This window comes from Chitinophaga japonensis, from assembly GCF_007830125.1.
Lineage (GTDB): Bacteria > Bacteroidota > Bacteroidia > Chitinophagales > Chitinophagaceae > Chitinophaga > Chitinophaga japonensis.
The window spans coordinates 1,173,537-1,404,222 of sequence record NZ_VLLG01000003.1; the positions used below are offsets into that span (position 1 = coordinate 1,173,537).

Sequence of the window (230,686 nt, forward strand, 5' to 3'; positions counted from 1 at the left end):
GCAGCGTGCCGTAGCTGGCGTCGTAAATGCCTACTTCGGGTTTGCTCTGGTAAAAGTTGCCGCCCATTAAGATATCAACTTTTTCGTCCCCGTCATAATCCGCTACCGCCATACCATACATGGGCGATAGCTGGGCGGCTGCCGGTAAAGCTTTAACGCTGAAAGTGCCGTTCCTGTTGTTGAGGAACACGGCGCTTTCCAGGATATAGGCATCCAGCTTCACCGCTTTTTGCAGTTGCCCCGGCGTGAATATATCCTCTATACGCTGGTGTTTGTACTGCTCGTACTGCAGGTATTTCTTCTTAAGCGAGGGGATCACGCTTACCAGGTCGTGGCGCAGCACCAGGGGATAGGCGGTATCCCTGTTAAAGCAGGTCAGGATCTGCTTGATGCTGCCACTGTTGTCAAAATCGCCGGCGTACAGGCATACGGGCCGGGCAACGCTGGCCTTGAAACGGGAGTTGCGCCCGTGGTTGCCGGCAATGATATCGGGGTAACCATCGTTATTGACATCCGCTACCTGCAGGCGGTTCCACCAGCCATTGGTTTTTTCCAGGCCGGCGGCGGTGGTTATTTCCTGCAGGTGCCTGCCGGTGTTGCGGAACAGGCGCAGCGGCATGTATTCGCCGGTCACTACTAGGTCGGGCCGCTTGTCTTTGTCAATGTCCGTCCAGGCGGCGTCGGTGATCATGCCGGCCGCTTGCAGCGGCGGCGCTACGGTGGCGGTAACATCGGTAAAGATGCCTTTGCCGTTGTTGTTCAATACATAGCCCTTGCAGGGGTAGCCGTAGCGCATGGGCTTTAAGCGCACGCCTACAAACAGGTCCGCATCGCCGTCGCCATCATAGTCGGCGGCGGTTACGCAACTGCTGCTCTCAAAAATGTAAGACGGCAGTACCTGCTGCGACCGGGTGAAATTACCCTGGCCGTCGTTGATGTACAGGCGGTCTATCAGTGCGGTGGCATTGGGAGAAAATTCATTACCGCCGCTGCATACGTAGAGGTCTGCATCGCCATCGCCGTCTGCGTCAAAGAAAAGTGCGTCTGTATCTTCGCCGGCTTTGTCATTTTCCAGCAGCGCGGTATTGGTTGGCATGAACCGGCCGGCCGGCGTTTGCACATACAAAGCGCCCGGCTGGTCTTTTGCGCCGCAGAGATAAAGATCCTCCAGCCCGTCGTTATTGACATCGCCTTTGGCAATGCGCGGCCCGGGGGTGGAGAGCATATGGAAGATCAGGCGGTCGCGGTCAAAGTCCACAAAATCATTTTCCCGGTGGGTAAAGTTGATGCCGCGGCGGTTGCTTTCCATGAACAGGGCGGGCGGCGCCGGCGCCGCGGGGGAGCTGCCGGGCATCGCTGCTTCGCTTTGTTTTACGGTAATGTGCCGGTTGGGCGGCAGGTTGCGAACGATGTTCGTTTCCCCACCGGGCCATTGCACTACTACGGAGTCTATGCGGGCCGTGCGGCCCAGGCCAAAATTCAGGCGGTTGTCTACGGTGGATTCAAAGCCCCGCATGGGCATCTGCTCCTGGTACGCAATGGCGCCGTTGTAATGCACCGTTACCTTCGCGCCAATGCCAAAGCGGTTGGCGCCCGCGCCTTCCAGGCTTATTTTCAGGAATTTGTTTTCCGGGTGCTGCTGCCTGGCTTCATTGCGGTATACGAAGCAAGGCATGTTTACATTATTCACCACCAGGTCCAGGTCGCCGTCATTGTCCAGGTCCGCATAGGCCGCGCCATTGCTGAAGCCCGGCTGGTCCAGTCCCCAGGCGGCGGCCTCGTTGGTAAAGGTAAAGTCGCCGTTGTTGCGGAAAGCATAGCTGGGCACAGGATGGGAAGGGATCAGGTCTATCAGCTTTTTAAAGTTGGCTTTGCGGGTGATCACTTCCCGGAAGAAGGCTTCATTGGAAATGTACTGTATATAATCTTCGTTGGTAAGGTCCTGGTAGATGCCATTGGCCACAAAAATATCCTTGCGGCCGTCGTTGTCCAGATCCGTTATCAGCGCGCCCCAGCTCCAGTCTGTGGCGCATACGCCGGCCAGGCGCCCTATTTCGCTGAAGGTGTTGTTGCCGTTGTTCAGTTGCAGCGTATTGCGGGTAAACTGGTGGTAGTAGTCATACTGCAGGTTTAGCTGGTATTTGTCCCAGTTCTCAAAGGTGGTGTTGGTTTTGAGGCGGGCGTTGTCTTCGGGCAGCATTTCGGTTACAAATATGTCGGAATGCCCGTCATTGTTGATGTCCGCCATATCAGCGCCCATGGAGGCATTGCTGATGCTGATCATCTGTTCTTCGAGGCATTCCCGGAAACTGCCGTCGCGTTGGTTGATGTACAGGTAGTCGCGCTCAAAGAAATCGTTGGATACGTAAATATCCTGCCAGCCGTCATTATCCAGGTCGCCTACGGTAACGCCTAAACCAAAACCGATGGCGCTGCCGTAAATGCCGGCCTGTTCGCTTATATCCGTAAAGTGACCGCCGTCGTTGCGGAAGAACTTATGCCCGCCCAGGGAGTCCCTTTTATTCCGTTCATTTTCCTTCAGGTTAAAGCTGCCGATGGCTTTAAAGGAATTGTTGAGCAGGAACATATCCAGGTCGCCGTCATGATCATAGTCAAAGAAAGCGGCGTGGGTAGACAGGCCGTGATCGGCCAGGCCGTAGTCCTGCGCCATTTCCCGGAAGGCGCCGTTGCCCTGGTTAATGTACAGCTCATTCTGCCGCTTGTCGCCTTTTATGTCGCCGCTGTTGCATACGTAGATGTCCAGCCAGCCGTCGCCGTTCACGTCCGCCATGCTTACGCCGGTAGACCATTTGCCTTTTTTGCCGATGCCTGCCTGTTCCGTAATGTCCTCGAACTGCAGGTGGCCTTTGTTCAGGTACAGGCGGTTAGGCAGCATGTTGGCGGTGAAGAACACATCGGGCAGGCTGTCGCCATTCACATCCCCGATGGCTACGCCGCCGCCATTGTAAAAATTGCGGTAGGTGTAGATGTTGAACTGGTCGTCGTAGGTCAGGTCGTTGCTGAAACGGATATTGGTTTCCTCCGCGGTAAGCTGTGTGAAAAGGGTGGCAGGCTTTTCAGTCCCGGGGGAACAGGCTACCAGTAATATAAGCAGTAATGTGCTGAAGTGCTGATTATTTCGTTGCATGACCGTCCTCCGTTTTAGCAGTGAGTAAATCCGTATAATCCACTTTTACAAGCATGTCATCATAGCGGCCAATGATGATGCGCCGGTTGCCATCCACTTTTACATAGATGGTGCCGCGCTCCTTGTCCGATATGGTAAGGAAGGGATTGCCGGTGCTGTACCATTTTTTGTACAGCGCCAGCACATCGGGCAGCAGGCTGTCTGCCCAGAGGTGCTTGTTCCATGGCGCCCAGCCGTCATACTCAAAGGTGGCGCGCATACCGGATATTTTGTTGTGGGTGAAGGAAGGGTAGAAGTTGAGGGAGGCCGGGTGTTTCAGCTCATGGTTATTGAGCCGGTATAGTACGGCGGTGTTGCTCTGCCCGTCTGTAAACAGTCCCTTCTTGTTCATTTCCCAGCAGTGCGCAAAGAACTGCTTGCTGGTCATGCCGAAATGAATGCCGAAGAAAAGGCTGTCCGCGTGCACGCCACTGGCCACTTCCCGCTTCATCAGCGATTTATACCGTTCAAACTGCAGGTCCATGCAGCCGGCAAGGAGGTATGTTATCAATAATATAAGAGGTATGCCCGGTTTCATATTGCTATCGTTTTTAGAACCTGCCAGGTCCCTGGAATACCTGGATCTTGTCATCGTTTTTCGCCACCAGCAATAGTGAGCTGTGTTTTGTTTTTACTGTTACAATATCCCGTACGGCGCCGGTGGTAAAGAAGCCGGACTGCGCGGCCGGTACCGGGCTGAAGTTGCCTTTGCCATCGCCTTTCAGGAGCAGGCCATAGCTGGCGTCGTAAATGCCGGCTTCGGGTTTGGACTGGTAATAGTTGCCGCCCAGCAGCATATCCGTATAGCCGTCCTTGTCAAAGTCGGCAGCCAGCAATCCATATATGGGTGATAATTGCGCGGCGGCAGGCAGTGGCTTGCAGGTAAAGGCCCCCTTCCTGTTGTTCAGCAGCACGCAGCTTTGCAGCGTATAGGCATCCAGGCGCTGGGCCTTCTCCAGTTGGGCGGGGGTGAAAATATCCTGTATGGTCTGTACCTGGTATTGCTCATATTTCAGGTACTTCTTTTTCAGGTAGGGCAGCACGGCTACCAGGTCGTGCCGCAGCAGCACGGGATAGGCGCTGTCCTTGTTGTAGCAGGTAATGATCTGTTCTGTGCTGCCATTATTGTCGAAATCACTGGTGTACATGCTCACGGGCTTGTCGGCAGCCGCCTTAAACCTGGAATTGAGCCCGTGGTTGCCGGCAATGATGTCGGGGTAGCCGTCATTATTCACATCGGCAATGGCTATACGGTTCCACCAGCCATTGGTCTGCCCCAGGCCGGCGGGGCCGGTCACTTCCTGCAGGTAAGCGCCTTCGTTGTGAAAGAGGCGCAGCGGCATGTATTCGCCTGCTATCACCAGGTCTGGCCGGTTGTCCCGGTCATAGTCCAGCCATTGTGCATCGGTAGCCATGCCGGTTGTTTTCAGCGCAGGGGCGGCCTGGTCTGTTACGTCGGTGAACCGGCCTTTCCCGTTATTGTTCAGCACATAGCCCCGGCAGGGATAGCCGTAGCGGAAGGGTTTTAGCCGTACGCCCACAAACAGGTCCATATCGCCGTCGCTGTCATAGTCGGCGGCCGTTACGCAGCTACTGCTTTCAAAGGTAAAGGAGGGCAGCACCTGTGCAGATTTCTCAAATACGCCTTTCCCGTTATTGATATACAGCCGGTCTATTAACGCCGTGGCGTTGGGGGAGAAGGCATTGCCCCCGCTGCATACGTAAAGGTCCGCATCGCCGTCGTTATCTGCGTCAAAGAACAGGGCGTCGGTATCTTCGCTGAGCTGGTCCTGCGCCCATATTTTTTCATTCGTTTTTTCAAAGCCGCCGCCGGCCGTTTGCACATACAGCGCGCCCGCCTGGTCTTTGGCGCCGCAGATGTAAATGTCTTCCAGCCCGTCGTTGTTCACATCCGCCTGGGCCAGGCGGGGGCCTTGCCGGGAGGGCATCTGGAAAATGAGGCGGTCCCGGTCAAAGTCCACGAAGCTGCATTCGCGATGTGCAAAGCCGATGCCGGCATTGCTGCGGCTTTCCGTAAACAGTGGCGCGGCATGGGATGCCAAGGCAGTACGCAGCAGGTCGGCGCTGCCGGTAGCCCGGGCCTCGCTTTGCTTCACCAGTATGCGCTGGTTGGGTTGCACCTGTTTCAGGATATTCCGGCGGCCGTCCGGCCATTGCACGATCACGGAATCTATATGTTCCGTGCGGCCCAGGCCAAAGGTGAGCCGGTTATCCACGGTAGATTCAAAGCCCCGCATGGGCATCTGTTCCTGATAGGCCAGGGTATTGTTGTAGCGCACTGTTACTTTGGTGCCGATGCCGGCGGTATTCTTTCCCTCGCCCTGCAGGCTTACCTGCAGGAACCTGTTCTCCGGGTGCAACTGTGCGCTTTCATTCCGGTAAATGAAGCAGGGCATGTTCACGTTATTGATCACCAGGTCCAGGTCGCCATCGTTATCCAGGTCGCCGAAGGCGGAACCGTTACTGAAGCCCGGTTCGTCCAGCCCCCATGCTGCTGCACGGTTGGTGAACGTAAGGTCGCCGTTGTTGCAGAAGGCATAATTGGAGAGGGCATTGGAGGGGATGAGGTCCACCAGCTTTTTGATGATGTCCTTTTCCTTGTTCAGGATCTGTGCGCGGATGGCGCCGGTGGCGTTGGCGGTGTACTGGATGTAATCCTGGTCGGTAATGTCTTTGTAGATGCCATTGGCCACGAAAATATCCTTCCACCCGTCATTGTCCAGGTCTGCTATCAGCGCGCCCCAGCTCCAGTCCGTGGCGCATACGCCGGCAAAGCGCCCTATCTCGCTGAAATAGTGCTGGGCGGCGGGCGTATCAATGCGCAGCAGGGGGCCATTGTTCAGTTGCAGGGTGTTCCTGACAAACTGTTTGTAGTAACCGTTGCGGATGTCGGACTGGTATTTGTCCCAGTTATCGAAATTGGTCTTTGTTTTTATCCTGGCCTCTGTTTCGGGCAGCATATCCGTTACATATATTTCCGGGTAGCTGTCATTGTTGATGTCCGCAATATCGGCGCCCATCGCACTCAGGCTGATCTCCCGGATGTATTGCTCCAGGCATTCCCTGAAAGATCCGTTGTGCCGGTTGATATAGAGGTAGTCTTTTTCAAAGAAATCGTTGGACACGTAAATGTCCTGCCAGCCGTCTTTGTTGATATCCGCAATGGTCACGCCCAGCCCGAAACCGATCTTGCTGCTGTAGATACCGGCTTGCTGCGTGACGTCTGTAAAATGACCGTTGTCCTGCCGGTACAGCTTGTTGCCGCCCAGCGGATCGGGGTATTGGCGCTGGTCCGGCACCAGGTCATAGTTGCCTACAGAGCGGAAGGAATTGTTGAGCAGGTAGCAATCCAGGTCGCCATCGTTATCGTAATCAAAAAAAGCGGCGTGGGTGGAAAGGCCGCGGTTGTCCAGGCCGTAGCTGGCCGCCCGTTCTGTAAAGGTGCCGTTGCGGTTGTTGATGAACAGCATGTTGCCGCGGTCCAGGTTTTTCATGTCGGAAGAGCGGCATACGTATATGTCCAGCCATCCGTCGCCGTTCACATCCGCCAGGGTAACGCCGGTAGACCAGATACTGTCCGAGCCTACGCCGGCCTTTTCCGTAATGTCCTCGAACCGGAAATCGCCTTTGTTCAGGTACAGCCTGTTGGAATGCTGGTTGCTGCAGAAGAAGATATCGGGCAGGCTGTCGTTGTTAATATCCCCGATGGCCACGCCGCCGCCATTGTAAAAATTGCGGTAGGTGTAAATATTGAATGCTTCCGTATAGGTTACATCATTCCTGAAATCAATACCTGTTTCGGCAGCAGGCATTTTGGTGAAGAGATGGCTGGCAGGCGCCGGCGCAGCATGCTGGCAAGACTGGAACAGTGCTGCACCGGCAAGGCCTGCAAGTAAAAATTTATGTATGCAATGTTTTGTCATGTGCGACTCCGCCCATTAATTTAGTATCCCGGGTTTTGGTCCAGGTTCGGATTGGCATTGATCTGGTCTGCCGGGATAGGAAATATATTGACATGGGTGCTGGCATCCGGCGGGTGGAAGCGCCAGGCGCTGTTATACTTCCCGAAACGGATCAGGTCCTGCCGGCGCATGCTCTCGATGAACATTTCGCGGCCGCGCTCTGCCAGGAATTTGTCTGCATCCATGGTAGTAAAAGGCGTTACCCCGCCGTGCACGGTCCTGATCTGGTTCACCAGCGCCAGCGCCACCGCGTCGTTCCAGTTACCGTTTTTCCTGGCCAGTGCTTCCGCTTTCATCAACATGACATCTGCATAACGGAACACTACCAGGTCATTGTCCAGGTCCGCCGTCATACCGCTGTAAAATTCGTACTTGCCTATCCGTGCCCCGGCCTGCCGCCAGGCATTGGGCTGCAGTTCATTGATATACGGGGTAAAGGTCAGCGGGGGGCCGTTGGGGTCGGTAGCATCCGCACCGCCGTCCAGCAGCCTGTTGCCGGCCGCGTCGAACTGCGGGCCTACCAGGAAGTTGGACAAACGGTTGTCCAGGGTGCCGGTTACGGAATCGCCGGCAGGACTGGTGCCTATCACCCTCCCCTGTGGCCCGGGGTTCTGTACCGGGTCTATATAGGACTGGTAAAATTCCTGGATAGTAGCGAAGCCGTTCCAGGGCTGGGCGCTCATGTTATAGGTGCTCTGGTTCAGCGGGTGCAGCGTCATCATGGACAGGTTGAACCCTGTTGCATACACGGCGTCGGAGGGTATAGCCCAGATGATCTCGGGGTTGCCGGTATTGTTGCGCGAGAAAATTTCCCGGTAATCGGGGGAGAGCATGTAGCCCACCGTTGAGTTGAGAATGGTGTCGCAGGCAGCGAGGGCTTTGTCCCATTGCGCAGTGCCGGTATATACCTGTGCATTGAGGTATAGCTTTGCCAGCACGGCGTAACAGGTATAGTAGTTTACCCGCCCATAGTACGGACCGTCGCCGGGGCCGTTACGCGGCAGCCTGGGCGCATTCTCCAGCAGCTCCTGCTCGACAAAGTCATATACTTCCTGGCGGCTGCTGTTGGGCAGCGGTTCTGTAATGGAGAAGTCTATACTGAGCGGCACATTGCCGAACATATCCAGCAGCCAGTAATAATAAACAGCGCGTACGGCTCTCAGCTCTGAGATAAAGGTGGCGGCCAGCACGGTATCGGTTGCTTTCTCCTCTAGCTGCGCCATTACGCGGTTGCAGGTGGCAACGCCTGCGTACAGCATATTCCAGGCATTGTTGGGCGTAGGGTCTGTTGGTACATAGGTGTGCTGCTGCAGCCTCACCCAGTGGCCTCCGTCCCCCCAGTCAGCGCCGCGGGTAGGCACCACCACCTCATCCGTGGTTACTTCATTGAGCGGTATCATGTGGTTGTTGCCCCCCAGGTTATAAAGATTGGTATAGGCAGCGCCCACGGCGGAAGCAAACTCCTCCGGCGTTTTATAAAAATCATCGCTGCGAACGTTGTCATACAGCAGGTCCTTTTCGTCCAGGTCCGTACAGGCAGCAATTGTCAACATGCCGGGCAGTAAGTATTTTATGATGGATATATGTTTCATTCGTTAATGTTTAATGTTAAAACTCCACATTCAGGCCTAGCGTAAAGGTGCGGGACAGTATCCAGGTTTCCCGCCTGTCTACCCCCGGCGCCAGCGGGTTCAGCGACCTGTCGTCGTTCGGGTCCGCATACCGTACTTCGGGGTCTGCGCCGGTATAGCCGGTGATCACAAACAGGTTTTGCCCGGAAAGGTAGGCGCGGAGACTCTTCACAAGGCCGTTGGGCGGCAGCTTGAAGTTATAACCCAGTGTGGCATTATCCAGCTTGGCAAAGGAGGCTTTTTCCACGAACAGGCTGCTGAATATCTGGCCATCCGTAACATTGGGATTGAAGTATTTTGTTTTTACAATGTTATAGCTGGTGGCTACATTGGGGTTCTCGTAAAAGGCCCGGTAGGTATTAATAAGGTCATGGCCAATAGCGCCGCGCAGGAAGAAATTGAGGTCAAAACGCTTGTAGCGGAAAGTATTGGTAAACCCGAACTCGAAGTCAGGCAGGCCATTTCCTATCTTGGTCTTGTAATCGGTAGAGTGGGTGGGTTTGCCTTCCCCGTCGTCAAACTGGTACTTGCCGTCCGCATCCACGCCCATGTATACCGGCCCCCAGAGAATACCGATGTCCTCGCCGGCCACGGCACGGGTGATCTGGGTATTTTCCTGCCCGGGCGTGCCCAGATTGGTAGCGCCTACATAATCGGCATCTACATTCAGCTCGTTCAGCTTTACGTTGTAGGAGGAGAAGTTGGCCCCGGTAGTCCAGGTAAAGTCGCCGTCACGGAGTACTTCGTAGGTCAGCGCCAACTCTACACCGTTGCTCTTCAGTTCGCCCACGTTCAGGTAGGTCTGCGTAGCCTGGTTGGGAGGCACCGGTACATTGGTAAGGAATATCAGGTCTTTGGTGGTACGGTTGTAATAATCAAAGGTACCGGTTACCCGGTTATTGAACAGCGTAAAGTCCAGCCCTATGTCCAGCTCGTTCTTGGATTCCCATTTAAGATTGGGATTGGGGTTTCTCAACGGGTTGGAGGTGCTCAGGTAGTTGCCATTGCCTGTATAGTAGGGATCTCCGGACAGGTTCAGGATGTCAAGAGAAAGGTAAGGCCGTATAGGCAGGGAGCCGGTAATTCCATAGCTGGCCCTGACCTTTAAATTATCTACCTGCGGAATGGAGAACACCTTGTTCAGGTCCAGCCCGGCGCTTACTGCCGGGAAAGTGCCCCATTTGTTATTTTCCCCGAACTGGGTGGAGCCCTCCCTTCTTACGCTGGCGGAGAGAAAGGCCATGTCATTATAATTCAGGTTTACGCGGCCAAAGAAGGCAACCAGCTTGGAAGCGTTCTTATAACTGGTGATAGTGCCCCTGCCGTCCCTGAAATCCAGCGCGGCGGACAGGTCGTCTGAAACAAAGTTGGTCAGAAAGTTGCCTCCTGCGGCACTTTCTCCCTGGTTTTTGAATTGCTGGTACGAGTAGCCGCCCAGCAGGGAAAGGTTGAATGACTGTATCTCCCGGTCATAGGAAAGCGTATTTTCATACAACTGGTTAAACTCCTCGAAATCCCCTTTATACGCATACCCGTTGCGCTGGAAGCCGCTCACGTTCAGGAAATTCCGGTCAAAGAAAGCTTCTTTGGGTAGATATGCCGTTGCATATATGCTGGTGGTTTGCTGGGCATACCTGACCAGGAATTTCAGCCCATCAATGATCTCGTACTGTGCAGAACCGGCAAAGTTGATCCTTTTGGTTTCACCGGTGCGGGTATTTTGTTTCAATACCGCTACGGGATTCACATAGTCAATAAAGTTGGCTTCGTAAAAGCCGCCGCCGGTCAGGTCAAATTGCGGGTCTGTACTGTATACGGGCGCAGTGGGATTATAGATAGTGGCGTATTTAAAAGCTTCTGCATAGCCGGTATCGGCATCCCTGCGGGAGGTGGTCAGGCTCAGGTTGAGCACCAGGCGGTCCTTCAGGGCCCGCTGCGTAACATTCATGCGCCCGTTCAACTGCCGGTAGCCGGTGTGTATGGCGATGCCCTCCTGCTGGCGATAGGTAAGGGAAGCATTATAAGTGGTGGATTCCGTGCCGCCGGACAGGGAAACGTTATGGTTGTGCGACAGGGCGGTGCGGGATATCTCTTTATACCAGTCGGTGTTAGCGCCGTAATCCGTGCCTTTGCCCAGGGCCCGGAATTCGGCGGCGGTCATATGCGGGGTGTCCCTGTAAATGCTTTCCGCACTGCCCTGGGTGCTGTAGGATATCCTTGTAGTGCCCGGCTTACCGGATTTGGTGGTGATGATGATCACGCCCTGGGAGCCACGGGTGCCGTAGATGGCAGCAGCAGAGCCGTCTTTCAGCACATCTATGCTGGCAATATCATTGGGGTCCACTGTGTTGAGGTCGGCGCCTATCTGGCCATCTATTACTACCAGAGGCTGCGTATTGGCGCCCAGGGTAGACAGGCCCCGGAGACGGATGGAGAACCCGCGGTTGGGGTCGCCACCGGGACTGGCAATGGAAAGGCCGGCCACTTTGCCCTGCAGGAGCTGGGACACATTGCTGACGTTGCCTTTATTGAACTCCTCTGCCTTAACAGTGGTAACGGCGCTGGTCACCTCCCGCCGTTTCTGGGTACCGTAGCCCACCACTACTACTTCAGATAGGTTGCCTACGGTTTCTGCCAGGGTGACGTTGATATTGTTGCGGTCGCCTACCGGTATTTCCTGGGAGGTAAACCCGATGGCGGAGAAAATAAGTACGGCATCATTGCCGGGTATGGTCAGCGCATATTTGCCGGATGCATCGGTGGCCGTGCCGATGGTCTGCCCTTTTACCTGTATGGTCACCCCCGGTACCGGCGCATTATCGGAACCGGTAACGGTGCCGGTCACCCTGCGCTGCGCAAAAACGGCAGACAAAGGGATCAAAAGGACCAGGATGGTGATCTGCAGGAACTGCAGCGTCATTTTACATGGAATGACTTTGGAGTAATCATTGTTCATAACTGTGGATTTGCGTTATTTTGGTTGTCGCGTTCAGGTAAATGAACTGTGATCGAATGTAATTGATTTACAGTGGATTGAGGGGTATGAGACGTCTATAAAGAGGGTATGAAATGTTTACGGGAAGGCAGATTCCTCCTTATTCATTAAATTCGCATAAAACAGGAAGTGTATGAATACGGCAGCTATCAGGCAAAAATTATATGAGTATATCCGTGTGGCAGATGAAAAAAAGGTCAAAGCCATTTTTACAATGGTAGAAGACGAGGTGAACAAAGTTAACAACTGGTGGGAGGACGAAGCGGTGGTAAATGAGCTGGAAAAACGATCTGAAGCCCTGAAAAGCGGTAAAGATAAAGGCACCACCTGGGAAGCCGCTAAAAAACGGATACTGGATAAGCGGGCCAAAGCCGGTGGCCAATGAAGTACGCCATCCTGCTTTCTACCGCGGCTGAAAAAGAAATTGAGGAATCCTTTAACTGGTATGAAGACCGGCTGGGTGGTTTAGGGGCCAGGTTTATGGCGTATATAGAGCGGTCGATTGGGCATATTGCAGCAAATCCCGAAGCATACCCCAATAAAAAAGGCAAATACCGGGAAATTCCTGTCGAAAAGTTTCCCTACCTGATCATATATGAAGTACGGAAACAACAAAAAATAGTTTATATCCTGCACATTTTCAATACACACCGGAATCCGCGGTTAAAGTATAAGAAATAGCTTCTTCTTTTACTGGTCTTCCTGAAATCCGTAATTTTAGACAATGACAAAAGCAGTTGTGCGTACAGACACATCCGACTGCCCGGAAACCTATTTTATACCCCGGCAGTTCAAAGTAGCGGAGATCATCAAGCCGGTCAACAGCCATGCGTCCTATAACCGGCGCGACTATTACAAGGTAGTACTGGTGCTTAAAGGCCGCTCCCGCCTGGTGTATGGCGGCCGGGACTTTGTGATAAACCGCCCGGCCCTGGCGTTTACCAATCCCCTGGTGCCTTATGCCTGGGAGAACGTAACCAGCAACCTTACAGGGTATTACTGCCTGTTTTCAGAGAGCTTCCTCCGGGAAAAGGGACGGACGGACATCCTGCAGGATTACCCGCTGTTCAAGGTAGGGGCAGACCCGGTGTTTTTCCCGGACAAGGAGCAGACCGCCTACATTACCAGCCTTTTCCACCGGATGCAACTGGAGCAGGATACCAGCTACCCTTATAAATATGACCTGCTTCGCAGTTGCGTAAACCTGTTGATCCATGAAGGCATGAAGATGCAGCCGGCCGATGCCTATTCCCATCATACCAATGCGGCGGCCCGCATTACCGGCCAGTTCCTGGAGCTGCTGGAGCGGCAGTTCCCGGCGGATTCCCCGCAGTATGTGCTGCAGATGAGAAAAGCGGGGGATTATGCCAGCCGTTTGTCCGTGCACGTCAACCACCTGAATGCCGCCGTGCGGGAGGTGACCGGCAAACCTACCAGCACCCACATCAATGAAAGGATCATACAGGAGGCCCGCGCCCTGCTGACCTACACCAGTTGGAGCGTAGCGGAGATCGGCTATTGCCTGGGATTTGAGTACCCTTCCTATTTCAACAGCTTTTTCCGGAAACATTGCGGCGTTACACCGCTGGTCTTTAGAAGTAGGAGGTAGGAAGTAGGATGTAGGAAGTAAGATGATTGAGGCGAAACACTTTCCTACTTCCTACTTCCGGCTTGCCCGGTATTCCGTAGGCAGCATGTAATAAGCTTCCTTGAAGTATTTTACAAAATACTTGGTGTTGTTAAAGCCTACGGCATAGGCAATTTCGGAAACGGTCATGCGGCTCTTTTCCAGTAGCTGGGCGGCATGCCGGATGCGGATGGACCGTATCAGCTCTACCGGGGTTTGACCGGTAATGGCGGTGATCTTTTTGTACAGCGCGGCCCGGCTTACCAGCAGGGCCTTGCTGAGGTGCTCCACGGAAAAATCCGGGTTGTCCAGGTTCTGCTGTATCACTTCCGATGCGCGGGTGATCAGCGTTTCATCTTCTGTTACTACTGTCACGTTACCGGGCACTACCTCCACCTGCCTGCGGTAGGTCCGGATCATATTTTCCTGCTGTGCCAGCAGGTTGCTGATGCGCGACAGCAGTATCTCGAAATTGAAAGGCTTGGTAATAAAATCACTGGCGCCGGTGCTAAAGCCTTCCAATTGTATTTCTTCCGCGGAGCGGGCCGTGAGCAGTATCACGGGGATGCCGGCAGTGCGCTCGTCCGATCTTATTTTGCGGCATAGCTCAATACCGTTCATTTCCGGCATCATAATATCACTCACCACCAGGTCGGGATGCTGGCCCAGCGTGCGCTGCCACCCTTCTTTCCCGTTGCCGGCTTCGACAATATTGAAATGGGCCCGCAGGTTGTCTTTCAGGTAAAAGCGGAAATCTTCGTTATCATCTATCAGCAGGATGGTGGACCTTTTGCCGTCCTGCTCCCGTTTTTCTGTTGATGCGGTATGTCCATTGACGGGCGCTGCCTCCGTATGGTGGCCATTTAACGCCGGTACCCGGCGGGGTGCAGCGGCAGGCGACAACGGCAGGTACACGGTAAAGCAGCTCCCCTTCCCGGGCTCACTTTCCACGGCAATGCTGCCGCCATGCAGGCGCACGAATTCCCGGGTAATGGCCAGCCCTATGCCGCTGCCCTGCGCGGCCATGCCGCCGGGAACATTATCCGTATACTGGAAGAAGCGTTCGAAGATCCGCTCCTTTTTTTCTGCCGGTATGCCAATGCCCGTATCTGCCACAGCGATGGCGATGTGATCCGGGCTGTCTGTAACAGTAACGGATATACTGCCGTGCTCCGGGGTGAACTTGAACGCATTGGAGAGGAGATTGAACAATATCCGCTCCAGCTTTACGCGGTCAAAGGAAGTAATGAAACTATCCACCGTGGCGCTGAAGCTGAGTTGCACCTGTTTTTTCTCCGCTATATCGGAGAAGGAGCCTACGGTGTGCCGGGTGAAGTTAATGATATCGTCTTCTGTTGGCTGCAGGTAGATCTCTTCTGTTTCCAGCTTGCGGAAATCCAGCAGTTGGTTTACCAGGTTCAGCAGGCGTTTGGCATTGCGGTGCACCAACTGCAGGTGCTTTTTCTGGTCGGTATCCTGCACGGCCTTCATCATTTTTTCCACCGGCGCCATGATCAGCGCCAGGGGCGTGCGGAATTCATGGCTAACGTTGGTGAAGAAACGGATCTTCATCATGTCCAGCTCGTGCATGCGCCGGGCTTCCCGCTGCTGGTGCAGGATCAGGAAGCGCATTTTGGCGCGCTGTATGATCAGTTGCCTGGCAAAAAGCAGGGCGGCTATGATCAGTAAGAAGTAAATGGCATAGGCCAGCGGGGTTCTCCACCAGGAGGGCAGTATGGTGATCTGCAGCCGTGTTTCCGGGTAAGGCGTCAGGCCGTTGGCCACCCGCACCCGGAAGGTGTAGCGGCCGGGATCCAGGTTGGTAAAGGTGGCCTTGCGCTGGTGCCCGTCCGCAGTCAGCCATACGTTGTTAAACCCTTCCAGCTTGTAGGCGTACCGTTCCTTGGCGGCAAAGGCATAATCCAGCGCCGCAAAGTCAATGGAAAATACATTCTCATTATACCGCAGGGTGATCGCGTCCGTTTCCGGCATGGCTTTTTGCAGCACCACCCTGCCATGCAGTTGCTCGCCCGCTGCCAAAGGCTGGTTGAACACCTGCAGGCCGGTCAGTATTACGCGGGGGGCCTGCTGGCGCTGGCGGATATTGTTGGGATGAAACAGGTTGAAGCCATGCGGCCCGCCAAACAACAGCTCCCCGCTGCGCAGCTTTAATGCGGCATTGGGATTGAAGTCCCTGCCCTGCAGTCCGCCCGATTCATCGAAATTGACAAAGCTGTAGCGCAGCGGTTCATCACCGGCGGCCTGGGCCACCTCCATTTTGCTGAGGCCATTGGGAGTGCTCATCCAGAGGTGATGGTCATTATCCTCCACGATGGTCAGCACGTTGTTGTCCGGCAGGCCGTCGTTCTTTTTAAATACGTGGAAGCTGTTCTTTTCCTTGTCAAACAGGTGCAGGCCCTCGTTGCTGCCGATCCATACCAGGCCACGGCTGTCCTGCAGGATGTAGTTGATATTGCTGTTGCTGAAGCTGCCCCCGTCATTATCCGTATAGCTGTAGTTGATAAAACGGCCGCTGCGTTTTTCCAGCACATCAATCCCGTTGTCTGTGCCCACCCAGATGTTGCCTTCCCGGTCTTCCATAATGGCGTCTATACGCTCGCCGTGTACGGACAGGGGCGCATCCGGGCTGAAATGGTAGAAGATGCCTTTCTCCCGGTCAAACCGGTCCAGGCCGGCGGCCAATGTGCCGATCCAGAGGTTGTGGCGTGAATCTTCATAGATCTCCCACACGCTTTCATCGGCCAGGCTGCTGCTGTTGTCCGGATCGTGCCGGTAGTGAATGAATTTTTTGCCGTCAAAGCAGTCCAGCCCGCCCAGGTAGGTGCCGATCCAGAGTTGCTGCTCATGGTCCATGCATAGTGATACGATCACATCGGCGCTGAGGCTGTTGGGGTCAGCGGGATCATGCCGGTAGGTGGTGAAGCGGTTGGCCACCCGGTCAAAGTAGACCAGCCCTCCGCCGTTGGTGCCCAGCCAGATATTGCCTTTGTCGTCTTCCAGGAAGCGGTTCACATCCTCAAAGGGCAGGCTGTGCCGGTTGCCGATGTGGTGCCGGTACAGGGGGAAGCTGGACCGGTGCCCGTTAAAATAATTGATGCCGGTTTTGTAGGTGCCTACCCACATCACTTCCCGGTTATCACGGAACAGTGCATAGATGCTGTTCAGGCTCAGGCTGCGCTCATCTTCTTCGGCGTGCAGCAGGTAGTGTACGGACAGGTCCTTTTTGTCGATCACATTAATACCGCCATGGTCTGTGCCAACCCATATTTTTTTGTAAGGGTCTTCCGCAATGCCGCCGGTGATCATATCGGCGTTCAGCGGATAAGCGCCGTTTTTTTTAAAGTGCAGCAGCCGGCCGGTGGCAGGGGAGTAGCAGAACAGGCCCTTGGGCTTTGTTTTCCCGGCATTGATCCATAGGTCATTATCCGAGTCAATGAACAGCTCATAGGGCAGCAGCTCCCCCGCATTGGCATTTTGCAGGGCTGCTGTGCTGAATACGGTCCGCCGGTGCGTGCTGTCCAGTTGCTGGATAAAGCCGCTTTTATGCACCAGCCATATACAGTTGGCCGCATCTACGGCCATACCGGTAATGCCGGCATCCTGCGTATAGCCGGCAGGGTGGTATACCGGCAGTTGCCGTGTAGCCTTGGTGGCGTGGTCGTATTCATACAGGGTAGATTGGCCGCTGAGGAACAGGAAGCGCTGTCGCTTGTCTTTCCGGATAGATAATATGTTGATGGCTGGTATTTTCAGCGAGGAGAGGTATTGCCGGTAATTGCGGTTGAAGGTTTCAGTAACGGGATCGTACACACTGACGCTGTTCAGTGAGCTGATCCACAGTTTGCCGCCGGGCAGCTCAAAGATGTTTTGCACGCTGTTGCCCGCCAGGGAAGTGGTATCACCTTTTATTGCGCTGAACACCTTGAAGGTAAAGCCGTCATAACGGTTCAGCCCTGCCGCCGTCCCAAACCACAAGAAGCCTTTACGGTCCTGGAAGATACAGTTGACACGGTTATTGGATAACCCGTTCCTGATATCCAGCCTGGAGAACTGGTAAGGAGCGGGTTGCGCAGCACTGTTTAAAAAGCAATGCAATAACAGCAACGTGGAAAGGATCGCGCTCTTCATACACAGGGGCTATAGAACAAATATAAGATAGATTGCGCGAAACCAGCCATGACCGTTATCATGCAACCGGTTGTCGGTTATCATTTATGTTATATTTTTATAATTTGTATCTTGCCTGCCAAAATACGCCTATGAAACCGAGCATTACCAATTTCCCTGCGCAGCATTATCCTGGTGCGAGGTTCCAGCCATTGTTCTTATCCGTACTATGTTGCACCCTGTGCGTAACGCCGCTGCAAGCCCAGTGGTTAAAAAAGATGACCGATAAAATAAAGGGTAAGCCGGCCGGCAGCGCTGCTGCGCCGGCAACCGTGGAAGAGAAGGAAGAAGGTGATCCCCTGTACGTTAAGAAGGCGCCTAAGCCCGATCCTGCCCTGGTCATCGGTGGTGATGAAAGCGTGACCATCGACTCCACCTATGAATTTGATGTGGCTGTGTACCAGGAGACCACCGCCCTGCAGGGCAACCAGGTAGTAAAGGACGGGGGCCAGGATATTGTGATCTACTACAGCAGCACCGCTCCCCGGTTCGGCATACAGATGAGCAGCAAAAGCACGTCTGCCCGCTACCAGTTCTACGCGGATTTTGAGCGGGAATCGCAATTGAGCATTACCTCCATCAATAAAATAGCCAGCGGCGAAAAACAAAAGCTGGACCTGAATAATATGGAGCCCGTGTTCCCCGGGGAAACGGGTTATATGAGCCAGTTGATACGCACCGGCGCTAAAAAGGTGATTGCCGGCGTGGCCTGCGAGGAGTACGTGGCGCAGAACAGCAGGGAGGATCCCCGCGTAACGGGTACTAACCATGCGCTGATGACGGCGCATGTGTGGGTGCCCATGGAGCCGCATACCCTGTTCCATGCCTATGGGCTGATCCCGGACAAATACAAGATACAGATCGAGAAAATGCAGGTGGAGGGCTCCTATGCGCCGGTGGTGCTGCCCCTGGAAATGTACCTGCAGTACGGCGATGGCGACCGGGTATACACCACCACTTCCGTGATCATTACCGGCGAACGGCGGAAAGTGAATATCGCGGATATCAATAATTAATAATGAATAATCGCGACAAGCGTGCTGTAATGGAACACCTGTGTAACCGATATTTTTAATTATTCATTATTAATTAAACGGGCTTTTTTCAGCAGGTCCTCCAATTGCGCCTGCTTGTGGGCCACCTGTACCAGTTCCGGCATGTAGGGGAAGTTCCGGTGATCCATGCCAAATTTCCGGAGCAGGTAGAGGTCCAGTTCTTCGGCGGTTTTGCGGTGATCCGCATAATCGCGCAGGAAGAACAGGAAACGCTGTTGCTCCTGCTCCGACAGCAGGACCAGCGCAATTTTTTCCTTCAGCGGGTTGCCGCAGTTGAGATGGAATATTTCCAGCGCCTGCGCCAGCAGTTTGCGGGAGAGGCGCTCCTTTTGGGCGGGCAGCCACAACAGGCAGCAGTATTCCACGGCGGGGTCCTCAAAGTACGCAACGCCCGGTTCCTCCTCATCCTGCCAGGTAGTGGCCCATTCCAGCAGGTCTTCCGGGGAAATATCCCCGTTCACGCAAGTTTCCAGGTGATGCAGCAGGCCATTGCGGGTAGGGGTGGTGTCGCTTGCCTGGGATACCTGGTCTACAATGTCCTGGTAAAAGGACGGGTTGATCTTGCTGGCAGTGATGATCAGCAGGTTGGTGATATTGGCCGGGGTGGGCTCCCCGGGCAGGGATAATTCCAGCAGGTCAGCCGTTTCATCCATGATCTCCTGCCTGGTCCTGGCTCCCTGCAAATAGGATTTTATAAGGGTGATAAAATAGGTAGCTGTTACCGGTGGCAGCTCATTCTTCATGCGGGTATAGCGTTTTTACAGGGTAAACTTACGTTTTTTCCATCATACCGCCCGCAAGCCGTTAATTTACTGGAAGTAGTAGACACTTGCTGTGCATCTTATTTGTACTTTTAACGCATTCTACAGTCCGGGTACAAGGGGGAAAAACCACAACATCTATTGGACATGTATTTGCATGTGAGCAATGAGTATCATTTATACAGACCCTATGAAATCGAGCATGATACATTTTCTCACGCCGAGACATATGAATGCGGGATTTATCTCGGTCATAATTAAATTTCAATTAATCTCGATGCATCTTCGATGTCATCCGGCCTCTGAAAAACAAAATATTGACGGATGAAATTGTGCCGGAAACCGATCTTTATGGGAAAACGTGTGTGGCTGCGTATAGCGGCGCTTTACCTTGTTTTTTTGACAACCTGTTTTATGCACCCGGCTTGCGCCCAGCATATACCGGTGGAAAATCCTTCCCTGGAGGGTACCAATTCCGGCATTAACAAGGTGCCGCAAGGCTGGTTCAAAGTTTCCGGTACGCCGGATGTACAGCCGGGCGTATTTCATGCCAGGCAGCCCCCTTCCAGCGGGCTGCATTATATGGGCATGCACAGCGGCCCCAAACAGGTAGAGGCCATAGGGCAGGCGCTCCGGGATAGCATCAAAGGGGGATTAATGTACAGCATGTCTTTGGACCTGGCTTATGCGCGCGATTATTATTATAGTAATTGTTACGGCAACCTGGCTATTTTCGGCGGCAATACGCCCGGCGACTCTGCGGAGCTGCTATGGATGTCCACACCGTTCACCCATGAGCAGTGGAAAAGGTACGACGTGGTTTTTACGCCTTCCAAAAGCTATAAATATATTTCACTGTGGGCCTATCCTACAGCCCCCTGCAGTGCCAGTCCCGTAGGAGTGGCCGTGTTGCTGGATAATATCTCCGCCAGTATCCGGCAGATCGTTAAAACGGAGATCAGCAGCACGCCCGCCTGCGCCAATGCGCCTACCGGTACGGCCACTATCAGGATAACCGGCGGCCAGGCGCCTTATCAATATGTATGGAGCCCGGGTAATTATACAACGGCCAGCATCCGGAATGTGCCGGCAGGCATTTACCAGGTAACTGCTACGGCGGCCAACGGCCTGGTGGTAAAAGAACAGGTGGAAGTAAAAGCTTCTGATATGGCGGCGGACGCCACCGTGACCACCTCTGCCTGCTACGATGATAACAAAAGCCGGATATCCCTGGAGGTGTCCGGCGGCATTCCGCCCTATGCCTATACCTTGAATGGCCATCCCTCCGGCAGCCCGGAATTTTATGATGTAAAGCCCGGTGACTACACGCTGATCGTACAGGACCAGCAGGTATGTGCAGATACCTTTCTCCTAAAGGTGCAACCACCTCCGCCCTTGTCTGCAGCGGTGCATACAGTACCGGTATCCTGCAGCGAGGATACGGCCGGCAGCATCATACTGCAAATGCAGGGCGGCACGCCGCCTTACGCTTACCAGGTAGGCGGCGGCGCATGGCAGGCGGACAGCGTGTTGCGCGGCCTGAAGGCCGGCTTTTACCAATACGAGGTGAAGGATGCCCATGCCTGCAGCATCAGCGGCGAGGCGGAAGTGCCGGTAGACCCTTCCTCGCAGCCTGTTGTAAACGCCATTATCAAACCCAATAGCTGCAGCGAGGCCATAGACGGGCAACTGGTACTGGAGGTGCGGGGCGGGGCTGCGCCGTACTCGTATCGTATCAACAAAGGAGAATGGCAGGACGGGCCGGTCTTTAACCGTTTAAAGACCGGTGTTTACCATTATGAAGTAAAGGACCAGCAGCAATGCAGTGTGCAAGGCACTATCACCATCACTTCACCCTGGCAGAATTGCCTGGTAGTGATGCCTACTGCATTCAGCCCCAACGGGGATGGTAATAATGATGTGTTCAGGCCCAAAGTGTATGACGATATCAGCAACTATCATATCCGCATCTTTAACCGATGGGGCGCTGTGATCTATGAAGGCAATGATCCCCGGACGGGATGGGACGGCGTTTATAAGGGCGCGCGGCAGGACCCGCAAACCTATGTTTATATATGTACCTATGCAGACCGGGACCATGTGCCGCAGGAGCTGAAAGGTACGGTCACTTTAGTAAGATAGGGGACGTAGGAGGTAGGAGGTAGGAAGTAGGAGGTAGGAAATAGGAGGTAAGACGGTGCGTTACATTTCCTCTGTGCCTTTGTTGAGGATTTTTTGAATGACAGCGTGCAGGTTCTTAAAAACAAATGGTTTGGTGACATAGCCGTCCGCCCCTTTTTCCAGCGCCAGGTCTATTTCCTCTATTTCGGTTTTGGCAGTAAGCATAATAACGGGAATCTTGCGCAGGGCATCGTCCTGTTTGAACAGCTCCAGCAGTTCATACCCGTTCAGCACCGGCATGTAAATGTCGCTGATAACAAGATCAGGTTGGTTGAGCCGGGCCTGCGCTACCCCTTCCGCACCGTTGGCGGCTACTATCACCCGGTACTGGTGCAGTTCCAGCAGGCTTTTCAGGGTGTCCAGCAAGCTCGGCTTGTCTTCAATAAGCAAAATTGTCCGGTTCATTGTTATGCAGGCGTTTCCTGCGGGTATTTAAATATAATGGTAAAGGTAGTGCCCCGGTGCTCCTGGCTTTCAACAAAGATGGTACCATTGTTCCTTTCCACGAAGTCCTTTACAATGGAAAGCCCCAGCCCGGTGCCCTCGATGCTGGCCACATTGCTGCCGCGGTAAAATGAGTTGAACAGGTAGGGGAGGTCCTTTTCCGGGATACCTATGCCCGTATCCGTTATTTTTATCAGCAGCCGGCTTTTCTGGTACTGCAATTTTACGGCCGGGTTTTCGGAGGAGTATTTAAAGGCGTTGCCCACCAGGTTGGTGAATATCTTGGAGAGCTGGTTCTTGTCCGCATATATTTTCCGGGGCGTGCCGGTTACGGCCACCTGCAGTACGCGGTCGTCCTTTCGCTCGGAGAAGTACTGGTACTTAATGTCGTGTATCACCTGTTCTACTGCTACGGCCTGCTTGCTTACCTCTATGTTGTTGGATACAATGGTGCTGAGCGTCAGCATTTCATCCAGCATGGTATTGAGCTTGAATATCTCGGAGGATATTTTGGAAATGTTGTGGCGGTAGAACTGGTCCAGCAGGTTGTCCATCTGCAGTTTGGTTTCCAGCAGGTCTACAGTAGAGGAAATGGCCGTGAGCGGCGTTTTGAATTCATGGGAAGCCATGGATATAAAATTGGACTTCATTTCATGCAGGGATCTTTCTTGCTCAAGGGACTGGACCATTTGTTGTTCTTTTGTTTTGCGCGCGCTGATGTCGTTGATAAGCAATACCGTGAATATTTCATTGTCCTGCATTACCGTGCTGGTGATGACCTCCAGCCACAGAAATGCTTTTTTGCCGCGTACAGGCTGCCGGGTTTCAAAACTGTTTACCTGGCCGCTGTCTTCCCGCGGGCTAAAATCATGTAAAATTATCTTAATATCTGAATAAGATACCCCCCTTTTCGTGTTAGTCAGTTTTTTGAACAGGGTGGCAGCGGGCGTATTAACAAAAAGCAGTCGTTTTTTTTGATGAGAGCAGATCACTACCGGAGTTGGAATGGCAGAGAGGATTTCCTGATATGGCATGATAATTGACCGATGTGGTTTCATTTTCGCAGAGGCATGGTTAAGCCTGCCCGAAAATAGGATAAGAATTTTAACCGTACAAACACACTACTTTGCGTATGCCATATCTTAGAGGGGCTCTTAAACAAGTAAGAGGCCAGCCATTCTCCGCTTTTATTTACTACAGCCATGATCGGATTGATACAGACAATGTTATTGTTAATTGAATTCAAATATTCACCAAAAAGGGTAATATGTGTGTTGAATTAAGGGCCATTATTGCCGGAAACAGGGGGAATACGGTGTTAAATTAAAGAGAAGAATAAACTACTTGAATTAGTAGCTGCAAAAAAGCCTGAATCGTGGTATCTTGTGAATGATTTAGTGATGATTAAATCTGAAATATTCAGATGTTATTATTTTTAATAAGTTCATCATCCATATAGGGCATTGAAATTTAACACATAATTAATACACTATCAACGAGTTGCAATATCGCCCTTTTTTCTTATAATTTTTGGAGCTATATTTGAATTATATTATTGAAAAACCATATTGATTGATAAACCATATCAATTGTTACCCTTTATCAAGATGATCAACATTGGAATCATAGAGGACAACCATTTTCAACTGAACAACTACAAGGAGTTCCTGGAAGATTTCCAGGAGTGCAAAGTAGTATTTGCCTGTAAGTCCATGGAGGAGTTCAAGGCGCTGCCCTTCAAGAATCCTGACGTGAAGGTGATCCTGCTGGATATTTCACTGCCCGGGGAGTCGGGCATACAAGGGATGCAGGAGTTGAAGCAGATCTACCCGGAAGCCAAGATCATTGTGCTTTCCGGCCATGACGGCAAGCAGTACGTGATCGAGTCCATCAAGAAGGGAGCCAGCGGCTATATCATCAAGACCAGCCGCTTAATGGAGATCTATCATTCCATACTGGACACCATTAACCAGGGTGGGACCCTCTCTCCAAAAGCGGCCCATCTGTTGATCAACTACATCAATAAGGACCCGCTGGAAAACATCAGGCACAAGCTCACCAAGCGGGAATATGAGTTGCTCACATTGCTGAAAGAGGGGTATTCCTACAAGGAAATGGCCGACAAGCTGTATGTAACGGTATTTACCATTAACCAGCACCTGAAGAAGATCTACCAGAAACTGAACGTTGCATCCAAATCAGAGCTGATCTCGAAGATCTGGTCCAACAATCTTTTCAGTTGCTTATTCATTGGACTTTCTACTGCTACATTATTAAATGTAACAATTATTTAATGTAAATCACGGCGGTCTAATGGCCCTACTCTAATAAGTAGGACCACTTATGCTTAAAGTGGGATTTATACTGTAGTAAGTAGTTGTGTCCGGGTACAGGTTGACCTAATATTGTAGTGCGAACAATGAGCCTGTACCCCTATAATATGTAAGAAATAGGAAGTAAGAAATAAGAAGTAGGAAATAAGAAATAAGGCATCCGCTGCATAATCATATTTCATACATCTTACCTCCTGCTTCCTGTATTCTAACGTGTAAGCTTAAACTTAAATGTGTAAAAATGCGCTTGAGAACGGAACCTGGTTTAAAATGGCTTGTTTTGGGGTTGATTATTTTTAGTTGTTTAATAACTTCCTGTGCTACTCAGAAAAACACGCTTTACTTACAAGATATCAGAGATACAACCATAGCGGTAAACGGAAACTTTGAACCGAGAATACAAAAAAACGATGTGCTGCAGATCACTGTCAGCAGCCTGAACCCGGAAGATGCCATTATTTATAATGCATCCAACACCGTAGCTCCAACAGGCGGCGGTGGGGCTTCCAGTGGTAGTACGGCAGCCCTGGGCGGTTTCCTGGTAGACCAGCAGGGGTTTATACAATACCCCGTACTGGGCGCCATTAAAGCGGAAGGTCTTACCAAGAAGGAGCTGACGGACCAGATACGCAACCAGTTGCTGGAACGGAGACTCCTGGTAGACCCGGTAGTAAGCGTCCGCTTCCTGAATTACCGGGTAACCCTGCTGGGTGAGGTGGCGCATCCCACCGTAGTGAACGTTACGAACGAGAAGATATCCATACTGGAAGCAATTGGTATGGCAGGAGATGTAACCGTGTATGGCAAAAAGGAGAATGTGCTCCTGATCAGGGACGAGGAAGGCAAACGTGTTATTAAAAGATTGAACCTGAATGACAAGAACATCCTGAACTCTCCCTACTATTACTTACAATCAAATGATGTAGTTTATGTGGAACCGAATAAAGCCAAGCAATACACCGGAGAGAAAAGCCGCCTGCTGCTGCCCGTTATTTTCAGCGGCCTGTCACTGGCAGTGATCATTCTTGACAGGCTTATACTGAAGGATTAGCGGGTAAGCCCCGGACCATATTATATGTAAGACCATATCGAGCTAAAATATTATTGAATAACCAATTTTGACGAGGCCTGGAATATTCATGCAACAGATAAACTCAAATAGACGACGTCCGCAGCAGCCGGAGGAACAAGTGGATCTGCTGGCATTGATCAAACAACGATACCTGCCTTACTGGCCCTTATTCCTGCTGGCAGTGATCATTGCAGTTACCGGCGCATTCGTTTATCTCCGGTATGCCACTCCTGTATATTATGTATCTGCCACCTTGCTGGTGAAAGATGAGAAAACAGGAATGGATGAAGGAGATATCCTGCAGTCGCTGAACCTCACCGGTTCCAAGAAAGTGATCGAAAACGAGATCGAGATATTAAAATCACGTACCCTGGCCCGCTCCGTGGTGCGCAACCTGGATCTTTTTGCGGAAGTATCCGTAAAAGGGCAGATCAGGGACATCGTGGTATATAAAGGCAGCCCCGTGCGGTTCAATTTCCTGGAGCCGGACTCTATAAAGCCGGATGCCTTTAAAGTAATGCCGATGATATACGATTCAGCGCATAACTGCGTGCTGCTGAATAACAAGGTATACCCGCTGTACGACACCGTGAGCACGGAATGGGGCAAAGTGGTGGTCACGCCCAAGCCCGGCCATCCTGTAGATGTTACCGGCAAGGAGTATACGGTGCGCATAGCCGGCGAAAAAATATTGTCCGGAATGATACAAAGCAGCCTGCAGGTAACGCCTACCACCAAGGCCGGCACCATCATCACGCTGGGCTACAGCGATGTGGATCCCAGGAGGGGAGAGGACATCCTGAACGAATTGATCAGGGTATACAATACCGCTTCTATAGAAGACAAGAACAGAACGGCTGCCAATACCATGTCCTTTGTGGACGAGCGCCTGCGGGTAGTGACCCAGGAACTGAACCAGGTGGAGAACCAGGTAGCCAGCTTCAAGAAGCGGGAAGGCATCGTGGATATTTCTGCGCAGAGCCAGCTTTTCCTGGAAAGCGTAACGGAAAATGACCGGAAGATCAGCGAAGCCGGCATGCAACTGTCTGTGCTGGACTCCATTGAAAGTTACGTGACCGGCCGCCAGCCCGGCGAAGCTATGGTACCGGCCACACTGGGGCTTTCGGATCCCGTGCTGCTGGAGCTGATCAGCAAACTGTCTGAAATAGAGCTGCAGTTGCAGAGAATGAAGAAAACAACCGGTGAGAACAGCCCCTTGCTGGAAAGCCTTTACCGGCAGGAAGCGCAACTGAAGCCCAGCATATTGCAGAACATACGTAACCTGCGCGCTAACCTGCAGGCCAGCAGGACCAAACTGATGGCGGAGAATGAGCGCTATGCCGGTATACTGAGCGGTGTGCCTGCCAAGGAGAAAGCTTTCCTGGAAGTAAGCCGCCAGCAGGAAATAAAGAACAACATCTACACCTTCCTGCTGCAGAAGCGGGAGGAAACGGCGGTAGCTTCCGCCGCTGCCGTATCCGACAGCCGCATCGTGGATGCCGCGGAAGCCTATGGCGCTCCCGTAAGTCCCAAGAAAATGATGGTGCTGGGCATTGCGGTGCTGGGCGGCCTGGCCGTGGTAGCGCTGTTCATTACCCTGCGCGACCTGATGAAGCGGGAAATAACATCACGGGAGGAAATAGAGAAAGCAACTCCCGCGCCCATACTGGCGGAAATAGTGCAGGATAACAACAAGGAATCCGTGGTGATCGGCGATGGCCGACGCAGCTTTGTAGCGGAGCAGTTCCGCACATTGCGCACCGCTCTCTCCTATATAGGCGTTAGCGTGAATGGCGCGGTCAATGGCAATGGCGCGCTGAATGGCGGCCATCATAAAACGCTGCTGACCACCTCCTCCATTTCAGGAGAAGGCAAGAGCTTTATCTCGCTGAACCTGGCAGTGAGTCTTTCACTGGTAAAAAAGAAAGTGGCCCTGCTGGAGTTCGACCTGCGCAAGCCGCAGATCAGCAGGATGTTGCAGATATCCCGGGAGCCCGGCATCAGTAATTACCTGGTCGGACAGTCAGAATTGGCAAATATTTTGCAGCCAGTGCCCGGCAATGAATATCTCTTTGTGCTGCCAGCCGGTGTGATACCGCCGAATCCTACAGAGCTGATATTGAACGGCCAACTGGAGCAACTGATTGCCCAGCTAAAGGCCCGGTTTGATTATGTGATCATTGATACGGCGCCCGTGGGCCTGGTAACAGATGCGCGGCTGCTGGCGCCTTATGCAGATGCCACGCTGTATGTGATCCGCCACCAGGTAACGCCCAAGCTGTACCTGAAGCAGATCAACGAGCTTTACCAGAACAAAGAGCTGGGCAACATGAACATTGTGTTCAATGGCCTGCAGCCCCGTGGTGTTGCCGGTTACGGTAACGGGTACGGATATGGCTACGGCTATATTGAACAGGGTAAAGGCGCCCGGCGCAAACAGTTTTTGAAAGGAATTTTCAATATATGAAGTAAGATGTAAGAAGTATGATGTAAGAAAGTGTTTCAACATCATAGTCAACTATCAATCATCCTACTTCGTACATCATAGTTCCGGCTTCATATTTCTCTCGTGTGACTGAGAAGGCGAAGCTATTCTGTGAAAGACACAACCATATTTTATTCAGAAAAACCGATTGTATGAAACGTTCGACTGCAACGATTGCCATGCCATTGTCTTTACAAGTCCCCCGTTATAGAAACTGCACAACGTTACTGTTAACCAGACTCTTAACCTTAAAATGAGAAGCCCATGCAACAGGAATTATCTACTTGGTATGCCGTCTATACCAAAGCAAGATGGGAAAAGAAAGTGGCCGACATGCTTACCCGTAAACGTGTTGAGAATTACTGCCCGCTTAACCCGGTAGAGCGCCAATGGAGCGACCGCCGGAAAGTGGTGAGTGAGCCGCTGTTCAAATCCTACGTTTTCGTGCGTATACCTGAGAGCAGGAAATGGGTAGTACGCGAAACCGATGGTATCATCAATTTTGTGTACTGGCTGGGCAAGCCCGCGGTTATACCTGATCACGAAATTGAGCTGATCAAACGGTTTCTCCGGGAATACAAGGATGTAACCGTAGAGCAGTTCCCGCTTCATGAAGATGACATGATCGAGATCAAATCCGGCCCGCTCATGCACCAGCGCGGCAGGATCATTGAAGTGGGCAAGAACAAGGTAAAGGCCGAGCTTTCCAGCCTTGGCTATACGATGGTGGCTACCGTACCTACTACCGAGGTAGTAGTGATCAACCAGCGTGTAGTCACTGAAACATCTATTTATTAATTAATAATTAAGAATTAATAATTAACAATCGTAACACCGGTGTTTCAGTGAAACATTACTGCTACAGGAATTATTAGTTATTCATTATTAATTATTAATTACTAACGCTCACTCAAAATGATGCAACACATTATTCTTTGCGGCGGGTCGGGTACCCGTTTATGGCCCTTATCGAACCGGCAAACGCCCAAGCAGTTACTGCCCCTGTTCGAGGGCCGCAGTTTATTACAACTGGCCTATGAGCGCAACAGCGTGGCCTGCAACAGCGTGCTGGCTATTGTGAGCGAACAGCATGCGTCTATTGTGGAAGAACAGCTACTGGGCGCCGGTGCTGCCGGTCTTTGTATGCTGGGAGAGCCGGTAGGCCGTAACACCGCTGCAGCCATTGCCCTGGCAGCTTTTGTGTCTGCCCCGGAAACCATCCTGCTGATCACACCTGCAGACCACCTGATAGGCACCCCTGAAATTTATGCACAGACCATTGAGACCGCGCAACTGCTGGCAGCCGGCAACAGCCTGGTCACTATCGGTCTGCAACCCACCTACCCCGAAACCGGTTTCGGGTACATACAATACAACGGCCACGATGTAATATGCTTCGTGGAAAAGCCGGATGCCCGGAATGCCGCACGCATGCTGCAAAGCGGTGATTTCCTGTGGAACAGCGGCATCTTCTGCTGCAAAGCTGGCATCCTGCTGCAGGAACTGAAGCAATATGCTCCCGAAATATATGAGCCTGCCGCCCTGGCGGCGGATGAATGGAAGCGCAGCGGCCGGCTTTCCCTGGAAGCCATGCAGGCCATTCCCTCTACCAGTATTGATTATGCGGTAATGGAGAAAAGCAACCGCGTAAAGGTGGTGCCCAGCACCATGCAGTGGAGCGACGTAGGCAGCTACGAGGCCCTGGCAGAAGCGCTGGTGCAGCATTACCAGTACCAGAATCACCAGGCGGTATTCATTGAAAGCGATCCACTGAACAACATGGTGATCGGCAAGGAAAAGCTGGTGGCGCTGGTAGGCGTGGAGAACATGGTAGTGGTGAACACACCCGAAGCCCTGCTGATCATGAAGAAGGGGAAAGGGCAGGAAATAAAGCAACTACACCAGTGGGTAAAGGAAAACAGGCCGGAACTCTTATAGAAAGAATTAATAATTAAGAATCGTAACACCGGCGGTTCATCGAAACATGATTGTTACAGGTATTATTAATTCTTAATTATTCATTATTAATTATTCATTCTTAATTATTAATTACTAATGAAACTGACCGATAAAATATACATAGCCGGCCACCGTGGAATGGTAGGCGGCGCCATTAAACGGAGACTGGAAACCCTGGGTTATCAGCACATTATTACCCGCAGCTCCGCAGAGCTGGACCTGCGCAACCAGGCCAGCGTAAACGCATTCTTTGCAGCCGAAAAGCCGGACTACGTTTTCCTGGCAGCAGCCAAGGTAGGCGGCATCCATGCCAATAATACCTACCGCGCGGAGTTCCTGTACGATAACCTCATCATGGAGGCCAATATCATACATGCCGCCTGGCAGCAACAGGTAACCAAGCTGATGTTCCTGGGCAGTTCCTGCATCTACCCGAAGCTGGCCCCGCAGCCGCTGCAGGAAAGCAGCCTGCTCACCGGCCCGCTGGAACAGACCAACGAGCCTTATGCCATCGCAAAAATTGCCGGCATCAAGCTATGCGAAGCTTACCGCGACCAGTACGGCTGTAATTTTATCAGCGTAATGCCTACCAACCTGTACGGCATCGGCGATAATTACCACCCGGAAAACTCCCATGTACTGCCCGCGCTGATCCGCAAGTTCCATGAGGCCAAAGAGGCCGGCAAGCCTGCGGTGACCATCTGGGGAACGGGCACGCCTAAACGGGAGTTCCTGTACGCTGACGACCTGGCCGATGCCTGCGTGTACCTCATGCTGCACTATGACGGCAAGGAGCTGGTGAATATCGGTACCGGGGAAGACCTGACCATCCGCGAGCTGGCGGAGACCGTGAAGGAAGTAGTGTGCTACGAAGGCAACCTGGAATTTGATACTTCCATGCCCGACGGTACGCCCCGTAAACTGATGGATGTGTCCAGGCTGCACAGCCTGGGCTGGAAGCACAGCACCGGCCTGAAAGAAGGCATTGTAATGGCCTATGCCGATTACCTGAAGAAATCACGTTTAACGCTGAACGCATAATTAAAACTTAAGTTATGAAAGTAATAGTAGTAGGTACCGGTTATGTAGGCTTGGTTACAGGCGCCTGCCTCGCAGAAGTAGGCACCAGCGTGGTATGCGTGGATGTGAATGAGGCCAAGATCAATGATCTCCAAAAAGGGATCTTACCCATATACGAGCCCGGCCTGGAAGAGATCGTGCACCGGAATTACCAGAACGGCCGCCTGTCCTTCAGCACCAACCTGGCGGAAGTGATACCCGGTGCGCAACTGGTGTTCATTGCCGTGGGCACGCCTCCCGGTGAGGATGGCAGCGCAGACCTGAAATACGTGCTGCAGGTGGCGAAGGAAATAGGCGCTTCCATGACCAACTACCTGGTAGTGGTGACCAAGAGCACCGTGCCGGTAGGCACTGCTGTAAAAGTGAACAGGGCCATTAAACAGGCGCTGCAGGAAAGGGATACGCTGCTGGATTACGATGTGGCCTCCAACCCCGAGTTCCTGAAAGAGGGCGCCGCGGTGCAGGACTTTATGAAGCCCGACCGTATAGTGGTAGGCGTAAATACCGAGAAAGCGCAGCAGGTGCTGGAGCAGTTGTACCATCCTTTTGTGCTGAACGGACGCCCTATATTGTTCATGGACATTGCTTCCGCAGAAATGACCAAGTATGCGGCCAATGCCATGCTGGCCACCAAGATATCTTTCATGAACGACATCGCCAACCTGTGCGAGCTGACCGGTGCGGATGTGAACAAGGTGCGGAAGGGTATTGGCAGCGATCCCCGTATCGGCGACCGCTTTATTTATCCCGGCATCGGTTACGGCGGCTCCTGCTTCCCCAAGGATGTGAAAGCGCTGGTGCGTACCGGCAGGGAATACGGGCATGCCATGCGCATCCTGGAATCTGTGGAAGCGGTGAACGAGGACCAGAAAAAAGTAATGTTCAGCAAAATAGACCGTCACTTTGATAGCAACCTGCAGGGGAAAACATTCGCCATCTGGGGACTGTCCTTCAAGCCGAACACGGACGATATGCGGGAAGCGCCTTCCCTGGTGCTGGTGGAAGCGCTGCTACAGGCGGGCGCGCAGGTAAAGGTGTTTGACCCCGTGGCCATGCAGGAAGCCCGCAAGGAGCTGGGGAACCGGGTTACCTGGTGCAGCAACCTGTATGATGCTGCCAGCGACACCGATGCCATTGTGCTGGTAACGGAGTGGAACGAGTTCCGCCTGCCGGACTGGACGCGCATCAGGGACACGGTAAAAGCGCCGGTGGTGTTTGACGGCCGGAATATTTACGACGATGTGCTGCTGCAGAAAAAAGGCTTTAACTATTACGGCATTGGCCTGACCCCCGTAAGCACAACGGATGTGTTGGTGTGAGGCCGCTTTTAATAACAAAGAACAGACAAAAAAATAAAAAACATTAACAGATGAAAGTTGCGTTAATTACCGGTATTACAGGACAGGACGGCGCTTACCTGGCGGAGCTGTTGCTGGAAAAAGGATATATGGTGCATGGCGTAAAACGCCGCGCTTCCCTTATCAACACAGAGCGTATTGACCACCTGTACCAGGACCCGCATAGCGAAAATGTCCGTTTCAAGCTGCACTACGGTGATATGACAGACAGCACCAACCTGATCCGCATTATACAGGAAACCCAGCCGGATGAGATCTACAACCTGGCAGCCATGAGCCACGTAAAAGTGAGCTTTGATACGCCGGAATATACGGCCAATGCGGATGGTATCGGTACCTTACGTATACTGGAGGCATTGCGCATCCTGAAGCTGGAGCAAAAGACCCGCGTATACCAGGCCAGCACCTCCGAGCTGTACGGCCTGGTGCAGGAAGTGCCCCAGAAGGAAACCACGCCTTTCTATCCCCGCAGCCCCTACGCAGTAGCCAAGCTGTATGCTTACTGGATCACGGTCAACTACCGCGAAGCGTATGGCATGTATGCTTGCAACGGCATCCTGTTCAACCACGAGAGCCCGCTGAGAGGCGAGACCTTTGTGACCCGTAAAATTACCCGCGGCGTAGCGGCCATCGCCCTGGGCCTGCAGGACAAGCTGTACCTGGGTAACCTGGATGCCCGCCGCGACTGGGGACATGCCAAGGATTACGTGGAAGCCATGTGGCGCATCCTGCAGCAGGACACCCCGGACGACTATGTGATCGCTACCGGCATCACCACCCCTGTGCGCGATTTTGTGCGGATGTCCTTTGCGGAAGTGGGTATTGAGCTGGCATTTACCGGCGAAGGCGCCAGCGAAGTAGGCGTGGTGACCGCCTGCAACAATGAGGAATTTATCCTGCCCGTGGGCAAGGAAGTGGTAGCGGTAGATCCCCGGTACTTCCGTCCTACCGAGGTAGAGCTGTTGATAGGCGATCCTACCAAGTCCAAGACGAAGCTGGGCTGGGAGCCCCGCTATGACCTGCCTGCCCTGGTAAAGGAAATGGTTGCAGGCGATGTGGAATTATTCCGTAAGAAAGACGTAACACAGTTAGAACATTTGATCGGATAGCAGCCGTAAGCACGGACCAGATATATTATGCAAGCAGCAAACCGGGTAGTATTAAATACAGGCGCACTTTATGGAAGGATGTTGATTACGATGTTCATCGCATTGTACTCAACCCGTTTGGTGCTGAACGCGCTGGGAGCAGAGGATTATGGCATTTTCAGCCTGGTGAGCGGTGTGATCGTTATGCTTTCTTTCCTGAACGTGGCCATGACCATATCCACGCAGCGGTACCTCTCTTTTTACATAGGGGCCGGCGACCAGGAAAAGTTAAAAATGGTTTTCAACTCCAGCGTGCTGCTCCATTTTATCATGGGCATCACGCTGGTAGTGATATTTGAAGTGGTGGGCATGTATTTCTTTGAGCAGGTGCTGAACATACCGGCGGAGCGCCTGTCCACTGCCAGGATGATCTTCCATTTTACGGTGATCAGTACTTTTTTCACGATCACTTCCGTGCCGTATGACGCCACGCTGAACGCGCGTGAGAATATGTTCCTGATCGCGGGGATCGGTATCTGGGAATCGCTGGCCAAGCTGGCCATTGCCATTTACCTGCAGTATACCGGTTACGACAAGCTGATCGTGTACGGGGCGCTGATGGCTTCCGTAACGGTAATATCGCTGATCATCAAGCGGGCCTACTGTTCGGCAAAGTACAAGGAAAGCAAGGTGCAGTTGAAAACGTCTTTTAATAAAAGCATGCTGAAGGAAATGTTCTCCTATGCCGGCTGGAATATGTTTGGCGCAGGCAGCGTAGTAGCCCGGAACCAGGGTATGGCCATGATACTGAATGTATTCTTCGGCGCGGTGATCAATGCCTCCTACGGCATTGCCAACCAGGTAAATGCCCAGCTCAGCTACTTCTCCGTGACCATGCTGCAGTCCCTGAACCCGCAGATCATTAAGAGCGAAGGCAGCGGGGACCGGCAAAGGATGCTGCGCCTGGCCATGATAGCCAGCAAGTTTTCCTTTTTCCTGCTATCCTTTTTTTCCATACCGGTGATCATTGAAATGCCGGAGCTGCTGAAGTTCTGGCTGAAGAACGTGCCGGCGCACACCGTCATATTCTGCCGGCTGATCATCGTGGTGACGCTGGTAAACCAGCTCACCGTGGGCCTGCAGGTAGCCATCCAGTCCGTAGGCAGGATCAAGGTATACCAGGTGGTGGTCAGCCTGCTGCTGATGCTGAACCTGCCGGTATCTTACTTCCTGCTGAAGGCCGGTCTGCCCCCGCATGCAGTGCTGATCAGCGCCATCTGTATCGAGGCGCTTACCTGCAGCTACCGGGTGCTGGCTGCGCACCGGCTCACCGGCCTGTCCATCGGGGAGTACCTGCGGAGGACCGTATTAGGGGCTGTGCTGCCGGTAGCGCTGGCGTTTACCGTGGCACTGGTGCCGCAACTGGTATGGCAGGAGCAGGGATTTATGCGCCTGCTGCTGACCGGTTGTGCAAGCACCGCAGCCATATTTTTAAGCGTGCGGTTCCTGGGGCTAACGCCTTATGAACTGGAAAAGATAACGGGCATTGTGATGAAGGGTATTTCAAAATTACAGTTAAGACCATCTGTAGTAAAGGCCAATTGACCAGCAACACAGGATATGAATATTTTATTCTTTACGGACATATCGCCATTCCCGGCAAACGGGGGAGAAAAGATCAGGAGCAATTACCTGCTGAAGGCGCTGGCCAGGCTCGGACACCAGGTAATAGCGCTGGTCCAGAACGAGGAAGGCGTTGACCTGGCGAATTACCAGGTGGAGAACGTAGTATTCTACACCCACGCCAAAAGGTCCCTGGATGTAGTAGACCGGCTGGCCGGTAAACACTATTTCCAGCGCTCCGGAACCGTGCTGCAGTTGTTCGGGGAGGTGTGCAGCAGGCACAAGATCGACGTGGCCGTGCTGGACTACGGTTACATCGGGCAGTACATCCGGTTCTTTACTTCCCGCGGCATCCGGGTGGTGCTGGGCACGCATAATGCGCAACCCATGATCACACAGCAGGTGCCTGCAAAGAACATCATAGCAAAGATCCGGCGCTTCCAGTTGGTAAGCCTGGAAAAGCTGCATGAGCGCCTGTACTTCAAAAAGGCCGCAGCGGTGCTGGTGGTCAGCGAGGACGACCGCAAATACCACGAGCGCTTCATCGGCCGGGAGAAAGTGTTCTTTGTGCCCAATTTCCTGGATGAGAAAGAGTACGCCCTTTCCTGTAAGAAACAGCCCAAGGTGCTGGTAATGACCGCCAACTTTGGCCAGTACATGAATTTCCAGGGACTGAAATGGTTCGTGGAAGAAGTATGGAACCAGGAACTGGCGGAGCGTTACGATGTATGGCTGGTAGGCCGGCGCTCCAGGGAAGCGCTGACGCAACTGACCGGTGCAGACAAGTGGAACAATATAGTAGCGCTGGGCAAGGTGGACGATGTAAAATGGTATATCTCCGTTGCCAACGGGGTGATCATTCCCCTGCTGCACGGTGCCGGCACCCGTTTGAAATGCCTGGAGGCCATGGCTTTGAGCACGCCCATCATCAGTACCTCCAAAGGGGTGGAGGGGGTAGCCAGCAAACACTTCCTTATTGCCGACACCCCGGAAGAGTTCAGGAAAGTAATACTGGATTTTAACGGGGACGAAGCGATCGGGCAGGCACTGAGAGAGGATTTTATGAGAGAGTATAGCGCGGATGTGAATACGCAGCGGCTGCGCCGCGTGCTGAGCTATGTGACGAATGTACGAAAGAGTGAATATGCAGATGTGCAAATGGATTAAATATTTAGGATTGTGTTTAAAAGGATAAAAATAGCCGCATATGCCATGTTGAGCGCTTTCAATGTGTCCCTGGTAGGACAGTTGAAAGCGAATGAGATATTGGCGCTCCTGTTGGCGCCTTTTACCTTTAAGGTCAATGATCTTAAAGACTATCCCTTTTACCGGAAGATCATTTATGCGCTGATAGCGCTGCTGCTGTTCCAGTTCATTACCGATGTTTTTGTGATCCATAACACGGCGCAGAATTTTCTGCGGGGCTGGGCCGGTACAATCATGTCTATCCTGTCGTTCGTGGTGCTGTTCAAACTGCTGGACACGGAAGCGGCAGTGCTCACATTCATCTTATGGACCATGATCAGGAACATTGTAGCCACGGATGATATCGTGGATTCGGAGATGTCCTACTTCAAGTTCAAGATAGTGCCAATCATTGCTTCCGCCCTGCAGTTGCTGGCCGTCTACCTTTACAGGAGGGGAAAGATGTCGCTGATGCTGGGAGCAATGGTAGTGGGCAGCCTGCTCTGTTTCGCCAATGATGCCCGGTCCAGCGGTATGTTGTTCTTCCTGTCTGCCGGCATCATATGGATACTGAGCCGCAACTTCCGCATCACGCGGCAGAAGCTGTTCGTATTTGCGCTCCTGGGCGCCATCGTGTTTGAGGGGTGTTATGTTTTTTATGTGAACTCGGTGCTCAGGGATGGCCTGGGCGGTGGGCACTCCAGCTCGCAGTTGCAGCGCCTGGACAACCCTTATAATCCTTTTGAGCTGTTGATGACCGGTCGCGGCGAAACCTTTGCCGCCTTCGCCGCCATTGGTGACAAACCTTTATTCGGCCATGGTTCCTGGACAAAGGACAAGGACCTGAAATACTACAAAATTGTGCTGTCCTACCAGGGAGATGAAGGCGGGGAGTTTGACTTGCAGAAAGCGGATGCGGTAGACCGTTACATTCCCAGCCACTCGGTGTTGCTGGGCGCGTGGATCAGTTGTGGCATCGGTGGTTTCATTGCCGTGTTCCTGGTTTGCTGGTACCTGATGAAGATGGCTTTTACCCTGGTGGTGAAAGCGCAGGCGTCGCCCTTGTACCCGGTGTATGTTATGCTGACCGTCAGTCTCCTGTGGGCCTTTTTGTTCTCCCCTTTCCAGCATTTACGGTTTTCCATACCGGCCACCGGCTGCATACTGATGAATGGTTATTATGACTGGCTGTATGGTTTTGAAGATGATGAGGATGAAGAGAACGAGGATGAGCCTGAGAATGAAAAGGAACCGTACCTGACGTTAAACTGAGTATTGTATAAAAAAGAAAATATTGACGAATGAAAATATGTTTCATTACCCTAGGTGATATCAAATCCATAGCTACCATGAAGCGTGCGCTGGGCATGGCTAACCCCCTGCAGGCGCTGGGATGGGAAGTGTCTCTTATTGCCCTGGATAGTGAAGAGAACAGGAACCGGATCGCCATAGAATGCAATGACGCGATACAGGTACATTATTACAAGGAGTGCGCGCTGAAGGATGAGGTGCAGATAAAAACAGACCTGGTGAACAGGATCGGCCCGGACTTCATCTACTTCTGTTCTTTCAGCTTCCGCAACCGGATATTGAAAGGCCGGCTGCTGCATAAACCGAAGATATTCATTGAGCACTCGGAGCTGGCGTCCGGTATACCGGACAACAAAGGGCTGAAGAAATATGCCCTGTTGCTGCTGGAATACTGGTCCGTGCACTATGCGGACGGGTTGGTGTGCGCCAGCCGCTACCTGGAGCGGGAATACCGCAAGAGAGGCCGGCAGTTGCTGCGCAAGAACCTGCCCATCCTGTACTCGCCCTATGCTTTTAATAATGACGTGATGGACGCTCCCAGGATAAAGCTGGATGAGCTGAAAGAACGGTATAAGCATAAGCTGGTACTGCTGTACATGGGCACCATGACCCGCAATTACGGCCTGTTCACCATGCTGGAGGCCGTGGAGCAGACCGCTAAAACCCGTCCTGATATCAAGCTGCTGCTGCTGGGAAGGGGGCGTCACCTGGAAGAGGCCAAAGCCTATGTGAAGGAGCGCCGGTTGGAAAACTGGGTGGAATTCCTGGGCTATACGCCGGAAAATGAGCTGAGCTCCTATTTTGAAAGGGCGGATGCTTTTATATCACCGCTGAATGATACGGTGCAGGACTGGGCCCGGTGCCCCAGCAAGATCTATATGTATATCCCTTTCCATAAACCTGTCTTCACCAGTAATATTGGAGAACCTAAAGAAATTTTCGGCCAGGCCGGCCACTATTTTGACACAACTAAACCAGCTACCCTGTCAGCGCTCATTGATGCGCTGGCAGAGGGCCGGCTGCAGCAGACAGACCTGAATATCGCGGAGCATAGCTGGGACCAGCGCTGCATCGATTTTACCAACTGGGTGTCTGCCCGCTATGCCGTGCGACTTGCACCCGCCGGCAGCGGAGTACTGTCATGACCCGGCCATATTTAATGAATCAAAGTACTTTATTGTGAACTATATCTATTACAAAGACCCAAAGGGAAATTTCGGAGATGACCTGAACGGCTGGCTATGGCCCAAACTGTTCGGCGCAGAAAAGCCGGATAACGATGCCTTTATCGGCATCGGCTCTATCCTGTACAACGGCTCCCCGCTGTTCAGGAACCTGGAGAACAAGCGGAAGATCGTATTCGGCACCGGCATACGCCCCGGGTACCGCAATTTTACCTGCGACAACACCTGGGACATCCGCTTCCTGCGGGGCCCCCTGTCCGCCTGCAATTTCAATAACACGCATGAATATATTGCCGATGCGGCCTACGCTTTAAGGCTGATCAAAGAGTTTAATAGCATTAAGAACGTTGAGAAGAAATACGAGATCAGCGTGATCCCTTATTTCAAATCCCTGGAATTTTTTGACTGGCCCGCTATCTGCCGGCAACTGGGATTTCATTATATCTCTCCGGCCGCGGAGCTGGGTATTGAAGAGACCTTACGGGAGATAGCCGCTTCCCGCTTCGTGATAGCGGAAGCCATGCATGGCGCTATTATGGCGGATATATTAAGAGTGCCCTGGAGCCGCTTTGTGCTGTCCACGCCGTTTACAGAAGGCGGCAAGGTATCAGAGTTCAAGTGGATGGACTGGCTGCATTCCATCCGCCTGTTCAATACGGAAGCCACCCATATCCAGTTGTACCGCAAATCTTCCCTGCACAATAAAATAAAAAAGCTCACCGGCAATATGGTGAGCGCGGAATTTTTGGTGAAGCGCGTAGCCAGGGACGAGCTGCTGACCAAGCTATCTACCGTGGAGGATTATTACCTGTCACAGGATAACGTGATCAGCAGTATAGACAACCGGATATTTGAAAAGGCGGCCCAACTGAAACAGGAAAAGGGCATCAGCGAGATAGTAAATAGTGAAAGGTGAACAGTGAATGGAAAAATTTAACATGATCGATTCAGATATGCAGCAACAAAAGGAACTGTTATTAACAAAAGGAACAGGGAATTTCTTTTTCGGCTTTCATGACCTGGTGGCCTGGAACCACGCTGGCGACAAGCTGCTGGCCCTGCGGATAGATAACATCTTAACGCCTCCCAGCCCGGACGTGCCCTGCGATATCGGGTATGTTAACGGCGACAGCAGCTTTGTAAAGCTGGGGGAGACCTACGCCTACAATTACCCGCAGGGGGCCCGGCAGCAATGGATCGGCGATTCCGATCTCTTTGTTGTGAACGACCGGATCAACAACGCCTGGCGCTCAAAAGTATACAATGCCGTTACCGGTGAGTGCGTGGCCATGCTGAACTATCCCACCCATGTGATCACGGATGATGGCTGGGCCTTTGGCCAGGATTATGCGCGCCTGCACCGTGTGGGCGGCTACGGGTATACCGGGCTGCCGGATACTTCCGCCGGCTCCCATACACCGGAAAACACCGGTATCGTCAAGCATCATATCCATACCGGGGAAGCGTCGCTGCTGGTGTCCATCAAAGCCGTGGCCAATTACCAGATGAACCCGAACCTGGGCAACCATCACTATATCACGCATCTCCTGCTGAATCCTTCGCAGAACAGGCTGGCTTTCCTGCACCGCTACAAGCTGAAGGACGGGGGAGAGACCACCCGGCTGATGACCATCGGTACGGACGGCAAAGACCTGAGATGCCTGTCCACCGGCTTCCTGAGCCATTTTGACTGGAAGGACGATGCGCATATCGCCATCTGGGGCAGGACCGGCAGCGGCGTGGAAAAGCTGAGAGGATCATTGCTCTATAAGCTGATGCCCTCCGGCATGATCGCGCAGGGGAAAAAGCTGGTAAAAAAGCTGTTGTATAAACCACAGAAAACCGGAGGCGCTAAAGCACCCTCGGCCTTCAACTGGCTGCTGTTCAAAGATGAGAACAATGCGCAGCCGGGTTACCTGGCCAAAGGGATCATCAACGAGGATGGGCACCCCATGTTCTGCCCCGCCAACCGCGACTGGATGATCTGCGATACCTACCCGGACGCGGATGGCATCCGCACCCTGTTCCTGTTCCAGTACAGCACCCAGCGCAAGGTGGACCTGGGACGTTACAAGATGATCGATACCAAACCGGATATACAGCAGTCCATGACCGTGCTGGACGGTGTGGAAAAGACCGTGCTGAAGGCCTTTTCGCCGGAGCAGATGGCCTTTACGCGCAGCGGGCTGCATTGCGACCTGCATCCGCGCTGGAAGAAAGACGGTACCATGGTGGCGTTTGATTCTATTCATGAAGGCAAGCGGTTTATCTACGGGTATGACGTAAGTAGCATCGTTTTAAAATAAACCATGGCAGTATTGCAGATAACAAAGGAGAGATTGTATGTAAGCGGATTTGACCTGGTAAGGCCGGTCGCCGCTTTCAGCGTGGTATGGATACATGGCTGCGAAACCAGCTTCTGGACCAAAAGGCTCAACGGGCTGAATGAATATGCGGTGCCGGTGTTCATCGCCATTTCCTTTTTCCTGTTTGCCGGGCAGGTACTAAGTGGGCGCTTGCAAAGCTTTGGAGAAATGGCAGCGGTCAGGTTTAAAAGACTGATGGTTCCGTTCTTTCTCTGGACGCTGGTCTACCTGGGCATCCGTTATGCCAAGGCTGCGTACCTCCATACGCCTTTTGAAGTGTCGTGGATGGAAACATTCCTGTTCAGGGGCAGCTCCTACCAGTTGTGGTACCTGCCTAACCTGTTCTACCTGTTCCTGCTGTTCTTTCCCTTTCTAAAGGTGGCAAAGCAGCATGTACGGAAGGCCAACCTTACGCTGGCGACCGTTATCATCATTGCGCTGGTGATCATTTTCTCCAACAATGAAAGGATCACGCAGGCAGACTGGTTTACCCGGCATGTACGGTTATATTTTGTGCCTTCCCTGGTGTCCGCCAGCATCGGCATGTTGTACTACATCAACTACGATATGCTGAAGGAGCGGTATGATAAGGCCGCAAGGATACTGACACCGCTCCTGGTGCTGGTATTATTCGTGGCGCAATATTTTATACCGCACCTGGTGGTGTCTTTGCTGTTCATCACCGTGCTCTTTGCCTGGCTGCTCTTCCAGGTAAGAATGGAGAACAGCTTTATAAAGCGCCTTTCCGCTAACTCCATGGGCATTTACCTGGTGCACGGCATTTTCCTGGAAGGGATCAAAACAGGCATGAACATCGTAGGGCACCCTGTTAGCGGGTTTGCACAAACGGTGGGCTTAATTGTAGGAGTGTACGCACTAAGCTTCCTGGCCTCTGAGATACTGTCCGGGAACAGCTTTTTACGGAAATATTTTATGGGCAACTGATGATTGATAAAAAATGATAGCGATCCTGCAACCATTCATACCGCATTACCGGGAACAGTTCTTCAATCAACTGCAGCAAAAAGCGGCATTTGACCTGTACTGTTACGAAGCGGACAAACTGGGCAAGCAGCATTTTGCACAGGGGCAAACGCCGGTGAAACCGGTGCGCGCCTTCAGCGTAGGGCCGTTTGTAGTATACAACCCGTTCCGGTTCCTGAAAAAGGACTACAAGGTGCTGGTGCTGATGCTGAATTTCGGGCATATCTCCACCTGGCTCATCCTGCTGATGAAGCCCCTGCTCCGCAGGAAGATCATCCTCTGGGGGCATGGCATTTCCGTAAAGCGTTACGTACGGGAGGAGCAGCAGCCGCATATCCTGCTGAAGTGGATGGTGGGCATGTCGGACGGCATCTGGTTCTACACCAGGAAGGAACAGGAGCTGTGGCAGCGGTTTTCCCCGGCCATTAAAGGCTATGCGCTGAACAACACCATTTCCGGGGTGGAGAGCATCCTGCAACTGGCGGCGGGCGACAAGGCGCAACTAAAGGCTAAATACGGGATCACGCAACCCAGGGTGCTGATCTACTGCGCCCGCTTTAACGAGCCGGGCCGCCGGGCCGATCTGCTGGAGCAGTTGATTGCCCGGCTGGACCCCGCACAGTTTGGCGTGATCATTATCGGGGACGGCAAGCTGAAGCCGGATTTCTCGCCTTATTCCCATGTGTACGACTTCGGCGCGCTATACGACCGCCAGGTAAAGGACGAGCTGTTCAGCATAGCCGACATCTATTTCCAGCCGGGATGGGTAGGCCTGTCTATCGTGGAAGCCATGGCCTACGGCAAGCCCGTTTTCACCCTGCGCCGTTCGTCAGCGCTGCTGCAGTGCGTGGAGTACAGCTACATCCAGCACGGGTACAACGGGATGGTGTTTGATAGTGTGGAGGACTGCCTGCAGGAACTGCCGGCCGTATCAGACAAAAAGATAGCAGCCATGGGCGCCAATGCCCGGGAATATGTAAGCCGGGAGCTGACCATGAATACGATGATAGAAAATGCATTTCAAGCGCTTAAAAGCATAAACGGATGAGGATATTATTTATCGTACCCTCTTACAAACCAGCCTACATATACGGCGGACCGATCGTGGTGATTGCACGGCTGGCCGAGCGCCTGGTGCAGTTGGGTCATGAGGTGACGGTGTACACCACTACCGCTAACGGTAAAACGGAGCTGGACGTAAGGCCTGGCCAAACCATGATGGTGGACGGTGTGGCAGTGAAATATTTTAAACGGATCACCAAGGACCATACCCACGTATCGCCCGCGCTCTGGCGGGCGGTATGGAGAACGGCCAAGCAATTTGACGTGGTGCACATTCATTCCTGGTGGAACCTGCTGGTGCTGGGGGCCGCAGGCGTATGCCGGCTGCGCGGCATCAAGCCGGTACTGTCGCCGCACGGCATGTTCTGCGACTATGTGCTCACCGCCAATAACAGTAAAAAGAAGCAGCTCATACACAACATGATCGGGAAGCACCTGCTGACCAACACCTACCTGCATGTGTCCTCCCACATGGAATGGCAGGAGAGCATACGGCTGAACGCGAAATGGAAAACGGAAGGCGGTATGGTCTTTAACCTGGTGGACCTGCCGGTGAAAGATTATGCACGGAAAGAGAACGAGGTGTTTACCATCAGCTTCCTGTCCCGCATTGATCCCAAGAAAGGGCTGGAGATACTGGTACAGGCGCTGGCCCGGGTACGCTTTGATTACCGCCTGCGCATTGCCGGCTCCGGCGATGAAGCTTATGTAAACAAGCTGAAGCAACTGGTAAAAGCGCTGGACATGGAAGATAAAGTGGAATGGGCCGGCTGGAAAGGACCGGAAGAGAAGTTTTCCTTCTTCGCAGAGTCGGACTTGTTTGTGCTGACCTCGCTCAACGAGAATTTCGCCATCGTGGTGATCGAGTCATTATACGTAGGCACACCGGTATTGATCAGCAACAACGTAGGCCTGTCCAGGTATGTGGACGACAACAAGCTGGGCTGGATCACTGGTATTGATAACATTGACGAAGTGGCAGGCAAGCTGACCGCTACCTACGAGAACAGGGAAGAAAGAAGGAGAATAGCAAGAGAAGCCAGGGAAGTGATAAACCAGGATTTCAACGAAACCAGGCTGGCTATGGATTACGTTGGATTGTACCAAAACAGTAAGTAAAGTGAGCATTGCCATTATTATCCTGACCTATAACGAGTCAAAACACATCGGCCGCTGCCTGGAGAACCTGCGCCAGGTATCGGACGAGATCTATATTATCGACGCCTTTTCTACGGACGATACGGTGGCGATTGCAGAGCGGTATGGCGCAAGGGTGTTCCAGCGAAAATGGATCAATTACGCCGTGCAGTTCCAGTGGGCGCTGGACAATTGCCCCATCCAGGCGCCCTGGGTGATGCGCATGGATGCGGATGAATACCTGGAGCCGGCGCTGGTAAAGGAGGTCAACGAGCGGATGGATAGCGTGCCGCCGGAAGTAAGCGGCATTTACATCCGGCGCAAGGTGTTGTTCAAGGACAAGTGGATCAGGCATGGCGGGTTTTACCCCCACACGCTGCTGCGCATCTGGCGGAATGGCCTGGGCAGCATTGAGCAGCGCTGGATGGATGAGCATATTGTGCTGTCGGAAGGAAAGACCATGCTGTTCAAAGAGCACATCGTGGACCATAACCTGAACTCCATTCACTGGTGGGTGAACAAGCATAACAATTACGCCATCCGGGAAATGGTGGACCTGCTGAACATCAAGTACAGCTTCCTGGAGCAGGATGGCCGCCTGCTGGACAGTGATGATCCGCAGGCCAAACGCAAACGCTTCCTGAAGGAGAAGATCTACTCCGCCCTGTCGCCCGGCGTTAGGGCCTCCCTGTATTTCTTCTTCCGCTTTGTGCTGCGCTTCGGTTTCCTGGACGGGTACAGGGGCTTCCTCTTTCATTTTATGCAGGGCTACTGGTACCGCCTGCTGGTGGATATTAACGTGGAGGAGTTCGAGCGCAAGCTGAACGGGGACAAAAGCAGGGAAAAACTGGTGGAGATATTGAAACGGGATTATAATATATCGGTTTGATGCGGGGATTAAAGTTTGTTGCGGTAACAGGATATGTGTTGATACTGACCTACATCGTGCTGTGGGCGCCGGTACGGATACGGCATAAAGTAGGGGAGGATTACCGCACCCGTTTCATCCCGTTCAAAGGGATGATCAACGAGGTGCTGCACCCCAAGGGCAACAACGTGCTGGCTCACTGGACGCTTTTCCTGGGGAACTTTTTGGGTAACATGGTATTGTTCATGCCCTTTCCCCTGGTCATGATCACGGTGTGCAGGATCACCGGCGCCCGTACGATCATTCTGCTGGCTTTCCTGACCAGCGTGGCGCTGGAGATCACGCAGTATGTGCTGCACCTGGGCGTAGCGGATGTGGACGATGTGATGCTGAACACGGCCGGCGCCGTCATCGGGTTGTACCTGTACCGGCTACTTGTAAGAAGATTTAACACGCAATCATAAATGCACACGGATCTGTCAAAATTTAATACAGGTGATTACCACTCCGGGGCCCCGAAGCTGAAAACGCTGGTATGGTACCTGGTGAACTATTACATCATGAACAGCGCCTTTCCCTGGCCTTACGGGTTCAAAAGCAGGCTGCTGCGCCTGTTCGGGGCGCAGGTAGGCGCCGGGCTGGTGATCAAGACAAAAGTGCGGATCAAGAATCCCTGGCGGCTGAAGATAGGGGACCATTGCTGGATAGGTGAATCCGTATGGATAGACAACCTGGAGGATGTGGAGCTGGGCGATCATGTATGTGTATCGCAGGGCGCGTTGCTGCTCACGGGCAATCATGATTACAAGCGCAGCGATTTTCCCTACCGCCTGGGAAAGATACGTATAGCGGATGGCGCCTGGATAGGCGCGCAAACGGTGGTATGTCCAGGCGTGGTGTGCGGATCGCACGCGATTCTCACCGTAGGGTCCGTAGCTACAAAAGAGATGGAGCCCTGGGGCATTTACACCGGGAACCCCGCAGTAGCAGTAAGAGAAAGAATTATTAACGAATAGTCTGGCATGCAGAAAAGAGTATTACTTATTGGTGGAAATTTTGCACCGGAGCCTACCGGTATCGGCAAGTACAGCGGGGAGATGATGAAGTGGCTGGCTGGTAACGGGTACGATTGTACGGTGATCACTTCCTATCCCTACTATCCGCAATGGAAGGTGCAGGAGCCTTATGTGAAAGGCAAATCCTGGTATAAGAAGGAGGTGCTGCAGGTGGATGGCGCCATCAACGGCGGAAAGCTGAAAGTGTACCGCTGTCCGCAGTATGTGCCGGCCACACCTTCCGGCGCCAAAAGGATATTGCTGGATTTTTCCTTCGCGGCATCCGCATTTTTCAAGCTCATCCAGTTGTTGCCGTCCAGGAAGTTTGACGTGGTGATCATCGTGGCGCCTCCCTTTCACCTGGGCATGCTGGCTGTATTGTATAAAACATTCCGGAAGGCGAAGGTCCTGTACCATATACAGGACATGCAGATAGAAGCCGCCCGCGACCTGCAGATGATCAGGTCCGGCAGGGTGATCAATATGCTGTTTGGCCTGGAAAGATTTATTCTGAAACGCGCTGACATTGTCAGCAGTATCTCTGATGGTATGATACGCAAGATTCATCAAAAAACAGGAAGGGATATTTTCTTCTTCCCGAACTGGGCGGATGTAACGCTGTTCCACCCGCTGGATAACCGGGAAGCCCTGAAACAGGAATTCGGTTTTGCGCCTGCGGATAAGGTGATCCTGTATTCCGGGGCGATAGGCGAGAAGCAGGGGCTGGAAGCCATCCTGCATGCCGCCAAAGCCATGGCGCACCGCCGGGAACTGAAATTCCTGATCTGCGGCTCCGGTCCATACAAGGCGAAGCTGGAAGCCATGGCGGCAGCCATGGGATTGCAGCAGGTGATCTTTTTCCCGTTGCAGCCGTTCGAAAAATTCAACCGTTTCCTGAATATGGCCGATGTGCACCTGGTGATCCAGAAGGCCAATGCCAGCGACCTGGTGATGCCTTCCAAGCTCACCACCATACTGGCGGTAGGCGGGCTGGCGCTGATCACGGCCAACCCGGGCACCAGCCTGCATGAGCTGGTGGAGCGCTACGATATGGGCATACTGGTGAACGCGGAAGACCAGCAGGCGCTGAATGAAGGTATTGCACAAGCCGTGGACGGCGATACGGACCACCTGCAGCGCAATGCGCGCACGTATGCGGAAACCTACCTGTCCATCAGCAAGATCATGTCCCGCTTTGAAACCTCCGTGGTACTGAGCGGCAACTAACTACTAATCAAATTTTTTATGCTAGACCGATATCTTAAAATTTGCAGCATCCAGATCGTGGTGCTGGACTTTATAGGACTGAACGCGTTGTTTTACCTGGTAAGGGGCTGGATGCGGCAGAACGGCCTGCCTATTCATATAGATGTGGATACCTTCCTGCTGGGCGCCAACATTGCCTGGATGATCGCCCTGTATACCACCGGTATCTATTTTGTGAGCCAGCAGCTTTCCTACGAAAGGGTGGCGCGCAAGACGGTGCAGGGCATTATCCTGTACCTGCTCCTGCTGCTCACTTACCTGTTCCTGAACAAGCTGCTGTACTCCCGCAGCTTCGTGATCACGTACTGTATGATATTTGTGGTGGTGGTGCTCATCAACCGTTTTATTTTCTACCTCATCACCAATTACATCATTCACAGTAAGGCCATCCAGAAAAAGGTGGTGATACTGGGTTATAACGAGCTGTCGAAAAAGCTGGTGGACAGTTTCCTGGACGTAAAGAGCAACCTCCGCTTTGAAGGCTTTTTTGAAGAGTACAGCAAGGTGCACGAGCTGTCTTACTACCCGGTGATCGGCAATCTGGAGGAATGCGTGCCCTATGCCAAGTCCAATAATATCCGGGAGATCTATTCCACGCTGTCGCCGGAGCAGTTCCCCTACCTGTATACCCTGGCCCATGAGGCGGAGCAGCATTTCATCCGCTTCCGTTTTGTGCCGGATTTCAGGATGTTCGTGAACCGGCAGATATACGTGGACTATTTCAATAATATTCCCATTATTTCCCTGCGCTCCGAGCCGCTGGATGATATTGCCAACCGCATCCGCAAGCGCATTTTCGATATCGTGGTCAGCTCGCTGGTGACCATTTTCATATTGAGCTGGCTGATACCGCTACTGGCCATCCTCATACGGCTGGAGTCCAAAGGACCGATCTTTTTCATACAGCACCGCACGGGCCGGAACAATAAGACCTTCCGCTGCCTGAAGCTGCGCAGCATGCGCGTGAATAACGACGCCAATGAAAAGCAGGCCTCCCGTAACGACAGCCGCTTTACCCGCATTGGCCGTATCCTGCGCAAGACCAACCTGGATGAAATGCCGCAGTTCCTGAACGTGCTCCTGGGCGATATGTCCATTGTAGGACCGCGCCCGCACATGCTCCGGCATACCGAGGAATATTCCCGCATTATCCAGCAGTACATGGTGCGCCACTTCCTGAAGCCGGGCATTACCGGCTGGGCGCAGGTGAATGGTTTCCGTGGCGAGATCACGGAAGAAAGCCAGTTAAAGAAGCGTATCGAGCATGATATCTGGTACATGGAGAACTGGTCGGTGTACCTGGATATGAGGATCATGTTCCTGACGGTGATGAACACGGTCCGCGGCGATAAAAATGCCTTTTAGCACGCCTGCAGCGGTAAATGTCGTAGTAATTAGTAGTAAAATGTGGCGGATAACTGCAAAAAAGACTATATTGTACTGGTTTCAGTAGTGAGTTTTTTTAAAAAGATGTACAACTTGCATCTAAGATAAGATAGGGAATTTATTTATCATATAGCAAGGAATCGGGATCCATATACCTTACACGAGACATTAAGACATTTTAAAATTGGGTACACACGAAATCAGGGTTTCACAATGAAAGCTTCATCCATGCAAAGTTTTGATTTACTGGAAAGCAGGGGGCTGACGGAAGACATTTTCCATGAATTAAAATCGATCCTTTCCAGTATTTTATCAAGCGTAGAGTTGATTGAGCTGTACGGTGGCATTAACGGTAACGGTCATCATGGCGAAAAAACGTCCGCCAGCGGTAAAATAACACGGCAGGCGGGCGCCATTAAGTCACAGGTCATAGAGCTGGAGTTCCAGTTGCAGAACATACGGATACTCCAGCAGATTTTGGACAAGACGTTTGAGCCGAAGAAGAGCCTGACCAGTGTAGGCTTTTTTATCAGGAATTTTATCCATGATGAGCCTTATGATACCTTGTTCGGCAATACAGTGGACCTGCAGATGAACAGGGAACATGCGGACGCTTATATTGATGAGTTCCTGGTCCGGCAGTTGGTGCTGAACATATTCTTCTGGATGATGAAGAACTCGCCGACGAACCAGTTGCCGAAGCTGAGCTTTATTTTTGAAGAGGACTGTTTTGAGATCAGGGGTTGTTTTGCGGCCAATGGGGCCAGCTACTTTTTCCCGGCGCATGCCCTAAAGTCCTTCGGGAATGGCAATGGAAACGGGAACGGGAAGCTGCATTTTGATACCGAGTTGCTGAACCAGCGTATTTACTACCTGATATCATATATAGCAGACCTGCATGAAGGTAGTTTTGACATTAACCTGGAGGCCGGGAAAAATGTGGAGATCCTTGTTAAAATCCCTTACAAGCCTTCTTACATGTTATAGTACTTTCCGGGGCAGACAAATACAATACCCGGGCGTGCGGCCCGTGTTGCGCGCCTTTAAACTTTTGTTGTTTTATCCTTGCGGGATAAGGCAATGAGATAAGGTTAAAACTATGGGGGATATGTCCATATCCCCTGATTGCTGTGCCAATGCACATCAGATTTATACTGATTCAAGTAATTTTTATTCCCCTGATCCCGGCTAACTTGCTCCCGGTTTAATCTGTTTTGTCCTGTATTGCAGGCAATAAGCACCATATCCATTTTGAATATTGAAAAACCGAATGCCATGAAGCGGCTACTCATCTTTCTGACCATCTTGTTATACCTGGCTGTTACGGACCTGCGTGCGCAGGTGCTGGATTCCTTACTGATCAAAGTAAGTACCACCGGCACCCTGGCATCTGAAGATTACCAGCCTTTATGGATCACCAGCCAGCGTTTTGGCACATTGACCGATCGTAAAACGGACCTTTCCACCCGGGTGGGTTTCAGCAATGCCCACCGTTTTGGCGGGGATAAACAGTTCTATATCCGCTACGGAGCCGACCTGTATAATAATGATCATTTCGGGGAAGTGTTCCTGCAGCAGGCCTATTTTAAAGCCGGCTACGGCCACCTGGAGCTGCGCGCCGGGCGCTATGAAGAAATGATAGGGGAGGTGGACAAGGACCTTTCCAGCGGCTCCCTGGGCGTGAGCGGCAATGCGCTTCCCATACCGCAGGTAGGCATTGCGTTCACGGACTATGTGAATGTGCCTTTTACCAATGGCTGGCTGCAGTTCAAAGGACAGTTGAGCCATGGATGGATGGGCAACGACCGTTTTATAAAGGAGGCCTGGCTGCACCAGAAAACCATGTACCTGCGGGTGGGCAAAAAACGCCTGAAAGTGGGCGCCGGCCTGCAGCATTATGCCGTGTGGGGAGGCGAGCAAAAAAACCTGCCGGAGATCAAGAAGAATTTCTGGGACGTGTTCCTGGCAAAGGAAGCGAATGACGGCACCGTTGGCGGCGACTACCTGCCCAACCGCTCCGGCGATCACCGCGGCGTAGTGGAAGGCACTATTGACTGGGAAACCGACCGCACCGGCCTGCACCTGTACATGCAGATGCCTTTTGAAACAGGGCAGGGTATTGATATCCGCAATATAGACCGCCTGCTGGGTGTGGCGTATACCAACAAGCAGGAAAGCGCCTGGCTGCACAAGGTGGTGGCCGAATTTATTCACACCAGGCAGATGAACGACTTTTATACCCATAATTACCAGGAAAGCTACTATAACAATGGTATCTATCTCACCGGCTGGGAATACCAGGATCGGATTATCGGTACCCCGCTGTTTGTGAGCAGGATCAGGGGCAGCCAGTACTTCCCGGAAGCCGTTACCCCCTTTGACTGGAATGCCCCCAGGGACTCACTGCGGGGCAAAGGCTGGAACATTATTAACAACCGTGTGATAGGTGGCCACCTGGGCTTCCTGTACACCATTAAGCGCATGTTTGCAGCCAGAACGCTGCTCACCTTCACACAGAACTACGGCAATTCGGATGCCGCCAGCGATCCCTTTTCGCCTTCCATGTACCAATTCTACACCCTGCAGGAGCTGAGCTACCAACTGCCTTCCCTGCCGCTGACCCTCAAAGCCGGTATCGCGGTGGACTGGGGGGAGCTGAGCGACAATGCCGGCCTGATGCTGGGCGTTAACTGGCAGTTTGACCGCTGGAAACGGTAAGGGCCGGTTTCAATAACACGTATTTTACGCACATCGCAGAATGGGGAGCTTAAAAAGCTCCCCATTTCAGTAAATAGTACCACAAAAACCCCGTTTGATGCCACGCCGCTGCCCGGGCCTTTCGTAATTTTGTACCGTAAAAACAAGGCCCGATGGCAAAGTCAAAGATCCCGGTGTATGACATCTACGGCATCATTCCCGGGCATACGCAACAGGACCTCCTCCTGTCCCGTTTTGCTCCTTATGTGCGGGAGCACCGGCACCTGCACACGCAGCACGGGCATTCCTTTTATCACCTGGTGCTGTTCACCAAAGGAGCCGGTGAGCATACCATTGACTTCGACCGGTTCACGGTGCAGCCCTACCAGGTGTACTTTATGGCGCCCGGCCAGGTGCATAGCTGGCATTTTAACGGGGATATGGAGGGATACCTGGTGCATTTCTCACCCGCCTTCTTTCAGTCTTTCCTGGCCGACCAGCATTACCTGGACCGTTTCGGTTTCTTCCGGGGCATCAGTAAGGAAGCGGTATTGCAAATACCGGCCGCCATGCGGAAGGATGCCGTGGCCCTGTTTGAAAATATGCTGGCGGAGCTGGAGCAACCCCGGGAAGGCGGGCTGGATATGATCCGCATGTACCTGCTGCAGTTCTTCATGCAGGTGGAACGCTGTTGCGGAAACGCGGAAAAACAGCAGGTGCCCCGGCAGAAGCAACTGTTGCTGGCCAATTTCCAGCAATTGATCAACAAGCATTACAACACCATCCGGCTGCCCAGGGAATACGCGGAGCTGCTGTACATAACGCCCAACCACCTGAACGCCCTCTGCCAGGACCTGGTGGGCAGAACGGCCGGTGAAATGATCCGTGACCGGGTGCTGCTGGAAGCAAAACGGCTGCTGGTCAATGAGGCGCTCACCATTACGGAAATTGCCTATGCCCTGAATTTCCAGGACAACTCCTACTTCAACCGGTTCTTCCGGAAGAACACCGGCATGACGCCGGAGGCCTTCAGAAAACAGATACACCATTAAAATAACTATACCATGTGTGCTCATCAACAGGATGCGAAACCGAACCTTATCGTAAGCGTATTACAGAACAAATGCCCCCGTTGCCGTACCGGCAGGCTGTATAAACATGCCCATCCCTATGCCCACCTCGGCAGCTTTATGGAAATGAAGGAGTATTGCGATGTATGCGGGCAGCCATCGGAGCCGGAAACAGGTTTCTTTTTCGGCACCGGCTATGTCAGCTATGCATTGTCCGTTGCCTTTAGCGTAGCCACTTTTGTTGCCTGGTGGGTGCTCATCGGGTTTTCACTGGAAGACAACCGGCTGTTCTGGTGGATAGGCATCAATGCCGTGCTGCTGCTGATCATACAGCCCCTGCTCATGCGCCTGTCCCGGATCGTCTGGCTTTCCTTTTTCATTTACTATGATCCCAACTGGCGGCTGCAGTAACGGCGTTCCTTTTTTGGCTACCTTTACGCAAATTTTTTTGTAAGTAATGGAGCCCGTTGTACTAGCTGTTTTCTATATCCTGGTAATTGCCCGCCTCTTATCCATTTTTATTTCCGCCGCCAATGAACGCAGACTTAAGCAGCTTGGCGCCGTTGAATACGGCCGGTGCAACTCCGCTTTCCTGGTGCTGGCGCATTTTGCCTATTACATCGCCTGCGTGATAGAAGGCAACCGCCGCGGTGCTTTCTTTTATGACGGCATCAGTTACCTGGGCCTGGGCATATATGCCTTTTCCATTGCTGTGCTGTATTACGTGATATACGCCATCCGTCATGTATGGACTGTAAAGCTGATCATTGCCCCGCCGCAGCTCCATGTTATCAATAAATCGCCATTATTTAAGTATATTAAGCATCCGAACTACTTTCTGAATATTATACCGGAGCTGATCGGGATCGCCTTGTTCCTGCATGCCTGGATCACCCTGGTGGCAGGCTTGATCATTTACCTGGTGCCGCTGATCACCCGTATAAAGCAGGAAGAGGCCGTGATGAAGGAACACTTCAGCGAATATTAGATCATTTATACAAAGCATACCATGGAAGTTAAACTGCGGATGAATGAGAAAGCGCACGGCGCTTTTTATATCATGGAAGGGGAACAGCGCCTCGGCGAAATGGTGATCGGCATTGCCGGTGATACGCTGACGGCTTATCATACCGAAGTGTTCCCCGAAGGAGAAGGCAGGGGCCTCGCTAAAATGCTGCTGGACGCCATGGTGGATTATGCCCGGCAGCACCGGCTGAAGGTAAAGCCGCTTTGCCTTTATGTACATGCACAGTTCAAAAAGCATCCTGAAGCATACGGGGATGTATGGCAGCAGGGAGAAGCATAACTACACCAACGCATACCAATATGTACAAGCAGATCGAGCACATACTGGAAGGAAGGGAAAAGCACATAGGCGACGACACCATTTTGCAATCCCTGCCCCATAAGGATTTCCGTTTTGCCAGCCCTTTTGTTGTGCTCCACCACCTGCCGGCGCGCAGCTACCCGGCAGGCTCCCCGCCGGAAAGGTTGCACCCGCACCCGCACCGGGGCTTTGCGCCGGTTACCTTTATGTTCCAGGGAGAAGGCTATCATAAAGACTCGCTGGGCAACAGCGGCATCCTGGAAGCGGGCGGGGTGCAGTGGATGTTTGCCGGCAGCGGCTTGCTGCATAGTGAAGGACCCTCCAAAGCGTTCCTGGAAAAAGGCGGCGACTACGAACTTGTACAGTTATGGGTAAATGTACCGGCCCGCCATAAAATGGAAGCCCCCTTTTACCAGCATGCCAGCCACGCGCAAATGCCTGCCATCAGTAAGGACGCCGGTATCCGCCTGCACCTGGCCAGCGGCACCTACCAGCAGTTGACCGGCCCGGTAAACCGCTCGTTCACGCCCGTCACTGCCATATTCGGGAGCATGGACATCAACAAGACCGTGCGCTTTCCCGCAACAGTGGGGGACTGGACCCTGCTGTACGTGGTGGACGGCGCCGTGATCATCAACGACCGGCAAACCGTTAATAAACAACACCTGGTGATATTCAGCAAAGCAGGAACAGAGATCACCGTTACTGCCCGGGAGCAGTGCAGGCTGCTTTACCTGTGTGCCACGCCCATTGATGAGCCGGTGGCGGCAAAGGGTAATTTTGTGATGAATACGCTGGAGGAAATAGCGCAGGCGGAAGCGGACTTTGCCGCCGGTAAGTTTGGCGAGCTGGATGAATAGATGGGTTATGCCTCCTTCGGGCCTCTTTTCCCTTCCGTGGTGAACTGCAATAAACGGGCGGCTACGGCCTCTTCCATATCATCGGGAATGGTGGAGGAGGCGTCGCCAATGGCAACAAACTGTTCAATATTGGTATCCCAGGCAAAGATGTATTCCGGGCCGTCATTATAGCTTACGCGGTAACGCGCTTCGGAGTTAAAAGTGAATGGCACCGCCTTTATCCAGTAGGGCACATTGTTCAGCATTAGCTCGAAAGTAATTGGTTCCATAACTGTGCTTTTCCTGCTCTTCCAACAAAAATCAGTCCCAAGAGAATCTCCGTAAAAAGCAAATGCAGCGGCGCAACCGCTGCATTTGCTTTTTATTTTCACGGCGTTTTAGTCCAAAGGGTCCAGGCTGCAGGTCAGCGTTCCGTACCCTAACTGGTCGTACCCTCCGCTGTTGGGGCCGTAGTTACCGCCCCCGCCTTCGGGTCTTACCTTTTCAGCAAATCTTTTGCTGTAAGGCGCAGGCAATCCCTTACGGTTAGCATAGTGGTTATATACCAGCTCCCATATGGGGCGTACATTGCCGCGCGCCGCCTCGCTGATGACCGGCTGGTTTACGCCCACGCAATTGCTGTAGGGCGCATAGGGAACGGTTTCGCCCAGGTTGTACTTCGCCACGTATTCGGCGCCTTTTAAGAAACGGTTATCGTCATACCCGTACATATCATCGCCCTGGTTCCAGGCCATTTCACAAAAAGCGCCCATCAAACCAATGCCCAGCACATTATGCCCCTGGTCACGGCCGCTTTCCTGCCACTGGCCCATCCCATCGGGGTGGATATACCAGACGGCGTTTTTGATGCAGCCATTGCCCTCCCCGTATTTGAAATAGTGAATGGCCTCGTTATACAGGTCCCTGTCATCGCAAAGCACGCCTATTGCCAGTATGGAGTTCATCACGCAGAGGTCCCAGTTGGCGTAGAAATGGCTCATGCATCTTTCTTTCCTGCTAAGGAAACCATGGTTCAGGGGGTAAAACACGTTCAGCATCATCCGTTGAAAACGGGTAAAGTCGGCCACGGCCCAACCCTCGTAGGTACGCATGATCTCCGCGGCGTTGGCGAACTGGTAGCCTTGAAAGCCGGCCAGCAGGTTAACATCATTGTTGCCAGCCAGCGCCTTCAGCCGGGATGACCAGGCGTTCATGATCTGGATAGATTTTTCGGCATAGGCGTTATCGCCGGATACCTTCCATCTTAAAGCAGCGGCATAGGCAGCGGCAACATCATTGAACAATATGCCGTAGTTTTCAGGATGCACGCCATCATAGCCCCGATAAACAGTATCAAGCGGATTCGGCTGCCAGGTGAGCGCGGCATGGGCATTGCCGGTTAGCTTGCCCCAGCCGGACAGCCACGGCTCGGCGCCGGCGTTTACCTTGGCGGCCATACGGTCAAAATCCGTTTGCCGGTGTAACAGGCCCGGATGCACGAAGGCGGTGTCATGGTCATTCAATGGCAGCCGGTCTGCAGCGGCGTCCTTCTCTTTTTTGCAGGCGCCGGCCAGTAAAAACAGCAATGTACAGGCTGATAAACTCAGAAAGTTAGTGCTCATAGGTGCTTCGACAAATTTGGTTAAATCAAACAATGATACGAATGATTTACATGATAAGTTGCCTGTCTGTAAAAAAAATCATTACATTTTATTTCCCTTTGCCAGCGCCATTTTTACCGCCAGCCCGGACAGCACCCCGGCCATCAGCCATTTCTGCAGGCGTATCCACTTGGGATGTACGGCAAACCAGCGGGTGACCCGCGCCGCCAGCAGCACGATGATGAAGTTGACGGAAAAGCTCACCATTAGCTGTGTAAAGCCCAGCACCAGGCTTTGCGACAGCACATCGCCGTAGGCCGGGCGGATGAACTGCGGGAAGAAGGACAGGTAGAATACCGCTACCTTGGGATTGAGCACATTGGTGAAAAATCCCATACCGAACAGTTTAAAGGGTCCGTCTGCCTGCAGCGCCTGCCGTGTTTCAAACACGCTTTTACTGCCCGGTTTCACCGCTTCCCATGCTAGGTACAGCAGGTAAAGGATGCCGGCTGTCTTCAGCACCGTATAGGCGTAAGGGATAGCCATTAGCACGGCAGTCAGCCCGAAAGACACCAGGATGATATGGAAAAGGAAGCCGCAGGCTACGCCGGCCAGGGAGATCAGCCCGGCTTTTTTGCCTTGGGTTACCGAGCGGGAAACCAGGTAGATCATGTTGGGGCCGGGCGTGATCACCATTAGGAAAGCTGCCAGCACAAAAAGCGATAGCTGTTGTACGGGTATCATAAATTGTGAGGATTAATTGACCGGGCGCCGGACAGCGTGTGCTGCCGTTCCGCTATCCGCTTTGCCAGCGCACGGTAATAACTTTCATAGCCGCCGGCAACCGCTCCCAGGAACAGGTAAGGCTCTATCAGCTCCAGCTCCATGAGGGTCAGCGTATCGCCTAGCATAACCGCATCCACGCGGGCGTACAGGCATCCCGGAGCAAAGCGTTCCACGTAAGCGGCCGCGCTTTGGATGTAGGTTTCCGGCGGCAGGTCCGCATGGGCTGTGCCGCCATGAATGAACTGTACCCGGAAATCGCCGGAGCGCGGTCTTTTCACCACACAGTGGCTGAACTGGCCGTCCAGGAAAATGAAGGACCATTCGCCTGCTGTTTCTATTTCTTTCACGTATGGCTGCACCAGGAAGGCTTCCTGCTGCAGCAGGGGCGCAATAGTGTCCTGCATGGCCTGCAGGTTTTGCGGCGTGATGGTATAAGTATGCCTGGCCCCCGCGCTGATGCATGGTTTTACGATCAGTTGCGTAGTGTTGAATTGCTGGAAAAACGGAGCCAGCCCGGTGGGCGCTCCGCTTTCTATGATGGCGGAAGGAATAACGGGATAACCTGCCTGGGCAATGTCCTGCAGGTAGTGTTTGTCGCTGTTCCATTTTATAACGGGATGAGGGTTCAGCATCCATATGCCCAGCGCAGCTATCCTGTCCAGCCAGCGGTAGAACTGCCCGATCTTTTCATGGTAGTCCCAGGGTGATTTTACCAGCACCAGGTCATAATCTTCCCAGCGCACACTTTCATCGGTCCATATCACCCTGCTGATCTGCAGCCCCTTTTGCTGCAGCAGCGCCAGCAACAGGCTTTCCTCATCTTCCTGCGTGGCAGCGGAATACTGCTCCTGTGTTTCGTAACATACGTATGCGATCTTCATCCCTTATTGATTTTAAAACAAAAGTAGCCGTATATTGGCATCGTAAAAAGAGCCATTTTTAACTATTTTTACAGGGCCATTATGAGTAAAACGCCTCCCCAGATATTCATGCCGTTTCTCCGGCTGGACAAGCGCAGCGCCGATCCGCTGTACCTCCAGCTATATGAGCAGGTGAAGCAGGCCATTTTCGGCGGCCGGCTGAAAGAAGGGGAGCGCATGCCCTCCACCCGCACCCTGGCGGCGGAGCTGTCCGTATCCAGGAACAGCGTGTTCCTGGCCTATGAACAATTGATGCTGGAAGGCTTCCTGCAGGGAAAAAAGGGAGACGGCACTTACGTGTGCGTACAATTGGACCGGGCGCCACAGCGGCCTGCAGCGCCGGCACCCGCACGGCCGAAGGCGGCTTCCAGGGCGGACTACCGGGACAGCGCCCTGCCGCAGCACATCCTGCAGAAGGACAGCGCCATAGAGCCCTGGCTGCCCTTCCAGTCATCAGTGCCGGACGTGCAGCATTTCCCCTTCAAGACCTGGGCGCGCATAGCCGCCGGCATTTACCGGGATATACAGCGGCTGCATCTTGGCTACGGCGATACACAGGGCCACCTGCCGCTGCGTGAAGCGCTGGCGGACTACCTGCGCATTAACCGTTCTATTGTATGCACGCCGGAACAGGTGCTGATCGTGAACGGCTCCCGGCAGGCCATTAACCTGGCGGCCCAGGTGCTGCTGAAAAAAGGGGATGCCTGCTGGGTGGAGGACCCGGGCTACCAATCCGCTAGGGGCGCTATTACCCGCTGGGGCGGTAAACTGTGCCCGGTGCCGCTAACGTCCTACGGGCTGGACATCGACTATGCCGTCCGGCATTACCCGGATGCAAAGCTGGCCTACGTTACGCCTTCGCATCAATACCCCCTCGGAGGCACGTTGCCGTTAGGCGAGCGCCTGAAGCTGCTGCAGTGGGCGGCCAAACGCCGCATGTGGATCGTGGAGGACGACTATGACAGCGAGTTCCGCTACAATGGCCGCCCCGTGCCCGCCTTAAAAGGCCTGGACGATAAAGGCCGCGTGATCTATACCGGTACGTTCAGCAAAGTGCTGTTCCCTGCCCTGCGCCTGGGCTACATGGTACTGCCCTCCGCCGATATGGCCAGGCAGTTTAAAATGGTGAAGTCCACCATCGACCGGCAAAGCCCTGTTATTGACCAGGCCATTGTTGCACAGTTCATGGAGGAGGGCCACTTTGCCCGGCACCTGCGAAGAATGCGCACCCTGTATAAAAAGCAGCAGGACGAGCTGGTGCGCTTGCTGGAAAAACACCTGAGCAGGCACCTGGAGGTAGCTGCCTGCGATACCGGCATGCACCTGGTGGCCTGGCTGCGGCATCCCTGTAATGTAGCGCAGTTGGAAAAGAAGGCGTTGAAGGAAAACATGATCCTGCAATCCGTATCGGATTACGTGATCCGGTTTAAGCAAAGGCCCGGGCTGATACTGGGCTTTACGGGCTTTAGCGCCGGGGTGATGGAGCGCGCCGTGCTGCAGCTCAAAGCGTTGTTGAACGGCTAACGCGCCATGATATTCATTTTTTACTTACTTTTAAAACCATGCAACAATCCTCTCCCATCACCACCTTGTTCCTGGATATTGGCGGCGTACTGCTCAGCAACGGCTGGGACCGTGCCGCCCGGAAACGCGCTGCGGCGGAATTTTCCCTGGACCTGCCCGAACTCGAAGAACGGCATCACCTTACTTTTGATACCTACGAGGAAGGAAAGCTCACCCTCGATGAATACCTCTTCAGGACCGTGTTCTACGAGGAAAGGCCTTTCAGCAGGGATACCTTCAAAGACTTCATGTTTGCACAAACGGAGCCTTATCCCGAGATGATCGATATGGTCTGCAGGATCAAAGCCGACTATGGGATCAAGATCGCTATTGTCAATAATGAAGGCCGCGAGCTGAATGAGTACCGCATCCGCAAGTACGGGCTTAACAAGTTCGTGGATTTCTTTATCTCTTCCTGCTTTGTACATTTCCGTAAGCCGGATGCGGACATCTTTCGTATTGCCCTGGACATTGCGCTGGTAGCGCCACAGGAAGTGCTGTACGTAGAAGACCGCGCGATGTTCGTATCCGTTGCCGAAGGGCTGGGCATTAACGGCCTTTGCCACCAGGACTATGCAAGCACCCGGGAGCAGTTGGGGAAATGGGGACTGGCGGTTTGATAAAAATGGCTATGCCAGTTGCAGCGCTGCAACTGGCATAGCCGCCAAACTATAATGCGGCCGGCGCCTGGCTTTTTTCTTACTTGCTCAACGTCACTTTCATCACTTCCTGCACCATCGGCAGCGCCGGGTATGCTTCATAGCTCACGGCCATGATGGGTTGGCTTTCGGGATTTTGTGCACCTGGATTAAAACCTGGTTGATGATTGCCCGCCCCGGGATGTTCGTTTATCTCGGTACCATTGTCCCACAATTTTACCTTACCGGTAAGGTCCCCTTTTTCATTCACGGAGATGCCCATGTCGTCAAAAGCGTAGAACCAGTCATTGGAGCTGCCGAACATGGTGGCAAAAGCAATACGGTCATTGGCAGCTACCGTTATCTGTGCTTCCGCGCTGTTGCCGGGTGTTACAGGCGTATTGGAGGGATTGAGCACGTACACATGCTTTACGCCGTCCATCTGCTCCAGCGCAGCCACCAGGTCTGCCTGGTCGCCTTCCTGGGCTATCCTGGCCAGGCCATCGCCATAGTCTGCCTGTCCTTCGGTGAAAATAGGCTTGATATTGCCGCTGTATACCACCACTACTACCGGTGAGAGGCCGGTGGCTACCTGGGTATGTTCCGCCAGGTAGGCGCCCAGCACGCTGTTATCGCCCATTTCAGCCAGGGGCTGTAAGCCGTTGGCGCCAGGCTGTCCGGGCGTGAAGAGCGGCATATCTCCCAGCAGGCTGCCGCCCAGGAAATTGGATACCGCCCATACGCCGGGGCTTAAAGGCGTTTCGTTGGCGGTGCCGCCGGATATATTGGTGAGGGTAAGCGTGAAGGTAGACTGGTCTGCATCATAAGCCAGCATGGCTTTTACCAGTTGGTCGGCCGGTAAAAAGGAGTGGCCCTGTGCGTCCATACCGTCTACCGCCGTGACCACGCCGTTTTCATCCGCGCTGTTATGCGGGTTGTCCATGCCGGGGGCCTGGTTGATCTTGCTGCCGTTATCCCAGAGCTTTACCTGTGCAGATACATCGCCTTCCACCGGCTGGCCCATATCGTCATACAGGGCAATACCGGGGTTGGCCGGTGCAAAGAACATGTCATTGCTCCACCCGTACATGGTGGCAAAGCTGATGGCCTGCCCCTTGCCGGCAGGGAAGCTGAAGCTCACGCTCTGCCCGGGCAGGATCACGGGCGGTGTGCCGCTGCCTTTAAATGTGCCGCTGGCTACAAACGGTTGTGGGTTCAGCACATTTTCCACTTTGAAAGTGTAGGGCTTTTCCGGTGGCATATCATCATCCTTTTTACAGGATGAGAAAAGGGTAGCGGTCAGGGTCATTCCCAAAAGAATGGTTACGGAGTGCAAAGTTTGCTTCATAATCATGAATTTTATGAAAGCAAAACAACGGGATGGATATTACAGAAGCATTGCAGAATTATAACAAAAGTATCACAGCGGGCTTTTCCTTCTTTTTTACACGGATATTTGCATCAACTAATTATTACGGGAAGATAAATGAAAAGGGTACTGGTCATTGAAGATGATATCAACATCGTAGAACTGCTAAAGATACACCTTACGGACCTTGCCTGCGAGGTGACCAGTGCGCAGGATGGCGATACCGCACTGGAACTGGCCACGGAGCATAAGTTCAGCCTGATCATCCTGGACCTGATGCTGCCGGGTATGAACGGGATGGAGATCTGCCGGCGCATCCGCATGACCAACCGGACCGTGCCCATTATGATACTGTCCGCCAAGTCGGAGGAAATAGACAAGGTGGTAGGCCTGGAAACAGGGGCGGATGATTACCTCACCAAACCGTTCAGCATCCGGGAGTTCATTGCCCGGGTGAAAGTGATCTTCCGCCGCAACGAGGAAACGGCCGTGTACGAGGACAGCACCGGCAGCAACCTGTTGAAATACGACGGGATAGAGATCGATATAGAAAAACGCAAGGTAACGCTGAACGGCAGCCGGGTGGACCTTTCTCCCAAGGAATTTGAGCTGCTCGCCCTCCTGGCGGCTAATCCCGGCAAAAGCTACACCCGCAAGCGATTGCTCAACCTGGTATGGGGTTACGACTTTGAAGGATATGAGCATACGGTCAACTCCCACATTAACCGGCTCCGGGGGAAAATTGAAATAGACATCTCGCATCCCAAGTATATACTGACCACCTGGGGCGTGGGCTACCGCTTTAACGAAGAATTGTAAATAGCAATAAACCGCATCATAATGCCTGTAAAATTCATCAGGGGCAATCTCCTGTTCTGGAAAATATCTGCCGTGTTTACCGGGCTGCTGGCCGTGCTGGGCATTGCTTACCTCTTTATCGGCTCGCATGTGTCAAGGGTATATTTCAACGAGGTGAACCAGCAGTTGTACGGCAACGTGGCCGCCCACCTGGCCAACACTACCCAGCCTATCAGGAACGGTAAACCGGATACCGCGATCACGCATGATATCATTCATTCCATTATGGTCATCAACCCCAGCGTGGAGGTGTACCTGCTGGACACCACGGGTAAGATCATTGATTTTGTAGTGCCGGATAAATCCGTGAAGTCCAACCGGGTGAGCCTGGCGCCGGTAAAGCAGTTCATACAGGAAGGCGGGCGTAAGTACATTGCCGGCGATAATCCCAAGCAGCCGGCAAAGGAAAGCATCTTTTCCGCTGCGCCGGTGTATGAGAACGGGCAGCTATCCGGCTACGTGTACGCCGTGCTGGCCAGCGAAAAACAGGAAGCGGTGCTGGCGGCGCTTAACCGGAATTTTTTCTGGGAACTGGGCGGCAATATTTTCTTTGCCACCCTGCTCATCGCATTTGCGGTAGGGATCATCATTTTCCTGCTCATCACGCGCAGCATCGCGGGGATCGCGGCTACCGTAAAGCGCTTTAAGGAAGGCGATTACAGCGCCAGGATCATGGGTAAGTCCAAAGGGGACCTGGGCCTGCTCACTTCCACCTTCAATGAAATGGCGGACGTGATCGTGGACAACATGGACAAGATCACCGCGGCTGACCGGCTGCGGCAGGAGCTGATCGCCAACATCTCCCACGACCTGCGCACGCCCCTGGCTATTATGCAGGGCTACATAGAAACGCTGGTGATCAGGGAGAACACGACCCTGATAGAACGGCAGCAATACCTGGACATTATATTGAGCAGCTCCAGGAGGCTGTCGCACCTGGTGCACCAGCTTTTTGAATACTCCAAGCTCGAAGCCAACCAGATCACCCCGCAGAAAGAACAGTTCCTGCTGAACGAGCTGGTGAACGATGTGCTGATCAAGTATGAAATACTGGCGAAGGAAAAGAACATCACACTGGAGCTGGACTCGCCTTCCTCGCTGCCGGCCGTGTTTGCCGATGTGGCGCTGGTGGAAAGAGTGTTCCAGAACCTGCTGGATAACGCGCTCAAATACACGGAGCAGAACGGCTGTATACGGGTAAAGCTTACCAACAAGGCCTCCGGCATTGGCATTGCCGTATCGGACAATGGTACGGGCATCGCCCTGGAGGACCAGCCCTATATTTTTGAAAGGTATAAACAGTCCGGCCAGCCGGAAGTGCAGGCCAGCAAAGGGATGGGGCTGGGCCTGGCCATTGTGAAAAAGATACTGGACCTGCACCAGTCCAGGATCAATATCCAGAGCATACCCGGTACGGGCACTACTTTCCAGTTTGAATTGCCGGTGGTTTGATAGGTGCGGATGTACAGGGGAAACCCGCACATCCGCGCATCATCAAAGTGGTCTGAATTCGAACGAATGGATGATCACTTCCACTTCCTGCCCGTTGGCGGGCGCCATGTGCTGGAACAGCCACATGTTCATATGCACTGGTAAGGACTCCGTACTAACCGGGAAGCCGGCGGGCGTGCTCCAGGGAAAGAAAGCGTAGGTTTCCCCGTGCCCGTGGTAGGCTACGTAAGATACGGATGTACCCGTGCGGTGAAAGGTGTACGTGCTGTAGGTGCCATTCAGCGCCAGCTCAAACGTTTGGGATACGCTGGGTGAGCCGTAGGCCGGGTATACCGTGTAGTTGAAGTTGTGCCAGGCATCGTTGCCCCAGCGGGCAAACTCGATGTCTATTTCATGATGCCCGTCATCGCCGGACTTGTAGTTGAACAGGCCCAGCACCACGTTGCGGTCCAACTGGTCTACCCGTCCTTCTATCTTCCAGATATAGGTGCCGTACCCGAAGCTTTGCTGCGAGATCACTTCGGAGCAATACCAGCGCCCGGTGGCGGCGTCCCGGCGGATCTTCAGGTGCAGGTGGCCCTGTGCGTCCACCCATACGTTATCGGTGCTGCCGCTCCAGTAATTGTCGTGCGGTCCGCTGGGGCCCGCCTGGTCTCTTACGGTCCAGTTGATGCCGCTGAAGCTGATGGTCCTTTGCGCCAGCGCATTTACCGCTTCGGGTTGTGGTGCATTTTCTTTCATAACCGTTTTTTCCGTGGTGCCGGTGTATTCTTTGCTACAGCCGGCCAGTGCTGCCAGCGCCAGCGCCAGCATGGTGATCTTTTTCATACAATAGGGTTTAAAAGGTGAAAAAAAGGGGTGGGTCGGTAAGTTGGCATATATCGATATGGTTTAAAAAGAATAAAGGCCCTGCAAAGTATCCATTTCCCGAAACAAATGGAAGGCGACCGCGGCAATTTCCTCAAAAAGTGAATTTTTATCTACACACCTGCTGCGTGCATACGCAGCTCCCGTATGCGCTGACTTAGGCATTTCTTTTGGATCGGCATCCACGAGTATGGAAACAGACCCGTCCACAGCAGGAGCACGCCGCGCAGGCGTATTAATGCATATCACATCTTTACCAGGTCCCTTTGGAATAGGAGACATCGGGCCCGCCGCCATGGAATTTGCCCGCCTGCTGCACAACAGCGGGCAGCAGTACTGGCAGTTATTGCCGCTGAACCTGCCGGGGCAGGGGGAAAGCTCGCCTTACAGCGCGCTGTCTGCCATGGCGGGTAACGTGCTGCTGATCAGCCCCTATATGCTGGCCGCGGATGGCTTGCTGAGCAGGAAGGACTTGCTGGCGGCAGCGCTGCCGGCAACGGATGCCGTGGATTTTGACCAGGCGCGCCGGGTGAAAATGCATTTGCTGGACCGGGCCTACGGGCATTTTTGCGCCGGCCGGGCGGCGGCGTTGCAGGCAGCCTACCACGACTTTTGCCGGGAGCAGGCTTACTGGCTGGAGGATTTTGTGCGGTATAAAGTTTTATCGGAATGGCACCAGGGCCGGCCCTGGAACCAATGGGAGCGGCCCTACCGGGACGGCCAGGCCGCAGCGCCTGGCATGGAGGCGGTGGCGGAAAAGGAAAGATGGCAGCAGTTCATATTTGACCGTCAATGGCAGACATTGAAAAGATATTGTAATAAACTGGACATACAGTTGCTGGGTGATCTGCCCATATACGTGAGCTATGATTCCGCGGATGTATGGGCGCACCGGGATCTCTTCCGGCTGGACAGGAAGGGGAACATGCGGGCGGTTGCCGGCGTACCGCCGGACTATTTCAATGCCAGCGGCCAGCTCTGGAATATGCCGGTGTACAACTGGAAGGCATTAAAAGCGCAGCGCTATACCTGGTGGATACAACGCCTGCAGCGGAACCTGGAATGGTACGACCTGCTGCGCCTGGATCATTTCCGCGCATTTGCCGCCTACTGGGAGGTGCTTGCAGGGGCAGATACTGCCGTGAACGGGCTATGGAAGCCCGGTCCCGGCGCAGGGCTGTTCAGGGCGTTGCAGCGTGCTTTCCCCGACCTGCCTTTTGTAGCGGAGGACCTGGGCGAGATAGACGATGCCGTGCTGGCGCTGCGCGATAAATTCGGTCTGCCCGGCATGAAAGTGCTGCAGTTCGCCTTCGGGGACGATATGCCCGGCTCCCCGCATATCCCGCATAATTACCGCCTTCCTTTTTTCGTGTACACGGGCACGCATGACAATAACACCACCCGCGGGTGGTTCCGGGAAGATGCTGCCGCGAAAGACCGTTGCCGGCTGGCGCAATACCTGGGCCGGGAAATAACGGAGGAAGAAGCCCCGGATGTGCTGGGCCGCCTGGCGTATGCTTCCGTAGCGCAAACTGCGGTACTGCCCATGCAGGACATACTCCGGCTGGACAGCAGCGCGCGCATGAACAAACCGGCCGTAGCTGCGGGCAACTGGCGCTGGCGCATGCTGCCGGGGCAGTTTAGCCCGGAGGTGGTGGCAAGGCTGAAAGCATGGACCATTATTTACAACAGAAATCGGAAACATGACAAGCAGGATCTATAAATGCCAGGGCGCGCTCCTGAACGCCAGGGGCGAATGCCAGTTCAGGGTATGGGCGCCGTTCCGGGAAAATGTCACCCTGCTGCTGCCCGGCAGCCGGGAAAACACTTATCCCATGCAGCGCGATGAGGAAGGGTACTGGGAGGTGCTGGTGGCGGGCATTCGTCCCGGCGCCCTGTATTATTACCTGCTGGATGGCACGCTGCAAAGGCCCGATCCCGCCTCCCGCAACCAGCCGGAAGGCGTGCATGGCCCTTCCGCCGTTACAGATCCCGCCGCCTTTACGTTTACAGACGATCACTGGACAGGCATGCGCCTGGAGGAGATGATCATCTATGAACTGCATACCGGCGCCTTCACGCCGGAAGGCACCCTGCAGGGCATTATCAGCCGCCTGCCGGCCCTGCTGGAGCTGGGCATTACAGCCATTGAGATCATGCCCCTGGCGCAATGCCCCGGTCGCCGTAACTGGGGGTATGATGGCGTATACCCTTTTGCGTTACACAACGCCTACGGCAGCGCAGATGACCTGAAGGAGCTGGTGAATACCGCGCATGCCCTGGGGCTGGCCGTGATACTGGATGTCGTGTACAACCACCAGGGACCGGAAGGCAACTACCTTCAGGACTACGGCCCCTATTTTACAGACCGGTACTGCACACCCTGGGGACAGGCCATCAATTTTGACGGGGCCTGGAGCGATGCAGTGCGGGCGTTCTACATACAGAACGCGCTGATGTGGCTGGACGAATTTCATATGGACGGGCTGCGCCTGGATGCCGTACATGCCTATTGGGACAGCAGCGCGCTGCATGTGGTGCAGGAACTGGCGGAAGCCGTGCAGCAACTGGAGGCGCGCACCGGGAAAAAGAAAGTGCTGATCGGGGAAACAGACCTGAACAACCCGCGCTACATTAACCCGGTTGAAAAAGGCGGCTACGGCCTGCACGGGCAATGGGCGGACGAGTTTCACCATGCGCTGCACAGCCGCCTGACCGGTGAGCGCAACGGCTACTACGAGGACTTTGGCTGCCTGTCGCAACTGGCGGCCGCTTTTGAGCACGCCTATGTATACACGGGCCAGTATTCCCCGCACCGCAAACGCCGCTTTGGCGCGCTGCCGGAGCACAACCCCTACAGCCAGTTCGTAGTGTTTGCCCAGAACCATGACCAGGTGGGCAACCGTATGCTGGGCGAGCGCCTGGGCGCGCTGCTGCCTTTTGAGGCCCTGAAGCTGGCCGCCGCTACGGTGCTGCTTTCGCCATTTGTGCCCCTGCTGTTCATGGGAGAGGAATATGGAGAGCGGCGCCCGTTCCTGTTCTTTACCTCCCACGGAGATCCGCAGTTGATCAGCGCCTTGCAGGCAGGAAGGAAACGGGAGTTTGCCGCATTCCATGCAGGTGGGGAAGCGCCGGACCCGCAGTCGCTGCAAACATTCCAGGCTTCCGTATTGAGCTGGGATATGCAATCGCCGGACAATGCAGCCCTGCTGGCCTGCTACCGCTTTTTAATTGATTTCCGCAAGAACAGGCCGGCCCTGCGCAATGACCGCCGCGAGGGCACCCGGGTGCACGCCGTGCTGAATGATGCCCTGCTGGTGCTGGAGCGGGAAGATGAACATTCGCAGGACCGGCTGCTGATACTGTTCAATTTTGACCGGCAGGAACAGGTATGGCATTCCGCGGGCATGCAGCCGGTGCGGAAACTGTTTGATTCCGCGGAGGAAGCATGGAATGGTCCCGGTACTACCGCTGCCGACCGCCCGGAAGAAGGGTTTATCAGGGTATCGCCTTTATCTGCTGTTATCTATGAAACTACAGCGCTTAAACTTTTTGCAAATGAAACATGATGATGTATTCGCACCCGTGTCAACTTACCGCGTACAATTCAACGGGGATTTTACTTTCCGTCACCTGGAGGAACAGTTGGACTACTTATATGAACTGGGCATCAGCACCATTTACGCTTCCCCCGTTTTTGAAGCGGTCCCGGGCAGCACGCACGGGTACGATGTAACAGACCCGCATACCATCAATCCTGCTATCGGTACCCTGGAGGAGTGGCGGGCATTGCATAAAAAGCTGCAGGCCAGGGGCATTTCCTGGATACAGGATATTGTGCCCAACCATATGGCCCTGCATCCATCCAACAGCCGCCTGGTGGATGTGCTGGAAAGAGGGCGCCTGTCGCCATATTACCGGTATTTTGATATTGACTGGGAGTACCCGGATGCTGCGCTGCATGGCAAGCTGATGTTGCCCTTCCTGGACAAATCCCCGGAGGCCGCTGTTGCTGCCCGGGAAATAAAGCTGGTATACGCGCCGGGTGGCTGGAAAGTGCAGAACGGTATGCTGGAATTTCCCCTGTCGGTGTCCGCGTATGATGTGCTGCTGGGGATGCTGACAGATGCCGGCGCCGATATCCGCCAGTTGCTGTGCGGCCTGAAAAGGGGGGCCGTGCGCCATGTAACGCCGGCGGAATGGCGGGAGCAGAAGCATACGCTGTTTGCCGCTGTAAAGGAGCAACGCCTGCAGCAACTGGCGGCAAAAGTAAATGCGGACGATGTCCTCCTGGCATCCCTCCTGGAAAACCAGTATTATACTTTCACCCACTGGCAGGAAGCGGACGAGCGGATCAACTACCGCCGCTTTTTTACCATCAACGGCCTGATATGCCTGCGCATGGAGGACCAACAGGTATTTGACGACTACCACGTGCTGCTGCGCCAGTTGTACGCCGAAGGACTGGTGCAAGGCTTCCGTATTGACCATATTGACGGACTGCGGGACCCCGGCGGCTACGTGCGCCGCCTGCGGGAGCTGTTGGGCAACTCCTGCTACATTATAGCGGAGAAGATACTGGCGGCGCATGAGGCCCTGCCCCGGGAATGGCCCCTGCAGGGCACCACCGGCTATGAGTTCCTGGGCGATGTCAGCCAGTTGCTCACGGAGCGGATGGGCTTTGAAATGATAGGACGCTTCTACCGCAGCCGCTTCCCCAATCTCTGCGGGTACGAGCGCCTGGTGAACGCCAAAAAGCAACTGATACTCCAAACGCACCTGCACGGAGAATGGGACAACCTGGTGCGTTACGCCTACGGGCTGGGACTGGTGCCGCCCGGTGTGGAAGCGCAGGAACTGAAAGCGGCGCTGGGCCTGTTCATGGTGCACCTGCCCGTATACCGCGTTTACCCGGAGCGCTGGCCCCTTTCCACGCGCAGCATTTCGCTGCTGGACTATGCGCTGAACGGGGCCTTGCGGGCAAACCCCGCTTTGTCAAAGGCCATAGATGTGATCTACTCCTGGTGGCAACGCGGCGGCAGTGCTGCAACGCTGCGCTTCCTGCAGCGCGTCATGCAGTTCACCGGTCCCCTCACCGCGAAAGGCGTGGAGGATACCGCGTTCTATGTGTATAACGCACTGATATCGCATAACGAGGTGGGCGACGCGCCGGAGGGCAACCGCTGCTCCCTGCCGCTGTTCCATGAACGGGCGCAGCTCCGCCTGCGGTTCTGTCCACTGTCCATCAATACGACCGCCACGCATGATACCAAGCGGGGGGAGGATGCGCGCATCCGCCTGAATACCCTGACTCTGCACCCGCACCAGTGGATACAGCAGGTGCAGCACTGGCATGCCATGAACAGGGAATGGTCCGTGCAGGATGCTGAACAGTCTGCGCCGGACATGAACGATGAATATTTCATTTACCAGTCCATCATAGGCGGCTTTCCGCCGGATGGCGTGATCACGGAGGAATTGATAACACGCTTGTCAGATTACCTGGTGAAAGTGCTGCGGGAAGCAAAGGTGCACAGTAGCTGGTCTGAGCCCAACGAGACGTATGAGCAGGCCTGCCTGCGCTTTATCAGGAGCATACTGGCGGCAGGCAGCCCCTTTGTGGAGAGCCTGCGCACTTTTCTTGAACAGCCCCTGCAGCAGGCCGCCCTGTACAGCTTAACGCAAACACTGGTCAAGATCACTACGCCAGGCGTTCCGGACATTTACCAGGGCTGCGAGCTATGGGACCTGAGTTTCGTAGACCCGGACAACCGGCGGCCGGTGGACTATGCGCTGCGCAGGCAGGAGCTGGCTGCCCTGCAGCAATTGGAGCAGGAGGGAACCGGGCCACTGCTGGCTTACCTGCAGGAGCGCCGCGCACAGGGCGCGGAAAAGCTGTTTGTGACCTGGAAAGCCCTGCGCGCCCGGCGGGAAAGGGCGGCGCTGTTCAGCAAAGGCGCTTACCTGCCCCTCTATGGCGACGATGGCCAGGACCTGATTGCTTATGCCCGCAACTTTGGAGATCAGTGGTGCCTGGTCATAGCGCCCCTTTTGTCCCAGGTAACACCGGGAACGGCAGACAGCCGGCGACTGGTGCTGCCGGAAGGCGCGCCGGCAGTATGGCGGCATGTGTTCACCGGGGAGGAGGTAGTGGTGGAACAGGGATGCCTGCCGCTGCACATCCTGGAGAAATTCCCGGTGGCGATGCTGGTCAGCTAGATCGATGTGTTATTCTTTGCCGTGTGCATCAGCAGCACTACGGACAACCCGCCTGCTTTTACAATACTGCCGGCCTTATGGCGTTTTTGCGGGGCATTGGGCAGGCTGGTGTCCAGCACCAGTTGCCACTCCTTCCCGTATTCGGGGCCGGGCAGCCGGAAGTCCAGCGGCCCCTGGTGCGCGTTGAACAGGATGTAGAAGCTGTTGTCCGTTATCTTTTCCCCTTTGGAGCCAATGGCCCGCAGCGCCATTCCGTTCAGGTATACTGCCAGCGATTTGGCAAAGCCGGTGGCCCAGTTCTCTTCGGACATCTGCGGGCCTTCCGGCAGGAACCAGGCAATATCTTCCACGCCGCTGCCCTCCACCGGCTGCCCGCGGAACCAGCGCCGGCGGCAAAAGGCCGGGTGTTGCCGCCTTAAGGCGATGAGCTTTTGCGTGAACTGCAGCAACTGGTGATCCAACCGGTCCCAGTGCAGCCAACTGATCTCGTTATCCTGGCAGTAAGCATTGTTGTTGCCCTGCTGCGTTCTGCCTGCTTCATCGCCGGCCAGCAGCATGGGTACACCCTGCGAAAGTAAGAGGGCAGTGAGGAAATTCCGTTGCTGCCGCCGCCGCAGGGTATGGATCAACGGGTCATCGGAGGGGCCTTCTTCGCCGCAGTTCCAGGAGCGGTTATGGCTTTCCCCGTCGCGGTTATCTTCCCCGTTGGCGTCATTATGTTTTTCGTTGTAGGACACCAGGTCGGCCAGGGTAAAACCGTCGTGCGCGGTAATGAAATTAATGCTGGCGGTAGGCCGGCGGTATTCTTCCTTGTACAGGTCGGCGCTGCCGGTAAAGCGGGAGGCGAACTCTGCCAGGGAGCTGTCGGCCCCCCGCCAGTAATCGCGGATGCTGTCGCGGTACTTGCCGTTCCATTCCGCCCATCCCGGCGGGAACTTGCCTACCTGGTATCCATCTTCCCCGATGTCCCAGGGCTCCGCTATCAGCTTTACCTGTGAAATCACGGGGTCCTGGTGTATGATATCGAAGAACGCGCTGAGCCGGTCCACCTCGTGCAGCTCCCGCGCCAGCGTGGCCGCCAGGTCAAAGCGGAAACCGTCCACATGCATGTCCTGTATCCAGTAGCGCAGGCTGTCCATGATCAGCCGCAGTACGCTGGGCAGGCGGGCGTTCAGGGTATTGCCGGTGCCGGTATAGTCCATGTAGTAGCGCCGGTCCTCCATCAGCCGGTAATAGGCCGCATTGTCCAGGCCCCGGAAGGACAGCGTGGGGCCCAGGTGGTTGCCTTCCCCGGTGTGGTTGTACACCACATCCAGTATCACTTCTATGCCGGCCTTGTGCAGCGCTTTTACCATTTCCTTGAATTCCCGCACCTGTTCCCCCCGGATGCCGGTAGCGGCGTAGCGTACATCCGGCGCAAAAAAGCCGATGGTATTGTAGCCCCAGTAGTTGGTCAGCCCCCGGTCTGCCAGGTGCCGGTCTGTTATAAAATGGTGCACCGGCATCAGCTCCACGGCGGTAATGCCCAGCGCTTTCAGGTAATCGATCACGGCGGGGTGGCTCATGCCTTTATAGGTGCCCCGCCATTCCTCCGGTATATCCGGGTGCAGTTGGGTAAAGCCCTTTACATGCGCTTCGTAGATAATACTCTCGTTATAGGGCACTTTCGGATGCTGGTCCCCCTCCCAGTCAAAATGCTCATCCACCACCACGCACTTGGGAATAAAGGGAGCGCTGTCCGTTTCGCTGAAGCTTAAGTCCTCGTCCGCATGCCCCATTTCGTAGCCAAAGAGCGCATTGTGCCAGGAAATGGTGCCGGCGATGGCTTTGGCATAAGGGTCTATCAGCAGCTTGTTCCGGTTAAAGCGGTGCCCCTGCTGCGGCTCATAGGGGCCATCCACGCGGTAGCCGTACAACTGCCCGGGTTGTATGCCCGGCAGGTATACATGCCATACATGGTTGGAGCGCTCCATGAGCTGGACTGAAACCGTTTCTGCAGCGCCTTTGGGCTCGTCAAAAAGGCAGAGCTGCACCTGTGTTGCGCTCTCCGTGTATACGGCAAAGTTAACACCCTTTCCGTCCCAGGTGGCGCCCAAAGGGTAGGGTTCGCCGGGGTAAGCCACAATTTTCATATGTGCAATGATTGATGAGTGTGATGCAGCAACTTTGGTGCCTGTTCCCGGTCAGTAGATGGCGCATTATTTAAAGCAGTAACTTTAGGGCATGGAAGATGAAGGAAAACTGAAACGGATCGTAGAGGCGCGCATGAAACTGAAAGCCCGCTTTGAGGAAAAAATGAAACGCACGCCTTCCGTTGCGGACAACAAGCCCATGGGCAGCGGTAAGCCCAACCGGCATGGTATGCCCGTGGTGCCGGTAGGGCAGGTGGTTACCCGGAAATGGCCGGTACTGGACCTGGGCATACAGCCTGAGATACCGCCGGAGGAATGGATGCTGACCGTGGACGGTGAGGTAGAAAATCCCGTGCAGCTTAGCTGGAACGATTTTATGGCCCTGCCGCAAACCGGGGACACATCCGACTTTCATTGTGTGACCACCTGGTCCAGGCTGGATATGCACTGGAAAGGCGTGCGGCTGCTGGATATTGCAGCGCTGGTGCAGCCAAAGGAAACGGCTTCGCATATCCTGTGCTATGGCTATGATGATTATACCACCAACGTGGCGCTGGAAGAAGCGCTGAAGCCGGATGTACTGCTGGCGCATACGGTAGACGGGCAACCGCTGCCGCAGGAGCACGGCGGGCCGGTGCGCATGATCACCCCGCAGCTCTATGCATGGAAAGGCTCCAAATGGATCAAACGGATAACATTCTTACCTTTTAACAAGCCGGGCTTCTGGGAAGAAAGAGGGTACTCCAACACCGCGTACCCCTGGCGCAACGATCGCTACAGCTAAGCAGAACAGTATTATTTATATACGGCCGGAGCCTCCGCCGCCTGCAAACTGCGGCGGCAGGGTGGAGAGCTGCTCCCATACCGCCCGCATGATCTGCCGGCCTTTTTCCGTCAGCGCCTGCCCGTCATATTGCGGTTGATCCGCATGCTTCGGCCGGGTAATATCAAAGGTGGCCGGCAGCTCTGATGCAAACTGCTTCGGCCGCTGTACGTGGTAAACAATGGCATCCGGCAGCCGTTCTATTTCCACATCTATCATATACTGCACTCCATCCAGCGTAATGGTGATTTGCCTGTTCATATGCTTTTTATGAGCATAACTGCAATGATCAGGCCACCGGTGCGGCAGGCTGTACTGTTTCCTGCGCCGGCTGCGCCTGTTGCTGCGCCAGGTAAGCCTGCTTTACCACCCGGGCCGTTTTATGGTCGCCGGTGTGGCTCCAGCCGGGCGGCATTACGAAATAAAGCAGCTTGTTGCGGATGCCCGGCGCTTTTACAATATCCTTCCACAGCGCGTAAAACTCCCCGAAGTACACATCCCAGAAATTATTGGGGTTCATGGGCCGGGAAATGCCGTATTCAATGGCCAGGTCCCTTTTTTCGTACTGGAAAGTGCCGAATACCTTGTCCCAGATATTGAGGAGATTGCAGAAATTGGTGTCCATGTAAAGCGGGTTCCGCGCGTGATGCACCCGGTGGTGAGACGGCGTGAGTATGACCTTGTTCAGGAAGCCCATGCGGCCGTCTTTAATGATATTCTCGCCCACATGAATGAAAGCCCCCCAGGTGCCGTCAATGAACATGATGAAGAATAGCAGCGGCGGGTTAACGCCTGCCAGTATGCAGATGCTGGTGCGGATCACATCGGCATAGGGCGCTTCCAGGAAAAAGTGCGCATAGGTAACGGAAAGGTTCATGCTCTGCGGCGCGTGATGCGTGGAATGCAGGCACCAGAACAGCCTTACCTTGTGCCCCAGGTAATGGTACACAAAATGCGCCAGCTCCCAGATCACGTAACCATAGATCAGCCAGTACCAGGTAAAGCTGGTTTTGAACAGCGCATATTTTTCAAACAGCCCTATGCAAAACGCGATGGCTGCAATGGAAATGAACCTGGAAATAAAACGGTTGGCCACAAAGATCAGGAAGGGTATCTTGTAATCCTCTATCCGGAAACGCTTGTATACCAGCGCCCGCCCTACTTCTATCAGCAGCAGGAACGGGATCACGGGAGAGACGGCCGACAGGATGCCGTTCAGCGACAGGAGGGCGTGATAGTCGCCGGTCCGGTACATCTCCAGCAATGCCCCGATGCCCAGGAAGGAAATGATCTCATCATATAAAATATCAAAGGGTGCCATACGCAATGCTATTTTTTACTGTTACTGCCAGCCAGCCACAGCAGGCCGTCAATGATCAGCCTGTCCTGGATGTTGTTGGCAAATGTATATGATAGTGTTTTGTTGGTTTTGTGCTCGTAGTCTATGTCGTTATGCCCCATGTTGATATAGAGCATCCTGTACCGCTCGTTGGTCCATGCTACGGGATAATAGCCGGTATGCCATGTTTCATACGCCCTGGGGCCGTTGCCCAGCGGGAAGCTGCTGGGGTCAATGGACAGCAGTATCCGGATGTCCGGGTTGGCGCGCAGGTCATTGGACCAGCGGTACCATTCATTGGGCGAGGACCGGAACACCTGCGGCAAATGCCGGGTAGCAGGGTGCGTATTATCTTCCACGCGCAGGAAAGCGGCAGTAGCCGGCCAGGTATTGCCAACATAGGAGCCGGCGCCCAGGAACTCATTGTGGTACCAGTCCCAGTCCTGCGGGTATTCCGAAGGCGTGAGCGCAAACCCGGCAAAATGAAATCCCATCCAGGCGCCGCCGTGATCCATGTATTTCCTGAACGCTTTCCGCTGCGCCGGCAGCTCCGGCCGTGCGTCCAGGAAGATCACCACCTGGTACTGCGCCAGGAAAGCGGCATTCAGGTTATCCCAGTTATTCGTGGAGTCATATGTGAAGTGGTATTTTTTCGCGATGGCAGGGAACCATTTGTTGGCTTCGTGCACATAGCTGATATGCGCCTGGTCGTGTTGAGCATTGTAAAAAGCGATCACCTTAAAGCGGGGCGTGGCAGACTGCGCCTGCACATGCTGCCCGCAAAAACATGCCGCTACCAACAGGCTGATGAACCATATGCCGGTACCGTGGAACTTCATACTATAAAGCTAACTATAAAACTGATTTTTTTTAATTACTTTATCTGGTAAAATCACCTGTATATCGCTATGCTGCACATTCTATACATCATTGCCATCACTGCAGAGGCTATGACGGCTGCTTTGTCCGCCGGGCGGCGCAGGATGGACTGGGTGGGCGTTTGCATCATTGCCTGGGTCACCGCCCTGGGCGGCGGCACGCTGCGCAATATCCTGCTGGGACATTATCCCATGACCTGGGTAAGCCACCCGGAATACCTCCTCATCACGGCGGGCGGCGCCCTGTTTGCAGGGCTCATCGCTTCCTTCATGCGCCGTTTGCGCACGCTGTTCCTTTACCTGGACGCGCTGGGCCTGGTGGTGTTCACTATCATAGGCTGCCAGGTGGCGGAAGAGATGCAATTGCCTGCCATCATCGTCATGCTGAGCGGTGTAATCACCGGCTGCGCCGGCGGCGTGCTGCGCGACGTGCTGTGCAATGATATTCCCCTGCTTTTCCGCAAAGAGATCTATGCCAGCGCCGCTATTGTTACCGGCGGTATTTACCTGGGACTGGAAGCACTGGGCCTGAGCTCGCACTGGGCCACTATTGCAGCCGCAGTGGCCGGGTTGCTGCTACGCCTGCTGGCCATCCGTTATGAATGGCAGATGCCAAAGTTTGTATATGAGGAAGAGTGGGAATAACAGCCTGATAGATATAAAATAATAATAAATCTGTGGCCCTTTCCCGGAAAATAGTGATCTTTATAGTATTATCAAACATTAAATCTAAATATGGCTAGATCAAGAGAGTCTGTAAGTAAAAAAGAAAAAGAAAAGAAAAAAGCAAAGCAAAAACAGGAGAAACTGGAGAAAAAGGAAGCAAGAAAGGGCAGTAACAAGGGCAAGTCACTCGAAGATATGATGGCTTACATTGATGAAAACGGCAACCTTTCTTCCACGCCTCCTGATCCGACCAAGAAAAAAGAGATTAATCCGGAAGATATTCAACTGGGTGTTCCCAGGCAGGTAGAAGAAGAGCCGATAGAAGGCCCGCGCAAAGGCGTGGTGAAGTTCTTCAACGAGTCAAAAGGATATGGATTTATTATCGACCAGCAAACCCAGGAGAGCATATTTGTGCATATCAGGCAGTTGACAGAACCGATCAAGGAAAGGGACAAAGTGACCTTTGAAGTGGAGAACGGGCAAAAAGGCCTGAACGCCGTCAACGTACAGAAAGAAAAGTAAAGATAGCTGCAGTGGCTGCCCGGCCCCTGGTGCGGGCCGGGCAGCGAAGCATCTTGTTATTAGCTGGTCTTTTTCGGAGGCAGTGCAAAAGCAATGGCCTCATGCTCGAAATGCCCCTTGTGAGACGCATCACAAAAAGGTTTGTTCCTGGATAGCCCGCAGCGGCAAATGGAAACAACGTCCCTTCCCCCCAGGTCATATTTATTCCCGTTCTTGTCCACAATTTCAAAATCTCCTTCCACTTTCAGAGAGCCGTTGCTGTTTACAGTAATCTTGGTAGTTGCCATTCAAATATTTTTTTGATGGCTAAAAGTAGTGAAATTAAATCATACGCACTTTTCCCATACCTGTAGCGCGCCGGGCCCGGCTGCTGGCTTTTGGCACAGATTTTAGGGCCATTAGGAATAGTTGATCACCCGTAAAAGAAATTGTTATGGCAACAAGTTTTAATCCTGAGCATCAGGAAGGTAAAGTAGCAAAAGCTATTGAAAAACAAACGGCCAAAGTGCCTTCAGACGTATACCTGTGGGCGGCCGTAGGCGCCATGGGGATTTCCCTGGCACTGCAACTGACCGGCTGGAAGGACAAAAGTCTTTTTGTAGGACAGTGGGCGGCGCCTTTCCTGCTGCTGGGCCTTTACAACAAGGTAGTAAAGCTGGAAGGGCACGATTAATGCATCAAGTAAGCAAGCACCGGCAGGCGCAATGCCAAAGCAACATGGTCATACATCCGCCATGTCCCCCGGCATTGCGCCTGCCGGCATTTTTGTATGACCACTGGTAATATTGTGGGGAATATTTTCCGTTGCATTAAGTATATTCATTGGTAAAATATTTCCTCATGTTCCCTGCCTGGAGAAAGCGCCCTGCAACGCCCTCAAAAAAATCCAAGTTCCGCGAATGGCTGGATGCCGGGGTATTTGCCATCATTGCCGCTACGCTTATACGCACTTTTATTTTTGAAGCTTATTGTATCCCCAGCGGATCTATGGAAAGAACCCTGCTGGTCAATGACTACCTGTTTGTAAGCAAGGTCAGCTACGGGCCGCGCATCCCGATGACGCCGCTGGCCGTGCCCCTGGTGCATAACAAAATGCCGCTCACAGACTATACGCCTTCCTACAGCACCGCCGTGCAGTGGCCCTACATGCGCCTGCCCGGCTTTACGAAGATCCACAGGAACGACATCGTGGTGTTCAACCTGCCGGAAGGAGATACGGTAGCCCTGGAAGTAGAGCAGATCAGCAATTACTATGACCTGGTGAGAAGGCAGGGCAGGGACCGTGTCTGGAGCCGGTACAATGTGATAGCGCGCCCGGTGGACAAGCGGGAGAACATCATCAAGCGCTGCCTGGCCATACCCGGTGATACCCTGCAGATAAGGGACGGTGTGGTATATATCAATGGAGCGCCGGCGCCCGTGCCGCCGGAAGGAGAAATGCCCTACTGGATACAAACAGGTGAAGAAGGGCTGAACCCCGCCCGCCTCGAGGATATGGGTGTGATCGATCCGCCCGTGGCAGGCGATAGCGCCGGCCTGTATAAGTACAACCTCACCGCGGCTGACGTAGCAGCCATCCGCTCTTTCAACATTGTAAAACATATCCGGCCGGAGCTGGATGAGCTGCCGGACCCGGCCGTGTTTCCGCATGATACCGCTTGGTATCGCTGGACCCAGGATAATTTTGGCCCCCTCGTCATCCCGCAAAAGGGGAAGACCGTGAAAATAAACCGCAGCAACATAGCCCTGTACCGCCGTATTATTGCCGTATATGAAGGCAACCGGCTGGAAGAAAAGACCGGCGCTTATTACATTAACGGCCGGCCTGCAGCTACCTATACCTTTAAAATGGATTACTACTGGATGATGGGCGATAACCGCCACAACTCCCTGGATTCCCGCTACTGGGGCTTTGTGCCGGAAGATCATGTAGTGGGCAAGGCCTGGATCACCTGGTTAAGCTATGATGAAAAAGGCCTGCGCTGGAGCCGCTTCTTCAAAGCAATTCACTGACAGGGCCGTCACTATTGGTAAAGCGTTTCACAGGCAGACAAAATTCAACCTTCCATCTATTGTACCGGGTACTCAATTGGGGAAAATTGTAATTTGTGCAGCATATCCGCCAACTGTTCCCATTTTCCTTATGTCTGTCGGACTGAGCGCAGAAAATACCATGCAATGATCATACAACTATGCGGACTGTCGGGGGCGGGCAAAACTACCATTGCCAGAAGTGTGAAATCCAAAGCGGCTACCCACGGTATTCCCGTTGAGATAATTGACGGAGATGATTACCGGCAGGTGTTATGCCGGGACCTCGGCTTTTCCCGGGAAGACCGCTGCGAGAACATCCGCCGGCTGGGGTTTGTAGCCGGCCAGCTCTCCAAACATGGAGTGGTGTGCATCATCAGCGCCATCAATCCTTATGATGATGTGCGTAAAGAACTGGCGGACAAATATAAAAGAGTATGCACCGTATACGTGGATTGTCCGCTGGATGTGCTGCAGCAGCGCGATACCAAAGGCCTGTATAAAAGAGCCGGGCTACCGGACGGCCATCCTGACAAGATCTACAATTTAACAGGCGTAAACGACCCTTTTGAACCGCCTGCCCACCCGGAGCTCCACCTGCATACCCATACGGCCACCGTGGATGATGCTGCGGAGGAGGTAGTAGCCCTGATCCGGCGCTCCATGCCGCTGCCGGAAAAAAAGATCATGGTCATCACAGGGATGCACCGCTCCGGCACCTCCATGCTGGCGCAGTGGCTGCATAAATGCGGCCTGCATGTGGGGCATGAAATTATAGGACCGGGCACCGGTAACGAGGATGGGCATTTTGAGGACAGGGCCTTCTTTGACATGCACCGGGCTATACTGGCGGCCCTGCAATTGCCGCAGGACGGTATGATCGGGCACCCATTGCCGGCTTTAACGGCTGCACAGGTAGCGGAAATAAAAGCCCTGCTCAACGACCGGCAGGTACAGCAGCGGCAATGGGGATGGAAGGAGCCGCGCACCTGCCTCTTCCTGCCGGTATACCGTCAACTGCTGCCGGAGAACGCCCTTTACCTGGTGATATGGCGCGACTTCCATACCGTGGTGAGCTCCCTTATTCGCCGCCTGTACCTCATAGATCTCAGCACCGCGCTGGATAAGAAAGGCCTGTCAGCATTCATCTGGCGGAAAACCGGCCGGCGGCGCCACAGGAAACAGTTGTATAAAACATACAGCGAGCATTTCCTGAAAGTATGGATCAACTATAACCGCATCATCCTGGAACACCTGCAGCAATTGGCGCCGGAGCGTTTCCTGGTGATCAGTCATGCCCGGCTGGCAGACTATCATGAACAGGTTTTTGAGCACCTGGCCCAATGGGGCTTTTGCCTGAAACCGTATGCTTTCGGGGAGGTGTTCAAAAAAGAACGGCTCAGCCCTGTACGGGACATTGAGCCGTATATCCTGGACCGTGCATTGCTGGCGGAAGCGCATCGTTTGCAGGAGCAGTTGTCCGCATTGGATCAGCTATCCACCAGTTCCCAGGCGCTCCGGTAAGCATCCTTTTCACCGGCGTAGGCAATGAAGTCTTCATAGAACGGCAGTTGGGAGAGCGTACCGCTGTCGCCGATCACCACTAATTTTTTCCGTGCCCGTGTCATGGCTACGTTCATCCGGCGTATGTCCGAAAGAAAGCCGATCCGGCCTTCCGTATTGCTCCGTGTCATGCCGATGTATACAATGTCGCGTTCCTGGCCCTGGAAGCTGTCAATGGTGTTGACAGCTATCCTGTCCCCGTACAGCCGGAAGGCGGGCGTGTGCGGCAGCAGCTCCTGCAGTAGTTGCACCTGTTGCCGGTAGGGAGATATGACGGCAATGCTGGGGAACTGCGCCGGCTTATAATGGGCGCCCAGGGCGTTCACCAGTTGCATTAAGTGTTTGAACAGGAATGCGGCTTCCTCCGGGTTGGTAATGCTGGTGCCTTCCGCTTTTTCGTCAAAACCGCAGCCGGCGGTGTCTACAAACGCCAGCGGCTCATCGCCGGGGAACAGCAGGTGCTGCGCTACGGAGGCATGCGCCTTTAACCGCTGCCCGTAAAATACGGTGGAGGAGTAGCGCATAATGTCTTCGTGCATACGGTACTGTTCCTCCAGCAGGGTCACCGCTTCCGGGTGCAGCGCGGCGCATTTTTCCAGCAGGGTGGTGGCCAGGCCTTTTTGCGCCGCTTCGGTGGATCTGATGGTGGGCGGCAACTGGAAATGATCACCCGCCAGCACTACTTTTTTTGCTTTGAGGATGGGTATCCAGCAGGCCGGCTCCAGGGCCTGGCCGGCCTCGTCTATTACTACTGTCTGGTAAGTGAGGTGGCGTATCATGTAGTTGTTGGCGCCTACCAGCGTGGCGGTGATCACCTGGGCTTTGGACAGCAGGTCGTCTATTATATACTGTTCCGTTTGCTCCACCTGTTTCATGACTTTCCGGGCCTCGTCAAACAGGGCTTTGCGTTGCTCACGTTCCGCCTTGCCAAAGTTCCGCTTGTACTTGTGCGCCATGTCGCGGAACTCGCTGGCCTGTTTCTTCAGCCGTTTGATGTCCCGGTTGCTGCTGTGCGCCGCCATTTTGCTGTCCAGCGTTAAGGACAGCAGGCGGTCAGACACCCGTGCGGGATTGCCCACCCGCAGCACGTTTACCCCCTCATCCGACAGTTTTTCGCTCAGCAGGTCTACGGCCGTGTTGCTGGGCGCCACTACCAGCACCTGCTGCGGTTCCTGCTGCAGGAGGGCTTTAATGGCCTGCACCAGCGTGGTGGTTTTGCCGGTGCCTGGCGGGCCGTGCACAATAGCCAGCTCTGTAGCGGACAATATCTTATGGGCGGCGGCCTGCTGGGAAGCATTTAATCCCGGCACGGCAACAGGAGCTGCATCATCCCGGAAGGCCGGGGCCTGTTCACCGGTGAGGATGCGGATGAGGCGGCCTTCTTCTTTTTTTTCCGCGCGGGCGGCGGCCTGCTTCAGCGCGTTTTGCATTTCGTCATAGCTGTTATCATCAAACAGCAGGTCGATGCCCAGCTTGCCATCGCGGCTCCATTCCGGCAGCTCGTCGGTACGCAGCGCTATCTTCAGCCGGTTGCCGCTCAGGTAAGAGATGGTGCCTTCTATATTATTTTCCCGGGGGGCATGGTTGGAAAACAGCAGGGCCGATACGCCGGCACGGAATTGGGTGGGCAGGTCCTGGTGGGTGGTACGTTCCACCTCCACGGTGAGGTAGTCGCCACGGCCCAGCTCCGTGTCCCGGATGGCAACAGGATACCAGGTGAGTCCATTTTCCCTGCGCGATTGTATAGAGGAGGATTGGGCAAGTTGCAGCCAGGATTGCCGGTCTTCTTCCCGTTCGGTCTTCAACAGCTCAAGCTGCTTTTTGAAATAGTCCATATTCCGGCAAAGATACCGTTCTCGAAAAAATATTTGTGTAACCAAAAGGTTTCTTATATATTGCAACCGTTTGGTTACAGAATGCGTAAATAACAAAAAACCACGATCATGCAAAACGAACCGCTAATACTTGAACGGACCTATAACGCGCCTGTTGACAAGGTATGGAAGGCCATCACCGACAAGGACAATATGAAGCAATGGTATTTTAATATCCCGGAATTTAAACCGGAAGTAGGGTTTGAATTCCAGTTTGAAGGTGGTACGCCGGAGAAAAGCTACCTGCACCTCTGTAAGGTCACAGAAGTAATACCCGGCAAAAAGCTGACCTATAGCTGGCGTTACGAAGGTTATGCGGGCAATTCGCTCGTTACGTTTGAACTGTTTCCCGAAGGCGATAAAACCAGGCTAAAGCTCACGCATGCCGGCCTGGACACTTTCCCTGCAGATGCGCCGGACCTGGTCAGAGAGAACTTTGTTCAGGGCTGGACAGAGCTCATTGGCACCTCCCTGAAGGAGTTTGTAGAGCAGGCAGCATAGATCAGGTTATTAAAACACCAAATGTAAAATGTAAAAGTTGGAGGACATGCTTCAAGGTAGCATTAGTGGCTGTATTATACACTGCTACCAACTTTTACATTTGAAACTTTATATTTTACATTTTTCATTCTCTAAAACCCGTACCGGACGCCCAGTTGCAGTTGCCAGGGATTGCCGGAAGGGGTGATCACGCCTGCGTTCACATTCACATTATAGTCGTACATAGTGGTCACCGGGTCAAAGCCGCCCAGGGAGTACAGGTTCTGCTTGCCCAGGGTTTTGGAAGCGCCCCAGTCCCTGTTCAGCATGTTGGCTACGTTGAAGATGTCGCAGGACAGTTCAATGTGCTGCTTTTTATACAGGTTGAACCTTTTGGACACCCGCAGGTCCCATACGCCGTAAAAACCGTTCACGCCGCCGTTGCGCTCCGCTATCTCCCCGGTGCTTTTACGGATGTAATCTTTCAGGCCCTGGTCGGCGCGGGGATTGTCCAGGATGGACCGGAGGCCGTTGCGGATCTGTTCCGGCACATTGGGATCATTGATATTGAACACGTAGGCCAGGTCATTGGAGCTTACAAAATCGCCATTCACATTACCGTTCACGGCCAGCGAGTAGCGGGTGCCGCCAATACCGGAGTAGCGTATGCCCACGTGGATGCCGTAGAAGGAAGGCAGGGTGCCGTAGAATACCACCTTGTGCCGGAACTGGTTGTCGGAGTAGGTCATCCGGCCCAGGTCGCGCGGGTCTTCCCTCACCATCAGGGCCAGGGTAGCGGTGTTGGCCACATCGCCGTTAAAGGAGGTGTTATCCCGGGTATCGTTCCAGGTGTAGCTGAATGATATTTCCCCGTCTTTAAAATAACGGTAGGTGCCGTCCACTACAAAAGCAAACTGGTTTACCTTGCCGCTGCTGTTCAGCTCCATGACGCGGCCGATGCGCCCGCTTTTGCGCCCCTGCATCCAGTCCGTAGCGCCATTGTCCGTATCGATGGTGCTGGCCGGCACATAGACGCCGCGGTTCCCTTCATTGGCTAAACGAAAATAGGGCTGGTCCACCATGTTGCGGTCCACGTACATATAGTTGTTGCGCGCCAGGCTGGCAAAGAAGGTGAGGCCCATCTTCAGGTTATCTGTAATAAAGCGGTTGTAAGAGATGTTGCCCTTGTATACCACCGGTATGCGCGCATCCTCGCCGTTCATATTGATGGTGGCCAGGCGGGGCACGCCGGGCAGGTTAAACAGCTCCTCGCCGGGCGCGGTGGACGGGTCTTTACGGTAGCCGGGAAAATTAGGCGCCGGTACATTGGCGCCCTGTATATCTACGGAGAGTACTTTGGTGCCGTCAAACAGCATGTTGTTGATCATCGCGTAGTTGTTGATGTCGGAACCGAAGATGCCGGCGCCCACACGCAGGAAGTCGCGGTGCTTTTCATTGATGTCCCAGTTGAACTGTATGCGCGGCTGCACCTGGAAGGTTCGCAGGGAATGGTCGGTGCGCAGGCCGAGGTCCTCATACACCGCCTGGTTAAAATTGGCCTTGTCCAGGTAGGCGGTATAGTCGGCGCGTATGCCGGCGATCATTTCAAACCCTTTGAATAGTTTGGTCTGCATCTGCGCGTACAGCGCCCCGTTCAGGATGTGCTGGTTCAGGGCGGGGTTGCCGCCCAGCGCTATTTCGCGGGCATAGCGGTAGGGGGTGAGGTTGTCAAAATTGTCCAGGCCCGTAAAGTAGAAGCGCCCGTTCATTTCACTGCCATACAGGGAGTTCATGTGGCTGTACATGATGTCCGCGCCAAAAGTGTAGTTGGCCTTGTTGGTATTGAAATATACATTGTCCACCAACTGTATCACGTTATTATAGAAATGCTCCGGGGAATAGCGCTGCCCGCCGAGCTGTATGGAGGTAAAGGCCCTGCTGCCGTTGATGTTGGACTCCACCCGCTCCACGATGGCGCGGGGTATGTTCTGCCCCGGCAACTGGCTGCCCGGCGTGCTTTCCTCGAAGGTGTACAGGTGCTGCAGCTTCAGCTCGTTGGTAAGGCGGGGACTGGCTACAGTGCGCAGGGTAGCCAGCAGGCTGTTGTTAATGGCTTTGGCGTCGCCGTACACTTCATACAGGTTGATGGAGGTATTGTCGCCGCGTCCCAGCGGGTTGCGGTCATTCACATAGTTATCGCGGATGGTGAGCAGGTTCTTCTCATTCAATTGCCAGTCCACCCGGGCAAAGATGGCGTCGGTGCCGCGGTCCTTGTCAAAGGAGCCGAACTGCGGCGTATTGGCCACCCCGTACTTATCGCGTGCTATCTGCAGGTAGCGGTCCAGGGTAGCCTGTGTTACGTTCAACCTTCTTTCATCTTCCGGCGACTGTATATCCGCGATCTGCAGCGGGCGTGCTTCCGCCTGGTGGTCCCAGGCTACAAAGAAGTGCGCTTTATCTTTTACAATAGGGCCGCCCAGGCTGAAGCCGTACTGGTAGGTGGAAAATTCGTTCCTCAGTTTGTTGCCCCGGATATCGTAGTTGCTGGATAGCCAGTCCGCCCGGCCGTAAATAAAGGCGCTGCCGGACAGCGTATTGGTGCCGGACTTGGTAACGGTGCTGATGGTACCACCCCCGCTGCGCCCATAGGTTACATCGTACTGGTTGGTCACCACCTTGAACTCGCGGATGGCCTCCATGGAAATGGCGTAAGGGCCGCCAATGCGGGCATTGGTGCCGGCGCTGGAAGTAGGGTTCTTGGCCGTCATCCCGTCGATGGTGATGTTGGTGGAGGAGGCCAGTTGCCCGGACAGGTTGTTGCCCCGGCTCAGCGGCGACAGGTCGGTGAGCGAGGTGAAATTACGCCCGTTCACCGGCAGGCGGGCAATGTCGCGGGCTGTAACAGCGGTAGCCGCTCCAAAGTTCTCCGTTTTGTTCTGCAGGCTGGAGGCAGACACGGTGACTTCCTGCATGCTTACAGCAGAGGCATGCAGCTCCATGTTCACCCGCAGCAGGTCACCCTGGTTCAGCATGTACCCCTTTTGCTGTTGCCCGGCGTATCCCATAAAAGTGGTAGTAATGGTGTAAGGGCCACCCAGGGGCAGCTCCTTGAACAGGTACTCGCCTTTGGCATTGGTAATGGTTCGGCTGGTAAAGCCGGTGGACTCGTTCCGGACCTGTACGGATGCGCCCGGAATGGCTTGCCTGGTCTCGTCGGTAATGGTACCGTACACGGAGGCTTGCGTGGTTTGGGCAAGCACAGGGCTCCCTGCATAGCTACAGAGGAAGCTACAGAATAATAGGTAAATCAGGTTTTTCATCTGCTAATAAGGTCTTTTCAATTGTCAGATGGAACCTCGCAATATGCTCGGTTTCATAACACTAAAATAGTAGACCGCCTGCAGGAATTGTATACCCTGCCGTTATTCGTAACATAAAATTCATTTTGGGGGAGAAAACCCGGGTGCTGTCTAAATCAGCCCACCATAAAGTCTATTTCACACGCTGCCAAAGTAGTATTCCGGCGATAGTTTTGTTGTGCAAACAAATCAGTAAAAACACATAAAACGAAACTTATGGCAGAGATCAGACACAATGTAGTGATAAAGGCTGCACCCGGAAAAGTTTACGAGGCTGTTACCACGCAGGAAGGCATCGAGCATTGGTGGTGTAAGCAGACCACGGCAAAACCCGAGCTGGGATTTGTGAACGTCTTTACATTTGGAAAGACCCGGAACGAAATGAAAGTAACCGGCCTGTCGCCCGGTAAAAGAGTGGAATGGGAATGCCTGGATGCAATTGAGGAGTGGATCGGCACCAGGATATCCTTTGACCTGGAAGAAAGGAACGGGCATACGCTGTTGCGTTTTACCCATGCCGGCTGGAGAGCGGTGACGGACACCTTTGCGGAGTGCAACTATCACTGGGCATTATTTATGAAAAGCCTGAAATCCCTTTGCGAAACCGGGAGCGGCACCCCTTCCTGAATAAAGATCCAATTTGTAAAACATAAAATCATGACAACAATGACCAACAACAAAACCCTGACCACTGCTGAAGTGGCGGCCCGCTTCCATGAACTGGCCCAGCAGGAAAAATGGTTTGAGATCCAGGACGAGTTCTTTGCGGAAAATGTTCGTAGCATAGACCCCCCGGATTCCCCGTATTTCGGGTATGCAGAAGGCAAGGCCGCTGTTCGCAAAAAAGGCGAAGACTTTGTGAGCCGGATAGAAGCGGTTCACCGCGCGTATACCACCGGGCCCCTTGTTACCGGCAATCATTTTGTAGTGGGAAGAGAGAAGGATATCACTGTGCGTCCGCATGGAAGAATACAGATCAGCCAGATCATGCTGTATGAAGTGAAGGATGGCCAGATTGTACTGGAGCAGTTCTTTTACCGTTAGGCCCCTGTGTAAAAAAAACGGTGAGCTTATGAGCCCACCGTTTGCATTCCCGTCTTCACAAACCGTTCATAGTATGCTTTTTCCAGCCATTCCCGGTGATCGGGATGCGCCAGTGCTATCAGTGCTTTGCTGCGTTGCTTCAGGCTTTTGCCGAAGAGATTGACCGCCCCGTATTCCGTTACCACCCAGTGCATGTGCCCGCGGGTGGTCACCACGCCGGCCCCTGTTTTCAGGTAAGGCACAATGCGGGAAACCCCTTTGCTGGTTACAGACGGCAGCGCAATAATGGGTTTGCCGCCGGGGGAGAGGGAGGAGCCGTGCATAAAGTCCATTTGCCCGCCGATGCCGGAGTACTGGTAGGTGCCGATGGAGTCTGCGCACACCTGCCCGGTAAGGTCTACCTCTATGGCGCTGTTAATGGCCACGGCTTTGGGATTCTGGCGGATCACGCTCGTATCGTTCACATAGCCGATGTCCATCACGCGGATGGCCGGGTTATCGTCCACAAAATCATACAGCCGGCGGGTGCCTGCCATAAAAGCGGTCACGGAGCGGCCGGTGTTCACTTTCTTCAGGCGGTTGTTGATCACGCCTTTTTCGATCAGCGGTATCACCCCGTCGGACAGCATTTCTGTATGCAGTCCCAGGTCCTGGTGGTTGCCCAGGTTCTTCAGCACCTGGTCGGGAATATTGCCGATACCTACCTGCAGGGTAGCGCCATCCTCTATCAGGGCCGCCACGTTCCGGCCTATCTGTGCCGTAACCGCATCAGCTTTGGAGGAATAGTTTACTTCCGGCAGCGTTGCTTCCTGCCATACCGTGGCATGGAATTTTGAAATATGGATAAACCCTTCCCCGTGCGTGCGGGGCATTTTGGGATTGATCTGCGCAATGACATATTTGGATACCTCCACCGCCGCCCTGGCAATGTCTACCGAAGTGCCCAGGGAGCAGTAGCCGTGCTTGTCCGGCGGAGATACCTGTATCAGCGCTACATCCAGCGGGAGGATGCGCATGCGGAACAGTTGCGGGATCTGGCTCAGGAAAATGGGCACATAGTCGCCGTCGTCGCTGTTCACCACTGCGCGCGTGGCGGCGGATACGAACAGGGAATTGATATAAAAGCTCTTGCGGTACAGCGGGTTATTGAAATCCGTATCGCCCAGTATGGTAATGCTTACCAGCTCCACATCTTTCAGCTCGGCGTGCCTTTCCTGCAGCGCCTTTAAAAGGTGGTCGGGTGTGGCGGCGCTGCCGTGCACAAATACCCGGTGGCCCGATTGAATGCATTGGACCGCTTCTGCAGCGGTAACATGTTGTCCGGTCGTCATAGTGATGTTTTATTGCTGAATGCTGCCGCAAAAGTAGGGCCGTATGTGATCGTAAAACATGATGAACGTCAGGAAACGGGCTGATCATGATTCCTGCGGGCTTTAAACAACCCGGTCATCGCACCGGCCAGCGGGAGCACCAGCAGCGCCTGCAGTATGCCTGTAAGCTCGAAAATGACATTGTTGGGCTTTTCATAAGTGGGCGGCGGGAACAGGCGGTCAAAAACCGGTATGGGCAAGCCCAGGAAATACAGCAGGTTCTTTACGGCATGGTTGTACAGGCCTTCAAATAACCCGATCCCGGCCAGCGGGATCAGGGTCACCAGTCCCAGGTATGCCCACCACAGCCAGCGCCCGGCGGTAGCGCGTATCATGGCGTAGTACAGCGCCGCCAGCAGGATGATCACCGGAATGCTTACCAGCAGCACATGCAGGCGGAAATGCGACTGGTAGATAATTGCCCCATAACCATGATGTAAGGAAGTAAGCACCATCATTCCTATAGCAGACCGGTGTACTTGCCGTAAACTTTTTGAATATTGCATCTTGTTTTTTGCACAAAGATTATTTTTATAGCATGGTGCAAACAAGTAGTCAGTATAACAGGAGATAGTACTGTTTTTATGACCATTGCTGATTTTAAACCAGATAGCGCGTAAAATTATTTTTATCATGTACAAGAAAGATCAGCACCCTGTAACAAACACTTACGATCCTGCGGTATGCCCGGTAGCCCGTACGCTGCAGATCATTGGCGGCAAATGGAAGCCGCTGATACTGTACCTGGTGTCAGAAGATATGAACCGCTTCAGCAAATTGTCCCGCTGCCTGCCGGGCATCAGCAAGCATATGCTTACCCAGCAACTGCGCGAGCTGGAAAGCGACGGCATACTTACCCGTACCGCTTACCCGGAAGTGCCGCCCAGGGTGGAGTATGCGCTAACGGATAAGGGCCGCAGCCTGCGTATTATTACCATGGCTATTTTACAGTGGGGACAGGAGCACCTGTGAGATTGCCTGTCCTAAGCTGGTCAGGGGAGTGTAAACTGCCGGAAAAAGTCCCAGATCAGGTCATTGGCATTGATGACCGTGGAAGGCGTATCTGCCCAACTGGCGCTTTTATGCCCGCCCGGCCAGGCATGGCCGCCATCCTGCGTAAGATAGCACCGCATTATCACCCCGTTGGCGCAGGAGTACCATTCTGTCAGCCGGTAGGTCCCGTCGTCCTGCAGCACGCGTGACCCGCCGCAGGTATCGAGGGAAGACCACACCTGTAGCACGGAGTCCACAGGCGGAAAATAATAACCGCCTATGCCAATGCCGCCCAGGTAGGGTACTTTGGTATCTTTTGCGGAATGTACGTGCAGTATAGGCACCGGCCTGGAGGGCTGGCAGGGCGGCTGCACCTGCATGGTGCCGCTTACCGTTGCAATGGCGGCAATTTGCTGTGGTATTTCACAGGCCAGCCGGTAAGCCAGCATGGCCCCGTTAGACATGCCGGCCACATATACTCTTTTGGGATCTACCTTGTAGTCGGCTGATACCCGGCTGATCAGCTCACTGATAAATTTTACGTCGTCCACATTATGGTGCATGGCGTAATCGCAACATTTGCCGGCATTCCAGGTTCTTACGCCAAATAACCCGTCGGAAGGCACGCCATCGGGGTACGCCACTATGAACTGCCCGGACTCGGCCTTCTGCGAAAAGTTGTAGCTGCGCTCAAACTGGCTGGCGCTGCCGCCGGTGCCGTGCAGCCCAATCACCAGCGGGAAACGGGCCGTGTCGTTTTCATAATAGCCGGAGGGCAGTTGCAGCACAAAGGTCCGCCGCCACTCGTCCACGTTCATCACGCCGTTGAAACGATATGTTTTATTAACAGGAGGCGTACCGGTATCGCTGCAGTTAGTGAACAGTAAAACAGAAAGCAGGGAAAGCATGGAAAGGAGATGTCCCATTGTCAACGATGTTGTTTTATGGGGCAAAGAAAGGTACGCCGTCCTGCAATGCACAGCACAGCGCCGGTGAAACGGCCTTTTTGCCGGCTGAAACGGCCGTTACCCGCGGCTTATTTCTCCTCCAGCACGGACAATATATTGCCTGCAGGGTCCTCGAACCAGGCTATTTTGATGCCGCCGCCGCTGGCAATTCCTTTTTCATTGGTGGCTATATCGCCCTCATATTGCAGGAAGCGGATGCCGCGTTTGGTAAGCTCCGCTACTGCTTTTTCTATGTCCGGCACCGGGAAGTTGAGAATGGTAAAGGTAGCCGGCGTATGGTTGGGCTTGGGATACACCAGGATGTTGTTGCCACCCGCGATATGCAGGGTCAGCATTTTCATGCCCGGGTCATCCGTCGGCAGGTCCTCCGTTACTTCCAGCCCCAGTGTGTCCTGGTAAAATGCTTTGGCCTTTTGCAGGTCATCCACGGAGAAACCGCTGTATGCTTTTGTTTGCTTGAACATGGCAGGGTGTTTTAGTACAAAGGTATCTTCAACAGCCATGCCGGAAGGGTGGTGTATGCGCCAATATGCAGGGGGGAACGGGCGAAAAATAAGCCGTTTTTTAAGCGAGAATATTATTTTTGTTTCGGATACACACACATATCCCGATCCTTATGCAGGCAAAACCAATCAGTGACAGTGAACTGTTGCAGTCTATCCAGAGAGATGATGTAGCCGCATTTGAAATACTGTATGACAGGTATTGGAAAGCGCTTTATACAAGGGCCTGCCAGCGCGTGGACAAAGATGAAGCAAAAGATATGGTGCAGGAGGTGATGATCACGCTGTGGAACCGGCGGAAAGAGATCAGCCTGAAAGAGAACGGCGAGCTGGGAGGATATCTATTCACCGCCATCAAATACCGCGTGATCAGCCATTACGCCTTCAGCCAGGCGGAGATCAAACAGGTGTCCTTTTTTGACGTGCTGGACGCCATGCCGGTTGATAACCTGGAAACCAAAGACCTGCAGCGGCAGATAGAGGCGGAGGTGAGCAAGCTGCCCACCCGCATGCAGGAGATCTTCCGGCTGAGCAGGGAAGATGAATACTCGATTGCCGAAATAGCCAAACGCCTGGGCCTGTCAGAACAAACTGTCAAGAATCAGCTTACCGAAGCACTGAAAAGGCTGCGCAACTCCCTGCAATCCCGTACCGCCGGGGAATGGGCGCTGGTATTATTTTACCTGTTCTGCCATTTCAATAGTAAATAGTCGCATTTTATTCCTATCCCCCTATGCAACGGATCTAAACGCCCTTTCAGACAGCGGGCGCTACCTGTCTTTTATTTTTTTAAAAAAAATCCGGTACTGCCTAGTACCAGGTACCGGTTTTTCATATAATCCAATAAAACGCAGCCTTTGGAAGCAGGAAAAGTAAAACAGTTGTTGCAGCGGTACCTGTCCGGGCAGGTATCCCGGAAAGAAACCGAAGTAGTGGACGAGTGGTACCAGTCATTTAACGATGCGGCCGGCGCAGACCTTTCTGAGCAGGAAGCGCAGCAGGTAAGAGCGGAAATATGGCAGCAGGTGTCTTCGCAAATTGCAGTTACTAAAACGTTTTATCTCCCCGCCTGGGCCAGGATAGCCGCCACCGTGCTGCTGCTGGCAGGAGCGGCCCTGGTATCCTACCTGCTCATCTCCCAGCGTAACAGCCCCGTACAGTACACCGAAGTGCGCACCGCCGATGGCGAAAGAAAGACCCTGCACATGGAAGACGGCACCGTGCTTACCCTGAATGCCGGCACCACGCTCCTGGTAGCGAAAGACCTGTCGGAAGAAAGAAGGTTGCAACTGGTGGACGGCGAGGTTTTCTTCAACGTGCAGGGCGATACCCGGCGCCCTTTTATCGTGGAGAGTGGCCCCCTCGTCACCACGGTGCTGGGCACGGCTTTTAACGTGGCGGCCTACGCCGGTATCCATACCCTGCGCATCGCCGTGGCATCCGGTAAGGTAAGCGTAACGGGCAAAACCGGCGCCGCCGCTGATGTGCTGGAAAAAGGCCGGGCGCTGGTATATGACAGGCGGCAGGATACCCGCCGGCTGGAACCGTTCGGGGAGGGCCAGCCCGCCTGGATGCAGGGCCGGCTGGTGCTGAACGACGTTTCTTTTGATGAAATGGCCGTGCTGGTAAAGAAAAATTTTGGTATCACCCTGCTTGCCCGGCAGGAGCAGGTAAGGGAAAGCCGCTACACTACGGAATTGCAAACAGATATGACGCCCGCCGCTGCCGTGGAAGTACTGGCCGCTATCCACCACCTGAAAATATCCGGCAGCGGCAACCAGGTGACCCTGTACCAATGAGCCCATGATCCTGCAACCCATAAACAAACTATTCCACGTTCACCAATATCATCATAATCGCTTAATGCCTTTGAAACATTAAAAATTCACGCATGAAAAAATTGAACACAAAGCTCAGGAAAGGGACGCTGGCTTTTGTATGGCTCCTGACGTGCGCCTTCACGGTACTGCCCGTATATGCCGGGCAGGGGCAGGTGCTGAAGGAGACCATGGTCACCGCCACCTTAAAAAGCGGTTCGCTGGAATCCGCTATCAAACAGTTGCAGCAGCTCACCAAAGTTACATTCGCCTATGACAAACAACTGTTACAGCATTATTCGGTAGAAAAATACCGCTTTTCAAAGACCACGCTGGAAAAAGTGCTGCAGGAGTTGCTGCAGGGCAAATCCCTTGGATATAAAGAGGTGAACAACATCGTGGTGATCAGCAAAAAGGAAAATGCATCCGCGGCGCCGCGGGCTGCCGCCAGGGCCGACATCGTGGTGTCGGGCGCCGTGGTGGATGAAAAAGGTGCGCCCCTGCCGGGCGTAAGCGTGGCGGTAAGGGGCGTGAGCACCATGACCACCACGGATGAACAGGGCCGCTACAAGATCATCGTACAATCACCGGAAGCGGTGCTGGGCTTCAGCTTTATCGGTTATGAGACCGCCGTGGTAACGGTAGGTGCGCAAACCACCATCAACGTGCAGCTAAAACTGGCCAGCCGCGCGCTGGACGAAGTAGCGGTAGTAGGTTTTGGCACCCAGCGCAAGGTTAGCCTGGTAGGTGCGCAGTCCACCATTAAGCCGGCCGAATTCAAGCAGCCGGCGGCAGATATTTCCACGATGCTGGCCGGCCGCATTGCCGGCATTGTGGGCGTGCAGCGCTCCGGTGAGCCGGGCAAGAGCGGGGCCGACATCTGGATACGCGGCATCGCTACCTTCGGCGCTGGCAACAAGGCCACGCCGCTCATACTGGTAGATGGCGTGGAACGCTCCATCAACAACATCTCGCCGGAGGATATTGAATCCTTCACCATCCTGAAAGACGCCGCCGGCACTGCCGTATACGGCGTGCGCGGGGCCAACGGCGTAATACTGCTGAAAACAAAAACCGGCAAGGTAGGCAAGCCGCAGATCTATTTCGATTACTACGAAGGGGTGAACACATTCACGAAGCGGCCGGAAATGCTGGATGGCATCACGTATATGAACCTGGCCAACGAGGCCCTTACCACCCGCAACCAGAATCCCAAGTACTCGCAGGAGTACATTGAAAATACCCGGTCCGGCGCAGACCCGCTGCTGTACCCGAATGTGGACTGGATGGACGCCGTGTTCAACAAATACGGCCATACCCGCGGCGCCAACCTGAATGCCAGCGGCGGCGTGGAAAATGCGCAGTACTATGTATCCGTGGGATACTTCAATGAAACGGGCTTCCTGAAAACGGACGACCTGGCCAGGTACAACTCCTCCCTCAAATACAACCGTTATAATTTTACCAGTAACCTGAACCTGCGGGTCACCAAAAGCACCAAACTGGATGTAGGCCTGCAGGGGTATTTCTCCAACGGCAACTACCCCGCCATTGGCAGCCACGATATTTTCCAGAGCGCCATGGACGCATCGCCGGTGGCCTATCCCATTATGTACCCGGGCAACCTGGTGCCGGGGCAGGCGGCCAACGGCGGTTTCCGCAATCCCTATGCAGACCTCACGCGCAGGGGCTACCGCAATGAATTCAAGAACCAACTGTATTCCAACCTCCGCGTAACGCAGGAGTTGGACTTCCTGACGCAGGGGCTGAGCGCTACGGCCATGTTCTCTTTCGATACCTATAACCAGAATTATATCATCCGCTCCAAGCGCGAGGATACCTATTTCCCGGACCCCAGCCAGCCCTATAACCCGGATGGTACGCTGAACCTGGTGAAAACCTTTACCGGCGACCAGTACCTGGGCTTTGACCGGGCAGATGGCGACCGGCAAACCACCCGCCAGTTCTACACGGAAGCGGCCATTAACTACGACCGCCTGTTTGGCCGGCACCGCGTAACGGGCCTGGGCCTGTTCTATTCCAGCGACCGGACCAATACGCTGGCCAATGATTTCATTAACTCCATTCCCGAAAGATACCTGGGCTTTGCCGGCAAGGCTGCCTACGCTTATGACGACCGCTATTTCGTGGAGTTCAACTGCGGCTACAACGGGTCGGAGCTGTTTGCCCCCGGTAACCGCTTCGGCTTTTTCCCCGCCGTGGGCGTCGGCTGGCTGGTGTCTAACGAAAAGTTCTTCGCACCCCTGAAGAACGTGATCAATTTCCTGAAGTTCCGCTATTCCAACGGTAATACGGGCCTGGGCAGCGCAAACGAAAGGTTCCTTTATATTACCACCCTGAACGATAATGCCGTGGGATACGATTTCGGGAAGAACCGGGAGAACGCCGGCGGCATCAGCATTAACCGCTATGCTACGGATGTGCGCTGGTCCGTTTCCAACAAGCAGGACCTGGGCATTGAGCTGCGCATGCTGAATGAGAACCTGCATATCGTAGTGGACCTCTTTAAGGAGCACCGTACCGGCATCTTCCTGCAAAGGGCCTCCAACGTGGCTTTCATGGGACTGGAGAACCAGCAGTACGGCAACCTGGGCGTAGTGGACAACAAGGGGATAGACGCTACGCTGGAATATTTTGCGAAGATCGGAAAGGTAGACGTTTCTGTACGCGGCAACATCACGTACAACAAAGACAAGCTGGTAGAGGACGACCGTCCCCCGCAGGCATATCCCTGGATGAATCACCGCGGCAACAATATCCTGGCGCGCTATGGCTACATTGCGGAAGGCTTGTTCCAGAGCGAAGACGAAATTGCCAAAAGCCCCGTGCCCGGCGACCGCTCGCAGGTAAAGCCCGGTGATATCAGGTACAGGGATATGAACGGCGATGGCCTGATCAACGCCTATGATGTAACGAAGATCGGCCGCGGCGATGTGCCGGCCCTCGTATATGGTTTTGGTTTTAACGTGGCGTACAAGGGCTTTAACGTAGGCGTACTGTTCCAGGGCCTGTCACAGGCAGACCGTATGCTGCAGGGCTCCGCCATTATTCCCTTCAATGGCGGCGGCGGCTTAACGAATGCCTATGCCATTGCTACCGACCGCTGGACGCCGGAAAACCCGAACCCGGATGCTTTCTATCCCCGCCTGGCCTATGGTGAAGCGGAGAACAAGAACAATACGCAGGCCAGCTCCTGGTGGGTGAAAGATGTGAGCTTCCTGCGCCTGAAGTCCGCGCAGATCGCCTATAACCTGCCGGACGGCTTCCTCCGGAGAATGGGCATCCGCAATTCCTCCGTTTACCTGCAGGGCATTAACCTCCTTACCTTCAGCAAATTCAAGCTGTGGGACCCTGAGCTGAATACCGACAATGGTACGTCCTATCCCAACATCCGGACCATTTCCCTAGGTATGAACCTGAGATTTTAATCACGAAGAAAAACTGATCATGCAAAAGATAGTATATATACTCCTGGCGTTCATTGCACTCTCGTCCTGCAAGAAATACCTGGACCAGGTGCCGGACGACCGGCTGACCATAGAAGAAACCTTCCGGACCTGGGCTACCGCCCGCAAGTTCCTGAACAATGTATATGCACGCATACCGGATGAATTCGGGCAGCGCAACCCCGGCGACCAGACCAACCGCGGGCTGTGGACCGGCGGCTCCGATGAAGCGGATTATGTGTGGGGCTTTGTGCAGTCCAACGATGTGAATATCGGCAACTGGGACGCCAATTCCGGTTTTGTAAGGGATTACTGGACCAATTTCTACAAAGGCATCCGCGCCGCCAGCGTGTTTATAGAGAATGCGGACAAGATCACCGATCTTACGCCGCAGCTCATCACCCAGTACAAGGCGGAGGCCAGGGCGCTCCGGGCCATGTATTATTTTTACCTGATGCGTATATACGGCCCCGTAGTATTGCTGGGCGAAAAGCCGGTGCCGGTGGATACCAACCTGCAGATACCGCGCAGCTCATTTGATGAATGCGTGAGCTACGTGGCCGACGAGCTGGCCAAAGCGGCGGAGATACTGCCGGTAATACCCAACAACGACCAGGACTACGGCCGCATTACCAGGGGCATTGCCCTGGCCTTCCGCGCCAATGCGCTGCTGTACAACGCCAGCCCGCTCTTCAATGGCAATACGGACCTGGCGGCCCTGCAGAACAAGGACGGTAAGCACCTGGTCAGCCAGCGCTTTGACGTCAATAAATGGAAAGTGGCCGCAGATGCCTACCGCGATTTTATCGCGGAGTTTGTGCCCGGCACCTACGACCTTTTCAGGAAGAACGGGCCGGACGGCAATTTTAGCGCCTACCTGTCCTGCAGGGACGTGATCCTGACAGACTGGAACAAGGAGGTGATCCTGGCCCGTCCCGGCAATTCGCTGGGCTCGCGCCAGTATGAGCTGACGCCTTACCACAACGGGCAGGGCTCCCGGGATGTAAGGGGCAGCGGCGGCCTGGGCGCCACGCAAAACATGGTGGATGCCTTTTTCATGGAAAACGGCCGCAGCATAAACGACCCGGCATCCGGCTACGTGAGCAGCGGGTATTCCGATTTCCAGGCGCCTTACGATACGCATACCAAAAGCACCTACAATCAATGGGTGAACCGGGAGCCGCGCTTTTATGTGAACATCACCTACGATGGCAGCACCTGGCTCAATACCTCCTTTGGCGAGATCACCACCCGCCTGTACAACACCGGCAACTCCGGCAAGCAGACCGGCGGCAACGATTACACGCCCACGGGCTACATTGTGCGCAAAGCCATGGGCCTGGGCCGCTGGGATGTGCATGACCGCACGCTGATACTGCTGCGCCTCGCGGAAATATACCTGAGCTACGCGGAATGCCTGAATGAAGCGGAGCCCGGCAATCCCGATATTCTCCGCTACCTGAACCTGATCCGCGAAAGAGCCGGCATACCGCAGTATGGCAGCGCCGGGCTGCCGGCCCCTGCCGGGCAGGAGGCCATGCGGGAAGCCATCCGCAAAGAGCGCCGCGTAGAGCTGGCCTTTGAGAACAACCGTTTCTTCGACGTGCGCCGCTGGAAAATTGCGGAACAAACGGAGAACGGTCCCATCTACGGCCTGAACATCAGCGCGGACATGCCGGAGTTTCTGAACGTAGTGGCTTTTGAGACCCGCGTCTTCAATAAAAGACATTACTTTTTTCCCATACCGTCCGATGATATCAATAACGATGCGGAGCTGGTGCAGAATCCCGGCTGGTAGCATCACCCGGACCTGGCAGGTTTTCAAAAACCTGCCAGGTCTTTAAAAAAAATGGCAAATGAAAAAACTTTTCCTATTGATGGCGGCCGGCCTCTTACTGAACGCCTCCTGCAGCAAAAGCAACGGCAGGAATGACTCCATCAACCCGCCGGTGCTGCCGGAGGTGTCTTTTACGCAGCAGGACGCCACCCTGGCCTACAACACGTTCAACGAATATTTCTACAGCCCGGAGGAGCAACTGTATTACGCCACTACGGAGAAAAGGTCTATCGGCTCCATCTGGACGCAGGCCATTTACTGGGACATGGCGATGAACGTGTACAAACGCACCGGCGATCCCGCGCACCTACAAATGGTGCGCGACATCTACGAGGGCGGTTTCCGGAAATATGACCAGTATAACTGGAACAATAAGACCGTATGGTTTATTTACGATGATATGATGTGGTGGATCATTTCCCTGGCGCGGGCGCACCAGCTCACCGGCGAAGACAAATACCTGGACCTGTCCGTATCCGGTTTTAAACGGGTGTGGGACGAGTCCTACGACCCGGCGGAGGGCGGCATGTTCTGGGACTTCAACCACAGTGGTAAAAATGCCTGCATCAACTTTCCTACCGTGATTGCCGCCATGCTGCTGTACCAGGAAACAGGAGAGGAGGCCTACCTGCAGAAAGCGAAGGACGTGTTCCGCTGGGGGCTGGTGAACCTGGCGGACAGCAGCACGGGCCGCATTGCAGACAACAATATCCGGGGAAAGAAAGGCTGGTCGGATTACACCTATAACCAGGGCACTTTTATCGGCGCCGCCGTTATGCTGTACAAAGCCACCGGTGAGCAGGCTTACCTGGACCATGCCAAACAGGCTGCTGATTACACGCAGCGCAGCATGTGCGATGAGCAGGGCATACTGCCGGCAGAAGGCGACTGGAACGAGCAGGGTGTGTTAAAGGCGATATTCGGGCACTACATCATGATGCTGGTGAAAGAAGCGGACCAGCCGCAGTACCTGCCCTGGATACGTAAGAACATCAATACCGCCTGGGGCAACCGCGACGCTGCCCGGGGGCTTACCTACCGCAACTATAAGGTGCCTTGCCCCACCGGCCACATACAGTCCTATGAGGCCAGCAGCGCAGTCATGCTGATGCAGGTTTGTCCTCCGGACAATTAATTCCGTGCGCTAAAAGCGTACGGAAAAACCGGCGTTGATCACGTAATCCGCAAAAGCGGCGTCCCCGTTCACTTTATTGGTGGCCGTGCTCCTGGCTTTGTCGGTAACGCTCTGGGTGCGGTTGCGCACAAAGGCTACCGGCACGGAAGCGTAGAGGCTTACTTTTTTGATCCGGTAAGCTATGGACGGCTCTACGGACCATACATAGCCCGGCCGCCTGAAATCGCCGCTGCCGCCTACCAGGTCATTAACGGGAATCCCTTCCAGGCGTGCGCCCAGGGAGCCCGTAATACGGGAGGTCATGTAGTTGAAGCCTGCGCGGAACATGTACTGGTCCGGTACGCTGCTGATAGCTTCATTGGCCAGCGCAGGCGTCAGGGTTTCGCGGTAGGTGCGGGTGCCGTTCTGCTCCCGCGGGTTCAGCAGGTAATAACCGTTGGCATACATGCCCAGGCGGTTGTTCAGGCTGTAGAAAGCGTTCAGTTCCGCGGTAAGGCCGGTGCCGCCATCGCCCAGTTGTATGGACTGGTCCACGGTTCTCAGCTCTTTGGCGCCATCGGGCCCTACATTGTACCAGTAGTCCTGGTAATCATAATCGCCGGTGGCGAACTTGATGCCCAGGCCCGCCTGTATATTGTAGCGGCTGTGCTTCGCCGGGTCCAGGAGCCAGCGGTACACGGCCATGCGGATATCGCCCAGGCCATAGGAGTGCATGCTGTGCCGTTCATTGTAGTTATTCACCCCGTTCACCAGCCCGTGCTCATACAGGGAGGAGCGGGCGTTGGCCAGCAGGGGCACATCTATCATCACGCTCCAGCGGTTGTTCAGTATGCGTGTTAATGTGAGGTCTATCGCTGTTTGATGGTTGATCACTTCCGTGCCCAGCTCTACTCTTTCCTTTTGTTCTTCCCTTCCTTTAAAGTGCTTGTAGGAACGGAAGTAGCGCGTATTCATGTTAAATATCCATTTGTCCGCCGACAATTCTTCCGGGTGGGGCATCATGCAGGAGGTGCCGCTGCCGCGCAGCGCCACGCAGCCTTGTGCGCGTAGTTCAACAATAGCGAGCAGCAGGATGCCTGCCGCGATGAAAGTGGTTGATAAAATTCTGTTCATACACGTGCTGTTTAAAATTTGGTTGAAGGAGACCGCAGGTATAAGGATACGCTGACGGTTGCATTCATTGTTCACTCATTATGTTAGTTTTTCTACATACGTGGACCGGGGCAAATTTCGTTGCCCGTTGCATGAAAGATAGCAAATTTTTGCAACAAAAACTTATTCTGCCGCGGAGTATACCACCTTCCTGCGGTAAAACTTGTCGCGGTAGGCGGTAGGGGTCATGCCGGTGGTTTTGCGGAACAACTGGCGGAAGGTTTTGAGGTCGTTGTAGCCTGTTTCCAGCATTACTTCCAGTATGCTGCGGTCCGTTTGTTCCAGCAGTCCTTTGGCCGCCTCTATGCGGGTCCTTTGCAGGTATTCGATAGGGGTAAAGCCGGTGGCCGCCTTAAAGCGGCGGGCCAGGTTGCGGCGACTGGCGGGTATCTCGGACAGCAGCTCCTCGATGGTGCAGGTTTCGTTGAAGCGGCTTTCTATGCGTTTCTGCAGGGTGCTTACCAGCTCGTCGTTATGGTGCTGTACCGGCTGGAAAGTGCCGAAATAGGTTTGTTGCTCGCGGTCCATGTCTATAGCGAAGTACTTGGCCACCCGGAGGGTGATGGGGTAGCCGCAGTATTTTTCCACCACGCGCAGCATGAGGTGAAAGCTGTTGGTAGCGCCGCCGCCGGTATAGATGCCCTTGTAGAAGGTGGCGATCTCATTGGCCTTTAGTATCACTTTCGGGAAAGTACGGGCAAATGCGGTAGAGGCATGGATATGCGTGGTAGCAGGCTTGTTGTCCAGCAGGCCGCTGGCCGCCAGCAGGAAAGCCCCGGTGCAGAAGCTGGCTATTTCGGTGCCCTGCCCGTGCTGCTCCTGCAGCCAGGCCAGGCATTCGCCATTGTCACTGATGGCCTGTGCCATATCGCTGGTGCCAAAGGCGGGGATCAGCACGATCTGTTGCCTGGGCGCCTCCTGCAGCAGATACATATCGTGGCCGGAATAGGCCGTGGGCCGGCTGCCGCTGGGATGGAGCAGGGAAATGCGGAAGAAAGGCGCCTCTCCCTCCGCTTCATAATAGCGGTTGGTTGTTTCAAATACATCCAGCATGGCAGCTACACTGAGCAAACGGTGATGCCGGGTGAGTAGGATACCTAGTTGTACCATTGTGCTGTGTTTTTAACCCGTTACAAAATAAGGGTATTTTTCCCTTACATCATTTTTCGCCATATCTTTTCTTTACCGGCCGCCTGCCGGAACTTGCCGGCAATGGCGGAAAAACGGATGTGCTCTTTGGCGCCCAGCACCAGGAAGCCCAGCTTCTCCAGGCTGTCGTCAAAGAGTGTCAGCACCTTGTCCTGCAGGGGTTTGTCAAAATAGATCAGCACATTGCGGCAAATGATCAGGCCAAAGGCATTGAAGGACCGGTCGGATACGAGATTGTGCGTGGCAATGATCATTTTCTGCTTCAGGCGGTCGTCGAATTTGGCCCAGTCGTATTTGGCGGTGTAGTATTGCGAGAAGTCCCGCTGGCCGCCGGACAGGATGTAATTCTCCGAATACAGTTTCATCTGGCTGATGGGGAAAACGCCTTTCCGGATACTGCTGACGGCGGAGGGGTTCAGGTCCGTGGCGTACAGCAGCGATTTGTGCAGCAGGTTGGCCTCGTCCAGCAGGATGGCCATGGAGTACACTTCCTCCCCGGTGGCGCAGCCGGCGTGCCAGATGCGGATAAAAGGCTGCGTGGCCAGCATGGGCAGCACGTTTTCCCGGATGCTTTTGAACACGGAAGGGTCGCGGAACATTTCCGTTACGTTCACGGTCAGCGCTTCCACCAGGCGCGGTAAATACCCGGCGTCGGACCGCACCCGGTACAGCAGCTCCGCAAAGCTGGGGAAACGGTCTATCACCATCAGCCGGTTCACTCTTCTCTGCAGGGAGGCCCTTGTATAGTTGGTGAAGTCATAGCCATAGCGCCGGAATACTTCATTCAGCAGCAGCTCCAGCTCTTCCTTGTGCACGATATTACTGTTCATGTTGTTCATGTGATCCGTTCAGGTCCTATTCATACAGCCACACCCGCAGCAGGGAAATAAGCTGGTCCACATCCACCGGTTTGGTGATGTAGTCCGAAGCGCCGGCAGCGATGCATTTTTCCCGGTCGCCGGCCATGGCCTTGGCCGTTACCGCAATCACCGGCAACCGTTTGTATGCCGGGATCTCCCGTATGCGCCGGGTGGCCTCATAACCGTCCATTTCAGGCATCATCATGTCCATCAGCACCAGGTCCACTTTCGGGGTGTTTCGCAGTTGTTGCAACGCTTCCCCGCCGTCTATGGCAGACACCACTTTTATGCCATAAGTTTCCAGCGCCTTTGTCAGGGAGAAGATGTTGCGCACGTCATCATCCGCTACCAGCACGGTCTTCCCTTTCAGCACCTCGCCCGGCCCGCCCGGTTGGCGCTGGCCGCCGGCAGCAGGCCCCTTTTCATGCTCTTCCACCAGGTGGAGGAACAGCGACACCTCGTCCAGTATGCGCTGGTAGGAGTGCGCCGTTTTGATCACGATAGAGTCTGCATACTGCCGGATGCGCAGCTCTTCCTGGTGAGAGAGGTTCCTGCCGGTGAAAATGATGATGGGCAGGGTTTCGAAGCCCGGCGTCTTTTTCACGTCCTCCAGTATATCGTAGCCATGCTCATTGGGAACGCCCATGTCCAGGATCACGCAATGCACGTCATGCAGGTTGAGCGCCTGGATGCCTTCGCCCACGGTCTTCCTGATGGCTGCCGCTATATTGAAGCGTTCCAGGAAATAGGCGAGGGCCTGCGCATGCTTGTGATGCTCTTCCACGATCAGCACTTTTTTGGGATGGCGGCTCAGCGCATATTCTATTTTCTGGAAAACGGCGCCGAGCTGGTCCAGCGCCAGGGGCTTGTCAATGAAATCCACGGCGCCCCTGGAAAGGCTGCGGGTCTTCACTGCGTGCACGGACATGACATGCACCGGTATGGGCCGGGTGGCGGGATCGGATTTCAGCTCCTCCATGACTTCCCAGCCGCTTTTTACGGGCAGTTGTATATCCAGCAGGATACCCCTGGGCCGGAACTGCCTGGCCAGCGTAAGGCCTTCGTCGCCTCTTACCGCTACAATGCCCTTGTAGCCGTTCTGGCGGGTATAGTCAAGCAGGGAGCGGGCAAAGCCGGTATCGTCCTCAATGATCAGGATCACCTTGTCGTCCGGGGATACCTGGTCACGGTCGTCCGGTATGCCAGCGGGAATATGATCGGCCCGATAGCTTTGGTAGTTGCTGGTATCCGGGTCAGCAGGCTGCCGGGCGTGCTGAGGTGCGGTAGTGGCCGTGACCGTAGCGGCGGCGGCCTGCTGCAGGGGCAGGGTCAGCGTAAAGGCGCTGCCTTTGCCTTCCTCGCTTTGCAGGCTGATGACACCACCCAGCAGCCGGGCCAGCTCCCGGCTGATGGACAGCCCGAGGCCGGTGCCGCCGTATTTCCGGCGGGTGGAGCCGTCTGCCTGCTGGAAGGCCTCGAACACGATCTGCTGTTTATCCGGCGCTATGCCGATGCCTGTATCTTCCACGGTAAAAGAGATTGCGTCTGTCCGTTCTCCGGCAATACGCAGGGTTACGGCCCCCCGGGCGGTAAATTTCAGCGCGTTCGAGATAAGGTTGCGCAGTATCTGCAGCAGCCGCAGCCGGTCTGTTTCTATCATTTGCGGTACCGGTTGCTGTATTTCCACGTTAAAGGCAATGCCTTTGTCTTTTGCCACCGGTGCAAAGAGGGCTTTCATTTCGTTGCTCACATCTTCCACCTGCACAAAATTGTATTCCAGCTCCATTTTGCCGGACTCGATCCTGGAGAGGTCCAGTATCTCATCGATCAGTGTCAGCAGGCCGTTACCGGAGCCCTGGATCACCGAGGCGTATTCCACCTGCTCTTTGTTCAGGTTGCCATGATTGTTTTCCACCAGCAGGCGCGACAGCAGCAGTATAGAATTGAGCGGGGTGCGCAGCTCATGCGACATATTGGCCAGGAACTCGGATTTATACCGGGTGCTTTGCTCCAGTTCGGCGGCTTTGGCCTGTATATCCATGTTGCGCTCCAGTATCAGCTCGTTCTTTTCTTCCAGCAGGCGGCTGCGCTCTTCCAGCTCCTGGTTGGCCTGCTGCAGCTCTTCCTGCTGTACCTTCAGCTCTTCTTCGGAGGCCTGCAGCTTCTGGGACTGCGCTTCCAGTTCCGTATTGATGTTTTCCAGCTCGGTGTGCTGCGCCTGCAGCTCTTCTGCCTGGGCCTGGGTTTCCGCCAGCAGGTCCTGCAGGTGCTGGTGGTTGTGCGCGCTCTGGATGGCCATGCCGATGTTATAGGCGGCGGATTTGAGGAAGGCGCGCATGGCAGGGGAGTAGCTGCCCAGTGTGGCCATCTCGATCACGCCTTTCAGGTTGTTTTCATGGAATACCGGCACGGCAATGATGGAGACGGGCCGTATGTCGCCTGCCGCATAGCTGACCACCATTTCTGCTTCCGCCACCTGCTCCAGCATTATTTCCCGGCCGGAGAGGGCGCTCTGCCCCGCCAGCCCTTCACCCAGGGCGATCTCCTGCCTGATGCCGTTCCTGTTCAGGCCTATGGTGGCGGTAAGCCCCAGGATATCCTCCTGCTGCAGCAGGTAAAAGGCGCCCAGTTGGGAGTTGGTATATTCGCTGATGAACTCCAGGATGTTATAGGTCAGCAGCCGGGGCTCTTTTTCGCCCAGCATTTTTTCGTTCAGCGTGGCGATGCCGGTTTGCTGCCATTCGCTTTCCGCCAGCCGGGTAAAGGAATTGTCCAGCGATATGGCCATTTTGTTCAGCGACCCGGCCAGGGAGCCCAGCAGGTCCTGCGTAGCATCATCTACCCGTATCCGGTAATCGCCGGCGGATATTTTGTCGGCCAGCCCCTGTATGATGGTGATACGGTCCGTTACATCCTGGTCTTTCTGCTCCAGCGCCTCCTGCAGCTTCCTTCTTTTTTCAAAGTCGGCGTTTACGCGCAGGAAGGAAACGGTGGTCAGGATAATGGCCAGCAGGGAAGCGATCAGTATCAGCCCGGAGGTATAGGCGGCAAACTGGCTGACGTTGGCGGTGCGCTCATGCAGGTAGGTTTGTTCGCGGGCTTTCATCTGCTGCACCAGGTCCCTGATCTCGTCCATCAGTATCCGGCCGTCGTCCAGGTAGGAGAGCCGGGGCATCTGGCCCTGCTGCTTGTCGTCTATCAGCGCCTGCAGCAGCGTAAAGCGCTTTCCCACCACATCCTTTAACCGTGTAATGCTTTGCTGCTGCTCGGGGTTGTCCTGGGTAAGCGCCTGCACTTCATCGATCAGGCGCTCGGCATTTTCCAGCGCGCCGTTATACGGCTCCAGGAACTCCGGCTTCCCGGTCAGCAAAAAGCCGCGCTGCCCCGTTTCGCCGTCCTTCAGGATGGACACCACGTTCTCCAGGCCGATGATCACTTTATTGGTATGATCTATCCGGTCCTGGCTGTACAGCAGGTTGCGTATGCTGATAAAAGAGGCTACCGAGCTGGCGATCAGCAGTAAAAGCGAAACGCCGAACCCGATGATCAGGTTTCTTTTAAAAGACGAATGCATGTATCAATCATTTAATCTAATTCAGGCAATTTCCGGTGTTTGCTTTACCGGGAGAATAATGATGAAGGAGGTGCCTGCTCCTTCCGTGCTTTCGGCAGTGATGAGCCCGTTATGCTGCTGGATGATCTTTTTGACGATGGTCAGCCCGATGCCGTTGCCCTCGTATTCATCCCTGCTGTGCAGGCGTTGGAACATGGTAAATATCTTGGCCAGGTACATTTCATTGAACCCGATCCCGTTGTCGGTAATGCGGATGCGGCAATAGTCCCCATCGGCGGCGGCAGGGCCGGTAAAGGACCTGTCCGCTATCCGTTCGCCCTGTATGCGCACTTTGGGCGCAATGCCTTTTTGAGAGAATTTCAGGGCGTTGCTGACCAGGTTCTGGAACAGTTGCCGTATCTGGTCCGGGATGGCTTCAATGGAGGGCAACCGGCTGGTTTCAAACACGGCCGCTTTTTCCCGGATGGACAGCTCCAGGTCCGCCAGGGTTTCCTGCAGCAGTTGGTTGAGGTCGCAGGCCCGGAATTGCGGCGTGCCGGAAAGCCGGGTATAATCCAGCACATCGTTGATCAGCCGGCGCATCCTTTCCGAGGCGGCCACTACCTTGTCCATATACACGGCGGCTTCGGGCGTGCCGGCCAGGAACCTTTCATTGATGAGCCGGATAAAGGTGATGATCTTGCGCAGCGGTTCCTGCAGGTCGTGCGAGGCGATGAACGCGTACTGCTGCAGATCCCCGTTGCTGATCTCCAGGGCCTTGTTGGCTTCCAGCAGTTCCGAGGTCCTTTCCTCCACCTTCTGTTCCAGCGTGGCTTTCATCTCGTTCAGCTCACGGGTTTGCCGGTACAGCCGGGAGAATGTCTTTACTTTCAGGAGCAGGATATCCGGGTCAAATGGCTTGGTCACATAATCCACGCCGCCGGAGGCATATCCTTTGGTAATGAAACGCTTGTCTATATTGACGGCGGACAGGAAAATAATGGGAATGTCCCGGGTACGGCTGTATCCTGAAATGGCCTCTGCTACTTCGTACCCGTCCATGCCCGGCATCTGTACATCCAGGATGATCAGCTCATATTCTTTTTTCAGTATTTTCCTGAGCGCCTCTTCACCGGATATGGCGGTGTCCGTTTCATACAGGTGCAGCCGGAGCAGCATTTGCAGGGAATACAGGTTTTCTTGTTTGTCATCAACTAGCAGGATCATGAGGAGAACCGCGAATATTTTTTTGTTAACCGGTAACGAAGGTGGTAACGTCATCCCGCAAGGTATGCAGGGTATCTTCCAGGTTGCTGTGCACATTGGCTGCAATAGCGGCCAGGATATTGATCAGCGCCCTGGTGTCGGTGGGTTTTGTGATAAAGCAGGCAGCGCCGTTCTGCAGGGTCTGCGCTATATCCAGCGGATGAGATGAAGTGGTATAGATGATCACCGGTATATGCTTTAGCCGGTGGTCCTGTTTCAAAGCGGAAAGACACTGCCTGCCGTCCATGCGCGGCATGTTCAGATCCAGAAAGATCACGTCCGGCAGCGCCGCTGTCGATTTCAAGGTGTCCAGCGCTTCCTGTCCGTTGGCGGCAGACCGGAATGTTACAGCCGGGTTTACCTGCTGTAACACTTCATTGAATAAAAAGGTATCGTCCGTATCATCATCTATCAATAAAAATATGGGTGACATGCTCATAGGCTCTTCTGTTGGAAAATTTAAATTACTTCAAATATGGTAATTATTAGAGATTAAATTTGTACCGTTACTATAAAAACCGCCATCATGCCGCATCAGAAGATCATCCGGCTGATCGCCGGGCTCGTCAATATAGACCAGTTTGACAGGCGCATTATCCGGGAAACATTTGAGCCCGTCAGCTATGCCCGCGGACAGGTGCTGCTCGAAGCCGGTGAGGTAGCGCGCTACATGTACTTTATCAACAGCGGCTACCTGCGGCTGTACTATATTGACCAGGAGGGGAAGGAAGTGACCAGTCATATCAACTGTCCCATGGACTTTATGACCTCCTTTAACAGCTACATCGGCCAGCGCCCTTCCTACGAAACATTTGAGTGCATTACGGATTGTGAGCTGCTGCGCATCCGGCACCAGGAGCTGGAAAGCCTGCTGCAGCACAACCAGCGCTGGGCGGCCTTCGGCAAGATCGTGTACGAAGAGGTGATCAAATACAATGAACAGAAGGCCAAGGACCTCGTAAGCCTGACGGCCCGGCAGCGCTACCTCAACCTGCTGCAGCGCTTCCCGGATATTATCCGCCACGTGCCCCTGCAGTACATTGCTTCCTTCATCGGCATCAAACCGGAATCCCTGAGCCGTATCCGGCGCGAAATCATTACTTAACATAGGTCAAGCGATTTGCAGATCAGCCCCTGCAATTTTGCAGGATAAATATTGACGCATGCAACTAACTACTGTTAAAGGAAAAACAGCGCTCGTTACCGGCGCCTCTTCCGGTATTGGAGAGGCATTTGCGCACAGGCTGGCGGCAGCAGGCTGCCATGTGATCCTCACTGCCCGCTCGGAAGACAAACTGCAGCAAACAGCCGCTGTGCTGCGGGACAAATACCAGGTGCAGGCGCATTGCTATCCCGGGGACCTTACGCTGCGGGAAACGCCGGCCGCTTTATTTGAAAAGGTGCAGCGGGACGGACTGCAGGTAGACATCCTCGTGAATAATGCCGGCTTTGGCAAATGGGCGCCGTTCCTGAATGAAACGGCGGCTACCTACGAAGATATGGTGCAATTGAACGTGGATGCGGTGGTACAGCTCACGCATCTTTTCCTGCCCGCCATGCTGGCAAGGGGCGAGGGCGGTATCATCAACATCGGGTCTACCGGCTCCTTCCAGCCCTGCCCGTACATTGCGGTGTACTGCGCCACCAAAGCGTTCCTGCTGAGTTTTTCCGAAGCCCTGTACGGGGAATATCATCACCGTGGTATCACGGTAACGGCTGTATGCCCCGGCAATACCAGGACGGAATTTTTTAAGATCGCCAATGCAGACGTGAAGGGCATGCCTTTTGATACGCCGGCGCGCGTTGCGGACGACGGGTTGAAAGCATTGCTGCAGGGGAGGAATTACAAAGTGATCGGGTTCGGCAATTATATGCAGGCTCAGTCGCCCCGGTTCTTCTCCCGGAAAATGATCATTAAGATCGTGCGGGGCCTGTTTGAGAAGCGGGTAGGGCCGGAAAAGCCCCACCCTGCGCCGGTATTGCGCTAGATCTCTCCTTTTTTCAGTTGTGTAACGGCGTGGTCCACGGCCCGCGCGCTGAGCGCCATATAGGTGAGCGACGGGTTCTGCGTGGAGGTGGAGGTCATACAGGCGCCGTCTGTCACGAATACGTTGGTGCAGGCGTGCACCTGGTTCCACTTGTTCAGCACCGAGGTCTCGGGATCATGCCCCATGCGCGCGCCGCCCATCTCGTGGATATCCAGGCCGGGCGCCTGTTTGCTATCCTCTACCCGGATGTCGGTAAAGCCGGCTTTGGTATACATCTCCGTGAACTGCTCCTGGAAGTCCTTCACCATCTTTTCATCATTATCGTCATAGGCGATGTTGATGTGGAGCAGGGGCATGCCCCACTCGTCTTTTTTTGACGGGTCCAGCGACACCGTGTTGGAGGCTTTGGGAATGGTCTCGCCCATCATGTGCGAGCCTACATACCAGGGGCCCAGCGTTTTGGCGGCCAGTTGTTCTTTCAGTCCCCTGCCAAAGCCGCTGGTATCGTGATGGTTGCCCCTGCCGGCAAAGAAGCCGGCGGCATAGCCGCGCAGGAAATCCGTTTCCTGTTTGTACAGGTTGCGGAAACGCGGCAAGTAAGCGCTGGTGGGGCGCCTGCCTTCGTCGTTCACCTGCTTGAAGTCATGGCACAGCGCGGAAATGCGCGCGCGGTAATTATGGAAGGCCACGTATTTGCCCAGCGTGCCGCTGTCGTTGCCCAGGCCGTTGGGAAAACGGCCGGACACGGAGTTCAGCAGCAGCAGGTTGGTATTCAGCGCGCCGGCATTTACGAAGATCACCTTCGCGAAATAATCCGTGACCGCTTTGGTATGGGCATCTATCACCCGCACGCCGGTGGCTTTTTGTTTTTTGTCGTCGTACAGTATTTCCTGCACTACGCTGTCCGGCTGCAGGGTGAGGTTTCCCGTTTTGGCCGCCCAGGGCAGGGTGGAGGCGTTGCTGCTGAAGTAGCCGCCAAAGGGGCAGCCGCGCTGGCACAGGGTGCGGTTCTGGCATTGTACCCTTCCCTGGTCCAGGTGTATCTGCTGCGGCTCCGTAAGGTGGGCGCAGCGCCCGTATATCACGTGGCGGTCCTTGTAGGATTTAGCCACTACGTCCCGGAAATATTTTTCCACGTCATTCAGTCCCACTGCCGGCAGGAATTCGCCGTCCGGTAACTGGGGCAGGCCGTCCCTGTCGCCGGAAATGCCTGCAAATTTCTCTACATGGCTGTACCAGGGCGCCAGGTCCTTGTAGCGGATGGGCCAGTCCACGGCAAAGCCGTCGCGGGCCGGTCCTTCAAAATCAAAATCGCTCCAGCGCTGCGTTTGCCGCGCCCACAGCAGCGATTTGCCGCCTACCTGGTAGCCGCGTATCCAGTCAAAGGGCTTGTCCTGCACATAGGGATGCTCCTGGTCCTTCACGAAAAAATGCATGGCGTCTTCCCGGTAAGCGTAGCAGCGGCTTACCACGGGATTGGCTTCCGCAATGTCCAGGGGCACCTGCCCGCGGTGGGGAAATTCCCAGGGCATCATGTTGGTAGTAGGGTAATCCTTCAAATGCTGCACGTTCCTGCCGCGCTCCAGCACCAGTGTTTTCAGTCCCTTTTCCGTCAGCTCCTTGGCGGCCCAGCCTCCGCTGATGCCCGAGCCTATCACAATGGCGTCAAATGTGCGCTCCTTTGCCGAATCGTTGATATTGATCATAGTCACTTTTAAACGGGTACGCTGCTGATATATTTTCCGGGCACCAGCTTGTATACCTCCACCTTGGTGAGGTAGTACTCGGAGCTGGTGTAGCCCTGTATGGTCAGCCGTTTGAATGTATTGTAGAAATAAGCCGCGTCGTCGCCGGCATCCTGCCTGGCAGCAGCAGCGGTGATGATCGCTTCCTGCTCCACTGATGTGCACGCAGCATAACTTTTGTTATACTTTTTCCGCACCCCGTCGCGGAACTGTTGCAGGCCGGAAACAAAGCGCTCCCGGTCTTCCTTTTTATAACAGTCGTTGAGCATGCGCAGCGCAAAGGCATGCGCGTCCACCTCCCGGGCGCCCGGCGTGTCGGTGGCGGGAATAAGGGTGCCGGCGATGGCAGCCAGCATCGCCTCATCGTCTACGCTGATGTCCAGGTTATTGTAGGCGGCGGCAGCCGGTTTTTTGTCATTCACGCAGGCAGGCAGCAAGGCAGCGCCGGCGGAGATGATCAGCAACTGCCTGATCGCGGATCGTCTGTTTACATGCATTTTACAGTGTAATTAATGTAGCAAAATATGGTGATGCTGTCAGAATAGCAATACCGGGATAAAAAAGTATAAGGTTATGCCGGAAATGCATCGATCAGTTTGCCGGCAGCAGGTGCGGGGCAATTGCTTCGCGCCAGATGGCGTAACCTTTTTCGTTCATGTGCAGCATGTCGCTTAGGAACAGCTCGGGGCGCGGCTGGCCTGCTTCGTCCAGCATGGGATGGTAGATGTCCACGAACACCGCATGCGGGTCCGTTTCCAGGAAGGCTGCAATCAGCTTGTTGGCGGCCAGCGCTTTTTCCATGAACTGCGCCCGGGAGGGGCTGGGCTTGATGGCGATATACACGATGGGAACCTCCGGCAGCTTGGCGCGGATCACGCTGAACAGGCGTTTGGTGCGCTGCAGGATGGAGTCTGCCGTTGTTTGCCCGTCCGGCACATCGTTGTCGCCCACATACAGCACGATCTGCCGGGGATGGTAAGGGAATATAATGTCATTGGCATAAAAGATCATGTCGTTTACAATGGTGCCGCCAACGCCGCGGTTCAGCACCGTGTGCTCCGGGAAATCTTTTTCCAGGGAGCTCCATTTGCGGATGGAGGAGCTGCCGGTGAACAGGATGGGATGCGCCGGCGGCGTATACATCTGGTCATAGTGCTTAATGGTTTGCACATCGTCCCAGAAACGGGGCTTTTCCTGTGCAATGCTGCTGCCTGTAATGCCGGACAAAATAACGAAAAGAAGGATGATTGCTTTTTGCATAGCCTGTCAGATAGTTTTATGACGTGAATGATCCAAAAAATGGTGTCAGGCTTGTAAAGCTATTAAAGTTTCCATAAAAATAAAGGCCCGGTTTTACCATTGCAGCCATCCTTTCTGCTCCCCGTAGCTTACAAAATGATAATCCCCGTCCTTTCCAAGCAGCCGCACGCTGCTCCCGGAGGGAATGGTGGTCTTTATGGCGGTAGCGCTGTCCGGCGCATCCAGCAGGGGCAGGTCGTTTGCTATTTTCCTGGAGGCGTAAGGCCTGCCGGAGATCGCCGTGCTTTGCACAAAGCCTTCCCGTTTGTCCGGCAGCGCTACTTTATACCAGTTGCCGGTAGCCGCCAGCACCTGCATCAGTTGGTTGGGCGGCAGCCGGTCTACCGCCTCGCTGTTGCCGGCCGGCGTATTGCGCAGGGTGGTAGCGGTGGTATTGCGCACGTTGCTGTCCAGCATGTCCGTGGAGGCGCGGACAGGATCGGGGGCTGCCCGGCGCGTATTCACAAAAGGCAGCGGATCTACCGCCCCGCTGCCGGTATAAATGCCGAAATGCAGGTGGGTAGGCGTCGTGCGGGCGTTGCCGGTATTGCCCATCAGTCCCAGGGTATCGCCGGTGCGCACATGCTGCCCGGTGCTGACCAGTTGGGAATCCAGGTGGGCGTAATACAGGGTGTAATGCTTCCCGCTGGGGCGCAGGAACACTACTTTCCCGCCCAGGTTATTCTGCCCGGCATTGGTAATGTAACCATCTGCAGCCGCCACCACCGGGGTTCTGAATGCACCGAAAATATCGATGCCTTCATGTTGGCGGGCGCCGGCATCCCGCGCATCGCCCCAGAAGCTGCCAATTCGGTGCCGCGTTTTGCCCGGCACCGGGAATGCCAGGCTGGGCGCAGTGGTAATGGTAAGGGTATACTGGCCGCTGCGCAGCAGTTCCGGCTGCAGGCGTAACAGCAACTGCCCGTCCCTTTCCACCTCGTACTCCAGTACCCGGGTGCTGGTGTCTGCAGCGGCCAGCAGGGAAGGGCTGCTGTTATCCCTGCCCGGTTCCCACAGGTCGGCAAACAGCAGCAGGCTACCAGGTGGTTTGATGTTCACCGCAATGTGGACCTTTTCCCCCCGCCTGGCCGGGAACAGGTAGCCCGCCGCGTCTGGCCGGGCCGCGGCAAAATAGCCGTTCTCGCTGTAGGGCAGCGTGATGCTGAGCGGGCGCGACAGCGCTTTTTCCGCCGCGCTGAACCACAGGCTGCCCAGCGCTGTTTCCTGCAGGCCTGCATCCGCAATGCGGCCGGCATATTCCTCGTGCGCCGTTTTTTTGGCAAACAGGCCTCTTTTGGAGGTAGAGCAGGCAAGAAGCAGCAACACCATGAATGTCAATAGCAAAGCGCCGTTCTTGAACAGATAAGTCCGGATCATGGCAAAGACAGTTTTATATGGAGAGGGTACAGCAAGAGTTGCGCCAGAGCAGTGATGAATGCTTACCTTTAAGACAAATGTCATCCTATGCACCATTTTGCTGAAAAAGCAAGCGGCAGGCGCAACTTCCTGTCCCTGCTGCTGAAAACCGCCGGCGCCCTGCTGTCTGTGCCCGGTATATCCCTTGCCGTTAGTAATGCTCATCGTTACCGGGATTATACCGTACAGGATATCATCGATATCGTCCTGGAGGAGATCCCCGGCGCGCCCTTTAAGGAAACGGTAGATACCCTCAAAAGCGGCAGCGCCGGGCAGCAGGTAACCGGCATTGTCACCACCATGTTCCCCACCGTATCCGTTATTGCGGAAACGGCCAGGCGCAGGGCCAATTTCATTATTGCGCATGAGCCCACTTTTTACAACCACCTGGACGATCCCCAATGGGTAGCGAACAACCAGGTAGTGCAGCAAAAGCAGGCGTTGCTGCAACGGCATGGAATAGCGGTATGGCGCTTTCATGATTACTGGCATACCCACCGCCCGGACGGCATTGGGTACGGCGTGCTGAAAAAGGCCGGCTGGGAGCAGTATTATCAACCGGGCGAGCGCATGCTGCAAATGCCTCCTGCGGCGCTGAAAGACATTGTGGCCCACCTGCAACGGTCATTGGGTATAGCGCATGTGAGGGTGATCGGCGACCCGGCGCAACAGTGCGCCCGCATTGTCCTGGTGCCGGGCGCTGCCGGCGGTAAGATGCAGGTCAGTATGGTGGAGCAGGCGCACCCGGATGTGCTGATCGTGGGAGAGGTGCATGAATGGGAAACCGCGGAATATATCCGCGATGCCCGCGCGATGGGAGCAAAGACAGCGCTGGTGGTGCTGGGACATGCAGTAAGCGAGGAGCCGGGCATGGAATGGCTGGTGGACTGGTTGCAGCCTAAAGTGCCGGGTTTGACCGTAGCGCATATCCCTTCCGGTGATCCTTTCACCTGGCATTGAACCGCGCCAGGGTGGGCGCCGGGTCGGGCCAGGCAGCCGGTCCCACCATATCCGGGGTAAGTATGCGGGCGCTTACCGCAGCAGCAGATACTTCATCCGCCCCTGCATCCAGCGGGGATGTGCGCGGCTGGCCGTCCATGTCCACCGTAACGGCCGGGTAGGATCCCGTAGCAGCGCCAATGGCCGGGCTGCCGGCCTGCAGATGGAATGTGCCTGTTGCATCCCTGGCCAGCAGCGGGTTGGCCACGCTGTACCCGGAGGATGGCATATCGCCGTCCCCGTTTGTATTATACAGTATGTTGCCGCTCCAGGCGCCGCCGGTATAAGGGCCGGCAAGGGTAGCGGCGGGGCCTCCGCCCTGTATGATGTTGTTGGCAACCGTAATGCCTGTGGCGCCCAGCCCGTTGCTGCGCCCTGCCTGGTAAATATTGCGGGGATTGTTCACCAGGGTATTGAAAGCGATCAGCACCCGGTCCGGGCGGTCATGCACGGTCAGCGCATCGCCGTCAGCCACTTCTCCGTCGCCGTTACCAATATTGATGGCAGGATCACAGTTCTCAAAGTGATTGCTGTAAATGCGGTGATCATCCCCGAAAATGCGCATGCCCGGCGTGTTGATGAAATAGTTGCCGTAAACAAGGTTGCGGTTGCCATGCCGTAGCGTAAAATGGGCCGGGCAGTTGCGGATGGTGTTGTAACGGAAGGTGATAGCAGATGCTTTAATGGAGACCAGCTCGTTTTCTCCCGCACATTCCTCGAAGAGGTTATGCTCGATGATGCTGTTGCCGGACGACAGGCTGTAGCCGCTGAGGCCCACCTGCAGCGACTCTGCGCCATTGGCCGTTTGCGGCTGATGATCGTGGAAGTAGTTGTGGTGAATGTGTATGCGCTGGCCTATCTGGCTGCCGGAGCCGCGGATGGTGATGAAGCGCCCCATGGCGTTCTTGTGCCGGAAGGTGTTGTAATCTATCTCATGGTCATTACCGCTAATGGACAGGTTTTCTCCCTTTCCCGGTGTTTCAAATATGTTCTGCGTCCAGCGGCAGAAGCTGGTGCCGCTGCTCATGGTGGCCTGAGAGGCGTTATGGGTGAATATGAACCCGCGGATAACGATATACCTGGCAGGGCTGACCAGGCTGAAGCCGGCCGTGCCGCTGATCACCGCGCCGCCAATTGTTTGCGCGGTAATGACGATCGGCTGCGATGCGGCGCCCTGCCGGTTGATGGTAATATCCGTGCCGGCCGTGTAGGCGCCATTGGCCAGCACGATGGTATCTCCCGGGGAGGCGTTGTTAATGGCGTTTTGCAGGGCGGACAAGGAGGTAACGGGAATGGTGGCTGCGGATACCCGCTGGTATCCCGGCAGGCATAAAAGGCCCAGTAAGAACAGGCAAAGCTTTGGCATAACAAAAGGGTTTTGATGTTTCATGAGCGGAGTTGACGTGGCAGGTGTAAATTAACAAATTTCTCTCATAATGCAAACGATTGCATTTTTCAAAAGGTAGGGCGAAATATCATAATTTAGCGGGGATCATTAAGTATAACACTATGAAAACCGTTTTTATCGCTGGCGCAATGCTGGCCTTCTGCAGTTGCACGCAACATCCGCGTACAGCTCCCGTTACTGTTTCGCTCAGCTACCGGCAAACAGATATCCAGCAACAGTTTGATACCTTGTTTAACCACCAGCAAACGGCTGCCGGTGTATACAAGGGGTTTATAGAACAGGCATTGGCCATATGCCATGGCGACACCGGTACGGTTACACAGGATGTACTGTCCAGCATGTACCTGAACCGGCATACCGGCCGGTACGACTGCGTGACCACCACCGTTTTCCAGTTCCCGGACGGCACGATTGCCGCCAACGGGTTGTTTAACCTGACACCGGGGGATACCATTGCCCCGGATCATGATTTTCCCATTACCGGCGGTTCCGGTGCTTACCACGATATTGCCGGAACATATACCCGCCGGTACCGGGAGGGCGTGTATCATGTGGAGCTGCGGTATTATAAGCTGCGGTAAGCGCCACCCGCCCTAAAATTATTTCCCCGCTTGTAAGGAATTTCGTGCGCCTGCCTGTCTTTAGTGTATATGCCCGTAAACCCGGCCCGGCTCCCGGGCCGCTATGTAAACCCTTTATTCACTAAAAAAACAAGCGCATGAAAATTCCACTGTATGCCCTCATCCCGGCGCTCCTTTGCTGCAGTTGTGCAAAAAAGGCGATAGACAGCCCGGAAAACACTTCCCTGCAGGCCGCCGGCGAAAATAACGTAACGATCAGCGCCGTGCAGCCCACGAAATCCGAATCCCTGCTGGCCATGCAATGCTACAATAATGCATTCTATCACCAGTATGGCACATACGGGCCTTCCTATAAGGCGTACTATTATTCCGATGTAACCCACTCCGGCAGGATGGATTTCTGGAGGCAGGCGGAAGCTATAGAAACCCTGATCGACGCCTATACCATTCACAATGACCCCGATCTCCGGAACAAGATGGTGTACCTGTACAACGGCATGCGGGACGCCTATGGACTGCTGTGGTCTTCCAATACTTTCAACGACGATGTGATCTGGGGCGCTCTGATGTGTGTGCGGGCCTTCCTGATCACCAATGACGGCGGCATGAAGGATATGGCGAAGAACAATTTTGACCTGGTGTGGTCCCGCGCCTGGGACAGCAGCCTGGGAGGCGGCCTGTGGTGGACCACCGCCAACAATACAAAGAACGCTTGTGTAAATGCGCCGGCCGCTATCTGCGCCATGTACCTGTACCAGGTGACTGGCGACGCCGGCTACCGGGATAAGGCGAAGATGATCGTGGACTGGATGGTGAGCAAATTATATGTGCCCGGCACCGGCGAGGTAAGGGGCGCCATGAATGCCGCCGGCGTTATTACGGAAGGCGCCCGCACCTATACGCAGGGCACTTTTATTGGCGCCTGCAGCATGCTGCATAATGCCTATCCATCCGCTAACTACAAGGCAATGGCGGCCAAAGCGATGGACTATACCAAAAACAGCATGTGCAATGCCGATGGCCTGCTGCCGGATGAATATGATACCGAAGACTGCCAGGGATTCAAAGCCATTTTTGCGCGCTGGGCCTGCCAATTTGTGCGCGACCATGGTTACCAGGGCGCTTATGCCTCCTGGCTCAATTACAATGCTGCGCAGGCATGGAGCTACCGGAATTCCAACGGGTTGATGTGGGCGCAGTGGTGGCGCAGAACGCCCGATAGTTATGTCAACTCCTTTGAAACCACCTGCGGGGTGGCCATGATGAACGGGGTGTGGCTGTTTTAAGATAACAAGGCTGCGCATTCCCCTGGTGCGCAGCCTTGTTATTATTGCATAAGCATATCCTGCCTACGGGCATTGTTTCATTTCGTGTACGGCCGGGTAGCTGAAAGCGTTCTCCAGGTACCAGCGGGCTTTATAGATCTTGAGCCCGGGCTGGTAAAAAACGGTATTCCCTTTTTCATCAATGACTTCGTCCGTCCACCAACTGGTTTTGGGGCGGATGATGATAACAGGCAGGTCATCGCCGCCGGAGGAAACGCTTTTGATGTTGGCCTGTATGCTGCCGTACTGCTCCATTTTTTGAGTGTCGGGGTAGTAGATGTACACATTGTTGGTGTTGGTGAGCCACAATGCCTGTTGCCCATATACGGGGAAAAGGTCGTGCGCATCTTTACCGGGCAGGTTCACCGCGTCTTGCTGCACCAGTTCCGGCTGGCTGCAGTTGAAATTGTAGGTGAAGGACAGCAACTGGTGGTCCGCCGCGGACCACAGCACCTGCCGCTGCTGATCCCACACTACATTGTGGCCAAAGGGCAGCGGGTATTTCCGGCTGTACACGGCTTCGGGCGCGCTGGTGGTATCCACCCGGAACAGCATCATGAAATTGCCGGTGCTGGAAGCGCTTACAATATTGCCGTCCGGCAGCAGCTCCGCGGAGTGGGTGTTGCCGCCGGCATAGGCATAGAACACGGTCTTTTTGTCGGCGATCCTGACCAGCGCCACGCCGCCGCCGGAGGCGGTCACAAGCAGGTACTGCCCGCAGTATACCGGTTTGGCATCGCTGGTATTGGTAAACCAGGCGAGGTGCTGCGGCTGCACGTTGGACTGTTCCGGCCTCCACTCCCAGAAGACCTGCCCGGACACTACATCGGCAATGGCTACACGGTTATGCAACTGCTCGGACAGCACGATACATTTCCTGCACTCGGCCACTGTGGCCGGTGGTTTGGGCGCGTTGGTGTCAGGGACCGGGTTGCCTGTTCCCGGCCCGGCGGCCGCCACGTTCTCCTTTCCCCAGGCGATGATAGCGCAAACCAGGGCGCTGCATATCCAGGTTGATATTTTTTTCATGTTACAATATTATCCTTACCGTTACGTGCGCGCATGCTCCACAGGAAGATCACTGCGCAAATAATGCCGGCGGCGCCCTGCAGGCTGGCCGTCAGCGGTGCGCCCACCTGGCTGGCCGCTCCTCCGGCCAGCAGGCTGCCCACGGGCAGGGTACCCTGGAAGGCCATGGCATAATAGCTGATCATCCTGCCGCGCATATAACCAGGGACATTAGTTTGCACATAAGTGTTGGTAGCCGCTATCTGCCCCATCATGCCCATACCGGACAGCATGATCAGGAACAGCGCCAGCGGCAGCGAGCCAGCAAGGGAAAACAGCAGTATGCTTCCCGCGAAGAGGATACCCGCTGCGCCAATGATCTTTACGAGATCTTTCCCGGGCTTGAGCCCCGCCATATAGATGGCGCTTGCCAGTGCGCCCAGCCCCGTGATGCTGGCAAACCAACTGTAGGTTTTTGCATTGCCGCCAAACACGTCTTTGGCAAATACCGGCGTTAGTGTATTAAAGGACATCAGGAAAATGCCGGAAGCCGCGAGCATCAGGATCACGGCGCGTATATCCGGCGCCTGCTGCAGGTAGCGGTAGCCTTCCCGCAGGCCCTGCCATACATTGCCTTCCACGCGCTGCGGCGGCGGTAATTGCAGATTCATCATCAGCAGCGAAATGATCACGGCAATGAAAGAGAAAAAATCTACCAGGAAACAAACCCCTTCCCCGAAAGTGCTGAGGATAAGGCCCGCAATGGCCGGCCCCAGCAGGCGGGCCAGGTTTACCATGGATGAGTTGAGCGCAATGGCATTCGGGAGATCATCTTTATTGTCTATCAGGTCTACCATCAGCGATTGCCGTGAGGTCGTATCAAATGCGTTGATGATCCCCTGCACGACGCTCAAAAATATGATGGCGGTAATATTATAGTGTTCCAGCAATACGATGGCGGCCAGTACGCCGGATTGCAGCATGGAGGCCACCTGGGAATACAGCAGGATGCGGTAACGGCTGTGCCTGTCAGAGAGCGTACCGGCATAAGGAGAGAACAGCATGGAAGGGATCAGCCCGGAGAAGCTCACAATGCCCAGCATGAGGGAGGAATGCGTAACCCGGTATACCAGCCAGCTCACAGCCATGCGCTGCATCCAGGTGCCGATGAGCGAGATGGATTGCCCGGTAAAATATAAGCGGTAATTGCGTGATCTTAAGGATCGGAAAACTTGCGATGGTTTCAAAGCTACCTTACAAAAGTAACGGATTGATGGCGGAAAACAAAGGCGGCTATCGGGGGATAGTACGGGTATGTGATAGGTGGACCTAACAGGCAATAGAAAAGGCCCTTCCCATCTCACACCACCACCGCTTCCTTGTTATACCTGCTCCTGTACTCCAGCGGCGACATGCCCGTGATCTTCCTGAACACCTCACGAAAGGCCTTCACATCTGAATATCCCACTTCATACATTACTTCGTTCACCGTTTTACGACTGGTTTCCAGGGCTTTTTTAGCCCATTCAATTTTTACCCTTTGTGCATATTCAACAGGGGTATTACCGGTGGCTTTGATAAACCTCCTGTCAAAGTTCCGCCTGCCGACAGCGAATTTTGAAGACAAATGCTCCACGGAGATTTTCTCCTCCAGGTTGCTCTCAATATAGTCCTGTGCCTGCTTTACCATTTCATCGCCATGTTTTTTCTGGCCCTTGAATATGGTAAAGGCCGACTGGCTCTGCCGGTCCAGCTCGATCTGGAATATTTTGGAGCAGTAGATGGCCGTTTGCCGGTCATAGTATTTCTCTACCAGGTAGATCACCAGGTTCAGGAAAGAGTACGCCCCGCCATTCGTATAAATACCATTTTCGTCCGTGATCAACTGGTCCGCCTGCAGGTTTACTTTGGGGAACAGGTTTCTGAAAGTATCCGCGGCAGACCAGTGCGTGGCACAGCTCCTGCCATCCAGTAAACCTGCGGAGGCCAGCATGAAGGCGCCGGTGCACATGCTGGCTATTTCAGCGCCCTCCTTGTATTGCTGCTCCACCCAGTCTATCAGCAATTTGTTTCCTTTCAGCGCTTTTTCATAATCGCGCACCAGTGAGGGAATGATAATAAGATGGGTTTTGGAGATCGCTGAAATATGGGTTTGCGTTTTCACCATGAACAGGTCGTTATAAACGCCCACTTTTTTTGAAACGCCTGCCAGCTCCACTTTATACGGCTCCTGCCGGCCGCTGCCGGGTTCCGCCCAATACTCATTGGCCCTTGCAAATATTTCGTATGTCCCCACAATGCTGGCGATGGTGCTTAGGTTGCTTTGCCCGTCCGGCACGATGATGGTAATATGTTTCATCTGTTTTTTTTCAAAGATAACAATTGTTCCTGTCCAGATCAACCCACCGGAATGTCTAAGTTGCCACCTGTGGGAGTAGTATTTGGACCGGCCCTACCTTCCCCGGACCTTTTTTGTATTTTAGACTGGCAATTGTGTTTTTTACATTTACATCATGTCCACGTTTAATACGATCGCTGCATTGAAGGAGGGAGATACTTCCGTTTTCAGTGAATTATTTAACGAATATCACCGGAAGGTGTATTTATATGTTTTATCCAAAACACATTCCCGGTATCTCGCTGAAGAAACTACCCAGATCACGTTCATTAAGCTATGGGATTACCGCCAGCAACTCGATGAATCGAAGCCGGTCAGCAGCCTGATATTCCGTATCGCCAGCGCTACCCTCATTGACCTGTTCCGGAAGGAAGCCGTCAAGGCCCGGTTCCTGCAACAGGAAAGGCCGGGGGAGGCCGGTAGCTGGAACAGCTCCGAAGCCGTAGAGGCCAAGGAGCTGCAGCAGCGGATCAGGCATGTGGTGCGCAACATGCCACCGGTACGGAGAAGGGTGTTCGAGCTAAGCCGTTATGAGTTTAAATCCTACAAAGAGATCGCCGAGCTCCTTTCCGTGTCCGTAAAAACGGTGGAGAATCATATGGCGCTTGCCATCAAACATTTAAGGGACTTCCTGGTAGTGTTGCTGCTGTGCCGCTTTTTTTAAAAAAAATATCTGCTCATTAGGGGATGCACTTTTCTCAAACGATATAGTAGTAGAAAGGGCGCCCATTATCTTAACCGGAAATGATACCAAGGGAATTGATTGACAAATATTTCAGGAATGAATGCAGTGATGAAGAAAAGCAACTGGTGCTGGAATATTTTCGGAATAATCCTGAAGCATGGAATAAATACATCACCGAAGAGGATTGGGACAATTTTGTGGTGAGCCAGGAGCTGGATCCCGGCTTATCCAGGAGGCTGTTCAAAACCGTAAGCCGGCGCTCTTTTAAAAAAGGCCGCCGGGCCAGGACCGCCTGGCTGGCAGCCGCCGTGTTACTGGGGCTGGCCATTACTGTGCTGCTGTGGAACTACCGCGCCGGCAACGGGGAGCTTGTTGCAGATAGCGGGGCGCCTGCCGGCAGGCAGATGGCGGAAAGAAGGAACCTTTCTGATACGCTGATGCAGGTCCTGCTGGATGACGGTTCCGTGGTGATGTTATCGCCCCGTAGCAGCATCCGGTTCTATGAGCCCTTTGTATCAGGTAACAGGAGAACGGTGTACCTGTCAGGCCAGGCCCTGTTTAAAGCTGCCGGGGATAAAGCCCGGCCGTTTATGGTGTACTCGGACCAACTGGCCACCACTGTGCTGGGTACGTCCTTTACTGTACAATCATTTAACGGCAGCAGCGTGATAAAGGTAAGGGTACATGAAGGGAAAGTGCAGGTGGCCGCTGCCGATACCGTCCGGGCAAAATGGAAGCAGCGCGTGATCCTGCTGCCCGGCGATGAGCTGACGTACAATAAAATAACGATGCTGGCAAGCGTAAAGCGGAATACACCTGCAGAGCAGATGGTAAAAGCAGGTCCTGCCGATCGAAGGGACCACGAAGTCCAACGGCCGGACTGGTACTCCTTTGACATATCGCCGCTCTCAGATGTGTTTGACCAGCTCAGCAGCTATTACCAGGTGGATATTTATTATTATCCTTCCGATATCAGTAATAAATACTTTTCAGGAATGATGCGTAAAACAGATACTCTGGAAACTATACTGCATGATATCGCGCTGCTCAACCACCTTACCATTGAGAAAAAGGATGGCAGCTATATCATAAGAAAGCAACATTAACCAGCATATACAGATATCAACCCCGGTTGCTGTGCAGATCAGCAACGGGCCTTCTATTGCCTAACTCAAGACCGTACTCGTAAGATGAAGACATTGAATTCCACGTTTGCCCTGCTGGGCCTTGCCGCTATTTGCTGCCTTATGCCACTATTGCTCCCTGCCCAGGAAAAACGGGCGGATGTTACCGGCATCGTAAAAAGTGAGGTGTCGGGAGAAGCGCTCTGGGGCGTAAGCGTTACCATTAAAAATGCGGCCAGTAATTTTTCGGCTTCTGTGCAAACAGACAGCAGCGGCGTTTTTACCTTCAGCCGGCTGCCTGCAGGGCCGGGATACACCTTTACGTTCTCCTACATCGGGTTTGAAACACAAACGCTTTCCGGTTATGACCTGAAGTCCGGCGCTGATTTTTCCCTGCGGGTGGAACTGCAGGCCCAGGAGCAGCGGATGAATGAAGTAGTGGTGGTGGGATACGGCTCCATGCGAAAGCGGGACCTTACCGGCGCCATCAGCCAGTTGAAAACCGTGCGGCTGGAAAAGGAAAGCCCACGCTCCGTGCAGGACCTGCTGCGCAGCGGCGTGCCGGGATTATACGTAGGGCAGAATACCTCCGCAAAAGGAGGAGGGGATATGCTGATACGGGGACAACGGTCCCTGAAGGCCGCCAATGACCCGCTCATTGTGCTGGACGGCGTCATCTTCTTCGGCGAGCTGTCCGAGATCAACCCGCAGGATATAGATCATTTTGATGTGCTGAAAGATGCATCTGCTGCGGCGATCTATGGCGCTAAATCCGCCAATGGCGTCATCATCATTACCACTAAAAAAGGCGCCACTGATAAACCTATGGTCCGGTTTGACGCCAGCACGGGCATTGCCGTGATGGGCAGCAAACGCCCGGTATACGACGCGCAGGGCTACCTGGACTACCGTTCAGACCTGTTCAACAGCACCACCCGCTGGGCTACCCCGGCCATGTACCTGCGGCCTACCGATGAAAACCTGGCCAAATACGGGATTACGATGGATGACTGGCTGGCCTACGATGCCCTTACCGGCGACCCGGATGACATCTGGCTGCGGCGCATCGGCCTGTTTGACAAGGAGCGGGAGCACTATTTCCAGGGCCGGACCTATGACTGGTTCAAAGGCTCCTTCCAGCACGGGTTGCAGCAGGATTACAATGTAAGCTTTTCGGGCAGGAACAAGGATCTCTTCAACTATTATGTTTCCTTTGGCTACCTGAATAACGAAGGGGTGGTGGTCGGCGACCGGTACCGCGCCTACCGGTCCAATATCAAGGTGGACGGAAAGATCAACAAGTGGATGCACACCGGGGTGAACATCAATTTCCAGGACCGGTCCGATGGCAACCTGGCCGTGGACTGGGACGGGCAGATCATCAACAACTCGCCTTTTGCTTTGCCCTTTGACGACAACGGCCTGCTGGACCCGCAGCCTATGGGCGCCAGCGTGAGCCAGGGCACCAACTCCGCTTTTCATAACCAGTACAAGCAACTGGAAAAAGGATATACAGTTTTGAACACAACTGTTTACCAGACGATCAACCTGCCTTTTAATATTACGTACCAACTGAACTTTTCCCCGCGCATGCAATGGTTCTACAACCGGTATCATGAATCATCGGAGAACCCGATGTGGTCCGATAACGGGAAGGTGATCAGGGAGAACACCAGGAATTTTGACTGGCAGATAGATAACATCATTACCTGGGACCACACCTTTGCGCAACGGCATAAAGTAAAGGTAACGCTGCTGCAGAATGCAGAAGAGCACCAGTCCTGGAACGAGAGCATCACTGCCCGGGATTTTTCCCCGACCGATGCCCTGGGCTTTCACAACATCGGCGCCGCCAATCCTTTAAAGACCACCATCAGCAGCAATGATACGCGCAGCACGGGCGATGCGCTGATGGCGCGCCTGTTCTATTCATATGATAACAGGTATATGCTCACCGCATCGGTACGCAGGGACGGGTACTCTGCCTTCGGCGCGTCCAACCCCAGGGCCACCTTCCCTGCGCTGGCCTTTGCATGGAGCTTTGCAAACGAGCGCTTCTTCCACTGGGCGCCGATGAGCAGCGGCAAGCTGCGCCTGTCCTGGGGCATGAACGGCAACCGCTCCATCGGCATCTACCAGGCCCTCTCCAACCTGACCACGGGCGCCGGGCGCTATGCCTATGTACAGACAAACGGCACGGTGTACGAGCTGTCGCAATTGTACGTGGACCGGATGGCCAACTACGGCCTGAAATGGGAAGCCACTTCCTCCTGGAACATCGGGCTGGACTTCGGTTTCCTGAACAACCGGATCACCGGCAACATGGAAATATATTACATGCCTACTACCGACCTGCTCATGGACCAGTCGCTGCCCGACTTTACGGGTTTCAGCACCGTCACCACCAACCTGGGCGAAGTTGTGAACAAAGGTTTTGAGCTGGGCCTGACCTCGGTGAATATGCACCGGAAAAACTTTGAATGGACCAGCACCCTGGGCTTCTTCTTCAACCGGAACGAGATCAGGCATCTTTACTACACCTACGAGGACGTGCTGGATGCGGACGGTAAGGTGATAGGCTCCAGGGAGATCAGCGATATATCCAACGGCTGGTTCATCGGGCACGACATCTCCTCCATCTGGAACTACAACGTACTCGGCATATGGCAGGAGAACGAGCGGGAGCAGGCCGCCCGCTACGGGGAGATACCGGGAGACGTGAAAGTGGAGGACGTTAACAACGACGGGAAATATACGAACGATGACAAAAAGTTCCTGGGCTATACCACCCCGCGTTTCCGCTGGACGCTGCGGAATGATTTTACGCTGTTCCGGAACATAGAGCTCTCCTTCAATATCTACTCGAACTGGGGCCATAAACAGACCACCACGGACTACCTGAATAATTTCGGGGCCGGTACGGACCGTACCAATTCCTATGTCCGGAAATACTGGACGCCGGAAAACCCGTCCAACAAGTATGCGAGGCTGAATTCCACCAATGTGCAGAACATCACGCCGCCGCGGGCCCTTGATAAAACGTACATCCGCCTGGATAATGTGGCCGTTGCTTACTCCCTGCCCACGCATATTGCCAGGAAACTGGATATGAGCCAGTTCAAGGTATACGCAGGCGTGCGCAATGTGGCGGTATGGGCAAAGGAATGGGAGTACTGGGACCCGGAAACCACCTCCCTGATGCCCAGGTATTATACCGTGGGACTTACTGCCACTTTTTAAAATGTTAAACCGGGTTTACGATGAAACCAACATGAATACAAAGGTTCCATCTGACCACTGAAAAAAAACAAACAGATGAAGATCACGTTATATAAAACTGCCAGGATACTATTGCTGGGGATAGCCGTACAATTACCGCTGAGCTGTTCAAAAGACTGGCTGAAACCAGACCCGCTGTCCTTTTACGAGCCTGCCATTACCTTCACTTCGAGAGAAGGGCTGGAGGCGGCTATTACCAGTTGCAACCGGAACCTCAATTACGTATGGACCGGGGAGGGCGCGCCGCTGCTCACCGACCTGCTTTTTTCCGAGGTGGCGGTGAACGGCACTACCGATAAATCCGGCCCGGCGCAGGACCTGAACGCCATGATCACGCCTACCTCCAACAACAACCATGTTAATACCAACAAGATCAATTTTTTCTGGTATGAAGGATATAAAGGCATTAAGTACGCCAATACCATCATATCCAACCTGGACCGGGTGCCGGGGCTGGATTCCACCCTGCGGAACCAGATGATGGGTATGGCCTATTTTCACCGCGCTTTTCGCTATTTCTGGCTGGTATTTGAATTTGGGGACGTGCCGCTGCTGACCCGGGAGATCACTTCCCCGAAGTTCAATTTCCGTTCCACCAAAAGAGAAGTGATACTGCAGCAACTGGTATCCGACATGGAGTTTGCCGTGGCGCATGTGCCGGCCGCCGCCGATTTCGGGATGGTGAACAAAGGCGCCTGCCAGCAACTGCTCATTAAATGCTACCTGGCCACCGGGGCCTTTGACAAGGCCATAGCGGTAGCCGGCACGCTGATCAACAGCTCCGGCTATTCCCTGATGACCGCGCCTTTCGGCGCTTTTGAGAACCCCATGCCGGACATTCATAACATTACGAGAAATGTGATCTGGGACCTGCACCGCGCCCCGAATAAGTCCATTGCGGCCAACCGGGAAGCGATCTTTAATATCATCAGCCGGGAAGACTTTGCGAACAGCCGGCAGGATATGTTCACCATGAGAAACGCCACGCCTTTTATTTCAGGCAGCGGCAACCAACTGATCAGCACTCCTTCCGGCAAACCCGGCATGAGCACCAGCTATAAGCTGACGCACGACAAGATAGACCTGCGCAAAACCTATGGCAGGGGCGTAGCCATCACCCGGCCCACCTGGTACAGCACCCACACCATTTGGGACGATACCAGCGACCTGCGTCACAGCACCCGCACCGGAAACTGGGTGCGCATGGAGGACCTGGTGTACAACAACCCTGCCCTGCAGGCCGATGGAGACCCTTATTACGGCCAGCCGTTGCAGAAGTATAACAACGACGGCAAACTGCTGGTAACGGATACCATCAGGACCTGGTTTGACTGGCCGCATTACAAGCTGTGGGTGGCGTCGCCCAGGAGTGAAACGGTGGATAACTATAACGGGGGCGCCGGGGACTGGTATATTTACCGGCTGGCGGAAACCTACCTGCTGCGGGCCGAAGCCCATTTCTGGAAAGGCGACCTGGCCGCTGCCGCCGAAGATGTGAATACCATCCGCCGCCGGGCGCATTGCACAAAAATGTATACGGCCGGCGAGATGACGATGGGAAAGATCATGGACGAACGGGCCAGGGAACTTTTTTACGAGGAGCTGCGGCATATGGAGCTGAGCCGCGTATCCTACATTTTTGCGCTGAGCCACAAGGCCGACGAGTTTGGCAAAACATACACGGTAGAGGAGCTTTCCAGAAGCAGCTACTGGTATGAGCGGGTGAGCAGGTACAACAATTTTTACAACAAGGGTGTTAAAACCGTGTATGGCGCGGAGTTTACAGCCAGCCCGTATCATATCTTATGGCCCGTACCGCAATCGGATATAGATGCCAACCGGGAAGGCCGCCTGAACCAGAACTTCGGCTATTCCGGCTATGAGCTGAACCAGCCGCCGATCGATAACCTCCAGGAGGCGATCGATGCACAGAAATAATCCTTTGATAACCCAAACCCAAACGGATGAAAACAAATATTGTCTATTTACTTGGCGGCTTATGCCTTGCGCTTTGTGCCGCCTGTGAAAAAATATGCCTCGACCCGCCGGGGCATAGCGAGGCGGATTTTATCGTAGAAAATACCTTCACCAATCCGCTGGTACCGCGCGGCGCCGATCCCTGGGTGACGCAAAAGAACGGGACTTACTATTTCACCTATACGCAAGGGGGCAAGCTGGTGCTGTATGAAACGAAGGCCATGTCCGAGCTGGCGCTGGCCACACCACATGATGCCTGGATACCGGAGCAAGGTATGCCGTATTCAAAAAACCTGTGGGCGCCGGAACTGCATGCTATCAACAACAAGTGGTACATCTACTTTGCCGCCGACAACGGCTCGAACGCCAATCACCGCATGTACGTAGTGGAGAACAGCTCCCCGGACCCTATGCAGGGCAATTGGGTGTTGAAAGGAAAAGTGGCCGATCCTTCCGATGAATGGGCGATTGACGGAACCGTTCTCACGTATAAGGGACAAATGTACATGTTGTGGTCCGGCGGCAATGCGGGCGCCGCGCCGCAGCATATCTACATTGCGAAAATGAGCAATCCCTGGACGATTGAGAGTGAGAAGGTGGCCATCGCCAGTCCAGCCTATCCCTGGGAGATGAACGGCAGCGCGATCAACGAAGGCCCCCAGGTGCTGATAAGCCCGAACGGGCAGGTGCTGGTTGTGTATTCAGGCAGCGGCTTCTGGGTGGACACCTATTGCCTGGGATTGCTAAGCCTTAAAGCAGACGGGGACCCCATGAATCCTGCAGACTGGACGAAAACGCCGGACCCTGTTTTTTCGATGAACGCGGAGAGCGGCGCCTATGGGCCTGGTCACAACGGCTTTTTCAAATCACCCGACGGCACGGAAGACTGGATCATTTACCATGCGCGCAGCGCGCCCGGCGGCGGCAGCCGGAACGCACGCATACAAAAATTCACCTGGCATGCAGACGGCACGCCTGATTTTGGCGTGCCGGTCAAGATCGGTGCCCCGGTGCAGAAGCCTTCCGGTGAGCCAATACGGAAGATCTACCGGACAGACAACTGGTCCATCGCCGGCTACAGCTCGGAAGAGCTGGCGAACGATCGCCTGGCGATACGGTTAATAGACAACAATGTGTTTACCTTTTGGATTACACGTTATTCCACTGCACCCACCCATTACCCGGACCACTGGATCACGGTGGACATGGGAGATACCCTTGCCGTAGATGGTTTCATCTTGGTCCAGAAAAGCGGCGACCGGAAAATAAAAGAGCTGGAGCTGCTGGTGGGCAATGACAACCAGACCTGGGAAAGCCTGGGTGTGGTTGAGCTGCTTGATCTTAGTCCCAACAGGCAATATATTGATCTTGCCCAGCGAAAGCAATGCCGGTATTTCAAGCTGGTGCCGGTATCGGGGCATGATAGCCAAGAGCAGCCGGGGCTGGCGGAGGCGGCGGCCTTTATATTGGAGGAGTAGCGATGGGGTTGCGGGATAGGATGAATATTTAGATTCTTATTTGCTTTTTTTAAATTACTACCATATATTTAATCATGAATTAACAATTCGATCCCTTGAGATGCCAATATTTATTTGATTAAACTGATACCTTGATATAGTTTTTGACAGATACCCGAAAATGTAGAAGCCCCTCTGTCAGGCTAGCTATGCGTGTGTTGTTATCCCACTTTTCTTTTGTCGAACCTGTGCAGTATCGAATAAACCCTTATTCTCCAGAATATAGCGACAAAATAACCAAGTGGAGCTTATTCCTTTTATTTCTTCACCCAAAAAAAATGTCCTATGCCAGGGTAGAAAACACAGAGGTCATTATTATGCTTATTAATGATTGTGTGTTCTGAGAACAGATCCATAAGATATCCCGCGGAGATATTCCTCTAAACTGTTTCGCATGTTGATTTTCCTCAAATTTTAATATCGAAGGATATTAAAGCCATTCTCCACCATTTAAACATCTCAAGCATGAAAAAGAAAATTTTTGCAGGCCTGGGCGTAGCAGCAATTGCTGTGGCCGTATTCATGACAACCAACACTTCCGGCTCTTCTGCCGATGTTACATTACAAAGCTTATTCAAGATCAATGCCGCCAATGCAGAATGTTGCAGTACGCCTATAAACAACGGACGTTGCAGCAGTTTAACAGGGAATTGTTACCCTGATGCAGGCGGATCAAGTAACAACTGTGATTCCACAAAAGGTAACTGTTAATTAGTCCCGGAATGGCTATCTGGCCGGCGTGTACAAGATCACACGCCCCCGGGGCGAGACTTTGCATCAAGGCTGGATAGCCTGTAATAAATTCCGCGGAATGAATGCCATCACTACCGTAATGTTATAAACTAACAGCATGAAGACCCTCCCATTTTTAATATTAATGAGCCTTGTAGTTGCCTGTAATTCAGGTACAGGCGTTGAAATTGAGAATAAGCACCAGGGAAATTTAAAGGCTGCCAAAACGCTGCAGGTTGTTGGTAATAAAAAGTTTCCACTGGATAGCCTTTCTGCACCACGTCCTCCCTATATACAGCTATATACGGACCCCCAGGGTAAAGAATTTCTTGCTATGCTTAGTGCGTATTCCCAAAACATCAGTATTTATGAGTACGACTCTTCATCAGCACCCGTTAGCAGGATATCCGTCAACCAGGTGCAGATACCATTAGCGTTCCACATTAAAAATATGGATTCAATTTTTGTCTACGACGACAAGTTGATGGAGATGGTCCTCCTGGACAATAAATTTGACATTGTTTCAAAAGTGTCTCTGATCAATAATGAAAATATCAAAGATCTATCATGGACATTTAAATATCCCCAATACGTTCCGCATACGGTAAATGAAATGCTGGAGCGCGAAGGCAAACTGATCTTCCCGGGACAGTATATCTGGACCTTGCCGGACTCTCTCACCCGGAAATTCAAATTTGCATCCGTTATCGACATGGATCACAGCAATGTGAAATATATACATAAATACCCTTATGAATTGTATGGTCATAATTACATGTGGGACGAGCCTATGTTTACTACTGCATATTATGATATGATGCCTGGTAATAACAGGCTGGTGTATAGTTTCCCTGTTTCACATGACCTGTTTATTTATGATCTTGATGCCGATAGCGTTAAAGCCGTTTATGGAGGGAGCAATTTTGCAGCCAGTATCAGATCCATGGATAGAGCGGAATTCAAGCAATCAAAGATACCCCAGGAATATATCTATCAGACCGCCTGTACAACTGATCTGTATGGCGGGATCATATATGATAAGTACAGGGATGTTTATTACCGGTTTATCAGGAAAGCCCTTCCCGGAAAAGGAGTAAGATTAAGATGGGAGAATAAGCCCGTTGCAGTTGTTATAATGGATAAGGAATTTAATTACCTGGGAGAAACGGAGATTGGGAATATGAATGAATACTATCCCGATAACGCTTTCGTGACCAGGGAGGGCCTGAATATTGAATATGTTGATCCTGCTGATGTGGAAGAAAAGTTTTTATGGTTTAAAATTTTCTCACCTAAGGATATTTAAAATCTGCTATCATGAAAAGGTATTTTATCCTATGTTTCCTTATATTGTCAATAGTTAATTATTCCTGCAGTAAGACGGAGGCCGACCGGGAAGATACGGTGATAGCGGAGGGAATAAAGGAAATCAAACTGCCCCCCGGATACAAATGGCTGGTAATATTACCAGGACTTGGCTGCAGGGGGTGCATACAGGAGGCGGAAGCCTTTATGCGCGACTATATTGAGAAACCGCATATATTATTCGTTTTGACAAAGGTGCAGTCGCTTAAGATATTGGAACAAAAGATTGGCAAAAAACTACATGACAGGAAGAATGTCTATATAGACAAACAGGGATTTTTTGACATTCCTACCAATAATACGATTTACCCCTGCATTGTGCAATTGGAAAGTGGTAAAGCAATCGCGCATCAGTTTCAGTCACCGGATAATGGACAGGCTTTCCAATTATTGAAAACACAGATCGAATAACCAAAAAGGAAATGAACCAGCGTCTGAGAATTTGTTTTATTACCGGTTTTATCTGCATGAACATCGCATCTTTTGCACAATCCAGCCACCACCTGGTGGAGCGCCTGGAGCAGAGCATGGACGTATATGCACAAAGGCAGAATGAAACATCTGTTTACCTGAGATGCAATAAGGATGTATATATTGCCGGTGAAGACCTCTGGTTCAGTTCCTTTGTTCTCAATGCGCAGCATTTGTTATTATCTGGCCTGGACAGCATCTTATACCTGCAGTTGGTGCATGAGGAAAATGACAGCGTGATCTGGAAAGAAATGTATCCAATCAACCAGGGAGTAGCCAGCGGGCATGTATTTCTGCCCCATACATTGGAAGAGGGAACTTACCTGTTGAAAGCTTATACAGCGCACTCCTATTATGCCGCTCAGCCTTATTTTTATGCATTTACGCCTGTTCAGGTTGTTAAAGATCCTCGTGCTATAAAAAGATACTGGCACCTGGCACAGTCCATCTCGCCCGGGAAAGGAGAGCCGGTCCGTTTCGATATTTTTCCCGAAGGGGGAAGCCTGGTGGCCGGGCTGCCCGGTGTAGTGGGATTCAGGGCGGTGAACAAGGATGGCCTGCCGGTGAATATCAGTGGAGTATTGTTGAAGAATGATCAGCCCTTGCTGGATATTCAAACTGCTCACGCCGGGATGGGCAGCTTCCGGTTCCAGCCGGAAGCCGGCGCTGAGTATACTGTAAAGCTCAATAATGTAAAAGATAGTTTATACCGTATTCCGGTAAATTCCGGGGCAGGCGTAACCATGCATCTCCAAAACAATGACAGGGATAGCCTGGTTTTTAAAGTTGCAGCAGTGCAAATGCAGCCGAAACGGGTTGCTTTAAGATTACAGGTACGGGGAGTGCTGCAGTTTATTGTAGCAGGCCTGCTCAGGGACAGCTTGATAATAAAGATCCCCACGACAGGTATTCCCCCTGGTGTGGCGGAGGCCACGCTTTTTGATGAGCAGTTGCGCCCGCTGGCTGACAGGCTGCTATTCCTGCACCAGGATAACAGGTTGAACATCCAGGTCAGCCAGTTGAAGGAATGGTATGGCCCCCTGGAGAAGGTATCATTAAAGATCAGGACCACAGACGGCCAGGGCCACCCTGTTCCGGCCGTTTTAAGCCTCAGGATCGTGGACGGGTTATTCATTGATAGAAGGAATGTACAGGATATCACCAACTATTTCCAGCTCTCCACCCAGTTGGAAGATAGTATTTATGATCCTGCCTATTATTTTGATACTGCAAATAAAGACCGCCGTTCTGCGCTGGACGCGATGTTAATGACCCGGGAAAAGGAGCGGTATAACTGGAGCGGACATAGTATGAGCCGGGACACATTAAAGCACAGGTATGTATTGTCGGACAGTATAAAAGGCACCTTGTCCCCGATAGGGCGCCCTCAAAAAGATAAACAACCATTGATGCTGATGCTTTTTAACCACAATAAAAGCCTTGTCCGGTTTACCGGAGCGGATAAAAACGGCGTGTTTTACATAACGCCGGAGCAGCTTCATACGGGCCGACGGTTCTTTATCAAATATTTTGCTGAAAGTGAATACAACATGCAGGTGACTGACCCCTTTGACGCCATTAAGGCCGTGGAGCGTGAGGTTCGCCCGGTACATTTATCAGGGGAGAAGAGTATCGTGGTAGACACGGCCCCCCTGGATACAAGCCGGCTGCAGTATGGTAATATGTTACGTGAAGTAGTAGTGCAGGCGGCAGGCAGGGGATACGGCGACAGGTATTTTGGTTACCTGGATAGTATAGCAAAGTTTGAAGGCAATACGGATTACGTAGGCCAGTGCGGCTGGTTGAATTGCCCAGCCTGCGGAAGCGGGAAGAAGCCTGTTGAAGGAGTTACCTATTCAGAACTTGTGGAGTCCAAGAGGAGCCAGGTATCCAGTCACCCTTTTTCTTTTACGGCGGCAGATATGAGAAAAGTCACCTATCATTATCCCAAATATACCGAGGAAGAATTGCTGAAAAAGTTCAAAATGATCATGGTGAAGGGGTTTTATGAGGATCGGGTATTCTCCGGGCCGGACTATGACAAAGCGGATAGATCGGTGGCTGATACCCGTAATACATTATACTGGAATCCTGTGATCATCACCGACGGGAATGGGGAGGCCTCTGTCAGTTTCTTTACTTCCGGTATCCGTAGCGCATTTACCGGGATCGCAGAAGGAGTTTCCGGTAACGGCAGTTTAGGAACGGCCACATTTGGTTTTAGCGTAAGATAGCCCTTAAAGACAAAATACTCCATCAAAAGGCTTGCCTGATGATATATAGATACCTCATTTCCTGTATTATCCTATGGATGTATAGCACGGCGGTTGATGCCCAGTCGCATGCAATGAAGGGAACTGTAAGAGATACCGGGATGGGTATTCCCCTGGTGAATGCCTCCGTTGTTTTGTTGCAGGAAAAGGACTCGTTCATCGTTGCGGACACACGTACCGATGAGAAAGGCCGTTTTCTATTTGACGGCCTGGCAGATACTGCCGCCTATATATTGTTTTTATCTTATCCGGGCTATGCCGCCTACTCCCAAAAGGTAGAAGGGCGCTGGCTCCGGGAGGGAACCGGTGACCTGGGAACGCTGGGCCTGGTGCTAAAGTCAAAGCTCCTGCGGGAAGTTATTGTCAGGTCGCAGGTAGCCGCCATCAGGATCAAGGGAGATACTACAGAATATTCGGCAGCGCAGTTCAAATTACAACCTAATGCTACTGTAGAAGAATTGTTAAGGCAACTGCCAGGGCTGCAGGTCGATCAGTATGGCAATATTACCGCACAAGGGCAAAAGGTGAAAAAAGTGCTGGTTGACGGGGAAGAGTTCTTTGGCGATGACCCGACACTTGTAACCAGGAACCTGCGTGCAGACATGATTGATAAAGTCCAGGTTTACGACAGGAAATCAGATGCAGCAAATTTTACCGGGATCGATGATGGCGTAAGGGACAGGACAATAAACCTGAAAGTCAGGGAAGATAAGAACCACGGTGTTTTTGGAAAGGCAGACCTGGGCGCCGGTACGAATGAGCATTATAACGGGCAGGGAATGCTGAATGCCTTCAGCGAAAACCGGAAGATGGCTTTTTTTACCACCTTCAGCAATACCGGGCGTACCGGGCTGGGTTCCTCCGACCGGCAAAAGATAGGAGCTGATGGGGACGGGGCCGGGAACTACGATGGTAAAGGATTGCCCAGGTCTGTGTCCGCAGGGGCACATTATAATAATAAATGGAATGCGGGTAAAGAATCGGTAAACGGGAATTATACGTATAACCTGATGAACATTGAAGGCGATGATGAAGTGGGTTCGCAGAATAACCTTCCAACCGGGCGCATTCTCAGTAATTCGTTCCGCCATTTTGCCAATCGTGATACCCGGCAAAGCGCTAATGGGAAGTATGTCCTTAAAGCCGATACCACCTCCACCATTACAGTTTATGCAAATGGGTACCTTTCAGACGCTGAAAGCGGCAGCTATGGCGCATCCCGCAACAGGCGGGAAGACAGCACGCTAATTTATGATAATGAGTCGCAGGATGATAATAATTATCGCCTTAACAGCTTCAATGTGAACTTTTCATGGGAAAAACAGTTGAAAAGGAAAGGGCGGACTTTATCCCTTTATGTAAACAATCATTTTGCTAATGACAGATCGGACGGGGAAAGCCGCTCCAGTACCGATTTCTTCGGCCCGGCAGGCAGCCTGGATAGTTCCAGCCTGCTTTTCCTGGGTAAAAGCATGCATGACAATTGGCGTAGCAATAGTCTTAAGGTTTACTATACGGAGCCCCTTGCAAAAGGGCTCTCGCTGATCCTGGGCTATGAGCTGGGCAATAGCGCCACCCATGATGACAAACGTTCCTATGATCTGGCTAAAGACCCTGCTGCTACCCAAATGGACGCGGAGTTCAGCTCCGTTGTAAACAGCAATACCTGGGCTAACCAGGGTGGAGCGGCTATAAATTATGCATTGCCCGGAATCATAATACGGGCAGGAAACGATCTTAAGCTGGTGACGATGCATATTGATGACCGGTTGCAGCAGCTTGCGTTGCGTAAAGATTTTCTGAACTGGAATCCCACTGCCAGTATAGAGGTCAAAGTTGATAAGTACAGGATGCTGCAAGTAGCTTACAAAGGTAACAGCAACAGTCCTGAGCGGACCCAACTGCTACCGTTAAAATTTAATAATGGACAATTGGCTACCTTCCTGCCTAACATGGAGCTTGAAAATAGCTTCACGCATAAATTGAGCGGATCGTATAATGCCGCCCGGATCATGTCAAACATTTACAGTGGCATAAGCGGAAATGTAACGCTTACCACTGACCCTATCGCACAGGCGATCACAGTAGACCCCTCAGGAAACTACCGTTATCGTTCCGTAAATATGAATGGGTTCACCAACAGAGCATATTATGTAAATGTTTATTACTCCAGGAAGATACTTCCCGTTGATCTGCAGGTAGGAGCGGCCGTTACTTCAGATGGTGGTACTGCCTTCAGTTCCATCAACAATGCGGTGAATAAGCAGCGCTATAATACCGCTAAGATCGGGCTGGAGCTGCTCAAGTCGAAGGTCCGCAGATACAGCGCTTACCTGGTGGCGCAGGGAGGCTATACGGTCAACAGGTCTTCCCTGCAACCGGAAAATCCGAATAATTATTTTTCCTTTGAATTAAGACCTACTATAGATATTTATTTTCTTAAGAAGTTTCAATTGCATACAGATGCTTACTACCTGTGGCAGCAGAAGACCCGGGCATTCAACGATAATTTTGATCGTATGACCTGGAATGCCTGGATCGGAGCGAATTGCCTGAAAAATGATCAACTCACCATTAAATTGTCCTGCAATGATATCCTGAACCAGAACAGTGGTTATTCCCGTACCGCCAATAATACATTCTTTTCTGAAAACAGGTATACCACGATCCGGCGGTTCATCATGATCGGGGTAACATGGAATTTCACCAGATTCAATCATATTAAACAACAAAACTGATGTTCATATGTACGCTGATATCATGGATACTGTTGCTGCCAGGCGCTGTGACCGCGCGGCAGCAGGCTTTCATCAGTAGCGGTAAGATCATATTTGAAAGAAGGGTGAACACCTTTGCCGCGATGGAGATATTCCTTGGAGAAACCGGTCGGGTACCGAAGGAGCAGATACCATTATTTATGCAACAATACCGCAGTACTGCTCCGCAGTTCTGGACAGAAAATTTTGAGCTGTACTTTGACAGGCAGCATACACTCTACCAGCCTGAAAACCCCGATATGGATCATTCCCCAACATTTGTTATTCCCATCGCCTATAATAATAGGGTATACAGCGATCTTTCAACTAAGGAAACGGTGGCGACCAAACAGGCATTTGAGAAAACATTTCATATTAAAGATGAATTGAGGAAGATCCGTTGGAAATTAACAGATGAGACCCGGGAAATTGCCGGCTTTCAGTGCCGGAGGGCCAACGCTTTGTTGTTTGATTCCGTTTATGTCGTGGCCTTCTATACGGACGAGATACTTACCAAAGGTGGTCCTGAAGCGTTTAACGGGCTGCCGGGCATGATCCTGGGTGTTGCGATCCCGTATCAGCATATCACCATCTTTGCCAAGGCGGTAACACGCGTGGATACGCAGGCGGGAAACTGGAAATTACAGGAAAAGGGGAATGATCATTTGATCGATAGCAAGGAATTTACCGCCATCATGGATGAACTGCTAAGGCAGTTCGGGTTTACTGCTGCATGGGTACGGTTATTCATGACGATATAAAGGAAATAACCGGTACAGCATATATATTCCGGATGAAAAATGAAAAAGTTACTATCCGTACATAAGTTTGACCTGGCTATTGTACTGCCCCTGGTCTTCCTGCTCATGCACAGCATCTACTGGCTGGTATGGTTGCTGGTAATTCCCTTTATAATGGCATTTGTATGTTTTTATCTCCTTAAATGGTTGCTCCCGGTACGGTTTCACCCGGCCATGTTATTCACTTGCAGGCTGTTCTTACTGATCACTTATACGGTTATCTGTAAATTATATGTATTCGATATTTACAGGGTGAATAGTGAGTCAATGGGTGGTACGCTTAAGAAGGGGGATGTACTGCTGATCAACAAATTAGCCTATGGGCCGGCAGCGATTAAGGGCATAGCAGATATTTCCTGGATCAGGATCTTTGCGGACGAGCCGCCACCGGATCATAAGTTTGGATGTGCTCCCATACAAAGAAAGAGCGGTTATTCCGTCATTCACCGGAACGATATATTTGTGTACGAATTGTTCCCGGATTTTTTTGTGGTCAAACGCTGCATCGCCCTGCCTGGAGATATTATCAGGCTGCGTAATGACTCGGTATTTATAAACGGGCAGCCGGCAGATTTTCCCGCTTCTTCCCTAAGCCAATATGTGCTGAAATTTAAAAATCAGGGAAAGCTCAGGGCGTTCGTCAGAACTGTTTCCCCGGAAGCCATTTTATCTGTGGATGTCGATTCCGGCCGTATTGTAGCCAGCCTGCCTTACGCCACCTTCCTGAGTTTAAGAAATGACAGGGAAGTACAGGTGGAGCGGCTGCTGAATAAGCAACTGGACGGGAAAATACCTTATTTCTGCCCCGACAAATGGACGGTCAATACGATGGGACCATTTACCATACCTTTTAAAGGGCTGACCATTACGCTCGATGCTGTTAATAGCCCTGTTTACAAGGAAACGATCCGGCATTGGGAGTGCCGGCCTGATCTCAACTGGCAACCAGGCTTGCCTGGATCCAGGTATTCTTTTGGTGAGAATTATTATTTCATGCTGGGAGATAATAAGCCCGTTTCGGAAGACTCCAGGTACCTGGGAGTTATACCGGAGAAGAATATTGTAGGGAAAGTGGTCATGACCATCTATTCGTATCACGATGGAACCTTTAGTTGGAAACGCCTCTTTAGAAATATAAACGGATGAAAGAAAATATGCCAACAATCAATGATCTGCATGCCCGCCGCCGCTCCATTTTGGAAGGCATATTGGGTTTCGCTGTGACGCTTATGCTGATCTTCACCCCATTGCAAAATGATCCGGACCTTGAAAACGCCACAACAATCTCAAAGACCCTGTTCTTTGCCAGCGGCATACTTGTGCTGGCACTTCCGGCGCTGATCATATCGATCATGTATGACAGCGGCAAGCGTTTCCGGCTGACCAGGATTGACCTGGTCGTAGGAATGTTTGCGATGTATATTCTGACCGGGATCCTGCTCAGGCATGATTTCCGCCTGTCGGCCAGGATAATAGACCTTATTGCAATATTGCTTTTTTATATCATGCTCAGGAGGCGCCCTTTAAATTTTTTTCTGCCTCTTTTATATGCCGTTTCCGCCTCTGGTATTATCCAATCCGGTTATGGCTTGCTGCAGGTATATAATATCATCCCGTCTCACAGTCCGTTCAGGCTAACCGGCACTTTTTTCAATTTAGGCGCTTATGCTGCTTTCATTTCGCTCTGTACCTGTTCTTCGGTTACATTGGTCCTTTTTTTTGAGAAGCAGGTATTGGATGCCGTTAAATCTTCTCCCGCCGGATTTGTGCAGATGCTGGCGGCGCCATTGAAAATTATTCCGTGGTTGAATGTTGCCCTGGCAATTATCGTACTGCCCATGACTTATAACAGGACAGCATGGATCACCGTGTTGTTGGCAGCGTCCTGTATGTATGTGACGAAAACAAGGTTCAGGTGGTTCCCTTTTAAGAAGAGGGTGGTAGGCTATTTATTTTTCAGCTTGCTGGCAGTAGTGTTATTGACTGCCGCCTATTTGCTGAAACGGAACTCGGCGGACGGAAGAGTGCTGATATGGAAAGCGACAGCAGGCATTATAAAGGACCGGCCAATATTTGGTATAGGATACGATCAGTTTGGCGCCCGGTATATGAATTACCAGGGCAGTTATATGGAAACCAGCGCTACTGAAAATGAAAAGCAACTGGCGGATAATGTGTACTATGCATTTAATGATCCCTTGCAGTTGACGGCGGAGCTGGGCACCGTTGGCCTGTTATTGATTATTGCGCTGGTTATCTGTTGTCTCAGCGTCGGAACTGGATACGAACCCTATAAATATGCAGCTCAGGGATTGCTCCTGGCCTATGTTGTGACAAGCCTGTTTTACTATCCGCATTTTATTTTGCCACTGAAAATAGTCGGGGCAATTGCACTGGCGATGCTTGCTGCGGCAGACCAGGAAAATTTTCTTTCCTTCCCGGGGCTAACGTTTGGCCGCAAGCCGCAGGCAGTGCTTTTCCTGCTTGTGCTGGTGTTGTCAGTTGCAGGTATAAGGTATCTGGGGCGCCTGGCAGATGGATACAGGAATTGGCAGAAGGCTCAAACGGCTTACGAGACACAAAGTTACCAGCAAAGTCTGCGCTATTTTAACCGTGCTTTTCCCGTTTTAAGCGCTAACGGGGAATTTTTGTCGGGAATGGGAAAGGCTTACCTGAATGCCGATTCGTTGAATAAGGCAGGTTTTTATCTTGAGCAAAGCAGGCAATATTTAAATAATACGGTAATAGAAATTGCGCTGGGGGATATAAAAGCACAGAAAGGGCAATTTGCGGCGGCGGAAAGTCATTATCAAGCTGCGCTTGATATGGTGCCTAACCGCTTTTACAGTGAGTTTATGCTCCTTAAACTGTATGCGATCAGCAGCGACAGCGCCAGGACCTGTAGCAAAGCTGCCGAAATATTGCATAAGCAGGTCAAGGTACCATCTACCGCTGTACGGCAGATACTGGATTCTGCCAGCAGGTACTATGCTAATTATAAATGTAGTCAATAATCTCCTGTCTATGTTGGTATTTAAATTTTTAACGGCCCCTTTAAAAGATCTGTTGTGGCTGCATTGCCTCCCCTTACTGATACTGCTGGTGCTATGCAGCATTACTTTTTCCTGCAGTTCCGGGAAGGATGATATTGAAACGGAAGTTATCAGCTACTTCGAAAAACAGGGTAACCCGGACAAGCTCAGGGCTGCCAGGTACCTGTTGGAGCATATGAAAGGACACTATGGCTTGTCCGGCCCCAACTATGACAAGTTCCTGCAGGTACTCCATGACATTCATAAGCTGCCAATGCAGCGTAGAAGCGGGGCGATCACCGAGCTCGTTACTTATTATAAGATCGGGTATGAGTTTTTTATCAAAAAAGACGGCGAATCGCTGCCGGCCGCATACCTGATCCGTCATATTGAGAATGCATACCAGGTTTGGGAAAAGGTGCCGTGGCAGAAGGATTATAGTTTTGATATTTTTTGTGAGTATGTATTGCCATACCGGATCGAGAATGAAAGATACAGTAATTGGTTTGAAAAGTACAATGCTGCCTTCCATGGCATATTCGATGAGATATTTTTCTCCGGGGGATCAGTTTATAAAGCTATATCCTTTGTGAAGGATACAACCCGGTACCTGACTTTGGAAGACGGGGATAGCTCAACTTTGGTAAAACTGGCGCCTGGAATGAATGCGATCTCATTTGATAGCATCAGCATTGATAAAGACGGAGAAAAGTACGTGCGTATTCAGTATACAGGTGGTTTTGATTCGGCCAGGATCAGGCTTGTGCTCAATAAGCGGGATACCATTATGAAAACACTTTACCCGACTGCCAGTTTATATGCTTACCCTGGAAAACAGTTCAGGTTTAAACTACATTTCCAGAAAGGAATAAATACAATTGATGTCAGCTCCATTAACAGGAATATAGGCATTGACTATATTGATATCATACCGGTTGAAAAATTCTATAGAAATGATCCGGCATTTGGATTGGTTGACGGGGCCAGCTATATAATCAGGAACGTTGGCAATGGGTCCTGCCTGCAGCTTAAATATAGCGCTGCTGATACCCTGTTGACACATGGTTCCTATAAAGGATTGAAAAGCCAGCAATTCAATATTCAGAATATTGACTATGGTTTTTTCTGCTTGTCAGCGCTTGAAACCATGGAATTAAAGAAGACGATAGAAGTTTCAAATGATCCCGGGAAAAATTACGGCAAGCTGCGGCAGGGGAACTTTAGCGGAGCAAATAACCAGCAATGGGCTATTATTCCGGGCGGCGGTAACAGCTATAAGATCATTAGCAAATCGAACGGGAAATGCCTGGGTTTAACCGGGAAAGGCGGGTTGGTGGAACAAGCCGTGGACGCCGGCATACCGGCGCAGCGCTGGAAATTTGAGCGGACCGGCTCACCTGTGATCTTTGATTCGGCACATGTGCCGCAAAACAGCCCGCTTGAATATGCCTGCCGTGTAAAGGACGCGCTTAATTTTGACTGGATGTTGTTAGGGCATTATTTTCCATCCTTACCCGGGGAGGATATGCTCAAGACCTATACCGGTGATTGCAGGGAACAGTCGCATTATTTACTGTATGTGCTGCGGTCGCTTGGCATACCTGCAGCAAGTGATTTTGATCTGCAGCACCCTTACCGGGATATGGGGCATGACTGGAATGCGATCATCGATAATAAGGGGAAGACCATCTATTACCAGATGGGCAAGAAGCCCGGTACCGGCAGGCCGGATTCACCTGCCGCCAAAATCTACAGGAGGACCTTCAGGGCAGATCCCGCTTCCCTTTTTTATAGTAAAGCTCCGGCAGAGCCTGTCCCGGTTTTCTTTAAGGATCCGTATATAAAGGATGTTACAAATGAATATTTTAATACCAAGACCATTTCGGTCCGGCTTTTTACCGGAAGTAAGATCTCATCCCGTAAAAATGCATATTTATGTGTCTGGGATAACCAGAAATGGTTTCCGGTAGCCGCGGGGAAGATGGATAAAGGTATGGCCACCTTTAAAGATATGGGATTAAATGCTTTGTATCTGCCAGCCATATTTGGTGATGATGATACAATTATCCCCGCCGGCGACCCATTCATATTAACAAGTGACGGCCTCGTTCAATATATTTCACCGGACACGGCAAGGAAAGCGCCTGCGGTGCTTAAAAGGAAATATTACTGGGATGCAAAGCATCTTGATACGAGAATGGATGGCGGCAAATTTCAGGCCGCCAATAAAGCTGATTTCTCGGATGCGGTCACGCTTTATATATATAAGGGTAGGACGCAGCCAATACCTTATACTATTCCTGTTACAAATGCCGGTGCCTATAAGTTCCTTCGATATGTAAGCCCGAGAGGGGGATATGGCGGCTTGGCGGAACTGGAATTTTTCAATGATCAGGGGAAGGAAGTAGCCGGCAGGATTATTGGCAGTGAAGGCAGCTATAAGGATTTTGGAAATACGAAGGAAAAGGTTTTCGACAAAGAGCTGCTTACCTTCTTCGATGGCGTAAGCAGGGGTGTCAACTGGGTAGGCCTGGAACTGGAGCAGCCTGAAAAGATCAGCAGGATCAGGTTTGTGCCCAGGAATGACGGCAACTGCATAGAGGTTGGAGATGAATATGAGCTGATGTGCTGGAATGGAGATACATGGAAGTCCCTGGGTAGAATGATCGCCAGGGAGGATTCGTTGATTTATAAGCAATGCCCCACAGGAGCGCTTTTCTTGCTCCATGACAGAACGAAAGGAAGGCAGGAGCGGATATTTACGTTCAGCCCGACCGGCGGGCAGGTGTGGTGGTAGCCTTGTTGGATTTGCCACCGCTTTCTTCAGGAAAATTGACTATCTCCTCTTTTTGTGTGAAAAATTAATGCAGGGGCAAAGCAATAGTGGATAACATCGGGGAAGCTACATTATACTGTCGTTTTCATAGCAAAAGAGCTGGCGACACCGCCAGCTCTTTTGCTTATAAATGGGATGACATTATTTTTTTTCATCCTTCTTGTCCTTTCCTTTCGGCAGCCTTCCCGCTTCCTTCAGCGCTTTCATCACGATCCATTCCATCTGTCCGTTTACACTTCTGAACTCGTCGGCCGCCCATCGCTCCAGCGCATCGTAAGTAGCACTGTCTATCCGCAACACAAAGGATTTTTTATCTTTCGCAGCCATGAACGTTTATTGTTATAGATTGTTTCTTGTCATTCCCGGTAGTCGGTTACTGATACAATGAACCCGTATTCAACACTGGTGTAGCAGCTTTCTCGCCGCAAAGCACCACCATCAGGTTGCTTACCATCGCCGCTTTGCGCTCTTCATCCAGCGCGACGATCTGCTTGCGTGATAGTTGTTCCAGCGCCATTTCCACCATGCCTACCGCGCCTTCCACGATCTTGCTGCGTGCCGCCACAATAGCTGTGGCCTGCTGGCGCTGCAGCATGGCGCCAGCAATTTCCGGAGCATAGGCCAGGTGGCTGATGCGTGCTTCCCGCACGGTGATGCCTGCCGCAAAAAGCCGGTTGTTCAGTTCCTGTTCCAGCAGCTCGTTTACTTTTTCACCACCGTCCCGCAGTGTGATATCCGCTGTTTCATCTTCCATCCGGTCGTATGGACAACTGGTGGCAAGGTGTCGTACTGCGGCTTCGCTTTGCACCTGCACATATTGCTGGAAACCTTCCACTTCGAACGCGGCTTTATAAGTGTCATTCACCTGCCATACGATCACCGCCGCGATCTCAATGGGGTTTCCCATCTTGTCATTCACCTTCAGCGTTTGCCCGTTCAGGTTATGTGCCCGGAGAGAAATTTTCTGGGAGCGGTATAAAGGGTTCACCCACAGAAGCCCGTTCTGCTTCACCGTGCCTACGTACTTTCCAAAGAAAGTGAGTACGCGGGAATGGTTGGGATTCACGATCTTGATGCCCTTGGAAATGAAGATGAACATGATGGCAAGAACGATGGTGCTAATCGCCCACCCTCCGCTGTCAGGCTGAGAGGTCTGGATTACGGTGTAGATGCCGCCGAAGAAACAAAGAATGGACAATACAAAAGCGAGGTAGCCGGACATCGGCCTGATTATTTTTTCCATAATGGGGATATTTTAATTTGATATCATTTTGATATCAAATATAATTATCTTTCTCGAATAAAAAAAGAAGAATAAGGGCTGGCATCCGGTCTTGGGATTTCCCGCCCGTGGCCTGCTGTGTCAAGACTGCTTGTCGCGCAAGGCTGGCCCTTGCAATATCCTGCTGGTCCTGCGGGGAATGCGTCCGGAATAGCGGCTCCCGATGTGAGCGGTTAATTTTTTGGGTCACAACACCCACGCTTATACCTATACGGAACTGGTCATGGACAGATGGTCAGTTTGCCCTTTGGGAGGTGCCGCGTACGGCTCTGTACTGGCTGGAATCGTGTTTTGGGATGTGTCATGTCCCCGAAGGTGCTGAAATTGAAAAAAACCGCTCTAAAAGCGGGTTTTTTTGTTGGTGCCCAGAACTGGCACATCTATCATTGATTGTCAATTGATTATAAGGTTAGTGTGTAAAAAAAGTGACATGCGTTTTTCCACTGCTGTCGTTTCCCTTCATATATTGCCACTTTCTACCTGTCGCAGACAAAATTTAGTAAAACAACAATATTTTCATTGCATGACATCATAAAGCTGCGTTCTGCTTGTTTCGGGAAATGCATAGCGTCGTTCCTTTAACTAAACCGAGCCATCTATTTATTATTACCTGTTTTGTGAATATTTTTTGTATTTTTGTAATAAATATGCAAAAACAATAAAAATAATGATCCATTACTTGAAAATAGAAAATTTTGGGCCTATCAAGGATGAAGTTGAGATCAATTTCGAGGTGGCCGATCATATTGAAGAAGATGCCTATGTCGTAAACATGCCCGATGGTAAAAAACTATTGAAATTATCTTATATATATGGGGCCAACGCTTCAGGGAAGACTACTGTGTTAAAAGCGTTTGAATTTCTAAGAAAATTGTTGTTAAAGCCGATAGGCGATAAAGCTGTCGAGCTTGATTTTGAGCCTTTTCTTTTTCTAGACGCTCCTTATGAGCATCCTTCCCGGTTTGAGCTTTCTTTTTATTGTGAAAACGTAAGGTATATTTACCAGTTAAAGTTCAATAAACAGGCCATCCTGAATGAGAAAGTGGTTTTTTATCAGACAGCAAAGCCAACAGAACTTTTTACCAGGTTGACGGATGTTGAAAAGAGACTAGCTAAGATTCAATTCGGTAGTAAAATCAAAATCCCGGTTCGGGAGAAGGATTTATTAGAGAGCAATACGCTGCATAATAATTCAGTGATGGGAGCTTACGCAAAGACCAACGTAGATATCCCGGAGTTGGAGAGATTAAACAGGTGGCTCAATATTTTCTTGCTGGGTATGGTCACTTCTTCACACAATCTTACGGAAGTGACCGCATTATTGATTGACAAAGATACTTCTATCAATAGATGGATTAATTCTTTTTTGAACAAAGCTGATAACCAAATTTTGGAAGTGGAAGTGTCGGATGCAACTACTCAAGTAAGCATTCCCTTAGATGAAGCCTATCCTCCGGATTTTAGTGACAGGTTTCTGAGTTCGGAAAATTATTCAAAACAAACAAGTCCTCGTTCCTCAACCACCACCACAACAACAACCAGGTATTATGGAGGTCCGAGCCAGCGGAAGATTGATTTTATCCATAAATTAAATGATGACAAAGTATTTTCACTACCGCTGTTGATAGAAAGCAATGGTACAAAACGATACTTTGGACTAGGGGGACCATTGTTCGAGCTTATTCATCATTCTCATTTGCTTTGTATAGATGAACTGGAAAGCTCTCTTCATCCCGATTTGATGAAATATTTTTTGCAGGTCTTTTTAGTCAATTCGAAAGCCTCTCAATTGTTAATCACAACGCATAATGTTTCTTTGATGGAGAATCAGGATTTTATACGGAGAGATGCGTTATGGTTTAGTGAGAAAAATGATGATGGCTCAATTAGTCTTTATTCTGCTGCAGATTTTGACAGTTCTGTTTTAAGGAAGGAGTCTAGTATAAGCAAAGCCTATAAATCGGGAAAACTTGGCGCCAAACCTAATCTTGGCTCCCCTTATTTAACTGAAGAATAATATGGCAAGGACTCACCGAAAGCAGCAACAACAGAGAAATACTGTGGCAATTGTTGGAGATGGTCAAACGGAGAGCATCTATTTTTTCGATGTGCGTGATACTGATCGCCCTAAGCATCTTACGATATTCCCTGATATCCCGGGAAGAATTGGTAATTATAAAGGGGTGCTTGGTCGGGCTATTGCGCTTACTGACGAATATGACCATGTTTTTGCCCTTATTGATTTTGATAAAGTACTGCAAGATAACCAACAAGAGGCATATAGCCGGGATAAGAAGCAGGCGATCGCTGCTGGTGTGATTGTGCTTGAGAATAATCCTTGTTTTGAGATATGGCTCCTGCTCCATTTTCTACATACTGACAAATTGTTCAATAATTGTAAGGAAGTGGAGGAAAGTTTACGGCATAAGGACCGTATTCCTGGCTATAACAAAAGTGAAGGCGCTATAAAACGCGCAGGATTGTACAAAAATTATAAGGACCTTTTAATGGCCCGGGCTATACCTAACGCTAAGCGATTGGAAAGGGACCGGGAGGATCGGGGGCCGAAATACCCGCGGGCGGAAATATATCGTTTTTTTGAATGGTATTATGCCAATCATCAAAACACCTGACTGCAGGCTGCCTGCCTGGGGCACGGCCGGAACATTTCTAGAATGATATATAGTTATATTTCCGGAAAGGTTGCAAACAGTTAAACAGCGTTTACTTCTGGATTTTTACGGGGAAGGATCCCGAAACATCGCCGGGACTCTGGAACAGCGCTCTGTTGTTGTTAAGTGAAAACAGATTAGATTAATGACACTCAACGTTCTACTCAATGAGTATTCTTCTCTATTTTCAAAATAAATTTCAGGATGGCGAATCCATTTTATGCCGGTTACTGAGAGCTGCGGCATATGATACATGGGAGCGGATTGCTTTTTCCCGGACCAGGCCCGGAATGAAAATCCATGAAACAACCATTACACAGAATCTTGTCTATGAGCTGAATCAGATAAAATGGTTACAGGGTATTTCTTCATTTTCCATTTATGAGTCAATAAATGAGGCCTCTAATGGAGATGATCTTGAAATCTGTATAATACAGCGGGATAATCATGTATATAAATATGCTGTACAAGCTAAAATTATCTATCACTCTTTAAGAATAGGCGGAAGAATTCGGTTGGATGATGGCGTTTACAAACAATTTAAGCATACAGTGGGGGCGCAAAATCAAATTGATTTATTGTTGGCCTATGCAAAGGGAAAAGGTGCAATTCCTTTATATCTGCTATACAATTTTGCTGCAAGAAAATTGATGCATGGGGCAGCCTGCAATATTGATTTTGATACTACGCAGTATGGTTGCTCTTTAGTTGCAGCAAGCCATCTGAAAGATAATTACAGTGATAGCAGTGGGAATTTAAGAGATAATGTAAGGTTTTCTGATATTCATCCAGGTTATGGAATACCCTGGTTTATGTTAGCATGTTGTTTTACCGGTTTTAGTTTGGAGCAAACATTATCTAGTTTAAAAATACCTTTGGATAGCAACGCAATCAGTGCTTATAATATAAATGAAATTGAAAGCGAAAATGAGAGAAATTGGAAGCTACTCAGCCCTGTTTCGGAGTTGCTGGATACTAAAATCCTGGTTGACAGTATAGGGAAGTCAAATAAGGAGTACGTAACGAGATTTTCGCCTAAATACCGGATAGTAATAAGTAATAAAATATTATAATATAAAATTGAATTGAGTACTAAATAATAAATAGAGAGATTTTCTCCTTTTTTATGTTAAAAACGGGTCTTCCTGCCATCCAGGTGGCAGTTTTTGAATCTCCATCTCTTGATTCTTAGGGCGATAACGCTTATAAGTTTCATTGACATATTTCGAAGAAGTGTGCCCCAGCAGCAGCGCCACTGTCGCGGCATCCACATTGGCATCCTGGAGCAATATACTAAAGCTTAACCTTGCACAGTTCCAGGTAATATGCTTTTCAATTCCCGCAGTTTCACACCAGGTACCTAAAATTTTGTTTGCCCCATTGGCTGTGGGAAGATCAAATACTTTTCGATGGTTATCAGGACCGTTCAACCGCTCCCTTCTCGTAAGATGTATTTCTTTTGCAATGGAGTGTAGCGTGATATAATGCTCAACACTGGTTTTCCTTTGCATTATATTTATGACCATAGAATTCTCCCGGATATTAGCCCAGCTAAGTGACTTTATATCACACCATCGTAAGCCGGTGTAACAACAAAAAATGAAGGCATCTCTAACTTCGTTATTCAAAGCGGGCGTATGTAATAACTGAGTATACTCTCCGGCTTCCAGGTTGTTTTTCCTTCTCCTATTCTTATTGGCTTTCACAGGAAGATCCTGGCAGGGGCTTATTTTAAAATAGCCCTGTCTTGTTGCCAGCTTTAAAACCTTTTTATATCTCGCAAAGTAATTGGATGGCGTTTCACCATTGAAATGGAGTAATAAATATTTCTGAAAATCAGCAGAAAGTTCTTCTGTAACATCCTTCGGGGAAATATAATCTGACTGGACGAACTTTTTAAACAATTTATAGCTGCATTCCAGGTGCCTGTTGCCCAATTGCCTGTTCCGGTCTACATATTCTTTATAAAAATCCAGGAAGTTACATTTTTGTCTGTGCGAAGGGAGGAAGTCTGTACCTACCGAAAGCGCATCCAAAGTGAACTGTGCTCTTTTAACTTCCAGCAGTTTAAGTGCTTCCTTATTATGTTTTTTTTGAACAGTACCTGTAGGATGAGCATATATAAATACGCCGCTGGCTATACGCTGTCCTGCTTTTTTACCCCACTCAAAGGAGTAAAATATCTTGCTTTGATCGCGTGATATACGCGGGGTTATGACGACAGTCATTTTCTTTTGTGTAAACCAAATGATGTGCCATGTAAATGCCGGTTGTGTGCCTGAAAAAACGGTAGTAAGTGGTTAAAAGCGAACGGAATACAACATATTAGAAATAAAAAGCGCTGATAACTTGCTTGTTATCAGCGCTTTATGAGTGCCCAGAACTGGATTCGAACCAGCACGTCCTTGCGAACGCTGCGACCTGAACACAGTGCGTCTACCAATTTCGCCATCTGGGCAACCGATTCCGTGTTAAGGGATTGCAAAGGTAAGCACTTTTTTAAAACTTCCAAATTTTTGAAAACAGAAATTCAAAAATTTTTGAAACATACCGCTTACACCGCTACATTGAACTCCCGTAACGTATCGTTCAAACTTGTTTTCAGATCTGTAGATGCCTTGCGCTGCCCAATGATCAGCGCGCAGGATACCTGGTATTCGCCCGCGGGGAATTTCTTGGCGTAGGTGCCGGGTATCACCACGCTGCGGGCAGGAATGCGGCCTTTATATTCTACCGGTTCGCTGCCGCTTACGTCAATGATCTTGGTGGACTGGGTCAGCACCACGTTGGCGCCCAGCACCGCTTCTTTTTCTACCACTACGCCTTCCACCACGATACAGCGGGAACCTATAAAGCAGCCGTCCTCGATGATTACCGGGCTGGCCTGTAAGGGCTCCAGCACGCCGCCAATGCCCACGCCGCCGCTCAGGTGCACGTGCTTGCCTATCTGGGCGCAGGAGCCAACGGTGGCCCAGGTGTCCACCATGGTGCCTTCATCCACGTAAGCGCCAATGTTCACATAGGAGGGCATCAGGATAGCGCCCTTGGCTATGTACGCGCCGTAACGGGCAATGGCATGCGGCACCACGCGTACGCCCAGGTCCTTATAATTGGTTTTCAGCTTCATTTTGTCATAGAACTCAAAAGGGGCCAGGCTGATGGTCTCCATCGGCTGTATAGAAAAGTACAGGAGAATGGCCTGCTTTACCCACTCATTTACCTGCCACCCGTTGGCCGTGGGTTCCGCTACCCGTAAATTACCTTTGTCTACCGCTTCTATGACCGCTCTTATCGCATCGGTATATTGCGTTTCCTCCAATAGTTTACGATCGTTCCAAACGGTCTGTATTTGTTCTTTTAGTTCCATTGTTGAATTTTTTGCAAATATAATTGCCTGCTTTTAATAAATGCCCAATACTTCTCCGTGCTGGCTCGCATACCTGCACATGCGCACATCCGCTCATTTTTTCCTTATTTTGCCTTCCGGTACACCGCCTTGATGGTCCGGTGAAACCGGCCGCATTAAAAACAAACTGATCTTGAACATCGCTTTCGATGCCAAACGGGCCTTTCAGAATACCACCGGGCTGGGAAACTACAGCCGCTCCCTGATCAGCGCCCTGGCGATCCATTTTCCCGAACACCATTATTACCTGTTTGCGCCGAAGCAAACCAGGCTGTTCGATACGGCGCCTTATGCCGGCATGCAAACGGTGCTGCCGCAAAAGCCGCTGCACCGCTGGTTCCGCGCTGCCTGGCGCAGCAAATACGTAGTGAAGGACCTGCTGCGGCACCAGGTGGATCTCTATCACGGCCTGAGCCATGAAATTCCCTTTGGCATCCATCGCAGCGGCATCAAAAGCGTGGTCACCATGCACGACCTTATTTTTGAGCGCTATCCTGCGCAGTATAACCCGCTGGACGTGCTCACTTACCGCCGCAAGGCAAAATATGCCTGCCTGCAGGCGGATAAGGTAGTGGCCATCAGCCGGCAGACAAAAGAAGACCTGGTGACCTTCTATGATACGCCACCGGAAAAAATAGCCGTGGTATACCAGAGCTGCGACCCGATGTTCGGCGTGCGGCATGCGCCCACGGAGCTGCAGGCGCTGCGGGAAGGGTATGGATTGCCTGCCGAATACCTGCTGTACGTAGGCTCCGTAATTGAGCGTAAGAACCTCCTGGGTATTGTAAAGGCCCTGCATTTGCTGAAAGGGCGTCTTGACATGCCGCTGGTGGTGTTGGGCGACGGGCGCGCTTATAAAAAGCAGGTAAAAGCATTCATCGCCGCGCACGGCATGGAGCAGCGGGTGATCTGGCTCAATGAAAGGCGGCGCCCGGCCTATACGGAGCTGCCCCTGCTGTACCAGGGCGCACAGGTATTGCTCTATCCCTCCGTGTTTGAGGGTTTTGGCATTCCCATCCTGGAAGCGCTGTGGAGCCGTACGCCGGTCATTACCTCCCGGGGCTCCTGCTTTGCCGAAACGGCGGGGGAGGCCGCCCTGTATGTAGATCCGCTGGAGCCTGCCAGTATTGCCGGCGCTATACAGCAGCTCACCGGGGATACCGCCCTGGCACAGGATATGAGAGAAAAAGGCTGGACGCATGCCCACCGCTTTACGCCGGATAAATGCGCCGCGGCCATGATGGAAGTATATAAAAGTATGTAGCACAAGATGATAACAGATTTTGAGAACGATATTAGCGCCAGCCTGCGGGTATTGCATGCAGGCGGACTGATACTATACCCTACGGACACGATCTGGGGCATTGGCTGCGACGCCACCAATGAAGCTGCCGTGAAAGATGTTTTTGCCCTCAAGCAGCGGGAGGAAAGCAAAAGCCTGGTGGTATTGCTGGCTGATGTGCGGGACCTGCTGCGCTACGTGGCGCATCCTCCCCCGGACATTGCCGACATCATCCGGGGCTTTGACCGTCCTACGACCGTAATCTACGATGGAGCGCTGGGGCTGGCGCCCAGCGTGGTGAACCAGGACGGGAGCGTGGCTATACGTATTGTGCAGGAGCCCTTCTGCCGGCACCTGGTCAAGCGCTTCCGCAAACCGGTGGTGTCTACTTCCGCCAATGTCAGCGGTCAGCCATCGCCTGCCACTTTTGCGGATATTGATCCCGCTGTCAGGAGTGGCGTGAACTATGTAGTACAGTACAGGCAGCAGGACACCGCGCCGGCACAGCCTTCCCGTATTGTAAAGGTGCTGGCCGGCGGCGCTATGCGCGTTATACGCGAATAATTAACAATGAAGAATTAATAATTCCTGTGTTTTGTTGAAGCACCGGTGTTATGATTATTAATTGTTAATTATTAATTCTTAATTAACCTATTTTTGCCCTCTTATGATCAGTAAAAGGCCCATAGATATTCCCTGTACGCTGCAGGAACGGAAAGTGTTGGAACAGATAGCCATGGCGGCCCGCGAACTGGGTACTCCCTGCTACCTGATCGGTGGGTTTGTGCGGGACAAGCTGCTGAACCGCCGGACAAAGGACATGGATATCGTGTGCGTGGGCGACGGTATCGCGCTGGCGCACCAGGTGGCCGCCGTGCTGGGCGCTAATGTGCCGGTGAGCTTTTTCAAAACATATGGTACTGCACAGATAAAATGGAATGACCTGGAGATAGAGTTCGTAGGCGCCCGCAAGGAAAGCTACCGCGATCACTCCCGTAACCCGGAAGTGGAGGCCGGCACCCTGCAGGACGACCAGTTCCGCCGCGACTTTACCATTAACGCCATGGCGGTGAGCCTCAACGAGGACGATTACGGCAGCCTGCTGGACCCTTTTAACGGGCTTGCCGACCTGGAAGCGCAGCTCATTCGCACGCCGCTGGAGCCTGCACAAACCTTCAGCGACGACCCGCTCCGTATGATGCGGGCGATCCGTTTTGCTTCACAATTGCAGTTCACCATTTACCCGGAGGCCTTTGAAGCGATCCGCCAGCATGCGCACCGTATAAAGATCGTATCGCAGGAGCGCATCACCGATGAGCTGAACAAGATCATGCTGTCGCCCCGCCCATCCGTAGGGCTGGACCTGCTGTACCAGGCCGGGTTGCTGAAGATCATCTTCCCGCAGATGATAGACCTGGTGGGCGTGGAAATGGTGGAAGGAAAAGGGCACAAGGATAATTTCTATCATACCCTGCAGGTGGTGGACAATATCTCCCGCCACAGCAAGGACCTCTGGCTGCGCTGGGCCGCGCTGCTGCATGATATCGGCAAGCCGGCCACCAAACGCTTTGAGCCGGCGCATGGATGGACTTTTCATGGTCATGATGCGGTAGGCGGTAAAATGGTGCCCCGCATCTTTGCCAGGCTTAAGCTGCCGCAGAACGAAAAAATGCGTTTCGTAAAAAAGCTGGTGGAGCTGCACCTGCGCCCGATCAGCCTTACCAAGGAGAATATTACGGATTCGGCTATACGGCGCCTGCTGTTTGATGCCGGCGACGACCTGGAAGCCCTGATGCTGCTGTGCGAGGCCGACATCACTTCCAAGAACAAGGCCAAAGTAAAACGTTATCTCGAGAACTTTGAGCTGGTGCGAGAACGGCTGAAGGAAGTGGAAGAGAACGACCGCATCCGTAACTGGCAGCCGCCTGTTACCGGTGAAGTGATCATGGAAACGTTCGGGCTGCCGCCCTGCAGGCAGGTGGGCGATCTTAAAAACGCCATCCGCGAAGCCATACTGGATGGAGAGATTCCCAACACTTACGAAGCAGCATATGCTTTTATGCTGGAGAAGGCCAGGACAATGAACCTGAGCCCTGTTAAATAAAAGTGGTAAATTTATGCGGCCTTAAGCGCTTGTTAAGCACCATTTTTGTACGTATAATCAGCCATTCATTAACTTGATATTACTAAAACCTATAACATATATTTGTCATGCCGGTTTTGAAATTCAGAGTTTACTGGGAAGAGGATGAAAGTGTATACAGGGATATTGCGATAAAGCCCAATCAAACCTTTTTGCACTTGCATCAATCCATATTACAGGCATTTGAGTTCGACACTAAACATAAAGCCACTTTTTTCCGCAGCAATGATAACTGGCAGCGCGGCCGGGAAATTATACTGGAGAAAGATTCCACTCCCCGTAAAGCCGAGCCGCTGCTGATGGCGGATACCGCTATTGCAGCCGCTGTAAAGGACCCTAACCAGAAATTCATATATCTCTATGATTTTGCCAAAAGCTGGACCTTCCTGGTGGAGCTGATCGGCATCTCCAAGGAAGAAAACACCAAAATAACCTACCCCTTCTGCGTGCGTAAGGAAGGACTGGCGCCCAGCCAGTACGGCACCAAAGGCCTCATCGGCGACAAGCTGGTGGAAATGGAGGAGAAATACGACCTGAACAAGGAAGGAATGGGAGAGGATGGCTTCAGTGAAGAAGGCGGAGAAGATGAAGAAAGCGGGGGAGATGACGGCGAAGAGGCAGCAGGCGAGGACGAGAACATCTATTAATGCAGCATACAGTCATCGTCATAGCCGGCCCTACCGCTTCGGGCAAAACAGCGCTGGCTATACAGGTGGCGCAGGCTTTCGGTACTTCCATTATTTCTGCAGACAGCCGCCAGTGCTACCGCGAGATCAGCATCGGCACCGCCAAACCTTCGGCGGAAGAGCTGCGCGCCGTTCCCCACTATTTTATTAATTCCCATTCCATTACGGAAGAGGTGAATGCCGGGCGCTACGAAAAGCTTGCGCTGCAGTATGCCCGGGAGATCTTTGCGCAGCGCCCCGTAGCGGTGCTGTGCGGGGGCACCGGCCTGTACATCCGGGCATTCTGCGAAGGCATAGATGATATGCCGCCCGTATCGCCGGCGGTCCGGGACAGGATCAACCGGCAATATGAAAAGGAAGGGCTGGCATGGCTGCAGCAGCAGTTGCAGCAGCGCGACCCGGCGTTTTACGCCGTAGCGGAAACACAGAATCCCCAGCGCCTGATCAGGGCCCTGGAAGTGCTGGAATCCACCGGCCGTTCCATCACTTCTTTCAGAACAGCCAGCCGTGCGCAGCGCGATTTCCGTATCATTAAAATAGGGATCACCCTCCCCAAAGAATTACTGCACCGTAACATTCATACCCGGGTAGACCTGATGATGGCCGCCGGGCTGCTGGAAGAAGTGCAAAGCGTGCTGCCGTACCGCAGCCACAACGCCCTGCAAACAGTGGGCTACCAGGAAATATTCGATTACCTGGACGGCAAAACCACCCTGGAGGATGCGGTCACGCTCATCAAAACGCATACCCGGCAATATGCTAAACGGCAGCTCACCTGGTTCAGAAAAGACAAGGAAATACAGTGGTTTGATGCGAGGGAGACGGGGGCGGTGCTGCGGTACCTGGAGGAATTGATAATTAAGAATTAATAATTAATAATCGTAGCAAAAGTGCTTCATTGAAACAGCAGCGCTCCGTCTATTAATTATTAATTCTTAATTCTTAATTATTAATTAGAACTTAAACCCAACCGTAGCCGTTACATTCGTCACGCTGCTCTTGATCTCCGCAGGAGGAGGAGAGGGAATGTTCAACTGGTTCTCCATCATGGTATAAGGCTGGTCCATGCGGGTATTATTCCCGTATACCAGGGCCAGGTCTATATAAATACCTTTGTTGCGGTAACCCAGGCCGCCGGTGTAAAAAGTGCGGGCGCCATCCAGGTTGCTGTCCTGGTAAGGGTTGCCATAATAGGCAAAGCCGGCGCGGATGGCAAAGATGTTCAGCTTCAGCTCACCGCCCACCCTGAAATTGGATACTGCCTGGTAGGTGGCGTCTATGGCCTGGTTCCGGGCATTGGACTCTTCCTGGTCGGAACTGCCGCCGTTCTTCATCTTCATTTTCATGGCCGCATAGTCCATATACTCATAGTCTACGGATATAAAGCCGGAGGGCTTGGTCATATCGCCGCCGGCGGGCCGGAATATGTAGCTGGCGCTGGCCGTGCCTTTCCAGGGAGTGGTCACATTGTACCTGGATTCATCGGCATAGCCATTATTGGTTTCGGTGGAGTTGGCGGTCACTACACCCTGGTCCGTTGTTGAGGTAAGCATGGACGTTACATAGGTATCCGTAAAGGATGCCCAGGTGGGAGACGCAAAGGTGAGGCCCAGCCTTAAAGGCGCTATGGGCCGGTAGATCACGCCCAGCTTGGTATTAAAGCCCACGCCTTCCGTCTTCAGGTCTTCCGTTACGTCAAAGTAATTCAACAGCGCGCCGGGGCGCGTAGTGTTGGTTTCTGTAAAAGTCTTGGTCCTTTCATAGCGATAGGTAGGCATGTTCAGGCTACCGCCTATGTACAACTGGTCGTTATAGTTGCCGCCAAAGGAGAGGTTCACTTCGTAGGCGCTGCCCTCGGTGCGGATGCTGTTCTCCTGCATAATGCCGCCGCCTTCGTCCACCACTTCCTGGGCCAGTGAATACCATCCGCCATCCGGTTGGTTATTGTCATCCAGGAAAGGTTCTATCAGGTAGGTATTGTAGGCCAGGTCGGCGCTGTGGGCAAATCGCGGGTCCTGGCTTATCTGGTCCGGGTTGGTAATACCGTTGACCTCACCCGCATAGTTATAGGAAATGGAAGATTGCGTATTCAGCCCGCGGTAATAAACCATCTCGTTGTAATTATTCAGCCTGTTCACGCCAATGCCGAAGGAAAAGTTCTGCCATTTACTGGAAGCTCTCTTCTTAGTGCCGCCAAATATAAATGCGCCGCTGTTGATGTACAGGTTGCCCTTATTGTCGCTGGCAGTGGAGCCCAGGTAGGTGCCTTCATTGGACACATTCTGGAAACCGAAGGAAAACGCTGCTTCGCTTGTTTTGAAAAAAGCCACCCCGGCCGGGTTCACGAACATGGAGCTGTAGTCGCCACCCAGTGAGCCCGCTGCGCCGCCAATGGACTGTACCCGGGAAGAACCGCCAATGTTGGTGGTGCTGTAACGGAGGGCGTCGTCGATGTTCTGGGCTTTCAGTGCATAACAAATGCCAGTCAATGTGAGGGTCAGTGCAATCTTTCTGATCATCTTGTAAGATTTTAGAATAGCATAAGTAAAAAATACCCTGGTGTTTGATGCCAGGGTATAATTTCTTGATATCGGGAAAGGTCCTTATCTGTTTCTTGTCCGTTGTATCCTGCCGCCGCCGCCGGAAGAACCGCTACTGCCGCTGTTGGAAGGCGGGGAGTAGGAGGGGGCTGAGCGGAAGGTACGCTGGGGCGCCGGGCTGCTGCTCCGCATTTCCCTGGAGGGAGATGACTGGAACACCCTTCTCGGCGTATAGCTTCTGCCGTTGCTGTTGCTGTTACCCGGACGGGTGATCGGTGTCTCGCTGGGAGAGGACCGGAATACGCGCCGGGGCTGGTAGGTACGGCCGTTGCTGCCGCTATTCCTGCCACCGTTGAAGCTGCTGCTGTTACCTTCTGAGCGGAATATTCTCCTGGGCCGGTAATCGCTGGAGCTGCCGGTTCTGCCGCCGGTATTGCTGTTGCCGATTACCCGGTTGCCGGTATAAGAGGAGCCTGCAAAGCCGCCGCGTGTGCGGTAGCCACGGCTGGGCGCTACGTAGTTATAGCCGCCGGGATAGTGACCCCAGTAACCGCCGCCATAGTAACCACCCCAGTAGCCGGCATAGTACGGGTACGGGGTGTACCAGTGACTATACCAGGGATTGTAAGCCCATGGGCTGTAATAGCCGCCACCCCAGCCCCATCCCAGGCTGATGCTGAGGGAAGGGCCCCAGAAGCTGCTGCCGTAATAGGGATAGCCTCCCCAGCCGCCCCAGTAGCTGTACGGGTTGTAGCCGCCGCCAAAGCCATAATAATTATTTACATATACGTTGGGAGAACCGTCGTCATAGTAAGATCCGGTATAGGATGGGTTCCTGAAGCGGTCTATGCGCTTTGCATAGTCCCCCTGTTCCTCATCGTCATAGGTCACATAGGTACCTTCTTCCTCACTGGCCGCAGCTACAGCGGTCCGGTCCTGCTGCTGCTGGTTGTTACCGGAGCTGGCATAGGTCCGCTGGGTTTGCGGGGAGTAATACACGTCATCCGGGGTTCTCGCGGTTTGATAGGCAGTTGAACAGCTACTGAATATCAGTAAAGCGCCCGCTGCAGTATATAGTATAGATCTCATCTGTATGTGGTTTTGTTCGGGCAATATTGATTATATAGTAAATTTACTCGATTTTAGTGGAATATTAAATTAAATGTTTTAACGCTTATCTTGTGTCAAATGTTACATCCTGATCCCCTGGTTATTTATTTTAGCAAACAGTTTGTGCCTTTCTGATTTTCACGTAGGTTTGTAAGATTTTTCCTTTTAATATTACAGCAAAAATTAAGCCAAAAGCTAATGGCTGCCCAAGCGGCCGCCAGGCCTGGTAATGCAAGGTTACAGGAGCTTTTTGAGAACGCAGGCATGGCCTTGCGGCAGGCGAAAACAGTAAACGAAGTAAACACAAATTTTATTTAACGAATGAGTAAAGAAATTACGGCCCGTTCCGAAGATTATGCACAATGGTATAACGACCTGGTACTAAAAGGTGGTCTGGCAGATTATTCCCCCGTAAGAGGATGCATGGTAATAAAGCCCTACGGTTTTGCGTTATGGGAAGGCATGCGCGATGTGCTGGACAGGATGTTCAAGGATACCGGTCATCAGAACGCCTATTTCCCTTTGTTCATTCCCAAGAGCTTTTTGAGCCGTGAGGCGGACCATGTGGAGGGCTTTGCCAAGGAATGCGCCGTGGTGACCCACTACCGGCTCAAAAATGATCCTGACGGCGGCGGCGTAGTGGTAGACCCGGAAGCAAAACTGGAAGAAGAGCTGATCATACGCCCTACCTCCGAAACCATTATCTGGAACACCTACAAGGACTGGATACGCTCTTACCGCGACCTGCCCCTGCTCATTAACCAGTGGGCCAACGTAGTGCGCTGGGAAATGCGTACGCGCCTGTTCCTGCGCACCGCCGAGTTCCTGTGGCAGGAAGGCCATACCGCCCACGCCACCGCGGAAGAAGCGGTAGAAGAAGCCCGCCGCATGCTGGAAGTATACGCCGATTTTGCGGAGAACTATATGGCGCTGCCCGTGATCAAGGGCGTAAAATCCCCTGCAGAAAGATTTGCCGGGGCAGTGGACACCTACTGTATTGAAGCGCTGATGCAGGACGGCAAAGCGCTGCAGGCCGGCACTTCCCACTTCCTGGGACAGAATTTCGCCAAAGCGTTTGATGTGCAGTTCTCCAATAAGGAAAACCAGCTTGAATATGTGTGGGCCACCTCCTGGGGGGTATCTACCCGGCTGGTGGGCGCCCTGGTAATGGCGCACAGCGACGACGACGGCCTGGTGCTGCCGCCCCGCATAGCGCCCCTGCAGGTGGTGATAGTGCCCATTTATAAAAATGAGGAGCAGAAGGCGCTGATCAATGAAAAGGCGGCTGCTATTGTGCAGGAGCTGAAACGCGCCGGCATTACCGTGAAATATGACGATTCGGATAATGCCCGCCCGGGATGGAAATTTGCAGAGTATGAAATGAAAGGCGTGCCCGTGCGCATCGCCATCGGGGCCAGGGATATTGAGAATAACGTAGCGGAAGTAGCGCGCCGCGATACCAGGGAGAAAATGAGCCTGTCGCTGGATGGCCTGGCGGCGCGCATCAAGGACCTGCTGGAAGAGATACAGCAGCATATTTACAATAAAGCCAAAGCTTACCGCGACGCGCATATTACGCCGGCCGATACCTTTGAGGAATTTGAAAAGCTGCTTGATGAAAAAGGCGGTTTTATTGCCGCTCACTGGGATGGCACCGCAGAAACGGAAGCGCAGATCAAGGAGCGCACCAAGGCTACCATCCGCTGTATACCGCTCAACAACCCGCAGGAGGCAGGCGCCTGTATCCTTACCGGCAAGCCCTCCACCCAGCGAGTGTTGTTTGCGCGCGCTTACTGAGTCAATTAATAGAAATGCACCGAGCCTGCTATAAGCTGTTAGTGTTGCTGATGCTGTTGGGTGGCACAGGGGGAAAGGTCCTGGCCCAGGGGTTCATGATACGTAATTATAACGTAAAGGATGGCCTGGCCAATGCCACCGTGTATACTGCTGTGCAGGACAAGGACGGGTTTATCTGGTTTGCCACCCCGACCGGGGTCAGTAAATTTGACGGCAGACGGTTCCGTAATTACTCCAAAAAAGATGGACTGACCGATAATGATGTGATAAAGTTGGCCGCCGATTCCAGGGGGCGCCTCTGGTTCTTCACACTGAACGGCATGCCGTCGTATTACAGTAATTACGTGGTCCATTCGGAGAGCAACGATTCTACCCTGGAGTTTAACAGCCACGGGCATTACATGCAATACGCGTTTGAGAACGGCGCGCAGAATATCTTCTTCCTCAACACAAATAACCAGATGATTGGGTATGACGGGAGAAAGACCGGTTATGACAAACTGAGCGAAACCCACCCGGACATCTTTTTTTTCCTGCGCAACGATACCATTTACAAGCCGCTGCAGTCCGCATTTCACCTGCTTTCTTTCAAGGATATCGATAATCCGGACCAGAAAGTGTTTCCCGTTTCGCCTTACACCCTGGATGATGAGACCTTTGTGGCCCGTATTCGCGGCAACCCGGTTGTTATCATGCGGAACATGCTGTATTCCTATACGGTCAAGGATGCGATCTGCTTCTTTAACGGGAACGACTGGGGCATTAAGAATGAGATCACCGACGTTTGCATAGAGAACGATAACCTCTGGATAGGCACCCAGCGCGCCCTGTTCTTCATCAAGGATTTTTTCCGCGGTGGCAGGAACATAACCAAACTGCTGGACAACCATTACATTACCTCCCTGCTCAAGGACCGCGATGGTAACATATGGATCACCACTTTTGGAGACGGCGTGTACAACGTGCCTTTCAAGAATTTTTACTTCAATTACCTGGATAATACCAACGGCCTGTATTCCCACTCTATCTTCAGCGTGCTGCGCGACCGGAAGACGGGGATGCTGCTGGTGGGGCAGAATGCCGGCGTGCTCAACACCATGGATTCCAGCCGCCACATCCGGCGGCATAACGTGGACACCTCCAGCGGCCGCAACAGCATTTTCAGCATATTGCCATACCGGAATGATGAAGTGCTGCTGGGTGCGGACAACGGCCTGTTCACCTTCAACACGGTCAGGCAGCAGGTGAAGAAGCTGAAAGGCTTTGAGAACATGAAAGATGTGGATGTGGACCCCTCCGGTAAGGTAAGGGTGGCTACCAAGAACCAGGTGACCCTGCTGGACGGGTATACCGTGAGCCTGCAGGAACCGCTGATCACCTCCATTGCCAGCCGGGACGATACTTCCTACTACCTGGGAACCAATGACGGGCTGTACTACGGTGCGGACCAGACGAGGACCATCCACCCCGCCTTTGGCCAGGACGAGCGTCTGCGCCAGAGCATTAAGGACCTGAAATGGATCAACGGGTATTTGTGGGTAGGCACCAGCGACCAGGGCATTTACGTGATGCGCTCCAATAAGGTGCAAAAACACATTACTACAGCTAACAACCTGGCCAGCGATATCTGCCAGCAATTGTACTACGATGGCATCGGCCGCCTGTACGTGGCTACCAACCGGGGCATGTCCATTATTGACGTGAAGGAGATGACCGTTACGCGGAACATCACCTCCAATGATGGCCTGATGTCCGATGATATCCGGGGCGTATATTACCAGCAGGGCTGGCTGTATGTAGCCACCTCCAACGGCCTGTGCTATTTCCAGGATCATAACCTGCCGGTAGATACGGTGCCGCCTACCGTGTACATCAATGCCATCCGGTATGGCGACAGCACCTACCTGCCCAGCACCACCTTTGTGCACCTGTACAAGCGCAAGGCCTCCTTCGAGGTGGAATTTGGCGCCATTGCCTTTGACCTGCCGGACCTGGTAGAGTACCAGTACAATTTTGCCAGCGATACCTCCAGCGGGTGGACCACCACCATGAGCAATATCATTCCCTTTCCGGACCTGCAGCCGGGGGCCTACAAGCTGCTGTTGCGGGCGCGCAAGTTTAAAAGCGACTGGAGCCAGCCGGTGACCATTTCCATCAGCATACTGCCGCAATGGTACCAGCAATGGTGGGCCAGGGGCATTGTTATTTTGCTGGGGCTGCTGGGTATCCTGGCCATCCTGCGCTACATTGTACGGCGCATCAAGCAGGGGGAAAAGCGGAAAACGGAGTACAACCGCCGCATTGCGGAGCTGGAGGCCAAGGCGCTCACTAACCAGATGAACCCGCATTTCATTTTCAACTCCCTGAATTCCGTTCAGCACCTGATACTGGAAAAGGAGGAGAAGCAGGCGCTCAATTTCCTGGCGGACTTTGCCACCCTGATGCGGCAAATGCTGAATAATTCCCGTAAATCCCACATCTCCCTGGAGGAGGAAACCGCCTTCCTGACCCGTTACCTGGAGCTGGAGAAGATCCGGTTTGCCCATAGCTTTACCTACCATTTCAGCATGGAGGCAGAGCTGAAGGATTATACCATATATATCCCTCCCATGATCATACAACCGATTGTAGAGAATGCGATCAAGCACGGGCTGGCGCCCAAGAACAGCGCCGGGCACCTGGAGATAAAGCTGGAAATGGTGGACGACCTGCTGTATTGCTCCGTGGACGATGATGGTATTGGCTGGGAACACTCCAACAGCATCAAGACGGGGCGCCTGGTAAAGCACGAGTCCACTGCGCTGAGCGTTATCCGGGAGCGCTTGCAGATTATAAAATCTTTTAATGGAAGTGTTGGAAAGTTAGAAATAATTGATAAATTTAAGTCTGGGTTTGGCAACAAGGAAGGTACCCTGGTAGAAATTCTGATTCCCATTGTTAAGATGTTATGAGTATTATAAAAGCTGCGATTGTAGACGATGAAGTCCGCAACATCCATATTTTGCGAAATATTTTAGAGAATTACTGTAAGGATGTTACAGTGGTGGGGGAAGCACAGAATATACACGAGGCCGCAGAAATGATCAAGAACAACCCCATCGACGTATTGTTTCTGGACATTGAAATGCCCCCGCATAACGGCTTCCAGTTGCTGGAAATGTTTCCGGTGCTCAATTTCGAGGTGATCTTTATTACCGCCTTCCAGGAGTATGCCCTGCAGGCGATCAAATTTGCAGCGCTGGACTACCTGCTGAAACCCATCAAGGTGAGCGAGGTGGAAGATGCGCTGGAAAAGGTAAAGAAAAGCAAGAAAGGCCGGCTCAACGAACTGGCGTCCATCCTGAAGGACTATGTGAAGAACAATGACAACGCCTTCTCCAAGATCGTGATCCCCGTAAACGACGGATACAATGTGATAGACCTGAAGGACATTATTTACTGCGAAGCGTTTGACAGCTATACCAAGATACAGTTGATCAACAATGTATCGCACCTGATATCCAAATCCCTGAAGGAATACGAGGAAATGCTTTCCGATAAAGGATTTTACCGGGTGCACAAGTCATTCCTGATCAACATTCACCACATTGTGAAGATCATCAAGGGCCTGGGCACTGCCGTGGTAATGAGCGACCAGAAGAATATCCCGATCTCCTCCCGCAAGAAAGATGAATTCTTTGCCCAGTTGAAAGGAGTGATCAATCTCTAAGCCGTTATTAAAATAATACAGGTCATACCATAAAAAAAGCGAAGCTGTCAGCTTCGCTTTTTTTACTTGTGCTTTTATATATATCCTCCACTAAAATTCCTCGCTGCCTCCGTTCATGTCAATGTTGTAATAGTAGACGCCCCTGTAATCCGGGTAGATGCCTTCCAACTGTACCTTGCTTTGCTTCAGCAGTAGCTGCTTCAGTTGGTCTACGCTGGTGATGGTCTTCCCGCCCGCTTTCAGGATCACGAAGCCGGACTTCATGTTGGTCTGTTTTTTCAGCAGGCCGCTGCCTACATTGTTTACGTATACGCCTCCCTGTATGCCCAGGCGCGCTGCATCGCTTTTCTGCAGTGTTACCAGGTCCGCGCCCAGCTTATCCAGTATGCTTACTTTAATAATGTCGGTGGTGCCGTCCTCGTTCTTCAGCAGCACATTGTTCACTGTATATTCCCGGTCGCCGCGCATGTAGCTGATGCTGATCTTGTCGCCGGGTTTGTAACGGGCCAGTTGCTCCGTTAACTGCGGGATGGAAGGAGTGGCTACGCCGTTTATCCTGGTGATCACGTCGCCTTTATGGATGCCTGCCGCTGCGGCTGCACCGCTGGCCGGCACGCCCTGCACCACCACGCCGTCAATATCCCTGCGGATGCCGCGCTCGCGCAGCTCGTCGTCAGACAATCCCATGGGATCAATATAGTTGATGCCCAGGTAAGCCCGCTGCACGTTGCCGTATTTCATCAGGTCGTTCACTACTTTCTTTACCAGGTTTACCGGTATGGCGTAGGAGTAACCTGCGTAGGCGCCGGTGGGAGAGGCGATGGCGGAGTTAATGCCTATCAGCTCGCCGGCGGTGTTGATCAGGGCGCCGCCGCTGTTACCCTGGTTTACGGCCGCATCCGTTTGTATAAAGGATTCTATCGCAGAGCGGCTGTTCCGTTTGTTAATGCCGATGGTACGGGCCTTGGCGCTCACGATACCGGCGGTTACAGTGGTTTCCAGGTTCAGCGGGTAACCTACGGCCAGTACCCATTGTCCTACCTGCACATCATCGGAGTTACCATAGAGCAGGTAGGGCAGGTCATGCGCGTCGATCTTTATCACAGCCAGGTCGGTGTTCGGGTCCACGCCCACTACCCTGGCCTTGTAGTTCTTGTAGTTGTTGAGGGTCACGTTGATCTCGTCCGCCTGGTCTACCACGTGGTTGTTGGTCACGATATAACCGTCGTCGGAGATCAGTACGCCGGAACCGGAAGCCATCTGTCCCGGAATGTAATAACGGCGTCCGCCGCCTTCGCCCTGGAACTCATCGCCAAAGAAATCATCGCCGAAGAGGTCCTGCAGGATGCTTCTCCTGCGCTGCAGGTTGTTGGTCACCTGGCGGGGATTGATCTTTGTTTTAATATGCACGACACCGGGCAGCGCCATCTTGGCGGCCTGCTGAAAGTCCGTAGGAGGGGTAATGTTCTTTACCTCCGTGCCGGGCATGTAGCTCGCGTAATTCACAGGAATGTTCTCTGAACCGTTCTGATAGGGACCTGCCTGCCTGGGCTGAAAATATTTGCTGTAAACAAATATGCTCGCAAAGGCAGTTGCCGAACTAATAAGCACAGTTGCAGCTATTTGTCGAAATTTCATATAAAAAAAGTATTTAGAGTTAATTAGACTAGAAGTTTGATATCCATGCATCGTCACAGGTACATCATCAATTTACATGCCTTTGATACAAATTTAAGCCTCCTGTTTAATCAATGGGGTTGGGGCCTGTTCACTTTAACAGTTTTTTATATGAAATTTAAATGATTAGTTAAGAGATATGCCTGACAGCGTTTTCTAACCTGCCAGGTCTGCACCCTTCCCTGTCAGAATAACAATCAAACCGCCAGAATGTTAGTCGGCCCTACAGGCTGCCCAGGAACTGCATGGTATCCACACCGTCCGCATAATCCGTGAGCGAAGGTTGCTGGGCCTGGCCGAAGGGCGTAAACCCTTTGCCCACCAGGCATTGCAGCTCTTCATGGGCCAGCAGCTCCGCAGCGGCGATAGCAGCATCCTGGTAGTAGCCGTAGTGCAGCACGCTGATGGGGGAGAAGAGGGAGTCCGCCTCCTGCAGCAATATGCTGCCATTGGTCAGGTGCGGGCTGCTGTTCAGCAGCAGCAGGGCCAGGTTATAGTCATAATTGTTCCTGTACTTGTGGTGCTCCATCAGGTGCGCGTACTTTTCCAGCGCCTGCAGCAAAGGCGCAAAGTCATAACCGGCCGGCACCAATACTTTGGTCACATTGCGGCAGCCCAGTCCGAAATACAGCATGATATCGTCCGCCAGCGCAGCCAGCTCCTCCGGTGTTTCCTCCCCGGTAAGCAGTGCGGCCGAGGTACGGTTGCGGCGGATGATGTGCGGGAAGCGTGAAAAATAATACTCAAAGTAACGTGCGGAGTTATTGCTGCCCGTAGCAATATAGGCATCACAGTCCTTCAGCATTTCGCTGGGCAGGGTTTGCTGCGCCAGCTCAGGGTACCATTCGCCCATCCTGGTGATGATATGTTCCATCAGCACGGTGTCCTTGGAGGACAGCTTCAGCTTTACCCGGTGCCCGCTTACAAAACCGCAGAGCCAGTCATGAAAGCTTACCAGCGGTATATTACCGGCTGCTACAATGCCCACGGTGCGGGGCGTCTGCGCGCCGGCGGCAGGATAGGCGGCCAGCCAGTTGTGCAGCAGCGTTTCGTCCAGGTAATACCGGCAGATGTTCCGGATGGCGGTATCCACGGAGTCCGGGGTAAACCAGCCGTTGGTAATATACGCCTGTTGTTTGGCCGTTTGCAGCGTATCATCATCACTGGCGAGGTATTTGCGCAAACGTACCAGGGCCGCTACTTTGTCTGTGTTATTCATGAAACCGTAAGAAATGTTTAAACTTTAACCGGGAAACGCCCGGCGTTCCATCCGGCCTTTGACAAAAATCAAAAATATTCCGGATGAAATTCTATTTTTGTTGAACAAAATTAATGGCTTACCACTTAAACAAAAAGTTTATACTATGGCAATTAAGATAACCGATGAATGTATTAATTGTGGCGCCTGCGAGCCGGAGTGCCCCAACAATGCCATTTATGAAGGAGGCGTGGAATGGCGGATCGCGGACGGTACTACGGTGAAGGGTTCCTATACGATGATGGACGGTTCTTCTATGGACGCAGACCAGGCGAATGCGCCGATCAGCGTTGATACTTACTATATAGTTCCCAATAAATGTACGGAATGCCAGGGATTCCATGAAGAGCCCCAGTGCGCCGCTGTATGCCCGGTAGACTGCTGTGTGCCGGACGAAATGTACCAGGAGACGGTAGACGAGCTCCTGGCAAAGAAAGAAAGATTGCATATTTAACAACCTGATAGGAAGCTTAAATTAAAAAAGGAGAAGGGAGGAGGGAAAAAGGAAAAGGGATTGCCTGGCGCCCTTCTCCTTTTTCCCTTCTCCCTTTTCCCTTCTCCCTTTTCCCTTCTCCCTTCTCCCTTTTCCCCTTCTCCCTTTTCCCTTTTCCCTTCTCCCTTCTCCCTTCTCCCTTTTCCCTTCTCCCTTTTCCCTTCTCCCTTCTCCCTTTTCCCCTTCTCCCTTTTCCCCTTTTTCGTTTATATTCGCCGGGATGATGCAACGATCTTTTTTGTTTCTATTGGTGCTGCTGCCCGCTGTATGGGCCTGCAATACACCCGTTACTCCGGACCGGGAAGATGCCCGTCAGGCCGTGCTCAGGGCCGATACCGCTTTTTCAGGCCTGTCGCAGGCAAAAGGTTTCCGTTATGCGTTCCTGGCTTATGCAGACAGTACGACTGTACTGCTGCGGGACCATCATTACCCCATTATAGGCCGCGAAGCCCTGCAGTTCATAGAGCATATGAACGACAGCGGGGTGACGCTTACGTGGGAGCCCTCCTTTGCCGCCGTAGCCGCCTCCGCAGACCTGGGCTACACCTATGGCACCTATACTTTTGCCGCCCGGGACACTACCATCCGGGGCACCTACGTTACTATCTGGAAAAAGGACGGCGCGGGCAACTGGCGGTTCGTGTTGGATACGGGCAACGAAGGTTTGGGGAAATAAGGGTTTTTTCTTTTATCTTTACCCGCTTATAGGAAAATAACTTATGTACAAGCAGCAGATCGCTTTGGTGGCCGGCGGATACTCCGGCGAATATGTGATATCCGTTCAGAGTGCCGCCGTGATAGAAAAGCACTTGGACAGTTCCCGCTACGATGTGTACAAGATCGTGATCACCAGGGAGGGCTGGACCCATACCGGTGCAGACGGCGTTCCGGTGGAGGTGGACAAGAACGATTTTTCCCTGACCATCAACGGGAAAAAGATCCGCTTTGACGCGGTGTTCATCGGTATCCATGGCACGCCCGGAGAGGACGGCCGCCTGCAGGGATACTTTGAAATGCTGGACATCCCGTATACCAGTTGCGGTATGGTGACTTCTGCGCTGACCTTTAATAAAAGCTATTGCAACAAGATAGTGGCGGCCCTGGACGTGGTGAACGTATCCCGGTCTGTGCACGTGTTCAAAACACAGCCATATGATGTGGGCGCGCTGCTGCAGCAACTGCGCCTGCCGGTGTTCGTTAAGCCGGCGGAAGGGGGCAGCAGCATCGGCATGTCCAAGGTGAACCAGCCGGAGGAGCTGCAGCCGGCTATTGACAAGGCTTTCAGGGAAGATAGCCAGGTGCTGATAGAGGAGTTCATCAAAGGCCGGGAGCTGACCTGCGGCCTGTATAAAGTGAATGGCGCCATTACCGTGCTGCCAATTACGGAAGTGGTGAGCAGCAAAGAGTTTTTTGACTACGAGGCCAAGTACACCCCCGGCGTTTCGCAGGAAATTACGCCGGCGCCGGTACCGGACGAGATCACGCAACGGGTGCAGGAAACCGCCGCTACCCTGTATGACAAGCTGAATTGCAAGGGGCTGGCGCGCATTGACTTCATCTGGGAGGAAGCCAGCGGCAAACTGTTCTTCCTGGAGGTGAATACCATGCCCGGCCAGTCCGAGAACAGCCTGGTGCCGCAGCAGATCCGGGCCTCCGGCCGCACGCAGCAGGAAGTTTACGGCATGCTAATTGAAGAGTGCATCCGGCAAAAAGCCGAAAGCGCTCATAAATAAAAAATAATAAAATCGTGTTCGAATTCATTACCAGACGCTCTTTTAAATTTAACCTGTTAGTAGCCATTGGACTAATGATGGTATTGGGCATCCTGTTCTTTGCATTGCTGGGGGTGATCACCCACCACAATGAAACGCTGAAGGTGCCCGATGTGCGCCGCAAGAATGTAAACGAAGCGATCATGCTGCTGGAGAAAGCCGGTTTTGAAGCAGACGTGCGGGACTCCATCTACCTGGACAGCCTGAAGGCCCTCACCGTATGGGAGCAGCAGCCGGAAGCGGGGGCAGATGTGAAAGTAGGACGCACCATTTATCTTACTATCAATAAGGTGGTGCCTCCCATGGTGGCTATGCCCGACCTGGAAGGCCTTACCTACCGCAGCGCGGAAATGACCCTGCGCAGCCGCCGCCTGAATGTGGGCGACACCATTTACCGGCCGGACTTTGCCACCAACACCGTGCTGCAGCAGTTGCTGGGCGGCAAAACCATCCAGCCCGGTAAAATGATACCGGAAGGCAGCAACATTACCCTGGTGCTGAGCAGCGGCACCGGCAACGTGGAAAATCCCGTACCGGACCTGGTGGGACTTACTTTCCTGGAAGCCCGGGAAACCCTCAATGCCAGCAACCTGAACCTGGGCACCGTACTGATAGACGCCGGCGTGACCGATACCGCCAACGCTTTTGTGACCAAGCAGATACCAGCCCTCCGCAACAGCCTGGGCGAGCCTAACAAGGTGCGCGCCGGGGAAAGCATGGACCTTTGGCTGGGACCTGTAAGACCGGTAAGGGATACCATCTTCCCGGATACCAGTCATGAATAATTTGATAAATTCGATAAAAAATAATCACCATGGAAAATATAACACCTGAAGAACTGAAGCAGCGTATGGATAAAGGAGAAGAGCTGCATATCGTGGATGTGCGCGAGCCTCAAGAGCACGAGGAGTTCAATATCGGGGGCGTGCTGGTGCCGCTCGGCGATATCAGGGCCATGCAGGTAGATGAGTTGGAAGACCTGAAAGACAAGGAAGTGATCGTGTACTGCCGCAGCGGCAACCGCAGCGGACAGGCCGCCATGATCCTGGAGACCATGGGATTTCAAAATGTTAAGAACCTTACCGGCGGCATGCTGGCGTGGCAGGAGAAAATCGGAGGATAGATGTAGGAAGTATGAAGTAGGGTAGGGGACTGAAAATGCTGGCCTTCATCTTACCTCTTACTTCCTATCTCTTACCTCCTACTTCGTATAAGCCGTTGCCTCAATCTCCACCATAAACCGGGGATCTATCAGGCGGCTCACTTCCACCATAGTGGTGGCCGGCTTAATGCTGGCAAAGAATTCCCCGTGCGCCCGGCCTATTTCCTCCCATTTCGAAATATCCGTTACAAACATGCGGGTGCGCACTACATCATGCAGGCTGGCGCCGGCTGCCTGCAGTACGGCCTCTATGCGGGCCAGTATATGCTTCGTTTGCGCGTAGGCGTCGCCTTCCCCTTTTACCTTGTCACCGTCGGCGGCTACCGTGCCGGATACCTCTATTACGTTGCCGGTCCGTACGGCCCGGGAGTAGCCCACTTTATTCTCCCAGGGCGCGCCGGAAGAGAAATTTGTACGTTCCATATCGTTATGCGTTTACTGTTATTTTGATTTTGACTTATCCGGCGTGGTGGTGGTCTGCGGCCCGGTGGCCCTCACCTGCACGATCTTGTTGAGCAGGTCGAACCAGAAAGGCGCGCCCAGCGACAGCGCCATGGCCGTGATCAGCCAGCCTGCAAATACCAGCCAGCCGTTCTGCTGGTAGGGATGTGTGTAACAGCCCACCTTGCGTTGGGCCGTAGTACGCATGGCCTGCCGGTACTTTTCCTGTTCTGCCGGTGACAGCAGCTTGCCTGCAGCCGCATCCATCCTTGCCCTGATGCGGATAAAGGTGGTATCCGTCGTGTCCCGGCAATGCCCGCGGCTGATGCCCAGTATGTTCTGCACATCGGCGGCGTCGGCGGAGAGGCTGTGATAGATGCTGTCCAGTGCGGCATCTTCCAGCGTTACCTGGTTCACGGTATCTGCGCGTATAATAGTAGTGTCGCCCAGGTCAATGGTATCATAGCGGATCACCTCGCTGCGTTTCAGCTCGTCCTTGTACTGCCCGTAGGCTTCGTAACGCTTGGTGGCCAGGGCCACCAGTTGCTCCCGGGCCTTTTTATCCTTCGCCAGTATCCGGGTAATGGCGATGGCATCCACGTTGAACTGCCAGGCGATGAGAAAGCCGATGAAGATGAGCAGCACTTGTGTTTGCTTGCGATACCAGCCGCTGGTGCTGGCCATTACTTCATCAAACCATTGTTCTATTTTAATGCGGAACTGCTGTGCGTCCCGTTTGGCGTCTTCCAGCAGGTTCATGAGGTGCACCCGGGTTTCCGGCCCCAGTTGCAACTGTTCCTGCTCCAGGTGCTCTTTCACAAGCTGTGCCTCATCATGCCGGGTGCTGTCATAGGCCGGTCCCCGCAGCAGGTGCATCAGGGTTTGGGAGAACAGCTTCGGGCTGATGTAGGAAGGACGGCTGGAGGCCCGGTTTTCCCGCAGGGACCTGATACCGGGATGCTGGTAGAACCGTTTTAGGAACGGGCTGTTGAAGAAGGGCAGGAAGAAATAGATAATCCCCCATACCTGTTCGTAGAACCAGGTAAAGAAGGTGAACTGTCCCAGGTAACCCAGCCGGTCCTTGCGCCGGTCATTGTCAAGAATGTGCCGCAGCGCCTTGGTGAGCAGGCGCGCGCGGAGGTTAAATACCCGGGCGATCAGCTCCTGTACGATAGAGGCCAGCAGACTGTATAGCAGGAATATGAAGATCAGGCTGATGGCCACATCCAGGGCAGTGTTTCCAAACATAAGGGTATACAGGATTTATGTTAAGGTAGTAATAATAGCTGAAAGCATAAAGCTAAAAGCATAAAGCTAGCTGGCGGGTAGATCTTCGCAACAATCAGCTTTATGCTGTTAGCTTTATGCTTTCAGCGTTCAAAAAAACAGCAGCTACCACCTACCCAGGTATCGCGGTTGTTATTGCTTACGCCTATCAGTTGCCCTTTGCTGATGCGGGCCAGGTTATGCACCAGCAGGGGGCGCGGGCTGCCGTCCGCCCAGATGTACATCATGCGTATTTCGCAGTGGGCGGGGCCGCTGGGGGTATAGATCACCGGTGCATACTGCACCTTGTGCTGCAGTATCCAGTTTTCGGGGTCTTTGAGGCGGTCTATATCCGCCGCCGTTACATCAATGATCACGCCCTGCCCGGCATAGGAGAACAGGGGCTTCAGCACGTAGTGCTCCAGGTCCTGCGGTATCACCGGCAGGGTGTGCAGGTACCAGCTTTTGGGGGCGAAGCTGCTGTGCACCATCGGCAGCATGTATTTGCTGATACGGTAATACCAGTTGGGATGCGTGATCCATTCCACATCCAGGTCCTGGAAAAGATCGGGATATGCTCCCGGCAGGGCGTGCTGCTTTACCAGGTCGTCAAAGATAACGCGGTTATATATACGCCTGATCCTGGTTTGCTGTCCTTCGTGCCGGTAATAAAGTTGCGCGCCTTCCTGGGCCAGTTCCGTGATGCATACCGGTGCAATGCCCAGCCGTTTTTGTGTGCAGTAAAAGTCTACCCGGGTTTTCTGCTGGTGCGGGGCTACTTCCAGCAATACCACTTCCCGGGGATCATGGTTGCCGATGATCAGCTCCTGCAGCAGAGAAAAGTAGCTGTCGCCATCCAGCCCGTTAAAGAAATTATCTACGGTGGGGGGAATATCGAAATGCGTGCGGTACTGCCGCGCCATCAGCTCCTGGAAGGCAAACAGGGAGGGAAAGCCCTGCAGCTCTATCAACTGGGGCGCCAGCTCGCCGTTCTCCTGCCGGCATACGGCAAAGTCGATGATCAGGAAATGGGGATGGTCGTTCTCTCCCGGCACTTTCAGCGCAGGGGGGATCGCATCCTGCGTCAGTGTTTTGAAGTCGGGCTGCAGGATCACCTCCACGATCTCCTCGCAGGCCTGCACCAGCTTGCTGGTGAGCGCGGCGGGCACAAATACCGGCGTTTCCGCTACGCGGAAGGCGGGCGCTTCGCCGGCTTCCCTGGCCAGGCTGTCCAGGAAGGCCTGGTATTTACCGTTGGTGAAGCGCTCATTATAAAGAGTACGCAGTGCGGGAACCATAGTTATTGTGTTTAGCTGCCGAATATCACATCATCCAGGAATGTAGGGATGAACTGCTGGTGCGTCAGCATGATCTTTTCCGGGTCTGCAAGCTGCTCCAGTATGCTGGTATATTTCTCTTCCCCGTAGCGGGAGATCACATGGTGTTTCTTTTCTTCCTGCTGCAGGTATTTGTGCATGCCGGCGGCATCGGCTTCGGGGTGGAACTGGGCGCCCAGGAAATGCTCGTTGAAGCGTATAGCCATCACCGCTCTTTCCAGCGGCACATGCGGACGTTCTTTTTCAATGGCCAGCACCTCCGCCCCCAGCGCTTCCAGCCTTTCGGGCTGCGGCGCTATTACTTGCCACTGGCGGCTGTCCACGATATAGAAGGGGTCCGGCAGGTACCGGAAAGTGTCCTCTGCCTGCCCTTCCCCGGTTCGGTGCACGGGGAAAACGCCAAATGCCGGCGATTTCCGCTCACATACGGTGCCCAGCCCGAAGTAACGGCACATTAACTGGAAAGAGTGGCAGATGAAAAGCATGGGCTTTTTCGCAGCCTCCCTTTCGTTCCATTCCAGCAGGGCCTGCACAAAGCCGAAGTAGGCTTCCTCCCACCGGCTGCCCTCGCTTTCCAGCGGGCTGCCTGGTCCGCCGGTGGACAGGTAGATGTCGTAAGAAAGGTCCGGTACCAGTTGCTGCTGCCGCACTTCGTACTCCTGTACTTCCAGTTGCAGCCCGTGGGCAGCGCCATAGTTCCGCAGTATTTCCCGGATGCAGCGCATGCCTTCGTTGGGCACCCCCTCGTACATGTCCAGCACCGCTACTTTCCAGTGTTGCTTTATTGCCTGCTTCATGGTGCAAAGGTAAGAAATATGAATTTTCTGCATCATGTATCCAGCAGGAACTGCGACTGAATAAAGTCGGTTACGGCTACGAGGTCGCGGGTCTCTTCGTAAATGCGGAGCTGCTTGTCCGCCCCGGTGCCTTCGTCCAGCATGCGGGCGGCGTGATCAATAAAAGGGCGGGAGCCCAGGTCGTCTACCACATCATCCACGAAGTCCAGCAGCTCACGGATCAATGCGCGGGTGTTCACCTCGGTTTCCTTGCCGAAATCTATCAGCAGCCCGTCAATGCCATAGCGGGAAGCCCGCCATTTGTTTTCATTGACGAGGGCGCGGTTATAGATGATGAAGTTCAGGTTCTGTGCCCGCAGCTTGTATATTTTGGCGCATACGGCCTGGAAAAGTGCGGCCAGCGCAGCCGTTTCATCAACGGTGAGGGGCACGTCGCAGATGCGGAACTCTACGGTGTTAAAGAAGGGATGCACCCGCAGGTCCCACCAGATCTTCTTGGCATTGTCTATACAGTTGGTCTTGATCAGCAGGTTGATGTAATTGTCGTATTCTTCGATGCTTCCAAAGTAGTCCGGTATGCCGGTGCGTGGAAATTTGTCGAACACCTTGGTGCGGAACGATTTGAAGCCGGTATTGCGGCCTTCCCAGAAAGGGGAGTTGGTGCTGAGGGCAAAGATATGGGGCAGGAAATACCGCACGGAATTGGCAATGTGCAGGGCCATATTGCGGTTCTCCATGCCTACATGCACATGCAGGCCGAAGATGAGGTTGGAGCGGGCGGCGTCCTGCATTTCATTCACGATCTCAAAATAGCGCGGATGGTCCGTAATGAGCTGCAGCTCCCATTTGGAAAACGGGTGGGTGCCGGAAGCGCCGATGCTGTATCCCAGTTCCCCCGCTATTGCTGCAATGGTGCGCCGCAGCAGGGCTACGTCCGCGCGGGCTTCCTCCACGTTGGCGCATACCTGTGTGCCTACTTCCACTACGGCCTGGTGAAATTCGGCCTTTACCTTGTCGTGCATCACTTTATGCGCCTGTTCAACGATCTTTTGCTCATGCGAGCGCAGCTCCCGGGTCTGGGGGTCTATCACCATGTACTCTTCTTCTATACCCACCGTAAAATGCTGGAACATACCGATCAATTAAATGTACGTGTAAAAGTACATCAGGATTTTGCTTTTTTAGGCGCTTTTGCCTTCCCGGTGTTGGCCTTTATGCGGGCGGGCTTGGGTGCGGGCGCCGCTGCCTGCTGCAGGAAACCTCCCCAGGTCAGGTTGCCGGCACCTTTCCTGTGCGCGCGGGCTTTTTCAATGAGGTAACGGGCGCTGGTGTCCACCACCCATTCAAAATGCGCTTCGCCGATCACGTGCGGATCTGCGTCAGGGGCGGGATTGAAGAAGTCGATCGCATAGGGCTGCCCGTTATGCACGGCCATTTCAATGCTGTTAAAATCATAGCCCAGGTAATGGTGCAGGCGGAGGGCCTGTTCCCTGAGGGTTTGCTGCAGGGCGGCATCCGGGTGAAAGTCCGCTTCATACCGGTGGTGGTGCAGCCGGCGCGGATCATAGGGCATGATGCGCACTTCGTTGCCGATGCAGTAGCAGCGGTAGTAGGCTTCAAAGGGGATCTCTTCCTGCAGCAGCATCACCTGCTGGCCGGTTTCCGCGTGCCGGGCCAGGCATTCCTCCCGGTCCCGTACCCGGTATACGTTATGCCAGCCGCCATCCGCCAGTGGCTTGAGGTAGGCCGGGAAGCCGGTATGGGCAAAAATACTGTCCCAGTCCAGGGGATAGGCCAGGTTGCGGAAACTGTCGGAGGTAGTATGCGTGGGATGCGTGTGGCTGGGGAGCAGCGCGGTTTTGGGCACGGCCACGCCGGTCCTGAGGGCCAGCTCGTTGTTCACCAGCTTTTCATCTGCGCTCCACCAGAAGGGGTTGTTCAGCACGGCCGTACCATGAAGGGCCGCATGTTTTAACCAGGAGCGGTAAAAGGGCACATGGTGGGAAATACGGTCCAGTATGACCGTGTAAGCGGTGGCTTCGCCCTGTATCACTTTGTCGATCACCACGGCGGCTGCGCTGAGGCCGCGTACTTTTTGCTGATTGATCCGGTCAATGAGCGCATGGGGGAAAATAGTTTCCTGACCGAAAAGTAACCCTATCTTTTTCATTCGTCAATATTTTTTTTCAAAGGCCTCATGGAACCTCTCCGCCAGCCGGCGGATCGGTTTCATAATGATTTATTTTTAATAAACCTGCCAGGTTTTCAAAACCAGACCGGTCTGCAATCCATCATTTGATCAGGGATAAATAGTACGGCAGCATTTCCTTCCACAGGGGCCAGTCGTGCACGGCATTGGGGCGGATGTCCAGCCAGTGCATGATGTTCTTGGCAGCCAGTATACCGGAGAACCGTTCGTTCTGGTGCCGCGCCACATCGTTGTCCGCCACACCCAGGATAATGCCCATGCGCCAGAGTGCGGCGTCTGTATTGTCCGGCATATAGTCCACCGGGTTATGGAAATATACGTTATCGTCATAATGCCCGTCCAGCCGGGAGCGTACATCAAAGGTGGCGCTCAGGCAAAACAGGTAGGATACTTTTTCAGGGTACCGGAAAGCAAAGTTGGCTGCATGGTAGCCGCCAAAGCTGCAGCCTGCCACTGCTACGCGCTGCACGCCGGTTTCCTGTACGGCCCGGTCCAGCACTTCGTGCAGCAGCACTTTGTCATAAAGGGTATGATTATATGCTCTTTCGGCAGGCGGAATATGACGGTTGTACCAGCTATGGCTGTCTATGCTGTCCGGGCAGTAGATGCGCACCAACTGCTGGTCCACAAACCAGCGCAGGGCGTCTATCAATCCGCGGTCCTTGCTTTCATAATAGCGCCCCATGGAGGTAGGGAACAGGATCAGGGGATATCCTTCCTCTCCGAACACCAGCATTTCGAACGCACGTCCCAGGTGGGGGGAGTGCCATTTGTAGTAGTTTTCCGTCACTTATTAAAAATAAGGAAAAAGGGCGGATCATGCTACGGCAGGGCAATGACGGCATAAAAAAAACCGGATCAACTGATCCGGTTTTTTTTATGTATAAAGTGCCAGTGGCTTAATGGAAGATGTAGCGGATACCGATCTGGCTCTGCCAGCGGGAAGTCTGGAATCCTGCGTCATCAATGGCAGCTACTGTCTTGTCGTCATTCTTATGAGGAGAAGAGAAGTTATACTGCGGTGTAGTACCATCTGCTGCAAAGCCTATGAAGTCGATCAGACCATAGTTATTGTAGCTCATACCGCTGCGGGTGGTGTAGATCCGTCCCCAATCCTTGTTCAGCATGTTGCCCAGGTTGAACACATCAAAGGTAAGTTGCAGGGTATGGGTTTTACCGTTGCGCTGGCTGAGGTAGAAGTTCTGTTCCAGGTGCAGGTCAAAGATGTTGGTAAACGGAGCACGGGTGCCGTTCTTTTCGGCATACTCGCCACGGTGCTTGCTCAGGTACTTGTCATTCTCGATGAAGTTGTTCAGTGCAGCCCATTGCTCTGCAGCGGTAACTACTGTACCATCGTCTTCCGTATAGTCTACCAGGTTAATGTCGCTGGCCGTTCTCGGGATGTAGATCAGGTTCAGCCCCTTATCGCTGCTGCTGCCGGTATAGTCCTTCACTACGTTCTGGGCGGGCACATCGCGGTAGCCATAGGAGAAGCGGTCGCCGGACTGGCCGGTGTAGAACAGGGTTACGGAAGTACCGAAGTGCTTGGCGTAGTCTTTCCGGTAAGTAACGGAAGCAATGATCCTGTGGCCCATGTCATACACGGAGTAACCCAGCTCTGCTGCGTTACGGCCGTTTACGTTCGGCACCCTCCATTGGGAAGAGTTCTGGGAGGACTGGCCGTCGTTTACTGACTTGGCGCTGCCGTAGGTATAAGCAGCCGTAGCGCTCAGACCGTTGTTGAAGGCTTTCTGTAACTGGGCGGTGATGTTGTAGCTGTAACCTTCGCTGGTATTGTCGGCAAACATGATGTCCGTATAGTTGCCTCTTACGGCGCTGCCCACGTTCTCCCAGATAGTGCGGTGATCACCGCCGTTGCCGGTAACGGTTTGTCCGCTGTTAATATATGACAGGTTGAAATAGTTTACATTATTGATATTCTTGGTATAGATACCTTCCAAAGTACCTACCATGCCCCAGGGCAGCTTCTGGTCTACAGCCAGGCTGGCGCGGAATACCTGCGGGAACTTGAAGTCCTTGGCAAAGAGGTCTATCTGGCCGGAAGGCGTAGCTTCTATGCTGGGCTGGTCGTTCCAGTTCGGGTTGAAGGTGATCGGCTGGTTGGTAGGGCTCGTGGGCTGTGACGGGTCATAACGCAGGCTCATGCCACCTACTGTCATGCCATTGTTATTGTACATACCGCCGGGCCATACAAAGGGGATACGGCTGGTAAAGATACCGGCGCCACCGCGCAGTTGCGTGGTCTGGTCGCCTTTCACATCCCAGTTAAAGGCAATGCGGGGAGACCACATGATCCTGGTGTCCGGTTTTACGCCGGTTTTAGCGCCCTTGATATCCCAGTTGCCGGCAGCTACTACCTGCGGCAGGATATTCTCGTTGAACTCAGTGTTCGTAGCCGGATTGTCCAGGAAGAAAGGCAGGTCGGCGCGGATACCGAATGACAGCTTGAAGCGGTCGCTCACCTGGTAATCATCCTGGGCATACAGGCTCAGTTTCATAGCCTTGAATTTGGCTGCTCCTTCCGTATCATCCCCCGTTTTGTCATCCACGGCAGAGAAGCTGCGGTTGAAGGAAACGGCAGGTTGGTCATTCAGGAAAGCATCCAGGTTTGCGAAAGAATAGGAACCATAGTTCTGGCGAATGAATACGTTGGTCATGTTGTAGTATTCATTGTTGGTGCCTATGGTAATGGTGTGCCGGCCTTTGTACAGCTCAAAGTTGTCGGTCAGCGTGATCACGTCCTGGTTCAGCAGGTTGGCGGTGGAGAATTCTTCACTGCCAAAGCTGAGCGATTCATTGGAGATGAAAACGGAAGGGAACCGGTCGCCCATCGGGTCCCTGTTGTCCCTAACAATGTTTACCCCTACTAACAGGGAGTTGGAGGCTTTGTTGCCAAACAGGCTCTTTAATTCTGCAGTAGTGGCATTGGTGGTGGAAGTAAAGTCAATACCCTTGTTCGCAAAAGTAATGGTGTTGGCGCTGGACCTGCCGGGGCTGATGCTGTGCCCCCGGGTGTAGTTATGACGGATCGTGAATTTATGGATGTCATTGATGTTCCAGTCCAGGCGGAGGAAGAACTTCTGGCCGGTCAGTTCGCGGATGGTATTCTCATAGCCACCCGGGTCATAGCCCAGGCCGTTCAGCTTCTGCGTCAACTGTGCCAGCTCGTCGCGGCTGGCAGCCCTGGAACCACGGTTAGTCGCATAGGTTTGGTAATCAAACGGCTGAGGTGTATTGTCGTTCTGTAATTCTACGTTAAAGAAGTAGAACAGCTTGTTCTTGATGATCGGTCCGCCTATGCGCGCACCATATGTTTTAGAAGTAAAGTTGGCCAGCTTTTCCCTTTCCACTTTGGGATCGTCGGTCGGCGTTTTACCGGCCAGGTCCTGGTTGCGGAAAAAGTAATACGCAGAACCTTCGATCTCGTTGGAACCGCGGCGGGTAACGGCGTTAATAGCGCCACCGGCAAAGCCGCCCTGCTTTACGTCAAAGGGAGATACGTTAATATTGAACTGGTCGATGATATCGATACTGAAAGGAGAGATGCCGATCTGCCCGCCGTTGGCGCCATTTTCGGCCAGGCCGAAAACGTCGTTCTGCACAGCGCCGTCCACGAAGATGGCGTTGTAACGGCTGTTGGTGCCGGCAATGGAGATCGCGTTGTTGCCGCTGCCGTCCTTGGTCAGTTTGGCTTGCGGGGTCATACGCACAAAATCCGTATAGTTCCTGCCTACCGTGGGCATGTTGTCTATCTGCTGCCGGTTTACAATAGTCTGCGCCCCTTTGCGGTTGGGGTCAAAGATACCGCCCCGCTGGCCCACCACTTCAATTTCCTGGATGGTGCGGCCGGATTCCTGCAGGGTAGTATTTAACTTAAATGTCTGGCCCAAAGTCAGGAAAACGTTGTCCTGCTTGAATTCAGCGTAGCCGATGTAAGATACGGTCACGGTATAGGGGCCACCCACGTTCATGTTGGGCAGGCGGTAAAAGCCTTCCGCGTCGGTGGTGGTACCATATTTGGAACCGGAAGGGGTATGGACCGCTACCACGGTAGCTCCTGGCAATGCCTCGTTGTTGGGGCCGGTGATCTTACCGTTCATGCCGGAGGTCGTTACCTGGGCATAGGAGATAATTGCGCTCAACAGGAGGGAAACTGTAAGTAGAATTTTGTGAAATCCCATATTAATTTGCAGTTTGATTTACCCCGCAAAATTGAGAAATAATCGGGTCAAAACTTTAACGTGGAATTAACAAATTGTTAAGGTGTGACGGTTTTCATCCAGATAGCCTGTCCTGCTGCCACCCGGTCTAACGGATGCCCCTCATTTTGCCGTTTTATTCAAAGAGTAAGGGAAGAAATTACAGTTTTTCAAATTGGTTTAAACGTAATATGTAAAAAATGGGGATAAATTGCTCTTTTTCGGCCTGTTTATTCGTTATAAGCATTAATTTTTCAGTGAAAAATGGATCGGCAACGCTAAAAGCAGGTTGATCCGTTCGGAGACCTCCCGGTACTGCTACCTCCCTTTCACCGTTACATCCTGCGCTAAATGTCCTAACTTTGCCCATTATTTCAACAGACTGATCTTTATATATGCTAGACAAAATTGAAGCTGCTATAGCCGACATTAAGAGCGGGAAACTGGTGATAGTAGTGGATGACGAAGACCGTGAGAACGAAGGGGATTTTGTGACCGCTGCCCGCAACGTCACCCCGGAGATCATCAATTTCATGAGCCTTCACGGGCGCGGCCTGATATGCGCGCCTCTCTCTGAAGAGCGCTGCGAAGAGCTGGGACTGGAAATGATGGTGCGCGACAATACCGCCCTGCATCAGACTCCCTTTACCGTGAGCGTAGACCTGCTCGGACATGGCTGCACCACCGGCATCTCCGCGCACGACCGCGCCAAGACCGTGCAGGCGCTGATAGATCCGGCCACCCGGCCGGAATACCTGGGCAAACCCGGGCATATCTTCCCCCTGAAAGCAAAGAAAGGCGGTGTGCTGCGCCGCACCGGCCATACGGAAGCTACTATAGACCTGGCCCGGCTGGCCGGTTTTGAGCCTGCCGGCGTACTGGTGGAGATCATGAACGAGGATGGCTCCATGGCCCGCCTGCCCCAGCTTCGCGAAATTGCCGCCCGCTTTGACCTGAAGCTGATCTCCATCAAAGACCTGATCGAATACCGCCTCCGTACCGAAACCCTGATAGAAGAAGAAGTAAGGGTGCAGATGCCTACCAAGTACGGCAATTTTGAACTGATCGCTTTCCGGCAGCTTAACTCCGGCGACATGCACATGGCCCTCAAAAAAGGCGACTGGGAAAAAGATGAACCCGTACTGCTGCGCGTGCACTCCTCCTGCTTTACCGGCGACATCCTGCACTCCCTCCGCTGCGACTGCGGGGAGCAACTGCAGTCCGCCATGCAGATGGTGGAAAAGGAAGGTAAGGGGCTGATCCTGTACATGAACCAGGAAGGCCGCGGTATCGGGCTGCTCAACAAGCTGAAGGCCTACAAGCTGCAGGAAGAGGGAAGGGATACGGTAGAAGCCAACCTGGAGCTGGGCTTTAAAATGGATGAACGCGACTACGGCATCGGCGCGCAGATACTCCGCTACCTGAACATCGGGAAGATACGCCTCATGACCAACAATCCCCGCAAGCGTGCCGGCCTGGCCGGTTACGGCCTGGAGATCGTGGAGAACGTACCGATCGAGATACATGCCAACCCTTACAACGAATTTTACCTCAGGACCAAACGGGATAAGCTGGGGCACGAGATTATGAAGAGCTAGGATGGGAAATTCCAAATACCAAATCCCAAATTCCAAATTCCAAACAGTGCTGCAAAGCTGCTCAATAAAATGACAGCTTCAGTTATTACGGAGCGTCTGAAGTTATTTTGGGCTTGGGGATTTGGTATTTGGAATTTGGGATTCCCCGGTCTCCTCCTGCCGTATGGCCTCTGTACGCCGCAGGGAATCCAGCAGCCGGCGGGAGGGGCGCCTGGACTCGAACAGCTCCCGCAGCCGGTTGTACTCGCGTACATAAGAGATGCCCAGGCCCGCTTTATTGCGGTTCACGAGGTTATACACGTCATAGTCTGTTTTACTGAAAGCATTTATGCGCACGCGCCCGTCGGGCGTCAGCAGGTATTCCACGCGGAAGTCGCCCGCAAAACGGTTAGAGTTGGCACTGGTGGCGGTTCTGCCCCAGTCATAGTCTCCACCTACGTATATCCGTATCCGGTTATTCAGCAGGTTGCCGGTAATGCCGGCGCTTAGCTGGTTGCGGTCCACGTTGTCATCATTCAGGCCGCCGATGTTATAGGCCCGGTAGTTCAGGTTGATACCGATGCCGCTGTTCTTCAGGATGGCGCCGGTAATATTGTTGAGAATGGCGGCCGCCTGTGCGGACAGTGCCTGCCCCACGCTGTTCTTGCCCACAATGCCTGCGCCGCCGGTGGCCGTATTATCGTCCGGTATGAACTGGTTGAACAGCAGCAGCCCGTACATCTGCAGCAGGGCCTTGTTCTGGTCCTGGTTGATCTCGCGTATCCTGGCCGCCACGCCGCTCTCATAGGAGAGGGAGCCTACGTCCGGCAACTGTATCTCGTAGGAAATATCCGGCTTCATCATTTCCCCACGCAGGTTGATCACTACGTCCACGCGTTCCTGGCGGGTGGCCAGCTTGTCGTTGGCAACGGAGCCTGCCTGTCCTACCAGGTTGTACAGGCTCACTTTCGGCACGCTGTATTTGGCCGTAATGTTCATCCTGGCTTCCCGGGGATCGCCGTTCCAGGCAATGGTGCTATTCTTGGTAATATCGAACTTCCAACTGGTAAGGCGCTGGAAGGTGAAGTTATAGGAACCGTTGTTGATCTCGTAGTCGCCGAACATGGTGAAATCGCCTTCCGTGTTCACGTTGATCTGCAGGTTGCCGTTGCCATTGGCGGAGATCACGTCGCCGGTGGTGGCGTCCAGTATCACGTCTATCTGCGCCTCCGGGTTGGCGGCAATGTCCAGCCGTATATTCAGCTTCACATCGTCTTTCTTTTTCTTCTTTACCGGCTCCAGCTCGGTGCCGTAGGTCTTGAAGGTAATGTAGTCGTACTTGCCGATGTTCTTGCTGTCGGACATGGGCAGGTAAAAATGCGTGCCGTCCACGGGCCGGGCCAGTATATGCAGTTGCATGTCATTCAGCGGGCCGGAAAAGTACACCCGGCCATTGGCGATCACGTCGCCGTAGAACAGGTCGCTGTCTTCCGCGGAAGTGTTCATGAACATAAAGCGCCGGCCGGTCACGTCAAAGTCGAAATTCAGCTTGCTGAAGTGATCGTGCGAGATATAGCCGCTGGCACTGGCTCTGTTGTTGAACTTGTCGATAATACTGAAGTTGCCGAACTCTATCAGGTTGTCATCCACGTTGATGTTCAGCCGGGGTATCTTGTAATAGGTGCCCAGGTACAGCACTTTGATACCTACCGTATCCAGTTGCACCTTGCCGGTAATGGAAGGCTGTGCGGTGGTGCCGCCTACGGTCAGCTTACCGGTGGCCAGGCCGGAAATGTCGGTCACATAGTCGCCCAGGTACCGGTTCAGCGGATCGATGGAAGTACCATTAAGGTCCACCGTGGCGGATAGCTTGTTATGCTCCCCGGTCAACCCTGCCGTGCCGTCGATGAAAAAGCTCCGGCCATCGTTCTCGGAGGTAATGGTAAAGCGGGCTTCGCCGGTTTGCTGGCGGAATCCGCCTTTCAGCGTTACCAGGCCCAGGGAATCGTTGTTCAGGCGCAGACCGGTGGCGGTAATGTCCGCATCAATGTCCAGGTTCTGTGTAGGGTCCGATATATTGATGCTGCCGTTGGCAAAACCTTCTATGGGCATGGTGACCAGTTGCGAAGGGATCACATCCGCCAGGTTCAGGTTCCGGAGCGTGATCATGAAACGTGATTCGTCCGGGTTGAACTCGTTGGTCTCCACGGTAATGCTCTGGTCGTTCCGGGTTACACGCAGGTTGCTGATGGTGAGGAAATGCTTGCTCCAGTAGATCTCGTTGCCCGGCGTCATGTTCCACTGGCGGTCGTTCACGGTAAAGGCGCTGTTCAGGAAGTTGATCTTCACGCCTTCGTTCACCGTGATCACCCGTGCGTAAAAGCCGTCCAGGTCATTGCTGTCCCGGGCCTGCATGTCCATTTTTATAAAAGAGGTATCGTGGCTGGAATTGGCCAGTATCAGCGGGTATTGCATCAGCACCTGGTCGCCGGAAGATACGCGGCCCATGCTGGTGCTGACGTCTATCTTGTTAAAATTCCCCTTGCTTTTGAGCTCAAGATCTTCCACGGTATAGCCTTGGTAGGCGGCCCGGGGCACCAGGGCGTTCAGGGAGATATCGCCTTGTATAGTGTTCAGCGAGCCGTTGATACGGGTCTGGTCAAAACCGGATACCTGGTCGGTAAAGGCGCGTATCAGCTTGTCCACCTGCCCGAACTGGAAGTCGAAGGTAAAGTCCTCGCGGATATTGGCGGGCGGCACGTAGGTAAAGAAGCTGGGATAATACTTGTTGAGGAAAAGCCGGAAAGCGTCCGGCAGCTCCAGGAAGCTGTAGGTGCCTTTTACGTACCCGCTGATCTCGCTGCCGGTAATGGCCAGCACCTTGGTGTTGTTCATCAGGTCTGTGCTGATGTGCAGGGAGTCAAAGTCCACGCGGCTCTGGTTCTTGTATAATGAAATGTCGTATATGCGTGCCGTGCCGTCAAAATTATCGATGTTGCTGCCGGCAAAGTTCAGGTCCAGCCGGGTTTGCAGGGTAATGGAGTCGGTGGTGAGCCGCAGCGCTTTCAGGTGGCTGCGGCGGATCTCGGAATTGAACCGGAACACCGGCACGTCCTGGTTAAAGTCGATGGTGCCGGCAAAGTCCATGTCCAGGTTGGGGTCATTCACCGTAAGGAAGCCGTTGAAGAACTTGCGGTTCATCTCGCCCTGCGTTTTAATGTTGGTATACACGTAATCGTACAGGGATATCTGCTGCACATCCGCATCCACGGTGGCTTTCAGCGTTCTGATGTTAAAGCCTTCGCCATTCAGCCTGGCGCTGAGGGAAACGGTGGAAAGCCGGTTCACGTTCAGCAGGGCGCCCAGGTCAAAATTGCTGGTGGTCAGGCTGCCGGAGTATACCGGCACATCGCGGCTGGTCTTGAAGTTCAGGTCGGAGTTTACATTCCCCAGGTTGGTATTGAACTTGCCGTAGGCCACAAAGTCGTTCACAAAGCCGGTAAAGCTGCCCTGGAAGCGGATGGCGGAGAGACGGTCCATTTGTAGCGGCTGTACCTGCCCTACGGCGGGGAAAATGCTCTGCACATCCTGGCCGTTGGTGACCAGTTCGTCGGCCTGGAAATCAATAAAGGTCTCGTCAATATCCGGTAGCCCGCGCATACGGAGGCGGCCTTTGAGGCTGGTGGTATTGCCGGCTTGCAGGCTGATGCTGTCCGCATCCAGGTTGCTGACGGGGCCTTCCACCACGCCATTTAATGCGATCTCCTTTTTCCAGGTGGAAAGGGGAGGGGCAAAATAGGCAATATCATCGGAAGAGAGGGTGCTGTTAATGAACCGCGCTTTCATAAATACCAGGTCCACGTAATCGCTCATGTCGCTCAGGTCCGTATACTGCATGGTGTAGTAATCGCGGAGCCGGCTCCGGTTGGTGACCAGGTCCATCTGGGAGAACTCCATCTCCACGGGCGACATTTTGAAGCGGGCGGTCAGTTTTTTTACCTCGAAGCCGCTCCGCTCCCTGGCGTCCAGGGTCAGGTCGCCGATGATGCTGTCCTTCACGAGGCTGGTATTGCTCAGGGTCAGGTCAATGCTGCTGAAGCGGATGTGGTTGGGGGCAAAATATCCCTTCACAATGTGGGAGGAGTCCTCCAGGTTATCCACCCCCAGCAGGCCGTTCCGGATGGTGAGCTCTTTTACCAGCAGCTTCCAGTTGCTGCTGTTCCAGCGCAGGCGGCCGGTGCTGTCCACTGCGGGAACGGTGGTATGCACGGAGGGCCTGCGGTGCCGCAGGGGGGAGGAGGGGTAACGGGAAATGATAAACGAAGGCTGGTCCAGCAGCAACTCCTGTATGTCTACATTATGTTTTTCCAGGTCCAGGTTCTTGGCGTCCAGGTAGATGCGCCTGGCGGCAACGCGCATGTCCTCGCCCACCCAGGCGTCTATCTTGTTGATATGTACATCGCGCAGGTCTATTTTTCGGAGGTCCAGGGAGATGCCCTTTTGGGAGGCTGGCCGGCTGCTGGTGTCGGGAGGGGAGCCGAAGGCGTCTATGATAAACTGGTAGTTCCACAGGGAGTCGGTAGGGCGCCGCGCCAGGTTGACCTCCGCATCTTCCAGCCCGATGAATTTGAGCACGGGCTTGTCCTGGAAAAAGAACCAGTCTGTGATGCGCACCTGCAGGGCGCCTGCATACAGCAAGGTGTCCTGGTGGCGGTCCTCGATGTAGGTGCCTTCCAGCCTTGCACTGTTGAACAGGCGCAGGCTTACACCTTTGATCTCCACACGGGTGTTGAGCTGCGCGGACAAACGACGGGCCGCTTCCTGTACCAGCCAGTTCTGCACAGCGGGGATGTTCACCAATATGCCTGTCAATATAATAATGCCCAGCAAGGAAAGCAGGACAATGGATAATATTTTACGTATTTTTCTCAGCCGATCTGCATTTATCCGACAAAAATAGGAAATTCCAAATCCCAAATCCCAAGATTGGCACATCCCACTTAAACTATTGGTAAACTGCTTTTATGCAGGCGCTTGTTCACCAGTTTGGAATTTGGGATTTGGAATTTCCTATTTTTATAGCATGATAGCTACTTTAATCACCACAAGCATACTCATGATGGCAGGCCTCAATACTGCTGGTATACCCCGCACCTGTTCTGAAGGGGGCCGCCGCTGTTTGGAATCCGCCCAAGAGGGACAGCGGTACGTGATGGCGATACACGGCGGCGCCGGCACCATCCTGAAATCGAATATGACGGCGGGAAAGGAACAGGCCTACAGGGCTGTGCTGGAGCAGGCTTTGCAAACCGGCTATGCCATATTAAAAAAGGGCGGCAGCAGCCTGGATGCGGTGGAGGCCACCGTGCGCGTTATGGAGAACTCGCCCCTGTTCAATGCCGGGAAGGGCGCGGTGTTCACCAATGAAGGACGGAACGAGATGGACGCGTCCATCATGAGCGGCTCCAACCTGGCTGCCGGCGCTGTGGCGGGCGTAACAGTGATCAAAAACCCCATCAGCGCTGCCCGCGCCGTGATGGAAAAGTCGCAGCACGTGATGATGGCCGGCGCCGGCGCGGAAAAGTTTGCAAAGGAAGCCGGGCTGGAGATCGTAGATCCTTCCTATTTCCGCACGGAGGACCGCTGGAAGGCGCTGCAACGCGTAAAAGCCGCCGACCCGGACAAAGCCCGCCTGGACCATGACTCCACCCTGCCCAAAACCAGCGGGATACCGGGCGGCGCCCACAGGGATGACAAATTCGGTACCGTAGGGGCGGTGGCGCTGGATCAGCAGGGCAACCTGGCGGCGGCTACCTCTACCGGTGGTATGACCAATAAGAAATTCGGGCGTATCGGCGATTCCCCCATCATCGGGGCCGGCACCTACGCCAATAACGCCACTTGCGCCGTTTCCTGCACCGGCTGGGGAGAATACTTTATCCGCCTGTGTGTAGCCAAGTCCGTTAGCGACCTCATGGAATACAGGGGATGGTCCCTGCAGCAGGCCGCTGCTGAGCTGATCCTGGAAAAAGTGCCGGCGCTGGGCGGTGACGGAGGGCTGATTGCGATTGACAAGGATGGGAACATTGCCATGCCTTTCAGTACGGCCGGCATGTACCGGGGCAGCGTAACGGAAGATGGTAAGATAACGGTGGAGATCTATAAATAAGCTAATTGCTGACAGCTTCCACGCTGTATCCTTTTTCTCTTAGCAGGGCGATTACGCCTTTAGGGCCGCCCAGGTGCCCGGCGCCAAACGCGAAGAAGGTGGGCGCTACCTGCATTTCCTGCGCAATAATGGGTATCCATTCCGCATTCCGCCGGTCCACGATGATGTCCCGGAAAGGCGCGATGTCCGTAGCGGACAGCGTAAGCGTGTACAATTTCCCGATATCCTGCTGCCGGAAGGCGGCCAGCATGTCGCGGAATTTCGCCCGGTCTTCCTCCACGTGCTGCAGCATGTCCATCAGCATGGCGGCCTCCTCTTTGTCAGGTATACTGTCAAAAATGGCCACCTGGTCTTCCAGGCGTTCCAGCCCGCGAATGGGCTTGTGCTCTGCTTTGGCCAGTTTCATCAGCTCATCTTCCGCCGATACGGGGGCCTGGCACAGCAGGAACAGCTTCAGCGTGAGCACGGAGGTAATGGCCATGGGCTTCAGCCTGTCCAGCATGCTGATATCTATGCCCGCGGTTGTTTGGCAGAAGCGGTGCAGTTGTTCGTAGTCGCCGGGGGTAAAGAGCTGCTTGAACGAATAGCCTTCCGGCATCAGCATCAGCTCCTGCATTTTCCCGATGATGAGGGAATCGTCCATGTTAATTTCCAGGAACAGTTGCCGGCTGCCTTTCAAAGCGCTGGTAACGGTGGCGGGAAAACCGAAATCATCCTCACACAGCAGGTGCATGGTGCCATACAGGTAGGAGGGCTGCTGCAGGCCCTTACCGCTCACTTTCCATAACAGGGAGGACCTTTCTCCATTGCCGGCAGATGATTGCGCCTGCGCCTGCAATATGCCTGTGCCCAGCAGCAGGAAAACCAATATGCGCATGTACGAATTTTCCGGAAAGATAGGCATTTGCATTCCTTTAACACAACTTAAGATCCGCTTAAAATGCCTGGAGCCATTAAACATCCATATCCCTGCCGGGTCTCAATGCTGATACTTTTTTCAATAAACCCAAAAAGTAACAAACACATGAAAAAGATAAGCCTGATGGCCGTTACGGCCCTGATCACCACCGGCGCTTTTGCCGGCGACGGCAATATTGCTGCACGTGCCGGTATTGCATTGAACAGGATGGAGATCCGCCAGCAACGGGAGCAGAACTATGACCTGGAGGAAGATATCAGGGACCAGCAGCAACAGCTATTCGATCTCATAAAGGAGCAATCTGATATCAAAAGCGATCTGCAGGCGCTGAATATGAAAAGGCAGGAAGCCTTTACTACCGGCCATTCGTCCAGGGCGGCCCGTCTCGATAAAAAGATAGCATGGGAAGCAGTGCTGCTGAAAGCCAACAGGGACCATGTACGTGAGTGCCTGGCTGCAGAAAAAAGCGACATGCACCTGGTGAATCACAATAGCGCACGTATTGAGGAGGAGCAGGCTGCCATCCGGCAACTTAATTAATAATTAATAATGAATAATTAAGAATGATGCGCAACACTGTTGTTTCATAGCGGCACTTGTGTAACGTGTATTATTAATTGTTAATTATTTCATTATTCATTAAAATGCCCCAGCATTTTAGCGAGTGCATCCATGTCAAACGGCTCATGCAGGGCCGATAGCACAATACGGTGTATGGGCGGGCTGGACGGATCGGGATAGGCGAAGGAGGAAATAATGATATCATGGTCCAGCAGGTATTTGTCAATCGCCGGCTGCCGCTGGCCGGGTTGCAGCAGGAATACCGGCAGGTGATGCGGGTTGTGCACCAATGGGTTGCCCGTCACCTGTTGGCGGAAATATTGAATATTGAGCCGCAGCTTATTGCGGCGGGCGGCATAGAGGGACTGGCTTTGCAGGAAGGCGTAGGCGCCGGCGGGCATGATGGGGGAACTGGCGGTAAATGCGGGTTGCCTTTTCATGGCGGCAATATCCGCGGCATGGCCGGCCACCAGTCCGCCCGGGATGCTGTAAGCCTTTGCGAGGGAGGCGGTGAGCAGGTAGCGCACCGGCGTATGTACCGGCAGGGCATGTACAATGCCTTCCCCGTCCGTGCCCAGTATGCCGGCGCCGTGTGAGTCATCGATCACGGCCAGCATTTTGCGCTCAACGGCGGCCAGCCAGCTAAAATCGTTGATGGTGCTGGTGAGCGGGTTCACCGCATCGGCCGCCAGTGCAAAGGTGTGATCCGGCTGGCTGTTGATCCTGGTTACTGTTTGCTGCGCCCAGGTTTCCCAGTCCTGGCCCGGTACGTCCGCGCCGTTCAGGCGCAGCGCCGGGTGGGCGCCGGGGGCGTAGAGCAGCTCCGCGTGCTGTGCTGCGTAATGCACGGCCGCCTGCGCCGCCAGGTAGCCGGAGGAGTAAGCGGCGGCGGCCTGCTGGCGGAAGAGTACGGCCAGCGCATGTTCCAGCTCTTCGTATATGCTCAGCCGTACATTGGCCACCCGGGAGGACAGGAATACCGGCCCAAACTGTTCGGTGCCTGCCTGCAGGGCCTCGCGGAAAGCGGGCTGCGCATGCATGCCCAGGTAGGAGAAGCCGGAAAAGAACAGGCAGGTCCTGCCGGCTACGGTAACAGTTCTGCCGGGTGTAGTGGCGGTCTGCAGCGGTTGTGTCATGTCGGGGAATTTTATTGTTCGGCCTTTGTCTTCAGTACGAAATCGTATTCACCGGACTTTACTTTCATATCAAAACTATTGTCGTCCAGGTGCACGATGGTCACCAGGTGCTCGGCGTTGCGCTGGCCGTTACTGGCGGTAATGCTGATAATGCGGCCATTGCTCAGTAACTGGTATCTGCCGGAATCCGGCTGCCCGGCTATGGTGGCAATGAACAGGTTATCGTCCAGGAACTGGTAATATACATCGCTGTAATAGCCTCTTTTTAATTCCGTTGCCTGGCTCACCTGGGTAATGTCATACGGCGCGCCGGCCGGCACCTGTACATCGTACACGCGCCATTTCTTGTGCTGCAGCAACTGGTTGTTGCGGCTGCTATTGCAGGCCAGCAGCCCGAGCGCAAGCAACAGCAGCAGGTAATATTTTGTTTTGAGCATAGCCATTATTTCTTTATTTACCGGACATGGCCCTGTTAAAGTCCTCTGATTTTCCTTTAGGGATAGACAGGCTTTCCCACCGGTCTTTCAGCAGCATTTTGGCGATATACATGATCTGTCCCACATGGGAAGGGATGTGCGCCAATTGCCGGTTGATGGCGTCTATAACGGCATGCGGCTCCGTGCGTATGTGCACGGTCTTTTCCAGGTCGGCTTCCTGCAGGCTGTCCAGCGTTTGCAGCAGGCAGCTCCAGCCTTTTTCCCACAGGGCGATGATCTCCGCTTTGGCGGCATTGCTTTCTTCAAACTCCGTGTCCCGGTTGCGCCAGGGCTTTTCCCCGTCGGTGGTCAGGAAGTCGGTCCAGCGCGACTGCATATTGCCGCTTACATGCCTTACTATCTGGTATACGCTGTTGGAGCCGGGGTCCGGCTGCCAGTGCAATTGTGCTTCGTCCAGGCGTTCCAGGGTCTTGTCGCCCATGGCCTTGTAGGACCGGAACCGTTTTCTGACGCTTTCAAGATAGATGGATCCAAATGACATGGTGTAATATTTTATCGTTTAAGCTATTCAGTATCCTGCCGCGCTGTCATCCCCGCGCCCGTCGCCTACGGCTTCCAGCGTGCCGTCGCCGTTCACCTTGATCAGTTCCGTACGTCCGATGGTGCCGCGCAGGGTCACCACCTTATAGCCCATCTGCTCCAGGGAGTCAATGATATCGGCCGGGAATTGCGGCTCCACATGTATCTCGTCCGGCAGCCACTGGTGGTGGAACTTGGGCGCATTTACGGCCTGGTCCGGCGGCAGGCTGAATTCCAGTATATTCATTAACGTTTGGAACACGGAGGTAATGATGGTAGAGCCGCCGGGAGTGCCTGTTACCAGGTAGGGGCGTTTGTCCAGCAGCACAATGGTGGGCGTCATGGAGCTGAGCATACGCTTGCCCGGTGCAATGGCATTGGCGGCAGCGCCTACCAGCCCATACATATTGGGCACGCCGGGTTTTATGCTGAAATCGTCCATTTCGTTGTTCAGGAAAAAGCCTGCGCCACCTACCACTACCTTACAGCCGTAGCTGCCATTCAGGGTGGTGGTAACGGCCACGGCATTGCCTTCGCTGTCCACTACGGACAGGTGGGTGGTTTCCATACTTTCCTGTAGCAGCTTGCCGGCTTTCACCGTTGCGCTGGAGCCTGCCTGCTGCGGCTCATAGTCCTGCATGCGCTCTGCCAGGTAGGCTTTTGAGGTGAGCTGTTCCACCGGTACTTTCACGAAGTCGGCATCCCCCAGGTACTGCGCCCGGTCGGCATAGGCCCTTCTTTCCGCTTCCACCATCAATTGTATGGACTGGGGCGCATGGAAACCCCATTTGGCCAGGGGATAATCTTCCACCATGCCCATCAGTTGTTGCAGCGCGATGCCGCCGCTGGAAGGAAGGGGCATGGTCACAATAGTATAGTCCTTATAGGGAAATACAACCGGGGTTCTTTCTTTTGCTTCATAGGCTTTCAGGTCCGCCGTGGTGATAAAGCCCTTGCCACGCTGCATTTCGGCAGCAATGAGGCGGGCAGTCTCACCCTCGTAGAAACCGGCCCTGCCTTTGTCACGTATTCTTTTAAGGGTGCCGGCCAGGTCGGGCTGCACCAGGGTATCGCCGGCTTTCCAGGGAGTGGCTTTTACAAATGCGCAGGGGCGGGTATTAAGCTGGCGGAACATTTTTGCATACCGGTTCAGGTTACGGGCCTCCGCTTCGGTGATGGCGAAACCTTTTTCCGCCAGCAGGATGGCGGGCGCTATCAGCTTTTTCATGGGCAGCTTTGCGTAGCGCAGGGAGGTAAAGAACCCGGCCACCGCTCCGGGCACGCCTGCGGCCAGGTGGCCTTCCTGGCTCAGGCGGGTATCGGCCTTGCCGGCGCTGTCCAGGTACATATCGCGGTAGGCCTTGCCCGGCGCCTTTTCCCGGTAGTCGATGGTAATGTTCAGCCCATTCCGGAGATGGCCCACGAGGAAGCCGCCCCCGCCCAGGTTGCCGGCTTCAGGATATACCACCGCCAGCGCCAGTTGCGTGGCAATGGCCGCATCCACCGCATTGCCGCCTTCCTGCAGTATTTGCACACCGGCGGCGCTGGCCAGGGGATGGGCGGATACCACGGCGCCATGGCGCGCGGTAACCTGCTTTTGTACCTGGTAGCGGTATGGGTTGGTGGGAGACTGGGCATATGTGGCATGCGCCGTAACGATCAGCGCCAGGAATAACCAGGTAGTGCGCATAAGCGGTGTCTGTTTGTTGGTCAATGTTTGTCCGCACAAATTACAAAACTTCTTTCTTCCGGCTGGCTATTCTGCGCTTCATTTGCTGATATGCAGGTGCCGGTGCACTAACGACGTCGGTTATATGAGCAGCTATAGGGTTGTGGTGGACGGCGGTACTTTATTTTATGGAGTTAAATATCCTTCCCCAGCGGATCTTGCCATTTCCGTAGCTCATCCATATGATCCAGGCCTTTCCTACCAGGTGATCCTCGGGCAGGTATCCCCAGTAGCGGGAGTCCATTGAATTATCGCGGTTATCCCCCATTGCCCAGTAGTAGTTCATTTTAAAGGTGTAGCTATCGCTTTCCTTACCGTTGATGAATATACGGCCATCCTTCACCTCCAGCTTGTTATGCTCATAAGTAACGATCACCCTCCTGTAGAGCGGGAGGGTAATGCTGTCCAGCTTAACGGTTGCTCCTTTTTTGGGGATGTATATCGGGCCGTAATTATGTGCGTTCCAGGGATAATGAACCGGATCATGAGGGAAGGCGCTGGGATCGGGCTCAGTTTCAATCACCGGCTCCACCATTTTCAGGTTAAGACGGCTTAATTGCCTTACAGCATCCGGCGTAAGGTTATAGGAAAATACGCCGGGCCTTGTGCCCTGGTAATAATCCTGGTCAATCTGCAGATCCTCCAGCCTCATTGGGTTGATCGCAGACCCGTCGCTGGTTTCTACCCAGTACCTTCTTTCGGAATGGGGTGGTACGGGAGCGGCTTTACCATTCACATATACGCGGCCGTTCACAATTTTAAGGGAGTCGCCTCCTATTGCCAGGCACCGCTTGATCCAGTTTTCCCTTTTATCTACGGGCCGTACCATCATGGGAGGATAGGTTTCCACGGCTCTTTCATATCCCAGTTCCTGCACGGCGGTATAATAGTCAACGTCCTGGCCCCTGCTGTCCTTCAATACCGTGTCGCCTGCCGGGTAGTTAAAAACGATCACGTCATTTCTTTTCACGTCGGTAAAGCCGGGCAGCCTTTTATAGGGCCATTTAATGGCTTCCGAGTAAGCTTTTGTCAGCCTGGTGAAAGGTAAAGTATGATGGGTAAAAGGCAGCGCCAGTGGAGTCATGGGCAGCCGTGGCCCGTAGCTTATTTTACTAACAAATAAATAGTCGTTTACCAGTAAGGTTTTTTCCATGGAGGGGGTGGGGATCACATAGGCTTCAAAGATAAAGGTCCTTATAAGCGTTGCTGCGATAATGGCGAAAATTGCGGCATCCAGCCATTCCCTTAGTTTAGATTTAGGTTTTTTCTCTTCCTCGTTTTTCTTCTTTCTGAATTTAAAGATCATTATGTTCAAACTGTTTCTTATGAAGAAATATTACTGAGATTTACTGGTTTAATATGAAAAGCAGTAAAGATACCCTTTTTACAATAACCGGTCCGTAAATTCCCCGTGTGTCCCCGACTGCCGGCTAGTTAGTGATTACTTTGTTAAAATAATGTTAATAGTGGGTTAAGATGAATATATTATATTATACAACTTATATGTGATGAATTCTTTTTGTCTAGTTTATATTTTGTGCATTGTTACCCATAACAAGAGACCCTATACGTAGGTTTGTGAACCAAGAGTGCAAAAATATAATCGTGAAAACGCTATTGCTTGTTGTTTGTAGCCTTACTATAAACAATATTCTATTAGCCCAAAATTTTCCTGGCAAGGGAAGCCTGATCCTATATGATCCGGCTTCGGAGGAAGGTCCGCAAATGGTAGATAGCGGCTATTTTTTAGTGCACGCAGGTTGCAAATCCATGTTGGTCGTTCCGCTTCCTCCCTATCCTGCGGATTATGAAACTGTCAGGGGACTGGTTATACGCCGGAGCAGAGGTCCACAGGCGCTACCTGTTATATCGCGTAAGCCTTTTCTTACAGTGCATGGTAATATTGTGTATGACCTGTACTATCAGTCAAACGTCGATACCCCTTACCTGGAAAAAGAGCTATACCAGCATACCCTGCAAACTTCCCTGGAGATAACCATCCGGGACCAGTACCCGTTGCGTGTAGCCTTTACTACTCAAAGAGGTAATTCTGCATTGTTCCGGGATATAACAGGACTTAATCTGCAGTATTCTAATCGCGATTTTAAGAACGCCTTGTTACTGAAAGCTCAGAAATGGGAGCCGGGGACGTTGGAAGAATGGGGGGAACTGGCGCAATTAAAGCAGCGGATCGAGGAGCGGATAAAGGAGCTTAACCGCCTGAAACGCTGGAAAACCAGCCCCTCCCAGATACAGATGCTGGTGGAGGCCAGGGAACGGGAATTATATGGGCGCTTAAAAGACAGCTTGTCTGCAAGGGGGAGTTTGATGGATAGCCTGCAAAAATATATGCCAGCGCGCGATAAGGCGGATAGCGTAAGCGATTTGCTGAGAGAACGATATGCGGCTGCGGCCAGGCAGGTGGACTCGCTACAACAAGAGCTGGTAGCATGGGAACGCCTGTATCAGCAAAAACAGCAGGCCTTTGGAGCAAGAAAGCAACAACTTATGACTGCTATCATGAATAGCCGTAATAATAAGGAACTGGCAGATAGCCTGGCAACCATGAACCTACCGGATACCATATTGCCGGATGGATACCGTTCACTGCTGGCAGTGAGGTCCGTAGGGATAGGCAGAACCATGGTAGATTATTCTGAGCTGACCGCCAGGAACGTCACTATTACCGGTGTGCAGGCGGAATATAACCCATCCTACTATATAGCCTTTGCTACCGGCGCAGTGGACTACCGCTTTCGTGATTTTATTGTAAATGAGAACAGGGTCCGGCAATACCTGAATATAGTACGTGTGGGGACCGGCATGAAGGAAGGAAATAATATCATCCTCTCTTTTTACACAGGCAAAAAACAGGTGTATAATTTTAATACCGCCCCCGGAAATAATATAACGGAAGCGCCTGATTATAAAATAATGGGCGTTTCGCTGGAAGGAAGATGGCAACTAAATAAACATAACTATATTATAGGCGAAGCCGCTAAGTCGTCTATGCCTTACTATGTTCGTTCTGCGCATGATCAGGGGCTGGGGGCCAGTATGGTGAGCCTGAATGATCACTCCAACGAGGCTTTTGCCGTTACGGCCTGTTCTTTTATCCCTGCTACAGGCACCCGTATCAGCGCTATGTTCAAGCGGATGGGGGCTAACTTCCAGTCCTTCAATCTATATACTTCCGGTTCCGCTCAAACCGCCTGGATGGTTAAAGCAGACCAGCCTTTGTTTAAGCAGCAACTGACCCTTTCGGGGGCTGTCCGGCAGAATGTTTATACCAGCGTATTCGAGAACGCTGCTTACAGGAGCAATACGATCTTTAAAAGTATACAGGCTACCTTCAGGAGAAAGCACTGGCCTGTTCTATCGCTGGGCTATTTCCCCAGCTCCCAGTTGATGAAGCTAAGCGAAGACAAGTACGTGGAGAACCTGTTTTATACCCTGGTAGCAACAGCCAGCCATTTTTACCGTTACCAGGGCATTACAATGAATACGATCTTTTCCGGTACTAAATTTTATAACCACCAGACAGATAGCAATTTTGTATACTTCAACAGCACCAATTTGTTGCTGAACCAAACTGTATTCCTCGGAAAGTTCACGCTTAACGGAGGATTATCATCCGCCGTCAACCAGGATTACGCTTTATATGGCATTGATGGCAGCATGCAGTATAAAATATTAACCTGGCTGGAAATAGGCGGTGGGATAAAGTACAATTATCAAACCGAGTACAACCTGCAGCAAACCGGCTATTCGGCCAACGCCAGGGTCAACATCCCTAAAATAGGGGAAGTGGCATTGATGGCGGACAAAGGTTTTGTGCCCGGAGTGGACAGGCAGTTGGTGCCTAATAAAACAGGAAGAATCACCTATACAAAGATATTCTAAAAAAGATCTATGAGACGATCCCTATGGCTATTATTGTTACTGCTGTCGGCACGGGCAGGCGCACAGGTAAGCATGGCTGTGCAACTGCCGCCGGCAGGAGTATTACTGAAAGCACAATTATGGAATATTGTGCTGGTCTCAGCATCCAATACCCCCCAGAATGTGCGGATAACCCTCCGTTTAATGGACGCTCAAACCAACCAGGCCGTATTAACGGGCATTACGCGCAATATCATTTTAAGCAAGGGGGCCAGGCAGCTACAGCTAGGGGATGTGATGCCGGTGCAATATGAATACCTGTCTGCCGCCATCGACAGGAGTGTGAACGGGTTCCTGCCTGCGGGCAACTACTTTGCCTGTTATAGCCTGATAGTGGAGGGGGATAAATCGGGCAATCAGCCGGGGGAGGACTGTATACCTTTTGCCATAGAACCGGTAAGTCCCCCTTTATTGAACAGCCCTGCAGATCAGAGTGTGCTGGATACAAGGCTGCCACAGTTTACCTGGCTGCCTCCTGCTCCCGTTAATTTATTCAATGACCTGAATTATGAAATGATATTGACGGAGGTGCACCCCGGGCAGTCTCCCCAGGATGCCGTACAGCAAAATATACCGGTGTACCGGGCACCGCGCCTCCGGAATATCTTCGCCAGCTATCCTTCCGGGGCGGTAGCGCTGGATACGGCAAAGGAATATGCGTGGACCGTGATCGCCCGCAATGGTTCCCTGTTTGCAGCACAGACAGAGGTCTGGACTTTCCGGATCAAGGGGGTTCATAACAAAACCCGTGTAAGCAATGGGGCCTATGTACAGTTGAAGAAAGAGCTGGACGGAGTGGTGGTCAACAGCAGCAGCCTGCAATGCGCGTACCGCAATGAAACGGGTGATACTACTGCCAGGTATGAACTGATCGCACTGGAAAGTGGTAACAGGATCCTGGATGCAGGCACACTGTCCCTCAAAAGGGGAGATAACCGCATGGATATACCGTTGGATAAAATAAAAGGCCTGCGGGATGGAAGAAGTTACCTGTTCCGCTTACGGAACTCCCGGAATGAATACTGGCAGATGAAATTTATCTATACACGGGAAGATTAACACTCAGAAAGAATTTGGATAACACCTTATACCTATAAATAAGCGAAAATGATACTGGCTCTTATTGCAAAGGGGAAGAAGACGGTTGTATGCATAATGCTGGCTTTGATCTATTTGGAAACGGTGATCCCTTCCTATGCTTTAGGGATGTCCCGCGCTGCCCACCGCTATAGCGGGATGGTAGACAGTGGCCCGGGAAAAGGAGGGAAACAACCGGTAAATATGATCCATCCTTCCTTAGCTACAGTACTACCTGCAGGCGCCCCGGTTGCAACTGCCGTGCCCGTGGTGAAGAAGAAAGCGGACATGGGCGGGCCTACACAGCCGGAAAGCCAGGCTTTCCATTCTGTTAATAACGATAATATGGTAGACTTGTTCACCGGGGATTTCTCCTATACTATTCCCTTGATGGATGTAGGCGGCTACCCTATTACAATTGGCTATAACAGTGGCATCTCTATGGACCAGGAGGCCAGTTGGGTGGGACTTGGATGGAATATTAACCCGGGCACTATTACAAGGAACCTGCGTGGACTGCCGGACGATTTTTCCGGAAGAGACACCATCGTTAAAACGGCTAACATAAAGGAGAATAAAACGGTGGGTGTAACTACCGGTGCCGATGTGGAAGTAATAGGCCTTCCGCTGGAGAAGGGGAAAGCTAACAGTGATACGGCCAAAATAGGTCTTAGTGTAGGCGCCAGCCTGGGATTCTTTCATAATACCTACAGGGGCTGGGGGATGGAATTTGGACTGAATTCCAGTATCAACGTAGGCAAGAGCGGTATGGGAGGCTTTACCAGCGGCCTGTCCGTTTCCAATAATTCGCAGGAGGGCCTTTCCATTTCGCCTTCTTTTGCCGCCTATACTATGAGAAGGCAGGCAGACGGCATTAACGGGTCTCTGTCCATTAGCAGTACCTACAATTCAAGAGCAGGTGTAAAGGGCCTGCAGTTGTCCGGTGGGTTGAGGCAAACGGAAGTATCCCAAAAGAACGTAATGCAGTCGCAGTCTGATAGAAATACAAGCTCCACTATGGGCTCAACGAACGGCACCTTTATTTCATTTGCCTATCCTTCCTATACGCCTTCCATCAGCCTGCCGTATACCAGCCAGAATATAACGGTCACCCTGAAAGCCGGGTTTGAAACAAAAGTGGTACATCCCAGCTTTTTTATAAGCGGGTATGTTTCCAAGCAATCCCTTGCTGAAAGCGACCGGACTGCATACCTGCCGGCTTATGGATACCTGAATTATCAGCATGGCGCCGGCAATCCGGGGGCCTTACTGGATTTTAACCGTGAAAAGGAAATTCCTTACAGGGAGAAGCCGGCAGTAGCGCATATTGCAGTGCCGTCTTATACCTATGATGTCTTTTCCATTTCCGGTGAAGGGACCGGAGGCATGTTCAGAGCCTACAGGAGCGATATTGGCTTTGTATACGATCATGCCATGAGAACCAGGGACGGTTCTCAGCGTTTTAGCGGGGATATCGGGTTCGGTGACCTGGTGCATGGCGGCGTGGACCTGAACTTTACCCGTGCTTTTACCCAGACAGGCCCCTGGCTGGAGCAGAATCCCCTGGCGTCTGTTATAGGGTTTAAAGATTCAGACACCACATTTGAAGCCGCTTATTTCAGGAACCCGGGAGAGAAGGCCGTCAACTCCAGGGAATTTTATGAAGCTATTGGGGGAGATGATGTGGTAGCGCCGGATCTTTACCAGGCAGGTGCCGTGCTTTCTACCACCCACCGGTTGAGCAGGTACAGGAACGGGCGACTGGAGGAAAAGATACCCCTGCCTGCGTCTGCCGCTTTCAGGAAGAAGCGAGATAAGAGAACCCAGGTTATCTCCTACCTGACGGCGGAAGAAGCCAGTGAAGCGGGCTTTCAGCAATATATTGAAAGTTATCAGGTAAACGAATTTGGCGTGCGTAACTGCGATACCATTGTGCCTGAGGTAGAGGAGCCGGAAGGGTTGTTGGGGGAATATTTTAACTATGGCTGGCCCACTCGCTTCGACAATAAGTTCTGGGAAAAGATAGATCCTGTTATTTATTTTGAGAAGAACTCCCCGGATCACAATATGAACGTTGGTAAGCCGGCAAACGGGCAGTGGCTGGATAAGGATTTCTCTGCCCGCTGGACCGGGCGGCTCAAAGCACCGGTAACGGGCACTTATAAATTTGTCTTTACGCATGACGATGGCGTGCGGTTGTTTATAAATGATGTAATACAGATTGACCGGTGGCTATGCCAGTCACCAGGTGATGAAGAGCAGCGTACAGCGTACGTTAACCTTGTGGCCGGCGAAATGTATGATGTTAAAATAGAGTACTACCAGAGCCCGAAAAACTATCACCTGGCCTTATACTGGTCTTACCCCGGCCAACCTCAGCAGATAATCCCGACGGAGTATCTCTATCTGATGCCCAGCAAAGACACTTTTGTAACCGGCATCGTATCCAGGGAGAACCGGGTGAATAGCTTCCGCAAGAAGCATCACATTTCGGAAATTGACGTGCTGAACGCTGATGGCAGAAGGTATATTTACGGTATTCCGGTATACAATATCAAACAAAAAGATGTCACTTTTTCTGTAGATCCAATCGGGGCCAATGTGGGGAATGGACTGGTGAAATATACGCCCGGAGAAGACGATACTACTGCTAATTTTAAAGGGAATGACCATTACTTTAACAAGGAGGAAGTGCCGGCCTACGCACATTCTTTCCTGCTAACGGGCATTGTCTCGCCTGATTATGCCGATCTTACCGGGGACGGTATTTCACCGGATGATCCGGGGGACGCCATTAAGTTCAACTATAGTAAGGTGGCGGGCGTCAGGAATACCTTTACCTGGCGTGCGCCATATACGGACAGTGCTGCTTATAACGAAGGACTGAAAACGGATACAAGGGACGACAGGGGCAGCTATGTGTACGGTGAAAAAGAATTGTGGTATCTCCATTCCATTGAATCCAAGAATATGATCGCCACTTTTAAGCTGGGTGATCGTAAGGATATGTGGCCGGTAGACGAAAACGGGAATAAATCTGCCAATGGCGTTGCCCGGAAACTGGAAGAGATCAACCTCTATACAAAAGCAGATTTCCTGAAATATGGCACCAACGCTATACCAGTGAAGACCGTGCATTTCGGGTATAGCTATAAACTATGCCGTGGTGTGAACGGAACGGTAAATAATCTCGGCAAACTGACCCTGGATACCATCTGGTTCTCCTACAACGGCAATGACAAAGGGAAACGGAATCCCTACATTTTCCACTACAATAACAACAACCCGGACTATAACATTAAATCCTACGACCGCTGGGGAAATTATAAAGATCCCCTGCAGAACCCCGGCTCCTCTGCCAGTAATTTCATCAGCAACCCGGAATACCCGTATGCATTGCAGGACAGTGCTACTGCTGCTCAAAATGCCGCTGCATGGACGCTGGATTCTATCGTGCTGCCTTCCGGAGGCCGTATGAAAGTAGTTTATGAAAGTGACGACTATGCATATGTGCAGAACCGCCGGGCCATGCAGTTCTTTAAGGTAGCCGGCTTTTCCGCGGCCCCGCCATCTACATTAAATGACCTAAACAATGAGTTGTATGGCGGGCAGGAAGATTATTTGTATGTGGCCATCAACGTACCTGATCCGGTAACGTCCCTGAAGGAACTGGCTTACAAGTATCTCGCCGGGCTGGAAAAGATATCTTTCAGGCTGAACGTCCGGATGCCGTCAGATAGGTTTGGCGGAGGAAATGAGTATATACCCTGTTATGCCAGGATAGATCCTTCCGGGGAGGCTGGTTTTATAAATGATGGCCATACCATTTGGGTAAAGCTGAAAGGCATAGATGCTGCCGGTGATGATGGCTCCTATAGTCCGCTGGCCCAGGCTGCCGTCCAGTTCCTGCGCCTGAACCTGCCTTCCAAGGCCATGCCCGGGTCCGATGTGGGCGATGACCTGGACCTGGACGTAGCGGTAAAGGTGCTGATGTCACTGGCGGACAATATCAAAAATACCCTTAACAATTTTAACGATAATGCCCGTGCAAAGGGGTGGGCAAAGGAGGTGGACACATCCCGTACACTTGCCCGCCTGCATAGCCCCCGGTTCAAAAAATACGGGGGCGGGCTGCGGGTAAAGCGCCTGTTGATATACGACCATTGGAATGCCATGACCAGGCAGAAGGAATCGGTATATGGGCAGGAGTATCAATATACCACTGTAAAGGAAGTAGCCGGTATACCAATGGAGATCAGCAGCGGTGTGGCTACCTATGAGCCGATGTTGGGAGGAGAGGAGAATCCCTGGCGCCTGCCTATCGAATATAAACAGCAGGTAGCTCCCCTGGCGCCGGTAAGCATGGGATACACGGAAGAGCCCCTGGGAGAATCCTTTTTCCCGGCGCCTTCTGTTGGTTATAGCAAAGTAAGGATAAGGTCTATCCATGCCAAAAATACGAGATCTGCCAATGGCTACCAGGAAACCAGTTTTTATACCAGCTACGATTTCCCGGTAATCACGGAGATGACTACCCTGTCCGATAGTAAAAAAAGATACAGGCCCGCACTGGCCAACTTTCTCCGGATAGATGCCAAACATTATCTTGCTATCAGCCAGGGTTTTAAAGTGGAGCTGAATGATATGAACGGCAAGCTGAGATCGCAGGCAACCTATGCAGAGACAAATGATAAAACCCCGATTACTTATGCAGCGCATTATTACCGGGTGGACAACCAACAGGCATTGTTCAGGCATCTCAATAATACGGCGATGGTCATCAACCCGAAAGGTGAGATTGACCCTGCAGCATCTATTGGTAAGGACGTTGAACTGATGATGGATATGCGTGAGCAGCATTCCGTCACAAACGGCAACAACTTCAATGTGAATGGTGACTTTTTCACTTTCAGTTGGCCGCCGGTATGGATGCTCCCTTCATTCCTCAGCCTTTTTCAGCGGGAGGAGAATAAATTCCGCTCAGCAGCGGCTACCAAGGTCATTAACCGGCATGGTATACTGGACAGCATCGTGGTGATTGAAAAAGGCAGCAAGGTGGTTACCCGCAACCTTTTATTTGACAGTGAAACCGGGAACCCGGTGCTTACCAGTACCAAAAATGAATTTGACGACCCTATTTATCATTTTACCTATCCTGCCGCCTGGGCTTATGATGGCATGAGCGGCGCCTATAAGAACATTGGCCTGACGGTGGATAACATTCGCATGCGGGGAGGCAAGATCATCTCCGGTATTTCAGAAGAAGACGCCAACCGTTATTTCACAGGAGGTGATGAACTGCTGGTTTGGTCCCATCAGAAAACAGGCGGCATCGGCTTCTGCAACATTGAGGTGGCTAGCTGGCCTAACAGCAGCAGGCTTTGGGTGGTAGATGCGAATGCCTTTACCGGCGGAGCCCCTGATATCTATTTTGTAGATAGTGATGGTGTGCCTTTCTCAGGAGACCGTATGTCCATGAAAGTGATCCGGTCCGGTAGAAAGAATATAGCGGCAACTGTAGGCACTGTCAATATGCTGGAGAATCCCCTGGTAAAATCAATCGAAGAAAACGAAGAGGTCTGGTCGCTGGTCATTGGAGACAGTTCGAAAGTAATAGATGCCACCGCTATGGAATTCCAGCAGTTCTGGAAGGTGGCGGATAAAAGGAAAGTAAGCTATGTCAGCAATTGTGTGCCGCAGACCTATGAACAGTATATAAATGACGGAGAATGCCTGAACCCGCCTTACCTGAATGAGGAAATAAGCCAGGTGTTCACCAAGAATGACTGTGGAACCGGAGGGATACCTTCTACTTACCAGTATGTTGTTCCTGCCGGTACCTATACCTCCACGGTCAGCCAGGAGCAGGCGGACTCCCTGGCCTGGGCAGATGTGGCTGCCTATGGGCAGATTTATACAAATGATTATGTAACCTGTACTTATCACAACAAGGAGATCAAGCGATCCTTTACCAAAAATGACTGTCCCGGAGATACGCTGAGTGATGATTGTGGCGTTGCAGGCGCGGTTTCCACTACCACCTACACAGTGCCTGCTGGTAGGTATACATCTATAATAAGCCAGGAAGATGCGGATGCCTATGCAGAGGAAGAGATGAACACTTTTGGGCAGGCCTATGCTAACAGCACAGGCACTTGTACCTACTATAATATAGAAACTTCCAGGGCATTTACCCGGAACGATTGCCCGGGCGGCTCTGTGGTGATCTATACAGTTCCGGAGCGGACTTATATGTCTACCGAAAGCCCCGAGCAGGCGGACTCTCTTGCAGAGGCGGACATACAAAGAAACGGGCAGGCTTATGCCAATGCGCATGGAAGTTGTACCGCCACTTGCCAGATAAACGTTATGGGTAGGACGGAAGCAGATACCCCTGATGAACTGTATCCTTATAGCATTACAGTCAGAAGCACCTTGACGGGTGAGCCTTACAGCTATACACGGATACCCGATACGGACCTTTTAACAACGCTGCCATACTGTATTGCCTTCGAGTACCAGCAGAACGATGCGTTACAGATAGAAATTGGTGCACAAAACGGTATATATGCTATAATAAACGATAAGGAAAAATATGGCACCAACAGTATTGCTGCTGTTTTTAATGACGTGGGAGCTCCACCCTTTGATATCATACTGTCCAAAACGGAAAGGCCCGTGTTCGAAAATTCGCTGCAATTCAGAAATATCGCTAAAAACGATTGTTCCGAAGGATTGTCTGGTTCATTGGTCAGGTACGAGGTGCCGGCGGGCACATATACATCTACGATAAGCTTGGAAGATGCCAATAACAAAGCTATTGCACACATAGATATGTATGGGCAGGGTTATGCGAATGAAAATGGTATCTGCGTGGAACCTAATACGGTGAGGGTAATGCCTAAAGCAGGAGGTGTGGCGCCTGGCGCCAACTTTACGGTGACAGTGAAAGATGTTAATACTAATGAAGTATTGCTGCAGCGGGAATTTATAGGTGGAGATGGTATCCCTTATGATAACACCAGCCTGTCTGTTGGCACTTACAGAGTGGAGGTATCGGCATCCATGGAAACGCTGCGCGTGATCGTAAACGCGGAGGAAAGAACGATTGCCTCCGGTGCCTCCGAGAGTTGGACCGTTACCACGCCTATAGTGGTGGAAGTATCAAAACAATAAATTGATCATACATACTTATGTCAGTTATAAACATGATAAAGAAGATACTGTCGGGCATAGTGCTGGTGACTGCCTTGGGAACAGGTAATGGAGCCTTTTCGCAGCAGGCAGGCGCCAACTGTACCTGCACCTGTCTGAAACCGATGTTCGACTACCTGATCGCATCGCACCATTTATTCATCGGGGCGGACGACCATACAACGCTCAGCAATATTATACAGGAAGCAAGAGCCGCCGGCTATAACGTGGATTATCGCAGGTGCGCATTGCTCTATCGTAATATCAACAAGCCGTTTTATGCCGTAACAACAGACAGCGTCAGCGCGCTATACAAAGCCCGGATAGGAGATTGTTCTGTAGCGCTCAGCTCTGTAAGCGGCGCCGCCCTTGCATTGTATAACCTGCAGAGCAAGACCTGCGGCAGCGACGTGACAGTGGCTTATACGAATGCTTCCAGCGGAGGGGCTACCATTGCAGAGCTGAAGGTAGATTCCTGCTATACCTGCACCGTGGAAACTTCCCAGCTCTGTTACAGCGCCATAACAGACAGTCCGGTAAATCCCTATCTGTATGGTATTGCCGGTAACTGGCGGCCTGCCATATCTTATGTTTATTATGCGTCCCGCACGGAAACAGATCCGGTGCAGGGCACTGATATACGGCGGAACGGTACATTTAATGGCTTTGCGCCTTTCTGGGCGTTTCAGCCGGATAAAATGGCGCCACAATATAACGAGGCCAAATGGGTATGGAATACGGCTACTACCCTGTTCAATCAAAAGGGCTTTGAAATAGAGAATAAGGATCCTTTAGGCCGTTATAATGCAGGTTTGTATGGCTACGGCAATACGCTGCCTGTGGCAGTAATACAGAACAGCCGTTACCGGGAATCCGCCTTTGAGGGGTTTGAAGATTATGATTTTGATATTGGCGTTTGTGATACCACCTGCGCATCCGGCCGCAGCTTTGATTTCTCCGGGTATGCACATAGCATTGACGGCACGCAGCATCATACGGGCAAATACAGCATTCGTGTAGTGAATGATAGCACTGTTGGCATCAGCGCCAGCCTGGTTACGGAGGATAATAACAATTTCCAGCTTACGGTAACCAAAGGGGCGCCTATTTGTGACCAGGGGGGCGATGGCTTAAAAGACATCAGGGCTAATGCCAGCACTATAATACCTCCTTTTTCACCACTGGCAGGAAAAACGGTGCTGATCAGCGCCTGGGTAAAAGAGACCGTAGATTGCACCGTTCCTACTTATACAGGTAGCCAGATTGGCATCGTGGTTAAACAGGGGGCAAGCGAGATTGGGGTCATTGCCAGGCCTTTCGGCAACATTATAGAGGGATGGCAGCGGATAGAGCAGGTAGTTTCGCTTCCTGCGGATGCCACCCTTTTATCTATCTACCTACAAGCGCTTGGAAGCAATACGGTATATTTTGACGATATCAGGGTGCATCCCTATAACGCCAATATGAAATCATTTGTGTACAATCCGCTGAATTTAAGACTCATGGCTGAGCTGGATGAAAACAACTATGCTACTTTCTATGAATATGACGACGACGGTACGCTGGTTAGGCTGAAGAAGGAAACGGAAAGAGGCATCAAAACAATCAAAGAAACAAGAACCGCTTTGGTAAAAGAGTAGGATGTATGAACGCTGAATTATTTACAATGAAGACATGGATAATACTTCTATGCTGCTGGAGCATGACGATGAGTAGCCGCCATGCAGTGGGGCAGTCTGCTAGCGGTTTAGAGCAGGTCACGGCGGAAATGAAAAAAATGAAGTCCTTTTATGAGGCTCATCCGCTTTCATTTGAGATAAAGTATACCTACGCCAATGAGCACGACCCGGCTAGGGTGTTGGATTCACTGAGCGGAAGAGTGGAGATGTCGGGCGCCAGCTATCATTGCTGGCTGGACAGCGTGGAAACTATCAGGAATGACCGGTACAACATTGTATTGTTTAAAGAAGACCGGATCATGTACCTGACAAGCGCTGCTACCAGTGCGGCAGCCAATCCCCTGCAAATGATGCAGGCGGCATTGAAACAGACGGGTGTCAGCAATTGCGAGGTGTTGTATAATGGCAGCAACAGGGTAATACGGATGTTTTTCAGGGAAGGCGCACCTTACCGGCAAATGGAAATGACCATCGACACCACATCAGGGTACCTGCTGAACACCCGTTGCATTGTGAAAACCGCCCTGTTGATGGACCCGTCGGACAACAGTGATACTGCACCTGCCGGGGAATATGATGAATACGCGATTGTGCAGGCGCGCTTTGAGCATTATCATCCCATCTCTGCTAATACGGCAGGATTTGATGAACGTTTTTTCTTCTATAAGGATGGAGGTGAATTTGTGACCACACCGGCGTATAAAGAATATAAAATATTTGTAGGCACTCCCAATCTATGAAACCGAGCAGGATAAACAATGCTCACACAGGGGCATGTTAATGCGAGGTTCCATCCGACCAGGAAAAAATAAAATATTAACGGATGAAAGATATGATGCATTTTGCACGGATTAAACGAACAGGTAAATGGTGGCTCACCGTATTGCTGCTCCTGGTGCTGGCCGGTAGCAGCTATGCGCAGACAGGTACGGGCGTTACCTTTAAAACAGTGCTGGACGGCGGGCAGAACCAGTTGGTGGCAAATGCCGAAGCTACCGTACAGGACAGTATCTACTTTGATGCTGCCCTGCAAAGCAGCCTGGATACGCCGTACCCGGTAAGGAACATCGTGACCTTCCGGATCAATGAATACGCGAATATATACCTGCCGGCTGCGTTCAATGTAACCCTGAATGTCCGGATCACGTATACATTGCCGGATCTGACCACTGCATCGATTGACAAAAGCCTTGTCATTAACTACGATACTGCTGCATCCTACAAAGCAATAGATGGGTTTACCTTTAACAATGCCCACCGGGTTACTGTGAAGGTGCTGGATGTTACGTCGGATGCAGGCACCGGCTTGCTGGCGGCCCTCCTGCTGGAAAATGAGATACAGGCGCAACCCGTTTATATCCTATCCTGCTCAGATGATGCGGTGAAGACTGTTTGGTCCGATGATCCTCCCAACACAGATTCTACGGATGAGATCAAGGTAAATTGGACGGCTATAACAGGCGCCGATGAGTATGATCTGGAATGGGCTTACATTGATTCCTCCGCTTTTTTAAATGAACGATATGGCAACCCTGTGGATCCGCAGTTGGTATTTGAGAATAATGCCACACGGGTGACTGTGCAAAATAATGCTTATAGCATTCCACTGCTTTATGATAACGGAGGCGTGCTGTACTTCCGGGTAAGAGCGGTACAACAGAAGGGAGCGGCAAGAGTAGAAACCGCCTGGAGCTCCGGTTTTTCAGGAGGGTTGGGAAGCTATCATTTTTGCGGCCATCAACGGAACCTGAACTGGCAGTCTGCTATCTCCTTTGCAGAAGAAGGAAAGCGTAAGGTGGTTGTCCAATATTACGACGGCAGCCTGCGCAGCCGCCAGACCGTAACAAAAGATAATACTACCGATACCACCTTAGTCAGTGAAACTTATTATGATTACCAGGGAAGGCCGGTGATATCGGTATTGCCTGCACCTACCTTAAGCTCAATTGTTAAGTACAGTCATAATTTTAACAGGGCGTTAGACGGTTCAGAATATGATAAGGAGCGATACGATCACCTGGATGATCCCGCTGACTTCCTGGGCGCCAGCGCTGAGGCGATGTCGAATGAAGAGAGCGGGGCCAGCTACTATTATTCTGCCAACAATCCCAATAAGGATAACGGGTTTAACCGTTTCATACCCGATGCCCAGGGATATCCCTTTACAGAAACTGCCTATACGCAGGACAATACGGGCCGGATCAGCCGGCAGAGCGGGGTAGGGCCCACCTACAAGCTGGGCAGCAACCATGAAACTAAATACTATTACGGCACAGCCGCGCAAAAGGAGCTGGATGCCCTGTTTGGGACTGAAGTGGGCAATGAGACCCATTATTTCAAGAATATGGTGCGTGATGCCAATGGGCAATATGCAGTGACTTATCTTGATATGCATGGCCGTACCATAGCAACGGCATTGGCCGGGCAGCCGGACAGCGCCACACTGGCGGCCCTGCCTTCCGACGTGCCTTTTACAGTAACAGATACACTTTCCGGTCCCGGTAAGAACACCATAAAAGACCTGGTAATGGAGAGTGTGAAAGGCCTGTTGGTGCCTGTACCCGGGCCCTATGAATTCAGTTACGAGTTAACGCCTCCTGTGCTGCAGAAAGAGGGATGTACGAGCACGGTCTGCTATAATGCCTTGTACGACCTGGAGATCACCATTACAGACGACAGCTATAATCGATTGCTGGGCGGGGAGCCCTTTACCAGGACAGTGCACATACCGGGTACTTTTACGGCCGATTGCGGTATTCCCCCGCAGCCGGTTACAGTTAATTTTACCCTGGACCTGCCCCAGGGCAGCTATACCGTCACTAAGCGCCTGAGCATCAGCGGGGAGGGGCTGGAATACTACCGGGATAATGTGTTTGTGGAAGCCAATCTCTGTAAAACCCTGGACGATTTTATCCAGGAACAACGGCAGCTCTTGTTGAACGAACAATGTGCACCTACCTGTCAGTCGTGCATGGACAGCCTGGGCACCTGGAATGATTTCCGGAATAATTATATGAGCAGGGCCGGTATTATGGAAGATACTGCGTCTTACCGTGGAGAAGCCTGGGCTGCCTTCCAGGCCGCCGCAGCAGACTGCAATGCTTTATGTAACAATGAATCGGAAACGGAGGAGAAAAGAAAGGCCTTGCTGCTGGACGTAACCGCTCCATCCGGCCAATATGCGAAGCCGGATGAAAGCCAGCATGAATATTCCATTTTTTACCAGCCCAGCTCAACCGCTACCCCAATCTATAAGCGGGACGACATTACCTACCTGGATGAAGCCGGCAACCCGGACCTGGTGTATAATCAATTCACGGATGCCTATGTGAAGCCGCAAACACTGTCGCCTGACCAGTTTGCGGCGGCATTCAAGGACTCCTGGGCGGAAGCGTTGCTGCCCTTCCATCCTGAGTACTGTAAGCTGGTGGAATTCGGGAAGCACGACGCAAGTAATAAGTGGGACAGGGATTTTCAGTCAACGGATACATATGCAGAGGCCAGGGCGAAGGGCTACCTGAACCCAACAGCGCGCACCGATGGTCCGTTTGCGAGCTTCCCTACAGGCACAGCTCCGGCGGATCCTTTATCCATGGAAAGCGCTGCCCTTAAAGCAGAGCTGGAAGGAAAGCTGCTCAACTTTAAGGAGGGATGGATCGGGAATAGCAAAGTGGCTTATTCCCTGTGGACAACGGCTACTATTACTGTAAAGTGTGGGGAAGACAACCCGGCTTGTGTGAACAGTTATCTTTCGCCTGCCGAGGCCTTTAATGAAAGCAAGCTGTGCGCCGGGGACCTGGATATGGCCTGGCGTAGTTTCCGGGAACTGTACCTGCAAACAAAACGGGACATCATTCATCGCCTGGTGACAAACGCTGCCTGTCCTAATGGGCCGGGCGCTCCTTCTGCCGACAGGCTGATAGCGGCAGGCAAGCATCCGAATTTCAACAGCGCGGCAGATGCGCTGACGCAGAACGGGTTGGATTACCTGAACAATATGACAACGGAACAGCAGGGCAAGGATAAGGGGAACGAGTTGCTGAACCAGACGTATGAAAGCAATTGCAGGGCTTATGTGAGCCTGTGGATGAAACAATTGTCGCCCTGCACCTACTATGATGCTAATGCCCTGGACGAGATTACCGAGCAACTGGTAGCCGTGTGCAGGGAAGGGTCGGATATTAACCACACAACCGGCTCAAGCACTGTAAGGCCGGAAAGCACTTATGGCTACCGTAGCTTTCAGCAGGTGATAAATGAGTATAATGCGCAGCATGGCATTAATGATGCGGTGAATTGTAATGCCGAGCTTATTACCGCTCCCAAGCCGTATGATAAACAGCCTGCTTATGGCAGTAAAACCACTTACACTAAGCCGGATGAGTGTGAATGTACAAAGCTGAATGTTTTGCACAATGAATTCCAGGTGCAGCGAACTGCTGCTGATAGCAATTTTTCTGCTTATCTCCTGAGAACAAGAAAGGTAAAAATACTTGAAAGCAGCCTGGAAGAACTCCTGGATGCCTGCAATAACAGCCTGGCCAGTTGTACCTACCTGGCGGAGCCGTTGCTGGTGCCGGCGTTTATGCAGTGTTACACAGGGCCTGCATGCGCTACCTGCGCGGTGGTGGACAGCCTCTATACTGCATTCACCAATGCCTACCCGGGAATAGAGATCATTCCAGCGGAAGCTGACACCCTCCAGCAGAAGAAGAACCGCCTGTTCGCCAATTTTATGAACAACAGGCTGGGCTTTGCAAAAGAGGCATGGGAGTATCTCAGTTTCCGTGACAGTTGCGGGAATGTTACCTCCCGGGATACGGTTGTTTGCCAGTCGGCCCGGCAGTTGGTAAAAATGTACTCAAGCGGTGGCTCAGATGACATGCGGGACATACAAAAGACGGCTGACAACGGTTACCTGTTGGCCGGTTCCACTACGCCCGGCAGTGGCGGCGCCAGCAGGGTTTCCGCATCTGCCGTGGGCATGGGAGGAAAGGAAGCCTATATTATTAAAACTGATAGCAAGGGCGCCTTCTTGTGGGCAAAGATCTATGGCGGCTCTGGTGATGATGAGTTTTATAAGCTAAAGCCTACCACGGATGGCGGTTATATTGCCCTGGGTATGACAAAATCCTTCCAGCACTCCACGGGCGACATTTTTATTGTAAAAATGGATGCGGAGGGGAATGTATCCTGGAGCAGGGCAATAGGCTTTGGCACCACCTACGGGGAGTGGGGACAGGATATTGTGCAGACGCATGATGGCGGTTATGCCTTTACCGGGCTCTATAATTATGATGCGGGTGTATCAGACTGGCTGGTAGGGACCTTAACAGTGGATGGGACCCTGAGCTGGATAAAGCGAATGGGTACTCACCGTTCAGAAGCTAATACTTACCTGCTGGCGGACAATGATACCCTGGTTATATCAGGCACCACTTACAATGGGCTCAATACTTATTTCAATGGCGCACTTCTGAAGATCAACAGGAGCACCGGCGCCCTGTTGAATGCAGCGGAGTACGATATCGAAGGGAACGGTACTACCGGGAAAAGCAACTGGTTTGGGCCTATTTTCAAAACTGCGGCCGGTTATAAGATAACTGTTATAGAGACCGACGATTTTTATGCTACAAACGGCAATGGCGTGATACTGGACCTCCGGAACAATGGAGATGTGATAGCGGCCAGGGCCCTTGGTCAGCCTCCTGGCGCAATTGACTGGATCTCCATTACACCTACTTCGGATAGTGGTGTCATTGCCTCGCAGATATGGCATACTGCACCTACTGATGTTTATCTTCATAAAATTTCCGCAGATGATACGATTACCTGGTCCAACCAGTTGGTCATGGATGGGAACGAGCAGGTATCACAGCTACTGGAGAACCCTGATGGCAGCTTTGCGGGTGTGGGCATGCATAACAACCAGGCAATGCTGGTGCTGCCCCTGGCATCCGGCAAAACAGGTTGCCAGGATAGCGCCATTGACGTGTCCTACACTACCCTCAGCACGGTGAAGCTGGCATTTGAACCGACGGTAAATAATTTCCTGTCCAACCCGGATATCAATATTTCCCCTGCCGTGCAGACCTGGTATGCAACAGAGGCCAACCTGGCCTGTAATGGATTTGATAGCTGCTATACCGTTAACAACGGCCCGCTGCTTTGCGGCAATGTAGAAGAGGTGTTTGCCCCGGCATTCCTGGACAGCATTGATAACTGCACGGATAACGATTTCTTTGCCATCAGTACAGGTACTATACTGTATAATGCTTACCGTGATTCCATAATGGGCAGCTTTGAGCAGGACTACATCAACACCTGCCTGCAGGCGGCAGACCTGGAAAGCTTTACGGTGAACTATAGTACCCGTGAGTATCATTACACGCTATATTACTATGACCAGGCAGGCAACCTGGTAAAGACTGTTCCACCCGCAGGTGTAGTGGTAGACCGCTCGGATACCTGGCTAAACCAGGTAAAAACAGCCAGGGCGGCCGGAGAACGGTTGGTACCGGCTCATACCCTGGTAACCGGTTATCGTTACAACACGCTCAACCAGGTGATAGCGCAGCGCACACCGGATGCAGGTGTCAGCCACTTCTGGTACGACCGCCTGGGACGGCTGGCAGTTTCCCAGAATGCGAAACAGGCAGCCGATAATGCCTATAGCTATACCTTGTACGACCCGCTGGGACGGATCACGGAAGTAGGAGAGATCAGCAGCGGCACAGCAATGACGGATGCTATCAGCCGTAATGACGGCGCTTTATCAGGCTGGATCAGTAACGCAGCGGACGCCAAAACGCAGATCACCCGTGCGGTATACGATCTGCCGCACAGCCCGATAGAAGGACTGTTATGGAACGCCACCAACCTGCGTAACCGCGTGTCCTGGACGGCAGTATACAATACTGCGGCAGACCTTGCGAGCGGGACAGACCGTGCTTCCGCTACTTTTTACAGCTATGACATTCATGGTAACGTAAAAACGCTGTTACAGGACTTCAATTCCGGAGCGGCCAATAACGTTGCCAACCGTTTTAAGAAGATCCGCTACGATTATGACCTGATCAGCGGTAAGGTAAATATGGTGAGCTATCAGCCGGGTGAAAAGGATGCATTTTACCATCGCTATAGCTACGATGCAGAAAACAGGCTTACGAACGCGGAAACCAGCCCGGATAGCGTTTACTGGGAAAATGATGCCTATTACCAGTACTATAGGCATGGTCCGCTGGCCAGGACAGTACTGGGCCAGCAACAGGTGCAGGGGCTGGATTATGCCTATACCTTGCAGGGCTGGCTGAAAGGCGTGAACAGCACCACGCTTACGCCGGGTTTTGACATGGGGCAAGATGGCGCTGCGGGCGGTATCACTGCCCGTGATGCCTTTGGTTTTGCCTTGCATTACTATGGAGAGCGGGACTACAAACCTGTAAATGCGTCCGTGCAACCTTTTGCCGGCGCAGAAAGCACCGCATTCAAGCCCTTGTTCAATGGTAATATCGGGGCTATGAGCGTGAACCTGCCGAAAGCAGGAGAACCGCTATTATACAACTACGGTTATGATGTGCTGAACAGGCTGGTGACCATGAATACTGTACACAATCTTAGTACCACAGATAATACCTGGAGCCCTGTGGAGGTACCTGATTTTGCCGAGAGCATCAGCTATGATCCCAATGGTAATATCCTGACTTATAACCGTAATGGCAATAATACCTGGGCGGGTAAGCCTACCATCATGGACCAGTTAACGTACAATTACATACCTGGCACCAATAAGTTGGACGCTATCAGCGAGCCTGCCGCCAATGACGGGAACTATGATAATGACATAGACGGGCAGGCCAGCGGTAACTATGGTTATGATGCAATAGGTAATCTTACCAAAGACGCGGCCGCCGGAATACCAGCCGGCGGTATTGAATGGACGGTATATGGTAAGATAAAAAGCATTACCAAGACAGGAGGGCCCACGATCCAATACACCTACGATGCCGCCGGCAACCGGATCAGCAAAATGGTGGACGGCGTGGAGACCCGTTACATACGGGATGCTTCCGGTAATGTGATGAGCGTGTACGTGGCCGGGGATAACGCTATTAACAGCGGGGCGCTGAGCCAGACAGAAGTGCACCTGTATGGCAGCAGCCGGCTGGGCATAACAAAGCGTATCACCAATGTTGAGGATACTTCCAGCGCCCCGGGAATTGATATGGGCGCACTGGGAACCGGAAAAATTGTTACTTTAACACGTGGTAACAAGTTCTTTGAGTTAGGCAACCATTTGGGCAATGTGCTGGCTACCGTGTCAGACAGTAAGAAAGCGGTGTCTGAAGATGGTAGTACTGTGGATCATTACGAGGCGAATGTGGTGTCGGCCCAGGATTACTATCCTTTCGGGATGCTGGAGCCAGGCAGGAGTTATGCGTCGGGGGGGTATAGGTATGGGTTTAATGGGAAGGAGAATGATAATGAAACGGGCTGGCAGGATTATGGGATGAGGATTTATGATCGGCGTGGGGGGCGGTTTTTGAGTGTGGACCCTATGGCGAAAAAATTCCCAGAAGAATCCCCTTACGGATTTGCAGGAAATAGCCCTATCTCCTATGTAGATTATAATGGGATGTTCAAAATTTCACCCTTCTTTGCAAAACGTTACCCGACCCTGGCAAAAGTCATAAAGTACTATTTACCATTACTTAAGGACAATCCAGGCATTAGAGATGCATGGATAAAAACATCAGGCTACAAAGATTTGGAAGCGGGAGGTAGAGCCTTTGACGAAATGGTAACCTATGGTAAAGGCCCATGGATAAGTCCTACACGTGACGAATCAGAAGCTAAAACAGATAATATGCCTCTGTTGAATAAAATTTTTTACGGACAAGGAGGAGGAGAATACGATGAAAATAGTTTCCCAGATAATCTTATAATTGGGCATGGGCAGATTGAGGACTTGGAAACTGCCGTAAGAAAAGGCGATGAAGATGCAATTGCTGAAGCGATGTTTATTGTCACATCAGCCATCATGCATGAATCAGCTCATTATGGCCGGTCTAAGTTAGGAGTTCTTCCAGATAATGATTTCACAAACGAAGCGGGAGCTCAGTTCGAGTTTTTTGCATTCGGAGAACGTTTTAGCTATAAGCGTCCCAATATAGCAGATGCAAGATTGCAAAGACGGGATATAGACGCAATGAAAAGCTGGCTTAAAAAGAATAAAGTTAAACCTGCGACATTTGGAATGTCTATTAAACGAACCTTTTATAACTATTATGGGATGGTAAAAGACGCTCCTGTTCCAAAGGGGCAAAAGGGAGATGTTACTGTAACTAAAAATAACGATGATGAATAAAATGATCAATTTTATGAAAGAATTTACAGAGGCTATTTTAGTTTGCTTGGTTATTTTATTAGCTGGTTGTAAAGATCGATCACTTGATACAGACGGTCTAGCGGATGAATATTGTGAATGTATGGAAAAGAATGGTGCACGTCAGGATTATTACAATGCAAGAGTTATATGCGATAGCAAGTTTATCTTAAAGAATAGATTTTTTAAGATAAATTATATCGATGCTTTATACGGACGATATATGGTAACCTTAGAAAAGGAGACAAAGGATAGTGTAATTAAGTTTAATTATGATTTTTTTATTAAAGTGTCCGAGCGGTGCCCATATGTTTATAAAGCAGATTCTATAAGAGAAGCTTACCGGGAAAGATTAAGGCCTTAGAACCATTGGCATAAGGATGCGTGACATCAGAGAGAGTCCCTCATTGGCGCGAGGAGGTAGAGGAGCCATGAGGTGCAGCAATCTTCGTGTTCCAATAATGAGAGATATCGTTTAGGCACGAGGAGGAATAATAATACCTTAAGATTATGAGTTTAGTTGGACATAAGCAAGTGGTTGCCATTGAATGGAACTTGGATAGCTATTATAAACCTTATTATTATGGTCACTTATGTGTTTGGATTAATGGTAAGCCCGTAGGTAGCTTTAAGGAGATATCTACTATTTCTATATCTGCCAGTTACCTAAGAGATTTCCTTGGATATAGTAATTCACGTTTCTACGCTGGGTCCGAGAGAATGAGTCGAGATGAATTATTTAATTTATTGTACTGGAGGTTTATTTGTGATGATAATGAGGACATTATTTTTGAGGGAAGCGACAGTTATTTGTATATGCATAAATTTAGAGACGTGTTTTGGTTGGATGATATAGGAGAGTATAGTTTCAGGGACAAAATTGGTATGGTGCTGATTGATGAGCCGGTATTAAAAAGACAGCGATTAATCTGGAAAGAGTTTGTTAGTGGAGTACTAAACGAGTTTTTTATGCCTAAAAAATACTTTGATATAGTTGCAAAAGAATTTTTAAATGAATTCAATAATCAAATTGCTAAGGTTAAATAGGGAAACAGCTAGAGATCATTTTTCCTCTGTTGTAGACCTCACTGGCGAGAGGATGTAGGGAACTATGGGGGGTAGCAATCTTCGTGTTCAAGTAATGAGGGATACCGTTTAGGCAAGAAGAGACTCAGGCACATAGCCTGCACGCAATCCTCGCGGTAAAGGGGGAAAAAAAAGAAGTAATACAATTCGTAGATTTTAAAAAAAAAAGGTTGGAGAAAGAGTATTAAATCCAGAAACTTTATTGAAAGATGAAAAGTTTAAAGCTTTATTTTTCTTGGATACAACAAATAAGTAAGATGGTTACAAAAGATCAAGCAATTGATATTGCAAAGGAGCATATTGCAAAAAGGAATAAAGGGAGCAAATATTACCTAGTCTTATAGCTAGGTAAAACAATTGACTTTGAGCTAGGGTAGGTTTTTTCTACCAAACTAGGGAGTATATCGAAACCGGAAATATTTTAGACATGGCTGTGGGTAATGTGCCTATCATTGTTGATAAAAGAACTGGTGTTGTACATATAACAGGCACGGCTCATCCAATTGAGAAATATATTGAAGATTATTTAAAAGAAAGACGAAACGTGGGAGGGTAAAAAATTATAAAAATGTCAAAACAAGAATTTTCATTAAAAGAATCAAATGCCCTTTATTTAATTCTTGCTCTCTTGTTTACTGGAGGGCTTACTTATTTGGCTTTTGGACCTTATGAAAACACAAGAGTTATTTTTGATATAAATTCCTTTGCGGCTTTTTTTCTTATTACGTTCCTTATAACAATTGCAGTCTATGGCTGGTATCAATTTTTTAATAAAAGAAGCATAATTACAATTGGCTATCAAGGAATAATTTATAATAAGAAGTTGATAAAATGGCAGGATATTAAGAGTTATAAAACGATAAACTATACGAGCGATATTATAGATACTTTGCATTTGGTTTTAAATGCTGATAAAGAATATACAATTTCACTTTTGGGGTTTAATACAGATAAGCAACACATAAGAACCTGTATTGAGAGCTTTGCCAATATTTCATTAATTGATGAGGGGCATTTTGATAAAAACTAACCCTTCGCCTTTAGCGTGAGGGCGTAAGGAAGCAATAAGTGGTAGGAATACTAATGCTCCATAGAGAGAAATATCGCTTAAGCGAGAATAAGGTTACGCACATAGCCTGCGTGCTATCCTTGCTGAGAGTTTAAGTTCAACGAAGGACGACAGAGACCCTTATTGGAGAAGCTAGGAGTTAAACCATTTGATCAATGATATATAAGGACGATTTTATTAAATTCTTGAATGATTATTTTAAAGGGAAAAGAGTTGATGTTAAGCATTTTCCTTCTGGTTGTTCAATGATCGACATATATATAACGGAAAAGGATTTGATATGCGTACAGGTTGAGCCATCTCAAATCGGCATTTCAAAAATTGAGGATTATCCAAATTATTTTGACTTGAGTACTATAAGTGATAATGTATTTTACTCTAATGCAGACGCAGAAAATTTCATTCTGAGGATGAATATATAATTCCCCTCACTGGCGCGAGGATGTAGGGGAGCTATAAGGCGTAGCAATCCTCGTGCGCCAGCAATGTGAGATGTTGTTTGGGCCAGAGGGGCTAAATAAGAATTATGATAGAAGTGCATAACTTAAGAATTTTGAATAAAGCAATTAATACTATCACTCATGCTACTTTGGAAACGTACGAAATTTATACAAATTTTTTTGCAAAACTAAAGATAGAGGGTACGGTATATGAATATTCTGGTTCAGATATGTATTCCTGTTTAGAGTATTATAGATTATTGTTGGAAGAGCGGGGATTGTTCATCCTTTGTTATGGTTCAAGAATTGATACTCATCCTTCAGGAATGCTTCGTGATATGTCGGGTGGATTCAAAACCTATTTACTCATTTGGGGAGAGCTACCTACGATTGTAGTAAATATGCTGGACTATTCGGATGAAAACATAGGCACTGTAGAAGAGCAAAAGGAATATTTTGATAAATGGAGAGTTCATATCAAAGGGGAAAAAAATTAGGCCCCTACTGGTCGCGCGAGAGGGGGTGATTGAGAAAGTATAGTCCTAAAATAATTGCTATGGAAAATGTTAATGAGAAGATAAGCAGAATTGACAGCAAAGAGGACTTTTTGTACTTTTTAATTGATTTGATTGCTGATTTTCGGCATAACCGAGATGAATGGGAAAATAAAAGTCTTGAATCTTATTTAGATGCTATGGCAAGTTGGATAGCCGATATGGAGGGGTTTTATATGAATAATAATATACCCGTTCCAACAAGTGTTGATTGGAAGTTTTTTGCAAGAATATTAATAGCAGCTAAAATGTATGAATGACTAATTGAAAATCAGCCCCTTATTGGTTGGCGCGAAGATGTAAGGGAGCTACGAGGCGCAGCAATCCTCGTGTCCCAACAATGAAGGATATAGTTTAGGCACGAGGAGGCGAGGCTCACGCACATAGTCTGCGCGTCATCCTCGCACCAGAAGGAGTGGATTGTGAGCGTGGGCAGATGTCTAACATTATGTGTTCAAAAAGGCTTGCGGCATGGCCGCAATTAAAATATACTCAGGCGCTATAACTTATACTTATGAACAAATTGGCACTTTCTTTTTTGTTGACTTTTTTTTGTTTAGCTGGATGTAAAAAGAGTACTGAAGATGAACGTAATCAGGGCACTCAATTCCGTGGCCTTGAAAGTATACGTGGTTCACATGGAGAGGCCTTGGATTTTTATTATGAAAATGATCAGTTAACAGGTTTTTCTTCTCCGTATTATGGAACTCCTCAGCATAACATATTTTACAATACGGATGAAAAAATCAAATACATTGTATCATATGTTTGGGATTCTTATAGGACGCGTATGGCCTCAGCCATTTTTTCTTATGATCTTAATGGGAATGTAATAAAGGTTAATTATAAAGCAGCATTTGACATAAGTGTAACAGACCCTTATTTCGGAGATCTGGCAAATGGTAACATAGATCCGGAATATGATTCGCTGGTATATGATGTGAATAAGCGAATTGAATCAATTTATACCTTGGAGAATGGTTCGATTGAAAATCATGTGAAATTTTATTATGAGGCCAATAAAGATGTACCGTTTAAGCTGGAGGAATATGTGTCAGAAAGGGGCGCGCTCGTGTTGTATGATCAGATAGTTATTACCACGAATGATATGGATGCTCCTTATAGGCACTTATGGTTCTTGCCATACGCAAGAAAAATGGAGCGTGTAGTTTTACCAATCTTATTTGATGACCCTTCTACATATATAGGTATTTATTTATCCTATGTAAACAAATGTATCACCAATTATAAAGTATATAATGACTGGGGGTTTTATAATTACCAAAATACCATATTTACTTATCATTATAATAGTGACCATACAATACTCACTGCAAAAAAGCAAGGTAACCCTTTTGATAGTATAAATTATAAGTTCAGGTAAAAAGTTTTATATACAAGTAATATCCTAAAAATGAAACAACTTTTCATCACTTTCATCACCCTGTTATTAGCCCACCATTGCTTTGCCCAGCATGTATATCAAATCCATGCAGATACTGTGCATATCTACAATACCTGTGATACCGCCGAACTGGTATTGGAGAACCGCACCAAGGGCGTCCAGGGTTTTTTGTTCAATAAGGGCAATGGAGTAACCGAATTCCGCCGCCTGGAATTGAAACAAATAGGCATATACCAGTTGGCCATCCAGGGACAGGATACAATAAGCCTGAACTTTCCGGCGCCGCCTAACAACCAGTTAAAAGACTTTTTGGTAAGCCAATCTACCTCAGACCCGACTGCCGGAAACTTCGAGGATTTATATACTTATGATATACCCGCTGGTAAACTGGCGGCGGATGGAGATAAAATAAGGGCTTGCTATGTGGGTAGCATTTCCGGTACCTATACCAATATAAATCACAGGTATATAGCCCTGGTTATAGGGGGAATACAATCCACGATCCAATTGGGCGTGTCAAACTCAAGTTCTAACTGGAAGGCAGATGTATTATTCATGAGGACAGGTCCTGCGACCGGGAGCCTGGTCTTCTCGACCAATTTGGCCGCCTATAACGCGAATACCAAAGTTGTTGAGTTGACGGGATTGAATTTTAATAATCCTGTTCCTTTTAATTTCCAGGCAGCCGGGGGCGGTGATGCCGGAGATGTGACGGTTAAAATAGGTACAATAAAATATGAACCGGCCGCAATGGAGATAGGTTTATAATAGGGTTTAGGTATGCAGGGGATTGATATTATTATTTTTCATAATTACCCGCTTACTTGCGCCGGCGCCTCTAATTACCCCCTTGCTGGAGTGGGGGGAGGGGGGGACGAACATAAACCGGGGGGCTTCCGTAGTAAACTGAGGGGGTACGAACCTAAACTGGTTTGGGTAAAACATAAACCAGTTTACCTTCTACCCAAACCGGGGGGCTTCCGATATTAAATGACCCGGTCAGTGACCCAAACCAGTTCACCCCGTATATAAACCGGGGGGGTACGAAAGCAAGCCAGTTTGGGTAAAAGATAAACCGGGGGGCTTAAATTATAAACCGGTTTGGGTAGTACATAAACCAGTTTGTATAAAACCCAAACCGGTTATACTTTTACCCAAACTGGTTCATGTTTATGTCACTGTATGGAACAATGAAAAAAAAATTGCCAGGGGAAATGGCAGTTTTTTTAAGGGAAGGAGGGGCAAGTTTGCATATTAGGTCATGTTTTGTAGAATGATGGAATGTTTTATATCCCTATATCAATGTTAAGACAATGAAAAATATTTTCCTAGCTGTTATCGGCTTGTTATTAGCCAATTACTCTTTTGCCCAGCACGTGTACCAGATCCGTGCGGATAGTGTACGCATTTATAGCACCTGCGACACAGCAGAACTGATCCTGGAGAATCGCACCCGGGACACCTTGGGATTTCTATACAACAAAGGTGACGGGCGGACGGAATTCCGCAAACTGCGGCTTGTTTCCCTGGGTAATATGACCATCGCCATCGAGGGGCAGGATACGCTGCAGCTTGATACCAACGGCTTTATCCTGAACCAATACCAGGCGCCCCAGCCAGGTGGGCTGTGGGTGACGGACAGTGTGCGTGCAACGCTGGGACGGTTTATAAACGGGGTGTTTGTCGGCTCTTCCGGGTTTAATACGGGACTTACGGGTAGCGGTACCAACGCTATTATACAGGCGGGAGGGTTTGACAAGATCCGGGTAAATTCGGGTACCACAGGTAATATTGATATGCAGGGAGTTATTCGTAACCATTATTCTACCGCATTCAGAATTGATACAACTACGGCTACTGCCACCAGCATGAGCGGTAACCAGACTACCCTGCTGGTCAATAATCTTAATACGCAGGATACAGTGGTCCTCCCACCGGTAACAGATGCCTGGATGCAACAGCCTTCCGTGGGCAGGATATATCATATTAAGAAAATAAGTAGAAATAATTTTCCGGTACTGGTTACGGCCTCTACCGCAGTTCTGACAGATTCGATAGAAGGCAAGCGGAAAGACACTTTGTTTCATTATGGAGATGCATTGACCGTGCAGGCCCAGAAAGGTCATTGGCGGGTATTAAGCAGGTATAATGCAGAGAATGATCATTACATAAAACGGCAATCGGCAATAAGCACAGTTACTGGTAGTGCAACCTTAACGGAGAATGATCGTACAGTGATTGTACAGAATACGGGAAACGCTACATTGTCGCTGCCGGACGCAAATACCTGCCAGGGGTGCGTATATACAATTAAAAAGATCAGTGCAGCCGGTAATAGTATCACAATTGATCCATCGGGTTCCCAGCAGATTGATGGTGCGCTTACAAAGAGCTTTGATGTGCAATACTATGCGGTAACTATCCAGGCAAATGGAGGCGCCTGGTATATTATTAATGCTTATATGGCATCTTTATAATTGGAGAATACCAGGTAAAATAAGAAAGGAAAAGAACTATACCATGAAAACATTGATAGGTGCATGCGCACTTTTATTGCTGACGATTTGCAGTTTCGCTCAACATGTTTACCAGATCCGTGCAGATACGGTACGCATCTACAATACCTGTGATACCGCAGAGTTGGTCCTGGAAAACCGGACGCAGGATACATTGGGATTTTTATTTAACAAGGGTAAGGGCCGCACGGAGTTCCGGAAACTGAGCCTTAAGCAAGTGGGAGACAGGTCCATTGCCATTGAAGGACAGGATACACTGGAACTGGGCACTATTATAAAAGTGGCGGTAGATACCCTCTATCGCTCTAATGATACTTTATTTTACTGGAAAACAGACGGACAGATAGTGGCGGTTAACATGGGGTATAAGAGCTATGGGGATAACACCTATGTGCCAAAAGCACGCACATTTACAATGGCCGGCGGTACGGGGATCAGTATCACTCCCGCCGGCGCCCAGGATATGTCTGCAAACAGGTCGTGGACGGTGACCAATACTGCTCCTGACCGAACAGTAACACTATCAAATGGCGCTGGAATTTCCGTCACCGGGGAATATCCCAGTTTTACGATTACCAATACGGCGCCTGGTGCTACGCCGAATTTACAGCAGGTTACAGATATGGGCGCTACTACTGCAAACAGCCTGGAGATCAATCCCAATGCAGATGCCTTTAGGGCAATGCTCATAAAAAGGGGAACCTCTGTAGTGTCTTCTGCACAATTGGCTAACAATAATAATACTTCACTATCCTGGACACCCAATATAGCTGCTCCTACCACAACTTATAGAGTTGATGTGGGCACCAATTTATTGAACTATTACAATAACGGAACGATAGAAACTATTTGGAGATCAGGTAATCATCCTGCGGGGACGGCATTCTCTCCAACGCTTACCGGCGCCAATGTATTAAGCTCGATTACAACTAACAGTGCCGGGCATGTTACTGCCCTTACGACCCGGACAATAACTGCTGGTGATATAGGTGCGGCGCCGGCAGGGGGGAGCACAAATTATGTACAAAATCAGATTACATCTGCACAATCAGGTAACTTTTGGCTAACAGGGCATACGGCTGCCTTGAGCTATAATTCATTTGTGCCTAATGGGAATTTACACATCGGGTTGTTCAATAATGCCTATGCCACGGCTAATAGAAGATGGGGAATCTTCTTGTCCGGAACTGAAACAGGAAGTAATGCTGGTTCAATATTTAGCATTGCACGTTATGATGACGCGGGTACATACATAAGCACACCTTTTTCAATTAACAGGCAAAATGGGAATGTAGTAATTCCTCAGCTTATTAATGCTTTACAGTCTACGGATAATAATGCAGGAGCACTGTCAATGCTTGGGGGAGAAGTTGGCGCTAATCAGGGCGGACAGATAGCGCTATATGGAGGTACTCACTCATCAATACCAGGTGGTATAGCATTCTACAGCGGCACAGGAACAGGCTTACAGCCAGAAAGAATGCGGATATCAGCCAATGGGAATGTTGGAATCGGTGTAACGGCTCCAGTTGAAAAGTTGCAGGTGCAGGCGGGTGAGTTATATATTAAGAGCGGCTCCAATACCAACAACACCGTTCATAATGGCGTGAAATTCGGAACGGATAATGATGCAGGCTTTTCCGCAATAAGAGCAGCCAGGGGGCTTAACTCTACGGCGATAGGACTATCGTTTTTTACCAGTAATGCAGCTACTCCCTCGGAGATTATGAGGCTAACACCTGCAGGTTATCTCGGCATAGGCACTACCAGCCCTTCAAACAGGTTGCATCTTGTTGAAACTGGTACATTGACCACGAGCACACTCACTACCTATGCGCAACGTATAACCCAGAATGGCGCCGATCTGGGTATTGGCGGTGCTGCTACTGGCAGCTACATACAATCCTTTAATTCGCTGCCGCTCTTCATAAACGGGGTAGGAAACAACGTCGGCATTGGAACAACAAGCGCTCCTCCCAGCAGGCTAACAGTATCTACGCCTACCGGCGCGGACGGCATTGGCATTTACAGTACTGCGGCCCTGAGTGCCAGCAGTGGCCCATTTATCAGGATGTACAATACAGGGACACCCTCTGGTCAGCAACGCCTCGGCGGGATACTATGGGGGGCCAATACCTCGGGCACTACTCTATATACAGGAGCACAGATAGAGACCTATTCCGAGAGCGCATGGACAGCAGGAAGCTCACATCCTTCACTATTACGTTTCCTGACTACTCCCTCCGGTAGTGCGGCGGTGGCGGAACGGATGCGAATTACTGCCGCCGGGAATGTTGGTATAGGCACGACCACCCCTTCACACACACTTGAAGTTGCCGGTACCGCCAGGGTAAGCAGTGTGGCCGACCTTGGCAGCACTTCCCTGATACGGGGTAGTGGCACCGGTGCTGCAAACGTGTCTTATTTGAGGTTTACCGCAAGTGATGGTTCTACCAGGGCCGGGTATGTTGGAGATGGTGGCTCCAGTAACAGTGATATGTACCTGACCTCAGACGCCGGAGGCGTAAGGTTAGTACCCCTGGGGGGAGGCAGCGGAAGCCTGAATGTGCAGGGTACTTCTATGGATTATAGTGGAGGACAGCTATTACTTAATAACGGGACATCGAATTTAATCAGTATGAATACAGTTGGGTTGAGCGCGCCTACATTTAACACCCGCAGCACAGGAGCTAAAATATCTTTATGGAACGCTGCAGTAAGTGCGGGTACGGCCGGATGGGATATAGGAATGGAAAGTTCGCATATCTGGTTTGGCATTCCACAAAACACAAGCACAAATGGCTTTAAATGGTATGCCGGCACCACCCAGATCGCCCGGTTGGATGGTACTGGTAACCTGGTTTTAAGTGGTCAGGTACAGGCCACCTCCTTTTATCAGACCTCCCTGAGAAGCCTGAAGAAGAACATCCGTCCTTTCGGGCAGTCTGCACTGCAGATCCTGGCAAAGGCACAGGTTAGAACATTCGTATTTAAAGCCGACAGCACCAACAGAACCAACATAGGTTTTATTGCAGATGAAGTGCCGGATGAAATGGCTGCGCCCCAAAGGAGTGGAGTAGACCAGGCCAATACCATCGCCCTGCTGGTAAAGGCCGTGCAGGAGCTGACAGTGCAGAACAAGGTTTTGCAGCAAAAGGTGGAGGCAATGGAAGCGCAACTGAAAGAGAAAACAAAGCAATAATAGCGGCAGGAATTAATAAGCAACAAATCAAATGAGAACATTTCTTTTATTTATAGTGATCACGTTATTTTCGCTGCCACTGGCTGCGCAGGGTCCTCTTGCCTTAAAAGCACTTACGGCCGGTTCCCTGGTCACTTCCCGGAAAGTTGAGCAGATAGTAACACAAGGGATAATGAGCCCCAGAACAATAGCTGCCAACCATCTCGTAACACATGCTGAAGTAAAGCAAAAAGTACAGGAAGGATATTTTCTCAAGAAATCATCTTCTGTTACCATTCCCGGCGATAATTTTTGTATAACCGTTGCAGAAGCGAAAGCCTGGCTGAACCTGGACGAGAGCCAACTGCCCGCCAATGGCCGTATGCCGCTATGGCAGGAATTGTCCCCGGCATCGCAATGCACGGGCGTAGATAAAAAAGTGATCAACGAGGTATGTGAAACCGGCAACAAAGTATGGACAAGGAGTGAATATGATTCAAGTATCGGAATGTATAAATGTTATTACGTCTACAGGTGGTCTGATGGGAGCCAAAGCCAGGAATATTACGAATTGAACGGGGCAGGTTGTGTCGTGTAACCACTAATTCTCTATCTTAGTCACATAAATCCTAAGTGCGGTATGCGCAAATACTTCCTGTCGGCTATACTGTTGCTGGCCTTCCTGCCTGGCTTTACACAATCGCTTCCTACGCCGGACCAGTTCCTCGGCTATCGTTTAGGCACGCACTTTACTCCTCATTATAAAGTGCTGGAGTATTTCCGGGCGGTAGCCGCGGCCACGCCCAACATGCAACTGCAGGAGTATGGGACCACCTACGAAGGCCGCCCGCTGCTGATGGCGGTGATCGCCTCCCCGGAAAACTTTGCGAGGCTGTCTGCCATCCGGCAGCAAAACCTGGCGCTGGCCGCCGGGAAGGGTAGCAGCAGCGCACAGCAGCCGGTCATTGTATGGCTTAGCTATAATGTGCACGGAAACGAGGCCGTATCTACCGAAGCGGCCATGCGCACCCTGTACCTGCTGGCCGACAGGAAAAATGCGCAAACACAGGCATGGCTGCGTAATACCATCGTGATCATCGATCCCTGCCTGAACCCCGACGGGCGGGAGCGCTACGTTAGCTTTTATAACCAGGTGCAGAGCCGGCCGCCCAACCCGGCGCGTTATGCCTGGGAACATCATGAGCCCTGGCCCGGCGGCCGCGCCAACCACTATTTTTTTGACCTGAACCGCGACTGGGCCTGGCAGACGCAAACAGAGTCCCGGCAACGGGTGGCCGTGTACAACCAGTGGATGCCCCAGGTGCATGTGGATTTTCATGAGCAGGGTATTGACGAGCCCTATTATTTTGCGCCGGCGGCGGAGCCTTTCCACGAAGTGATCAAGCCCTGGCAGCGCGACATGCAGACCCTGATCGGCAAGAACAACGCAAAATATTTTGACAAGGAAGGATGGCTGTACTTCACCAAAGAACGGTTTGACCTTTTCTATCCCAGCTACGGCGATACTTACCCTACCTATAACGGCGCTATCGGCATGACCTATGAGCAGGGCGGCAGCGGCCGCGCCGGCCTGGCCGTGCTGAAGGAGGATGGTGACACGCTTACGCTGGAAGACCGTATTGCCCACCACGTTACCACCGCTTTGTCCACTATCGAAGTGGCGGCGCAGCAATCGGGAAAGATAACAGGGGAGTTTGCCCAATATTTCCGGGATGCCGTTACTGCCCCGGAGGGGCCCTACAAAGCCTACGTGGTAAAGGCGGGCGGCAATGCCGGCAAGCTGGCGGCGCTGGCAGACCTGCTGCGCAGGAACGATATCGCTTTCGGTTATGGCGCGGGCGCGTCCAAAGCCAGCGGGCTGAATTACTTTACCGGCAAAACGGAAAGCTTTGAAATAGTGAAGGAGGATATGGTGA

The 230,686-nt window shown here is 52.3% G+C and carries 175 protein-coding genes, 1 tRNA gene and 1 pseudogene (2 of these 177 only partly in view); 112 read left to right on the top strand and 65 right to left on the bottom strand.

The window, feature by feature from the left end; genetic code table 11:
* The 5 genes in view from LX66_RS13825 to LX66_RS13845 are tightly spaced (at most 20 nt apart) and all read right to left on the bottom strand, a layout consistent with a single transcriptional unit that may run on beyond the window.
* Window positions 1-3,148, bottom strand: the 5' portion of a protein-coding gene (locus LX66_RS13825; RefSeq protein WP_145714451.1) for a VCBS repeat-containing protein. The gene continues 236 nt to the left of window position 1, outside the view; the window shows 3,148 of its 3,384 coding nt (coding positions 1-3,148); the start codon lies at window positions 3,146-3,148; its stop codon lies beyond the left edge, outside the window.
* Window positions 3,135-3,725, bottom strand: coding sequence for a hypothetical protein (locus LX66_RS13830; RefSeq protein WP_145714453.1), 591 nt, complete (start codon window positions 3,723-3,725; stop codon window positions 3,135-3,137). The genes LX66_RS13825 and LX66_RS13830 overlap by 14 nt, the downstream gene beginning before the upstream one ends.
* A gap of 13 nt (window positions 3,726-3,738) precedes the next feature.
* Complete coding sequence (locus LX66_RS13835) at window positions 3,739-7,131, bottom strand: VCBS repeat-containing protein (RefSeq protein WP_145714455.1); 3,393 nt, start codon at window positions 7,129-7,131, stop codon at window positions 3,739-3,741.
* 20 nt (window positions 7,132-7,151) lie between these two features.
* Window positions 7,152-8,762 carry a RagB/SusD family nutrient uptake outer membrane protein gene (locus tag LX66_RS13840; RefSeq protein WP_145714456.1) on the bottom strand — a complete coding sequence of 537 codons (1,611 nt, stop codon included), beginning with the start codon at window positions 8,760-8,762 and terminating at the stop codon, window positions 7,152-7,154.
* A 16-nt stretch (window positions 8,763-8,778) separates the two neighbouring features.
* Window positions 8,779-11,757: a SusC/RagA family TonB-linked outer membrane protein gene (locus LX66_RS13845; protein WP_145714458.1), complete on the bottom strand. Its 2,979-nt coding sequence runs from the start codon at window positions 11,755-11,757 to the stop codon at window positions 8,779-8,781.
* Window positions 11,758-11,929: 172 nt separating this feature from the next.
* On the opposite strand from LX66_RS13845, the gene LX66_RS13850 reads away from it, so the two are divergent.
* The 3 genes from LX66_RS13850 to LX66_RS13860 are packed head-to-tail and all read left to right on the top strand — an operon-like array spanning window position 11,930 to window position 13,405.
* A complete protein-coding gene (locus LX66_RS13850; RefSeq protein ID WP_145714460.1) occupies window positions 11,930-12,181 on the top strand; it encodes an addiction module protein in 252 nt (83 codons plus the stop codon).
* Window positions 12,178-12,477: a type II toxin-antitoxin system RelE/ParE family toxin gene (locus tag LX66_RS13855; RefSeq protein WP_145714462.1), complete on the top strand. Its 300-nt coding sequence runs from the start codon at window positions 12,178-12,180 to the stop codon at window positions 12,475-12,477. The genes LX66_RS13850 and LX66_RS13855 overlap by 4 nt, the downstream gene beginning before the upstream one ends.
* 43 nt (window positions 12,478-12,520) lie before the next feature.
* Window positions 12,521-13,405 carry a helix-turn-helix domain-containing protein gene (locus LX66_RS13860; RefSeq protein WP_145714465.1) on the top strand — a complete coding sequence of 295 codons (885 nt, stop codon included), beginning with the start codon at window positions 12,521-12,523 and terminating at the stop codon, window positions 13,403-13,405.
* A gap of 51 nt (window positions 13,406-13,456) precedes the next feature.
* On the opposite strand, the gene LX66_RS13865 is transcribed toward LX66_RS13860, so the two are convergent.
* Window positions 13,457-17,572: a hybrid sensor histidine kinase/response regulator transcription factor gene (locus LX66_RS13865; RefSeq protein WP_145714467.1), complete on the bottom strand. Its 4,116-nt coding sequence runs from the start codon at window positions 17,570-17,572 to the stop codon at window positions 13,457-13,459.
* Window positions 17,573-17,703: 131 nt separating this feature from the next.
* On the opposite strand from LX66_RS13865, the gene LX66_RS13870 reads away from it, so the two are divergent.
* A complete protein-coding gene (locus LX66_RS13870; RefSeq protein ID WP_145714469.1) occupies window positions 17,704-18,627 on the top strand; it encodes a hypothetical protein in 924 nt (307 codons plus the stop codon).
* Window positions 18,628-18,686: 59 nt separating this feature from the next.
* On the opposite strand, the gene LX66_RS13875 is transcribed toward LX66_RS13870, so the two are convergent.
* On the bottom strand, window positions 18,687-19,409 hold the full coding sequence (locus LX66_RS13875; protein WP_145714471.1) for a hypothetical protein: 723 nt from the start codon (window positions 19,407-19,409) through the stop codon (window positions 18,687-18,689).
* Between the two features lie 369 nt (window positions 19,410-19,778).
* On the opposite strand from LX66_RS13875, the gene LX66_RS13880 reads away from it, so the two are divergent.
* On the top strand, window positions 19,779-21,569 hold the full coding sequence (locus LX66_RS13880) for a T9SS type B sorting domain-containing protein (RefSeq protein ID WP_158642633.1): 1,791 nt from the start codon (window positions 19,779-19,781) through the stop codon (window positions 21,567-21,569).
* A gap of 60 nt (window positions 21,570-21,629) precedes the next feature.
* Here LX66_RS13880 and LX66_RS13885 read toward each other — a convergent pair whose 3' ends face one another.
* Together LX66_RS13885 and LX66_RS13890 are read right to left on the bottom strand one after the other, a co-directional pair.
* Window positions 21,630-22,013 carry a response regulator gene (locus LX66_RS13885; protein WP_145714475.1) on the bottom strand — a complete coding sequence of 128 codons (384 nt, stop codon included), beginning with the start codon at window positions 22,011-22,013 and terminating at the stop codon, window positions 21,630-21,632.
* A 2-nt stretch (window positions 22,014-22,015) separates the two neighbouring features.
* Window positions 22,016-23,086, bottom strand: a complete 1,071-nt coding sequence (locus LX66_RS13890) for a PAS domain-containing sensor histidine kinase (protein WP_158642634.1) — start codon at window positions 23,084-23,086, stop codon at window positions 22,016-22,018.
* Window positions 23,087-23,659: 573 nt separating this feature from the next.
* On the opposite strand from LX66_RS13890, the gene LX66_RS13895 reads away from it, so the two are divergent.
* From LX66_RS13895 to LX66_RS14035, 29 genes are all read left to right on the top strand, one after another.
* Window positions 23,660-24,346 carry a response regulator gene (locus LX66_RS13895; RefSeq protein ID WP_145714479.1) on the top strand — a complete coding sequence of 229 codons (687 nt, stop codon included), beginning with the start codon at window positions 23,660-23,662 and terminating at the stop codon, window positions 24,344-24,346.
* A 280-nt stretch (window positions 24,347-24,626) separates the two neighbouring features.
* On the top strand, window positions 24,627-25,436 hold the full coding sequence (locus LX66_RS13900; protein ID WP_145714481.1) for a polysaccharide biosynthesis/export family protein: 810 nt from the start codon (window positions 24,627-24,629) through the stop codon (window positions 25,434-25,436).
* An 88-nt stretch (window positions 25,437-25,524) separates the two neighbouring features.
* Window positions 25,525-27,924: a GumC family protein gene (locus tag LX66_RS13905; RefSeq protein ID WP_145714483.1), complete on the top strand. Its 2,400-nt coding sequence runs from the start codon at window positions 25,525-25,527 to the stop codon at window positions 27,922-27,924.
* A 282-nt stretch (window positions 27,925-28,206) separates the two neighbouring features.
* A complete protein-coding gene (locus LX66_RS13910) occupies window positions 28,207-28,740 on the top strand; it encodes a UpxY family transcription antiterminator (RefSeq protein ID WP_145714485.1) in 534 nt (177 codons plus the stop codon).
* Window positions 28,741-28,857: 117 nt separating this feature from the next.
* The gene (locus tag LX66_RS13915; protein WP_145714487.1) at window positions 28,858-29,880 is read left to right on the top strand and encodes a mannose-1-phosphate guanylyltransferase; all 1,023 of its coding nucleotides are present in this window, start codon (window positions 28,858-28,860) and stop codon (window positions 29,878-29,880) included.
* Between the two features lie 117 nt (window positions 29,881-29,997).
* Complete coding sequence (gene fcl, locus LX66_RS13920; RefSeq protein WP_145714489.1) at window positions 29,998-30,942, top strand: GDP-L-fucose synthase; 945 nt, start codon at window positions 29,998-30,000, stop codon at window positions 30,940-30,942.
* Window positions 30,943-30,956: 14 nt separating this feature from the next.
* Window positions 30,957-32,300 (top strand): UDP-glucose dehydrogenase family protein, encoded by a 1,344-nt coding sequence (locus LX66_RS13925; protein ID WP_145714491.1) that lies wholly within the window; start codon window positions 30,957-30,959, stop codon window positions 32,298-32,300.
* 50 nt (window positions 32,301-32,350) lie between these two features.
* A complete protein-coding gene (gmd, locus tag LX66_RS13930) occupies window positions 32,351-33,448 on the top strand; it encodes a GDP-mannose 4,6-dehydratase (RefSeq protein WP_145714493.1) in 1,098 nt (365 codons plus the stop codon).
* Between the two features lie 78 nt (window positions 33,449-33,526).
* A complete protein-coding gene (locus LX66_RS13935) occupies window positions 33,527-35,032 on the top strand; it encodes a lipopolysaccharide biosynthesis protein (protein WP_145714495.1) in 1,506 nt (501 codons plus the stop codon).
* Between the two features lie 15 nt (window positions 35,033-35,047).
* On the top strand, window positions 35,048-36,217 hold the full coding sequence (locus tag LX66_RS13940; RefSeq protein WP_145714497.1) for a glycosyltransferase family 4 protein: 1,170 nt from the start codon (window positions 35,048-35,050) through the stop codon (window positions 36,215-36,217).
* Window positions 36,218-36,229: 12 nt separating this feature from the next.
* Window positions 36,230-37,507, top strand: a complete 1,278-nt coding sequence (locus LX66_RS13945) for a hypothetical protein (protein WP_145714499.1) — start codon at window positions 36,230-36,232, stop codon at window positions 37,505-37,507.
* A 29-nt stretch (window positions 37,508-37,536) separates the two neighbouring features.
* Window positions 37,537-38,691 carry a glycosyltransferase gene (locus tag LX66_RS13950; RefSeq protein ID WP_145714501.1) on the top strand — a complete coding sequence of 385 codons (1,155 nt, stop codon included), beginning with the start codon at window positions 37,537-37,539 and terminating at the stop codon, window positions 38,689-38,691.
* Window positions 38,692-38,725: 34 nt separating this feature from the next.
* Complete coding sequence (locus tag LX66_RS13955; RefSeq protein WP_244620398.1) at window positions 38,726-39,646, top strand: polysaccharide pyruvyl transferase family protein; 921 nt, start codon at window positions 38,726-38,728, stop codon at window positions 39,644-39,646.
* Window positions 39,647-39,668: 22 nt separating this feature from the next.
* Window positions 39,669-41,036: a hypothetical protein gene (locus LX66_RS13960; RefSeq protein ID WP_145714505.1), complete on the top strand. Its 1,368-nt coding sequence runs from the start codon at window positions 39,669-39,671 to the stop codon at window positions 41,034-41,036.
* Window positions 41,037-41,039: 3 nt separating this feature from the next.
* A complete protein-coding gene (locus tag LX66_RS13965) occupies window positions 41,040-42,041 on the top strand; it encodes an acyltransferase family protein (protein WP_145714507.1) in 1,002 nt (333 codons plus the stop codon).
* A 13-nt stretch (window positions 42,042-42,054) separates the two neighbouring features.
* Window positions 42,055-43,128 carry a glycosyltransferase gene (locus LX66_RS13970; protein WP_145714510.1) on the top strand — a complete coding sequence of 358 codons (1,074 nt, stop codon included), beginning with the start codon at window positions 42,055-42,057 and terminating at the stop codon, window positions 43,126-43,128.
* Complete coding sequence (locus tag LX66_RS13975) at window positions 43,125-44,261, top strand: XrtY-associated glycosyltransferase XYAG1 (RefSeq protein WP_145714512.1); 1,137 nt, start codon at window positions 43,125-43,127, stop codon at window positions 44,259-44,261. The genes LX66_RS13970 and LX66_RS13975 overlap by 4 nt, the downstream gene beginning before the upstream one ends.
* A gap of 1 nt (window position 44,262) precedes the next feature.
* Window positions 44,263-45,168, top strand: a complete 906-nt coding sequence (locus LX66_RS13980; protein WP_145714514.1) for a glycosyltransferase family 2 protein — start codon at window positions 44,263-44,265, stop codon at window positions 45,166-45,168.
* Entirely contained in the window at window positions 45,168-45,611 is a 444-nt protein-coding gene (locus tag LX66_RS13985; RefSeq protein WP_145714516.1) for a VanZ family protein, read from the top strand. Before LX66_RS13980 ends, LX66_RS13985 begins: the two co-directional genes overlap by 1 nt.
* Window positions 45,612-46,163, top strand: coding sequence for a WcaF family extracellular polysaccharide biosynthesis acetyltransferase (locus LX66_RS13990; RefSeq protein WP_145714518.1), 552 nt, complete (start codon window positions 45,612-45,614; stop codon window positions 46,161-46,163). It abuts the gene before it with no gap.
* A 6-nt stretch (window positions 46,164-46,169) separates the two neighbouring features.
* Entirely contained in the window at window positions 46,170-47,429 is a 1,260-nt protein-coding gene (locus tag LX66_RS13995) for a WcaI family glycosyltransferase (protein WP_145714519.1), read from the top strand.
* A gap of 18 nt (window positions 47,430-47,447) precedes the next feature.
* Window positions 47,448-48,833, top strand: a complete 1,386-nt coding sequence (locus LX66_RS14000) for an undecaprenyl-phosphate glucose phosphotransferase (RefSeq protein ID WP_145714521.1) — start codon at window positions 47,448-47,450, stop codon at window positions 48,831-48,833.
* 249 nt (window positions 48,834-49,082) lie between these two features.
* Complete coding sequence (locus tag LX66_RS14005; protein ID WP_145714523.1) at window positions 49,083-49,841, top strand: hypothetical protein; 759 nt, start codon at window positions 49,083-49,085, stop codon at window positions 49,839-49,841.
* A gap of 288 nt (window positions 49,842-50,129) precedes the next feature.
* A complete protein-coding gene (locus LX66_RS14010) occupies window positions 50,130-51,572 on the top strand; it encodes a capsule assembly Wzi family protein (RefSeq protein WP_145714524.1) in 1,443 nt (480 codons plus the stop codon).
* 152 nt (window positions 51,573-51,724) lie between these two features.
* A complete protein-coding gene (locus LX66_RS14015) occupies window positions 51,725-52,603 on the top strand; it encodes an AraC family transcriptional regulator (RefSeq protein WP_145714526.1) in 879 nt (292 codons plus the stop codon).
* Between the two features lie 12 nt (window positions 52,604-52,615).
* Window positions 52,616-53,032 carry a DUF983 domain-containing protein gene (locus LX66_RS14020; protein ID WP_145714528.1) on the top strand — a complete coding sequence of 139 codons (417 nt, stop codon included), beginning with the start codon at window positions 52,616-52,618 and terminating at the stop codon, window positions 53,030-53,032.
* Between the two features lie 46 nt (window positions 53,033-53,078).
* Window positions 53,079-53,609 (top strand): isoprenylcysteine carboxyl methyltransferase family protein, encoded by a 531-nt coding sequence (locus tag LX66_RS14025; RefSeq protein WP_145714530.1) that lies wholly within the window; start codon window positions 53,079-53,081, stop codon window positions 53,607-53,609.
* Between the two features lie 21 nt (window positions 53,610-53,630).
* Window positions 53,631-53,927, top strand: coding sequence for a GNAT family N-acetyltransferase (locus tag LX66_RS14030; RefSeq protein WP_145714532.1), 297 nt, complete (start codon window positions 53,631-53,633; stop codon window positions 53,925-53,927).
* Between the two features lie 20 nt (window positions 53,928-53,947).
* The gene (locus LX66_RS14035) at window positions 53,948-54,808 is read left to right on the top strand and encodes a pirin family protein (protein ID WP_145714534.1); all 861 of its coding nucleotides are present in this window, start codon (window positions 53,948-53,950) and stop codon (window positions 54,806-54,808) included.
* 5 nt (window positions 54,809-54,813) lie between these two features.
* Here LX66_RS14035 and LX66_RS14040 read toward each other — a convergent pair whose 3' ends face one another.
* The 4 genes from LX66_RS14040 to LX66_RS14055 all read right to left on the bottom strand — a co-directional run bounded on the left by LX66_RS14040 (window position 54,814) and on the right by LX66_RS14055 (window position 58,055).
* Entirely contained in the window at window positions 54,814-55,077 is a 264-nt protein-coding gene (locus LX66_RS14040; RefSeq protein WP_145714536.1) for a hypothetical protein, read from the bottom strand.
* A gap of 108 nt (window positions 55,078-55,185) precedes the next feature.
* Window positions 55,186-56,409 carry an alginate lyase family protein gene (locus LX66_RS14045; RefSeq protein ID WP_145714538.1) on the bottom strand — a complete coding sequence of 408 codons (1,224 nt, stop codon included), beginning with the start codon at window positions 56,407-56,409 and terminating at the stop codon, window positions 55,186-55,188.
* A gap of 81 nt (window positions 56,410-56,490) precedes the next feature.
* Window positions 56,491-57,132: a LysE family translocator gene (locus LX66_RS14050; RefSeq protein WP_145714541.1), complete on the bottom strand. Its 642-nt coding sequence runs from the start codon at window positions 57,130-57,132 to the stop codon at window positions 56,491-56,493.
* Window positions 57,129-58,055 carry an ATP-grasp domain-containing protein gene (locus LX66_RS14055; protein WP_145714543.1) on the bottom strand — a complete coding sequence of 309 codons (927 nt, stop codon included), beginning with the start codon at window positions 58,053-58,055 and terminating at the stop codon, window positions 57,129-57,131. The genes LX66_RS14050 and LX66_RS14055 overlap by 4 nt, the downstream gene beginning before the upstream one ends.
* 81 nt (window positions 58,056-58,136) lie before the next feature.
* Here LX66_RS14055 and pdxR point away from each other — a divergent pair, with 81 nt between their 5' ends.
* The gene (pdxR, locus tag LX66_RS14060; RefSeq protein WP_145714545.1) at window positions 58,137-59,618 is read left to right on the top strand and encodes a MocR-like pyridoxine biosynthesis transcription factor PdxR; all 1,482 of its coding nucleotides are present in this window, start codon (window positions 58,137-58,139) and stop codon (window positions 59,616-59,618) included.
* Window positions 59,619-59,656: 38 nt separating this feature from the next.
* A complete protein-coding gene (locus LX66_RS14065; protein ID WP_145714547.1) occupies window positions 59,657-60,277 on the top strand; it encodes an HAD family hydrolase in 621 nt (206 codons plus the stop codon).
* 79 nt (window positions 60,278-60,356) lie between these two features.
* Here LX66_RS14065 and LX66_RS14070 read toward each other — a convergent pair whose 3' ends face one another.
* Window positions 60,357-61,643, bottom strand: coding sequence for a spondin domain-containing protein (locus tag LX66_RS14070; RefSeq protein ID WP_145714549.1), 1,287 nt, complete (start codon window positions 61,641-61,643; stop codon window positions 60,357-60,359).
* A gap of 138 nt (window positions 61,644-61,781) precedes the next feature.
* Here LX66_RS14070 and LX66_RS14075 point away from each other — a divergent pair, with 138 nt between their 5' ends.
* Window positions 61,782-62,483, top strand: a complete 702-nt coding sequence (locus LX66_RS14075) for a response regulator transcription factor (RefSeq protein WP_145714551.1) — start codon at window positions 61,782-61,784, stop codon at window positions 62,481-62,483.
* Between the two features lie 21 nt (window positions 62,484-62,504).
* Complete coding sequence (locus LX66_RS14080) at window positions 62,505-63,974, top strand: sensor histidine kinase (protein ID WP_145714553.1); 1,470 nt, start codon at window positions 62,505-62,507, stop codon at window positions 63,972-63,974.
* Between the two features lie 42 nt (window positions 63,975-64,016).
* Here LX66_RS14080 and LX66_RS14085 read toward each other — a convergent pair whose 3' ends face one another.
* The gene (locus LX66_RS14085; protein ID WP_145714556.1) at window positions 64,017-64,802 is read right to left on the bottom strand and encodes a glycoside hydrolase family 16 protein; all 786 of its coding nucleotides are present in this window, start codon (window positions 64,800-64,802) and stop codon (window positions 64,017-64,019) included.
* A 229-nt stretch (window positions 64,803-65,031) separates the two neighbouring features.
* Between LX66_RS14085 and malQ the strand changes: the two genes are divergently transcribed.
* Genes malQ through treY form a run of 3 tightly spaced genes read left to right on the top strand, consistent with a single transcriptional unit; the run spans window position 65,032 to window position 71,060 of the window.
* Complete coding sequence (gene malQ / locus LX66_RS14090) at window positions 65,032-66,564, top strand: 4-alpha-glucanotransferase (RefSeq protein ID WP_145714558.1); 1,533 nt, start codon at window positions 65,032-65,034, stop codon at window positions 66,562-66,564.
* On the top strand, window positions 66,545-68,410 hold the full coding sequence (gene treZ, locus LX66_RS14095; protein ID WP_145714560.1) for a malto-oligosyltrehalose trehalohydrolase: 1,866 nt from the start codon (window positions 66,545-66,547) through the stop codon (window positions 68,408-68,410). Before malQ ends, treZ begins: the two co-directional genes overlap by 20 nt.
* The gene (treY, locus tag LX66_RS14100) at window positions 68,400-71,060 is read left to right on the top strand and encodes a malto-oligosyltrehalose synthase (RefSeq protein ID WP_158642635.1); all 2,661 of its coding nucleotides are present in this window, start codon (window positions 68,400-68,402) and stop codon (window positions 71,058-71,060) included. The genes treZ and treY overlap by 11 nt, the downstream gene beginning before the upstream one ends.
* On the opposite strand, the gene glgX is transcribed toward treY, so the two are convergent.
* Window positions 71,057-73,192 (bottom strand): glycogen debranching protein GlgX, encoded by a 2,136-nt coding sequence (gene glgX, locus LX66_RS14105; RefSeq protein ID WP_145714564.1) that lies wholly within the window; start codon window positions 73,190-73,192, stop codon window positions 71,057-71,059. The two genes, treY and glgX, sit on opposite strands and share 4 nt — an antisense overlap.
* Window positions 73,193-73,283: 91 nt before the next feature.
* Here glgX and LX66_RS14110 point away from each other — a divergent pair, with 91 nt between their 5' ends.
* Window positions 73,284-73,976: a sulfite oxidase-like oxidoreductase gene (locus LX66_RS14110; protein WP_145714566.1), complete on the top strand. Its 693-nt coding sequence runs from the start codon at window positions 73,284-73,286 to the stop codon at window positions 73,974-73,976.
* A 15-nt stretch (window positions 73,977-73,991) separates the two neighbouring features.
* On the opposite strand, the gene LX66_RS14115 is transcribed toward LX66_RS14110, so the two are convergent.
* Genes LX66_RS14115 through LX66_RS14125 form a run of 3 tightly spaced genes read right to left on the bottom strand, consistent with a single transcriptional unit; the run spans window position 73,992 to window position 76,193 of the window.
* On the bottom strand, window positions 73,992-74,276 hold the full coding sequence (locus LX66_RS14115; protein WP_145714568.1) for a hypothetical protein: 285 nt from the start codon (window positions 74,274-74,276) through the stop codon (window positions 73,992-73,994).
* A 28-nt stretch (window positions 74,277-74,304) separates the two neighbouring features.
* Entirely contained in the window at window positions 74,305-75,336 is a 1,032-nt protein-coding gene (locus tag LX66_RS14120) for a sterol desaturase family protein (RefSeq protein ID WP_145714570.1), read from the bottom strand.
* 8 nt (window positions 75,337-75,344) lie between these two features.
* Window positions 75,345-76,193 (bottom strand): ThuA domain-containing protein, encoded by an 849-nt coding sequence (locus tag LX66_RS14125; protein WP_145714572.1) that lies wholly within the window; start codon window positions 76,191-76,193, stop codon window positions 75,345-75,347.
* Between the two features lie 69 nt (window positions 76,194-76,262).
* On the opposite strand from LX66_RS14125, the gene LX66_RS14130 reads away from it, so the two are divergent.
* Together LX66_RS14130 and LX66_RS14135 are read left to right on the top strand one after the other, a co-directional pair.
* Window positions 76,263-76,877: a trimeric intracellular cation channel family protein gene (locus LX66_RS14130; protein ID WP_145714574.1), complete on the top strand. Its 615-nt coding sequence runs from the start codon at window positions 76,263-76,265 to the stop codon at window positions 76,875-76,877.
* A 90-nt stretch (window positions 76,878-76,967) separates the two neighbouring features.
* Window positions 76,968-77,420 carry a cold-shock protein gene (locus LX66_RS14135; RefSeq protein WP_145714576.1) on the top strand — a complete coding sequence of 151 codons (453 nt, stop codon included), beginning with the start codon at window positions 76,968-76,970 and terminating at the stop codon, window positions 77,418-77,420.
* 59 nt (window positions 77,421-77,479) lie between these two features.
* Here the strand turns inward: LX66_RS14135 and LX66_RS14140 are convergent, their stop codons facing one another.
* Entirely contained in the window at window positions 77,480-77,707 is a 228-nt protein-coding gene (locus LX66_RS14140) for a CDGSH iron-sulfur domain-containing protein (RefSeq protein ID WP_145714578.1), read from the bottom strand.
* A gap of 146 nt (window positions 77,708-77,853) precedes the next feature.
* Between LX66_RS14140 and LX66_RS14145 the strand changes: the two genes are divergently transcribed.
* The 3 genes from LX66_RS14145 to cysC all read left to right on the top strand — a co-directional run bounded on the left by LX66_RS14145 (window position 77,854) and on the right by cysC (window position 80,975).
* Window positions 77,854-78,093, top strand: coding sequence for a hypothetical protein (locus tag LX66_RS14145; RefSeq protein ID WP_145714580.1), 240 nt, complete (start codon window positions 77,854-77,856; stop codon window positions 78,091-78,093).
* A 167-nt stretch (window positions 78,094-78,260) separates the two neighbouring features.
* Window positions 78,261-79,433: a signal peptidase I gene (gene lepB / locus LX66_RS14150; RefSeq protein ID WP_145714581.1), complete on the top strand. Its 1,173-nt coding sequence runs from the start codon at window positions 78,261-78,263 to the stop codon at window positions 79,431-79,433.
* A gap of 165 nt (window positions 79,434-79,598) precedes the next feature.
* Window positions 79,599-80,975, top strand: coding sequence for an adenylyl-sulfate kinase (gene cysC / locus LX66_RS14155; protein ID WP_145714583.1), 1,377 nt, complete (start codon window positions 79,599-79,601; stop codon window positions 80,973-80,975).
* Here the strand turns inward: cysC and LX66_RS14160 are convergent.
* Window positions 80,942-82,849 (bottom strand): AAA domain-containing protein, encoded by a 1,908-nt coding sequence (locus tag LX66_RS14160; RefSeq protein ID WP_145714585.1) that lies wholly within the window; start codon window positions 82,847-82,849, stop codon window positions 80,942-80,944. The two genes, cysC and LX66_RS14160, sit on opposite strands and share 34 nt — an antisense overlap.
* Window positions 82,850-82,957: 108 nt before the next feature.
* Between LX66_RS14160 and LX66_RS14165 the strand changes: the two genes are divergently transcribed.
* Entirely contained in the window at window positions 82,958-83,389 is a 432-nt protein-coding gene (locus LX66_RS14165) for an SRPBCC family protein (RefSeq protein ID WP_145714587.1), read from the top strand.
* A gap of 131 nt (window positions 83,390-83,520) precedes the next feature.
* Here LX66_RS14165 and LX66_RS14170 read toward each other — a convergent pair whose 3' ends face one another.
* Window positions 83,521-86,688 carry a TonB-dependent receptor gene (locus LX66_RS14170; protein WP_145714589.1) on the bottom strand — a complete coding sequence of 1,056 codons (3,168 nt, stop codon included), beginning with the start codon at window positions 86,686-86,688 and terminating at the stop codon, window positions 83,521-83,523.
* A gap of 255 nt (window positions 86,689-86,943) precedes the next feature.
* Between LX66_RS14170 and LX66_RS14175 the strand changes: the two genes are divergently transcribed.
* Window positions 86,944-87,354 carry an SRPBCC family protein gene (locus tag LX66_RS14175; RefSeq protein WP_145714591.1) on the top strand — a complete coding sequence of 137 codons (411 nt, stop codon included), beginning with the start codon at window positions 86,944-86,946 and terminating at the stop codon, window positions 87,352-87,354.
* 30 nt (window positions 87,355-87,384) lie between these two features.
* A complete protein-coding gene (locus LX66_RS14180; protein ID WP_244620399.1) occupies window positions 87,385-87,771 on the top strand; it encodes a nuclear transport factor 2 family protein in 387 nt (128 codons plus the stop codon).
* A 26-nt stretch (window positions 87,772-87,797) separates the two neighbouring features.
* Here the strand turns inward: LX66_RS14180 and LX66_RS14185 are convergent, their stop codons facing one another.
* Window positions 87,798-89,102: an acetyl-CoA hydrolase/transferase family protein gene (locus LX66_RS14185; protein WP_145714593.1), complete on the bottom strand. Its 1,305-nt coding sequence runs from the start codon at window positions 89,100-89,102 to the stop codon at window positions 87,798-87,800.
* 68 nt (window positions 89,103-89,170) lie between these two features.
* A complete protein-coding gene (locus LX66_RS14190; protein WP_145714594.1) occupies window positions 89,171-89,599 on the bottom strand; it encodes a hypothetical protein in 429 nt (142 codons plus the stop codon).
* A 175-nt stretch (window positions 89,600-89,774) separates the two neighbouring features.
* Between LX66_RS14190 and LX66_RS14195 the strand changes: the two genes are divergently transcribed.
* Window positions 89,775-90,113, top strand: a complete 339-nt coding sequence (locus LX66_RS14195; protein WP_145714596.1) for a winged helix-turn-helix transcriptional regulator — start codon at window positions 89,775-89,777, stop codon at window positions 90,111-90,113.
* Window positions 90,114-90,133: 20 nt separating this feature from the next.
* Here LX66_RS14195 and LX66_RS14200 read toward each other — a convergent pair whose 3' ends face one another.
* Both LX66_RS14200 and LX66_RS14205 read right to left on the bottom strand, forming a co-directional pair.
* Window positions 90,134-91,060: an extracellular catalytic domain type 1 short-chain-length polyhydroxyalkanoate depolymerase gene (locus LX66_RS14200; protein ID WP_145714598.1), complete on the bottom strand. Its 927-nt coding sequence runs from the start codon at window positions 91,058-91,060 to the stop codon at window positions 90,134-90,136.
* Between the two features lie 110 nt (window positions 91,061-91,170).
* Complete coding sequence (locus LX66_RS14205; protein WP_145714600.1) at window positions 91,171-91,566, bottom strand: VOC family protein; 396 nt, start codon at window positions 91,564-91,566, stop codon at window positions 91,171-91,173.
* A gap of 152 nt (window positions 91,567-91,718) precedes the next feature.
* Here LX66_RS14205 and LX66_RS14210 point away from each other — a divergent pair, with 152 nt between their 5' ends.
* The 5 genes from LX66_RS14210 (at window position 91,719) to LX66_RS14230 (ending at window position 99,861) form a co-directional block, all read left to right on the top strand.
* Window positions 91,719-92,315: an RNA polymerase sigma factor gene (locus LX66_RS14210; protein ID WP_145714602.1), complete on the top strand. Its 597-nt coding sequence runs from the start codon at window positions 91,719-91,721 to the stop codon at window positions 92,313-92,315.
* 147 nt (window positions 92,316-92,462) lie between these two features.
* Window positions 92,463-93,404 (top strand): FecR family protein, encoded by a 942-nt coding sequence (locus tag LX66_RS14215; RefSeq protein ID WP_145714604.1) that lies wholly within the window; start codon window positions 92,463-92,465, stop codon window positions 93,402-93,404.
* A gap of 92 nt (window positions 93,405-93,496) precedes the next feature.
* Window positions 93,497-96,871: a SusC/RagA family TonB-linked outer membrane protein gene (locus tag LX66_RS14220; protein WP_244620400.1), complete on the top strand. Its 3,375-nt coding sequence runs from the start codon at window positions 93,497-93,499 to the stop codon at window positions 96,869-96,871.
* A gap of 19 nt (window positions 96,872-96,890) precedes the next feature.
* Complete coding sequence (locus LX66_RS14225; RefSeq protein ID WP_145714608.1) at window positions 96,891-98,687, top strand: RagB/SusD family nutrient uptake outer membrane protein; 1,797 nt, start codon at window positions 96,891-96,893, stop codon at window positions 98,685-98,687.
* A gap of 58 nt (window positions 98,688-98,745) precedes the next feature.
* Window positions 98,746-99,861 carry a glycoside hydrolase family 76 protein gene (locus LX66_RS14230; protein ID WP_145714610.1) on the top strand — a complete coding sequence of 372 codons (1,116 nt, stop codon included), beginning with the start codon at window positions 98,746-98,748 and terminating at the stop codon, window positions 99,859-99,861.
* Window positions 99,862-99,870: 9 nt separating this feature from the next.
* Here the strand turns inward: LX66_RS14230 and LX66_RS14235 are convergent, their stop codons facing one another.
* The 6 genes from LX66_RS14235 to LX66_RS14260 all read right to left on the bottom strand — a co-directional run bounded on the left by LX66_RS14235 (window position 99,871) and on the right by LX66_RS14260 (window position 108,274).
* Window positions 99,871-100,974, bottom strand: coding sequence for a hypothetical protein (locus LX66_RS14235; protein WP_145714611.1), 1,104 nt, complete (start codon window positions 100,972-100,974; stop codon window positions 99,871-99,873).
* Between the two features lie 162 nt (window positions 100,975-101,136).
* Window positions 101,137-102,123, bottom strand: a complete 987-nt coding sequence (locus LX66_RS14240) for a GlxA family transcriptional regulator (RefSeq protein ID WP_145714613.1) — start codon at window positions 102,121-102,123, stop codon at window positions 101,137-101,139.
* 44 nt (window positions 102,124-102,167) lie between these two features.
* Window positions 102,168-102,992, bottom strand: a complete 825-nt coding sequence (locus LX66_RS14245; protein ID WP_211366216.1) for a CheR family methyltransferase — start codon at window positions 102,990-102,992, stop codon at window positions 102,168-102,170.
* A gap of 25 nt (window positions 102,993-103,017) precedes the next feature.
* Window positions 103,018-106,596, bottom strand: coding sequence for a response regulator (locus LX66_RS14250; protein ID WP_145714615.1), 3,579 nt, complete (start codon window positions 106,594-106,596; stop codon window positions 103,018-103,020).
* A gap of 21 nt (window positions 106,597-106,617) precedes the next feature.
* Window positions 106,618-107,802, bottom strand: a complete 1,185-nt coding sequence (locus LX66_RS14255; protein WP_145714617.1) for a sensor histidine kinase — start codon at window positions 107,800-107,802, stop codon at window positions 106,618-106,620.
* Between the two features lie 25 nt (window positions 107,803-107,827).
* Complete coding sequence (locus LX66_RS14260) at window positions 107,828-108,274, bottom strand: response regulator (protein WP_145714619.1); 447 nt, start codon at window positions 108,272-108,274, stop codon at window positions 107,828-107,830.
* Between the two features lie 93 nt (window positions 108,275-108,367).
* Here LX66_RS14260 and LX66_RS14265 point away from each other — a divergent pair, with 93 nt between their 5' ends.
* Entirely contained in the window at window positions 108,368-108,946 is a 579-nt protein-coding gene (locus LX66_RS14265) for a Crp/Fnr family transcriptional regulator (protein ID WP_145714621.1), read from the top strand.
* A 58-nt stretch (window positions 108,947-109,004) separates the two neighbouring features.
* Window positions 109,005-109,829 (top strand): SDR family NAD(P)-dependent oxidoreductase, encoded by an 825-nt coding sequence (locus LX66_RS14270; protein ID WP_145714623.1) that lies wholly within the window; start codon window positions 109,005-109,007, stop codon window positions 109,827-109,829.
* Here the strand turns inward: LX66_RS14270 and LX66_RS14275 are convergent.
* The 4 genes from LX66_RS14275 to LX66_RS14290 all read right to left on the bottom strand — a co-directional run bounded on the left by LX66_RS14275 (window position 109,826) and on the right by LX66_RS14290 (window position 114,250).
* The gene (locus LX66_RS14275; protein WP_145714625.1) at window positions 109,826-111,535 is read right to left on the bottom strand and encodes a GMC oxidoreductase; all 1,710 of its coding nucleotides are present in this window, start codon (window positions 111,533-111,535) and stop codon (window positions 109,826-109,828) included. The two genes, LX66_RS14270 and LX66_RS14275, sit on opposite strands and share 4 nt — an antisense overlap.
* An 8-nt stretch (window positions 111,536-111,543) precedes the next feature.
* On the bottom strand, window positions 111,544-112,071 hold the full coding sequence (locus LX66_RS14280; protein ID WP_145714627.1) for a gluconate 2-dehydrogenase subunit 3 family protein: 528 nt from the start codon (window positions 112,069-112,071) through the stop codon (window positions 111,544-111,546).
* A 94-nt stretch (window positions 112,072-112,165) separates the two neighbouring features.
* The gene (locus LX66_RS14285) at window positions 112,166-112,834 is read right to left on the bottom strand and encodes a GDSL-type esterase/lipase family protein (RefSeq protein ID WP_145714629.1); all 669 of its coding nucleotides are present in this window, start codon (window positions 112,832-112,834) and stop codon (window positions 112,166-112,168) included.
* A 93-nt stretch (window positions 112,835-112,927) separates the two neighbouring features.
* The gene (locus LX66_RS14290) at window positions 112,928-114,250 is read right to left on the bottom strand and encodes a M23 family metallopeptidase (protein WP_158642636.1); all 1,323 of its coding nucleotides are present in this window, start codon (window positions 114,248-114,250) and stop codon (window positions 112,928-112,930) included.
* A gap of 87 nt (window positions 114,251-114,337) precedes the next feature.
* On the opposite strand from LX66_RS14290, the gene LX66_RS14295 reads away from it, so the two are divergent.
* Window positions 114,338-115,249: a Nif3-like dinuclear metal center hexameric protein gene (locus LX66_RS14295; protein ID WP_145714633.1), complete on the top strand. Its 912-nt coding sequence runs from the start codon at window positions 114,338-114,340 to the stop codon at window positions 115,247-115,249.
* Here LX66_RS14295 and LX66_RS14300 read toward each other — a convergent pair.
* Window positions 115,236-116,654: a polysaccharide lyase 6 family protein gene (locus LX66_RS14300; RefSeq protein ID WP_145714635.1), complete on the bottom strand. Its 1,419-nt coding sequence runs from the start codon at window positions 116,652-116,654 to the stop codon at window positions 115,236-115,238. The two genes, LX66_RS14295 and LX66_RS14300, sit on opposite strands and share 14 nt — an antisense overlap.
* A gap of 143 nt (window positions 116,655-116,797) precedes the next feature.
* On the opposite strand from LX66_RS14300, the gene LX66_RS14305 reads away from it, so the two are divergent.
* Together LX66_RS14305 and LX66_RS14310 are read left to right on the top strand one after the other, a co-directional pair.
* Entirely contained in the window at window positions 116,798-117,277 is a 480-nt protein-coding gene (locus LX66_RS14305) for a hypothetical protein (RefSeq protein WP_145714637.1), read from the top strand.
* Between the two features lie 137 nt (window positions 117,278-117,414).
* Entirely contained in the window at window positions 117,415-118,563 is a 1,149-nt protein-coding gene (locus LX66_RS14310) for a glycoside hydrolase family 76 protein (RefSeq protein ID WP_145714639.1), read from the top strand.
* Between the two features lie 63 nt (window positions 118,564-118,626).
* Here LX66_RS14310 and LX66_RS14315 read toward each other — a convergent pair whose 3' ends face one another.
* From LX66_RS14315 to LX66_RS14325, 3 genes are all read right to left on the bottom strand, one after another.
* Window positions 118,627-119,631 carry a DUF6528 family protein gene (locus LX66_RS14315; protein ID WP_145714642.1) on the bottom strand — a complete coding sequence of 335 codons (1,005 nt, stop codon included), beginning with the start codon at window positions 119,629-119,631 and terminating at the stop codon, window positions 118,627-118,629.
* Window positions 119,628-120,857: an MFS transporter gene (locus tag LX66_RS14320; RefSeq protein WP_145714644.1), complete on the bottom strand. Its 1,230-nt coding sequence runs from the start codon at window positions 120,855-120,857 to the stop codon at window positions 119,628-119,630. The genes LX66_RS14315 and LX66_RS14320 overlap by 4 nt, the downstream gene beginning before the upstream one ends.
* Before the next feature lie 113 nt (window positions 120,858-120,970).
* A complete protein-coding gene (locus LX66_RS14325) occupies window positions 120,971-121,969 on the bottom strand; it encodes a GlxA family transcriptional regulator (protein WP_145714646.1) in 999 nt (332 codons plus the stop codon).
* Window positions 121,970-122,123: 154 nt separating this feature from the next.
* On the opposite strand from LX66_RS14325, the gene LX66_RS14330 reads away from it, so the two are divergent.
* The 14 genes from LX66_RS14330 (at window position 122,124) to LX66_RS14395 (ending at window position 144,816) form a co-directional block, all read left to right on the top strand.
* On the top strand, window positions 122,124-122,672 hold the full coding sequence (locus LX66_RS14330) for an RNA polymerase sigma-70 factor (RefSeq protein ID WP_145714648.1): 549 nt from the start codon (window positions 122,124-122,126) through the stop codon (window positions 122,670-122,672).
* An 80-nt stretch (window positions 122,673-122,752) separates the two neighbouring features.
* Window positions 122,753-123,799: a FecR family protein gene (locus tag LX66_RS14335; RefSeq protein WP_145714650.1), complete on the top strand. Its 1,047-nt coding sequence runs from the start codon at window positions 122,753-122,755 to the stop codon at window positions 123,797-123,799.
* 84 nt (window positions 123,800-123,883) lie between these two features.
* The gene (locus LX66_RS14340; protein WP_145714652.1) at window positions 123,884-127,057 is read left to right on the top strand and encodes a SusC/RagA family TonB-linked outer membrane protein; all 3,174 of its coding nucleotides are present in this window, start codon (window positions 123,884-123,886) and stop codon (window positions 127,055-127,057) included.
* 75 nt (window positions 127,058-127,132) lie between these two features.
* On the top strand, window positions 127,133-129,034 hold the full coding sequence (locus LX66_RS14345) for a RagB/SusD family nutrient uptake outer membrane protein (protein ID WP_145714655.1): 1,902 nt from the start codon (window positions 127,133-127,135) through the stop codon (window positions 129,032-129,034).
* 26 nt (window positions 129,035-129,060) lie between these two features.
* Window positions 129,061-130,551, top strand: a complete 1,491-nt coding sequence (locus LX66_RS14350; RefSeq protein ID WP_145714657.1) for a family 43 glycosylhydrolase — start codon at window positions 129,061-129,063, stop codon at window positions 130,549-130,551.
* A gap of 504 nt (window positions 130,552-131,055) precedes the next feature.
* On the top strand, window positions 131,056-131,301 hold the full coding sequence (locus tag LX66_RS14355) for a hypothetical protein (protein WP_145714659.1): 246 nt from the start codon (window positions 131,056-131,058) through the stop codon (window positions 131,299-131,301).
* Between the two features lie 139 nt (window positions 131,302-131,440).
* Window positions 131,441-132,628, top strand: coding sequence for a DUF4221 family protein (locus LX66_RS14360; RefSeq protein ID WP_145714661.1), 1,188 nt, complete (start codon window positions 131,441-131,443; stop codon window positions 132,626-132,628).
* Between the two features lie 11 nt (window positions 132,629-132,639).
* Window positions 132,640-133,098, top strand: a complete 459-nt coding sequence (locus LX66_RS14365; RefSeq protein WP_145714663.1) for a hypothetical protein — start codon at window positions 132,640-132,642, stop codon at window positions 133,096-133,098.
* Between the two features lie 11 nt (window positions 133,099-133,109).
* Window positions 133,110-135,392: a hypothetical protein gene (locus LX66_RS14370; protein WP_145714665.1), complete on the top strand. Its 2,283-nt coding sequence runs from the start codon at window positions 133,110-133,112 to the stop codon at window positions 135,390-135,392.
* 38 nt (window positions 135,393-135,430) lie between these two features.
* A complete protein-coding gene (locus LX66_RS14375; RefSeq protein ID WP_244620401.1) occupies window positions 135,431-138,169 on the top strand; it encodes a TonB-dependent receptor in 2,739 nt (912 codons plus the stop codon).
* Entirely contained in the window at window positions 138,169-138,948 is a 780-nt protein-coding gene (locus tag LX66_RS14380) for a GLPGLI family protein (RefSeq protein WP_145714667.1), read from the top strand. Before LX66_RS14375 ends, LX66_RS14380 begins: the two co-directional genes overlap by 1 nt.
* Before the next feature lie 39 nt (window positions 138,949-138,987).
* Complete coding sequence (gene lepB / locus LX66_RS14385; RefSeq protein WP_145714669.1) at window positions 138,988-140,133, top strand: signal peptidase I; 1,146 nt, start codon at window positions 138,988-138,990, stop codon at window positions 140,131-140,133.
* Window positions 140,130-142,001: an O-antigen ligase family protein gene (locus LX66_RS14390; RefSeq protein ID WP_145714671.1), complete on the top strand. Its 1,872-nt coding sequence runs from the start codon at window positions 140,130-140,132 to the stop codon at window positions 141,999-142,001. The genes lepB (LX66_RS14385) and LX66_RS14390 overlap by 4 nt, the downstream gene beginning before the upstream one ends.
* Window positions 142,002-142,011: 10 nt before the next feature.
* The gene (locus LX66_RS14395; protein ID WP_158642637.1) at window positions 142,012-144,816 is read left to right on the top strand and encodes an RICIN domain-containing protein; all 2,805 of its coding nucleotides are present in this window, start codon (window positions 142,012-142,014) and stop codon (window positions 144,814-144,816) included.
* Between the two features lie 180 nt (window positions 144,817-144,996).
* Here LX66_RS14395 and LX66_RS14400 read toward each other — a convergent pair whose 3' ends face one another.
* Together LX66_RS14400 and LX66_RS14405 are read right to left on the bottom strand one after the other, a co-directional pair.
* Window positions 144,997-145,182, bottom strand: a complete 186-nt coding sequence (locus LX66_RS14400) for a hypothetical protein (RefSeq protein ID WP_145714677.1) — start codon at window positions 145,180-145,182, stop codon at window positions 144,997-144,999.
* 46 nt (window positions 145,183-145,228) lie between these two features.
* Window positions 145,229-146,098 (bottom strand): SPFH domain-containing protein, encoded by an 870-nt coding sequence (locus tag LX66_RS14405; protein ID WP_145714679.1) that lies wholly within the window; start codon window positions 146,096-146,098, stop codon window positions 145,229-145,231.
* A 706-nt stretch (window positions 146,099-146,804) separates the two neighbouring features.
* Here LX66_RS14405 and LX66_RS14410 point away from each other — a divergent pair.
* The 3 genes from LX66_RS14410 to LX66_RS14420 all read left to right on the top strand — a co-directional run bounded on the left by LX66_RS14410 (window position 146,805) and on the right by LX66_RS14420 (window position 149,882).
* The gene (locus LX66_RS14410) at window positions 146,805-148,154 is read left to right on the top strand and encodes an AAA family ATPase (RefSeq protein ID WP_145714681.1); all 1,350 of its coding nucleotides are present in this window, start codon (window positions 146,805-146,807) and stop codon (window positions 148,152-148,154) included.
* A gap of 1 nt (window position 148,155) precedes the next feature.
* A complete protein-coding gene (locus LX66_RS14415; RefSeq protein ID WP_145714683.1) occupies window positions 148,156-148,770 on the top strand; it encodes an RloB family protein in 615 nt (204 codons plus the stop codon).
* A gap of 206 nt (window positions 148,771-148,976) precedes the next feature.
* A complete protein-coding gene (locus LX66_RS14420) occupies window positions 148,977-149,882 on the top strand; it encodes a DUF6615 family protein (protein ID WP_145714685.1) in 906 nt (301 codons plus the stop codon).
* 51 nt (window positions 149,883-149,933) lie between these two features.
* Here the strand turns inward: LX66_RS14420 and LX66_RS14425 are convergent, their stop codons facing one another.
* The 3 genes from LX66_RS14425 to LX66_RS14435 form a co-directional block, all read right to left on the bottom strand.
* Window positions 149,934-151,037 carry a site-specific integrase gene (locus LX66_RS14425; protein ID WP_145714687.1) on the bottom strand — a complete coding sequence of 368 codons (1,104 nt, stop codon included), beginning with the start codon at window positions 151,035-151,037 and terminating at the stop codon, window positions 149,934-149,936.
* A 146-nt stretch (window positions 151,038-151,183) separates the two neighbouring features.
* Window positions 151,184-151,267, bottom strand: a tRNA-Leu gene (locus LX66_RS14430).
* Between the two features lie 96 nt (window positions 151,268-151,363).
* The gene (locus LX66_RS14435) at window positions 151,364-152,176 is read right to left on the bottom strand and encodes a 2,3,4,5-tetrahydropyridine-2,6-dicarboxylate N-succinyltransferase (protein WP_145714689.1); all 813 of its coding nucleotides are present in this window, start codon (window positions 152,174-152,176) and stop codon (window positions 151,364-151,366) included.
* 172 nt (window positions 152,177-152,348) lie between these two features.
* Between LX66_RS14435 and LX66_RS14440 the strand changes: the two genes are divergently transcribed.
* From LX66_RS14440 to miaA, 5 genes are all read left to right on the top strand, one after another.
* Complete coding sequence (locus LX66_RS14440; RefSeq protein WP_145714691.1) at window positions 152,349-153,479, top strand: glycosyltransferase family 4 protein; 1,131 nt, start codon at window positions 152,349-152,351, stop codon at window positions 153,477-153,479.
* Between the two features lie 6 nt (window positions 153,480-153,485).
* On the top strand, window positions 153,486-154,061 hold the full coding sequence (locus LX66_RS14445; protein ID WP_145714693.1) for an L-threonylcarbamoyladenylate synthase: 576 nt from the start codon (window positions 153,486-153,488) through the stop codon (window positions 154,059-154,061).
* A gap of 103 nt (window positions 154,062-154,164) precedes the next feature.
* On the top strand, window positions 154,165-155,601 hold the full coding sequence (locus tag LX66_RS14450) for a CCA tRNA nucleotidyltransferase (RefSeq protein WP_145714695.1): 1,437 nt from the start codon (window positions 154,165-154,167) through the stop codon (window positions 155,599-155,601).
* Between the two features lie 107 nt (window positions 155,602-155,708).
* Window positions 155,709-156,287: an IS1096 element passenger TnpR family protein gene (locus LX66_RS14455; protein ID WP_145714697.1), complete on the top strand. Its 579-nt coding sequence runs from the start codon at window positions 155,709-155,711 to the stop codon at window positions 156,285-156,287.
* Complete coding sequence (gene miaA / locus LX66_RS14460) at window positions 156,287-157,195, top strand: tRNA (adenosine(37)-N6)-dimethylallyltransferase MiaA (RefSeq protein ID WP_145714699.1); 909 nt, start codon at window positions 156,287-156,289, stop codon at window positions 157,193-157,195. The genes LX66_RS14455 and miaA overlap by 1 nt, the downstream gene beginning before the upstream one ends.
* Before the next feature lie 84 nt (window positions 157,196-157,279).
* On the opposite strand, the gene LX66_RS14465 is transcribed toward miaA, so the two are convergent.
* Together LX66_RS14465 and LX66_RS14470 are read right to left on the bottom strand one after the other, a co-directional pair.
* A complete protein-coding gene (locus tag LX66_RS14465; RefSeq protein ID WP_145714701.1) occupies window positions 157,280-158,845 on the bottom strand; it encodes an OmpP1/FadL family transporter in 1,566 nt (521 codons plus the stop codon).
* Between the two features lie 84 nt (window positions 158,846-158,929).
* Window positions 158,930-159,955, bottom strand: a complete 1,026-nt coding sequence (locus LX66_RS14470; protein ID WP_145714703.1) for a hypothetical protein — start codon at window positions 159,953-159,955, stop codon at window positions 158,930-158,932.
* A gap of 342 nt (window positions 159,956-160,297) precedes the next feature.
* Here LX66_RS14470 and proS point away from each other — a divergent pair, with 342 nt between their 5' ends.
* Genes proS through LX66_RS14485 form a run of 3 tightly spaced genes read left to right on the top strand, consistent with a single transcriptional unit; the run spans window position 160,298 to window position 165,482 of the window.
* Window positions 160,298-161,773 carry a proline--tRNA ligase gene (proS, locus tag LX66_RS14475; protein WP_145714706.1) on the top strand — a complete coding sequence of 492 codons (1,476 nt, stop codon included), beginning with the start codon at window positions 160,298-160,300 and terminating at the stop codon, window positions 161,771-161,773.
* A gap of 14 nt (window positions 161,774-161,787) precedes the next feature.
* Entirely contained in the window at window positions 161,788-164,724 is a 2,937-nt protein-coding gene (locus LX66_RS14480) for a sensor histidine kinase (protein WP_145714709.1), read from the top strand.
* Window positions 164,721-165,482, top strand: a complete 762-nt coding sequence (locus LX66_RS14485; RefSeq protein WP_145714710.1) for a LytR/AlgR family response regulator transcription factor — start codon at window positions 164,721-164,723, stop codon at window positions 165,480-165,482. The genes LX66_RS14480 and LX66_RS14485 overlap by 4 nt, the downstream gene beginning before the upstream one ends.
* Window positions 165,483-165,572: 90 nt before the next feature.
* Here the strand turns inward: LX66_RS14485 and LX66_RS14490 are convergent, their stop codons facing one another.
* Both LX66_RS14490 and LX66_RS14495 read right to left on the bottom strand, forming a co-directional pair.
* Window positions 165,573-167,120: a trypsin-like peptidase domain-containing protein gene (locus tag LX66_RS14490; protein ID WP_145714712.1), complete on the bottom strand. Its 1,548-nt coding sequence runs from the start codon at window positions 167,118-167,120 to the stop codon at window positions 165,573-165,575.
* Between the two features lie 262 nt (window positions 167,121-167,382).
* Window positions 167,383-168,378, bottom strand: coding sequence for an aldehyde dehydrogenase family protein (locus tag LX66_RS14495; protein ID WP_145714715.1), 996 nt, complete (start codon window positions 168,376-168,378; stop codon window positions 167,383-167,385).
* 145 nt (window positions 168,379-168,523) lie between these two features.
* Between LX66_RS14495 and LX66_RS14500 the strand changes: the two genes are divergently transcribed.
* Entirely contained in the window at window positions 168,524-168,871 is a 348-nt protein-coding gene (locus LX66_RS14500) for a 4Fe-4S dicluster domain-containing protein (RefSeq protein WP_145714717.1), read from the top strand.
* A gap of 16 nt (window positions 168,872-168,887) precedes the next feature.
* On the opposite strand, the gene LX66_RS14505 is transcribed toward LX66_RS14500, so the two are convergent.
* Window positions 168,888-169,139 (bottom strand): hypothetical protein, encoded by a 252-nt coding sequence (locus LX66_RS14505; RefSeq protein WP_145714719.1) that lies wholly within the window; start codon window positions 169,137-169,139, stop codon window positions 168,888-168,890.
* Between LX66_RS14505 and LX66_RS14510 the strand changes: the two genes are divergently transcribed.
* Genes LX66_RS14510 through LX66_RS14525 form a run of 4 tightly spaced genes read left to right on the top strand, consistent with a single transcriptional unit; the run spans window position 169,131 to window position 171,805 of the window.
* Window positions 169,131-169,586, top strand: a complete 456-nt coding sequence (locus tag LX66_RS14510) for a nuclear transport factor 2 family protein (protein WP_145714721.1) — start codon at window positions 169,131-169,133, stop codon at window positions 169,584-169,586. The two genes, LX66_RS14505 and LX66_RS14510, sit on opposite strands and share 9 nt — an antisense overlap.
* Window positions 169,587-169,629: 43 nt before the next feature.
* Window positions 169,630-170,643, top strand: coding sequence for a D-alanine--D-alanine ligase (locus LX66_RS14515; RefSeq protein WP_145714723.1), 1,014 nt, complete (start codon window positions 169,630-169,632; stop codon window positions 170,641-170,643).
* 14 nt (window positions 170,644-170,657) lie between these two features.
* Window positions 170,658-171,467 carry a PASTA domain-containing protein gene (locus LX66_RS14520; RefSeq protein ID WP_145714725.1) on the top strand — a complete coding sequence of 270 codons (810 nt, stop codon included), beginning with the start codon at window positions 170,658-170,660 and terminating at the stop codon, window positions 171,465-171,467.
* Window positions 171,468-171,496: 29 nt separating this feature from the next.
* Window positions 171,497-171,805: a rhodanese-like domain-containing protein gene (locus LX66_RS14525; RefSeq protein WP_145714727.1), complete on the top strand. Its 309-nt coding sequence runs from the start codon at window positions 171,497-171,499 to the stop codon at window positions 171,803-171,805.
* A 78-nt stretch (window positions 171,806-171,883) separates the two neighbouring features.
* Here the strand turns inward: LX66_RS14525 and LX66_RS14530 are convergent, their stop codons facing one another.
* From LX66_RS14530 to LX66_RS14565, 8 genes are all read right to left on the bottom strand, one after another.
* A complete protein-coding gene (locus LX66_RS14530; protein ID WP_145714729.1) occupies window positions 171,884-172,267 on the bottom strand; it encodes a RidA family protein in 384 nt (127 codons plus the stop codon).
* Window positions 172,268-172,285: 18 nt separating this feature from the next.
* The gene (locus LX66_RS14535) at window positions 172,286-173,533 is read right to left on the bottom strand and encodes a hypothetical protein (protein ID WP_145714731.1); all 1,248 of its coding nucleotides are present in this window, start codon (window positions 173,531-173,533) and stop codon (window positions 172,286-172,288) included.
* Between the two features lie 122 nt (window positions 173,534-173,655).
* Complete coding sequence (locus LX66_RS14540; RefSeq protein ID WP_145714733.1) at window positions 173,656-174,849, bottom strand: circularly permuted type 2 ATP-grasp protein; 1,194 nt, start codon at window positions 174,847-174,849, stop codon at window positions 173,656-173,658.
* An 11-nt stretch (window positions 174,850-174,860) separates the two neighbouring features.
* Window positions 174,861-175,685 (bottom strand): type 1 glutamine amidotransferase, encoded by an 825-nt coding sequence (locus LX66_RS14545; RefSeq protein ID WP_145714735.1) that lies wholly within the window; start codon window positions 175,683-175,685, stop codon window positions 174,861-174,863.
* Window positions 175,686-175,717: 32 nt separating this feature from the next.
* Window positions 175,718-176,818, bottom strand: a complete 1,101-nt coding sequence (locus tag LX66_RS14550; protein WP_145714736.1) for a carboxylate-amine ligase — start codon at window positions 176,816-176,818, stop codon at window positions 175,718-175,720.
* A gap of 32 nt (window positions 176,819-176,850) precedes the next feature.
* Window positions 176,851-177,855, bottom strand: coding sequence for an ATP-grasp domain-containing protein (locus tag LX66_RS14555; RefSeq protein ID WP_145714739.1), 1,005 nt, complete (start codon window positions 177,853-177,855; stop codon window positions 176,851-176,853).
* Window positions 177,856-177,976: 121 nt separating this feature from the next.
* Window positions 177,977-178,684 carry an alpha/beta fold hydrolase gene (locus LX66_RS14560; RefSeq protein WP_145714741.1) on the bottom strand — a complete coding sequence of 236 codons (708 nt, stop codon included), beginning with the start codon at window positions 178,682-178,684 and terminating at the stop codon, window positions 177,977-177,979.
* A 109-nt stretch (window positions 178,685-178,793) separates the two neighbouring features.
* Window positions 178,794-182,096 carry a TonB-dependent receptor gene (locus LX66_RS14565; RefSeq protein WP_211366219.1) on the bottom strand — a complete coding sequence of 1,101 codons (3,303 nt, stop codon included), beginning with the start codon at window positions 182,094-182,096 and terminating at the stop codon, window positions 178,794-178,796.
* A 413-nt stretch (window positions 182,097-182,509) separates the two neighbouring features.
* Between LX66_RS14565 and LX66_RS14570 the strand changes: the two genes are divergently transcribed.
* Window positions 182,510-183,712 (top strand): bifunctional 3,4-dihydroxy-2-butanone-4-phosphate synthase/GTP cyclohydrolase II, encoded by a 1,203-nt coding sequence (locus LX66_RS14570; protein ID WP_145714743.1) that lies wholly within the window; start codon window positions 182,510-182,512, stop codon window positions 183,710-183,712.
* Window positions 183,713-183,814: 102 nt separating this feature from the next.
* Here the strand turns inward: LX66_RS14570 and LX66_RS14575 are convergent, their stop codons facing one another.
* Complete coding sequence (locus LX66_RS14575) at window positions 183,815-188,548, bottom strand: translocation/assembly module TamB domain-containing protein (protein ID WP_158642639.1); 4,734 nt, start codon at window positions 188,546-188,548, stop codon at window positions 183,815-183,817.
* Between the two features lie 226 nt (window positions 188,549-188,774).
* On the opposite strand from LX66_RS14575, the gene LX66_RS14580 reads away from it, so the two are divergent.
* Window positions 188,775-189,860: an isoaspartyl peptidase/L-asparaginase family protein gene (locus tag LX66_RS14580; protein ID WP_244620403.1), complete on the top strand. Its 1,086-nt coding sequence runs from the start codon at window positions 188,775-188,777 to the stop codon at window positions 189,858-189,860.
* Window position 189,861: 1 nt separating this feature from the next.
* Here LX66_RS14580 and LX66_RS14585 read toward each other — a convergent pair whose 3' ends face one another.
* Window positions 189,862-190,737: a TraB/GumN family protein gene (locus LX66_RS14585; RefSeq protein ID WP_158642640.1), complete on the bottom strand. Its 876-nt coding sequence runs from the start codon at window positions 190,735-190,737 to the stop codon at window positions 189,862-189,864.
* A gap of 147 nt (window positions 190,738-190,884) precedes the next feature.
* Between LX66_RS14585 and LX66_RS14590 the strand changes: the two genes are divergently transcribed.
* Window positions 190,885-191,319, top strand: coding sequence for a hypothetical protein (locus tag LX66_RS14590; protein ID WP_145714749.1), 435 nt, complete (start codon window positions 190,885-190,887; stop codon window positions 191,317-191,319).
* A gap of 92 nt (window positions 191,320-191,411) precedes the next feature.
* On the opposite strand, the gene LX66_RS14595 is transcribed toward LX66_RS14590, so the two are convergent.
* The 5 genes from LX66_RS14595 to lepB (LX66_RS14615) form a co-directional block, all read right to left on the bottom strand.
* The gene (locus LX66_RS14595) at window positions 191,412-192,476 is read right to left on the bottom strand and encodes an aminotransferase class I/II-fold pyridoxal phosphate-dependent enzyme (protein ID WP_145714751.1); all 1,065 of its coding nucleotides are present in this window, start codon (window positions 192,474-192,476) and stop codon (window positions 191,412-191,414) included.
* Window positions 192,477-192,487: 11 nt separating this feature from the next.
* Window positions 192,488-192,913: a hypothetical protein gene (locus LX66_RS14600; RefSeq protein ID WP_145714752.1), complete on the bottom strand. Its 426-nt coding sequence runs from the start codon at window positions 192,911-192,913 to the stop codon at window positions 192,488-192,490.
* A 13-nt stretch (window positions 192,914-192,926) separates the two neighbouring features.
* Window positions 192,927-193,454 (bottom strand): DUF1572 family protein, encoded by a 528-nt coding sequence (locus LX66_RS14605; protein WP_145714753.1) that lies wholly within the window; start codon window positions 193,452-193,454, stop codon window positions 192,927-192,929.
* A gap of 27 nt (window positions 193,455-193,481) precedes the next feature.
* On the bottom strand, window positions 193,482-195,182 hold the full coding sequence (ggt, locus tag LX66_RS14610) for a gamma-glutamyltransferase (RefSeq protein WP_145714755.1): 1,701 nt from the start codon (window positions 195,180-195,182) through the stop codon (window positions 193,482-193,484).
* 160 nt (window positions 195,183-195,342) lie between these two features.
* The gene (gene lepB, locus LX66_RS14615; RefSeq protein WP_145714756.1) at window positions 195,343-196,527 is read right to left on the bottom strand and encodes a signal peptidase I; all 1,185 of its coding nucleotides are present in this window, start codon (window positions 196,525-196,527) and stop codon (window positions 195,343-195,345) included.
* 584 nt (window positions 196,528-197,111) lie between these two features.
* Between lepB (LX66_RS14615) and LX66_RS14620 the strand changes: the two genes are divergently transcribed.
* The 18 genes and pseudogenes from LX66_RS14620 to LX66_RS14705 form a co-directional block, all read left to right on the top strand.
* Entirely contained in the window at window positions 197,112-199,124 is a 2,013-nt protein-coding gene (locus tag LX66_RS14620) for a hypothetical protein (RefSeq protein WP_145714757.1), read from the top strand.
* A gap of 9 nt (window positions 199,125-199,133) precedes the next feature.
* A complete protein-coding gene (locus tag LX66_RS14625) occupies window positions 199,134-200,222 on the top strand; it encodes a hypothetical protein (RefSeq protein ID WP_145714759.1) in 1,089 nt (362 codons plus the stop codon).
* Window positions 200,223-200,270: 48 nt separating this feature from the next.
* Window positions 200,271-207,416, top strand: a complete 7,146-nt coding sequence (locus LX66_RS14630; RefSeq protein WP_145714760.1) for a DUF5977 domain-containing protein — start codon at window positions 200,271-200,273, stop codon at window positions 207,414-207,416.
* A gap of 32 nt (window positions 207,417-207,448) precedes the next feature.
* Window positions 207,449-209,074, top strand: coding sequence for a hypothetical protein (locus LX66_RS14635; protein WP_158642641.1), 1,626 nt, complete (start codon window positions 207,449-207,451; stop codon window positions 209,072-209,074).
* A gap of 137 nt (window positions 209,075-209,211) precedes the next feature.
* The gene (locus LX66_RS14640; protein WP_145714763.1) at window positions 209,212-209,853 is read left to right on the top strand and encodes a hypothetical protein; all 642 of its coding nucleotides are present in this window, start codon (window positions 209,212-209,214) and stop codon (window positions 209,851-209,853) included.
* A gap of 83 nt (window positions 209,854-209,936) precedes the next feature.
* Window positions 209,937-218,480 carry an RHS repeat-associated core domain-containing protein gene (locus LX66_RS14645; RefSeq protein WP_145714765.1) on the top strand — a complete coding sequence of 2,848 codons (8,544 nt, stop codon included), beginning with the start codon at window positions 209,937-209,939 and terminating at the stop codon, window positions 218,478-218,480.
* A gap of 13 nt (window positions 218,481-218,493) precedes the next feature.
* The gene (locus LX66_RS14650) at window positions 218,494-218,862 is read left to right on the top strand and encodes a hypothetical protein (RefSeq protein ID WP_145714767.1); all 369 of its coding nucleotides are present in this window, start codon (window positions 218,494-218,496) and stop codon (window positions 218,860-218,862) included.
* Window positions 218,863-219,008: 146 nt separating this feature from the next.
* Window positions 219,009-219,545, top strand: coding sequence for an Imm42 family immunity protein (locus LX66_RS14655; protein ID WP_145714768.1), 537 nt, complete (start codon window positions 219,009-219,011; stop codon window positions 219,543-219,545).
* A 430-nt stretch (window positions 219,546-219,975) separates the two neighbouring features.
* Window positions 219,976-220,140: pseudogene (locus tag LX66_RS28630) on the top strand (hypothetical protein); the annotation flags it as partial.
* A 12-nt stretch (window positions 220,141-220,152) separates the two neighbouring features.
* Window positions 220,153-220,614 carry a hypothetical protein gene (locus LX66_RS14665; RefSeq protein WP_145714770.1) on the top strand — a complete coding sequence of 154 codons (462 nt, stop codon included), beginning with the start codon at window positions 220,153-220,155 and terminating at the stop codon, window positions 220,612-220,614.
* A 565-nt stretch (window positions 220,615-221,179) separates the two neighbouring features.
* Window positions 221,180-221,590: a hypothetical protein gene (locus tag LX66_RS14670; RefSeq protein WP_145714772.1), complete on the top strand. Its 411-nt coding sequence runs from the start codon at window positions 221,180-221,182 to the stop codon at window positions 221,588-221,590.
* A 59-nt stretch (window positions 221,591-221,649) separates the two neighbouring features.
* Window positions 221,650-221,907 carry a DUF7660 family protein gene (locus LX66_RS14675; RefSeq protein WP_145714774.1) on the top strand — a complete coding sequence of 86 codons (258 nt, stop codon included), beginning with the start codon at window positions 221,650-221,652 and terminating at the stop codon, window positions 221,905-221,907.
* 254 nt (window positions 221,908-222,161) lie between these two features.
* On the top strand, window positions 222,162-223,031 hold the full coding sequence (locus tag LX66_RS14680) for a hypothetical protein (protein WP_145714776.1): 870 nt from the start codon (window positions 222,162-222,164) through the stop codon (window positions 223,029-223,031).
* 30 nt (window positions 223,032-223,061) lie between these two features.
* On the top strand, window positions 223,062-223,820 hold the full coding sequence (locus tag LX66_RS14685) for a hypothetical protein (RefSeq protein WP_145714778.1): 759 nt from the start codon (window positions 223,062-223,064) through the stop codon (window positions 223,818-223,820).
* Between the two features lie 545 nt (window positions 223,821-224,365).
* Window positions 224,366-225,529: a hypothetical protein gene (locus LX66_RS14690; RefSeq protein ID WP_145714780.1), complete on the top strand. Its 1,164-nt coding sequence runs from the start codon at window positions 224,366-224,368 to the stop codon at window positions 225,527-225,529.
* A gap of 43 nt (window positions 225,530-225,572) precedes the next feature.
* Complete coding sequence (locus LX66_RS14695) at window positions 225,573-228,770, top strand: beta strand repeat-containing protein (RefSeq protein WP_158642642.1); 3,198 nt, start codon at window positions 225,573-225,575, stop codon at window positions 228,768-228,770.
* Window positions 228,771-228,801: 31 nt separating this feature from the next.
* Window positions 228,802-229,347 carry a hypothetical protein gene (locus LX66_RS14700; protein WP_145714784.1) on the top strand — a complete coding sequence of 182 codons (546 nt, stop codon included), beginning with the start codon at window positions 228,802-228,804 and terminating at the stop codon, window positions 229,345-229,347.
* Window positions 229,348-229,389: 42 nt separating this feature from the next.
* Window positions 229,390-230,686, top strand: the 5' portion of a protein-coding gene (locus tag LX66_RS14705; protein ID WP_145714786.1) for a M14 metallopeptidase family protein. The gene runs 1,220 nt beyond the window's last position; only the first 1,297 of its 2,517 coding nucleotides appear in the window; its start codon is at window positions 229,390-229,392; its stop codon lies beyond the right edge, outside the window.

Excerpts from the sequence above, each read along its gene's own strand:
- LX66_RS13830 (WP_145714453.1), bottom strand. The coding sequence starts at position 3,725 with ATGAAACCGGGCATACCTCTTATATTATTGATAACATACCTCCTTGCC.
- LX66_RS13835 (WP_145714455.1), bottom strand. The coding sequence starts at position 7,131 with ATGACAAAACATTGCATACATAAATTTTTACTTGCAGGCCTTGCCGGT.
- LX66_RS13840 (WP_145714456.1), bottom strand. The coding sequence starts at position 8,762 with ATGAAACATATATCCATCATAAAATACTTACTGCCCGGCATGTTGACA.
- LX66_RS13845 (WP_145714458.1), bottom strand. The coding sequence starts at position 11,757 with ATGAACAATGATTACTCCAAAGTCATTCCATGTAAAATGACGCTGCAG.
- LX66_RS13850 (WP_145714460.1), top strand. The coding sequence starts at position 11,930 with ATGAATACGGCAGCTATCAGGCAAAAATTATATGAGTATATCCGTGTG.
- LX66_RS13855 (WP_145714462.1), top strand. The coding sequence starts at position 12,178 with ATGAAGTACGCCATCCTGCTTTCTACCGCGGCTGAAAAAGAAATTGAG.
- LX66_RS13860 (WP_145714465.1), top strand. The coding sequence starts at position 12,521 with ATGACAAAAGCAGTTGTGCGTACAGACACATCCGACTGCCCGGAAACC.
- LX66_RS13865 (WP_145714467.1), bottom strand. The coding sequence starts at position 17,572 with ATGAAGAGCGCGATCCTTTCCACGTTGCTGTTATTGCATTGCTTTTTA.
- LX66_RS13870 (WP_145714469.1), top strand. The coding sequence starts at position 17,704 with ATGAAACCGAGCATTACCAATTTCCCTGCGCAGCATTATCCTGGTGCG.
- LX66_RS13875 (WP_145714471.1), bottom strand. The coding sequence starts at position 19,409 with ATGAAGAATGAGCTGCCACCGGTAACAGCTACCTATTTTATCACCCTT.
- LX66_RS13880 (WP_158642633.1), top strand. The coding sequence starts at position 19,779 with ATGGGAAAACGTGTGTGGCTGCGTATAGCGGCGCTTTACCTTGTTTTT.
- LX66_RS13885 (WP_145714475.1), bottom strand. The coding sequence starts at position 22,013 with ATGAACCGGACAATTTTGCTTATTGAAGACAAGCCGAGCTTGCTGGAC.
- LX66_RS13890 (WP_158642634.1), bottom strand. The coding sequence starts at position 23,086 with ATGCCATATCAGGAAATCCTCTCTGCCATTCCAACTCCGGTAGTGATC.
- LX66_RS13895 (WP_145714479.1), top strand. The coding sequence starts at position 23,660 with ATGATCAACATTGGAATCATAGAGGACAACCATTTTCAACTGAACAAC.
- LX66_RS13900 (WP_145714481.1), top strand. The coding sequence starts at position 24,627 with ATGCGCTTGAGAACGGAACCTGGTTTAAAATGGCTTGTTTTGGGGTTG.
- LX66_RS13905 (WP_145714483.1), top strand. The coding sequence starts at position 25,525 with ATGCAACAGATAAACTCAAATAGACGACGTCCGCAGCAGCCGGAGGAA.
- LX66_RS13910 (WP_145714485.1), top strand. The coding sequence starts at position 28,207 with ATGCAACAGGAATTATCTACTTGGTATGCCGTCTATACCAAAGCAAGA.
- LX66_RS13915 (WP_145714487.1), top strand. The coding sequence starts at position 28,858 with ATGATGCAACACATTATTCTTTGCGGCGGGTCGGGTACCCGTTTATGG.
- fcl (WP_145714489.1), top strand. The coding sequence starts at position 29,998 with ATGAAACTGACCGATAAAATATACATAGCCGGCCACCGTGGAATGGTA.
- LX66_RS13925 (WP_145714491.1), top strand. The coding sequence starts at position 30,957 with ATGAAAGTAATAGTAGTAGGTACCGGTTATGTAGGCTTGGTTACAGGC.
- gmd (WP_145714493.1), top strand. The coding sequence starts at position 32,351 with ATGAAAGTTGCGTTAATTACCGGTATTACAGGACAGGACGGCGCTTAC.
- LX66_RS13935 (WP_145714495.1), top strand. The coding sequence starts at position 33,527 with ATGTTGATTACGATGTTCATCGCATTGTACTCAACCCGTTTGGTGCTG.
- LX66_RS13940 (WP_145714497.1), top strand. The coding sequence starts at position 35,048 with ATGAATATTTTATTCTTTACGGACATATCGCCATTCCCGGCAAACGGG.
- LX66_RS13950 (WP_145714501.1), top strand. The coding sequence starts at position 37,537 with ATGAAAATATGTTTCATTACCCTAGGTGATATCAAATCCATAGCTACC.
- LX66_RS13960 (WP_145714505.1), top strand. The coding sequence starts at position 39,669 with ATGATCGATTCAGATATGCAGCAACAAAAGGAACTGTTATTAACAAAA.
- LX66_RS13965 (WP_145714507.1), top strand. The coding sequence starts at position 41,040 with ATGGCAGTATTGCAGATAACAAAGGAGAGATTGTATGTAAGCGGATTT.
- LX66_RS13970 (WP_145714510.1), top strand. The coding sequence starts at position 42,055 with ATGATAGCGATCCTGCAACCATTCATACCGCATTACCGGGAACAGTTC.
- LX66_RS13975 (WP_145714512.1), top strand. The coding sequence starts at position 43,125 with ATGAGGATATTATTTATCGTACCCTCTTACAAACCAGCCTACATATAC.
- LX66_RS13985 (WP_145714516.1), top strand. The coding sequence starts at position 45,168 with ATGCGGGGATTAAAGTTTGTTGCGGTAACAGGATATGTGTTGATACTG.
- LX66_RS13990 (WP_145714518.1), top strand. The coding sequence starts at position 45,612 with ATGCACACGGATCTGTCAAAATTTAATACAGGTGATTACCACTCCGGG.
- LX66_RS13995 (WP_145714519.1), top strand. The coding sequence starts at position 46,170 with ATGCAGAAAAGAGTATTACTTATTGGTGGAAATTTTGCACCGGAGCCT.
- LX66_RS14000 (WP_145714521.1), top strand. The coding sequence starts at position 47,448 with ATGCTAGACCGATATCTTAAAATTTGCAGCATCCAGATCGTGGTGCTG.
- LX66_RS14005 (WP_145714523.1), top strand. The coding sequence starts at position 49,083 with ATGCAAAGTTTTGATTTACTGGAAAGCAGGGGGCTGACGGAAGACATT.
- LX66_RS14010 (WP_145714524.1), top strand. The coding sequence starts at position 50,130 with ATGAAGCGGCTACTCATCTTTCTGACCATCTTGTTATACCTGGCTGTT.
- LX66_RS14015 (WP_145714526.1), top strand. The coding sequence starts at position 51,725 with ATGGCAAAGTCAAAGATCCCGGTGTATGACATCTACGGCATCATTCCC.
- LX66_RS14020 (WP_145714528.1), top strand. The coding sequence starts at position 52,616 with ATGTGTGCTCATCAACAGGATGCGAAACCGAACCTTATCGTAAGCGTA.
- LX66_RS14025 (WP_145714530.1), top strand. The coding sequence starts at position 53,079 with ATGGAGCCCGTTGTACTAGCTGTTTTCTATATCCTGGTAATTGCCCGC.
- LX66_RS14030 (WP_145714532.1), top strand. The coding sequence starts at position 53,631 with ATGGAAGTTAAACTGCGGATGAATGAGAAAGCGCACGGCGCTTTTTAT.
- LX66_RS14035 (WP_145714534.1), top strand. The coding sequence starts at position 53,948 with ATGTACAAGCAGATCGAGCACATACTGGAAGGAAGGGAAAAGCACATA.
- LX66_RS14040 (WP_145714536.1), bottom strand. The coding sequence starts at position 55,077 with ATGGAACCAATTACTTTCGAGCTAATGCTGAACAATGTGCCCTACTGG.
- LX66_RS14045 (WP_145714538.1), bottom strand. The coding sequence starts at position 56,409 with ATGAGCACTAACTTTCTGAGTTTATCAGCCTGTACATTGCTGTTTTTA.
- LX66_RS14050 (WP_145714541.1), bottom strand. The coding sequence starts at position 57,132 with ATGATACCCGTACAACAGCTATCGCTTTTTGTGCTGGCAGCTTTCCTA.
- LX66_RS14055 (WP_145714543.1), bottom strand. The coding sequence starts at position 58,055 with ATGAAGATCGCATACGTATGTTACGAAACACAGGAGCAGTATTCCGCT.
- pdxR (WP_145714545.1), top strand. The coding sequence starts at position 58,137 with ATGAGTAAAACGCCTCCCCAGATATTCATGCCGTTTCTCCGGCTGGAC.
- LX66_RS14065 (WP_145714547.1), top strand. The coding sequence starts at position 59,657 with ATGCAACAATCCTCTCCCATCACCACCTTGTTCCTGGATATTGGCGGC.
- LX66_RS14070 (WP_145714549.1), bottom strand. The coding sequence starts at position 61,643 with ATGAAGCAAACTTTGCACTCCGTAACCATTCTTTTGGGAATGACCCTG.
- LX66_RS14075 (WP_145714551.1), top strand. The coding sequence starts at position 61,782 with ATGAAAAGGGTACTGGTCATTGAAGATGATATCAACATCGTAGAACTG.
- LX66_RS14080 (WP_145714553.1), top strand. The coding sequence starts at position 62,505 with ATGCCTGTAAAATTCATCAGGGGCAATCTCCTGTTCTGGAAAATATCT.
- LX66_RS14085 (WP_145714556.1), bottom strand. The coding sequence starts at position 64,802 with ATGAAAAAGATCACCATGCTGGCGCTGGCGCTGGCAGCACTGGCCGGC.
- malQ (WP_145714558.1), top strand. The coding sequence starts at position 65,032 with ATGGAAACAGACCCGTCCACAGCAGGAGCACGCCGCGCAGGCGTATTA.
- treZ (WP_145714560.1), top strand. The coding sequence starts at position 66,545 with ATGACAAGCAGGATCTATAAATGCCAGGGCGCGCTCCTGAACGCCAGG.
- treY (WP_158642635.1), top strand. The coding sequence starts at position 68,400 with ATGAAACATGATGATGTATTCGCACCCGTGTCAACTTACCGCGTACAA.
- glgX (WP_145714564.1), bottom strand. The coding sequence starts at position 73,192 with ATGAAAATTGTGGCTTACCCCGGCGAACCCTACCCTTTGGGCGCCACC.
- LX66_RS14110 (WP_145714566.1), top strand. The coding sequence starts at position 73,284 with ATGGAAGATGAAGGAAAACTGAAACGGATCGTAGAGGCGCGCATGAAA.
- LX66_RS14115 (WP_145714568.1), bottom strand. The coding sequence starts at position 74,276 with ATGAACAGGCAAATCACCATTACGCTGGATGGAGTGCAGTATATGATA.
- LX66_RS14120 (WP_145714570.1), bottom strand. The coding sequence starts at position 75,336 with ATGGCACCCTTTGATATTTTATATGATGAGATCATTTCCTTCCTGGGC.
- LX66_RS14125 (WP_145714572.1), bottom strand. The coding sequence starts at position 76,193 with ATGAAGTTCCACGGTACCGGCATATGGTTCATCAGCCTGTTGGTAGCG.
- LX66_RS14130 (WP_145714574.1), top strand. The coding sequence starts at position 76,263 with ATGCTGCACATTCTATACATCATTGCCATCACTGCAGAGGCTATGACG.
- LX66_RS14135 (WP_145714576.1), top strand. The coding sequence starts at position 76,968 with ATGGCTAGATCAAGAGAGTCTGTAAGTAAAAAAGAAAAAGAAAAGAAA.
- LX66_RS14140 (WP_145714578.1), bottom strand. The coding sequence starts at position 77,707 with ATGGCAACTACCAAGATTACTGTAAACAGCAACGGCTCTCTGAAAGTG.
- LX66_RS14145 (WP_145714580.1), top strand. The coding sequence starts at position 77,854 with ATGGCAACAAGTTTTAATCCTGAGCATCAGGAAGGTAAAGTAGCAAAA.
- lepB (WP_145714581.1), top strand. The coding sequence starts at position 78,261 with ATGTTCCCTGCCTGGAGAAAGCGCCCTGCAACGCCCTCAAAAAAATCC.
- cysC (WP_145714583.1), top strand. The coding sequence starts at position 79,599 with ATGATCATACAACTATGCGGACTGTCGGGGGCGGGCAAAACTACCATT.
- LX66_RS14160 (WP_145714585.1), bottom strand. The coding sequence starts at position 82,849 with ATGGACTATTTCAAAAAGCAGCTTGAGCTGTTGAAGACCGAACGGGAA.
- LX66_RS14165 (WP_145714587.1), top strand. The coding sequence starts at position 82,958 with ATGCAAAACGAACCGCTAATACTTGAACGGACCTATAACGCGCCTGTT.
- LX66_RS14170 (WP_145714589.1), bottom strand. The coding sequence starts at position 86,688 with ATGAAAAACCTGATTTACCTATTATTCTGTAGCTTCCTCTGTAGCTAT.
- LX66_RS14175 (WP_145714591.1), top strand. The coding sequence starts at position 86,944 with ATGGCAGAGATCAGACACAATGTAGTGATAAAGGCTGCACCCGGAAAA.
- LX66_RS14180 (WP_244620399.1), top strand. The coding sequence starts at position 87,385 with ATGACAACAATGACCAACAACAAAACCCTGACCACTGCTGAAGTGGCG.
- LX66_RS14185 (WP_145714593.1), bottom strand. The coding sequence starts at position 89,102 with ATGACGACCGGACAACATGTTACCGCTGCAGAAGCGGTCCAATGCATT.
- LX66_RS14190 (WP_145714594.1), bottom strand. The coding sequence starts at position 89,599 with ATGATGGTGCTTACTTCCTTACATCATGGTTATGGGGCAATTATCTAC.
- LX66_RS14195 (WP_145714596.1), top strand. The coding sequence starts at position 89,775 with ATGTACAAGAAAGATCAGCACCCTGTAACAAACACTTACGATCCTGCG.
- LX66_RS14200 (WP_145714598.1), bottom strand. The coding sequence starts at position 91,060 with ATGGGACATCTCCTTTCCATGCTTTCCCTGCTTTCTGTTTTACTGTTC.
- LX66_RS14205 (WP_145714600.1), bottom strand. The coding sequence starts at position 91,566 with ATGTTCAAGCAAACAAAAGCATACAGCGGTTTCTCCGTGGATGACCTG.
- LX66_RS14210 (WP_145714602.1), top strand. The coding sequence starts at position 91,719 with ATGCAGGCAAAACCAATCAGTGACAGTGAACTGTTGCAGTCTATCCAG.
- LX66_RS14220 (WP_244620400.1), top strand. The coding sequence starts at position 93,497 with ATGAAAAAATTGAACACAAAGCTCAGGAAAGGGACGCTGGCTTTTGTA.
- LX66_RS14225 (WP_145714608.1), top strand. The coding sequence starts at position 96,891 with ATGCAAAAGATAGTATATATACTCCTGGCGTTCATTGCACTCTCGTCC.
- LX66_RS14230 (WP_145714610.1), top strand. The coding sequence starts at position 98,746 with ATGAAAAAACTTTTCCTATTGATGGCGGCCGGCCTCTTACTGAACGCC.
- LX66_RS14235 (WP_145714611.1), bottom strand. The coding sequence starts at position 100,974 with ATGAACAGAATTTTATCAACCACTTTCATCGCGGCAGGCATCCTGCTG.
- LX66_RS14240 (WP_145714613.1), bottom strand. The coding sequence starts at position 102,123 with ATGGTACAACTAGGTATCCTACTCACCCGGCATCACCGTTTGCTCAGT.
- LX66_RS14245 (WP_211366216.1), bottom strand. The coding sequence starts at position 102,992 with ATGAACAGTAATATCGTGCACAAGGAAGAGCTGGAGCTGCTGCTGAAT.
- LX66_RS14250 (WP_145714615.1), bottom strand. The coding sequence starts at position 106,596 with ATGCATTCGTCTTTTAAAAGAAACCTGATCATCGGGTTCGGCGTTTCG.
- LX66_RS14255 (WP_145714617.1), bottom strand. The coding sequence starts at position 107,802 with ATGATCCTGCTAGTTGATGACAAACAAGAAAACCTGTATTCCCTGCAA.
- LX66_RS14260 (WP_145714619.1), bottom strand. The coding sequence starts at position 108,274 with ATGTCACCCATATTTTTATTGATAGATGATGATACGGACGATACCTTT.
- LX66_RS14265 (WP_145714621.1), top strand. The coding sequence starts at position 108,368 with ATGCCGCATCAGAAGATCATCCGGCTGATCGCCGGGCTCGTCAATATA.
- LX66_RS14270 (WP_145714623.1), top strand. The coding sequence starts at position 109,005 with ATGCAACTAACTACTGTTAAAGGAAAAACAGCGCTCGTTACCGGCGCC.
- LX66_RS14275 (WP_145714625.1), bottom strand. The coding sequence starts at position 111,535 with ATGATCAATATCAACGATTCGGCAAAGGAGCGCACATTTGACGCCATT.
- LX66_RS14280 (WP_145714627.1), bottom strand. The coding sequence starts at position 112,071 with ATGCATGTAAACAGACGATCCGCGATCAGGCAGTTGCTGATCATCTCC.
- LX66_RS14285 (WP_145714629.1), bottom strand. The coding sequence starts at position 112,834 with ATGCAAAAAGCAATCATCCTTCTTTTCGTTATTTTGTCCGGCATTACA.
- LX66_RS14290 (WP_158642636.1), bottom strand. The coding sequence starts at position 114,250 with ATGATCCGGACTTATCTGTTCAAGAACGGCGCTTTGCTATTGACATTC.
- LX66_RS14295 (WP_145714633.1), top strand. The coding sequence starts at position 114,338 with ATGCACCATTTTGCTGAAAAAGCAAGCGGCAGGCGCAACTTCCTGTCC.
- LX66_RS14300 (WP_145714635.1), bottom strand. The coding sequence starts at position 116,654 with ATGCCAAAGCTTTGCCTGTTCTTACTGGGCCTTTTATGCCTGCCGGGA.
- LX66_RS14305 (WP_145714637.1), top strand. The coding sequence starts at position 116,798 with ATGAAAACCGTTTTTATCGCTGGCGCAATGCTGGCCTTCTGCAGTTGC.
- LX66_RS14310 (WP_145714639.1), top strand. The coding sequence starts at position 117,415 with ATGAAAATTCCACTGTATGCCCTCATCCCGGCGCTCCTTTGCTGCAGT.
- LX66_RS14315 (WP_145714642.1), bottom strand. The coding sequence starts at position 119,631 with ATGAAAAAAATATCAACCTGGATATGCAGCGCCCTGGTTTGCGCTATC.
- LX66_RS14325 (WP_145714646.1), bottom strand. The coding sequence starts at position 121,969 with ATGAAACATATTACCATCATCGTGCCGGACGGGCAAAGCAACCTAAGC.
- LX66_RS14330 (WP_145714648.1), top strand. The coding sequence starts at position 122,124 with ATGTCCACGTTTAATACGATCGCTGCATTGAAGGAGGGAGATACTTCC.
- LX66_RS14335 (WP_145714650.1), top strand. The coding sequence starts at position 122,753 with ATGATACCAAGGGAATTGATTGACAAATATTTCAGGAATGAATGCAGT.
- LX66_RS14340 (WP_145714652.1), top strand. The coding sequence starts at position 123,884 with ATGAAGACATTGAATTCCACGTTTGCCCTGCTGGGCCTTGCCGCTATT.
- LX66_RS14345 (WP_145714655.1), top strand. The coding sequence starts at position 127,133 with ATGAAGATCACGTTATATAAAACTGCCAGGATACTATTGCTGGGGATA.
- LX66_RS14350 (WP_145714657.1), top strand. The coding sequence starts at position 129,061 with ATGAAAACAAATATTGTCTATTTACTTGGCGGCTTATGCCTTGCGCTT.
- LX66_RS14355 (WP_145714659.1), top strand. The coding sequence starts at position 131,056 with ATGAAAAAGAAAATTTTTGCAGGCCTGGGCGTAGCAGCAATTGCTGTG.
- LX66_RS14360 (WP_145714661.1), top strand. The coding sequence starts at position 131,441 with ATGAAGACCCTCCCATTTTTAATATTAATGAGCCTTGTAGTTGCCTGT.
- LX66_RS14365 (WP_145714663.1), top strand. The coding sequence starts at position 132,640 with ATGAAAAGGTATTTTATCCTATGTTTCCTTATATTGTCAATAGTTAAT.
- LX66_RS14370 (WP_145714665.1), top strand. The coding sequence starts at position 133,110 with ATGAACCAGCGTCTGAGAATTTGTTTTATTACCGGTTTTATCTGCATG.
- LX66_RS14375 (WP_244620401.1), top strand. The coding sequence starts at position 135,431 with ATGATATATAGATACCTCATTTCCTGTATTATCCTATGGATGTATAGC.
- LX66_RS14380 (WP_145714667.1), top strand. The coding sequence starts at position 138,169 with ATGTTCATATGTACGCTGATATCATGGATACTGTTGCTGCCAGGCGCT.
- lepB (WP_145714669.1), top strand. The coding sequence starts at position 138,988 with ATGAAAAAGTTACTATCCGTACATAAGTTTGACCTGGCTATTGTACTG.
- LX66_RS14390 (WP_145714671.1), top strand. The coding sequence starts at position 140,130 with ATGAAAGAAAATATGCCAACAATCAATGATCTGCATGCCCGCCGCCGC.
- LX66_RS14395 (WP_158642637.1), top strand. The coding sequence starts at position 142,012 with ATGTTGGTATTTAAATTTTTAACGGCCCCTTTAAAAGATCTGTTGTGG.
- LX66_RS14400 (WP_145714677.1), bottom strand. The coding sequence starts at position 145,182 with ATGGCTGCGAAAGATAAAAAATCCTTTGTGTTGCGGATAGACAGTGCT.
- LX66_RS14405 (WP_145714679.1), bottom strand. The coding sequence starts at position 146,098 with ATGGAAAAAATAATCAGGCCGATGTCCGGCTACCTCGCTTTTGTATTG.
- LX66_RS14410 (WP_145714681.1), top strand. The coding sequence starts at position 146,805 with ATGATCCATTACTTGAAAATAGAAAATTTTGGGCCTATCAAGGATGAA.
- LX66_RS14415 (WP_145714683.1), top strand. The coding sequence starts at position 148,156 with ATGGCAAGGACTCACCGAAAGCAGCAACAACAGAGAAATACTGTGGCA.
- LX66_RS14420 (WP_145714685.1), top strand. The coding sequence starts at position 148,977 with ATGAGTATTCTTCTCTATTTTCAAAATAAATTTCAGGATGGCGAATCC.
- LX66_RS14425 (WP_145714687.1), bottom strand. The coding sequence starts at position 151,037 with ATGACTGTCGTCATAACCCCGCGTATATCACGCGATCAAAGCAAGATA.
- LX66_RS14435 (WP_145714689.1), bottom strand. The coding sequence starts at position 152,176 with ATGGAACTAAAAGAACAAATACAGACCGTTTGGAACGATCGTAAACTA.
- LX66_RS14445 (WP_145714693.1), top strand. The coding sequence starts at position 153,486 with ATGATAACAGATTTTGAGAACGATATTAGCGCCAGCCTGCGGGTATTG.
- LX66_RS14450 (WP_145714695.1), top strand. The coding sequence starts at position 154,165 with ATGATCAGTAAAAGGCCCATAGATATTCCCTGTACGCTGCAGGAACGG.
- LX66_RS14455 (WP_145714697.1), top strand. The coding sequence starts at position 155,709 with ATGCCGGTTTTGAAATTCAGAGTTTACTGGGAAGAGGATGAAAGTGTA.
- miaA (WP_145714699.1), top strand. The coding sequence starts at position 156,287 with ATGCAGCATACAGTCATCGTCATAGCCGGCCCTACCGCTTCGGGCAAA.
- LX66_RS14465 (WP_145714701.1), bottom strand. The coding sequence starts at position 158,845 with ATGATCAGAAAGATTGCACTGACCCTCACATTGACTGGCATTTGTTAT.
- LX66_RS14470 (WP_145714703.1), bottom strand. The coding sequence starts at position 159,955 with ATGAGATCTATACTATATACTGCAGCGGGCGCTTTACTGATATTCAGT.
- proS (WP_145714706.1), top strand. The coding sequence starts at position 160,298 with ATGAGTAAAGAAATTACGGCCCGTTCCGAAGATTATGCACAATGGTAT.
- LX66_RS14480 (WP_145714709.1), top strand. The coding sequence starts at position 161,788 with ATGCACCGAGCCTGCTATAAGCTGTTAGTGTTGCTGATGCTGTTGGGT.
- LX66_RS14485 (WP_145714710.1), top strand. The coding sequence starts at position 164,721 with ATGAGTATTATAAAAGCTGCGATTGTAGACGATGAAGTCCGCAACATC.
- LX66_RS14490 (WP_145714712.1), bottom strand. The coding sequence starts at position 167,120 with ATGAAATTTCGACAAATAGCTGCAACTGTGCTTATTAGTTCGGCAACT.
- LX66_RS14495 (WP_145714715.1), bottom strand. The coding sequence starts at position 168,378 with ATGAATAACACAGACAAAGTAGCGGCCCTGGTACGTTTGCGCAAATAC.
- LX66_RS14500 (WP_145714717.1), top strand. The coding sequence starts at position 168,524 with ATGGCAATTAAGATAACCGATGAATGTATTAATTGTGGCGCCTGCGAG.
- LX66_RS14510 (WP_145714721.1), top strand. The coding sequence starts at position 169,131 with ATGATGCAACGATCTTTTTTGTTTCTATTGGTGCTGCTGCCCGCTGTA.
- LX66_RS14515 (WP_145714723.1), top strand. The coding sequence starts at position 169,630 with ATGTACAAGCAGCAGATCGCTTTGGTGGCCGGCGGATACTCCGGCGAA.
- LX66_RS14525 (WP_145714727.1), top strand. The coding sequence starts at position 171,497 with ATGGAAAATATAACACCTGAAGAACTGAAGCAGCGTATGGATAAAGGA.
- LX66_RS14530 (WP_145714729.1), bottom strand. The coding sequence starts at position 172,267 with ATGGAACGTACAAATTTCTCTTCCGGCGCGCCCTGGGAGAATAAAGTG.
- LX66_RS14535 (WP_145714731.1), bottom strand. The coding sequence starts at position 173,533 with ATGTTTGGAAACACTGCCCTGGATGTGGCCATCAGCCTGATCTTCATA.
- LX66_RS14540 (WP_145714733.1), bottom strand. The coding sequence starts at position 174,849 with ATGGTTCCCGCACTGCGTACTCTTTATAATGAGCGCTTCACCAACGGT.
- LX66_RS14545 (WP_145714735.1), bottom strand. The coding sequence starts at position 175,685 with ATGAAGCAGGCAATAAAGCAACACTGGAAAGTAGCGGTGCTGGACATG.
- LX66_RS14550 (WP_145714736.1), bottom strand. The coding sequence starts at position 176,818 with ATGTTCCAGCATTTTACGGTGGGTATAGAAGAAGAGTACATGGTGATA.
- LX66_RS14555 (WP_145714739.1), bottom strand. The coding sequence starts at position 177,855 with ATGAAAAAGATAGGGTTACTTTTCGGTCAGGAAACTATTTTCCCCCAT.
- LX66_RS14565 (WP_211366219.1), bottom strand. The coding sequence starts at position 182,096 with ATGGGATTTCACAAAATTCTACTTACAGTTTCCCTCCTGTTGAGCGCA.
- LX66_RS14570 (WP_145714743.1), top strand. The coding sequence starts at position 182,510 with ATGCTAGACAAAATTGAAGCTGCTATAGCCGACATTAAGAGCGGGAAA.
- LX66_RS14580 (WP_244620403.1), top strand. The coding sequence starts at position 188,775 with ATGATAGCTACTTTAATCACCACAAGCATACTCATGATGGCAGGCCTC.
- LX66_RS14585 (WP_158642640.1), bottom strand. The coding sequence starts at position 190,737 with ATGCGCATATTGGTTTTCCTGCTGCTGGGCACAGGCATATTGCAGGCG.
- LX66_RS14590 (WP_145714749.1), top strand. The coding sequence starts at position 190,885 with ATGAAAAAGATAAGCCTGATGGCCGTTACGGCCCTGATCACCACCGGC.
- LX66_RS14595 (WP_145714751.1), bottom strand. The coding sequence starts at position 192,476 with ATGACACAACCGCTGCAGACCGCCACTACACCCGGCAGAACTGTTACC.
- LX66_RS14600 (WP_145714752.1), bottom strand. The coding sequence starts at position 192,913 with ATGCTCAAAACAAAATATTACCTGCTGCTGTTGCTTGCGCTCGGGCTG.
- LX66_RS14605 (WP_145714753.1), bottom strand. The coding sequence starts at position 193,454 with ATGTCATTTGGATCCATCTATCTTGAAAGCGTCAGAAAACGGTTCCGG.
- ggt (WP_145714755.1), bottom strand. The coding sequence starts at position 195,182 with ATGCGCACTACCTGGTTATTCCTGGCGCTGATCGTTACGGCGCATGCC.
- lepB (WP_145714756.1), bottom strand. The coding sequence starts at position 196,527 with ATGATCTTTAAATTCAGAAAGAAGAAAAACGAGGAAGAGAAAAAACCT.
- LX66_RS14625 (WP_145714759.1), top strand. The coding sequence starts at position 199,134 with ATGAGACGATCCCTATGGCTATTATTGTTACTGCTGTCGGCACGGGCA.
- LX66_RS14630 (WP_145714760.1), top strand. The coding sequence starts at position 200,271 with ATGATACTGGCTCTTATTGCAAAGGGGAAGAAGACGGTTGTATGCATA.
- LX66_RS14635 (WP_158642641.1), top strand. The coding sequence starts at position 207,449 with ATGATAAAGAAGATACTGTCGGGCATAGTGCTGGTGACTGCCTTGGGA.
- LX66_RS14640 (WP_145714763.1), top strand. The coding sequence starts at position 209,212 with ATGAAGTCCTTTTATGAGGCTCATCCGCTTTCATTTGAGATAAAGTAT.
- LX66_RS14645 (WP_145714765.1), top strand. The coding sequence starts at position 209,937 with ATGAAAGATATGATGCATTTTGCACGGATTAAACGAACAGGTAAATGG.
- LX66_RS14650 (WP_145714767.1), top strand. The coding sequence starts at position 218,494 with ATGAAAGAATTTACAGAGGCTATTTTAGTTTGCTTGGTTATTTTATTA.
- LX66_RS14655 (WP_145714768.1), top strand. The coding sequence starts at position 219,009 with ATGAGTTTAGTTGGACATAAGCAAGTGGTTGCCATTGAATGGAACTTG.
- LX66_RS14665 (WP_145714770.1), top strand. The coding sequence starts at position 220,153 with ATGTCAAAACAAGAATTTTCATTAAAAGAATCAAATGCCCTTTATTTA.
- LX66_RS14670 (WP_145714772.1), top strand. The coding sequence starts at position 221,180 with ATGATAGAAGTGCATAACTTAAGAATTTTGAATAAAGCAATTAATACT.
- LX66_RS14675 (WP_145714774.1), top strand. The coding sequence starts at position 221,650 with ATGGAAAATGTTAATGAGAAGATAAGCAGAATTGACAGCAAAGAGGAC.
- LX66_RS14680 (WP_145714776.1), top strand. The coding sequence starts at position 222,162 with ATGAACAAATTGGCACTTTCTTTTTTGTTGACTTTTTTTTGTTTAGCT.
- LX66_RS14685 (WP_145714778.1), top strand. The coding sequence starts at position 223,062 with ATGAAACAACTTTTCATCACTTTCATCACCCTGTTATTAGCCCACCAT.
- LX66_RS14690 (WP_145714780.1), top strand. The coding sequence starts at position 224,366 with ATGAAAAATATTTTCCTAGCTGTTATCGGCTTGTTATTAGCCAATTAC.
- LX66_RS14695 (WP_158642642.1), top strand. The coding sequence starts at position 225,573 with ATGAAAACATTGATAGGTGCATGCGCACTTTTATTGCTGACGATTTGC.
- LX66_RS14700 (WP_145714784.1), top strand. The coding sequence starts at position 228,802 with ATGAGAACATTTCTTTTATTTATAGTGATCACGTTATTTTCGCTGCCA.